Raw genomic sequence first — 210,775 nt, forward strand, 5'->3', positions numbered from 1 at the left:
ATGGAGCAAGACCAGGTAAACATCCATTCTATCATGCAGGGCTGTATTACATTCAGGAGCCAAGTGCTATGGCACCTGTGGAATTGTTGAATGTGCAGCCAGGTGAGTCCGTGTTGGATCTTTGTGCTGCTCCAGGTGGTAAGTCGACTCAAATTGCTGCCAAGCTACAGGGAAAAGGATTGTTGGTTAGTAATGACTTAAATGCGGAGCGGACTAAGGCACTTGCCAAAAATCTAGAGCTATACGGGGTACGAAATGGGATCGTTCTCAATGAGCATCCTGACCGAATTGCTGAGCGATTTCCTATGTTCTTCGATAAAATATTAATTGATGCTCCTTGTTCAGGAGAAGGAATGTTCCGCAAGGATGAGGATATGGTCAAGTCTTGGAATACCGATTCCCCGTTCAAATACGCTGATATGCAGCGGAATATTTTGCGTGCTGCGGCATTCATGCTCAAACCCGGTGGAAGAATTGTCTATTCTACATGTACATTTTCTCCAGAAGAGAATGAGGGTATGATTGCTGAGTTTATTTCGGCACATTCAGAGTTCCAAGTGGTGCCGACTGGCGGCACAGGTTCTTTTGCTAAAGGTGAAATTAGCTGGGTGGACGAGCAGTCGGAACAAAAAACTGGAACAGATACAGTGCCTCAGGATGTATGGAAGCAGGTTGAAGGTACTGCTCGTTTATGGCCTCATTTGGTTGAAGGAGAAGGGCATTTCATGGCTGTACTTCAACATAACGGTGTTGGAGCTGAGAACAGCACGTCTTATGAGTCAGAGCCACTCTACATGCGAAGCTCTCCGGTACGAGAGGCATCAAAGCGAGATAAAAGTGGTAAAGACCGCCGAGATGAACGGATTATGTCTAATAGCGGTGGTAAGGGGAAGTCGAAGGCATCTGTAGGAAAAAGAGGGAAACACGAAGAGGTGGATGGAGATCAGCTTGCTGCATACGAGCAGTTCGTGCGAGAAATGCTGACTTTTAAGCCACAGGGTAATCTGATTCTGTTTGGCAATCATATCTATGTATCCCCAGTACATGAGAGCCGTTTGCAAGGACTGAAGGTCATTCGTCCAGGCTGGTATATGGGTGAGGCCAAGAACGGGCGTTTTATTCCAGGACATCCCTTTGCTTGCGCACTTCATCCTCAAGAGTTCAAACGTGTGATTAACTTGAGCATTGAGCAGGGTGAGGCGGTTAAATATTTGAAAGGTGAGACCCTAAATATTGAACGTGAACGTGTACAATGTTCGCCTGAAACAGAGGCTAAGGGCTATGCACTCATCTGTATCGAAGGGTATTCCGCTGGCTGGGCTAAATGGCAGGACGGCATGCTCAAGAATGAATATCCAGCAGGATGGCGGTGGACATCGGTATGAGTAAGGATGATCAAATGAAGCCGAGTGAGGCAAATACACTGAGTACACCAAGTGCACCGAGTACAAAGTTATCCCCAAAAGGAAGACAGACACAGCGGCTGGATAAAGTGTTAACTCATCTTGGATATGGATCGCGTAGCATATTAAGAAGAAGGTAAAGCAGGGCGCGATTACTGTAAACGGTATTCGTACGAAAGACAGCGGTATGCAGGTCCATCCTCATGATGATGAGATCGTCATTGACGGTGAACAGATCAATTATAGAGAGTTCATCTACCTTATGCTGCACAAGCCGCCGGGTGTCGTATCTGCTACGGAAGATAACCGGGATCAGACGGTTCTGGATCTTTTGAAACGGGAACATCTTGTCTTTGAACCGTTTCCTGTGGGCAGATTGGACAAAGACACGGAAGGACTGTTAATCCTTACTAATGATGGGCAACTCTCACACAGTCTTTTGTCTCCTAAGCGCCATGTACCGAAAACCTATGAGGCAACGGTTAGTGGTGATGTAACAGAACAAGATATAGAGAAGTTCGCCAAGGGTGTAGTGCTTGATGATGGTTACGAGACGCTGCCGGGAGAGCTAACCATTTTACGGAAAGAGCATCAGGATGAAGAAGTGATATCTTACATTTCCCTCATCATCCATGAAGGCAAATTTCATCAAGTGAAGCGGATGTTTCAAGCGGTTGGCAAGAAAGTGATTTATCTAAAGCGTGTCCAAATGGGACAACTCACACTTGACCCGCTGCTTCCGATTGGAGAATATAGAGAACTTACAGAAGATGAACTTCAACGGCTTGGAAAATAGATAATACACAGCAAATAAATGAGATGTACAATGATGTAAAAAGATACAGACATAAATAATATAAAGGGTGGATGGAGATATGACTTATAAACTGATTGCACTGGATGTCGATGGCACGTTACTGAATGATGAACATGAGATTAGTGAACAAACGCTGAAAACGATCAAGGAAGTATCCAGTCAAGGAGCTGAAATTGTACTGTGTACGGGTAGAGGACCCCAAAACTCCATTCCTTTTATGGAGCAGATGGGCCTTTCAGGTTATGTCATTAGTCACAATGGGGCCGTAACGGTTAAAACGGATACACGCGAGGTTGTTCACCAATTTGCGCTTGACGTGAAGGCAATCGCGCCATATCTAAACTATTTCCGTGAAATTAAAGTGCATTTCGATGTGAACACAGCCTTTAATATGTATGTCGATAGTGTTGATGGATTAGCGGTGGAAGTGCGGAGCATGTACGAGAATTTTCTAATGCTTCCTTCCGTTTTACCTTCTATGGATGAATTCTCAGAGCCTATCGTAAAAGTAACGTTATTCGATTATGCAGAGAAATTGGATGAGATCTATCAGGAGCTTAGTAAATGGACTCCGGAATTTAACATTCTTCGTAGCGGAGAGTATTTCGTGGATTTGATGAATCCTGAAGCTTCAAAAGGTCATGCATTAGAAAATCTCGCTAAGAGCAAAGGGATTCGCCAAGAAGAGGTTCTTGCTTTAGGTAACTATTACAATGACATTACGATGCTGACGTATGCCGGCAAGGGGATTGCTATGGATAACTCCCCACTAGATGTTAAAGCGGCAGCAGATGAAGTAACAGCATCCAACAATGAAGATGGCGTTCATGCAGCATTGCTGAAATATTGCCTGTCATAAGAGCATGTTATGGATATAAAAAAAGGAAGCATCTACGCACCTCTGTAAGGAGGTACGTAGATGCTTCCTTTTTATTTAAAATAGGCGAAGACCCTTCGGGAGATGGTTCTTCAGTTGTCCGCTGCTGGCCTTGCCCCAGCCGAGTGGAAGTCCATTTACACTTACAAGCGTCCATCCGTGGAGCGAAACATCGACGTTAAGCAGTTCTCCGTGTAAATAAGCATTCAAACGGGGATCATCTAGCATCAGATTAAGCTGCCTAGAGGCTTGTCCAGACTGCAAAGTCATAGCTAATGCATGGGCTGGTTCGATTCGGTTCTTCTTCATTTGCGCCGCATGCAGACCTGCTCTTGGAATTTTGAGACCTTTCAGAAGATCCTGATGTAACAATTCGCCGCCAGGTAGTAGATATAATGATTCACCGAACAGAAGTGGGTTACCGGAAGGGAGTGTATATCCGGGAAGCTCCTGTTGTATCCAAGATTCCAGCTCTTGAAGGGCCGTTTGTTCTGCTTTGTAGTTCGTACCACGCTTATCTTTACGGCCGCGTATTTTGCGAGAACGTGAGTTATCTTCTTCAGTTTGCTCCTCGTTCTTATGCAAGACAGCTACGAAATGCCCTTCTCCACGCTCTAGATGCGGCCATAGGCGTTTCATCTGAATGATTTCCATATCCGGAAAGTTCTCTGTGAAACGACGCATCATGTCCTCATTTTCCTTAACATTAAATGTACAGGTCGAGTACGCGATTGTGCCTCCTGGCTTTAGCATGACGTAGGCCTGTTCCAGAATATCGAACTGCCGTGTAACACATAAGTCTACCAATCCCGGAGACCATTCGGTGATCGCTCTCGGATCTTTACGGAACATACCTTCACCTGAACACGGGGCATCTAGCATGATACGGTCAAACGTCGCAGGAAATCTGCTCGCAAGTTCATCAGGTGCTGCACAGGTTACAACAGCATTCGTAATCCCCATGCGCTCTACATTTTCAGCGAGTATTTTAGCACGTTCTGGATGAATTTCATTGGAAATCAGCACGCCTTGGCCCTGCAGTTTAGAAGCAATATGTGAGCTCTTACCACCAGGAGCAGCAGCTAAGTCTAGTATGCGTTCACCTGGTTTAGGGTCCAATAGCTCGACAGCAGACATCGCAGAAGGCTCCTGAATATAGTAAAGTCCTGCGGTATGATAAGGATGCTTGCCGGGCCGGGCATCTTCCTTGTAATAGTATCCTTCTGAACACCATGGAATTGGCTCTAGCTCGAAAAGATCGATAATCTCCTGCTTTTGTGAAGGAGAGAGCGCAGCCTTTAATTCGTTAAAGCGCAGTCCGTAGGTACGCGGCTGTTGGTAGCTTTCCAGAAAGGATGAGGTTTGTTGTCCAAGCAAAGATTCTATTTGCTCAAGAAATAATTCTGGAAGTTGTTCTTTACCCATCGATGAAGGCTCCTTTGTGTGTTTAAGTAAGTGTTTATGTATGCTGTCCCGTTGTCTTCAGGATGTCACCGATTCTTCTGGTTTCTTATTGGTTGATGGACTGCGGTAAGATGTAACTTTATTCTTGCCACTTGTCTTAGATTGGTACATCGCCTGATCCGCCTGAGATACGAGTTCTTCGGGTGGGACTTTCATACGCAGTGTGCTGTGTCCAATGCTCATCGTCACAATGGTTTCCCCTTCGACACGAGCACGAATATTCTCGGCTACTTGTCCTACTTTGGCACGTTTATCAACGACCAACGCGACAAGTTCTTCGCTCCATAACGTCCTGTAATGCCCATCCCGTATATTTCCTCTTCCATAATTGCTGCAACTTGCTTGAGTACTAAGTCGGCTTTGGCATGTCCCTGTGTATCATTAAGGTTCTTAAAATTATCGATGTCACAAAAAATGACTGATACTTTGATGCCTTGGTCAATATACTTTTGTAATTGTTTCGTGAAAAATCGGCGGTTATACAAATTGGTTAGACCGTCCGTAATGGACGAGCGATATATAGACTGCATGAGTTCTATAATTCGTTCGAACAGGATGAAGAATACTACCGTATAATATACAAGTGGAAGCAGTAGGCTACCCGCTTGAAGCCAGCTAACATCCATATGGGTGTAACGAGCAATCATTTCAATAACGATATAGAAGAGATAGACACTGATCCCGGCGACATATTTGCCACGCTGTCCGATCCGAGGAGCTAGGACAGAAAGCCCAATATACACGATGGCTATTTGGTATATGTCGAGGTACAAATCTTGCCACCCTGTTCCGCCCAAAGGGAGCACTGTGGACACAATCGGAATAAATAGTAGTAAGATCATAGATGTCAGTAAAAGGTAACCGATCCTATTCATTCGCCTGTACAGCTGATAAATGGAAGCATTCATTAGTAAAAATGACAGGACACGCAGCCATCTGGCCCATTCTGGATAGTCTGTAGCGTGAGGTGAAACATTGAAAGCGAAATGGATGTTCAGCCCTTCGTATGTCATAATAAAAACAAAGGTGATCACCATGTAAAGATAGGCTTTCTTCCGCTGCTTACTGTACATAATAATGCACATCAACATCATAATGAGTATGATATACAGACCACAGGCAGCTACGGTACCCGCAATGGCGGGTGCCGACCAGAATGCTGAAGATTGCATGATTAATCGCTCCTGTAATAGGTTTTTCCTTTACTGAAACATATGTTCTAATATATCATAATCCCAAAGATTCTGAAAAGAAAACCAGCATACAGAAAGGGGGATTCTTCCCCATGAGACTACTGCAAGCCCTTTTCTTTCCACCGGAGCAACCAGGTGGTGTATCTTCCATGATTCCTAATATGCAAGAGCGTTTTCAATCCTCACGCTGGGATATGGAGTTGTTCTGGCTTCCTAGACGGATTCGCAATAAGGGTCATGAAGAGGTTGTATTCGATACATTTGATTGGACGGAATTTCAAGACAGTCCGATTGTTTTAAAATATATACAGACCTATAAAGATTACTTATGGTGGACGCGTCTACGTATTCAGAAACCCTATGATCTCATTCATGCACATCATCCTATCGCAGGTCTAGCCATGAAACAAGTATTTCCTGATATACCTCTAATTCAGACGGTGCATTCCAGTTATGAGCGTGAGCTCATTCTGAACGGATTAATTGAAGAAGGAGGATTGGAGCATCGGTTTCTGGTCTCTTTGTATCGGGAGCTTGAGATGCAAAGTGAGCGCATGCTTACGGTATCACGTTCTTTTGCAGACTATCTTGCACCGTTTCTAGCTCGCCCAGAAGAAATGACGGTTATTCATAATGGCTTTGATGAAAAACGTTTCAAGCCCGTTCCGCATGAAAATGAGGTCACGCAGCTGGTTACGGTGTGCCGACTCGTTCCGGCCAAAGGATTAGATATTCTCCTTAAGGCTTGTGCTGAGCTGAAAAAAGATGGACATGATTATGTGCTTCATATTATTGGTGACGGTCCGTTCCGCAAGGAATTAGAGATGCTTGCCCAAGAACTAGGCATATATAATGAAACGATTTTCTACGGATATACGTTACATCCTGAGGAATTCATGCCCTTTTTTGATATATTCGTCTTACCTTCCCGTGCAGAGGCATTCGGTTCGGTATTTGCAGAAGCAGCGTTAAGCTGTCTAGCTCTTGTGGGGACGGATGTTGGTGGTATCCCTGAACAGATAGAGGATGGAGTTAACGGACTTTTGGTGCCTGCTGAAGACTATGTGGCTCTTAGCGAAGCATTGGAAAAAGTCATTACAGATCCGATGTACCGTTATGATCTCGCTCGTACAGCATGGGATAAGGCTAAAAGCCAATATTCATTGACCCAATCGGTCAATGAACTCAAAAAATATACTTACAATATTAAGCTGAAAGCGTGGGATAGTATGATTCCATTCCGCTTTATACATGCAGCTGATCTGCATTTGGATAGTCGGTTCTCCGGTATGCCTGGTGTATCGGATCGCATTCGTCAACAATTACGTGAGTCTACCTTCGCTGCACTGGATCATCTGGTGCAGCTAGCGGTGGATCAAGAGGTTGATTTCGTCGTAATCAGCGGGGATGTCTATGATGCTTCGGATTCATCCTTGCAAGCTCAGCTACGGTTTCATGAGGCGCTTGAGCGGCTTGGAAGAGTCAATATTCATGTGTATTTGATCCATGGTAATCATGATCCTTTAGATAGTCCGCGAATCCGCACAAAGGATAAGGATCATGTGCATGTGTTTGGTCCGAAGGTAGGAAGTTTCACAGCCAATCGACGTTCAGATGGACAACCCATAGCGGTTATCAGCGGGATTTCCTATCCAACCTCGAAAGTAACTGAGAATACATCTGCGTATTTTAAAAGGGATACCGATAAAGAATCCTTGTTCCACATTGCAATGCTACACGCTAATGTCAATGGCGATCCGGCACATGAGACATACTCGCCCTGTACGACCAAGGATTTAGTAGCAACAGCTATCAATATTGGGCTTTGGGCCATATTCATAAACGCCAAACGGTGAATGAGTCGCCTTGTATCGTATATCCTGGAAATATTCAGGGTCGGAGCATGAAGGAAACGGGCGCTAAGGGTTGTTATATCGTCGATGTAGACGTGAATCATAGCGCGAAGCTTACCTTTTATTCGCTGGATGAGGTGCGTTGGTTCCGTGAGCAGATTTCCATTGATGATATACAAGATGAAGAGGATTTCAACCTTAAGTTGTCGGAAATTATGGATGGAATTCGTCTATCTAGGCCGGAGATAATGAGTATCATACGGTTCGAAATCATCGGCAGAGGAAGTTTGCATCGTGTGTTAGAGAACGGACATTTCACAGATGAAATGCTTCAGGAGCTTCGGCGTAGAGCGATTCGAGATGCGGAATTAGGACATTGTAAAGGTATTGTATGGGTAGAAGGTATATCCGTGCAGTCTGGTTCGGAATTGAACCGTGCAGCTATGCTTCAAGAAGATAGTTTCTTAGGGGAAATGTTACGACTTGCGGAACGAGCGGAATTGGAAGCTGATGTTGGTGAAGACTTGGTGCAGAAGGCTTTGGCACCATTAATGAGCAACAAGGCACTACGTAAATTGCTAGGAGAAATTGGAGTACAGGAACGCAACGAATGGTTGAACCGATCTAGTGAGCTTGCGGCAATGCTCATGCTTGATCCGGACTTGGTTGGGGGAATGAAGGCATGAGAATCGAGAGAATGCAGATTCATGGCTTTGGCCGAATGAAAGATGTGGACATTGTGCTGAGTGAAGCGCTGACCGTAATCGGTGGGCGCAATGAGGCAGGTAAAAGTACGATATTGCAATTCGTGCGTGCAATGCTGTTTGGCATACCCGGACGAGCTTATCCGACTGAACGGTATGAACCTGTGTCCGGTGGCGCTCATGGTGGTGTGCTTACGATGAAAGATGATGAAGGAGCGCAGTGGGTTATTTCCAGATATACGCAACGACAAGAAGGCACAGCTTCACGTGGGGAACGATTATCCATTACCAGAAGAGATAGCCTAGGAATTGTTGAACAGATAAGTCAGGAAGAGATGGAGCGCAGGCTGCTTGGTGGGGTATCGAGAGATATGTTCAGGCAGCTCTTTGCCATTTCCTTGAGTGAACTTCAGGAAATACGAACGCTGCAGTCTGACGAAATGAATAGTTATCTGTTTCATGCTGGGATCGGAGGCGGAGCAGATATCGTACGCGCCGAGCGAAAACTTCTACAAGATATGGATAAGATATATAAACCGCGAGGTCGGGTGCAAGAGAGTGCGAAATTACTACAGCAGATTGAGCAGTTAGAGGGGCAAATTACACAGAGTACATCGTATTTGAAATTATACAATGACAATACGTCTTCCTTGATTGAGAAGGCGGAGCATCTAGTTTCACAGGAAGCAGTCAGAGCAGAGTATACATACAAGCTAACGCTTTTTCGCAAGGCACAGGAGATTCGTCCAATATGGCTTAAATGGCTAGAAGCAGAAATGGATCGTCAAGCTCTACCTCCCATCACTAATTTTCCTGAGCAAGGCTACCGAAGATGGCAGTCGCTTCAAGAGGAGAATGAACGGATTAGAAGTGAGACCCGCAGATTACAGCGGATCGAACAGGATCTACGAGAGAAATTAAATTTGCTTATTACGAATGATCCATTGCTTGACATGGCAGGCGAGATTGAGCGGTTAAGTCGCCGCAGTGAGTATTATGAAACTCGACTGATGGAGAAGCAGGAAATGGGACTAGAAGTTGTGGCTCTGGAGCAACAATTGGAACGACTTCTTCGTCAAATGAATCCAGACTGGGGTATCAATGAACTGAAGCGCTTGTCGGGAGCTGCCTCGGAGCGTGAAGCAGTTCGTAAACATGCTGCTGGGTTTGCAAGCTATGATCGCCGAATGGAAGCACTGGCTGCGCAGCGGCAGCAAGTAGCAAGGCAATGCGAAGGTACAGATTATGAGTATCGAAGAAGCGTGAAACAAGTAGAGGAAGCATCTGAAATTGGTGCAAGCAAGTTTCAGATGCTGATTCCGAGAAATAGGCATGAAGTCTCATCATTATGGAATGAAATCCAGCTGGAGGCTGAACGCTGGCGAGAAGAGCGTATAAACCGATCATCGGATCGGCAGAGAGACGATCAAGAGAAGTATATGCGGACTCGCATGCGAGATCTGTATGTAAAGCTGCTATGGGGAAGCTTAGTCGTCACTTTACTATTGCCTGCGCTACTATGGTTTCTAGGATCTCCATTAGGAGCGGGTGTAGCTGCGTCGGTGTTCATTATTGTTGATGCGATACTTTGGGTGAATTCGAAGGATCAGAAGGCCGAACGTCGTAAGGAAGGCAGTCAAATGGGACAAGAGCGAGATGGAATTTTGGCTCGGAAAATGGCTTCTATGGTAGATGAGGAGCAGATCGCTGCTGCGCTGGAGTCGTCTAACTCAGGAGCCTCGGTGAGTGACATCGAGATTGAATCAGCCCTCAGACAATTACGAAGGTTAATGGAGAACTGGCAAACATGGCAGGAGAAGATGGACAAGCTACGCAGCGACTCGCAAATTATTTATGAGCGTGCTGAAGTGCTTAAGCTGGATATGGCGAATGTAGAAGATAGCCTGGCACGAGAACAATGCAATTTTGAACGTTTAGATGAGCAGTGGCAGCAGTGGCTGCAAGATCATGGACTTTCGCTGCATCTATCACCTGAGCGTGTAATGGATCTATTCGGGCTAGCTGAACAGGCGATGGAACTCTTTGGGCATCTTGAGAAAGGTAGTCGGAAGAAAAGCATGCTTGCAGAAGAATGCAGTACTTTTGAACAAGAAGCTAGGTCTGTATTATCTGATGAAATGCTTAGTTCTGGACTGAGAGTGTCAGCTTTAATTGAAATAAAGAAGAAGGAGCTAGAAGCACAACAGGAAATACGTCGTCAGCGTGATCTAGTGTCTTCAAGCCTTGAGCCTGTAGTAGCTCAATTGAAGCAGTTAGAAGATGAAAGCAATCGTATATTAGCTCTAATGAAGGAACTGTTGTTCCAGGGAGGGGCGCTAGACGGGGAGTCCTTCTTACGACGTGCAGCTTCAGTGGAGCGAAAGGAAGAACTAACACGTAGCATCCGTGAGTGGGAGATCTCAATGTTCAGCGGTTGGGATGTGCAACGTCAGCGGGCTCTTCAGAATATACTTGCGGAATATGATGAGGTAGCCTTAGATGAAGCAACATCTGAAGCGGGAATAGCCTTGAGCAAAGCAGAGGCAGTTTGGAATGATCTTCAACAGCAGCAAGGAAGACTCCTACAAGAGCGTGAACGGTTGGAACAGCTATGCAGGCATGATACGGCATTGCAACAATTAGATGAGCAACGTGCAGCATTGAAGGATATGGTAGCAAGATATGCCGTGCTATCTTTATCTGCGGAACTTATTGCACGTACGCGCCGGATTTACGAGGAAGAGAAGCAGCCGCAAGTCCTTAAATTGGCGACTGAATATTTCAGTCGTCTAACCGAAGGGGCATACATCCGAATCGTAATGAAGCTGGGTGAGAAAAAGCTACTGGCTGAGCACCGTGATTTGGGGCTTACGGATAGTGCGTTGCTCAGCCGTGGAACGGCAGAGCAACTGTATTTAGCGATGCGATTTGCGCTCGCTGATATCATGAATACCGGTAGCTGTATTCCGCTACTGTTTGATGATATTTTTGTCAATTTCGATGAAGAACGGATGCTGTCAGCTCTTTCACTACTTGGAGAATCTTCATCAAAGCGGCAGGTTATCCTGTTAACTTGTCACAGATATGTGTTGGATCATGTTGGGAAGTTGATACCTCAGGCTCAAATTATTTCGATTTAAATATTAACTTAATGGCCCAGAGCATACTGAGGCAGCCGAATAAGGGATAGAGAACAGATAATAGGGAGCTAAACCCGATTTGACTAAGCATATAACAGATCATCATCACAATGATAGATATGAGTTTAGGTGATAGTGAGAGGCGCTGCTGAAGTTGAAGGGTAACACCATAAATATCAGCTACAAACGTCGTGAAGATTTCCATGAAAATAAGAACAATGTAAATAATCTGCACGATAGCGCCAAGCTGAAAGGCAATGCTCCCCATCGGTATTTCAAACTGGAGGATGCCTGGCATTTGTGCAGACAAAGCAATATGTGCTGCCAGCAGCATGAATCCGACGCCAATTCCGCCAAGTATTCCTCCCCATTTGACGACTTGAATACTCTCGGTTTTGCTACCGAGTGGAACGAGAACTGCTTGAGCCATCACGAGATTAAAAGCGGTGTAGAGCAGAGGGGCGAGCCATACAGCAAACATATGGTGATCTGTTGTTAAGGTTAGAAAGCGATTGGCATTCGGTAAATGCACCGTGCTCACGACAATAAGTACGGATAAAGTAAGCATCATGGGTACGACAATGCTGTTCATATTCATGATGGCATTCATACCGCGGTTTAATAGAAAATAAGTTCCGATTATCGTGAGAATGAGTCCAGTTTGATAATGTAAATTCAAATGTTCCATGAATACAGATCCGGCTCCGGCTAGCATGATACTATTCACCCCGATGAGAATAAATAGCATAATAATGCTGATATACCCCCCGGCTTTTGGACCGAATAGATGTTTATTCAAGTCTTCATAGGATCTCGCGGAGATACGCCGTGACATCATCATCATTTTGGTGCCAAGCCATATAAACATGGCAGTAGCTAAAAAAATGGTGAGTGTAGCCCATTTACCGTATTGGGTAAAAAACTGGAGGATTTCTTGGCCGGTGGCAAACCCCGCACCTACAACGGTTCCGATGTAGGTGAAGGCGATTTGTAAAACACGAATAAAATTCTTCATATGATCCTCCCTGCTTTAAAGCAGCACTATTGTCTAGCCTGCATAGTACAGGTTATGATGGTGTTCAGTAGGACATGACTGCAACATGTCCATTCTTATGATGTAAGCTTGATTACGCTGATCATTCGTTACTCAGAGGATGCGGTAGAGTTGCTACAGAAGCGAGGTAAGGAATGACAGAAATCCTATCTTTTTTGACTCAGTATGGCTATCTTGCCATGTATATACTGCTCGCTCTGGGCGTTCTTGGGATACCTGTTCCAGATGAAACCTTAATGGTTACTTTTGGTGGTATGACAGCACAAGGGCAATTTCATTTTGCGGGTGCACTTACGGTGACATTTCTAGGTAGCATGACAGGTATGATGATCAGTTATATGCTTGGGCGAATCGTGGGTAAACCACTGTTACATCGTTATGGTAAGTGGATTTGGATTACACCTAAGCGTATAGATTCGACGGAAGTCTGGTTCAAACGCTACGGTTCCTGGAGTATTGTGTTAGGTTATTTCGTGCCCGGTGTGCGGCACTTATCTTCTTATATGGCAGGAGTCGCCAAGCTTTCAATTAAACAATTCCTTGTCTATGCAGCTACTGGAGCGCTTCTATGGTGCACGACCTTTCTGCTTATTGGACATGCCGCCGGCTATCATTGGGGTGAAATGATGGTTCTCTTCCGACATTCGACCATACGAATAGGAATTATTATCGTCGGATTGATTGCAGTCGTCTCGGCTGGAATGGTTTGGTGGAAAAAGCGATCGATTTCATAAGAAAGTCATCCGTTTAGCATCGTTATGTTGAATTATGTTGATGAATAAACCGTAAATATGTTACTTTTACGTCAATAGATTGGCATGGGGGTTAGGGTATGGAAACATTAAAACAACGAATTTTAAATGAAGGTAAGGTTATATCAGATCAAGTGCTTAACTTGGACGGACTACTTAATCATCAGGTAGATCCACAGCTGACGATGGAAATGGGACGCGAGTTTGCTGCCCGTTTTGCCGAAGCTGGAGTTACAAGGGTTATCACGGTAGAATCATCTGGGATCGCAGTAGCTTTTGCTACGGCATATGAACTCGGAGTACCTCTTGTATTTGCTCGCCGTAAAAAGACTTTGCTTGCTGATCCAGATGCGCTTTGTGAACGTGTGCCTTCTTTTACAAAAGGGATTGTTACAGACATTATGATGTCTCGGAAATATATTAAAGAGAATGATCGCGTATTGTTTATCGACGATATTATTGCTAATGGCGATGCTGCCCGTGGATTAATTAAGATCATCGAACGCTCTGGTGCGGAGTTGGTTGGTCTTGGAGTAGTGGTGGAAAAATGTTTCCAAGCGGGGGCTCGCACGATTCGTGAACAAGGTATTACTCTAGAATCACTTGTACGCATCGAATCGCTAGAAGGTGGAGTCATTACTTTTGGGGAATCTTTATAAATTGGGATGTCCAATTTTAAACAATTCCTTTCCAGTAGCGAATTTTTGCCTTATAATATAAGGTATAGGTAGAACAGAGGGGAGGCAACACAGTGGGAAAAGAACCGGTAACCGAACAGTATTTTATCAATAAATTGGCTAAAGCAAAGGATCATTTCGAACGGGCACTGGATTGTAAACATACGGAGTTTGATGATCTATATCCCTATATGATTGAGCATCCTCAGTTTTTCTGGTACAAACGTTATGTGGCCTGGTCAGAGCTATTGACCATTGTGGGCATGTGCGATGAGCTTACCTTCTCATGGAAGGAAATGTTTACCCCTCATCAGGTAGAGTACGTGCAGCAACGAGTGATGTCGTCGAAAGTGCTGGATTTCTGGTTTGAGAAGAATGATAGCAAAGAACATGCACAACTTTAAACGTTAAATGTTAATCGTATGGATCTCATATGAAAGACTACATGGAGCAATCATTAGCTTAAATAGGATAAGACCTAAATGTTTTCATTTAGGTCTTTTTTTGTAATAAGGAGGAGCATGTTTATGATTAGTGATGAGGAATTGAACGCATTCCGTGTATCGGGTGAGCAGGTTAGAGTGGTACGCGATGGTATAGATACAAATGATGTTATCGGAATTGTGGTGGCATGGGACGGAGAGCAGGTGCTGATTCGGCGTAAAAACCGTAAGGTGGTTAAGCTGGGTCGTCAATATTCATACCAGTCTGCTGAACAACCGCGGATCAGTCCGCTGGAATTGCAATAGAGAGCAGGACATACTTTTCGTAAATTGGGACAAAGTAGAATTAACGCAGTGTGTTCTACTTCCAATAATGAGAGGATTGTCGCCTTATGGAACTCATGAATGATAAGATACAGGCCTATAAAAATGAAATCACGCAGCTTGGAGAAACATTGCCGGATGTGGCTGCATCGTATCATCAATTTACAGGTCAGTGTTTTGAAGAAGGTGCCCTAGATAGTAAGACGAAACAGTTAGTGGCACTGGGCATAAGCTTATTCACCAATAATGAGGTGTGTACCTTCTATCATACACAGGAGGCACGTTCTAAAGGAGCGACGGACAGCGAAATTATGGAGACCGTGGCTGTAGCGGGTGCCGTTGGCGCAGGCCATGCGCTGTCGCAAGGTGTGACGAGAGTGCAGAAATCACTACAATAATGTACAAGCCGCCAGTCTATATCACATTCCTTGTGATATAGACTGGCGGCTTTCTTATCTTCATACATGTTAATGGGTCTGAACAGAATGTTGATGAGAAACCGATCCCAGCAGTTGGGATACGGGAGTTAAACCCAGATAGGCACGCATGCGTACGAGCATTTCATTACGAATAGCAGACCATAATATGTCCATCTCACCGGTATAGCCTCTACATACATATTCAGCCTCGACGCCGTGTTCATCTTGATCAATACGAAATACTTTGATTTGGCTAGTCTTAAACTCGCGCTTTACTTCGGAGAGTAACATCGATGCTTGCATATCACCATTCGTAATTAGTTCCGTGTATAATTCGGGTGATTTAAATACGCCACTCTCCTGCATAATTCGTAGATCCCGTTCAAATACTTTCTGAATAAATAACAGCAATAAGTAACTCTTAATTAGAGACAATTCTTCTTGTGTAATACCTGGCGTTGCCATTTGATGTCTCACCATCCCATATACGAACTTATGTTCTTATTTTAACCTGTAATCCGCTTTTTAATCAATGAAAATTATTGTCAGTTAGTCATTGTAGAAGATAAAGCTTTTATTGACTAGTATGGTGCATTTATGATATGATAATTTCTGTCGCTACAGAAGATTACTTAGGTAAGGACATTAGAAATATGCGGTCATGGCGGAATTGGCAGACGCGCTGGCTTCAGGTGCCAGTGGTAGCAATATCGTGGAGGTTCGAGTCCTCTTGACCGCATCAGCTTTATAATAAAAAGGTTTGTACATTGCTTTGTAGCAATGTACAAACCTTTTTATATTTGGATCAGCATCAAAATATATATGCAAATTGCGCCTAATTTGGACTTCATACATATTTAAGTCTGCTTACTCAAACAATGAGATTATACAAATGGAGTATAGGAGGCAGTCATATGGATCTCAATGAAACGTTACGAAGGGTATATCGTTGTATGCGCGTTGGCGTACCAGCGCTTCTGATTATATGTTCAACCGTATCTCTCCCACATGCATCAGCGAATGCTACCATGGATCAAGCAGAACAAGCTGATGAACATGCAGTGGGGAAAACGATTCCTTCCCTTAAAGAATCCGAAAATAAGGACATGAAACGCAGAGTGGCCATCATTATAGATGATTTCGGAAACGGACAAGGTGGAACAGAAGAAATGCTAGCGATGCCTGTTAAGCTGACAGCAGCCGTGATGCCCTTTTTACCTACAAGCCGTAAAGATGCAGAAGCAGCTCACAAAAAAGGCTTTGATGTCATTGTGCACATGCCCATGGAACCGAAACAGGGTAATCCCAAATGGTTAGGCCCAGGTGCGATTACGGCTAACATGAGTGATGCTGAGGTTCGGAAGCGGGTGGAGGACGCCATTGATCAAATTCCTTATGCAATCGGGATGAACAACCACATGGGTTCCAAAATTACAGGTGACGAAAGGATCATGTCGATTGTGCTGGAAGTATGCCGCGAGCGTGGACTGTTTTTTGTGGATAGTAAAACAAACTACCGCTCCGTTGTTGGCAAACTTGCCGTCAAAATGGGCATGCCACCTGTAGCAAATCATATATTTCTTGATGATCAACATACAAGTAGTCATATTAGCAAACAGATGCAGCTCGTGGAAGCTTGGGCGAATGAACATCAGAACTGCATCACAATTGGTCATGTGGGCGTTCAGGGTAAGAAGACAGCTGAAGCATCAAGAGCCGCGTAACCAGTGGAATGCAGAACAATGTCAATTTTGTTGGCATCGGCGATATGGTTAAAGAAGTATGGGGCTGGGACCCTGCACCTATATTGCCGTCAAAAAGTAATTAATGCCAGCAGCTATGGATTCTGCAATAGCAAGCTGGCCGCGCTGATCACAAAGTAATTGGCGGTCATGCGCATTACTGATAAATCCAGTTTCGACAATGACGGCTGGATCAGCGACTTGATTAAGCAAATAAAATGGGTTGCCAAGCTTAATGGTGCCCCGAGTTGGATAGAGGGGATTCAAATGATCTTGAATTGCGCTTGCGAGTAGAACGCTACGACCTTCATTCTGGTGTAGGACAAGCGCTCCGCCTTTGGAAGGATTACGTCCCCAATTGACATGCAGGCTCACAACGATCAGGGTCGGAATTTGCTGGCTAAGTTCTTTACGCTGAGCAAGATCCCTTAGATGTCTAGATGAACTGCGCAGCCATTGATTCTCGTCACTAAGGGCATAGTCACCTGTGCGGTTCAGGACTGCGTAATATCCTTGTTTCCGTAGAAGTACAAACAACTTCTTAGCGATAGCAAGATTAATATTTTTTTCGAGTATATCTTGAAAAGAAGTACCTCCATCAATACCGCCATGACCAGCGTCAACCAGAATGACCTCACGTGGGAATGCTGGATGGTGGGCAACTTGTTCCTTCGGCAATGACTCGGAAGATTGCGCCATTGTCATAGAAGGTATGCTTAATGAGGCAATAAGTAAACAAGCTAGGACTCTCCATATTTGATTGTATTTTTGCGTAAGCTGTTGAAGATGGTTCATACATGAAGTCCCTTTCTTTATCAAGAATTGGTAGATGAGGTTATAATGTGCAAAATGCAGTAAATCATGCGTGATATTATAACTTGTTTAAAAGTAATGAAATTTGCACATGCTATTCCCAAGAGATGATATTGGATCAAAATTGGAGGGATCACAGATGTCCAGTGGAGATGAACTCGTCAAGTACATTACCGAGCGGGTTGTGACATATATTGAAACCCCGAAAGAAGAACGTCATCCGAAAATAAAAGAGCCTTGGTCCGTTAAATGGTTCGGTATGATTCCATTTAGCTTGTATTTATGGAAGGAAAGAGCAAGGGAAGAGCTTGATCCTTCTGAAGATCTTACACACAAACACCATGTCACTTTGCGTGATGGCCGATGAGGCCATAGTTGCAGATGTATTCATGGATTAGATGAACACATAAAAAGGTTGAGCAGATATTTAAATCTGTTCAACCTTTTTTTATGTATGCATGGTATGGGCTTGGCTACATTTAAGGCTTTACCATTGGACTTCTAAATTCACCGCGATCCACAAGTAATGACAAGGGAACGAAGCGCTTTCCTTTTGCCCCCGTAGCTGCATATACGGTATCCTCGTTTCCCTGAGTCGTGGACCAGCTTTGTAAACCTGAAATCGCAAAAGGAGCACCATATGCTGCATTATGATGAGGAGAAAGGAAGACCAAATTTTCCTGAGCATCCTTCATGGCAGCCTTAAAATCAGAATTTGTGCGAATTTCTAGTTTGGGTGCTGTAAGCCAGAGCATGTTGTTATAAGGATCGTATATATGATTGGCTCCTTTTCCTTTGGAAGCAAAGGAAGAATCATTTAAATAGAAACGATTATTGTTATTGGATTGAACACCTTTAGCATTCAATGAAGTGAGGGGCATGGAAGATAAATTGATCTTCACTTCCGCTGTAGGTAATATTTCGGCTGTTATCGCATGGATATAGATCGATTCTTGCCCCTTAGGAGTAACTCTCCACACCGGAAGAAGGGGAGTGTATAGTACTTCAATGTCAAGACTCTTCGGTATGGTCGTGGAAGCAGTCATAAGATGTTCTTGCTTCAATCGGTTATGCAGTAAGTCGAAGCTGTAGGGAAGGGAAGACTCATCCCCATATTCACTTAAAATGAATCCTCCATCTTCTGAAGCAGAGATGATCATATAACCGATCTGACGTTCATTCTGCATGACTGCTGCGAACCAACCATGCGTTCCAGGGCCAAGTGAATAGTAGTTGATGTTTGCCCTAGCCCAACTAGCAAATGCGGGTTGATGCGAAAGTTCACGGACAATATTTTCCGAAAAACTTTCTAGCTGGGCAGGCACTTTGCTAGTCTGGGAATAATTTTTGGTTGATGAGCCCGTATGCTGGAATGCTTGATTTACGGTTGGTTTTGCCTGAGCAGTAGCCGGGATCATAATAGCGCCAGATACAATGAATATGCAAGCCCATAAGGCATGACGAGTGAATTGAGTCCGTTTCATACCATCCGCCTTTCTCAAATCGTGGTTATTCTTATTGTATGGGACAAGCTGTAAAAAGGCTGTTACAAGCTGTCGCGGAGGTGGAGTGAATAGACAGTTATTTTTGCCTGCTTTTAGCGATGAAGGTCAAACGCTCCCTAGTGTGTTGATCTTAAGTGAAACAGACCGCAGGTTATGGCGGATATGTTCACTTTTGGCTCGAACTGCCAAGTCATTTCCTGACGTCTTTTCTCATATTGTTCACGGATAGCCATTTGGTTCTCTTCGTCTTGTTCTGTCAACAAATCCTCGTAATATACATCTAGCACAGCGAGCTCATTTACTTGTCGTTCTTTAGCTTCCTCTGCCCAACTGTAATCTCTAAGCGCTAGCTCTGTAAGTAATTCGGTCTCTAACTCCTGAGCGGCTGCGGGTAGGGCGTAAGAAGCGGGAATCACATGGATGTTCTCTGGCAACCTTGGACTGAGTTCGATTCCCGCTAATTGATCAGGGAAATGAGTGACAATTTGACCACTGACTAATGACATGCCCAAAAAATGTAGCTCTTCACGCTTGACGTCACAAGCCATTTCGACCTTGAAGCATACACCCAGCCAAGGCTCATATGCAGCCGAAAATATCGTATCCCTCTGGAGTGGCGACGTCTGTTCAAATAAATAAACACATGCTCCTTCTTGGCGAGCGGCCGCCCATATTTGCTGCAAGCGACTACTTCCATACGTAACATCTTCACGCGGTATTCTACCCGGACCGACACGATTCACAGGGGGTACGAATCCAAAATATCGTGACAGGATACTGTCTTGCTGTGGAGGATGAGTGGCCGCATTAGCTGTATTAGCCAAACTAGCCGAATGAAGCGAATGATGATCTATCGATGCATATTTATCTGGCTCGAACACAAATGTAAAAGACAGCGTCTCTGGGTCCACACCCGTACGATCAACAAAACCCCAATAATACGGGCGATTGGTTAATTGACGATCGGCTTGTGGTGAAAGTTTGACGGTGACGTGATATGGCGACTTTTCAATAATATTGCATTCGGTTGCCTCTAAGTAGGTCATGATTTGTTGTTGAACTTGCTCTACAGTTAAGCTCATCAGGCTTCCTCCTTCCTCACAATAGGGTCCGGTTCAACATCAACATAGTCAACTTCAACTTGACGTTTGATATGATCAAGCGATTGACCTAGAGTGCTGACTTTATTCCGGATTTCATCGTCTGATTCGGATTCGAGAAATAGTTTATATAAACTTTTTTCCAGTGATTCCTTTTTCTCAAAACGTTCCAAAATGACATCAAGTCCACCAATAACGGACTCAAACATATTGATCTTCTCATGCAGTAAGTTAAGAATATGTTCTTCAATTGTACCTGTCGTCGATAGATTATATATTTTGACATCATTCTGTTGACCTAATCGATGTACGCGGCCAATTCGTTGTTCGACACGCATTGGATTCCAAGGTAAATCGAAATTGATCATGTGATGACAAAATTGAAGATTAATCCCTTCGCCCCCTGCTTCGGTAGCAATCATCACTTGAGCACGACCGCGGAACAAGTCCATCATCCAATCCTTCTTGCCACGATTCATCCCTCCCCGGTATGGAACACAGGAGAGACCATGCTTTTGAAAATATTGCAGCAGATATTCCTGTGTCGCTCTGTATTCTGTGAATACGATGACCTTGTCGTTCATACTTTGGATCAGTTCCATGGTCTTCTCAGCTTTAGTATTCGCTTTAATCGCTTTGATGGCCGTCACGAGTTCCCAAATTTTCGCTGTTAGCGGTGATTCGTCTGGAATCTTTTTAGACAAATTAACGAGCGTAAGGAACACAGCGTCTCGGCTACTACACACCTCGCGCTGAAGGGTAACAAGAGAGAGCATGCTACTTAAATTCCCACCAGCGGCCTTATATTGGTCTTTAACAAAAGAGGTCACGCCATCATATAAAGCTTGTTCTTCATCCGAGAGTTGTAAACTGACATTGCGGACGGTTCGTTTGGTGAAATTAACAGGCCCTTCGCCGCGTCGGTTACGAATCATAACCTTGGCTAGTTCCGTTTTGAGTAGCTCCGAATTCTTTGCTTGTCGTTTATCTACAACATAATTCGCAGCGAAATCACCCTGTCTTCCGAGCTGCCCTGGCTTCAGCAGCGTAATGAGATTAAACAGCTCACTTAAGTTGTTCTGTACGGGAGTAGCTGTCAGCAGTAAGCAATATTTCTTATGAAGCTTCTGAATGAACTGATAGTTGGTTGTCTTCTTATTCTTGAGTTTATGTGCTTCATCAATAATCAGCATGTCATATTCTTGCTCAAGCAATGTCTCCCGATGAGGATCACGTTTAGCGGTATCGATTGAAGCAACCACGACATCGGAATGCCATGAATAAGCTTTTTTCTGGGCGACAGCGGGGATTCCGAATTTGCTGTTGAGCTCACGGACCCATTGTAGAACAAGGGAGGCGGGTACAAGGATAAGGACCTTGGATACCAGGCCACGTATCATATATTCTTTCAGAATAAGGCCTGCCTCTATTGTTTTCCCAAGCCCTACCTCGTCTGCTAATATAGCTCTGCCAGACATACCAAACAGGACTTTACGTGCAGTGTCGATTTGATGAGGTAGAGGAGATAGATCATTGAGATGCTTCAAGCATTGCAGCTCGTCAAAGCTTGTCACTAAACTTGCCTCTTCGCCTTGTACGGCTAGCTGACAGAGCTTCCAATCACCCCAAGGTCCGCCTTTGCTAAGGCGGTTGTCTAATTGCTCTAACCATGTGCGATCCATATGCACGGGAACCGGAAGCTCCGGGACTCCTGAAATGTTATTTCCGCCGGTTCGTGGAATGTTCAAACGGTGTATCCTCCTTGTATGATTTATGGTATTAGAGTTGAGGTACAGTTGTAGGTTGTAGTATGCACGTAAATCAGAAAGTTCATAAGTTTCATCCATATTTTCAAAGAAACAACGTTTCATTTCGTTAACTTTCGTGAGAAAAGAGAAGACTAAAATTGTTGAAGGGCTTCTATGGCTTACATTTCACAAATAGATCATAGTCTTCCTATAAGGGGTATAGTATAATGAGTTTAGAACACAATATATTGTACTTTAAAAGATTTAAATACATTTTTTTGTTTATATGTAGTGTTTGAGGTAAGCGGCGTAAGAGTGCTGTGCAGCTATTTATCACCTTATATGGGAGGTTGTTATCGTTGAATATGAAACAAACACAAAAGTTGCAAGGTTTAAGTGAGAAGATTTTTCTGGATCGCTATGCGTGGAAGAATCCAGATCCGAGTCATGCAATGGTTGGTGATGTTGTTCTTGTATTGACGAAGGATGATCCCAAATTTCCGGCTAAGGAAGTCGGTGAAATTATAAAGCGTGAGGGAAGAATAGCTACTGTTCGTACCCGCACCGGAGAGCTCGTTGATGCGGATATAGAGAAGCTTACGCTAACCATTGAGAAGACACCGGAGGAAATATGGGATAGATTGGCTGATGCTATGGCATCTGTTGAGGAAACGTCTGAGCTACAAGCTGAATGGAAAAAGAAATTCCGCTATGTACTGGATGACTGGAAGCTAGTTCCGGGTGGACGGATTGCCGCAGGCGCAGGTGCAAGCGAAGAACTGACTTTATTTAACTGCTACGTCATCCCTTCTCCTAAAGATAGCCGTGGTGGAATTATGTCTACATTAACGGAAATGACTGAAATTATGGCGCGCGGCGGTGGGGTGGGAATCAATCTATCCTCGTTAAGACCTCGCCGGGCTGTGGTTAAAGGCGTCAATGGATCGTCGAGTGGTGCTGTTTCTTGGGGTGGTCTGTTCAGTTATACGACGGGTTTGATTGAGCAAGGTGGCAGTCGCCGCGGTGCATTGATGCTGATGATTAACGACTGGCATCCAGATGTACTGGATTTCATAACTGTAAAACAGACGATGGGACAGGTTACAAATGCAAATCTTTCCGTATGTGTTAGTAATGATTTCATGAAAGCTGTGAAGGAAGACTTGGATTGGGAACTTGTTTATCCTGACACGACAGTGCCAGAATACAATGAAATTTGGGATGGCGATTTAGAGAAGTGGAAGCAAGGTGGACATGCTGTAATTCATTATCGCACCGTGAAGGCGCGGGAAATCTGGCAGGTCATTATTGAATCCGCATGGAAATCGGCTGAGCCAGGCGTTGTATTTATGGAATATTACAATCAAATGTCGAATAGTTGGTATTTTAATACGATTATCTGCACAAATCCATGCGGAGAGCAAGGTTTGCCAGCTTGGGGTGTATGTAATCTGTCTGCGATTAATCTATCCAAATTTTATAATGAAGCAAGTCAGGATGTGGATTGGGACGATCTCGCACAAACGACTCGCTATACGGTACGTTTTCTGGATAATGTGATTAACAAGACTCCTTATCACTTTGAAGAAAACGAGAAAAATCAGAAAAAAGAGCGTCGTGTCGGTCTAGGCACAATGGGTCTGGCAGAGCTGATGATTAAGCTGAAGATCAGGTACGGTAGTCCAGAATCATTGGATTTTCTCGATAGAATATATGGGTTTATTGCAAGAGAGGCTTATTTAGCTTCCGCTGACATTGCTGGTGAGAAAGGCTCCTTTGAGGCATTTGATACGGATCAATACTTGCAGAGCGGTTTCATGAAGAACATAACGCAGGCTTATCCCGAAGTGGAAACAGCCATCCGTGAACAAGGCATGCGGAATGTAACGGTGATTACACAAGCTCCGACAGGTAGTACGGGTACAATGGTCGGTACGTCAACGGGTATTGAGCCTTACTTCGCTTTTAAATATTTCCGTCAGAGTAGACTTGGGTATGATGAACAGTATGTACCCATTGTACAAGAATATTTAGATGCTCATCCCGGAGAAGAGCTGCCTGATTATTTCGTTACAGCGATGGATTTATCAGCGGAAGATCATATCCGCGCACAGGCTGCTATTCAGCGCTGGGTGGACAGTTCAATCTCGAAGACAGCAAATTGTCCAGCAGATTTTACTGTCGAAGAAACGGCAAATTTGTATGAGTTAGCCTTTGATCTAGGATGTAAGGGCGTGACCATCTACCGCGATGGTAGCCGCGATGTTCAGGTATTACAGACAGAGAAGAAGGAAGATAAGACGAAAGTAGTGGAAGTGCAGACATCTATTCAAGAAGCGGCAAATGCTGCGGATGCAGATCGTGAGAATGAGAGTGCAGATAAGGAGAATGTTGGAAAACCTGTGACTTTTGGTCAGGGTGATACAGCTTTTGGTGATGTGCAACCGAACGCTTTGGCTAATGACGAACGTTCTGAAACGAAAGTGGTGGATAAACAGTATAAGTCTCGTCCTCAGGTACTTCGGGGTGCCACATACAAGTTGAATACGCCATTTGGCATGGCATATATCACGATTAATGATCTGAATAATATTCCCGGGGAAATATTTCTTAATGTAGGAAAGGCCGGATCTGACGTATTTGCTATGGCTGAGGCACTTGGTCGAGTGTGCTCTCTGTTCCTAAGATATGGGGATCATGGACATAAGGTTGAGCTACTTATTAAACATCTTAAAGGTATCGGTGGTTCAGGTGCGATCGGATTTGGCCCAAACCGTGTGGATTCAATTGCGGATGCTGTAGCCAAGGCACTAGAAACGCATATGCAAGGGCTTGAAGCTGGTGGACACATTCCAGCACCAATTGAGGCAACTTTAGCACAAAAGATTATTAGTGGTTCTGGAAGTGAGGAAAGCAAAGGACCACAAAATCCGCGTGCTTCGCGTGACCTTTGTCCATCCTGTGGATCTGCCTCGCTGATTAATATTGAAGTTGTAAGACCTGTGGAAATTGTGGGTATAGTAAGTGTGGATGATGAAGGAAATTGTTACGTATAACTTGCTGTAATAGATGACTATAAATATATTCATATAAAAACGTCTGGATCATCATTGTGATCCAGACGTTTTTAATATTATTTCTTTTACTAATCGTCATTGTTTATTTAGCTGAACGTTAAATATTTTCATATGTTGCAACTAATATCGATGTCGTGTTGTTATATCTATATTCATTATTAGGGCAGAATTTGATTCTAATTAACTAAGCTATCTTAAATAAAATGCATATAAGAGCTTAATTTGTTATGATTATTACATACTGTTTATAGGGGTGAAATATGAATCCTACTAATATTATACAAATTCTAAGAGAAGAAACACGACCTCATCATATCCAAATAGAGGACAATAAATATGCGAAAGCAATTATGGACAGTTCACTGAGCATAGAAGAGTATAGGGAATACTTGGAACGCTTCTACGGATTCATTAAACCTATGGAACAGCACATGACACATCACGAGGAATGGTCAAGATATGATTTTGATATCAGTGCCCGTTCTAAAATAAAAGATCTAGAGCTGGATTTAGTCGCGCTTGGACTTACACAGAAACAAATACATGATCTGTCAGAATGCCCGAGAATTCCAAACTTAGTGACATTTCCTGCAATTCTTGGGTACTTATATGTAATTGAGGGGTCTACATTAGGTGGACAGTTGATTATGAAGCAATTAAAGCAGACATTAAATATTCAAGCTGATGTGAATGGCCATTATTTTAATAGTTATGGTAGTCAAGAAGTTAAGACGAAGTGGAATGAGTTTCGAGAGTTTATGCTTTCGGTTCCATTATCAGAGGGTGAACAGCATATCGTAATTGAAGCAGCCAAAGAAACCTTTATTATGCTGTATCAATGGATGGAGTAAGACTACACAATGTATACATGAATAAAAAGGAGGCTGAATTGAGATGTCTCATTCACAGGGTAGGAAAGAAAAAGACGTTCTAAATCGAACGCTTCTCACAGAAGGCGATTTCTTATTGAAAGAGAATATTGACCTTACGAACTGTGATAAAGAGCCTATTCATATTCCAGGATTAATTCAGCCACATGGTATGTTATTGGCGGTAACGCAGGACATGGATTTGAGAATCATGCAGTGTAGCGTAAACACAAGTGAATTTTTGGGACAAACTCCTGAGGAATTACTTGGTAAATCTTTAATTGAGATCATCGGAGCCGAGCAGATGGATCAGATGCTTCTTGAAATAAAGAGACAAGAGCAAGATCCTATCGATCTTCATTATATGAATTTTAAAATAGACGTTATGGGAGAAATCTCAGAGTTCTATGGAATCATTCATGAAAGTGAAGATTTAATTATTCTAGAACTAGAGCCTGCTGAAGCTTCAACCACTCCCACTATTAGTGATTTCGAGTGGATTCAGAGCTTTTTTAGAAAAATGAAGCAGACTGAAAATCGAATCGAAGCAAGTCAGTTAGCTGCTGAGCAACTTAAGCTCATGCTTGATTATGATCGAGTAATGGTTTACGAATTTGACGAACAGTGGAATGGCAAGGTTATTGCAGAAGCGAAGGAACAGGAGCTTGAACCATTCCTAGGTCACCATTATCCAGCTTCAGATATTCCAAAGCAAGCTCGTGAGCTATATTTACGCAACTGGTTACGCACGATCGTAGATGTGAACTATACACCAGTGAAAGTCATGTCCTTGCCTAATTCGGAGAATAAACCATTAAATTTGAGTCTATCTATTCTACGAAGTGTATCGCCATTACACATTGAATATTTGCAAAATATGGGCGTGGGCGCAACGCTAACTATTTCTCTCATTCATGAGAACAAGCTTTGGGGTATGATTACCTGTCATCATTATGCACCTAAATATGTGACTCATCGTGTGCGTAATCTATGTAACTTTCTTGGGAATTTCTTTTCAAGTGAGCTGTTCCAGCGACAGCAGCTAGATGACTATCAATCCGAGATACATGTGAAATCATTAGCAAATCATGTGACGAGTATTTTTATTGGAAATACGAGTTCTTCGAAAGTGATGGAGCAGCTTGAATTAGAGCAATCGGCATTGCTAGAAATGATGAATGCTTCCGGTGCGGCTGTTGTTTATCATAATAAAACGGCTTTATTCGGCAAGACCCCAATGATAGATCAGATACATGATTTGGCAGCATGGATGAAGCATCGAAGTAAAGAATATGTATATTATTCCTCTGCATTAAGCTTGGAGTTTGAAGGTGCTATTCCTTATAAAGACATCGCTTCAGGAGCACTGTATCTCGCGCTCTCATCTGATTATAAAGATTATATCATCTGGTTTAGACCGGAAGTAGTTCAGGTTGTTCATTGGGCGGGTGATCCGGAAAAAGCAGTGCTAAAGGAAAACGATGGCGTTCGATTATCTCCTCGAAAGTCCTTTGAGAAATGGAAGCATGTTGTACAATCCACTTCATTGCCATGGAAGTCACGGGAACTTCGCTCCCTTGGTGATTTAAAAACAATTATTCTAAGACAAACCGAGAATCAACGCCGTCAAGCGGAAGAAGAATCTCAATTAAACGCACGAATTCTTATGGAAAACGAAAAGCGATACCTCCAGCTTATGGAACTTTCTCCAGTAGCCTTCTTCACCATTAGTGAAGGCAAGATTGTTTATTTAAATCAGCAGGCCCTTAAGCTGCTTAAGGCAGGACCGACTGAGGAATTACTTGGCAAATCGTTCTTAAACTTCGTGCAGCAGGATGCTAGACATTCATTGGAGCGTCATATGAGTATTTTAGAACATTCCACACAGCTCATCACTTCAGATGAACCTTTTATATCTACACAAGGTGTTGAAATGTTATTGGAATTAACAATGGCTCATGTAACGTATGGAGGTAAACCTTCTATATTTGCCATCGCTCGACGTAAAATTGGTGACGATGAGCAAGGTGATTTTGCTGAGATGACTAGACAGTTAAAAAATTATGTAAATACGGATGCTTTAACTGAGATATCTAACCGTAGGTATTTTACGGAGTCTTTGAATAAAGAAATCCAGCAAGGAACGGATCAATTACGAGAATTATCTGTTCTATTGCTTGATATTGATAATTTCCATTCATATAATGCATTATACGGTTATCAAGCCGCGGATACATGCTTACAGTGGATAGCGGATGTATTAGAGGCATTTGGAAATCCTAAAGGTGTTGTATTGTCACGCTTTGAAGGTGGAACCTTTGCATTGTACTGGGCAGGTGCTTCACTTGAACAGGCAGTTGAACTAGCCGAACAGATCAGACAAGCAGTAATCTCGATGAAAATTCCTCGTAATCCTTCGAATCCTGAAGATTGTCTAACGGTTAGCTTGGGAGTTACGTCCTTTCAAAATGTGCAGCTATCCGCTTCGGATATGTTATATCAAGCCGAACGGGCATTGATGAAAGCAAAACAGGAAGGGAAAAATCGAGTAGCATTAATTGAGCATATGAATTGAAACGTTGTTTCAAGATAATGAGATGTTTCAAAAGGGGTCTACAGTGAATACTGTAGACCCCTTTATTGATGTATGGAAATAGAAGGTAGCTATTGACAACTATATAGTTACAAAAGTATAATTACTTACAAATAGTAATTAAATTGTGAATGATAATAAAAATGAACCATTCGTATATTATGGAGGATGATATGTATGAATTTTCACCGCGAACCGAGCACATTTGTTGGTCAAGTTAATATAAACGTTACGAACTTAGAGCGTTCCCTTCAATTTTATCAAGAGGTCATCGGCTTTAAAATATTGGAGCGATTTGAGAATCAAGCAATATTGACCGCTGATGGAAAGACGCCTTTGTTAACGATAGAACAACCAGATAACGTCACACCGCAACAGCCTCGTACGACGGGGTTATATCATTTCGCACTACTGCTGCCGAAACGTGCTGATTTAGCACAGGTGGTAGAGCATTTTATTACGAATCGTTATGCGGTGCAAGGGGCATCAGATCATCTTGTCAGTGAGGCTTTGTATCTGGGAGATCCGGATGGAAACGGAATTGAGATTTATGCAGACCGTCCAGAAACAACATGGAGATGGGCAGATGGAGAAGTTGCAATGACGACAGAGCCTCTAGATATCGAAGATCTCCTGACTGAAGTGCAAGGTGGAGTGTGGAACGGCCTTGCCTCGGCGACTGTAATGGGCCATATTCATTTACATGTGTCGGAGCTTCAGAAGACAGAGGAATTCTATAATAAAGGACTTGGATTTGATGTCGTTACCCGCTATGGAAATCAAGCATTATTTATGTCAACTAGCCAATACCATCATCATATTGGACTCAATACATGGGCAGGTGTTGGTGCTCCAACACCTCCAGCAAATAGTGTGGGATTAAATTGGTATTCGCTTGTATTTCCAAGTGAGGAAGCAAGAAAAGAAACCATCGTTAAGTTGAAGTCTATTGGGGCTTTAGTTCATGAAGAGAATGGTATCGTACTTACTAAAGATCCATCGGGAAACCATATTAGACTAATGGTTTAATTAGCTCATACAACAAAGAGACAGCCTTGAGGCTGTCTTTTTTACATTTTTTCGTAGCCATCATCATGAGTTGGAACAGTTGCATTTTAGAAAATCACAGCAGCTTGTTTTTTCAAAGCCGCACGAAAGCAATATAATCCACCCCATTGATCGGTATGTAATGCATCGGAGGGTAAATCGAAGTTTGTACCTGCACAAAAATCAAAACCTGTGTCATGAACAAGGGTTTGAAAAAACTCCAAATTCACAGTTGGGTAATCAAGCGTTAGAATTAATTGCCCATCATCTTGCAAGGTTCGATTGAATTCTTGTAATGCTTCCATGGCATGATCGGGTTGAAGGTGCTCTAGGACAGAGATACAAAAGATGGTATTGAACAACTTGTCCTCGTAGGGTAGCGCGGTAATGCTAGCTTGGGTGAAAAGATGATTATCTTCAAATTCAGAAGCAATCTTCGCTGCCGCAGCTTCTCCAATATCGGTGCGAATGTCACGGAGGATGTCTTCAAAAGAACATATAAGAGGATCGGAGTCGCAAGCATAAGCTTTCTTACTTTGCTGAGTCAGATAGAACTTGAACGGATGTGATATGCCGCAAGCAGCATCGAGAACCGTATGTTGAGCATTGACAAATGCTCTGCACCACTGGTATTCATAAGGACGGCTCCACCACGTTGTCGGTAGAGGGTAGACTAACTTGTTTATTTTGGGATCCGAAAATTTGATGAAACGGGATTCCAAATGCTCTTGGGATAAGCTCATGGGTTACTCACTCCTTCGCAATCTTCGTTATTGCCATGGGGAAGAGTGGTCTTCTGGACGACACAGCATAGTTCATGACCACGTTGCTGGGCTTGCAGCTTGGTAAGTAGCGACATGGTTTCCTCAAAAGTATGCATGTCGTAATTCGGGTTCGCTTGTATGAGCTGCTCTAGACCATTTGGAAGCTGGCGGGAGAATAAGGATTTCACGGTATACCCTGCTAATTCGAGAAGTAACCTTAGACTTTGATCTGAATAATGGTATAGATGATCATACTCGGTATAGAGGGGTGAACGGGCACCCAAGGTTTCATTGGTGAATGAATTTTTGTTTGGGATGCTAATAAATAAAAAACCATCAGGCTTCAAAATTTCGCGAAGTTCAATGAGCAAGTCTACCGGATGTGGCATATGCTCAAGGACATGCCATAAGGCGATTGCATCGAAGGGCTCTAATTCCTGCTTCAGGTCTCTATGCCAAATACCTTGGATAAGAGAAAGGCCATACTTTTTGTAAGCATATTGACAGGAAACAACAGAGGGTTCGATTCCCGTTACTTTCCAGCCAGCGCTCTGCGCCGTATATAGGAATTCAGCGGTTCCTGAGCCGATTTCAAGCAATGTTCCTTTTCGAGGAGTGAACATGTCTAACAGCAGCGTATTAAACAAAGCATGGTCCAAAAAGGTGGACTGGGTATACTTCTCCCGCATATGAATCCATTCGTCATTGTAGATTTCGCTAACTAATGATTGGATATGGAGCTGCTCTTGATTCGTCTGATACATGAAGTCACAGCGGCTACATAGCATTAAAGAATGACGCGGATATGCAGCGAATGGTTCGGTATGCTCAGATTGGCACAATGGACAACTCATTATAATATTCTCCCTGTAGAAAAGTTATTGGATATTATATGAGCATATTTTCAATTTATTTCCGAAAAAGGATAGGATGACAAAATTCGCGAATTAGTACATGAGGAAGAGGTAGGGATTATTTATTGCATAGCTGGAGATGAGCGTTCTAGAGGCCTGTCGGAAAAGGGAACGAGAGACGCAGTTAGGGTGAAGGATATTTTAAAGGATGATCCTATTGATTTCTTGATTTCAAGTCCGTATCAGCGAGCAATTCTAACGATTGGGAATCTAGCTTCTGAATTAAACAAGGACATTATATTAGAAGAAGATTTAAAGGAAAGAAAACTTTCGGGCGTAGAATTCGTTGTTGCAAGTGTAAAGAGTGTAATTCGATTGTGGGATTGAGGTGTTTCATATGGTCACTGTAACGACAAACACGGTAATAGATGCTCCCATTTCCCTTTGTTTTGACTTAGCTAGAGATATTGATCTACATACCCAAACGGTCTGGAAACATACGAAGGAAAGAGCCATTGCAGGGACAATAAGCGGTAAGATTAATGGAGGCGAAATGGTTACTTTCGAGGCGACTCATTTTTTTATTAAACAGAGATTAACCTCAAGAGTTATCGAATTCAGAAGCCCTTATTATTTTGTCGATGAAATGATGAAGGGTACATTCAAGAGTATGAAACACGAGCATACTTTTGAAGAAAGAAGCGGGAAGACTCTGATGGTAGATACTTTAACGTTCACAGCTCCTTTCGGTGTGTTGGGATGGGTTGTGGAGCGATTGATACTGAAGAATTACATGAAGCGGTTCTTAGAGCATCGAAATAGACAATTGAAGATGGTTGCAGAAAGCATTGAGTAAGAGGTACTTAGCCTGACAAAGTGGAGTAACTCAGGCCAGTGCATCTAAATCGGAGGTGAACCATGGAAACAATTATTGTCTGGTTGATATGTACTTCGATCTTTTGCTTTATTATGTATAACATGATTAGCGCAGCGATTGATAAGTCGGAAATGGCGAGTAACATACAGGACATCCGAGATCTTCTTATAGAGATGAAAAGGGATAAAGTGAACGCTGAAAGAGAAAGAATTTCAATTGAGAAGCATGAACATGAAATCAACGAAGAGTGTCCTGCATGTGGATATTTAGTGAGACAGAATGAGAAGTTTTGTCCTGAATGTGGATTAAAATTAATAGATTAATCACTGCTGAGATTAGAGCGTACGAAGGAGTAACGATAATGGAGCATTTAAAAGAGCTTTTACAAGAGATTAGTAATCATGACTACCAAGTACCGATAGGAGTATCACCTGTGCAAGTCGTTCATGAAATGCTGTTACATATAGGCTCGATAGATTCAGAGCTTCGAGATAATCTGATATATTCAACATTTTACAAGTGGATATCTAATGAGATTCTTACAATAGAACAAGTGCGGAGTGTACTAGAAATTTGTCTGGATGATGAGCATTTGTTCTTAGGGATCGGTGATACAGATAGCGATACGGTATTTACACGTACTTTTTCTGTGTTAATTGTGCCGATCGTTCTTTCTTTCAATGAATCGGTAGATTTCCTGAGTGAAGATGATATTAGAACTATTTTTCATAAAATATGTCTGTATTACGAGCTTGAAAAAGATCTCAGAGGTTATGTGCCAATCAAAGGTTGGGCGCATTCGGCTGCGCATGGTGCAGATGCTTTGAAATCACTTGTTAACTCCAACGTTCTGCAAGAGGAAGATCTGTTGAATGTGTTGGAGCTAATTAGAAATAAAACGGCTATTTATAGTTACTGTTATACCGATGATGAAGATGATCGTATGGCCGTTATCGTTAAGGCGATTGTCCAAAGAAATATCCTTAAGGATGAGCAGATTATTGATTGGGTCGAGAGTGTTCGGAATTACCAAAGCCTCGGGAAGTACCCTGAAGATATGATGATTTTAACGAATACAAAGAATCTACTTCGTAGTGTTTATTTCCAGCTATTCAATCAAGTCGAGGGCAGTGTGGTAGCCAATACTTTAGGGAATATATTGAAAGAATAATGTAAAGGAGTCTTCGCCTTGAAATTACTCATTTTATTTATTTCATTATTGCTGCCTATATCTTTTCCTGTTTCTTATGGAACCTATGGATTAACGGCAAGTTCAGGATGAGCCTTATCTTCTGCGACACGATAGCGAAGACTTTACAGAAACCAAAGTGCCTGCTAAATCGGTGTTTGTGCTTGGGGATAATCGTCAGAATAGTACAGATAGTCGGATGATAGGTTCCATTGACATGAGTATGATCATAGGTAAAGTTGTTAAAATTCAGTCTTCAAAACGGAAATAAGAGAATATGATGTACAAGTATCTGATAATAATTATAAATGAAGCTTCGTCTTAGCAGAGAAAATGATGCTAAGGCGAAGCTTATTTAGATCTCTGGGGTTTATGGAAATAGGCCTATAAAGATAGGGTTCTAGCTTACAAAGGTGTGTGCATTACAAAATAAGGTAACGATGATATAAGTAAAGTCTGACCCATTATGGGGTAATAACGTAGTAAGGCTTAATGCATGTGAGCAGATAAGCAGATGAATAAAAACAAATGGACGAAGAGATGGTTATAGGATGATTTTTGTAGCTAATAGAAATATTTATCATGGAGAGGAGCATACATTATGGAAAATACATTGCAAACATTTGATCTTATTGTCATCGGCACGGGGACAGCAGCGTCATCAGCGGCAGCGGCATGTGCTAAGGCAGGCTGGAAAGTTGCGATGACAGATGAACTTTCTTATGGAGGAACCTGTTCGCTTAGAGGCTGTGATCCGAAGAAAGTACTCGTGGGTGCAGCCGAAATCATCGATTGGACGGAGCGAATGAAGGGGAATGGGATAGATAGCCATGCTAGCATAAGCTGGCCGGAGCTCATGGCATTTAAACGTACGTTTACGGAGCCGATGCCTGATGCATCCGAGGAAAGCTTTAAAAAGTCAGGAATCCATACGTTTCATGGAACAGCGACGTTTGTGGGAGAGGATCAGATTCAAATCGGGGATGACCTATTGAATGGCAAGTATATTCTGATTGCAAGCGGTGCGAAGTCGGCTCCGATGACATTTGAGGGTTCGGAATATCTGACCCTTAGTGATGATTTTCTAGATTTGAAAGATCTTCCTAAGAGACTCGTCTTTATTGGTGGAGGGTACATTTCCTTTGAATTCGCCCATATAGCAGCAAGAGCTGGGGCAGAGGTTCATATTCTTCATCGCGGGGAGCGGCCGTTAGAGGGGTTTGATCCTGATTTGGTTGATTTGCTGCTTCAGAAGACTGAAGAGTTAGGGATTCAGGTGCATTTAAATATAGACGTGAACTCTATTACTAAGAATGATAAAGGGTATGTAGTTCAAGGTACCTGCAACAATACAGAACATTCTTTCGATTGCGATCTGGCCATTCACGGAGCGGGACGTGTTCCTAATCTGGAAAATCTAAATCTGGACAAGGGAAATGTGGAGCGTGAGAAGAAGGGGGTAAGCGTCAACGCTTATCTTCAAAGTATCAGCAATCCAAGAGTGTATGCGGCGGGTGATGCTGCAGCTACATCGGGCCTACCATTAACGCCAGTCGCCAGCTTGGAATCCCGTAGTGTAGCTTCAAATTTGCTAGAAGGTAATCATAGCAAACCGAATTATAAAGAAATCCCATCGGTCGTATTTACCATTCCTAAGCTAGCCTCCGTGGGCATGAATGAAGCGAAGGCACTAGAGGACGGATATGACATTCAAGTAAATAAGCAGGATATGTCTGGATGGTACACCTATAAACGAACGAATGAGAAATATGCGATGGCGAAGGTGATTATCGATAAACCAACTCAGAGAATTCTTGGTGCTCATATTCTAGGTAGTGGAGCTGACGAGTTAATTAATCACTTTGCTACAGCGATTCAATTTGATCTTACGGTGGATGATCTGAAGTCGATTGTTTTTGCTTATCCGAGCACTGCTTCTAATCTGGCGGATTTATTATAATAGTCTTTGTGACAAAAAAAGGTGTTCCAAAAGCCATTGCAATGGCTGCTTGGGACACCTTTATTTTTGAGTAGGTTATACGTTTTCCTAAGGATGAATCTTGCGCAATGGCAACCGATTTCTCACAAAAACACGTTGGAAAACCACCTAATCTGAGCTGGTGTTTCATTATCTGAACTGTATCTGAACTATATTAGTGCTTATTTAAATGAAGCATATCCTTCATCAGCCATCACGACACTACCATTAATAGCGCTAGCTTCTTCCAGAGAAAGCAGGTAGACGGTATCAGCAAGCTGTTCTGGTTGAGTAAGCTTATTACCCATTACTTTTTGCTTCATTTCATCGACCATACCTTGGTCTTTATATCCTTGAATGATTGGTGTATCCACAACACCTGGAGCAACAGCAATGACACGAATACCGTAAGGAGCCATTTCAAGTGCTGCTGATTTGGTCATCATAATGACAGCACCTTTGGTAGCGTGATAAGCAAATGTTCCTGGGGAAGCCAAGTATCCGAATACGGAAGCGGTGTTGATAATTACTCCTTTGATGCCAAGCTCCCGCATTTTTTTACCAGCAGCAATAATACCGTGAGCTACACCATGTTGATTAACATTAATTACACTATGATAATGGTTAAGATCCATATCTAGTACGGGCGTCAAACGTCCAATACCTGCATTGTTAAACATAACATCAATTCGGCCATAGGTATCAACGGTAGTTTGAACTAAACGTTCAACATCCTCGTAATTAGAAACATCTGTTTTGACAAAAAAGGCTTCGCCACCCTTAGCTACGATTTCTGCAACCGTCTCGTCACCTAATTTTTCATTAAAATCGGCAATGACCACACGGTCACCTTTGCTGGCAAATTTAATAGCGGTATGTTTACCAATTCCACTAGCTCCGCCTGTAATGACGGCTACTCTTTTTTCTGACATTTGAGTTTCCTCCTCTAAAAATATAGATATAATACATATAAGAAGCTAATATCGAATGAATAATATCGAACACAAAACCCATTGTAGCACCGCCTTAAGTTAAACGAAATTTAACTATTTTTAATAAGTATTAAGTAAAAATGAATATGGAGAAATAATTAATGAACCTAGAGCAATGCGAAAACATCGTAGAAGTTGCGAAGATCGGCTCTCTTACCAAGGCAGCGCAGAATCGTCATGTTACGTTATCCGCGATAAGTCAATCCATTTCGCTTCTCGAAGCGGAGCTTGGCGTTATTCTATTCACTCGTTCGCGCGGCCTCGGGGCTGTTCCAACAGCCGAGGGACAAGTCATTATCAGTAAGGCCAATGAAGTATTGATGAAAGTGAATGAGCTTCGAGCTGAAGCGCAAATATACAGTAATACGCTAAGCGGACATTTACGAATTGCTACTATTCCGGGACCAATGCATTTATTAGTGAAAGTGGTTGCGAGCTTTAAGAAGGATTTTCCCAATGTGAAAATCGAAATCTTCGAGAAAGGCCCCAAAGAAATTCTGGATAATATTCTACATAACCACATGGATATTGGTCTCATGGTCTCTCCAGAGGGAATGAGCCAGAATCTCCAAGGGATTGTATATGAGAACTTAATGGAAGGTAAATTTGTCGTTGGCGTACATCCCGATTCAACGCTCGCGCTTCAAAATACGATTACACCGGAGCAGCTAGTCGGACAAACGTTAGTATTATACGATGACGTGTATATTCAGGATTATGTCACCCAATACTTGTCTAGCTACGGTCCGGTCGACATTCTATTCGTGAGCAATAACACGCGGGCAATTGAGAATGCCGTTGCAGATGGTCTAGCCATTACCATTGGGCTTGATTATTCGTTTCGCAGAACATCTGGAATTCATCATTCCATCATGAAGACGATTGAGCTCCAATCATCGGATGCTAGTCCGAAATATTTTGGTTCTGTCATTCCCGCTGGGAAGCAAGCCTCGCATATTGCGCTTCGTTTTATTAACCGACTCAAATTTGAATTCGAGGAATCGAGTTTATCATAACAACTCAGTTAAAAGCATGATTTATCCGAGTAAGGATAAGTCATGTATTTTTTTGCGAAAATAAAATGTGCAGCTCGTGAACTTATCGAATGAGCTGTTCGTACTATGTGTGATTGCTCAAAAGGAGAGGAGGCCTGTGAATCAATCGTGGAAGAATTACAGCGAATAGCGCGCGCGCAGCATGGAGATGATCAGGCACTTGCCGAATTATTACAAGATAACTACTCTTTTCTGATGAAGTATTTGATGAAGGTAACGATGAACCCAACGCTTGCAGAAGATCTCACACAAGAAACAATGATGAAATGTATTGAGAAAATCTCGCTCTATAACGGTGAATCTAAGTTCTCATCATGGATGATTACGATAGCAACTCGCCTCTATATGGATCAAATGCGCCGCAAGAAGGTCGAAGAGAGATGGCGGGAACAGCAGCATGCTTTTAAAAAAATGCAGTGGCAGCTACAGCATCAACAGGAAGCTTGGACCGAGGCTATTGAAGCATTGGCCGTACTTGGGTACGAGTGGAGATTACCCATTCTTTTAAAGCATTATTACGGTTATGCCTACGATGAAATTGCCATTATGATGGATATTCCGCTAGGAACGGTGAAATCACGCGTATTTAATGGACTACAGCAGTTACGAAAGGAGCTGAAGCAGGATGAGCAAGAGAACGAAGAAGGATGACATCATTCAACAACAAGATGCTGAAGGGGAGAGCTTTTTAGAGCAGGATGAGCTAATTACTGAAATCGTAAATAGTTTGGATCAGATGGATCAGCATCTGTCCGTGCCAAGCACTCCAAACTTGCTTGTAATGCAGCAGCTTGTGATGCAGCACAAGCAATTGCTACGTCAGCGGAATCGGAAAGATCTACTCATCTTTATAGCTGTCGCTCTGATTATCGTAAGTATTTATGCTGGAGTCGCTTCGGTGAGCTTTGTGTGGCTAATTCTAAGTCAGCTTCTATTATTTGTGATCGTTGGTGTGTATGCACTGATTGGGTATACGCATGCGCAGAAGAAGGTGAAGTCTCCACATGCCTAACGATATCAACACAGTGCCCGTGTGGGTATTCATTTTGGGTGCACTATTACTGCTTGGGCAAGCGACCTGGCTGTTCTGGGATGCTGGCAAGCGCGGGAAACGTAAATGGTTCTGGGGCATATGGGGATTGACTCAATTTCCTTCTCCCCTACTTGTGTACCTGATCCTAAATGTGTATTTACCTTATCGCAAGAAGAACCACTGAACGTATTCACGCAGCTTAAAGAGGAGGGAATGGCATGTATTTAGCCACTACTAATATAGATTGGAGCGTGCTCGCTCCGATTATTTTACCACTTATTATTATTCAAATCATTCTGATGATTATTGCCTTTGTATCACTCTATAAAGCAGAGGCTACACGTGGTCCAAAGTGGGTATGGGCACTTATTATTTTATTCGTCAATATTCTGGGGAGTGTCGCTTACTTTGTTATAGGGAGGAAGGATGCATGACGAATCTCTTAAAGGTCGAGCATCTATCTAAACAATTTAAAGGTCATCCTGTTGTAAAGGATATCAGTTTTAATATCGAAGAAGGACACTGTGTTGCACTTCTCGGACCTAATGGAGCGGGAAAAACGACTACACTTCATATGCTAACTGGACTGTTAAAAGCTACATCAGGTCATATTCGGTTGCTAGTTAACGGTCAAGAAGTTGCTGATCCAAGACAATATATCGGCTATTTGCCGCAAACGCCAACCTTCTATCCGTGGATGACGGGCCAAGAATTCGTACAATATTCCGCAGAATTATCAGGATTAACATTGCTAGAAGCAAGAGGCCGCACGAAAGAATGGCTTGAACAAGTAGGGCTGACGGATGCTGCGAGACGTAAAATCGGTGGTTACTCTGGTGGGATGAAGCAGCGTCTCGGGTTTGCACAAGCCCTTATCCATGAGCCGAAGCTGCTTATTCTGGACGAGCCGGTATCGGCGCTGGACTGCGGGGCGTAGAGATGTGCTGAATCTGTTGCAAGATATTCGAAAGAATACAACGGTGTTATTCTCCACCCATGTGCTGCATGATGCGGAAGAAATATGTGATGATATTATCCTGATACGTGACGGACACATTGCGATGCAAGGTGGACTCGACGATATTCGTCGGTCGTATAGTGAGCCGATCATTACGATTAGACCTGAGCGAAGCGAAGGATCGCAAGCGTGGATGGATTCGCTCATCCATAAAGAGTATGTTACGGATGTGCAGCAGGGCCGTGATGAGATCAAGCTTACGGTAAGTAATATGGACCAAGCACAAGTGGGCTTGCTTGAGGATGCGTTACTCCATCATGTGAAGCTTCGTACATTCGAAGCAGGTAGCAGCACACTCGAGGATTTATATCTTAAGGTGGTGCAGGAAGCGTGAGACAGTGGAGCTTGTTTTTTCGTAAAGAAATGCTAGAAATGACACGCAGTTATAAATGGTTATGGGTGCCGATCGTATTTCTGCTATATGGTGTGATGCAGCCGATCAGCATGTATTTTCTGCCAGACATCTTAAAACACGCAGGGAACATGCCTGAAGGAACCATCATCAATATCCCCACGCCTACAGGACCAGAAGAGCTTGCGCAAACCTTAGGGCAATATGACACGATTGGTATTCTGATCTTGGTGCTGGCAATGATGGGAATTCTATCTGCTGAGCGTCAGAGCGGCGTGATCTCGATGATTTTTGTCAAACCTATTTCCTATCTCTCCTACGTTGGAGCTAAATGGGCAAGTATTATTGCGCTTTCAGGTGCCTCATTCTTAATCGGCTACGCCGGAGCTTGGTATTATTCACATTTCTTAATGAGTCCCATTCCTGTTGGGGCTGCGATTCAGGGAGCGCTGCTCTATGTATTATGGCTGAGCTTTATTGGATCTCTGTTACTATTCGTTAGCTCATTTCTAAATAGTGCGGCGGCGATTGCTTTTACAACGATTGGAGGTGCCGTGATTCTGTCCGTGTTATCTGGACTACTTCCTCGGTATTTAGCTTGGAGTCCAAGCAACTTATCTAAGATGGCGATGGAATTCATACAGACCGGAACGACATCGATGAATTTGACTGCGATCCTTGTGTTGAGTATTGGGTGTATTGTGGCTTGTCTGTGTGGGACGGTTCTGGTGATTAGCCGGAGGCAGAAGGTGTGAGGGGACGGAAGAGAATGAATAACGTAGTTTAAAGCGGAGATTAAATAGAAGTTTGAATGAGAGATTGAATGAAAAATTGGATGAGAAAAATAATATCTTACGAATGAGGAATTTGAGACACTTAGATTAGAATGAGAAACTAAAAAATATTCGTAGAGATGCATGAGTCGCGTGTCGTAGCTTTCTAGCAGGTCGTGTGGTTTAACATTAATAGCGGATACAAGTGGTTAATTAACCAAATGCATTACATGTGTCGTTCTAGATGTATGATTCGAGTATAATGGATATGTAACTGACTTTAAATGACCGGAAGCACCGGGCCTACAAAGGAGAACCTTTGTAGGCCTTTTTCTATTGTGTACTATTCAGGTAAAGGGAAGGAGAATTTGTTATGTTGCGACTATCATTAATGAAGAGAGATGAATCTTCATTTGGTCTTCGATTGCTAACGTATCATAAGGAAGGGGTTGACAGAATCAAGCAGATACCCGGTAGAGTATGGCTTGAGAAGGAGCGGGTCTGGTCCATTTCTTACGATGAGAAGAGCTTAGTATATGTATTTGCTGTTTTTCAACATGATGAAGTAGAGATAGAATCTGGATTGTATGAGGATTGTCAGCGATTGAAGAGTTTAGTGAATGAGAGGGATGCGGCCGCCAAAGTAGAAGAAGCTGTTACAAATCATGCTGAGAACATACAACAGCACGCTTTAATGAGGAAACGAGAGTTTGATCCTTCAAAATTGCGGGAGCAGCTGCGTATAAGAGGATATAGTGCTAAGACGATTAAAGCTTACATCGGTCATGTGAAGCGGTTTTATCAATACTTGAATCAACAGCATTCGGATTTTTATTCGTCCTCTATACAGTCGTATTCACTCTTACTTCTAGATCAGAACTTCTCACACGCTTACGTGAACCAAGCGTTAACTGAAATCACCGATATAGGTTAAAACCTTGTAAAGAGTATATAAGTACTGGTAAATCTACAAATTAAGAGACAAAGAGATAGATAGTCGCGAGTGAATCCGAAGAAACGGGTAACCCCCTTCGGCGCCGCGGCTATTTTTTACAAAAAATCAATGAAATCAATAAATAACGATATGAGAAAAGTGAAGATAAATGGAAGAGCCAGATCAATAGAGATGGGTTATAATACCATCTAAGGACTTTATTAAAGACTTTATTAAAGACTGTGTTAAGTACAAGATGAAGAGCAAATTTAGTATATCAATGAGGTCGGAGACATCAGTTAACAGAACATTCCTGTTTCGTAGCTGACGCTCCTCAGTCGCCATTTGATGGTTTTCGTAGAAGTAGATTCAGGCGACACATTCAAATCGGCTAAGTCTGACGACCCGGTGCTATGCACCTTAAGCCGTTTGAACGTCAGGAATGCGGGAACGTTATAGGAAATCAGCGAACATCCTAAAAAACATGTACAGGCCATTTTCTCATAGATGTATTTCATTTAACAGAAAATTTAGCGTAACTACAATATTCTATATTCGTTTAATATTATAAGAGTTGAAAATGAGTTTTCAACTCGATTTTTTTATTACATTTATGGGGACATGGAGAAGTTAGATACTAATAAAAAATTAGAAATATCAGAGTGGATAGAATTAGCTAGTCAAGTTCAATAGATCGTTCGATAACTTTGAATTTTCCATTCAATTGAACAAATGAACATATTAGTTGAATAAGAACTAAAAAAATCATAAGAATCAGAAAAGAATGTATACTTCTAAATATATAAGGAGGGAATATTGTGGATTTATTCTTTTATACAAATATAATTAGAAATATCATTGCTAAATTTTTTCAAGACGGAATATGGGTTATAGCTTTCTTTTATTTACTAAATAAAACATTTGAAAGCGAAAAACTCATACAAGTATCAAAAAAAATTACTATAGTCATTTTTGCATTCTTACTATTATATTCAATATTAGTGAGTATTTAGCTTATTAAACTAACAGAAAACGATTGTTAAAGATAACTAAAGCTGAGGGTATTACAAAGAAGACACTGACATCCTATAACAATGCATTCCTGCATCGTCGCTGACGCTCCTTGCTCGCCAAGAGGATATTCGTAGACTTGAATCAAGCGACACATTCAACCGGCTAAGTCTGACGACCCGGTGCTACGCACCTTAAGCCGCTTGAACGTCAGAAATGCGGGAACGTTATACGCAATTGCCCAAAAGCCATTGAAGAACATCCCATCCCAACCCTCAAGCAATGAAAACCAGGGCGATAAGTACAGAAGAGCTCAGATGATTCATATTAGTTCTATCGAGGTCACGCCGGTTGCTTCGATAGGTCGAATTATACGAGCTCGGGCCCTGTTTTCAAATGCCGTTTTGAGGGTTGTGACCATAATGAAGAGAAGAGGTTATTATGGTAATAACTATAATTTTTGGTTGTGGGATAAATAGATTATTTGAAAATGGGGGATTCAAAATATGAAACGTAAAATTCAACTAATGGAAACCTACGTAAATATCGTTGCAAATTCCATACTCTTCAATCAAGGGAATAACAACAGGTAGACCGATACCAAATGCATTTAAAATATATGGTGCTTTATTTGGAGGAATGAGAAGTGGGTTATTTAGATCAAATGGTGGTTACCAACTGCACTTTTTTGAAAATGAGCTTGAAACTCTTCATTTAAGATTTGAATAGTTTTCAAGTTGGTAAGTTCAAAATATCAAAGTTGATCATTGGTGTTCAAAATCCTGAAGAAATAAGTAAAAATATTTCCGAAAGAGTGAAGTGATAATTTGTTGATGAACTGTTCTTTGAACTAACGTCGAACGATAGTTGAATGGGGTGATTGAGAGCCATCATTTATTTGATGGCTCTCTCCATTAACACACTGGCTCTATTACACCGAAATATTTAATATGAAGAGGAATCAAGGCACGATAAGAGCAGAGAGTTAAGGTCAATGAATCTTCCTTGGGATATTCGAAGAAGAGGGCAACAGCGTATAACAACATGTTCACGCTTCGGGCCATTCGGCCCTCGGTCCGGCTGGAGCATTTGATGAGGATTCGAAGAAGTATTTCACGCGAGGAAGTAGAATCAGCCGGACACATCCGCACCGAACAACCGCATCGTCCGGCGGTTTCGTCGCCTTAAGTCGGTGGGACGTCGTGAACACAAGAACGTTATAGGAAATTGAGGAAACAAAATTATTAAACAACTAAAAAACAATTGGAGGATATGATGTCCAATCAAATAGTACAAGAAGCCAGTAATTTAATTCAGAGGATAAAAGATAGGTATCCTGCATTTCAAGGAAGAAAAGCGACGATTGAAGACATTCATCAACTTCAGGAACAATTGAAAGTGAAATTACCTTCTTGGTATTTGGAACTTTATTGTTCAGTTCCTCTAATTGATGCAGAATTTTACTTTCAAGAATATGAGGCCGAAGGCGATTATGATGGTAAGTCATGTGTAATGATCGGTGACATTCAATCAATATTGGATGAGGGTACGAATTTTGCTCCGGGAATGTTTTTAAAGAAAGAAGAGTTTATATACTTTGCAACTTGTTCCCATGGAAGCGGAGATCCTATATTTCTTAACTTAAATTCTTTAGATGAGCCTTCAGTATATCGGGTTTACCATGATGATATCTCTATGGTCAAAGTGTCAGAGAAGTTGTCTGAATTCTTGAATAATGCAATTCCGTGATTTGTAAGTAATTCGAAGAAGGCCTCAACATCCGATAACAACATATTCACGCTTCGGGCCCTGGCCCTCGGTCCGGCAGAAGTTAGAAGAGGATTCGGGGATGGATTTTCAGTATCGAGGAAGCGGAAGCAGCCAACACATCCCACCACCTAACCGCATCGCGGCCAGTCGCTTCGCTCCTTTAAGATGGTGGGACGTCGTGGATACAGAAACGTTATCGGAAACTTCTGCAATATGAAAATTTAAAAAAAGAAATAATGAGGGTGATCTAAATGCTACGACCACAAATGGGATTTTTAGAACCGTGGATACCTGAAACTTCAAAGACTTTTCTTGAAGAACTACATAAAGAATTATCTGAGAACCATATTCTTTATGGGGCTGATCTAGTCGTCATTGCTCGAAGAGAAGATAGAGACGATGTGTTATTTCAATTCAAATCTAATCCAGATAAGTGTGTACAAGTTCATTTAACATGGAGAATGGATAAGGAAATAGACTCAAGTTGGCCAAAAACACGAGAATACAATTCTTTTAATGATTGGTTTAAAGAAGTAATGCTAATAGATAATAAAGAATATGAAGAATAAGGAATTATAATTGAATATAAGTGATAGAAGATTATGTTCACATGTGGTTTCAAGAAGGCAGAAGCATCCGATAATACCGTTTTCCTGCTTCGTCGCATTCGCTCCTTGGTCTTCCCCAGGATTTTCGAAGAAGTCAAATCAGGCAGACACCCCTGTGAGGCTAAGTGGCAGAGCCACCCAGTCGCATTCGCTCCTTTAAGCTTCTCGGGTTCAGGAACACAACAACGTTATGTGCCTCCGAAAGATTCATAGAATCAAAACATTTTAATTCATAGGCAATAACAACCATGAAAAGATATTTGGAGGTTCGAATTCAAATGATAATAGAAGTGGATTTCGGGATGCACAGAGAGGCAATTGAAATAGAAGGAGAATTAGGAAAACAGATTGAACAGTTACAAGAACAGTTTTTGGACTGGATATATAACAAAGAAATAGATCATCAATATTGGATTTATAAAGAAGGCATTAAATGGGGAGTTAGTTATAGAGGGTCGGCCTTTGTAGAGTGGTTAAATAACATGAATTCAAATGAATATAGAAAAACGACATTAACCAAAGATAAATATTCAACAGCAACAAAAACCATCTATTTTTAAGTTCTCTGTTGAATGAGGTTCGAAGAAGTTGGAGACATCACATAACAACATATTCACGCATTGGGCGATCCGGCCTCTGGTCCGGCAGAGGGATTTCAGGGAAGAGGAGCAGACGGACAACCCTGCACCAACTAACCGCCTTGCGGCCGCCCTTTGGGCTTAAGCCAGTGAGGGTTCATGAATACAAAGACGTTATACGCAAGTTCGTTAAATCTTTTATGAAACAACTAAATTCTTAAAATCTATTTTTAAGCCATAGGTATAGAGAAAATCGACACCTAGTATGGCATCAAAACCATAGGGTTCTTTAGTTAGTCCTAGTTGAATTGTGAAGTCTTTAAGAAGGATGTTATCAACAGAGAGATCTGATACAATCTGTTGGTAACATAATTCACTTAAGCCGCCAACCCCATACATCCTTACAGATTTTCCGTTAATAAAGTCTATATCTAGGCCAATAGGTTCTACGAGATCAGTATCAAAGATAGTTGTAGAGCATCCAGTATCCAGTAAGACATTAGTGAGAAGAGTTGATTTGTTCTTGTAAGATAAAGGGAGAGATACGATAGGAAGACCATTTACAAGATGGATTTTCATTGAAGACCTCTAATTCCGGTAAAAGGCTGTTCAATGACTTCAATAAATTCATTTCCGGTGTAGAATACATAGAGTTCTCTAGTGGGTTCTGACAAATGAAGTTTTTTATAGGAGGCCCAAGCATTTTTAGGGTTGTCATATTCAGAAACTATAGACATTTCCTCAATAGTTCTTATGTGATTATTTGAATGAGCAGCTAGAGCTTCAACTAGAACCCAACGATCGGGATAAATATCACGGATATTAACCCAGTTCATTTATGAACACCTCCGATAAGACTATATAATCAATTGTACAACCCTACTGAGAAACAAGCAATGATGGTGATTAGGAGGAGAACGAACCAGCGTAATAACACCGTTTTCCTGCTGCGTCGCATACGCTCCTTGGTCTGCCCGTGGAATTCCGAAGTAACGAATTCAGGCAGACAACCCTGCGAAGCCACCCAGTCGCTGCGCTCCTTTAAGCCTCTCGGATTTAAGAACACAATAACGTTATAGGAAATTGGCGCAAGATTTTAAGAGCAGGAGTGATTTTTATTAAGTTTATATTGTTATTTGGACCCCAGGCCGTCGGTAAGATGACGGTTGGTCATGAATTAACGAAAATAACCGAATTGAAGTTATTTCACAATCACATGTCGATCGAGTTGTTCCATCCCTTTTTTGGTTTCAGTAGCGAAACATGGAGATTATCTAGTATCGTAAGAAGAGAGTTCTTTGAATCGTTCTCAAATAGCAACCAATATGGGCTTATTTTTACTTACATATGGGGATTTGATCTTCAGGCAGATTGGGAATTTGTTAAACAAACGTGTGATATTTTTGAATCGAAAGGTGCCGAAATCTATTTTGTTGAATTAGAGGCAAATATAGAAGAAAGAGTAACACGAAATGCTACGGCCTTTAGACTCGATCAAAAACCAACAAAAAGAAATGTTGAACAATCTGAAATGGACTTAATCAACACGATGGAAAAACATAGACTCAATTCAAAAGAGGGAGAAATTACTAGAGAGAACTATCTGAGAATCAATAATACAAATTTAAGTGCAGATGAAGTCGCAAAATTAATTAAAGATGAATTTAAATTATAGTACGTGTGAGTAATTCAAGAATGTGCCAATATCTTATAACAATATATTCAAGCTGCGGCTACACCTTGGTTACAATGATACTTTTGGCAGAGTATTTGATTCATGTGACAACTTGCTACGCAAGTTCTTGAATACCCAAACGTTAGATGAAACTTCCGTAAAATCAAATTGAATATGTGAGGTACAACATTATGTAACAATATAGATTAGAGCAGGCAGAAAAGAATTTATTTGCAGTTCATCAAGTTATCTATTCTAACTCTGATATCGAGATGTGGTATGACTGGGATACTCGATTGGATGATACGAAATTTACAGATCAATGTTTTTGGATAATGTGTGACGATGATAGAATTGGAGGGGTTGTAAAGCTTAATGATACTCTAATGTTTCCTTTTATAATTCCCCCATTTTCAGATCGACAACTAATGTGGAGGATATTATTAAACTGTTGCGAAGATATAAGAAATATCAACGGAGTTCTGCAAGATGATGTAAATATACTGCTGTCATTAGGCTTTAATGTAAATGTAATTCGACAGGTAATGTGCTGTCCTACGGGGGGAAGTAAAAAATCCGTAACTCCAGATGGATTGTCCTTTCATCTGTTGGACGATTCTTTTGACATTACAAAAATTAAAAATGTAATGTAGGAAGGATACCAAGGAGGAATTGATTACGAGATCTTTGGTGTTCCCAATGATGAAAAGTTAATAGAGGATCTATCGTATCTTTTGCAAGTGTATAAACATAGGAATCTTTCGATATATGTCGTAAATGAACAGAATAAAGAAATTGTTGGACTTTGTATAGCTGGTATAAGTGAAAAAATGCCATTAGGATTCGCAGAAATCGGAGAATTATGCGTTGTTCCTCAATATAGGAACAAAGGCATTGCAGAATTCATGATAAATTATATAAAAGAAGCTGCTAACACCTATACAGAGGTTGTGAAATTATGCGTTACTGTTGGTAATTATGCAGAATTACTTTATAAGAAAGCAGGGTTTCAAGCAGGCCATAGATTTGCGAGAATGACTAAAAGATCAATGTAGCTATGAATCTGATAGGCTTCTAATTATAGATTTTAGTATTGAATTATTATTATTAAAACAAAAATGTGTATGAAATTTCAAGGAAGATGTAAGCATCACCTAACAACGTATCTACGCTGCGTCTCCTTTCTGAGCCTTGGTCTGCAAGAGGAAATTCAAGGAAGTAAATCAGCAGACAACCCTGCGAGGCTAAGTCCGTCGGACCCAGTCGCTGCGCTCCTTTAAGTCTCTCGGGTTCGTGAATACAGAAACGTTATACGACAGAATCAACAAATAGAAAAGAAAGAGGATCATATGATCCTCTAAATGCTAGAGTATTGCATTTCACTAAAGAGTTGTAGAGCGTCTTTGAAACCTTGTATGTAGATATTTCTTTCTAAGATGGATTGAAGAGAAATTTGAGCGTCTTCGTAAAGGAAAACTGTGTGTTGAAGTTGATCGGGCAAAGCATCGCGAAGTGTTTTAAAGTATTGATCTGTCTCAGTAGAAAGCTGATTGTATTCCGTATGACATTTCAGAAGCTCGGTATAGAGTAATTCTAGACGTATTTTTACTAACGGTTCTGTTAGCGTTTCTAATGTATTAATCATATAATATCCCTCCTTAATTAACTCTATAGAGATATTATATAACCTCATAAAGTTAATTACAAGGTGATTATTCAACTTCATAGAGTTAAAACTTCGCTTTTCGTTGATGATTAGCAATGTGGAGGATAAGATAGAACAATGGAGGGGAAAAAATGAACGTAATCAAGTGCAATATACGAGAGCTCATGGCAGAACATCGAATAGATGATATAACAGAATTGATGATGAGATCGGGCTTAAGTCGGAACTCAATCAACAAGTTATATAGGGAAACGAATATAGAAACAACAAAGCTGGAAACCTTATTCAAACTATGCGATACATTTAACTGCAAATTATCTGATTTAATTGAATATGTACCTGAAGAAGAAAAATAGTGAAGGTATATTCGTGAAGTGATTCCGTCGTATAACATAATATTCAAGCATCGGCTCCGTTGGAGCCTTGGTCTGCGGGAAGGATTTCGAAGTGGAGTTTCGTCAGATAACCCCTTCGGGGTTCATGAATACAGGAACGTTATCGGGAACTGATGCAAGTGCGATAAAGATCATTAAAGGAAGTGACTCATTTGGAGTATTCTGATTTGTTCAATTTAAAAGATATTTACCTCGATCAAATATATGAGCCTGAGGAGAACACCCTTAGATTACTCTTCAGTCGAAGTAGAACTAGTGAAACTTCTGAAACGATAAGAATTGGAAAAACAGAAATTAAAGATACATATTCGATTGATGTAGATGAAACATTACCTTTATTACAAATGGATTTTGAATGGTACATTGGATATTCAATTCGAAATGAAAGTTACACTTCATGGGATGATTATGAAGAATTTGAAGGTAGGATCTTTAGGATTTATAGCAAATCTAGATACTTAGACTTTATTAAAGTAGGAACACTTGCTTCTGAGGATTACCCGGGTCCATTTAAGCATTATGGCATCGCATGTCTTAACCATATCGTGGATGTTGTATCAGTTTCAGAACCAATTATTAAGGAAGTCCAACGAAAAAAATAAGATTATTAAATGTATCTCAAGAAGGCATCGGCATCAGATAACATTATGTTCACGCTTCGGGCTTCGGCCCTCGGTCCACCCGAGGGATTCCCAAGAATCGGATTCAGGTGGACACATCCGCACCACCTAACCGCATCACGGCCGCTCACTACGTTCGCTTAAGGTGATGGGACGTCGTGAACACGGGAACGTTAGTTGAAATCTCTGTAAATAGTGTAAAGGAGCAATATGAAAACCTTAAATTACTTAGAGACTAGACCTTCAAGACGATATGATGAGTTTGATCCGGACCAAGATGGGAATAAAAACACCAAATTTGCAGATCTAATTATTGATGGTAGATCGCTATATCAAATGCTCAGAAAGCATGATATGGTTCCATCTCTAGGGTGGGGAGGTCAAGAACATCAGAGAAACATGATTGATTACTTTCTATTAAAGAAACAACACGATTATTTGTATTATCGATATCCCATCCTAGTTTGCCCGTGGTGCGGAGATGAAGAGTGTGGATTCATTTCTGTTTATATTGAGAGGGAAGACGATATTATTATATGGCAAGACTTTAAGGTGGAGCCTAGCAATAAAATTATTAATATAGGACCTTTTTCTTTCAAGTGGGATAACTATGAAAGAGCGATTAATGATACTTTTGGAACAGCAGGAATTCAATAATATACTGTAGAGTATTTCATAGGAGACAGGGACATCACCTAACATCATATCTACGCAGCGTCGCTACACTCCTTGGTCTACCCGATGGTTTCTCAGCGATTCAGGCAGACAACCCTGCAAGGCTAAGTGGCGAAGCCACCCAGTCGCTACGCTCCTTTAAGCCTTTCGGTTTATAGAACAGTGACGTTATAAGAAATCGTCTGATACATATGAAAGACAATAAGAAATCTTGATACGCATGAAGTAACATAGTAATTACAATATGAATTGATAACTTCAAAACAGTGTGGTACTCAAGGATTAATTAATTTAAGATCATATTGAAACCTATGAAACCGTAGGAAACAAAAGAGATTTTAAAGATAAAGTTGAAGGTTGTTCGAAGAAGAGACAACATCCTATAACATGACATTCCAGCATCGTCGCTTTGCTCCTCGGTCGCATGAGGGTTTCCAGTGGAGTGAAATCAGGCGACACATTCAATCGGCTAAGTCTGACGACCCGTTGCTACTCATCTAAGCCGCTCGAACGTCAGGAATGAGGAACGTTATCAGAAATTGGGTCAAGAAAATTAAAATCAGGGAAGGTGAAGTCTTGAAGCCGTTTTTTCACTTTGATACAGATGAAACAAGACAAAGTTTACTCTCACGAGCAAGGAATGTTGCACTATGGGCAATTCAACAGTATGAAATTGAATGGAATTGTATTCATTTCATTCAATTGTCGGATACAATTACATACAAAATAAAAACCAACACAATGGGCAATTATTTGCTTCGGATTCATTCAGAAAGATTAAACAAAGAAGAAATAATTTCAGAACTTATTTTTCTTAATGAATTAAGGAGAATCGATGACTTAAAAGTTCCTGTAGGCATTATGAGTCGCAGTGGCTCTTATGTTTTGGAATGTGCAACGGAGGAAGGGTATCGGAAACCATATGTCTCGATGATGAAATGGGTTGAGGGAGAGCATTTGAGTGGGGAGTTCACAGATAGTCATGTATCCAGCATTGGCGTTATGATGGGGAGACTTCATGAAGCTTCTGCAAGTATTAATACATCACATAATTTTGTTAGACCTCATTGGGGGATTTCTAGCTTTAGGCAGGAGGTAACTAAACTAGAGCGTTATTATCCACGATTTTTATCGGGTGGAGCATGGATGCTATATCAAAAAGCCATAGATAAGATTATTCATCAATTTGATAGTATGCATCAAGATGCTCGAAACTACGGTCTCATTCATGCGGATTTACATTCCGGAAACGTTGTGTTTAACAATGGACTTCCATCCCCAATTGATTTTGGAAGATGTGGATATGGATACTATTTATATGATATGGCAGCTGCATTGTTAGAGCTTTATCCTAAACATCGATGGTTACTTATTCGAGGATATGAGAGCGTAGTCAAATTAGACAAGGATTACATTCGCGACTTAGAATGTTTTTTCATAATGTTTATGATTGAAAACTATTGTCATCACTCATCTGATATCAGAGAAATTCCTAGTTTAATTGAAGAACAAAGATATGCCCTTTCCTATATAACAGAATATATAAATGATAGAGAATTCTTATTAAAAGTGATTGAACCTATAGATCCCGAAAAAATAGGGTTTTTTAGCGAACTCGAGGAAGACCCCAACATCTGATAACAATGTTTTTAAGCATCGTCGCTAGCGATCCTTGGTCGCCAAGAAGGATTTTCTGAGAAGTAGAATCAGGCGACACATCCAACCGGCTAAGTGGCAGAGCCACCCGGACCATCGGTCCTTAAGCCGTTTGGACGTCAGAAATACGCAACGTTATCGGTAATCGGAGAATTACTTAAGATCTGGAAATATCAAAAATAAAATAAACAAGGAGGCTACAAGAAGTATGGGATATATAGAATCGCTAAGAGAGATAGTTGGTAATACACCGTTAATTTTGGTTAGACCCAGTATATTAATTCTGAATAAAGCGGGTGAGATTTTACTTGTTCGGTATCAAGATAATACATGGGGAGTACCGGGAGGCTTAATGGAATTAGGGGAATCAGTGGAGGAGTGCGCCAAGAGAGAAGTGGAAGAAGAAATTGGTATAAAGATAAAGAATCTTAAATTATTCGGTGTATTCTCAGGAAAGGAATTATATACAAAACTAAGGAATGGACATGAATATTACAATATTATTATTGGATATATCAGTACGGATTTTGAGGGAGAACTCAAACCTGATGGAGATGAAGTAGTAGAAGCAAGATTCTATAACCTAACAGCATTGCCTGAAAGAATAGACCCATTTGTAAAGAATAAAATGAATGAATATGTAGGAGAAATCCAAAGCATATTGAAAGGGAATCAATAAGTATCCGACATCCGATAACACCGTATCTATGCTGCGGTCTATCGGCCTTGGTCTGCAAGAGGGATTTCTAGGATGTGGATTCGGCAGACAGCTCTACACCACCTAACCGTGTCGCGGACAGTCGCTTTGCTCCTTTAAGGGTTCGTAGATACCCAAAAGTTATATGCAATTGCTGAAATCGAAAAATTACAACACATTAGGGTGCGTATATTCGGAAGGAGTAAAACAATGGAACTTTCCTTATTTAAAGCAGGGCTTAATGAAGCTTCTATAATTCACGAAATGCAGAATAAAGCATTCATGCCGTTGTTAAATAAGTATCAAGATATTGAAACCAGTCCTGCTAACGAAACTGTGGAACGAATTATAGATAGATTAAAACAATCGTTTACAGATTAGTATATTATTAAAAATTCTAATATTCCCGTTAGGGCAATTAGAATTGTGAGAAAAGATAATAATACTTTCCGCGTTAGTCCAGTATTTATTCTGCCTGAACACCAGGGAAAAGGCTTTGCGCAAAAAGTTTTTTCGATGATTGAGGATATCTATAACGACGCAGTTATTTGGGAATTGGATACAATACTTCAAGAGCAGGGTAATTGTTATCTCTATGAAAAGTTAGGTTATCAGAAGACAGGGGAAATAAAAGAAATTAACGAAAAGATGACAATTGTGTACTATGAAAAACGCTTGATATCATTTTTATCTTGAAGAATACAAAAATAATCTTTTGGTTAACTCAATGAGGCCAGCAACAGCGTATAACATTGCATTTCAGCGTCATCACTGCCGTCCTTGGTCACCAAGGGGATTTTCTAAGAAGTGGAATCAGGCGACACTTTCAACCGGCCAAGTCTAGCGACCCGGCACTTCATGCCTTAAGCCATTGAAAGTCGTAGATACCCAAACGTTATAAGAAAGGGATACAGAACATTAAAGGAGATGCAGGAGCTATGAGTATTGAAATAACTCAAATTACTAAAGAGCAAAAAGAAAAATTCTTAAACCTATACAACCTATATTTGTATGATCTATCAGAATATAATGGTGACGAACTCATAGAGAATGGGACATTCGATTCGACTAATACCTATTTGTACCTTGAAAGGAATGAACTATACCCATTCTTTATAAAGAAAAATGGAAGAATTATTGGATTTATTTTGGTTTGTTCACCGCCATACGTAGATGAAGGAACTGATTTTACAATACAAGAGTTGTTTGTTTTAAAGAAATATAGAGGAAATAATATTGCTGATCAAGCAGTTAACCTTGTACTGAGTAAATATAAAGGGACAATCAATGTAGCACAGTTAAAGACAAATAAGCCAGCAGTAAAATTTTGGACCAAGTATTATGAGGTACATAATATTTTATATATAGAAAAAGAAGAGAGAATAGAAATTGATGGGTTAGAAGGAATGCACACCACTATTCAACAAGAATTTAAGAACCAATGAGAGTATATCAAAGTAGGCATCCCCATTATATAACAACATGTTCACGCATCGGGCATTCGTCCCTCGGTACGGCCGGAGTTAGAAGTGGATTCAAAGAGGTATTTCAGTTCGAGGGAGTAGAATCAGCCGGACACATCCACACCGACTAACCGCATCGCGGCCGGCTCCTGGCGGAGCTTAAGTCGGTTGGACGTCGTGGATACAGTAACGTTATCGGAAATTGGGGCAAAAATTATATATAGGGAAGGTGAATTTTTTGAAGCCTTTTTTCACTTTGATACAGATGAAACAAGACAAAGTTTACTCGCGCGAGCAAGGAACGTTGCGCTATGGGCAATTCAACAATATGAATTGGATTGGAATTGTATTCGTTTCATTCAATTGTCTGATACCATTACATACAAAATAGAAACCAATACAATCGGTAATTATTTACTTCGCATACATTCTGAAAGAGTAAACAAAGAAGAAATTATTTCTGAGATAGTTTATCTTAATGAATTAAGGAAAATAGAAGATATGATCGTGCCCGAAGATTGTAAATCGCTATGGCTCTTATGTTTTGGAATGTGAAACGGAGGGTGGGTATCGGAATCCCTGTGTATCAATAATGAAATGGGTCGAGGGAGATCATTGGAAAGGGGAATTCACAGATAGTCATGTATTCAATATTGGCGTAATGATGGGGAAACTTCATGTAGCTTCGGCAAATCTAGATGTTCCACATAATTTTGTTCGACCTCATTGGGGGATTACTAGTTTCAGGCAAGACATAAGCAAACTAGAGCATTATTATCCAAGATTTTTATCTGAAGGATCATGGAGGCTATATCAAAAAGCCATTGAAATGGTCATCCATCAATTGGATCGCATGCAAAGAGACGCTCGTCACTACGGTCTAATTCATGCGGATTTGCATTCCGGAAACGTGGTATTTAACAACGGGCTCCCGTACCCAATTGATTTTGGGAGATGTGGTTATGGTTACTATTTGTATGATATGGCAGCGGCCTTGTTGGAGCTTTATCCTAAACACCGATGGTTACTTATTCAAGGTTATGAGAGTATAGTTAAGCTAGAAAAGCATTACATTCGCGATCTAGAATGTTTTTTCATTATGTTTATGATAGAAAACTATTGTCACCACTCGTCGGATGTTAGAGAAACTCCTGGCTTAATCGAAGAACAGAAATATGCTCTGGCTTATATTTCAGAATATATAAATGACGAGTCATTCTTATTTAAAGTGATTGAACCTTTAATTCCCGAAGAATTATCATCATTCAGCGAGATTGAGAAAAGCCCCAACATCTTATAACACGATGTTCACGCTTCTGGCAGCAACGCTGCTCCTTGGTCTGCCCTAGGCATTTTGTAGAAGTCTAATCAGGCAGACAACCCTGCACTACCTAACCGCGTCGCGGCCATTTGCTTTGCTTCTTTAAGGTGGTAAGGGTTCGTAGATACCCAAACGTTATACGAAATCGGCGAATATCGAAAAACAAGAGGTATCATTAATACACCAATGGGAGGATATTTTGAAAAATAGAAAACTTTTAAAATTTTTAATACCTATTTTGATAGTTTTCCTTATATTATTTGCTATTGATTACTCCGGGAAAGTCGCTAAAGAAAAAAGATATGAACAGTATAAAACAGAACCAGCAAGTATTGAATCAATAGCGTTGTGGAATGACTGGAACAAAACATTGGTAAGCACTTCGGAATCCGTCAATTTTTCTTTTAAGAAAGAATGGATACCAAAAGACAAAGACCATATTGTTGAAATTAATCAGATTCTAAAAACTGTAGGGGATACCACAATAATTATCGATAAAACATATCGTCATGTATTTCAAGATGATGATGACGTAGTAATGATGTTTAGATTCGAACAAAATACCAAAAAGCTTCAAGGAAAGTTTATTACATCAATGACTTTTGAGAATACAGGCATGATTTATAGTTTGAATTGGGCAGAAATTCCAAAATCCTTTTCCTTTGAGCATGGAGGACAAAAAATAGAGGTTAAATCTTATTCTCATGGTCATGGAGAAGATGATCTTACTTTTGGTATTCCCATTAGTATCTTAGAGCAATTTGATTTTCAAATAGATGTGTTATATACAGGATTGGCTCTATATGAATACAGGTATATCGGAGATTGAAGTGGAATTTATGACAGTATTTCTAAGAACTCGCAAAAATCTTATAACACATTTTGATTTAAATCAATATGAAACCATTTTTGAATAAATAAGAAAAGCTCAGAGTATGTAATGGCTTCGAAGGCGGGGACATCTTATAACAACATATTTACGCTTCGGGGCATTCACCCCTCGGTCCGGCCGGAGTTAGAAGTGGATTCAGGAATGAGCATTTCTGTAGCAGGGAAGCAAAAGCAGTCGGACAAACCCGCACCACCTAGCCGCATTGCGACCGCCACTTCGTGGCTTAAGGTGGTGGGGTGTCGTGAATACAACAACGTTAGACGAAATTCTCTATTAGTGCATCTATAAGTTCTAAAGGCAAGGATATCAGATACTAAGTATCTTTGAACTGTGAAATAAAGGAGGAGGGTTTTCATGGGTAATAATCTAAATCAATCGTTTGAAATTACGCGTGTATTCAATAGCCCTCGCGAACTTGTATTTAAAGCATGGACAGAGCTTGAGCATTTCGCGAAATGGTGGGGACCAAAGGGATCCACTCTCGAAGTCGTTAAAATGGACGCTCAATCAGGTGGTACATTGTTAGGTTTTCAGACGTCTCCTGACGGAAATCTGGTTATGTGGAGAAAATTTGAGTACCAAGAGGTTGTCGACCCTGAGAAAGTTACTTATATCCAATCCTTTTCCGATGAGCAGGGCAATACGATCCGAGCGCCATTTAGCACGAGCTGGCCTCTTGAAATTTTAAATATCATAACGTTTGAAGATAGCAAAGGTAAAACTGTTTTAAAACTGAAAGGTTACCCTATGAACGCTTCCGCTGAGGAACAAGAATCATACAACGGTATGGCTCCGAAGCTCCAACAAGATCTTGAGGAAACTTTCGATAAACTTGCCGACTATCTTGTCTTCCTGAGTTAGAATATGTAAAATTCTCTTACGTAAAAAATTGATCTAATAGATTTATTTTAAATCACTAAGGTCATTGAGCTAACGAGAAACGATAGAATAAGGATGCCGACTTTAGAATGAGGTGAATTTCTATTGATAGTAATCAAGATCCTAATTTAATAAAGTATAAACAAAGTAGTCGCGAGGTAGTCGGAGGTATGAATTCACTTCGGTGCCGCGGCTTTTTCTTTGCGAATATTTAAAGTGTGGGGACAGATCGCTTTGGATTATAATTCTAATATAAGGAGAGGGAAGAAATAAACTTTCTTTGGAAAAACTATTATTGCGAGATTAGAAGAATAAAACAAGAATATGACGAGGTTAAAGATTGAAAATTTGAAAGTAGATCTAGGAGAGAAAACTTCGTCTAACAATGTATTCACGGATCGGTTGACAAGCTACCTCGGTCCGGCATAGGGGTTTCAGGACAGTGGCCAGACACATCCGCACCGACTAACCGCGTCGCGGCCGCTCCCATTAGTTACTTAAGTCGGTGGGATGTCGTGAATACGACAACGGTTATCTGAAATTCAGCAAAACAAAAATAAGAAAGATACAGGAGATACACAAATGGAATCAATAATCGGTAAGATACGATTTCTTCCCGTGAAAGAAGGAGGTCAAGATAAATTACCTAAAGGAATGATCAATACGCCTGCCATTTTCAATGATGATATCAATCAAAAATTTGGTCTTTGGAGTATGAATGTATATTTGATTACTGAATTTGATGTGAATAGAGAAGCGATCGCACGCTTTAGGCTATTATTTTATGGTTCTCCAGAGGCACCTCTTCACTTGCTGTACGTTTGGAAGCAAATTTAATTTAGTGACAAATAAAATTATTGAAATTGTATAGTAACAGAAAAAGCTTAAGAAGAAGAGAGAGAATGGTTTTGTCCAGCAGTAGAAAGAGTTATTGATGAAGGACTGTGCTGGGAATATTGTTTTGCAGACAACGGTGGCCCGATTGATACAGCTCAAGAACTATATATATGGATTAGACACACAAAGAAATTTAGGGGTATAGAAGAATTCCAAAAGGTCTGTGAAATATGTACTCACTGTCAGTGGTCTAAATAACATAAACATTTTTAAAATATTTCGAGAAGTGCTGAACTTCAGATAACAACTTATGTACGCCGAGTCGCGTTCGCTCCTTGGTCTACCGAGGGTTATCGTGGAAGCGTAATCAGCAGACAACCCTGTAAGGCTAAGTGGCGAAGCCACCCAGTCGCTATGCTCCTTTAAGCCTTTAGGGTTCGTGAATACAACGTTATAAAAAATAACAAGGAATAATGACAAAGGAAAGATGTAAATGATGAAAGTTAGTTTAAGCCAAGTTAACAAAGATAGAAAAGTCCTATTTGAAAACCTTTTGCAACTTTATATGTACGACTTTACCGAATATACTGGAGTAGATATTGAACAAATGGATTATATAATTTGATGCATGATTTTGATGACTATTGGTGTAAACCGATAGAAAATCTAGCAATTATAATTCAAGTCGATAAAGAAATAGCAGAGTTTACATTAATAAAATATATTAGTAAATTAAATAGAAATTATAACCATCTTGCTCATTTTTTATTTTGAGGAAATATCGTTTATCTGGTATTGGTAAACAAGCAGCGAATTTATAATTTAATTTTTACGTAGGTGAAAGGGAAATGTATCAACTTGAGAGTAATGTCCCTGCACAACAATTCTGGATTAAAGTAATTAAAGAATTTACAAATAACATTTACAACCAAAGACATGAAGAAGGACGAATATATCAAACATTTTTTGTGGGATAAATCGAGGTAGTCTTATTACCTCATACAACATTCCATTTTTGCGTCGTTGCTGGCGCTCCTTGGTCGCCGAGGGTAATCCAGGCGACACTTTCGACCAGCTAAGTCTAACGACCCGTTCCCTTTGGTCACGTAAGCCGCTCGAATGTCACAAATGTGGGAACGTTATATGAAATTACCTAACCCATATAAACCTAAATTATTACAAGGATGTGAGTAACGTTGAACTCAAAAACCTACATAGAAATAATTAGAACATCTCAATATACAAATTTGTTAAGGAACTTTGAAGTAATTATTGATGATTCTCATATGGGGAAGATCGAAGACGGGGGTAAATTAAGAATAGAAGTAACTCCCGGAGAGCATGAGGTATATTTGAAGATAGATTGATGTAGAAGCAATAAACTTGTGATTAGTTTAAATGAGAATGAACATATAGTGTTTAATTGTGGGTGCCCCATTCGTGGATGGAAATTGTTAAATCTGTTTATTATGCCTTACTATAATTATTAAGATAAGAATATAAAGAAATAATTGAAATGAATAATTTGCATGTTCGTTCATGTTATGAAAAGAGGAATTTTTGTGGCATTTCAAGAGGAGATTAAACAAGAAATTGATACTTATGTTAAAGGCCATCTCGCAAGTGAACAGTGGCATAGGGACTTTTTTAAGTTCATTAACGATCAGCAATTATCTCAAAGACTAGCTGAGGAATTTTTGTCTATTCGATATATTTATAAGCTATTAGAGGGAATGCAAGTTGATGGTTTCATGTTAACTGCTCAAATTAAACTTCAAATTCTTTTTTATGCATCCATATATGAAGCAGTCATACATCACATCCTTTTTAACACAATGAAAGATGTTGGAGAAGTAAAGGGATTACTGATAACTGAGAGATTCAATAAAATATCTGTGTCGAAGGAATTGGACTCATTAACTCATGATGGAAAAGACATATTAACTATGTACAAAACAACAGGAAAACGAGATATAACAAAGGTCCGATTTGATGAGAAGGTGGAGCTTTTTGTTAAGCTGGGTTTTATTACTGCTAAGCTAGGTGAAGAACTAATTGATATTTATGAAATGAGAAATGCAATACATATTCATGCGGAATTGAAGAAACTGAGACAAGGAATCCAATATGAAATGGATAAATCAGTGATAGCATATCGTCGAATGCAGGTTTTTAGAGATCAGATAATAACTAAATTGGAAGTGTTACAACAAACTCAAGGATGACGTCTACCTCAGATAACAATGCATTCACGCTGCGGGCCATGCGGCCCTGAGTCTGCTAGAAGAAAAGTCGATGAAGTTGGGGCAGGCAGACAACCCTGCAAACCTAACCGCGTCTCGGCCGTCCCAAAGAGGCTTAAGGTTCTCGGGTTCGTGAATGCGGAAATTTATCTGAATGACTATAAGGAGTGGAAAAATGGCACATAAACTTTTGAAACTTTACAAAGATGATCTTAGTTTATTTCATATTTTAATTAAGAAGATGAGATGGACTAATTTTAACAAAACAATATTCATTCTACTATTTAGTATAGCCTTAATTATCATTTTAAAAAGTCAAATAAATTCTTTATGGGGAAATGCTTCCTTTCTCTTGCTAATTTTATGTTATGTAGTCTTCTTGAGAGAGGCAAAACTTGAAAGTGATCGTATAATTCAGAGTGATAACAGTGGAAAAAGTTATTATCAAGCCCGTATGGATGGTTTGAAAAGGTTTTTGAAAAATGAAGGTTTTGATACAAACCCTCAAAAAATAGATTTATTGATAAAAATGGTGGAAAAGCAATCTGAAGAAGCGAAAGTTCCATTCTTTATAGGTCGAGGAATTATATTGACTATAATTATTCCTATAATATCCGCTACATATACTAATATATTGAATAAATATATAGATAGATTAGAAATAGTTATTCTTATATTTGTAATATTTATAGCTACTGTATTAATCATATTTTACTATGTCTCAATCTTCAAATTATTTTATGATGAAATTATTAATGGTGATTATCAAAGGTACAAAACTATAGCTAATGATTTGCGTGAATTGTATTTTAGAGAAGTATAGTCCTTCAGATACCATAATATTCAAGCAGGTCTGCTGGATGGATTTAGAGGAAGCATTTTAGCAGACACATCCGACTTTGTCGGACGGCGTGAATATGGGAACGTTATCGAAAATCAGGCGAACACATAATTACCCTCAATATTCCATTAGTCAAAAGCTATCCACCTTACGGGCAGATTAGTTCAATAACAACACAAGGAATTTATGGTGAAATATTTAAGGGAGATGAAAATTAGGATATCTTATTGATAATATAATTACTATTAATCGGAAACAAATATTTCAATCAATACCATTTGGTGGCGGATAAGAAATCTTAGTGTTGGAACGAGTGCTGATTTAGAGCTAATCAATTACTATGACTTAGATATAACTGCAATTGATTATTCATCTGATATGCTTGGAAAGGTAAAAACAAAGTTCAAGAATGCTACGATTAAATTTTTAGAAATGGATGAACAAAATATGGTTTTTGAAGAAGAGTTATTCGACTATGTAGTTGCAAGTCTAATACTTTCAGTTGTACCAGATGCTAATAAATGTTTTTAAGAAATTTCGAGAGTTTTAAAGCATGAAGGAAAAATAATTATATTAGATAAATTTGCTCCTAAAAATAAAAAGATATCATTACTAAAAGTGATTTTAAGACCAATTATTAACGCATTAGGAACTGATATTGGTCAAAGTTTGAAGAAATCATTCCAAAAAATAATAAAAGTTTAAAAGTTGAAGAAGATTCACCAGTTATGATGAATGGAATGTATAGAAAAATAATAATTGCTAAAATTCACTGATTATTGTTATTGAGCAAACGGGATACGATAGTTAAAGCAACTAAAGTTATGGGCTATCAAGAAGAGGCTGACATTCGATAACAAGGAATTCCTAATGCGGGCATCTGCCCTTGATCATTTATAAGGATTGTCAAAGAAGATTAATCAGGCGACAAATTCAACCGGCTAAGTCAAATGACCTGGTGCTATGCACCTTAAGCCGTTCGTACGTCAGGAATGAGGGTTCGTTATGTGACATCATTGCATGAATTATTTTCAAGGAAATTCTAGGTAGTTCGTTTAAGTACCATAATCGTAGCTCGTGGGAGCGATAAATCTTATGATGCAGGAGTTAACAAAAAGTAATGGAAGCAGTGAATATACGAGATTCAAAAAATACATAACGAGAGTTTGATAGTTGAGGGTGCGTTCATTCTTAGGAATAGAAGAAGCTAGAAAGGAAGCGGCTTATGTTTACTATTTATGATTGGTTTGGCTATCAATTGCCGAATAGGGAACGTTTTCAGTTGATAAAAGAAGCTGGATTTGATGGGGTTTTATTATGGTGGAGCGATGGCTTTGGGCGTGACTGCTTGGGCCAGAACGATTACCGCAAAGGGCCGCAAATTGCACGAGAAGCGGGTCTATTTATAGAAAATATCCACGCACCAGTCCAAAGTGAAAACAACCTTTGGCTTGACAATCTGGACGGTGAAATCGTAACTGATTGCTATTTGCAATGTATTGCAGACTGCGCCGAATTTGGGATTCCGACAATGGTGTTACACTTGCCTAACGAGGATAATCCATGTAACACATTGGGACTGGATAGAATTAAGAGAATCACTGAAAAAGCTGAACAGCTTCGTGTAAATGTTGCACTGGAGAATTTATGGAACCTTTCCAATTTGGCATATGTGCTGGATCATGTGGATTCCCCGCGTATCGGGTTCTGTTATGACTCCGCACATCACTACCGCTATTATCCAAAAGATGATTTATTATCTATGTACGGTTCTCGGCTGATGGCACTACATTTACATGATAATAACGGAAGTTATGCTCAACACGGGTTACCCTTTGACGGCACGCTTGATTGGCCTACAATCATGAAAGAAATTGCGGGAACAGATTACTCAGGTGCGACTGCAATAGAGGCCATGAATTGGGACTATAAGGATTTATCGGTTAATGAGTACTTACATAAAGCGTTTGAGCGAGCAAAAAGGTTGGAAATATTAAAACTAAGGTTTGAAGAATAGAATATTAAGCAAATAGATAAGAAATTTCAATAGAAAAGAACAAGAATCATAGTAGAGATAAATAATAAACTAATTGTTATGTATTCATAATGGCAATGACATCACATAACATCGTATTCACGCTTAGAGGCTGTTGCACCTGGGTTGTCATATGTATAATTGTGGAAGGAGTCAGGACAAATATGTAATATCAAAATCTAGGAGTGTGATTCGACTTGGAGAACTCAAATTTAAAAGATCTTATTGAAAAATACCTGAGCGCATATAACACGTTTAACATTGATGGAATGATAGGAGTTTTGAATAAAAATATTCATTTTCGTAACATTTCTAAAGGTGAAGTGACTTCGGAAACTAAGGGGATTCAGGAATTTCGCACATTAGCAGAGCAGTCAATTCAGGTGTTTTCTCAAAGGCGTCAAGTAATAAAGAACATTACTTTCACAGGAGATAAAGCAGTGGTTGACATTGATTATGAGGGAGTATTGTCCAGTGATCTCCCTAATGGATTGAAGGCAGGAGAAACCTTAAAACTTCAAGGGAAATCAATATTTCAAATGAAAGATAAGAAGTTAATACTGATTGAAGATCATAGTTGAAACATTATTGAAAGTTATTCATAGATTACCCAGAAATCAGATAACAATATCAGTTAACAGAACATTCCTGTTTCGTAGCTGACGCTCCTCTGTCGTCATAATCGCTTTCGTAGAAGTAGATTAGATTCAGGCGACACATTTAAATCGGCTAAGTCTGACGGTGCTACTCACCTTAAGCTGCTTGAACGTCAGGGATGCGGGAACGTATATGCAATCCCGGAGATTTAAGTTCCTATTGAAAATGAATAGTGGTAGGGCATCGTGGCAAGAACTGAAAATAGATTGTGAAATTAATCAAATATCTTCTCGGGTTGCAACTACAGGGATGTTAGCCAAAAAGTTCTTAATTTAGGAGGAGTCTATATGCTATTAGAAAAAGTTATAAATAAAATTGTAATACAAAGTGAATATAAGGATTTTGTTGATAAGTATATAGATCAAATTCTTACAGAATTTAAAGGTAAGATCCATAGCATTTATATGTGTGGCTCGATTCCAAAAGGAACTGCTAAACCTTTTAAGTCAGATGCAGACTTTACTATTGTATGTGTAAATCCCAAAGATATTGATTACGAGAGATTATCAAATATTAAAGACAGGCTTTTGAAAGAATATCCAGTAGTAACGAAGATTGATACGATAATTTGCTCGATTGACGATGTATTGAGTAAACCAAATGAGTGGGGTTTTTGGGTTAAGATAATTTGTGTTTGCATATATGGTCATGACGTTGGTGAAAAAGTACCACCGTTAATTATTTCTCCAGAGTTCATTTTAGACTTAAATACAGAGACGAAGGAGGAAGTAGATCGTATACATACTTTACTTTCTAATGCTAGTGATCACACAATGAAAACTAGATATATTAAAGGTTATTCTAAGAGATTAATTCGTGCATTATACTCTTTGGTTTTAGAAGATACAGGTGTATGGCAAGATGACATTATTAAGATGAAGAATGCCATATTAAACTATTGCGAGATTGACTCCGCTTTAGTTGATTATCTGTATGCTTGTTACTTGGTTAGTAATAATGTACTTGTTGAAGAGTTTCTGGGAATTGCAGATGAAGTATATAGCTATTTTGAGAACGCCTTAAATACAATGGCTGCTTCCAGAACTTCCTTTGGCTAACAACATATTGACGCTCTAGGTCACTCTGAGAAGCGAGTGACCACATCCAGCCCCTAAGCTCGTCGAGATGTCACTGCACTAGGTGTTCGGCAAGCCTCAAAACTATAAGCAACGACTCTAAGGGGCCAGGACGTCGTCAATACAAAACGTTATATGAAACCGGACAAATGCAATTAATGAAGGTTATCTTGAAATCAAAGGATATGTAGATCAAGTGAAAGAGGAGAATCAATAACCAAGACTACTAGAGTGCTTTTGTGAAGTGCATGTTAGTGAATCCTTCGAAATGTCTGGCATGAAATAACTAAGAAGTGGAATAACGCGACACTTCTAATTTTATATAAGTGGCAGAGCCACCCGGACCCTTTGCCTTAAGCCGCTTGGACGTCAGAAACACGCAACGTTAGGTGAAATCATCTAGAGATTAATTGGAGAGAGAAAAGTGCCATTTTTAAAACGAATAACTTTTGATTGGAAATTATTAAGTCCTTAGCAATTCAAAGTATCATGCTTCCCAAAGTATCAAATGGCTTTTATTTTAGAGCGGAAACATTTGACTCTTTTACCACCTACATAGATGAATTGGCTAAAGATCCTTATATTGGTTTTTCGGCGTATCGTCCATATGGAGGTAAATCACTGAATGAATTATCACATGGACAAGCCTTCTTGAACTTCTTTAATAATCGATTTAGTAAGAAGGGGATATATTTATTGGATGAGCCTGAATCCGCGCTATCACCTCAAAACCAACTTGTATTCATGCGTATATTAAGAGACTTAGAGAAGAATGGACAAGCTCAATTTATTATAGCTACCCATTCTCCAATATTAATGGCGTATCCAGATTCAACAATATTGCAGTTTAAAAAATTATCAATTGAAACCATTCCATATGAAGAAACGGAACATTTTATACTGACAAAAGATTTTTTGAATCATCGTGAAAGATATTTTCGGACGCTGTTCGAAGAAGATGAATTCACCTAACAACAAACAAACACATCTGGCATTTGCCCTCGGTTTGGCAGGAGTTAGAAGTGGGTTCGAGAGACATGTTTAGTAGCGAGGAAGTGGAATCAGCTAGACACATCCGCAACGACTATGCGCATCGCGTTCGGCGAATTCGTAGCTTTAACTCGGTGAGACGTCATCGTGAATACACAAACGTTATGTCCCATTACCGGAAAATTAAAGATAATATTAAGGAGATAATTTATGAAAGGTAGGATACTCTTATTATTTTTTATAACAATCGTGTTTTCAGCTTGTCAAAATATTAGTCAATCGACTACTTTGAACAGGGAAACTAAATCCATAATGAATTCTAAACTGCCTCCAGATGTAGTGAGTCCAGGTAATGGAACAGAATCGAAAGAAATAACTGAAAGTCGATCAGAATCTTCTAACAATGAAGTGCTATCCACGAGCATTGGAAACTATGATTTGAAAGGAGAATTTTATGATGAAATGCTTCGAAATCCGATAGATCATGATTATGAAGTAGAATTTAATGAATTTCAAAATTCCAAGGAGATTACGACAACATTGGCATGGGGGGCTTTTGAAAGCAAATATTCAGAGATTTGGGATAAAGAGTTGAATCAAATATATAAAAAGCTTCTTCCTAAGTTGGATAGAGAACCAAGAGAAGCACTCATTAAATCGCAGAAAGAATGGTTACAATATCACTTAAGGGAAACAAAATTTGTAGAGAAGACATTTATTTATAATGGTTACCTTGGATCACAAGGAACGGTAATCCTAGTCAGGGGTATACGGGGGAGAATTAGGGAAAGAACAATGCAATTATTTGAATATCGTTATTTGCTAGATGGTGAAGTTGAATTTTTATACCAAAGTAAAAAATAGAGTTGGAATCTTGATCAAAGGTTTTTAGGTGATGCTTCGAAGGCATTAACGGCGCATAACAATGTATTCACGCTTCGACCATTCGGCCCTCGATCCGGACCGCAGTTAGAAGAGAGCTCAGGAATGCAATTGGCAGTAATATCGAAGTATAATCTTCCGGACATCCCCCCACCACCTAACCGTATCGCGGTCGTCCCTTCGGGACTTAAGGTGGTGGGGAGGCGTATCTTTCCTATAACACATAAAGACATATTATATACATAAAACACACAAGACATATATGGATGTAGATTCGAAAAAGATGGCATATACAGAGATAGTTATTTACATTAATTACCTGTTATTATATGGATAATTCACTGTATAGTGGAGAGGAATATGCTGCCAATCTATTATTTTGATAGGAGAGGAATTGTTAGATGAATCAGAGGTATAGCAAACGTAATACCGCTGCTTTTACAGGGGCATCTTATTTTGCATTGGGTGCAGGTCTTTTTCTGTTCTGTCTGGGAGTGTATAACGCTGATTGGGAATTGAATGTGAAGGGCTATTATCTGCTGTGCATGGTGCTAATTACGATAACGTGTATCGTTGTTCAGAAAGTTGTTCGAGACAATACAGAAGACAAAGAATTTCGCTTACACAATCCGAAACACCGTATGAGGAATACAATAGCTTTTACAGGTATGGCAATAGCCGGCTTGATTATCGGGTTTGCGATGTTTTTTATTGGCCTGTACAACGCTCCATTCGAGTTAAATGTAAAAGGGTACTACATAGCTGTTATTCTTTTGATAGCATATAGCTCCATTAGCGTGCAGAAAGTAATCAGGGATAATACAGAAGATAAGGAGATTCTTGACGCGCAGGAATCTGGACGGGACCTTCAAGGATAAAGAGGAATAGGAATAATTACAGGCTAACGTTTATATCTGTTGTAAATGGAAAGCCGTTACCACTGGTAACGGCTCTTTTGGATGGTGCTGGAGTAAGTTTATTAGGGTGTGGAGGAAAGAGCAGTGATTCGATAATTTTTCTCATAATCTAATTAATGCGGACATATTTGTATCAATTTTCCACAATATCTTACACATTCACATAAACAAAGTATGAACGCTGCGGGCTAAGCCCTTGGTTCGTAAGATGAGGTGAGCAGATCAATGGATTCAGATCACAACCCTGCGAGTCTAAGTCTGTCAAACTTGGTCGCGTGCGCTCCCTTAAGCTTCTTTAGTTCGTAGATACAAAAATGCTAAGGGGGATTGCTCATATACTTTTTTCTAGGAGCCAGTCTAACATGTGGACGAATGTACTTGATGGACATCAACAAATACTACTAAAGTCGTTATTTGATACTTTGCCTCAATTAAATAATGTCAGCATTCTTGAATTGAATATGCAATATGTTGATGGTGTTTCAATAAGTTTTGATATACCTGTATATGCAGACCAACCACCACAAAAATGGATGAATTAAGGATACAATACTAAATGTTTTTTCAGAAATGATTGCAAAACAAAAGAAAGGGTCTATAACAATGAGTGATCTAATTAATCTTTTACCAAGAGATAAACATGATTTTGAGAGAGTAAATGAATTAAAAAATTTAGATAAAAAAGATCTAATAAAACTATTACCAGAATTATTAGTATGGCTGCAGGACATTAACTGGCCAATTGCAAGAGAAGTAGCCAAATTACTTTTAACAATTCCACAAGAAACAATTCCATATATAAGTAGCGTTTTAGCTGGCGGAGACGATATCTGGAAAGAATGGTGCTTAAGATATTTTGTAATGGAATTACCTAATAAATTAAGGCAGAGTTTACAAGAAGATTTAGAGAGGATTGCCTATAGACCAACAAAAGGAGAAGAACTTGAAGAAGTACATTTAACTGCCCAAGAAATATTAATGGATTAAATCGGATTTATGAAGTTTATACAGAGATGGCATCACTTCTGATAACATAATATTTACACTGTGGGCTGTATGGCTCTTGGCTTGCCCGATAAGTTTAAGCATGGGTGGAAACAGGCGAAAAACTGCAAACCGTGTGAGCCTAAGTCCTAACGTTTCGAGGCGCAATGCTCCTTTAAGCTTCTTGGGTCGTAGATATGGGGATGTTAGGTGAGAACAACGAGTGAATAATATTTTTGGAGGAGAATAAGTGCAAACAATCGAAAACAACAACAATCTATTATTGAAAAATGTGAAATATAAAATTGAACATCTAGATTCTGAATTCGAATCGCTTACACATGCTATTCCATATGAAGTTGAGATAAATAGGGAAAACAGTTCAGTAAGACATACATATTTCATCCCTGAATCTGAAGAAGAGTATAAGATAATTGAAGGATATATTATATCTTTTATAGAGTTACTAAACAAAACGCTAGCTGAAGAGTATATTCACATTTATACATTTATTGAATCTAGTACGAAATTTACTATTGATGAACTGCAGATGACTAGAAGTTATATGAAATATAAAAAAAATAATCGTAATAACAAGTCAGAATTCTCCTGCATGATTAACTTTATTGATGGAAATATTTATAAATTTAATCAAAATGATTACTTATTATTTGATTTTATTGATAGCGTTATTAGAGAATCTAGAAATGATGTGGCTCATAAATTTCACATGAGTAAAGAAAAAGAAATAATTAGTAAAATACTCGTAAATAATGAAAACGTGGATGGAAGACTTAGAGCGATGTATTATGATTTCGTAGATATTATAAATTGTTTATATGAAGTGGCACATTTCTATAGACTAATCATTTCAAAAGCAATATCAAACTAGTATATATTCAGGACCTACATGAGATGAAAGATACGCAAATCTATATGTTGGGGTGGAAAGACTATCATTTCAAAGATCTTTATAAAATAATCTGCATTGGAGTAATTTTCGGATGATAGAATGTTGTGAATTAAATAATTTAAAAGAAATAGAAGATTTAAGACTGAGATATATAGAATCACTTGTTGCACCGATGGATGGTATGTGGGAGAGCGCTATTATTGAGAATTCAACCTTTTGGATTATAAAATGCGACGGAAGTAAAGCTGGTTACTTTTGTGTAGACGAAAATATGTGCCTTCTTCAGTTTGAACTATTAGAAAAATATCGAAATCTAGCGCGAGACATATTTTGTTATATTATTTCTTCCAAAAATATTAGAAATGCGAATTGTAGTACTATTGAGCCCTTTTATTTATCCTTATGCCTTGATTTAACTAAGAGAGTTTCTGTTAACAGTTATCTCTTTTATGATGGGAAGAGGGTAAAACCCTTACTAATAAAGTTCAACAATAAAATCTTTAAGCAAGCGACGATTCGTGAGATGGATAAACTAATCGATTTTTATAGAATCAATACAGAAGGAAGCAATGAATGGATCCCAGAGTTTATAGAGCAGTTGATCCAACGAGAACAATTATTTGTTTTGTATGATGATGAGAATATTTTAGGAACGGGGGAATGTATTATTAGTCAAAAGCAAAAGCCTTATGCAGATATAGGCATGGTTGTCTCAAAAGAATATCGTAGAATGGGAATAGGCACATACATTCTGACATTGTTAAAGGAACATTGTTATGAAAAAAATTGTAGACCCATATGTTCGTCTTCACAGACAAATATAGGTTCGATAAAAGCAATAGAGAAGGCTGGATTTATGAGTAATCATAGAATATTGAATATCACATTTTAATAAGTGTAAGACCGTTGATGTATTAAGACGTGACCTGAATTATCTATAGTAGGGACGTTATGAGATTAGAAACCCATTTATAAAGGGGCGAACGAATGAAAAAGAACAAGATTCCAAAGCTTGATTTGACGATCTCGGAGAGAACAGAGCTGAGAAGAAATAAAATACGAATAAGCGAAATTCAGAATTTAACATGTAACGAAATGTGTACTATTCTGAAAGTTTCAGTATTTAGAGCCAAGGAAATTAAGGCATTATCCGAATTCCAAAGTTTACCTTCAATTGGACCGAAATTAGCACAGGATTTATTAATGTTAGGTTATTATACTTTGGAAGAATTAAGAGATAAGAATGGTGCTACATTATTTGAGGATTTAGAGGGATTATACGGGGAAAGAATTGACCCTTGTGTTGAGGACCAATTTAGATTGATGATACACTACGCTAATAATAGTAACAGTGAGAAGCAATGGTGGGATTTTACCGAGGAAAGAAAACAATTTAGGGCTAAACATGGATATCCAAAAGATAGACCAGAATAATTTTAGTGCATGATATTTGATAAATAATTATGCACACTGCGGGGCGTATACCGGTCTTGAATATGAGAGGTTTATTTAAAACAACGAAGAAAAGGAGACAAAAATGAGCAATAGAAAGATATATAAAATCTTGAATCCAATAGGAATCAAAATGATTATTTCAATGGTAATGATCATCATTATTCTTGTTGAAAGCTTAGTTCGTAATCGAGAACTGACCTATTATTTTTATTTTGGAATTGTATGGTCGATTTTTTGTACGGTAATTTTATTGATCTCCATATCAAGAACATATACTAAATCAAAAGTAATCGAATTTGATACAAAAAGAATACTAGTAAATGGTGAAGTTATTAGAGCAGAAGAAATAGAACAAATCATGATTTATAAAGAAGTTGTGGGAGTTAAACCGAAAGGGAAAAGAATAGTACCTTTAAATTTATGCTTTAGATTCAATAGGAATCAGTCAGGAGGAATTGTAGAACTAGAAACTTGGGCTGAAGAGAACACGGTAAAGTTTTCAAGGAGATTTTTTATGAAATGGTTATAAATAAGTTATTAAAGGATATACATACCCGTTATTAAAGGGGATCAGATAATAAATTTATACACAAGGAGACAAAACAATGACAAAAAACAAGTTACTAAGAATGGATAATGTCGGCATCGTTGTAGAATCCCTTGATGATGCCATCTCTTTCTTCGAGGAGATTGGCTTGAACCTCGAAGGGCGAGCCACGGTTGAAGGTGAATGGGCAGGTCGCGTAACTGGACTTGGTTCTCAGTGTGTAGAGATTGCTATGATGGTTACCCCTGATGGCCACAGCCGACTAGAACTTTCGAAATTTATCAACCCGTCTACCATATCAGATCATCGGACTGCTCCTGTAAACTCCCTCGGCTACCTACGAGTCATGTTTACAGTTCAAGATATTGACGAAATGGTAACCAGACTCACTAAGCATGGTGCTCAGCTCGTTGGCGAAGTGGTTCAGTACGAGGACTCTTATAAGCTATGCTACATTCGAGGAATCGAAGGACTTCTAATCGGTTTGGCGGAACAGATCGGTAACAAATAAGTAGGTCCTGAAGTTGAGTTCGTGAGTGAGGGGCTTGAAGCGCGAGTTCGTGAGCTTTTTGCACAACGTGGCCGAGATATCTGGCTCTATGGCGAAGGGGATCTCTTGTCCCAGCTTCTCGAGTACAATGTGAAAAAGTCTGCGGATGGAAATAGTTGAGGCCGACCACATTTTAATAAAAAATCACAATTATGAGTACGTGCCTCAGCTTTAGGAAAATGCGCATTGCTGATCTGTGTAGTAAGGTACCTTAATATCTATAATAAAAGGAGATTGATTGCATTGTGACTAGTTTTTACGGAACCGATCTGTCTATTACAGGCATTGATTCATATGAACTACGATGGGTTCTTCACTGGGAGTCTGATTTGTCTGAAGGTGAACATCGACAACTAACTGGCCTGCTTGCCGATATTTATCCTGCACATACTGCCCGATTTAAAGAGAACTGTTCTTGGTCAGGTGCCAAGCCGGAAGGACGTCTTGTTGGGTATCTAGGAGAGAACGCAGTTGCGCATCTAGCTTTGTGCGACGAATTTTACGAACAGAAGCCAATGAAATCGGGATATGCACAGCCGACGTTGGGCTGGTCGGAATTAGACCCGAGTTACAGGGAAAGGGAGTCGGTCAAAAATTACTTCACCAGGTTGCGCTTGTCTTCAAGAGTTTAAACATACCTTACGCTTTTTTGACCTGTCGTGAAGCAGTCGTCCCTTTTTATGAGAGTGGTGGCTGGTTACGGCTGCTTGATTCGAAGGTCAAAATGATAGACAATCATTACCAAACTGAGCTCTATACTGGACCTGCAATGGTCCTACCCATTGCCCTTCCTTTTGAACAATGGCCGCATGGAGAAACTATGATCCGCGATGGGCTAGAAGTTTAGTTATTGCAGTCTCTAGTGCTTGCGCAGAAAATTTTAATCGAGCAGTAAACTAGGTACTAAGCTGGAACCTATATGAAATGATAACACCAGATTAGGGAATAAACATCTGGGTGATGTTTGCTGATGAAAAGAACAGTTGTGGATAATAATGTAAATTATACTGATTATTTATTTTGTTTTTTTCCTTCTCTTTCTCCTGAGATTGCAATACGTAAAGATCTATACTTTTCATTTCAACCTAGCAACTGATTCATGATCAGAAATACGAAGAACAATTGGAGGATAGTATGGCCGTATATAAATCTTTTATTAAGAGAGCTCTTTCAACTGCATTAAAAGAATTCATGGAGAAGGATATATACCTACTTCATGAAAATTTAAATGAACGATCAATAACTCATAAAGTTGCAGAATATTTACAACGTGAATTTGGAGCATTTTATAATGTTGATTGTGAGTATAATCGCAACTTTTTAACGCCTGGAGTTTCTAAAAAAATTAATGTGGTACAGGATTTATATAAAGAGATAGAGGATTTAGTTGAAACAAAAACAAAGTTAGAAATTCTTACTAATTATGAATATAGGGAATTAACAGTATACCCGGATATAATTGTACATAAGAGAGGAAAGGGCAAGAATCTTCTTGCTGTAGAAGTGAAAAAATCAAATAGTAGAATTCATCATAACTTTGATTTTCGAAAATTATCTGCTTATACCGATCATTCTGAAATGAATTATTTGCATTATGAATATGGAGTTTTTATATGCTTTGACGTTGATAACTATTCTTTTCCATCTATAACGTGGTTTAAGGATGGACATAGAGTTAATGATATTTAAAGGTTATACTAATAGATGAAGCTCCTTATTGCTATTTCGGGGGACCTCCTTTTACAGCAGCATGAATTGAACAAAAGAGTGGTGATTGAATTGGGGTAACCGTTAAAGGTTTATTACAGCTGCCTTCGTTAAGAGGGGCTCAGGTGATCACTGGAACAAGCAGGCTTGATCAGACCGTTTCCTCTTTATCTGTGTTAGAGGTGGCGGATGTTAATTTCTTCTCGCAAATTATTCAAACGGTTCAAGAAGAGTGGTATGCCGAGGAGCTGGTCATAAGCTCCTTATATTCCGTTAAGGACAGCATTGAGCAGCAGTGTAAAACGATACAATATTTGCACAGTCTTGGTGAAGTGGGTTTGATTCTGTACTATGTTGGCATTGTGATGCAGGATATAGCCGATGAAGTGATCGAGCTGGCTGAATCTTTAAATTTTATAATCATTTGCATGCCTAGAAATGATTATTCTCTTCGGTATAATGAAGTAATATATGAGGTCATGGAAGCGATTGTTAGTAATCAGAATGTGAATGAGCAGTTCGTAAACGAATCCTTGGAAAAGGTCTCGCTGCTGCCCGAACATTTACGGAGCGTGGAAATTACACTTAAACTGCTGTCAGACCGTATGAAAGCAAACATCGTACTTACAAACAGCAACTTGGATATTGTCAATCGTGTCATGTGGCCGCGGAATTCATCACTCGATGTTGCAGATTTGATTTGGTCTATGGCGCCCTCCATTTTGAACGGCAGAATGGAAGAAGAAGAGCTGAATGCCTCGTGCTTTATTGAATACAAACGTGTACATCAAAAAAATGGGGAGACCCTGTACCTATTTCTCATTAAAGAAAAAACAAAGCTGCCACCGAAAACGATGGATCAAATCAGCGAGGTAGTCCAGGTAGCCATCAATTTATGGGGAGATAAGCATAACGAGGTCAGCGAATACGCTTTAGTTAAAGCCATCGTGAATGATGAAAGCGAAAAAATGCGCAGATTGGCCAGTATGCTATATATTGACGTTTCCGCCATCCAAATGATGTGGCTCGTTTATATTCAGGATTTATCGGAAGAAAAAAGGATAAGAGATGACTTGAAAACGCATCTCTCCCAATATTATAAAACCGCGGTCATTCAAACAATCGAACATTACATTGTCGTTTTGTTAGGAAATGGTTCTTACAAATACAACGAATTTGAAATCGCAGCGGAATATATCGAAAACACGAGTCTCCTCGGGGAAATATCAAGCATTGTATTTTCTCCGAGAATGCGGAACACACAGGACGTACGTCGAATGTATCAGCTTGTCAACGGAGTCTCTAAAGAGGTCCACCGGATCTATCACCATCGTAAACTATACACCGCGGCCGAAGTGCGTTCTATGAAACGGGCCATGGACCTCAGCAAGCAAGGGGAAGAGATCACTGAGGAATGCTTGTCCATCATAGAGCCGATTCGGGATGATGCGGATGCTCTGAAAACGCTGATGACATTTCTTCTAGATGCGAAGGGTAATATGGATGAATGCAGTAAGCTGTTGTTCGTCCACAAAAATACAGTGAAATATCGCATTAAAAAAATTAGCGAGCTCATAGGATATGATGTAACCATCAATTCGGAGTCGTATGATGTGTACAACGCCTGCATGGTCTATCGCCTGATCCATAACTAAAAAATCCGATGTTTTGTCCAAAAGGACAAAAACATCGGATTTTTTTTTGATTTATGAAAAAGACGCTGCCCTAACTTGTCATTTACAATAAATAAAACAAATCGAATGTATCAAGGTTGGGGGAAGCTTATGAAAGCCGTAAAAGAGTATCAATCCTGGTTTAGTCTGGGGATCATCTGGGCTGGTGCGGTCATCAGCATCCCGAGTTTGCTCGTAGGGAATGCACTCATTGCAGGCATGGGATTATCAAAGGCATTGCTGGTCACGTTAGTAGGCTACTCTATTATTGTATTGCTCATGATATTGCAGGGAATTCAAAGCACGGATTTAGGAAGACCAACGGTCCAAGTAGCAGGTCATGTATTTGGCAAAAAAGGGTCGCGGACGATTCTTTCAATCATCCTGGCCATTGCGTGTCTTGGTTGGTTCGGAATTCAGGCGAATATGTGTGGTGCGGCCTTGGCCAATCTATTAGCCCTATGTGGTATAAATGTCTCAGTTCCACTGGCTTCTCTGATCAGCGGTCTTGTGATGGTGGTCTCCGCAATATACGGCATTAAAGTGCTGCGCGTTATTAGCTACATTGCCGTACCTTTATTGATCGGAATCAGCGTGTTTGGTTTAATTGAAGCCTTGACTGGTGATTCCCTGCAAACGATTCGAAATTATAAGCCAGCGGGTGTTATGAGCTTTACGGATGGCCTCGCTGTTGCTCTGGGTTCCTTTGCTCTAGGCTCAGTCATTGCAGGGGATTATTCACAATTTTCAAGAAAACGCTCAGATGTATTAAAAGCAGCTCTTTTCGGGATTGTTCCAGCAGGCTTACTGATGATCGGAGCAGGAGCTGTCCTGACCATTGCTTATCAGACTAGTGATATCACAGCAACCTTTCTAAACATCACGACACCATTCTTTGGCGGTGTAGTTCTGATTCTAGCTACATGGAAGACGAACCTCGTGAATGCTATTTCAGGCGGTATTGCTTTAATTAACGTATCCAACGTTTCAAAGGAAAAAGAAAAGTGGGCCATTGGCATCGCGGGAACCATTGGAACCGTATTGGCTGTAGTCGGCATACTGAATTATTTTGTCCCGATCATGTCTATCCTGTCGGCTATGATTCCACCAGTAGCAGGCGTAATGATTGCATCCTATTGGGTGCTTGGTAAAGGGGATAAAAGCCGCTGGCATGAGGTCGAGGGTGTGAACCTACTTGGCGTCGTTTCCTGGCTTATAGGCGCAGTGATTGCTTGTACTCCAGTTGTGTTATCCTTGTTTCCAAGCTTGCCGCAGGTACCGAATCAGCCGTTGATCGGGATTGTCATATCTTTCGCAGTATATTATATAGGCTATCGTTTATCGGCTCAGAAGACATCATAATTTTGGAGGGAATATATATGAGATATTTAGATAAAGCCGCTATTGAAAACATCGCAGTCGGCGCAGCATTCCTAGGAACTGGTGGAGGCGGAGATCCTTATATGGGGAAATTAATGGCCCTCTCGGCCATTGAGAAGTTTGGACCTGTTCCATTATTATCAATCGATGAGATTAAGGATGAGGACTTTTTCATTCCGGCTGCGATGATGGGTGCGCCTTCCGTACTGGTAGAGAAGTTCCCTAAGGGAGACGAGTTCGTTAAGGTTTTTCAAAAATTAGCAAATTACTTAGGGAAAGAACAGATTGCAGGTACGTTTCCGATGGAAGCGGGGGGCGTCAATTCGATGATTCCTATCGTTGTTGCGGCACAGCTGGGGCTGCCTTTGATTGATTGTGATGGTATGGGGCGGGCGTTCCCAGAGCTTCAAATGGTAACGTTTAACCTTGACGGCATTCCGGCAACACCGATGGCGATTGCGGATGAAAAAGGGAATATCGGTATATTTGAGACCATTGATAATAAATGGACGGAACGGATCGCCAGAGTGACGACGGTAGAAATGGGAGCTAGCGCATTAGTAAGCCTGTATCCAGCAACGGGTGCTCAGATGAAGCAAAGCGGTGTTCATCATATTGTGACCCTCTCCGAACAAATTGGACAGATCATTACATCGAAGAATCGGGACGCTAAGGATAAGCTTCAAGAACTGCTGAAGCTCGTGTCCGGCTATGAGCTTTTCCAAGGTAAAATCATGGATGTCATTCGTGAAACCAAGGGTGGATTTAATCTCGGCCGCATGCATCTCGAAGGAATCGAGGCTTTAAAAGGGGCAGAGATGAAGGTTCATTTTCAAAATGAGAACCTGGTTGCTGAGCTGAACGGTCAAGTCGCAGCCATGACTCCGGATTTGATCTGTCTAGTCGATTATGAAACCTTGCTTCCTGTAACTACAGAGAGCTTGAAATACGGCAAGCGCGTGCGGGTGATTGGACTGGCTGCCCATGAAAAGTGGAGAACGGAAAAAGGGATTGAAACGGCTGGCCCAAGATACTTCGGATATGATTATGATTTTGTACCTATTGAAGAACTAGTGAAAAAGGCGGTGAAAGATAATGTATAGAATCGGGATTGATGTGGGCGGTACCAACACAGATGCCATCATATTGGACGAGAATTATCATTTGATTCATGCGGTGAAATCACCGACAAGTCTGGATATTAAAACGGGGATTGAAACGTCACTGCGGAGTTTACTGCAGGGAGCAAATATGGATAAGAACCAAATTACGCATGCCATGTTAGGCACTACCCAATGCACAAATGCTATTGTTGAACGTAAAAAGCTGGCCCAAGTTGGTGTCATTCGTCTGGGTTACCCGGCAACGGCTTCCGTTATTCCCTATACGTCCTGGCCTGAGGATATGGTTCAGAAGCTGTCGGGTAACTATGCTCTCGTTCATGGTGGATATGAATATGATGGCCAAGTACTTGGAGAAGTCGATGAAGCTGAAATTACAGCTCTTCTAGAGCAGTGGCGCGGCAGTATTGAATCGATTGCAGTCATCGGCGTGTTTTCATCGATTAAGAATGATCAAGAAAACCAAGTGCGCGATCTCATCCATGAAGTGTATGGCGAGGAATTTCCGGTCTCCTGCTCTTCCCTGATCGGTTCGGTCGGTTTAATCGAACGCGAAAATGCAACCATCCTCAATGCCGCATTATGTAAGGTCATTGAAACGACAACTCAAGGATTTGTGCAGGCGTTAGAAAGTGAAGGCATCACAGACGCAGCGGTGTTTTTATGCCAAAATGACGGTACCTTAATGTCGATTGATTACGCTAAACAGTTTCCGATCCTAACGATTGCATGTGGACCAACGAACAGCATACGCGGGGCCTCTTATTTGGCGAAGATTAAAGATACGATGGTTCTCGACGTGGGAGGGACAACATCGGACATCGGGGTATTGCAGGATGGTTTCCCGAGAGAATCCTCAGTTGCAGTCGAGGTTGGCGATATCCGCACGAATTTCCGTATGCCAGATATTATCTCTGTTGGGCTGGGCGGTGGCAGTATTGTGCGATCAGTGAACGGTAAAGTTACGGTCGGTCCTGACAGCGTAGGATACAGGATCAGAGAGGAAGCACTGGTTTTTGGTGGGAAAACGCTGACGACAACCGATATTGCCGTTCGACTCGGCCACGCGGATGTCGGGGATAGGAGCTTGGTAGCTCATGTGGAAGAAGACTTTGCGAAACGTGCTGAGGCAGAAATTTCATCCATTATTGAGCAGGCCATTGATAAAATGAAGACTTCTTCGGGAGATGTTGAGCTTGTATTGGTTGGCGGCGGAAGTATAGTGATTCCGGACACGATTCGCGGGGTATCCCATATGATTAAGCCTGAGAACGGGGGCGTAGCCAACGCCATTGGTGCATGTATTGCACAAATTAGCGGTCAGTATGAACAAATTTATATTTATTCTAAAGAGCCACGCGAGGATTCGTTAAGAGATGCTAAGGAAAAAGCCGTGCAGCAGGCGGTTCTGGCTGGCGCTGACCCAGTAACAGTAGAACTCGTGGAAGTGGAAGAAACTCCGCTGGCGTATCACCCGGGAAATGCGACAAGACTTAGAGTGAAAGTGGTAGGAAATATGAAATAGAAGAGTGGCCTCACATGAGTGTATTACTTGTGTGAGGTTTTTCTATTATCGTGAGGTTTAATTCGATGCGAACACTTGTGCATATTTCTGTTAAAAGTTAATATATGGATATAATTGAGCTAGTTCATTACAATATGAAATGGATCGGAGCTGCGAATAGAATTTATTAGAGGAGAATGTCGGGGGATGAATAAGCAACATGTCTATGAAACAAACAGCTTCTATTGGGATACAAAAGGAAATGAATGTTTAGGTGCCATCGTACTTCCTTTTTACGGATCATTTGTCTCAGAAGAAAAATGCCAACTTTTTGGTGATGTTTCAGGAAAAAAGATGTTAGAGATAGGCGTTGGAAATGGTCAATCCTTGCAATATCAGGGGGATCGCAAAGCATCTGAACTTTGGGGAATGGATATATCAGAACAACAAATTGAAAGGGCGAAGCAACATTTGACGGCGTGTGGTCTTCCTGCACAATTGATCTGTTCTCCCATGGAAGAGGAATATAACATACCCGTGGATTATTTTGACTTTGTTTATTCGATTTACGCTATTGGCTGGACAACCGATCTTGAAGGTACTTTTCGCCGGATCGCTTCTTATTTAAAAAAAGACGGCATCTTTATTTTTAGCTGGTCTCATCCGATACACAAATGTGTGATTGAAGAAGATAATAGATTTACTTTTAACAAGAGTTACTTCGACGATTCCTGGTATTCGGTATCTCCTGATTTTTGTCAAGGCGCGTTAACCTTATCTGATCGTAAACTATCAACCTATATCAATGCGTTAGCGAAAGCAGGATTTGTTATTGAAGAAATGATTGAAGAAACGGACGATGAAATCATACAATTGCATGATGAAAATGATGATTTCGTAAAAAGAGCGAAGATGTTTCCAGTAACGTTCGTTATCAAAGCAAGAAAACTTTGAATGGGATTATAGTAGGAGGTATATCATGCAGCAAAACCTTTATGACAACACAGAGTTTTTTAACATGTATAAGAACTTAAGAGAAACGAGAATTACATACATTGACTTTATTGAACAACCTGCAATAAGAAAGCTATTACCACCTCTACAAAATTTACAAGTTCTAGATCTGGGCTGCGGCTTTGGTGAACAGGCAAATTACATTATTGATAACGGAGCAACTCATGTTACAGGTGTAGATATTTCAGAAAAGATGCTAGGTATGGCAAGAAAACGTTCTGAAATTCATTACCTTCATAGTCCAATAGAAGAAGTTGATTTTAATAATCATCAATTTGATTTAGTAGTTAGTTCATTAGCCTTTCATTATATTGAGGATTATCATTTATTAATTAGTAGAATTACACAATGGATTAAACCAAATGGATATTTGGTATTTTCTACAGAGCATCCTATTGTGTTGTCCAATAAGAATCAAGAGGGATGGATTAAAGATTATAATAACAATATACTTCATTGGCCTATTGATCATTATGGAGAAGAAGGACTCAGAACACAGTTTTGGGGCATTGATGGAGTAATAAAATATCACCGAAAACTCTCAACCTTACTTAATGTTTTGATACAAAATGGGCTAGTTATTGAAGAAATTGTTGAACCTGAATCTATTTCAGAAGGACTTGAGAAGATGCCCAAATTAATAAATGAAAGAAAGAGACCCTCTTTTATATTAATTAAGGCCAAAAGAGTGATGTAGGTAAATCTATGTATCTTCAGCTTACTTAAGCACGATTATATAATTAGAGAGGGTGTCGTAGTGACATATATTAAAGGGATCGAACTTAGCAAGAGGTTTCACTTTGAATTTGTAGAACCATTGGTTTCCAAACACTTTCCTAGCCTACGCTACGCATCGGCTCTTATCGGTGCAGGTAGTGAAGTGTTAGGATATGACACCGAGATGTCAGCGGATCATGATTGGGGGCCACGTGTTCTCCTTTTCCTTCAGGAACAGCAAAACAGTATGTTTGAAGAGATTTTCCAGTGTTTGAAGAGTAACGCACCTGAAGAATTTTACGGTTTTTCTGTGGATTTAAAACAAACCGTTATTACTTCGTTACCTCGATTTCTAAAGGGGAAATTGGGTGCAGATATAAGTAAAGAGCTTCAATCTATGGATTGGCTCACTTTTCCCGCGCAAGTTTTGGCAGAGATTGTAGGGGGAGCGGTATACCGGGATGATACGGGGCAATTGACGAGGGTCCGCAAGCAGCTCGAGTACTATCCTCAAGATATATGGCTATTTCTGATGGCTTCGATATGGAATAGGATCGGGCAAGAAGAGCATCTAGTACTTCGGTCAGGATATGTGGGTGATGAATTAGGATCTTCCATTATTGCATCAAGAATTGTAAGAGATATCATGAACTTATGCTTTTTGATGGAGAAACGGTATGCTCCTTATCCTAAATGGTTTGGCACTGCCTTTGAGAAGTTGGACTGTGCAAAAGAATTGTTGCCAATACTTCGGGATGTTCAAATAGCGGAAACTTGGAAATTACGGGAGGAAGCACTATGCAAAGCCTACGAATACATTGCATACAAACATAATCTTATGGGAATTACCGACAGGATAGATGAAAAGGTTACTCTTTTCTATGATCGGCCATTCCGGATTATACAGGGAAGTAAGATTGCCGAGGCGATTACTAAATCCATAAACGACCCGACGATCCGCAAACTCAAAGAAAAAATAATTATTGGCGGTATTGACCAAATAACAGATAATACTGACTTTCTATTGATCAATCAATGGTTTAATAGCAAGAATTCAACAGAACGAAACTTACTCCGTCTTGTTTACGAGAAGATTCTGGAGTAGTTACATTGTGGCGCTACTTGACGTTAAAGACAGCTTGGGGAAGATATGAAGATATAAATGGAGAAATTAGAATCATATATGAGAATCATACAAAAGGGATGAATAAAGTTAAAGAGATTGAACACGGCATAAACTTCGTATAACTCCGTTTTCATGCATTGCGGCAATGGCTCTCTTATAAGCTGCTCCCTTCAGTCAATTAAGTTCCTTGAGGATCAGGAGTGACAATCGTAGCTGAAATTTTTGGAAATAGAAAGGAGAGATAGTTTGCTTCTTAAAAAACTTGAAGAGAGTATATTAAATAATAAAATGGATGAAGTTACCAATCTTCTTGATGAAATTGTTACTCAACATGATACCATTTGTAATGGGTACTTAATTGAACAATTACGAACAACAGAGAATCATTTGTTGAGAAATCAGATAGCATTAACTTTGTCGGATTTGAAATGCCAAGAAGTGGTCGACGTAATTATTGAATTAATTCAAGACCCAAGAACGGATGGAAATAGAGGAACCCTAATCTATGCATTAGAACCATTAAATTATCTAGACCACATCGATGTATTACTTAATTTATGTTTAACTGGTAATTTTGAAGTGAAATTACAATCCCTTCAACTTATCAAACAAGTAAAAGGAAATATACCTAAAAAGATAAGGAAAAAATATAAAGAAAGACTGAAAGAGGAGAAAGAGCAATTAATAGATAGAAAGAAATTTCTGAAAGAGTTAAAGAAACAAATAAATAACTGATTTCTTCGAATTGTGGTCTACCTAAAGGTTGACCCAGTCGCTAGACGTGAGGGCTCGAGAACACGATAACTTTATAAGAAATTAGCGCAAAGATATGTACGAATCAGAAGGAGATATGATCATGTCTGAACACGAGGAAGTCCTTGCTGGAGGAAATATAAATAAGGTAGTAAAAGTAGGGGGAACAGTGCGCCGTGATGCTAAACCCAATCTATATGTATATGAACTCCTTAAACATCTTGAAGAGATTGGCTACCCCTACTCACCTAGATATATGGGCGTAGATGAGAAGGGAAGAGAAATCCTTTCATACCTCGAAGGCGACGTTCCAGGAAATGGTTACCCTGAAATTGAAGCATACATGTGGTCGGACGAGGCATTAGCGGAACTTGCTAAACTGTTAAGAAGCTATCACGATGCAACTGTAGGATTCAAAACATCTAAGAAGTCTATCAATGAGTATCCAGAAATGCCTCTGAATGAAGTTGTTTGCCATAACGATGCTGCATTGTATAACATTGTGTTTAAAGACAAGCGTCCAGCGGGCATCATTGATTTTGATATGGCAGGACCAGGGCCGCGGATATGGGATATTGTCTATACTTTGTATACATCGGTTCCACTTGCTACGTTCTCTCCAAGTGAAGATGATCGGGCAGTTGTTCAATATAAGAGAGATATCCATGCATCTGCACGAAAAAGACGTATAGGAATATTTTTTAATTCTTATGGTATGGAAGTACCGGTTGATCTTAAGGAGTGGGTTATTTCCCGCATTAACTTTATGTGTACCACACTAACGGATCGCGCTGCATCCGGAGACCCTGCGTTTATTAAGCTAGTTGAAGAAGGTCATTTAGCGCATTACGTGGAAGAGATTCAGTTTCTTGAAAAGTATTTTGATGACTGGAATGAATATGATTAAACAGGTAAGAACATCTCTATATTAGGAGGGAACAACATGGAAGTTTTTTCAGCATATTTAGCGAATATTGATAACGCGCAACATCGGGCTAGAACAGAAGAAGTTTTGTCTTGGGTAGCTGCGAAATTTCCACATTTAATGTCGAAAATTGCGTGGAATCAGCCTATGTTTACCGATCATGGCACATTTATCATAGGATTTAGTGTAGCTAAACATCACTTGGCTATTGCACCTGAAATGGTAGTGATAAATGAATTTTCGGATCAAATTGTAGAAGCTGGATACAGTCACTCTAAGCAGTTGGTACGTATTCCATGGAATGGTCCGGTTGATTTCTCATTACTTGAGAAGATGATCGAGTTTAATATTGTAGAAAAGGCAAACTGTTCAACTTTTTGGCGGAAATAAGGCTTAATCAGAGAGGATAGTGATAGATGACTAATATAGATGTTAAATCAGGGATATTAAAAAAGTACAACATTCATGAAGCTGATTTACTTGGCAGTGGTATGGAGGCAGAAGTATATATTTATGGTAAGGATAAAGTGTTGAAGATATATAATAGGCTGTCAAATTTCAAAAAACAGGAAATCTTAAAACAGTTCTATAGTTCGATTCAATCCACTCATGTCAGCTATCAACTCCCCTATATATACAATATTATGGATGAGGATGGCGTTGTCGTAACCGTTGAGAAAAGAATATATGGGGAAAATATGAATAATCTTTTGCCCAAGTTAAGTGATGAACAATTAAATGCTGTAATGAAAACCTATCTATTTGCACATTTAGAATTACAATCTGTAAAATTAGACCCACCCTTCAAAGGTTTAAAGTTATTTGATGACTATATTCCCGTGACACAACAGAGCGATTGGAATGATGTATTACAAGAATATGTTATAAGTAAACAACAAGAGATTGGAGGTTATTTTTCAAAGGATGTCATAAATTATCAAGATAAATTACAGATATTACTGAAGATTTTATCTTGCGAATATCAAGGGGTTTATTCTCTAATTCATGGAGATTTTTTCCAGGCAATGTACTTATAAATGAGGATGGTGTAATTACAGGAATAATCGATTTCGGCATCATGACGATGTATGGTGATTACTTATTTGATATGGCTATAGGTTGGATGATATTTGATATGTATGATGAATTGAAGTCGAATATTTTAGAAAGATATCTGGAACTAATTATACATACCTTAGGTGAAGAAGTGAGAGGGAAAATCTATCTATATGTATTGGTATATAGTATGGTATCTGCGAATTTATACGCCGAAGACTGTAGTGATGGCCACTATCAATGGTGTGTTCGGAATTTAAATAACAACATGTACTGGGATGCCATCCAATAATACGGATTATCCGTCATAGTACATACATGAGTGATGAATTGAAGACTAAAACAAGCCTAGGGGTAGAAATAAAAAAAGACAAACAAGTTATAACGCTTTGTAAAAACAATGGCTTTATATTTAGGAATGATTATTTCATTGATGTCGATACGTTTGTAACAGAAGAGCGGGGAAAAGGGTATGCAACCGTTGCCGCAGTCCATTTAATAGACCTTTTACTAAAAAATGATATGTACCCTTTGTGGGAGACAACGCATGAAAATATTCCATCGCATAAATTAGCTTTAAGGTTGGGTTTTGAAGTGGAGGAAAACTATCCAGTGTATGCATTTATACTTGAATCATAAAAAGATACTTACATTTATGTGAATGGGTCTTAACAGATTAAGTACTTATTTTATTTTAGGAGATGACTTACGTGAATAGAACGAGGAATGTAGCAGTGTTATTGTATGAGCATGTAGACGGCTTAGATTTTTGCGGATCGTTTGATGTATTTGCTACCGCGAGCAATTGGGGTAAGGATTTTAATACCTATACTGTGAGTGAGAAGCCGGGTTTAATACATACAATTAGTTCGTTTGCAGTTTCTCCAAAGTATAACTTTAACGACTGCCCACAACCTGATGTATTAGTTATTCCCGGAGGTTTAGGATCGCGAACGGAAATGAATAATGAAGTTTTAACATCATGGATTAATAGCACTTCTAAGAATACTGAAATGGTGTTATCCATTTGTACGGGTGCGTTATTGTTAGCAAAAGCAAATCTGTTAAGTGGTCTTAAGGTAACAACTAATCGTAGGGCGATGGATGTATTAGCACAAGTGGCACCTAAAGATTGTGAAATAATAGATGACATCAGATATATAGACAATGGCAAAATAGTAATGTCTGCAGGTGTTACAGCTGGAATAGATGCCTCTCTTCATGTTGTTTCAAGAATATTAGGTGAAGAAAGAGCAATAGAAACTGCCTCAAGATTAGAGTATACATGGAATCGGCAAATTTTAAGGTAATAAGTACGTTTTGAAAGGAAAACATATGAAACGAATATTAGTTATTGGCTCAGGTGGATCTGGTAAATCCACCTTATCTCAAAGGATTAGTAAACGATTAGATATTCCTGTAATACATTTGGATACTTATTTTTGGAATGCGAATTGGGTTCCTAAACCAAATGAAGAATGGGACAAGATTGTTGAACAATTTTCGAACCAAGATCAGTGGATCATGGATGGTAATTATTCAAGAACAATGGATATTAGAATAAAGAAAGCGGATTTAATCATCTTTTTGGACATGCCAAGAATTCTGTGTATATACCGAATTGTTAAACGGCGAATAATGTATCGTAATAAAACTAGACCGGATATGAATGAAGGATGCCCAGAAAAACTAGATTGGTCGTTTATAAAATGGGTTTGGAATTATAGATCAAGAAGTCGTCCAACTATCATACAGAAACTTGCTCAGGCTGAAAGCCATCAACAAGTAATTATCTTACATACACGAAAACAGGTAAGTGAATGCATAGAAAGACTTGCAATATCCTCGGATTGTGATCATTAAATAAAAGCGAGGGGGGAAAGCTGTAATGATGTATGATTTGGCGGGTCATGTAGAAATGTCACCGATTGTTGGAATACTATATTCCGCTGTACATGAGAACAGTGAGCGGCTGGAATTCATTACGGATGGCATGTCGCAAGAGGAAGTAGATTACAAGGGACCAACTGATAATTATAATAGTACCGCTCAGTTATTCAAACACATCATGTATGTTGACCTGAACTGGGTTTATCGCATAAAGGGAATACCTCTGCCACAGTCTTTGAAAGAGGAGTATGGTCCCATGATCGATGAAAACAATAGACTTCCGATGGTCGAAGGAGTATCTGTGAACACACTTATGTCTGCATATAAAGGTGTGATCAGCATGTTGAAAGATTCCTGTACACAATTAACTGATGCTGATCTTGATAAGGTTGTCACTTTTGGACATCAAAATGAAAAGGAAGCAACCATACGCTGGGCCATTTGGCATATCGCTGACCATAGCCGCTATCATCAAGCTCATATTAATCAGCTTAGAAGATGGTATAGCGAACATTCGATATCAAATTAATGAATTGAGAGAATGGGGAAAATCATGAATTTATATGATAAAGGGGATCAATTATACTACGAACAAAAATTCTCCGAGGCTGCTAATGTGTTTATGGAATGTATCGAATTAGAAGTAGATAAAATAGATAGCATGAACTATTTAGGCTGCTGTGAGCTGCAACTTGGTAATTATGAGAAGGCACATCATTGGTTTGATCAAGCTATGGTTTTTAGTCCAGAATGGGGAAGACTGTATTCGAATAAGAGTAGAGTTTTTATGAAACAGGGTGATTTCTCAAAGGCGGCTGAGTATTTATATCAATCTCTCGAATTAAATGATGAGGATGAGGATACGTTATATTACTTAGGAGTTTTTTATGAAAGTCAGGACAAACTCGAGAAGGCACGTGAAGCATATTTAGCTTCGCTCGAGATTAATCCCAATCAACCAGAGACCATTTTAAATTATGGAATAGTTGAAGTGCGGTTAGGTCATATAGAAGAAGGTAAGAAACAATTTAAATCATTGATGAATTGGGAAGGTTATGAAACATATGCATATTGGAATTTGACCTGTGTATATAAAGCAGACAAGCAGTATTCGAAAGCTTTAGAGTGTCTCAATTCATATATTTCGTTAAATAACGATGTCGATGAGGAAGCGAATGATTTGCTAAAAGAGTTACAACAATTATTGTAAAAAATAATAAAAAAACCTAACGGTGAATTGGAGGAAATAAAATGTCAAAGTTTAACCTTAACACACGTGTTGCTTCAATCTTCATTCATGTTCAAGATATGGATAGAGCAGTTCATTGGTACGCGGAATTATTCGGAGTTCCCATTACAACACAATCTTTTGAGAAAATATATTCAATGAAGTTCGATAATCTTATTTTGCTTTTTGATGCTCATGGTTCTGATACTTTTCATCCGTCCGAACGTCCCTTATTTGATATTCCAACAGATAATATAGATCAGGTAGTTACATTATTAAATGAGAAGAACATTGACATTATAGGTGAAGTAGAACGATTCGAGGATATATCTTTCCTAACAATAAAGGATTCAGAAGGAAATCTATTTATGGTTGTTCAAGAATAAATGGAGGTTCAAGGCATGAATGATGGAGAGATTTATCTACGCTGGGCGAATACGGATGATGCAGCCGATCTCGTTGTGTTCAATGATGCTTTTAATGGAGTAGGATTGTCCATAGAAGAAGTACAAGATAATATTGCTGTAACGAGTGAGCTAATTGCACTGGCTGTTATGGATGACCTGATAGTTGGATTCGCGTGTGCCCAATATTTCAAATCATTTTGTTATCGGGGTCTTCAAGGGGAGATCACTGAATTGTATATTACGGAAGCTGCTCGGGGAAAAGGATTGGGAACGTTATTAATTTCTTTTTTAGAGGAAGAGCTAAGTGCACGAGGTGTTACCAGCGTAAAGGTTCTAACAGGCAATACAAATGAAAATGCTATAAAGACTTATGAAAAATCAAGATATTCTAAAATGGAAAAAGAACTACTACTTCAAAAGAAATTAGAACCAATAAGATAATACAACATCATTGAATTAGATAATTTAATAGGCGAGACAAATACGTTGATGGAAGTGAAATACTTGTGATGATAACATCCAGATGGGAATCAGAAAGACTTCTAATTGCAGATTTGAAGGAGGATGAAATAGATGAAGTACAAGAGTTATACAAAACTAGTAGCGATATAGAACTGTGGGGTAGGGAAGAATCTGGGAAGGAATACATAAGACATTGTTTTAATGAAGGTGATTTACCACCTATGATAGAGAAGGATGTCAGTCATTATTTTATTCCGAAGGAAAAGGGTGGAGTAATAATTTTCCTGAAAATATTAATGGAGTATAGGAACGAACAATGAAATGGTGGTGACAAGGAAATATGATAGTATATACGAACTCATTAGAAGGAATAAACGAAGAAAATCTGGATTCTGTTTTTTTTCATGAATGGCCAAATCCCCCATCCATCAAACATTTGTATATGATCCTTAAGAATTCTTCGTATATATATGTAGCAATTCATACGGAGACCAAGAAAGTGGTTGGATTTATTAATGCATTATCGGATCAAGTATTAACTGCTTATATACCATTATTAGAAGTAACACCCGCATTTAAGAATCAAGGAATAGGGACTCAATTAGTTGAAAGAATGTTGGAACAACTTAAGGATTATTACATGATTGATTTACTTTGTGATGCAGATTTACAGGATTACTACTCGCAGAAAGGGATGATTAAGGCTGCAGGAATGATGAAAAGAAATTACAATAACCAATCTGGAAAGAATATTTAATATTTAATGATCTTCTTATGCAAAAGTGTATTGAAATTCATATTTACAACCACGTAGCCACGATTGAAACCGATTATTGGGAATTCCCATCGGTGCCGTGGCTGTTTTTGTATAGAGTGATGAATGTTAATGGTTTATAATAATTATTTCAAAACGAAGCAGGAGGCAATACATTGAAGAAAATAGCTATTATTTCAGATATTCACGGTAATATGCCGGCATTGCAAGCTGTTCTACAAGATATTGAACATAGAAAGATAGAAACAGTGTACTGCTTGGGAGATTTAATAGGAAAAGGTCCAAGTGGAGATATAGTAACGGATTTAATTCAAGAAAGATGTGAAAAGGTGGTAAGAGGAAACTGGGATGAGTTTATTTCAATGACAACGGACGTCGAACCATTGAAATGGCATCAAGAAAAACTTGGTTCAGATCGCTTAAAGTATCTAAGTTCATTACCTATCACAATTGAATTTGTCATGAGTGGTAAATACATAAGGCTCTTTCATGCTTCTCCAAGAAGTATATATGAACGTATTCAATCATGGGATGATCAAGAGGTAAGGTCTTCTTTGTTTACAAATTCAGAGTTATGCATTAATGAAAATGAAGCAGATGTGGTTGGTTATGGAGATATCCATAACGCATATATTCAGCATTTTCAAGGTAAGACACTGTTTAATGTTGGGAGTGTAGGTAATCCCCTAGAAATAACACAAGCATCTTATGTAATTTTAGAAGGAAGCTACGATGTTTCAACCCCATCACCATTAAGTATCCAATTTGTTCGAGTGCCTTATGACATTGAGCTTTCCATTCAGCATGCCATTGAAGCAGAGATGCCATTATTGAAAGAATATATAAGTGAATTAAGGACAGATATACCGGGGAGTAAGTAATGGATGAAACTATATTTAAAGGTATTTCTTATCATAGCATGTGTGATAAATATATTAAGTATAGTGATCATTATTACTCTTATAGCATACGGAGAAGAATGCAAGCATCTCAAGGGTTCAATAAAAATAAGAGCAGCGTATTCGCTGCCCGTTAGACAAATTACGGATTGCGTTCTAATAACAAAATTCCGCTTATATTGGAAGTCTTTTTACGGAATACGATTTTAAAACCAATGTCATTATCCAATAAGCAGTTTAAGGCATTGATAAGCAATGCATTGGGTACCAATGTAAAGCTACATGGTCGAGCATTACCAATAACAGATACAGCAGTAATTCTGCGTGCAGAACCCGGAATCAGAGGGTTTCTTGACCAACGGATCAATACTAAATCATGCTGTTGAACAGCTTTTACACGAGCCATTCGAATCACCTCTTTTCTATAAAGCTCTCTATAATAAATGAAAAGAAGATGTATAATGTGCTAGGTCAAGAGCTATAATCGATTTAACAATAGCTGATTATATGATACGATTCAAAGGGCATGTAATCAGAGTGCCTCAATGATTCGTAGAGAGCAGGTTATATGTAATGTTAGAAAATAGACAACAGCGCTTCCGCTTTAGCGAAGCACCCATTTGGGATTTGCAGCGGACTTACTTCGAAGAACTAGGCATGAAGGCTTGGAATAATGATCAGGTTCCGCAATATATAACGAGCAATCCTATGATTGCTACTGCGTACGCCGAAATGATTTTCGGATTTCTACAAGACCGTGCAGGAAATGGTGATATTTCTGAAACCGTTACAATCTTGGAGCTTGGAGCAGGAGCGGGACGACTGGCATTTCATGTATTACAAAAGCTGTGTGAGCTAAGAGATTACGCAGATATACCACTACCACCTTTTCGATATGTCATGACTGATCTGCCATTTAAAAATGTTGAAGGCTGGCATAATCATCCCGCTCTGCTATCGTTTATCCAGCAGGGATTATTGGACTTTGCAAGATTTGATGCCGTGCATGATACGGAGCTGAATTTGGTTGTATCGGGTACTTCCATACGGAAAGGTGATCTGAAGCAGCCACTGCTGATCGTCGCTAATTATTTTTTTGACAGTATCCCGCAAGAACTACTGTATGTGGGGGAAGGTCAGATTTTTGAATGCGATGTATTGACCGAGCTACCAGGAAATTTCGATCAACTGAAGCCTTCTGATGCCTTGAAAGCTATGGTCTTGAATTACGAGTATCGCCGTGCACCTGAATACGAAGCAGCGACATATCCCTATCGTGATGTGATTGCAATGTATCAGCAGGAACTAGAGGATTCACATATCTTGTTTCCGGTGGTTGGACTTACATGTCTAGAAAGACTGAATCAGTTGTCTGAGGCGGGTTTTGTACTGATTACTGCGGACAAAGGGGATCATAGGTTAGATAATTGGAAGTTTGCAGAGCCACCAGAGTTAATTCTTCATGGGAGCTTCTCTTTAACCGCAAATTATCATGCGATTCAATATGTGCTGGAGCGAAGAGGCGCGCAATCTCTCTTTACCACACATCATTATAAAAATATAAATGTCGGCTGCATATGCATGCTGGATAACCCCAATAGCTATGCCAACACGCGGCTGGCGTATCGGCGGTGTATTGAACGTTTTGGACCGGACGATTTCTTTAGTATGAAAGAATGGGTTGACCAGCATGTTGATACTTTGGGCATACAGCAGATTTTGGCCTTTTGGCGGTTGGGTGGTTATGATGCTGAGTTCTTTATTCAAAGCGCGAAACGCATTTCAAGCTTATTGCTAGATATAAGTGATGAAGAACTGGCTGATATCCAAAATGGCATACATATGATGTGGTCATCGTATTATGTGTTGGAGCAGCGGTATGATTTAGCATTAGATGCAGGACTATTGCTATTCGAAATGGAAATGTATGAGGATGCGAAACGATTCCTAGAGATATCCATACATGCGGATGAAGATGAGCCAGTACCGACGGTATTGTACTGTTTAGCGATCTGCTGCTACGAGCTTGAGTTGGAAGAGGAAGCGATGGAATACACACGCGAGGCGCTGGTTATCGAACCGGATCATGAAGAGGCATTAGCACTACTGAATGCTTTGAGTGAAGCGGAGTAGCAAGAATAAGTGAAAAGCAAAATCCATAAGCAAGTAGTACCTTCTCAGAGGACTGCTTGCTTTTTCTATTATAAGTAAAGAATTAGATGTGTTTCACTGATTAATTAATATATATTACATAAAAAGACTTGCAGATATATGTTTATAATGCAAAAATTAACTTAATTTGGATTCATTGATGATTTTAAAAAGCCATAGATTAGAGCTAGATACAAACTATAATGTGTGAGGAGATGTGTAAAATGGAAATAGAGACATCAAGATTAATTATCCGTGATTTTCGTAAGGAAGATTGGATCGATGTACATACATATGCATCAGATCCTAAAGTGACTGAATTTATGATTTGGGGACCTAATTCTGAGGATGAAACAAAAACATATATAGAAGAGCAAATAACGAAACAGCAATCGGTTAACCGCGTGGATTTTGAATTTGGAGTCATTTTAAAAGAGACAAGCCAGTTCATTGGTGGATGTGGCATCTACATCAAAGAGCGTAATGCAGAAATAGGTTACTGTTTTAGCCCCGAATACTGGGGTCATGGGTATGCAACAGAAGCTTCCGAAGCCATGTTAGAGTTTGGCTTTAAACAGTTTCATGTGCATAGAGTATTTGCCACATGTCGTCCTGGAAATCATGCATCAGCAAATGTGATGAAGAGAATCGGAATGAAGCAAGAAGGCCATTTAAGGGAACATATGTGGCATAAAGGGAGATACCATGACTCTTATTTATTTTCAATACTTGAGCATGAATATTCTCAGGGTAACCTACGATGAATGTTAAATAGGGTGTCATTGAATAAGCTATCAACAGGAGGCACTATGATTATTGGATTAGTAAGACATTTCAAAGTTACATATAAACCTATTTCTACATGGATGAACTCTGAGGAATTTAACCAGTGGATCGAAGAATATAATAAATCTGGAGTTAGTCCCCCAGAGTCTACAGGTCATGGGGTAGAGTGGAACATGTGCCTTAGTAGTGATTTATCAAGAGCTACGGTTACGGCCGAAATGCTTCATAAAGGTCAGATTATTAAGACGGATCAGTTAAGAGAGATCGCTATGCGTTCGGTCACTTCTACACAAATCAAACTTCATTACTATATGTGGTTATTTATTATTCGTATCGCTTGGTTAGTATCACATAAGTCGCAGGACGAAACCAAAGCTGAAACCATTTTAAGGGCAAAACAAGTGGTTGATCAAATAGAAGAGAATGATAAAGGATCTAATATATTGGTTGTAAGCCATGGTGCTTTTATGAGGGTATTATACCAAGAACTAATCCGCAGAGGGTACAAGGGAAGAGGCTTTGCTAAGCCTAAGAATGGAAAGTTATACACATTTGAAAAAAAGTAATGCATAGATCGAATGATTAGGAGAAACGAATTCATGAAAATTTCCTATCAGAAAGACGATTATATTATTGAAGATGATTCTTTGTCATAAACTTTTCAGGATCATAATTCAAAACAACAATAGACTGACCTTTTTCAGATTCATAAAATAACAAAGCTATAGTTTTAGCATCATGCTCTAAGAACAGGTACATTTCTTTTATTTTCTTAGTGTAAAATGTGTGTTTAATTTGAACTGGAGCTTCAAACGGTATATGAAGAACCAACCCATGTTGAGGGTTTAATGTGAATCCTTCATAGGTTATGGGGGAGGATTGAAGAATCTCTATAATGGAGCTCTTTAAATCTGAGGTTAAGGAAATGTGTGCGATGAATTTTTTCTTGCTTAACATCAAAAACCGAAACCTGAGGAAATGTACTACTAGCTGAAATTATTTTGGACGTAGACAGAAGAATTCCAAATATGGTTATGAACAATACTTTTCTATTCTTTTTAAATTTCATATTTTCACCTCTTGGGGATTATTCCCTAGATACATTAATTTTATTAAAATGGGTGGCATGATTCTAAAATAGCAAACCCAAAAATACTTAAGAATGGTTGTTACGAAAGGATGTAATTGATAAGAATGCCCTATAACATCGAAGATAAATTTGTCATTGCAGTTGCTTCAAGTGCACTGTTCGATCTTAGGTTGTCAGGCGCTGTTTTTACCGAGCAAGGCGAGATGAATATAGAAAATATCAGCATAAACATGAGAATGATGTGTTGGGTAAAGGTGTAGCATTTCCGCTTATTAAAAGACTGCTTAGTATCAATGGTGACTCGCCCGAAGATCAGCCGGTAGAAGTCGTCCTTTTGTCTCGTAATGACGCAGATACGGGACTGCGTGTATTTAAATCCATAGAAAAATATCAACTTCCGATAACTCGCGCCGTGTTTACTGCGGGTGGGAACCCTTTTCAATATATGGAGGCATTTAACGCCTCTATTTTCTTATCAGGCAACCCTCACGATGTTAAAGAAGCGGTAAAGCGAGGCTTTCCAGCAGGCTGCATATACCCATCCGATTACATTGATGATGATCAAGACCATGAGCTTAGAATTGCTTTTGATTTCGATGGGATCATAGCAGATGATTCAGCTGAAACGGTATTTCAACAAGAAGGAGCATTAGCCTCGTTTCATGATCATGAGAAATCTAAAGCATCTGAACCGTTGCCAGCAGGACCTTTGCTTCGATTTTTCACAGAGATATCTAAGCTTCAAAAGAGGATTTTAGACAAAGTGGCTACTGAGCCTGATTATAAACCGCGCATTCGAGTTGCCATTGTGACTGCTAGAAATGCACCAGCACATGAAAGGGTGATTACCACGTTAAGGAAGCTGGATATTAGGGTCGATGAAGCCTTTTTCTTAGGAGGAATAGACAAGGGAAGAGTGCTGAAAATCTTTAATCCTCATATCTTTTTTGATGATCAAGTCGGGCATATTGAAGGTGTGGCGCGGATTGTTCCTTCTGTTCATGTACCGTTTGGAATTACAAATTCCATAGAGTAGCGTATTGATTATTAAAGATAATGATTCCATCTTACTGGTACCTGGTGGCTTATATAAAATTCTCGCGGATGAACCAGATGATAAGATAAGTCGGATTAGACACTCTTGCTCGAAATGAAATGAGGTGTTTACATGAGTGAACATAGCATTTATAAAAGTGAAGAAGGAAAAAATGTTATTTTAAATGCTTATGAAACATACTTGAAAACATTTGATTGTGAATTTCAGAGGGTGTATGTACATACGCGCTTTGGTCTTACGCATACATTAGTTACAGGGCCGCCGGATGGAAAACCAGTTTTCATACTTCAGGGAGGGAATTGTATTAATCCAATGACTCTTTCATGGTTCTCTTCTTTAATAAGGGATTATCGAATCTATGCCCCCGATACCATCGGACATCCAGGTTTTAGTGACGAAACAAGGGTTTCTGCGAAAGATAACAGTTTTGCGCTGTGGATTTCCGATCTCATGGAACATTTTAAAGTTGAAAAAAGTGCCTTTATAGGACCTTCATATGGTGGGGGAATTGTACTAAGATTAGCTACTTGGATGCCTGAGAAAATTTCCTGTGCTGTATTGGTTGCACCTGCTGGATTACGGCTAGGATCAAAAATAAAAATGATACATAAGATTCTGCTGCCTATGATTGGATTTAAAATAAATTCATCACCAAAAAAACTACAAAAAATAGCAGATGTGATGTCTTTTAAAAGCATGAAGGAAGAAGATAAAAACATCATTGGAATCATATTTAAAAAGGTTAAATTAGAACAAGACATGCCTAAATTGACAGAGAAGAAAGAATTATTAAATTATAGTGCTCCTACATTGGTGCTGGTCGGTGAACATGATATTTTCTTCCCAGCAAAAGGTGTAATTGAAACAGCAGAAGCAATCATTACGAATGGAGTTACAAAAATGTATGAAATGGGTCATTTTCCATCAAAAGAATATTTGAGAGTAATGAGTGAAGATATTAAAGAGTTTCTTAACAGTAACTACGATCAGGAGAATAATATAGAATTGTTATTTTTTGAAAATTAAGCAGAATACAGTTATCTTTAATGAGGAGGCATTATATGGGTTATTCAATATTTGAGGATACAATGGCTGATATGCAGTGGACGGACATCCAAACGCATATTGATAATGAGGCTATCGTGCTGCTTCCTACTGGAGTTATTGAGCAACAAGGGCCACATATTAGCACAGGGTCCGACATATATTTCAGTCACATCATTTGTAAAAAGATAAAAAAGGAGCTGGAGCAGAACCAGATTCATTCGATTATCGCTCCACCGTTTTATTGGGGCGTTAACCATATTACGGGGGCTTTTCCAGGTTCATTTACCTCCCGCCGAGAAACGGTCAAGCATGTATTATTTGATATATTTGATTGTCTGCATCGCTGGGGATTCAAGCATGTGTTTATCGTGGATATCCATGGCGATCCAATGAATGGAATGGCTTTATACGAGGCTATCCATGAAGGAAGAAATCAATTGGGACTGGATGTTCGGTCAGTAATCTCAGAGTGGGTTGCAGGCGATCTAAGTATATCAAGAGATGATGAACATTTTCTGATTTTTGATGTTGCGTTAGAAGACTCATTTCCAGATGGGCCATCGCCTATTTTTTTAGATATTCATGCTGGAAAACATACGACTGCGAATATGTATAAATATTTCCCTTCATTAGTAGATACAGACAAGGCAAAGACCCTTATACCAACCAATCTTACGTATGAAGATCTTAAGAAATGGCAGGAAGGAGGAGATGTAACGAGAGAGATTACACCACAAGGCTATTTCGGAGAACCAGCAGCGTATGAACAAGTGGATGATGAAATGGATTTTGTGGAGGGGTATGCTAAGTTTGCCACATTAGGATTGATCAAATATCTATCGCAGATCAGATAAAACTAACATATCAGAAAATGTTTGATTGGGAGGAATATACTTGAAAAATGATCAAATACAAGAGTGTAATCTGCCGACTGGCTTAGCCAAGCCAGCGATCAGAGCGCTTAACAATGCTGGTTTATGTAAAATGGAACAAATCGCAATGCTCAGTGAGGCTGAGCTTAGGCAGCTTCATGGCATAGGACCAAATGCTATCAAACAGATCCGTACTGCTCTTGAAGAGAAAGGGTTGAAATTCTCTGAGGGAAAAACAAAAATATGAATATTTAACTTATGAAAGAAACAGAAATTATGTATTTGGAGAGTGGTGTCTGTGAAGAAGTTGATAATATCCGCTATCACTGTTATCGCAATATTGTTTGGAATCTATACTATCGTAATCATGTACCCTAAGGAGATCAACTTAAATACACAGGGGATGAAGTACCAATTAGGAAATAACACAATTGAAAAGGTAGTCAATATTAAAATAAATGGAAAGATATATAGTAGTATTAATGGAAATAAAACCTTTAAAGGAACGATAGATGTAGAGGGAGAGAACCTGCCTGTACCCAGTGATCAAAGACAATTAATCATCAATCTTAGCGATAAGCTTCAGGGAGGAGTGATTAGCTATGCTGGTTATGATCAAGGTAAACCCTTTACTTACGCCTACGGAGGAATCTTTTTTAATAAAAATTTCAGTAAAGCAACTCTTTATGTATACAACAAGAATGATGCAAGTGGAGGTTGGAATGTTGATGATGGTTTAATGATTTCATTACCTGCATCCACCCGAAGTGAAGCGTTGGATATTTCAAATGAATTGATGAGGAATTCTCTAAACGGATATATTTTAAAATGATGAAGCAAGACAGAAGAACAAAAGAGTAGGAGATTCAGCAATGGAAGATTCTCTATGTGAAAGTATTATCATTAAAACATTAACATCTTTAAAGATAAGATTGAATAATAATGAAAAACAACAAATTGAGATGCAGCTAGCAGAGGGTTATTTAACTCAAGGAGTTTTTAAATTTTATCCTGGGGCTAGCGAAACTGAAATTGATGAGTTTTGTAAATATATCGGTTATGAGTTACCTAAGGACTATATTGAATTTCTTCAATTCTGTAATGGTTGCCAATTATTCAATCATCCAGAGTACGGAGGAGAATCATATTTATACAGTTTGGAAGAAATACAGCTATACGCACATGAGGAACCGTTAGATGGCTATATAAAAATAGGAAATGTTTATCAAGATCATATTGTATTCGATCTTAAGCGTTATCATCTTGGCGATATGAACTATGTATTGGTAAAAGGACATATTGATCGGTTCGATGAATGCAGAGAACTTAATATGAGCTTTGAAATATGGTTCGATCGCTTTATCGTATCCCAAGGTTCAAAGTATTGGACATGGCCAACGATTACAGCTACTAATTATAACTATTAGTAAATGAATAAAGTTTCTTAATAATCTGTAGAATTAAAATTCAAGAACTTTCATAGAAAAAATACGTAAAAGGTTTGAAAAGGTGATTTGTACTAGAAATGAGGATTGGGCTCTGTGATATAATATGGTAAAATCTTCAACTTAATAACGCAGAGACTATCCCACTTGTAGCGTCATCTTTCAGAGAGAGTATCTCTCAATAACCGTTGTTTCAGGAGTTCATAGATTATAAGAAATCCCAAGAGGAGGAAACAGAAATGAAGAAGAAGGTTGTTACGACTTTATGCGGTACCATGATACTTTTGGTGGGCATGGGCACAGGTGCTTTCGCGAGCTCGAATCTCCAAGAAATTAAAGCGTTTTTAAACGGAGATTTAAAAATCAGAGTGAACGGGGAAATTACCCCTCTCAAAGATGGCAATGGCAAAGCGGTGCTTCCTATTACTTATAAAGGAACTACGTATCTTCCGGTACGATCTGTTTCTGAGCTGCTGGATGTTCCGGTAAATTATGATGGGACACCCAAAGAGGTGATTATTGGCGAACAAAAGGCAGGAATTTCCGTGAAGCAGGAGGATTTTAACACTAGTCTGCATACCAAGGACCCTGCACTGACCAAATACGGCGGCAAGAATTATAAGGAAGTTCTGTACAGCGCACCAAATTCTAATATTAAATATACCGCGCTCAGCCCTAACGGTAAATATCAGAAGCTTGTTCTGCAATTCGCTGCAGTCGGCAAAGAAGTGGAGTCTCTTGAAATTAGGGATAATGACAAGAATGTGCTTCTTAAAAAAGTAGAGAAGATTTCGCCTAATAATGATCTCCGGACGATTGAGGTAGATATTTCTGGAGTAAAGAACATCGCAATAAATGTGACACAAGCTGTTGACGGCGGATTCATTATTCCCTTAGATACTTCAATTTACAAGTAAGATTAAGCAAATAAGCCCGCAATGCCCTTATGGGCGTGGTGGGCTTATTTTCAAGGAAAGGTGAAATTTGATGAGAGCACATGCCAGTAGCATCCTAGGTTTGTTAAAATCAGATTCGAATTTCATATCGAAATTTGTGCCTTACGGGGAGAAATAGATTTATTATTTACTATTCATTTCAATGGTTTCTTCTTTTCCATTCCAATTTATCTTTAATTTAACCGTATCATCTTCACTTTCATAATTTTTAGCAGGTGTATCAAATGTGATTTGGTATGGAGGGGTTAATTTCTTATCATTTCCTCCTGAAGCTGTTATTATGTTTCCTGAAAATTTATAAGTAAAGTTACTTATTGTCTTTTCTTTACCAATATATCTAATTATATAGTTTAAGTTCTTAGTATCAGAAGCATAAGTCATTTGACAGCTCCAGTTCACACTTTGTCCCTTCCAATTATGATTACTGCAGCCACTGAAAACGAATAGAAATAGTGTACTAAATACAATTATAATCAACTTATTTTTATTCATAATATCCTCCTAATCTAATATACAAAGACCCTGCTAGCACATATGCCAGGAGGGTCTTTGCCATATCATCACTTTGCGGGTTATTATAATTATATACAGGGTGGAATAAGTTGTAAATAATGTACCTTATCGTTATGGCGGTAAATAGAATCATCTATCGAATGAAATCCAATGAATTGAGGATGAGAAGATGAATGTGGATATTAAAAAACAACTTGAAGCAATGAATAAACGATTGATTGTATTGAATCATACAAATCATAAAACAAGAAATCGATTTACTCTTTTAGCTATAATCATGATAATCATTTTTCTAACATATTTTGCAGTCGGAATAATTGGTATGAACTTTAGTAAATTACCAGAGTTTTTCTGAATCAGAAGCAGGGAAATAAATAATTGATGAGCAAACGAAAAGAAAGGAAGGGCGATAATGAAAAGAACTTTAGTTATAAGTGACATACATGGCTGTTATGACGAATTTGTGGATTTACTAGATGATATGAAGTATCAAGCCAATGTAGATCAATTAATAATACTTGGGGACCTTGTAGACAAAGGACCTAAGAGTAAAGACGTTATCGAATTGGTTATTACATTATTTGAAGAAGGAAACGTTATCATTCTTCGTGGAAATCATGATCAAAGATTTATTGATGTTATGAGTCAAGAGGGACATAGCGAAGAGCGGAAGTTTTACGAGCATGGTGGCATACAAGCTTTGAATAGCTATCTTGAATTAACTTCTAGCTCCACGGAGGAAGAAAAATTGCGGCTTGCTAGAGAGATTATTAACAAAGAATATAAACATCACCTTACCTTTTTAGAAAGTCTTACATATTATTATGAAGATCAGAACCATATTTATGTGCACGCTGGACTAAATCCACTTTATGAGAATTGGAAGGAACAACCGCTAAGAGATTTTATGTATATTAAGGATCCTTTTATATATGAAAAAACGAAGGTTGATAAAAAAGTTATATTTGGTCATACAAAAACGAAGGATATTCATGGGACACCTGATATCTGGTTTGCGGATGATAAGATTGGAATTGATGGCGGATGCTCAAATGGAATGCAGCTAAATGGTTTGGAAATTAGCGATGATTTGAATTATAAACAATTTAAGGTTGATTCTAGGCAAAGCAAAGGATGATTTTATGAGCTTATATAGATTTATTGGATCTGAACAACCTTTACCAGAGGTTGGAATTGTTAAAATGAAAGTGAAAGATATCAAAACACTAAAAAACGTTCCACTGGGTCCTTGGGATGAAATGGACGATGACGTAGAGATATGGTATGGAGAGGAAGAAGAAGCCATAAATATTACATTATGTGCTTCTCCTCCTGATGGATTAGAAGAATATATAAACATGAAGTTCGTGTATTGGCTTGAATGTAGAATTCCAAAGGATATACAGCAAGTTTACCAATATATAGAAGAACAAGTGCCTGACGGAATCCTGATTGAGCTATGGTCTATATGCTTTGGAGAGGGAGTTCAGGAGATTACGAATATGCTATTTAAAAAGAATGAACTAACAGTTCGAGATCTGGAATTTCTGGATTATGAGAACTGTTGTATACGAATTGAATAAACGAATAAATTTGCAATACGAAGGGTGATTACCATCAAGCTACTGTTCATATGTAGTAGGAACAAATGGAGAAGCTTAACGGCTGAGAAAATATTTGAACAATACAACATTTATGATGTTAGATCGGCAGGAACTGAGGAAAATGCAAGGATTAAAGTAACCGCAGGACATATCGGTTGGTCAGATATCATTTTTGTAATGGAGAAAAAGCATACGCGTAGAATCAAAGAAAAGTTTGCGCAGGAAGTTAGTGGAAAGCGTCTGATATGTCTAGATATTCGGACTGATTTTCCTTCCTGGGAGGTAAACTTATGATCGTTATGGTTAATGGTGCGTTTGGTTCAGGCAAAACAACAACTGCGAACATGCTTCACTCTAGGATAGAGAATAGTATGATATTCGATCCTGAAGCGATAGGCTATATGCTTAGGCATATCATTACGGATGAAATTAAACTAGAAGATGAGCGCACAGATGATTTTCAGGATTTAGAGCTGTGGAGGATATTAGTCGTGAATACGGCAAGTGAGCTGAAGAAGAAATATAATAAGCATTTCATTGTACCGATGACACTATATAAACCACATAGTTTTGATTACATATATAATGGATTACAAAATATTGATCGAGATCTCCGTCACTTCTCTCTAATTACATCTGAAGCAACGATTGCAGAACGCTTACTCTCGCGAGGAGATCAAGAAAATAAATGGATTTTGGAGCAAAATAAAAAGTGTGCAGAAGCTTTACATAATGAGAAATTCGCAGAGCATATCAACACGGACCAACTTAGTACGGAAGAAATTGTTGATCTAATTTTGTTGAGAATTGGAGAATTTGCTTAAGGTGGTGGGTATATATGACCCGGGAAATATTTAATGACGTTATTCGTTCTGAGGAAGAGTTGAGGGCATTGTTTAGTGCTCCAAGCGAGCTCGTTAACAATAAATTGATCCAATACCTAGATAAGCATTGCCGTGATTTTATATCAAAAGCGCCCCTTATATTTATTGCCACCAGCGACTCATCAGGGCATTGTGATGTCTCCCCGCGTGGAGATGAGGCTGGGTTTGTCCTTGTTCTTGACGATAAGCATTTAGTAATCCCAGAACGCCCGGGAAACCGACGTTTTGATTCACTTCGAAACATTGTAGAGAATCCGCAGATCGGATTGATATTTATTATTCCAGGATTGGAAGAGACATTAAGAATTAATGGTCACGCATGCATCATTAAGGATAAAGAGATCATGACAATGATGGACACGCAAGGTAAAACGCCCGTGATCGGAATAGCCGTGGAAGTCGAAGAATGCTTTATTCATTGTGCGAAGGCATTTAAGAGATCACATCTATGGAATGAACAGTATTGGCCTTTAAAAGAATCATTGCCTCGGGCTGCCTTAATTATTAGTGAGCATGCTAACAAGTTAGGGAAAAGTGAAGAAGAAGTTGCATCTTCACTACAAGAAAGCTATGAGAAACGATTATATTAAGCAATATATTGCGCAGGAAGGTCTAGATCCATATTTCATTGTTCATGAGCTGTTTAAGTCACACCCGGGTAGATATGCGATTGGTCAATTATCGAATAACATGCCTGCGGTACAATTCTGGAGAAATATTTATGATTCTGGGAACATTGATTTTTATGAAAAAGAAGAATTAGATGAAGGACTCACATTGATTTATCAATTTTTTAAAGTTTAAGTGAATAGGAGGCAGCAGTCATAATGCTTAAATTAGGTTCCTTTATATTAGAACTGTTTCGCCTAAGTATTCTGTTTGTGCTGACCGTTTTGATTCTAGGAGGACTAGAAAAGTCTTTATATGAATTCATATTTGGACATCCCATAAATCATTGGAGCATGGCAGTGGGGAATATCATCGTATCCATCGTGTTATATCGAAATTATTATCAGTTCAGTGGCTGGTATAAATCAGATAAGAATAAGAAGCTGAGTCGGGGCATAACAAAAAGTTTAATGACCATAGCATATGTATTAGTACTCGTTCCTATGTGGAGTTGAATAACCGCATAGCGTATACAGAGGGAAAGACAGATTTCGTGAATCGTATTTTAAACAGAGCTTCGTTATCTTGCGGTTCTATTCGATGATCCTTACATGGAGGTTCTGCCACTGATATACTAATGGTAAGCGAATCACACACATAAGGAGATTATAGCTTGCATACCATGCTAACGAAGTTTTTTGAATATGGAGAAGAAGAAATTGAATATTTAAAAAGTGTCGATAGAACGCTGGGAGCAGCGATGGAGCGGATGGGTAGAGTGGAGCGTGTCATCATCCCTGATCTATTCGCTGCTCTTATGCATGCAATTGTGGGACAACTCATTTCTGCGAAAGCGACTCGTACGATTTGGGAACGAATGCAGAACCGATTCGGGGAAATCACTCCTCAGCATATAGCCAAGCAGTCCGCTGATGATATTCAAGCATGCGGGATGACGATGAGGAAAGCGGTGTGCATTCAGCATATTGCTGGGGCTATCACACAAGGTGCTTTTAATCTAGAAGAGTTACTTGAATTATCTGATGCCGATGTGATAAGAAGGCTAATAACATTAAACGGCATTGGTAAATGGACGGCTGAAATGATGCTAATTAATTCCATGGAGCGGCGTGACATTGTGAGTTGGGGCGATATTGCTATCCGGCGTGGAATGATGAAATTATATGGACTTCCTTCACTCACGAAGGAGCAGTTTGACGCGTATCGTCTCAGGTACTCACCTTGTGGTTCCGTTGCATCGATCTACTTGTGGGAAATTTCATTTGAATAAGAGGTAAAAAGCATGGAGAAAACGATTAGAGAACAGTTAATTGAAATAAGCGATCCAGCGTATCAGAAGCATGCGGCATCCCTAATTCCGAATATTAATAATGTCATGGGTGTGCGCTTACCCGAGCTGCGTAAGGTAGCCAAGGTCATTGCAAAAGGCGATTTCCGTACCTATCTTGAACAGGCAGATGGGGAATATTTTGAGGAAGTCATGCTCCAAGGTATGGTCCTTGGTTATGTCAAAACAGATATCGAGGAAATCCTCCGATATGTGGCGGATTTTGTGCCTAAAATTAATAATTGGTCGGTATGCGATAGCTTTTGTACTGGGCTAAAGTTTACCAAGACGAATATGGAGCGGGTATGGGACTTCATACAGCCGTATCTCTTGTCTCCAAACGAATATGATATCCGATTTGGTGTCGTCATGCTCCTTGATTTCTATGTTGAAGAGGAATACATTAGCCGAGTACTCGAGCTGCTGGACAAGATCAGTCATGAAGGATACTATGTCAAAATGGCGGTGGCATGGGCATTATCCATCTGCTTTGTGAAATTACCTGAGCCTACAGGTGCTTATTTTCTGAAAAACTCTTTAGACATATTCACCTACAATAAAGCGTTGCAGAAAATAACCGAGTCATTCCGCGTAGACGCCGAAACGAAGCAATGGATTCGCAGCTTGAAGCGTAAATAAATCAGGTTTATTATCCTTTAGATCTCAAATTTTTAGGGTTCAAATCCCTTTTGACTTATATATATTTGTTCCTCGTTAAAAACCTTCAACAAACGCTCATAGACAAGGCGGTAGGCGGAAGGACGATACCATTCTTCTAGTCCCTTCTCCTTATATAGAGCATCAATACCCAGCCTCTTCGTCCGTTTCCCTCCACTACCATCACCCATAAAGTAATCATCGATACACACACGGCTTACCACATCATGTAACTTTTCCGCGAATTCTTCACTACTCGGTAATACAGGTGCAATGGTTGCCTGTGTGGGGATACCCGCGTCTTTCAACAGCTGAAGCGTTTGTAGTCGGGCAGGGATCGGAGGGGCACTTGGTGTAAAATGTTTGCGGATGTCCTCGCGGTCGGTTTCTACGGTCATACTTACTCGTACTTTATCTCCAAGGCGTAACAGCAAATCAATATCTCTTCGTACAAAAGGGCTACGGGTCTGCACGAATAAGAAATCAGGTGGATATTCTACCATGACTTCAAGCAAAGAGCGCGTGACCATTTCCTTCTGTTCAATAGGTTGATATGGATCGGTGCTCGATGACATAAAGATAGTAACAGGCCCCTTGGCTTTGGCTTTCCGTAACTCTTTTTGAAAGATAACCGCAGCCTCCTGCTTAATATCAACCCAGGTTCCCCATTCCGCATTCCGAAATGTGTTAACTGGCATTTGGCGTACATAACAATAGGAGCAGCCGTATGAACAACCGGTGTAGGGATTTAGGGAGTGGGTGTATCCAGACAGATATCCAGTACCTTTATTCAGGAGTGTCTTTGGATTCGTGTACAAGTATTCCGGTCGCATATTCGTTCACCTCTATTTCGCATCATGAAAAATAATCCCTAAACTATACCTCGTTCCCGACGTAATTATGCTTATGCCATGGCGGAGTGTGTTCTTATAGTAACCACGTGTTCCAAGTACAGGACGATAATGGGTTGGGAAAATGAGTCCTTCCCCTTGTTCAAGGTTGATGACATGACCTTGACTCTGGCTCGCGGACGCTGTTCCACAAGTAGAAATTCTCCCCCGTTGTAATCTTCACCTTGTTGACTAAGAGCAAATACCACCTGAAACGGAAAGAATACCTTTCCATATATATCCTGATGTAGACAGTTATAACCACCCGCTTCATATTTCAATATTAACGGCGTTGAGCGGGTTTGTTTTTCTTCGTGGCAGGCATGAAGAAACTCTGTTAATGTGGCTGGATATTCCGCCTCACGTCTCAATTGTTCAAGCCAGCGATTAGCTGTTTTTGCTAGCTCAGGATATAGCCCTTCGCGTAGTTCTTGCAACAAAGATGGGAGAGGAGCATCATAATACTTATATTCTCCAATCCCGAAACGGTATCTGGCCATGTTGATTGTACTACGGAACTGCTCCTGTGAGTCGTATGTTCCAATGATTTCCCTGCAATCTATTGTTGATAAAAGTGGGGGGAGTTTGGCGTATCCGATTCTATCAAGTGATTGTTGAAGAGTACTCCAATCCAATTTACCCATGCTCTCAGCAAGCTGACTTGGCATATTACGAACCTCCTTTACGAACTCCGTCCTGCTCTAATTGAAGTAATCTTGTCTTCATGTCCATCCCACCACGATAGCCAGTTAACGCGCCACTCTTCCCAATTACTCGGTGACAAGGGACGGTAATGAGCACAGGATTTGCTCCAATGGCCGCACCAACTGCACGAACAGCGGCAGGTCTTTGAATATGCTCGGCAATATCTGAATACGACTTTGTTTCACCGTAAGGAATTTCGCAGAGTGCATTCCATACAACTTGTTGAAAAGCGGTACCAGGGAAGTCGAAGGGCACGGTAAAGTTCCTCCGTGTTCCCTGTAAATAATCAGTCAGCTCGACGGCATAAGGCTTCAGCCTCTCATCATCCTGAATGAGTACATGATTAGGGAAGCGGGCAGTTGACCATGCTACCAATTCTTCAAAGGGTTGATTCTGTGAACCAACATAACTAAGTCCGTTAGATGTCGCTGCGATATACATGTTCCAATCCTCATATGTGAATAATGTCCAATAGATCGCTGGATTCGCTTGATTTGTCATAAATTTAATAACTCTCCTTTGTCATCGTTTGATTGATTTTAGTGCTCGATTTGACGATAGCTTGAAGGTGTTTGACCCGTTCTTTTTTTGAATAAGGTAATAAAGTATGACGTGTTGGTCAGGCCAACATGTTTGCCAATCTCAGCAATAGATTCTTTCGTAGTCAGGAGCAATTCTTTAGCTCGATCCATTCTAATGTGCTGAATATATTCAAGCAGAGTGACTCCTTGAATTCTTTTGAAAGTCCGATGCAGGTGAAAGGGACTTCCATGAGATATATCTGCGAGTAGAGGCAACGTTAACTTTTTCATATAGTTGATATGTATATAATCGGTTACCATGGTAATCCACTCGTCATCCGGTAGGCGCTGGCCGGTTGGCTTACATCGTTTGCATGGACGGTATGAAGCAGACAGTGCTTGCTCAGCATGTTGAAATATAAGAATGTTTTCAATTTTAGGTGGCCTGGATTTACAGGACGGTCTGCAAAAAATACCCGTCGTTTGTACCGCGTAGAAAAATTGACCATCATAGGCGGCATCATTACGGATAACGGCTTGCCACTGTATCTCCGTTATGGTTCTGCTCATTTTCGTACACCTCCACGAGAACAGTATAACCTTAGAAAGGGTCATTTGTACGTATTCTTGAATGTAAAAGCAAGATAACGAAATTGCCAAAAAAATGTTAATTAACCCATTGACAGATAAAAGGGTCCGTGATAAGTTTATATCACATTTAATCAATCGGAATTATAAGTATTAATCAATTTCATACGTCGACCATACAAATGGAGATCCTGAAAGCATTACATCGGGAGTCTCCTTGTTTATTTTAAGAAGAAAAAGGGGGATATGAAGATGGGACATTCAACGATTTATCCGACAGGAGCAACAGTGTATAACGTGGACAAGGCATGGAGTGGGTACACTGTATTTGAAGCGGGTAACGATGGTGTATTATTGATCGATATGAACGGTAAAGAGGTGCATTTGTGGAAAGGTTTGATCGGTTTTCCCGCTAAGATATTACCTGGTGGATACGTGCTTGGAAGCACAGGTAGAAGAGATCCTAAATTCGGTATTCAAGATAATGTGGATTTAGTGCAGGTGGATTTTGAAGGCAACATTGTATGGAAATATAACAGTTATGAGTACATAGAAGACCCTGGCTATGAAGCACTATGGTATGCCCGCCAGCATCATGATTATCAGCGCGAAGGCAATCCAGTCGGCTATTATGCACCAGGTCTTGAACCTAAGGCAGACAGTGGCAACACGTTAATCCTTGCACATAAGAACCTGCGTAACCCTCAAATCTCAGATAAAATACTACTCGATGATACGATTATTGAAGTCGATTGGGAAGGGAACATCCTTTGGGAGTGGGCGCCTAATGATCATTTCAATGAGCTTGGATTCGATGAAGCGGCTAAGAATGTATTATTCCGTGATCCGAATACAAGGTCCTTCGGGAATCTAGGTGGAGGAGTCGGAGACTGGCTGCATATCAATTCGGCTTCCTATGTAGGACCTAATAAATTTTACGATGCTGGTGATGAACGATTCCATCCGGACAATATCATCTGGGATGCTCGGGAAGCGAATATTATCGCGATTACCGATAAAAGAACCGGAGCCATCGTCTGGAGACTCGGTCCTGACTACTCTTTACCAGAAGTAAAGCATATTGGCTGGATCATCGGTCAGCATCATGCGCATATCATACCGAAAGGGTTACCTGGAGAAGGAAATGTATTAGTGTTTGATAACGGTGGTTGGGGAGGCTATGGACTTCCGAATCCATCCTCTCCATTTGGACAAAAGAACGCTCTTCGCGATCACTCCAGAATTCTGGAGATTAATCCGGTAACGCTAGCTATCGAGTGGCAATATACCTCAGCAGAAGCGGGATTCTCCGTACCAACGGATTCTTACAAATTTTATAGTCCCTACATTAGTTCGGCACAGCGGCTACCTAACGGCAACACGTTAATTACGGAAGGCTCTAATGGGAGATTGTTTGAGGTAACAGCTCAGCATGAACTGGTCTGGGAGTATATTTCACCTTATACGGACAAAAGAAATACGAATATGGTTTATCGTTCATACCGAGTGCCATATGAATGGGTACCGCAACTTGAGAAGCCGATAGAAAAGGCCATCGCGGCTATCGATGTATCGGAGTTCAGAGTTCCCGGCGCAGCGCCTAAAGGATCGGATTCTATAGTAAATGTAGTAACAACACTGCCATTCACAGAAGCAGCAGCTTGTGTAATAACTACGGATGAGAACAATAGCCTTAAATCTGAATAATTAATTTCATATCTTGTCGACCATACCATTGGAGACTTCCTGAATGTAATTCATTTCGGAAGTTTCTTTGTTTATTTGAAGAGGAAGGAGGGAGCGTTCATGATCAATCGGACTGCGGCCGTAAGAACGACAAGGAGACCAGGTAAGCTCGCAAAACTGGGACTTGGATTGATTCTGCCAGGTAGTGTAGTCCTTCTGTGGCAGATACTTGGACAAAATGGAGTTATATCTGAATTGCTTTTTCCTACGCCACTTACGATAGCTGAATCTTTTATAACGCTGAGCGTTTCAGGTGACTTGTGGACTAATCTTAGAATTAGTGTTGTAAGGGCACTTTCTGGATTCTTGCTCGGTGGAGGATTGGGGTTATTGTTCGGAATTCTAGTTGGTTTATTTCGTAGATCAGAGAAAATGCTGGATCCCTCTCTACAAATGATCCGGATGATTCCGAGTCTAGCAGTTATACCACTGTTCATTTTATGGTTTGGTATCGGGGAGGAGTCCAAAGTATTACTTATTGCCAAAGGGGCTTTCTTCCCTCTCTATATCAATACGTTTGTGGGCATTCGTAGTGTGGACAATAAGCTCTTCGAAGTCGCTCGTGTACTAGAATTCAGCCGGATGAAGCAGATTGTAAAGTTGGTTCTTCCAGCGGCAGTTCCGAACATTATTCTCGGTGTCCGTTTGTCACTTGGATTATCTTGGCTAGGTCTAGTCGTCGCTGAACTGATCGCATCTACCTCAGGTATCGGGTACATGATGTCAGATGCGCGTCAGTTTGCAGATACCCCTGTCGTATTCGTAGGTATTATTGTGTTCGCAATAGCTGGACTGGTTAGTGATTCAATCGTTCGCCTAATTGAACGACGCCTATTGAGATGGAAAGACAGCTATCAGGGCTAGAAGGAGGAAAACTCATGAGCGATGGAATAGAGGCCATTATTAATACGAATACAGCAGTAAGGGAAGTAAGGAATAACATTGAGACAGCTCCTGTAGTTACCCCAACGGTCAAGAAAGCTTCGGTGCATACAGCGTGGAAATCGCTTCTATCTGATCTGGGTTTGGGCGCCGTTATTCCTGTAGTGACGATTGTTATTTGGCAGTTGGCAGGAAATAGCGGGCTGATTTCAGCAGAGTTTCTGCCAACGCCGCTAACGATATTGAATGCTTTAGTGGATCTCACCGTTAGCGGGGAGATCCTGCATCACTTGAGTGTCAGTATGGGTAGAGCCGGGATTGGCTTTCTCATTGGAGGCATACTGGGCTTGTTATTCGGACTATTAACAGGATTATTTCGTAGTGCGGAATATCTGGTAGACCCGAGCGTGCAGGTACTTCGTATCGTTCCCCATCTGGCGATTGCCCCATTAATCATCCTCTGGTTTGGCTTCGGTGAAGTATCCAAAATCGTTATCATTATTAGCGGATCTTTCTTTCCGCTCTATATTAATACCTTTATGGGTATTCGAAATGTTGAAAATAAATTATTTGAAGTGGCACGTGTGCTTGGATTCAGTCCTTATCAGAGATTACGTAAGCTGATTCTTCCAGCAGCGCTACCTAGTATTTTATTAGGATTAAGATTATCGCTAGCAGTGGCGTGGATTGGGCTTGTTGTCGCAGAGATGATTGGCTCTCAGTCTGGGATTGGATTTCTAATTAATGAAGCAAAGCAGAATACCAATACGCCTGTTATTTTTGTAGGTATTATTATATTCGCTATTGTCGGTAAGCTTATTGATTCTCTCTTCCGTATCATTGAGCGCAAATTCTTGTTCTGGCGAGATAGTTATCAGGGTTAGGCTAATAAATCTTAGGGGGTCAATGCACATGAGTGAAGTAGCACAAGTTGGGTCGCTCAACTTGACGACCGATGTTCTGGTTATTGGTGGTGGCCCAGCAGGCACATGGGCTGCTCTTACCGCAGCAGCGAAGGGTGTGAACGTTGTGCTTGCTGATAAAGGCTACTGCGGTTCTAGTGGAGCAACCGCTCCCTCTGGAACAGGCGTCTGGTATGTAAAGCCTGACGAGAAGCTACGAGAGGAAGCTAAAGCAAGCCGATTCTTGATGGGGGGACAGTTGGCTGAACATCGCTGGATGGACCGTGTCCTTGACCGTACCTATGAGAATATGAATAAGCTCGGAGTATTCGGATATCCGTTCCCTGTAGATGAGCAGGGTAACCCGCATCGCAGAGGTCTTCAAGGACCAGAATATATGAAATTGATGCGTAGGTTGATAAAGAAAGCCGGTGTCAGAATTTTGGATCATAGTCCGGCACTCGAATTACTTGCCGATGAGCATGGTGTAGCAGGTGCGGCGGGTGTACATAAACAGAGCGGTAAGACTTGGACCGTACAAGCGGGTTCCGTAGTCATCGCCACTGGCGGATGTGCTTTTCTGAGTAAGGCGCTTGGCTGTAATGTCTTAACGGGAGATGGTTATCTGTTCGCAGCCGAAGCAGGTGCAAGTCTGTCAGGTATGGAGTTTTCGAATGCTTATGCAATCTGTCCAACATTCTCTTCTGTTACCAAAACAGCGTTTTACAGTTACGCCAGTTTCTATCACGAAGATGGAAGTATTGTAGAAGGAGCAAGTTCGAAGAAGGGCCGTTCCGTCCTTGCACGTCATTTGCTCGAAGGACGACAAATGTTTGCTAAATTGGATGGCGCAGCTGAAGATTTAAGGCCCCTGCTCCGGGTAGCGCAAACGAATTTCTTCCTTCCATTTGATCGCTTAGGTATTGATCCATTCACCCAAGCATTTCCGGTAACTCTTCGTTTCGAAGGAACCGTTCGTGGAACCGGTGGTATTCATATTACAAATGAGAGCTGTGGAACAGCAGTTCCTGGCCTATATGCGGCAGGAGATGCGGCAACACGCGAGCTAATCTGTGGTGGTTTCACGGGTGGAGGCAGTCACAATGCTGCTTGGGCAATGTCATCAGGTTCTTTTGCTGGAGAAGGGGCTGCTGCGTACACACAAAGTCTCGGCCAATATGCGGCACGTCGTTCACCAGTAGGTTGTTCTTCTTCAACGCTAATTCGTCAGGAAATGAGGCCTGGTGCAGCAGCTAAAACTGAAGAATATATATCGGCAGTACAGGATGAAGTGAAGCCTTATCAGCTTAATTTGTTTCGGACTGAGCAAGGACTGACCTCGTCACTTAACCGTCTAGATGGTCTCTGGAAGGAGCAGCGGAACCGGGAAATTCAGCGCAGCCCAGAAGGAGTCAAAGCACGTGAGGCTGAGGCAATGACCGCAACAGCTCGTTGGATGTACCATTCTGCTCTTGCTCGTACAGAAACTAGGGGCATGCATAAACGTGAGGACTATCAAGTAACAGACAACAGTCAGCATCATCGTTTGATCAGTGGGGGTCTGGACAAGATATGGGTGAAGACAGAAGCCGTGAATAAGGAGCGTGTTCTGCTGTGATTGAATTCATCAGCGCTACGAAGTGCATCGAATGCAATCAATGTGTAACCGTGTGTCCAACGAATGTGTTCGAACGGGTGGATGATGGTATTCCTGTTATTGCAAGGCAAAGTGATTGCCAGACTTGCTTCATGTGTGAGCTTTATTGTCCTGTAGACGCAATTTATGTTGCACCGAGTCCAGATGGGTTAACGGGTGTGACTGAGGAAGAACTCACGAATCAAGGGCTGCTTGGCGGGTACCGAGAAAAGGTAGGATGGGGCAAGGGGAGAACATCGGTAGCGAGTCATGATTTTCATTATAAACTATCGGCTAGATCTATTTTTTAATCTATCAAACGTATAAAGAAATAGATATTAAGGGGAGATATAACTATGAAAAAGCTTTTCGGAAATCATAAACGAGGACGTAATAATAGGGCTCGAACGGTACTTTTTGTAAGTGTGATGATGCTTGTTATATTGGTTCTTCAGGCTTGCGGAAATAATGATGGAGCAGCGAAGTCAGGTGCGAAGAATACGGCAGAAGCTGCTGGTAACATTCCAGCGGTATTGAATTTTGGTTTTGTCGGTTCTAATAAACTAAATGTACCAGCAGGGGCAGAGGGTTGGGGATTTTACAAAGGCATCATTCAAGAGGAACTTAAAAAACATGGAATTACAGAAGTGAAGCTTACCAGTTTTCCGAATGGACCAGATCAGACAGAATCCCTCATTAGTGGACGACTGGATGTGGGTACGCTTGGTGATACCCCGGCTATCATTTCGTATGCTTCCGGAGCAAAAACACATCTGATTTCACAAACTTCAGCTAAAACAGTATCTTATTTAATTGGTAAAAAGAATGGTCCCAAAACAGTCAAGGATCTGCAAGGTAAAACCATTGCGATTCAAAAAGGCTCTCTCATGCATCGTTATGTCGTTGGGTTACTCCAAGAAGAGGGTGTAACTGACTATAAGCTTGTTCATATGTTAATTCCCGATGCTACTGCGGCTTTGGCACGTGGAGATATCGATGCAACGACGAATCTAGGAGTACCTGCTCTAAAGCTTATTGATCAAGGTTACACGCATTTAGATGATGCTTCTCAGCATCCTGATCTTCTGGGTTCTGGTGTAACGATTGTATCAGATGCCTACCTAGAGAAATTCCCTGATTTTGCAAAAGTATGGAATGAAGCTCGGGGGAAAGCATTAGCTGACCTGAAGCAGCATGAAGATGAGTACTATACATTTATGTCTAAAATTGGAGATACAACCCCTGAGCTGGCTAGAAAAGTGAGTCCAATCAGTGATATTAAAGAGTCAGCATTTAGTGATGATGGGCTAAAGCTGCTGGAAGGTACAAAGGATTTTTTAGTGAAAGAAAAGCTGGCAAAGAAAGATTTTAAAATTAGTGATTGGCAACTGAAATAGAAACTAGGTACAGGGGGAAGCAAAATGTCGCAGCAGAACAAGAAACTGACAGTAGATGTGCTCGTGCTTGGTGGTGGACCAGCTGGAGCATGGGCGGCATGGAGCGCAGCCTCAAAAGGAGCAAAGGTAGTACTGGCCGATAAGGGTTATGTCGGAACGAGCGGTGCGACAGCTCCGGGGGGGACAACACTCCTTGTTATTCCTCCCATTGCTGAGCTAAGGGAGCAGGCGGTTCAGTCTAGGCTTAAAGCAGGCGGATATTTATCGGAGAATGCTTGGATTCATCGAGTGCTGGATCAAGTGGAAGTAAATTTAGAGCAGGTAGAACATTGGGGATATCCTTTTCCCAAGGATGAGGATGGGCAATCACTGCGAACACATCTCCACGGACCGCAATACATGCAAATCATGAGGAAAGTCGTACTTAAAGCAGGTGTTAAGATATGGGATCAATCCCCAGCACTTGAGCTACTGCATGATGAACATGGTGTTGGAGGTGCGCGCGGCATAAACCGCTTAACAGGAGAGAAGTGGGAGGTCAAAGCCAATGCAGTCGTAATGGCTACTGGTGGCTGTGCTTTTCTCAGTAAAGGTTTGGGTTGTAATGTACTGACGGGTGAAGGACTGCTAATGTCTGCTGAGGTCGGTGCTGATATGTCAGGTATGGAATTTAGCCGTCAGTATGCACCTAGCTTTGCCGAAGGAAGCGTAACGCGCGGACGTATGCTAGCATGGGCTACTTTGTACGATGCCGAAGGTCAGCCGCTACTTAAAGGTGACCGCACCTTTGGTGGTATTCCTGAGCTTATGCTAAAAGGACCCGTCTACGCATCCATGGATCTGGCAGATACAGAGGAGAAGCGGGAATTTCTGCGCAGAGCTCATCCGATTTTCTTTATGCCATTGGAGCGATCAGGGATTGATCCATTTAAGGAGAAATTTCCACTCACGCTTCGGTATGAAGGAACGATGCGAGGCACAGGCGGACTACGCCTAATAGATCATGATTGTTCAACAACTGTTGCTGGCTTATACGCAGCTGGAGATGCAGCTTCGCGGGAAAAAGTGACCGGAGCAATCTCCGGCGGCGGAGCTTACAATGCCTCATGGGCCATGTGCAGCGGAAGCTGGGCAGGTGAAGGTGCTGCGCAGTACGCACAATCTCAGCCGAAGCAGGCGGATGGCCGAAACTTGGTTGCTGCGGGTCATCATGGGATGCCCGCGGGTTCTGCTTCTAGTGCACCGCTAGAGGTGAAGCCGCTGGTGAGTGCAATCCAACGTGAGATACTACCGCTGCACATTAATTATTTCCGCAGCGAACCGATCATTTCTGCAAGTTTAGATCGACTTAATGCACTAAAAGCTTATATAGATAGGCAGGCTCCGGCAACAGTGCAAGGTATTGTGCAGTCACGCGAGGCAGCAGCCATGCTAACTGTGGGTAGATGGATGTATACAGCGGCGCTCGCTCGCAAGGAAAGTCGAGGACTACAGAAGATGGTGGAATATCCAGAGCTGGACCCTCGTCAAACGTATCGGTTAATCGTATCCGGTGTTGATCATATAGGCATTAGTACCGAAAGTGTTCCCCACGCCCATGAACTGGATGTTCGGAAGGAGGGGCGGGCCGTATGATTGAACTGGTTAGTTCGGATCGATGCATTGGTTGTAATGTGTGCGTGAGGGTATGTCCAACCAATGTTTTTGATATGAAGGATAAGATCGCCGTAATCGCGCGTAAGGAAGACTGCCAGACTTGTTTCATGTGCGAGGCCTACTGTCCCGTAGATGCATTGTATGTTGCACCGCAGGCAGACTGGTCGGTCGAGGTTGATGAGGCGGAGCTGATCGCCTCTGGAATACTTGGCAGCTGGAGAGAAGAAATCGGATGGGGACAGCGTTCAGGTGATACGATGGCAGAGCGTGATACGACACCATTCTTTGAAGTATTTACGGAGCAATACCGAGGTAAATAAGAGGAAGACTTTCAAACCAATTTTCAAACCGGTTTGAAAGTTTTTTTGTTATAATACATGAAAATACATAATTTTACATTATATTTCGCTTGAGCTAAAGAGAGGAAGCGTTGAACAATGTTAATTAAGTTAAAGGAGCATGATTTAGATGCAGATCAGTTGGGGTGGTTATGCATCGCGCCAATCATAGATGCGATAAGAGGAAAGAATATGAAGATCAAATTAGATCAGTATTCCCGACTAAATCAAGGCAGAAGGCACTGCTAATGTTTTATGTCTTTCATAATCGAACGAATTCTATAGCTGAATTTTATTGGTTTGCCTCTTATTTTATTTGTGAGATGAAGGTATGGAATGAGATGAAAAGTGGGATGGGATTTTTCGGTGATATTGAAATGCTGCACATTTATGAAGAGTTAGAGAACCTTATCGTATTTAAAAATAAATTGCCCAATGGCCATTGGTTAGCAGCAAGTCCAGCGGATGTGGCGACAGATCAAAGTCTTATGAACTGCATGAATACATACAAACGCAGAGCTCCGTTTACGATTGAACAAATCAACAGGTTTATACAGAATAATCAAGACATGTTCTTTAAAATTGAATAGAAAATGGTGAGCTAAATTAAAGTGAAATTTGCACATTATATCGTACTCGTTATTTTTATATTATCAGTTATCATGATTCAAGTGACTCCTATGTATATTGGACTTTTACTAGCTTTGCTAATAGGAGTATATTCGGGTTTTGCCCCTCGTCAAAGTAGAGTGGTATGGTTAACGATTAGTATATTCATAGTAGGGTATTGGATAGCCACCTTCCTTAAGACAGATATTTTTATATCCTTGTTTGAGGTGAATCATGAAGCTATCGTTGTATTGTCGAGATTCAGTTTGCTAGGTTTCATCATCCTTTCGTTTTATTTCTTCGGGTGTCTTCACCGCAGACAAGTTACTTTGCAGTTGGAAACTTTCGGAATACCATCTACACCCCCTTGATATGGAAAGGAATTAAAGATCCGATATGGAGGTTCCTGCTCATTGTAGCAGTCGTAGTTGCCATATCCTTCAGTTTCGTTATTAATTTCGGACGTGAAGATTTGTATACGCTACTGATCTATGGGCTTATATTTGCCTTAGTAAATTCTATCTTAGAAGAAATTCTTTGGCGGGGTCTGATATTACCTCGATTCGTTGATTATGCTGGTGAGAAATTGGGGTTAATCGCTTCAAGTATAGGATTTGGATGCTATCATTATTCAATCGGGTTTCCATGGATCGTGTGTGCTTTGTTCTCTTTCTTCGGCATGCTCATGGGCGGTGTAGCGATTAGATCGAAAGGATTACTGCCCGTAATCTTGATGCATTTTGTTATGAACATAGCGTTTGCTTTGAGTGGGATGATTTTTAGTTGAGATACAACAAGATCAGGAATTGAACTGAAGTAGAATGAATAGGATGTATTTAAAAAACGGTCTCGAGCACCTCCCTAATTGATAGTGTCAGGGAATAGCTTGGGACCGTTTATATAAAAAAGCGCTATCCGTGTAAAACGGATAGCGCCTTTTATAAGTTTCACGTAAATTTATTGAGTGGGATTTTCTTCCTCGTCCTCGTCATACCATGGATTCAGATGAACCATAACATCTCCAACGAGATGCATTCGTTCTTTAATCGTTGATTTCACTTCGCGGCTGACATCATGACCTTGTTGAACCGTTAGGAGATTTGGCACGCTTACCTTCACATCGACGATAATGGCATTACCGAGCTCCCTTGCTCGTATGGTGTCCACGCGCTTTACATTGGGAACAGATAAAATGATGGAGTTTAATTGTTCCAGTTGTTCTGGCGTAATATTCTTGTCCATAAGAATATCAATGGATTCACGTCCCATCTTGAGACCAAGCCGGATGACGAGATATGAAACAATAATTCCAGCAACGCCGTCGCCATATTCTGTATAAGGAATGTCGAAATGCTCCCCTATAAGAGTAATACCGATACCAATTGAAGCGGCTAACGATGCATATACATCAGCAATATGGTCATAGGCAGTAGCAATTAAGCTACGGCTGTTTTCCGCTTTACCGACACGTATGCAATATATGTACAGCACTTGTTTCCAAATAAGCGATATAATCGCAGCGAAGAGGGCAATCAAGCTAGCCTCGGCAGCAGGTGCAAAAAATGATTCGATTGCTTTGTATACCATTAAGAGTGCAGCAGCAATCAGAATAATAGCGACAATTCCAGAAGCGATCGCTTCTGCTTTACCATGTCCATATGGATGATCCTCATCCGCAGGTTTCTTAGAGACTATGGTGGATGTGAGAGCCGCTATTGTTGCGACGACGTCCCCCGCATTATGAATACCATCGGCAACTAGAACGTTACTACTAAACATAATACCGACACCGATTTTTAAAACGGTTAGCAACACATTACTAATCAAGCTGATCCATACTGCAAAAAGTGATTTGTTAGCCACGTTGTCTCTCCTCAATTGAGTCTTCTTGCTTCCTAAATGCTAAAACGATCAGTTTAAGACCCTCTTTGCAGTTTCTCCTTATTTCCTAAAGTTAAAAGTACAACTTGAGAAAGGATAATGTATTCAGGCATTCTTCGCATGTAGACAGTAATAGACCACCTGCAAGTGATCTGAGGTGGCCATTCGTATATAAGATCATATTATAATTTACTTGATTTGTCCATTCCGAGCCGGGTTTACTTCGAATTGCTAAAAACTATAATCTCGTTTTAAAGGGTATTTTAATGGGCTTCTTCATCAATGGATACAGCCATCTTACACCGGCAGGAGTTAAAGTATCTGCGACAAGATGTGATAAATAGCCTACTGTGGCAACCAGCATGATACCTTCAATATTGAGCTGATCTTCTAAACCTGATCCAATCATAGACCATATTCCGACTGCCCAAATAGTATGAGTCATTCCTCGATGCTTCATCCAAGGAGCGACAGCAATGAATGAACCGAAGCCAATAAGCCATGTCATGGAATACTTCCATCCGGCAAAGGCAAGTCCAGCTCCAATGAGACTTACAAGTGCGTTACGGATGATGCCTTCCTTGGTGACGAGTCCGAGTAGAAATATAGATAGTGCTGCTGTTGAGAACTTGAAATCGATGGTATGGGACGTTACAAAAGAATAGATAAGAACTACAATCATAAGTAAACCTGACCAATACATAAGCTCTCTAAGCCATTTAGATACTTGACCAATTTTTGAATTTAGTAAGCTTTTGCCATCCAAATCGGCTGCTAAAGCCGAGAATGCTGAAATAGCAATGTATAGGCTTGCATTCTTTAAACTGAATGGATAGTGGGCAGCCGCAGCTGCTCCAAGCGCTACACCAATCATAAGATGTGTGGAACCTTTCATGAAATCCCCCTCTGACTGACTGTGATGAGTAAATCTAATTACAAATATGTAGAAAAAGCATTAAATACAAACGTATGTTTGCTTGAATATTATACACGTTTATGGGAGCAGGAAACAACCAAAACATGCCATTAATATTTATACCGCAGGTGTCTTGGATTTTGCGCTTTGTATAATGGTCTCAATCTTCCGTTCAATTGTTATTATTTTTTGCTTACCTGATTCCATTTGGCGCAGCTTACTAGTCACTTGACTAAGTGCATTATACGCAGCTGCTGCATCGTTGATCTTGATGGACTGGGTTACGTTCTTCCATAAAGGACTGAGACCTTTATTCAATGTTGAAACATTACTTTTCTCGGCCTTGATATGAATCTTCAGCGTATGAATGGAAGATAATTCGCTACGGATGCTCTTTTGTAATTGAGTTGTTTTGCTTCGGGTAGTTGAAAGGGCATTTTGCTTGGATCTTATATCCTCTCTTGCAAGCTGTACGGTAATTTTGGCAGCTTCAAGCTGGGTAGAGAGCAGGGAAGTAAGCTGTTTGTTTTTTAATTTTCGTGCAACGCTCAACTGGTTGCCCAGAGAGGTATACATGACAAACAGTGGTTTGTAGCGTTCCTGTGTTTGCTTAACTGCCGATGCAAGCTTGAGGAGCTGAGCAGCGTTGATCTGCTGAACCTGTTTGCGAACGGTGGTTAATGACTCCTCATTGCGATAATGCAATGTATTGAAACTTTGATCAGTCTGTTCAATCTGGGTCTGCAATTGAAGCAACTCATTATATAGTGAGTTAAACCGAGCTGCTCTTGAAGGATCTGAGGCTGTTGCCTTTGTGAGCGCAAATTTTTGAGCTTCTGATAGCTGTAATGTAGCAGCTTCCACGATAGTCGCTCCTTGGGTGGACATCAAAAGTGCAGCAAGTGTTACGACTACGACTGCTGCATTTAATCGAACGCTTTTCTTCATTTAAATTCCTCCTCATATGATATTCAAGGTTCGAATGTCTCCAGTAAACCAACATAAAAAAGCACCCGAAGATCAGGCCTACATAGCCTGTCTTACGGGTGCTTCTTCGTAAGGAATCGAACATTCATTTGTTAAGAATATATATAATATTCCTTAATATGTCAATATCAATAAATAACTTCGATATTATGTTTAGCGAGCTGCTCAAGCCATTCAGGTTCCGGTTTCTGATCGGTAATGAGATAGTCAACTCGATCCAAATCGAGGAGTTTAACGAAGGCTGTTTTATTAAACTTGCTGTGATCAGCTAGTAAAATAACCTTCTCAGCCTGACGCAGCATATATTTCTTTAGCTCACATTCCGGTTCATTCGAATCGGTAATGCCCTTATCCATCGATAGTCCTTTGCAGCCGATGACAACCGTATCTACATTATATTTTTGCACCGTATCTTGGGCAATTGGCCCTACCAATGACATCGAGCATGCACGAAGGGAGCCCCCCGTGGAAATCACTTGTATATTGGAGCTAGCAAAGTCATGAAGAATGTGAATCGAATTGGTAATGACCGTTAAATTACGCTTGGTACCAAGTATTTTCATGAATTCAAGTGCGGTTGAACTGGGATCAACCATAAGCGTATCCCCGTCTTGTATCAGCTCCATAGCTTTCATTGCAATACTTCGCTTTAGTTCGGGATGTATTGCATTCCGTGTTGAAAAGGGAAGATCCTCATTGGTATGTCGGTTCAGCATGGCCCCGCCGTAAGATCGTGTAACCACGCCTTCTTTCTCAAGCTTCTCTAAATCTCTGCGTATGGTTTCTTCCGTAACTTCAAAACATTTACTTAAATCCGAGACAAGTACACGTTTGTTCAGATGAAGCATGTCTATAATTTTCTGGCGCCGCTGGGCTGCTAACATGGTTATCACCTTTCTGTGAAAACAAGTTCAATCGTCTTTATCATATATGAAAATTCATATAAAATACATAAAACAAATAAAAACAACACAAAAAATCTTTGATATGTTGACTGCAAAAGAATACCGCAGTACGATGTGAGTGTAAAACAGATAAATCATATTACAGATATCTAAAGGAGAGGCTTACTGTGACCACTACAATGATGAACTTGAATCGCGTTGAACCGATGCTCGACGTACCTTTTATCCGGGAAATGGCTGAAATTACTTTTCATATGTGGAATCTTGGATGGGATGAGCGCAACGGGGGCAACATTAGTTACATTTTAGATGAGGCAGAGGTCGCTACTTATTTCAATATTAACCACGTGCTGCGAGTGCTTCCTTTAACCTTCCCAGTACGAGAATTAGCAGGGAAATATTTTATCGTAACGGGCTCTGGGAAATATTTTAAGAATGTCATTTCTGATCCCGAGACAAATTTAGGTATTGTGCGTGTGGACAGCGACGGCGAGAGCATCGAAGTTCTTTGGGGTTTTAAAAATAGAACCATACCAACAAGCGAGCTTGCTTCACATTTCATGAGTCATATTGAACGTCTTAAGGTTGATCCCAAACACCGCGTAGTCATGCATACGCATGCGACAAATGTAATTGCAATGACGTTTATTCATGAACTTGATGAGAAGAAGTTCACCAAGACCCTATGGGAAATGTGTACGGAGTGTATCGTTGTATTCCCTGATGGTGTTAGTGTGATTCCTTGGATGGTACCGGGTAGCAGTGAGATCGGAAGGGCGACGGCTAACAAAATGAAGGATCACCGTGTCGTGGTCTGGCCACAGCATGGTATCTTTGGTACGGGAACATCGATGGATGAAGCATTTGGACTCATTGAAACGGTGGAAAAGGCAGCACAGGTCTACATGCTAGTTGCCCATCATGATATGAAACAGAAGATTACCGATCAACAGCTTGCTGATCTTGCTAAAGCTTTTGGTGTAACACCTGTAGAAGGAATTTTATACACTTAAAATATAGTGCAATTGGCGGTATTGTTTATGAGAAGATTCAACATTTGCCACAATGGGTACAAATATATGGCATGCAGATGTTAGTTGGTAGTTTTATGATCGTTTTAGCCCTTAGTTTGGGGCGGCGTATATTACGTTAGTCATAATGAATTGATAGAACATATACAACTCTCTGTCCGCGCGTGGGCAGGGAGTTTTTTTAATGACTTTATTCATGTTATTATCATGCCAAAGGCTGAAGTGAAATCGCATACCTACTGAAGGAGGCAAACGTATGTTAAATCTTAATCAGCAAATGTACATCAACGGACAGTGGAAAGATACCGCAGAGCTTCATGATGTGATAAACCCAGCAACGGGTGAAATTATAGGTACGATTCCTATGGGGGGAGCTGCGGAGGCACGGGGAAGCCGTGGATGCGGCGCATGGTGCCCTCAAGGCATGGTCAGCTAAAACGGCGCTTGAGCGTGGGAAGCTCCTAATGAATTGGCATCGTCTGATCGAAGATCATACGGATGAGCTCGCTTTAATTATGACGACAGAGCAGGGCAAGCCTCTTAAAGAAGCAGCAGGCGAAATTGCGTATGCGAATAGTTTTATCGAATGGTATGCGGAGGAAGGTAAACGGATTTATGGTGAAAGCATTCCAGCCTCTGCTCCTAACAAAAGAATATGGGTACTTAAGCAGCCCGTTGGTGTAATTGCAGCGATTACACCTTGGAATTTCCCGGCATCCATGATTACACGTAAAGTGGCTCCGGCACTTGCCGCGGGCTGTACTGTTGTGTTCAAGCCATCGGAGGAAACGCCTTATACGGCTTTGAAACTAATGGAGCTGGCTGAGCAGGCAGGTATTCCCGCAGGCGTACTTAATGCCGTAACGGGAGATGCTGCGAAAATCGCAGATGCTTGGCAGCTAGATGAACGAGTACGGAAGATTTCCTTCACCGGTTCGACTGCCGTTGGCAAGCAATTGATGAAGGGTGCAGCAGACACGATGAAGAAAATATCTCTTGAGCTGGGTGGGCATGCACCGTTTATTGTAACAGCTCATGCGGATATGGATCAGGCCGTCGAAGGTCTGATTGCTTCGAAGTTTCGGAACGCTGGTCAGACCTGTGTGTGCACCAACCGGGTGTATGTTGATGAATCACTAGCAGAAGAGTTTGCTGCAAAAGTGGCAGCACGCACGGCCGAGCTTAAAGTTGGCGACGGAAGGGACGAAGGTGTTGAAATCGGCCCTCTGATCAATGCGAAGGCTGTATCGAAGGTGCTCGGTCAAATTGAAGATGCCAAAGCGAAAGGTGCAACGGTTCTGACAGGGGGCCGAGCCCTTACAGAAAAAGAAGGATTTTTCATAGAACCAACCATCATTACGCAGGCATCCGATGATATGGATTGCATGAATGACGAGACTTTCGGCCCACTAGCCCCAATTACGACATTCCGCACCATTGATGAAGTAATTAAGCGGGCGAATCATAGCCCGTATGGTCTTGCAGCCTATGTATTTACGCAGGACATTCGAGAAGCGGTCCATATCGCAGAATCATTAGAATATGGTATTGTGGGCTTGAATGATCCCTTACCATCCACAGCTCAGGCTCCTTTTGGCGGGTTCAAGCAGAGTGGACTTGGACGTGAAGGTGGTCACTTCGGAATTGAAGAATATTTGGAGGTGAAGTATATCTCGCTCGGAATCTAATAGAAAAACTGATATCCAAATATAAAAAGGATGAGCCTTAGATAAGGGCTCATCCTTTTTTGTAATCCTACGTATCGGATTATTATTTCTTCGTATCTGTTTCCGTTGTTTTATCGGTTGTTTTATCTTTAGCATCTGCTGCAGCTTTTTCTTCCAACGAGTTGGTGATTTTAGCTTTAGCTTTAATATCAGCAAGCCATGTTGGGGCAGCTGTGTTGATAGCTTGTGTAATCAGTTTTTCTTTAATTTCAGCTTTTTTACCTTCGAAGGTAGCTTCGACTGCCTTTTTGTGATCCGTAACCTTAATGATGTGGAATCCATTTTCTGATTGAACGACATCACTTAATTTTCCTGGCTCAAGAGCAAAGGCAGCCTTTTCAAACGGTGCATTCATTACACCTTTGCCGAAATAACCAAGGTCTCCACCGTTCGCTTTAGAACCCGGATCCGTTGATTTCTCTTTCGCAACGGTAGCGAAGTCAGCTCCACCTTTTAGCTCTTTAAGGATGGCTTCAGCTTCAGCTTTGGTAGCTACAAGGATATGTGAAGCTTTTACTTGTTCTGGTGTGTTCAAAGATTCTTTGTTTTCATCAAAATACTTCTTAACTTCATCATCCGTTACTTTTACGGTTGGCTCAACCAGTTTGCGGATTTTTACTTGCATATCCATTTGTTTCTTCAAATCATCTTCAGTCATGTTGGACTGTGTTAGAGCTTGTTGATACTCTGTTTCGGAATTGAAGCCTTTTTTTATGGTTTCAATTTCTTTTGCTATATCAGCGTCAGTTACAGTGATTTTCTTCTCAGTAGCTGCTTGGTTAACAAGTTCTTCTGTGATCAAAGTATCGAGTGTTTGTGCACCACCCGCATCTACGAGGGCATCATAAAGTTTGTCCTTCGTAATCTTCACATCATTAACAGTAGCTACAGTTTCATTCTTAGAACTACCAGCAAATGGCGGTTTAATCAAAACAATAACTAAAACAACGGCTAAGACCAGGGAGACAATCATCCAAATTTTGCTGCTTCCAGATGGAGATCCTGGTGATGCAGGTGTAGGTACTGGATTCATTGGATTGGCTGCACGATCCTTGTCCAAATTTACTGCGGCAGGCTCGTTTCTCTCTTCAGTGACCAGTGGGGTCGACTCAGGTGTGATATCTTGCTGTACTACGTTGTCACCTGTAGTTTCATTTTCATTCGGTGCTTCACCGTTATTGAATGGTTCTCTTTCTCTGTCAGTCATTAAATCTTAGTCCTCCTTTAATTAGGCATAACACTTATGCGTTTTACTTTAACAGATTCCGCATAAATAATCCTTAAGAAGACATAAATTTGTTTCATCTTTTTTTAATGCTCCTTTAATAAAAGCTATATTTACTTATGTCTATTTGCTTTTTTCTATAGAAACTGCATGGGCAATACAAGGAATGCTTTCTTTTTGTTGAAAGGAGAGGGGAGACAATAAGGCTCCTGTTGCCACAACTAGAATGCGATTTAGCTCTCCACGACGCATACGGTTCAGAAGATGTCCGTATGTAACGACAGCAGAACAGCCGCAGCCACTTGCTCCTGACTGAACATTCTGCTGATCGTAATTGTATATAAGCATGCCACAATCCGAATAGGTTGTCTGCTGCATAGGGATGTTGTGTTTATGAAACAAGTCGCAGGCTATGAGATATCCGACCTTGGAAAGATCACCTGTGACGATTAAATCATAATAACCAGGACTAATTTGTAAATCTCTAAAATGGGCTTCGATTGTATCGACGGCTGCAGGTGCCATGGCAGCTCCCATATTGAAGGGGTCTTTAATCCCCATGTCAATAACACGCCCAATGGTCGCTGATGTGACATATGGACCTTCTCCATCCGGTGCAAGAATAGCTGCGCCTGCCCCTGTGACCGTATATTGGGCAGTAGGTGGCTTTTGTGAACCATATTCGGTTGGGTAACGGAACTGCTTCTCTACACTTGCGTTATGACTGCATGTACCTGACAGCACATAATTCGCTCCACCGCCATTCACGATGAAGGCGGAGAGGGCTAAACTCTCCATGGATGTAGAGCAGGCTCCAAACATGCCTAAAAAAGGAATGGTTAGCGTACGGGCTGTAAAGCTGCTGCTTATAATCTGATTCATCAGATCCCCACCTAAATAGAACTGAATCTGACCTTCTGTTAATCCTGCATGCTGTATTGCCATCTTTGCGGCTTCTTCCATATATGCCTTCTCGGCTTTCTCCCAACTATCCTGACCCAAATATAAATCACCATGGATGATATCGAAGTCTTCTGCGAGAGGGCCTTGGCCTTCAAAGGGTCCCACCACGGTAGCTGTAGAGATAATGGAGGGTTTATTCTCGAATAACCAGCTTTGATGTCCTTTTAGCATATCGGATCAACCTCCAACCAGATTGGGATCAAAAATAATATAGGCAATACCGACAAGAAAAGCGGCTAGGGTGCCGAATACAATAACGGGTCCCGCCACCTTGAATATACTTCCACCAATGCCAAGCACAACGCCGTCGCGGCGATGTTCAATGGCTGCCGATGCCATAGCATTAGCAAATCCCGTTACAGGGACGCTCGTTCCTGCACCGGACCACTGGGCAATTTTATCGTACACGCCGATGCTTGTTAAAATTGTGGAGATAATAATTAGAACGGCTACTGTCGGATTTCCAGCCTTCTTTTCATCAAATCCTCCCCAGTGTATAAATATCTGCTGAATGGCCTCTCCAATCAAGCAAATCAATCCGCCGACGAAAAAAGCTTTCAGCGAATTGATAAAAGCAGGTCTCTTCGGTTCGCGTTTTTTGGCGAGCTCCTGATATTCTTGCTGAACCGGTGTAAGCTTTTTCTTTTTGCTACTGGCCATGTCGAATACCTCCTAACGGATTAATAATGGTTTAACTTCAGCTATAATCTGCTCTAGCTGAATGGAACATTGCTCGTACATACTCTTGACCTCTTTCTGGTTTGTTGAGAGACTGAACATTTCTAAATCAGCTTGACATTTCTTCATTTCAGCCATTAGAGCAGCTTTCTGCTGCGGTTCAGGTACTTTAATCTGATCATCAAACAGATCGACAAATAATTGTCCATAACTATCTACTTGTCCAATAAAAACATTATCAACAGATACGCCGATTTTCTCGAGCTCCGTATTAATCCATAATCGGTTAAATCCACGAGTAGCGAGTGGCTCATCCATAATTTTGCCGTCGAGAATAACCGTTTGGGGTTCGGAATCGGGTGCAACCTTAATCCCAAGATCAGAAGGGGTGAGTGGCAAATATTCTTTTTTAAGCAAAACATTGATCTCGCCATTAGGCTCCATGATGGCAAATTCCACTTCCGCCAATTTAAAAGCACTTTTCGCGCGAAGCTGCTGCAGAAGCTCTTCATTGGTAAGTTTTTCTTTTTTTAAATTATCCTCAAGTACTTTACCGTCCTTGATCAGGATCGTACTGGTGCTGTCGATAAAATCCCGGGCCTTTTTACTTTTGAGCTGTAAGAATTCGATTCCAAGAGATACAATGGCCCAAACGGCTAATGAAACCATTCCTAAATACCAATTACTTTCTAAGTCGAGTGAAACGGTAGCGGCTAGATCACCAATCGTAATACCAGTGATATATGCGAAAAAGGAAAGCTGAGAAATCTGTCTTTTGCCTAAAAGTCGAGTTAAAGCGAACAGAAATACGACTGCGACTAACGTCCGTACGATTACTTGGGTCCACTCCGGCATGCTCCGGTAACCTCCATTTCTGTCATGGATTAAACAATCAATTATCAAATTATTTGCAAGGGACATCATTTTTATGAATGTTTTATCAAGTGAAAGGTTAAATTATGTTTCGTAATGATATAGGTAGAGGAGGTGAAAGCTGAAATGACGGTATCATCCCAAGTGAAAACATGTCTGTCTTCATTGAAAAGTGCTCAAGCAAGTCTTGAGAGTTTCGCGCTAAGCACTCAAAATCAAGACGCTAAAAATTTATTTACGAATGCTGCTGAACAAACTCAGCAAATCGTTCAACAAGTTGAGACACGCGTACAGCAACTTGAGAACGAAGAACCCCAATACAAAGGGTTTTAATTTCCCAAAGACAAGGGCAAGCACCGGCCAGTTGACCGGTGCTTGTTGCTATACTGGCGTGACAAGCTACATCACTTTGTGGATAATAGTATGAAATGATCCAAACTGTATTTTGGGTAGCTTGGGGGATAAAGACACAGATGAATTTAAAGTGGAGATTAACAAAGGCTTTTGGAATCAGTTTAATATTTATTGTATTGTTTGGAATTGTCGCTTTAGGAATAGGTTTAAACAAAATTGCATGGTTCGACCAGTTTTTTATTCATGTAGTTCAAGGAATGGAGAACGAGAAGTTAACTAGCGTCATGAAATGGTTCACTTCGGTTGGATCTTCTGGTGTGGTCATTCCGCTCACAATCATTGTGATGGTGTTGCTGTTTGTATTGCTGAAGCATCGTAGAGAATTGATATTGTTAATTTGGGTCCTTGCTGGTTCTGAGATATTAAATGTAATTCTAAAAATGATATTTCATCGAACACGTCCAGACACACATCGTTTAATTGATATATCCGGTTTCAGCTTCCCTAGTGGACATTCAATGGGCGCATTTTCATTATATGGCGTGCTAGCTTACTTGCTGTGGAGACATATCCCTTCGGCGGTGATGCGTGTAGTGTGGGTGATCTTCTGCGCTTTGATGATTCTAATGATTGGCGTAAGCCGCATTTACCTAGGGGTTCACTATCCTAGTGATGTTCTAGGCGGTTACCTAATTAGTGCGTTCTGGCTAACTTTATCTATTGGTTATTTTGCTAAAGGAAAGCAAAAAGGGCGATCCTAAACTTGCATGACAAGTGTTTACTCGCGTAAAATGTTTTCATAGGAAATTATGCCTCATCTGTAAAGGAGTATGGTCGCGTAACGATGATATCGCTAAGAGATTTTTTCTATCTACCTGCTGTTAGAAAGATTATGGTACTATTACTGGTTCTGTTGCTGGTGTATTTATTCCGCAGCATGATGAATATGATTTTAATCACTTTTATCATTACATACCTTGTAAATCGAGTTCATTCGTTTTTAACTCGGCGCTTTACGAACCGAATGGGTATCAGTAAAAAAATCACTGTGATTTTGCTGTACTTTGTTTTTGTAGTTGCCTTATCAATTGGTACATATCAATATGCCCCTAAATTAATTTGGGAAGCTAACCAATTAGTCAACCAGGTTATTGCATTCTATAGCACTGCATTTAAACCTACCGGGAACAGAGTGCTCGATTACATTATGGAATATGTTCATAAAGTGGATCTTGGTAAATATGTTAATGAAAGTTTTAATATTGCTATGAATACAATCTCGAATATTGGAACATTCAGCTTGAATTTTGCTATTGCGCTCATCATGAGCTTATTCTTTATGCTGGAGAAAGAAAAAGTAACGCATTTCACACACAAATTCAAAGAGAGCAAATTTGCATATTTTTATGATGAGCTTGCTTATTTTGCTAAGAAATTTACGGTTTCTTTCGGTAAAGTCATTGAAGTACAATTTCTAATCGCATTCATCAATTGCGTGATATCAACGATAGCATTGTGGATCATGGGCTTCCCTAACCTAATTGCGCTCGGCCTGATGATCTTCTTGCTCGGTTTGGTACCTGTTATGGGCGTTATCATTACACTGATTCCTCTATGTGCGATAGCCTTCAAAATTGGTGGAATTGTGAAAATCATTTATGTGTTGATTATGGTAGCCGTATTACATGCCTTCGAGGCATACGTCATGAATCCGAAATTTATGTCTGATAAAACGCATCTGCCGATCTTCTACACGTTTGCTGTTCTCATTTTCTCTGAGCATTTCTTTGGGGTTTGGGGCCTCATTCTAGGCGTTCCTGTGTTTATGTTTATACTGGATTTATTGGAAGTACCCCTAACGAATCAGCGTGGTGAGCAGCTCAAATAGTAGTGGAATAACGATCATGGAAACAATAAAAATCCTAACCGTTACTTGTTAGGATTTTTATTGTTTATTGAATCAAATTTGTTATGGATTAAATGTGAGAGTAGGTCCCCGGCTGCCGCTGAGAATGTGGCTTATGCGTATGTTGAACGAAGCGTTTCAACGATTCAGGAAGTCTTTTCTTTAGTTGATCAGCCTGCAACGTTGTCATTTTGCCGTTTTTAACGGCATCATCTATTTTGCGAGTCTGTACATCATTGAGCTTCTGGACAAAGACTTCACTGCTCCAGCCTTTCTTTTCTTTCGCAATCTGTTGCAGTGTTTTACCCTTCTTGAGTTCCTGGATTAAATCAGGCATAGACAAGTCGAGTAGAGAGGCTGTATCATTCAACAGTGCATGCTTTCTTCCGTGATGGCCATGTCGCTCCGGACTCGGAGCGTTATTATTTTCAGGTGTGGTGATTGTTACTGGATCTGTCTCATTCCACTCAGAAGCCTCTGCATGGACTGCTGGTATGGAAAGCCCTGAACACAGTGTACAGGCTAAAGTCGTTTTTACTAGAAATGACCTTATATTCTTATTCATCGGTATGCTCACCTCTTGATAGATTATTGGAATTACTTTATTTTCCAACCTTAGTATGAGCTGTTTTTTAATTTTCATACGGGATTTGTATCAATATCAAGGACAAAGGGTAATACATACCTAATTGCCAATATAAAAAATAATAAAGATCAAAAATTAAGGAGGGGCAACTGTGACTTTTGGAGCGCGCATGTTAAAAACGGGAATTGCCGTTACCCTCGCGTTGTACATCAGCTTATGGCTACATTTAACGGCACCTGTGATAGCAGCTGTAGCGGCTATTTTCGCGATGCAGCCTTCAATATATCGCTCATGGCGGTATTTTCTGGATCAGCTACAGACGAATACATTAGGGGCTATTATAGCTCTGGCAGCGGGGGCAGTGTTCTCGAATGAGCCCATTGCAGTGGGTCTTGCTTGTATTCTCGTTATTATGATATGTCTTAAGCTGAAAATGGGAGATACGATTGGACTAACATTAGTTACGGTTATTGCAGTTATGGAAGCATCAGGACAGTGGCAGTTTGCACTTACACGCTTTTCTCTCAGTCTTATTGGTATCGTATCGGCTTTTTTAATTAATATACTTTTGTTTCCGCCTAAGCCAAAAGTACAGTTTATCGGGCAAATTCAGTATATTTATGATCAGATGTCACTACTTCTTCGTACCTCCATTTCAGATGAAATACGTGAAAATGTATTTCGTGACCAGAAGCGCCAATTGGAGGATTCTGTTAAAGCATTATCCGATAAGTATAAGCTGTTTGAAGAGGAACAGAAGAAGCTTAAACGAGCAACGTTTAGCCAAACGAGGCATTTAGTGGTGTACAAACAAATGTTAAATACATTGCGCAAAGGGATAGAGGTTCTTGATGCAATCGAGGAGCATTATTTTCAGTCTGAAAGAGCAGATGATACGGATGAATACTTCGATCTACAATTAGAGCATCTCACTAAATTTCATGAACATGTGTTACTTAAATTTGATGATAAATTAAAACCTAATTGTACGGAACCCAATGAATTAGAAGAGGCTAATAATATTTTTATGAAAGAAGTTATTAAACGTGTATATGAGCATCCGGAGGGTAAGCTCCGGATCTCAATTGTGGCAGCCACCATGTATGACTACGGCTATCAGCTGGAGCGTCTAAACCGTCTAGTCGATCATTATCATAAGTCTGATGATGAAGAGCCGTCATTGTGGATGAATTGGATGAAAAAATAACATGGAATTGCTCTTAAGCATGTAGAGGTAATTTGACAATAAAGGCTGTTTTATTGTCGTTACTAATGACGGAGATACTTCCGTCGTGGAGATGAACAATGCTTTTTACAATAGCTAAGCCAAGTCCTGCCCCGCCCGTATTCAGCGAGCGGGATTTTTCTACTCTATAGAAGCGGTCGAATATATGTGGTAGCTCAGAAGATGGGATCGTTGATCCATAATTAATAATTTGGATTTCAACTTCTCCTCCAAGCCTATGAATTTCAATCAGAAGCTCTCCACCTTCGCTTCCATAACGTATCCCGTTTGTAATTAAATTTTCGAATGCACGCATCAATTTATCCCCGTCTCCAGAGATCATAATTTTATCCTGCGGTGCGTTTATGTTAATAAACATTTTTTGGTTTTTTAAATGAAGCGTAAATTCCGCAGATAATTGACCAAGGAGTTCCACAATATCAATATTCTTCCGATGAAGCTCACTACCTCCGAATCCTAGGCGGGTATACTCAAATAAATCCGTAACAAGCCCATTCATTCTCCGAGCTTTTTCGTAAGCGATGTTCACATAGTAACGTAGTTCAACTTCATCCTTATATTTGTCTTCTTCAATCAAGCGAAGATAACCAATAATGGACGTTAGTGGTGTACGTAAATCATGTGAAACGTTGGTAATCAACTCATTTTTTGTTTGAGTAGCTAGCTTCTCCTCTTGCATGGATAAAGTAAGCTGTGCAGCAAGCTCATTGATTTGGGCGGCTAGCATGCCAATTTCATCATTTGAACGGACGGGGATTTTCTCATCCATTTGCCCGTCTGACATCCGCTTCACGCCGCGAATAATATTACTTAAGCTACGTGTTGTTCCCCAGCTCAGAAGCATGACATAAAGAATGAATAATAGAATGACAACTAGCCCTTGCCAGGCTGAGAATCCCACAATTTTATTGAATTTAAGTACAAAGATTACTAACGGATCAAGTGCTGTTCGGTTGGACAAATAAATACTTTCCAGTATAGGTCTGAGTATCATGAGGGTAGCAAAGGTAAGCCCAACGCTTAGAAAAAACATCATGACCATTTTCCATTGCAGCTTGTTAAATAAACTACGATTATGCATCAATTTTATAACCTACTCCCCATATCGTTTGGATCAGCTTATAACCAAGCTCTTTCTCGAGCTTGTCACGTAAATTACTAATATGGACCATAACGGTGTTGTTGGAGACATAATACTTTTCTTTCCATACTCTCTGAAATATTTCCTCAGCACTAAACACCCTTGAAGGATGGGAACCTAGCAAATACAAAATATCAAATTCTCTTCCTGTTAGCTGAACTTCATTCGCGCCGGCAAGAACTTGATGTGAGTTACGATTTATCTCAATGTTATGAATGCGAAGAATTGAATCATCACCTGTTCTGGAATCTTGATTGTATTGAAAAGAACGCCGCAGCAACGTTTTTACTCTAACCGTTAGCTCCAGAGGGTTAAAAGGCTTGATCATGTAATCGTCAGCGCCTGTCATGAGACCCATAATCTTATCCATATCTTCTGTCTTTGCACTAAGCATCAGAATGGGGACGGTGGAGGAATCTGCCCTTACTCTGCGGCATACTTCAAGACCATCCATTTTAGGCATCATGACATCGAGAATGATTAAATCAAATGTATGCTTTGATAATTGTTCTAAAGCTTCTTCGCCATTATAGGCGAACAAAACTTCATAGCCTTCATTCTTAAGATATATAGATATTAGGTTTGCAATTTCCTTATCGTCATCTACAACTAGCATGTTTCTCATTCAGTAAGCCTCCAATTGCAGTATTATTCCTAAATTCAGTACGAAGGTTAAATCTGTCATTAACCGTATAGGCTTATGCTTCACCGGGAAGCATGGAATTAGTTATCTGCGTTAGTATCATTGTAACGATTCCAATTTAAATGTAGTGAAAGAAAAGCTTAAGAAGTATAAAGAAAGGGAAGAAACCTATATGAATTAAAAAGAGGAGAGCCAGGGCCCTCCTCAGAAAATTCCGATATAAGAATTGCTTTGTTCAGCAACAATTGTTAGAATAGAAATGTCACTCTAAATACATTTAGATTTAAATAAAGTTAACCTAATTATATTATATCACGATGAATAGAGAATGTCAAACGTTTGAATGGGGAGGAATTTGTATGAGTAGAGAAGATGAGAATTGGCAGCAGGAACAAGCTCGCGTCAATGAGGTGACCTCAAAGGTCGCACGCCGAATGGAGGCACTTGAAGAGGAAGTTGGCTCAGTCCGTGGACAAGTAGTCGACTTGCGTAAGGATTTCTGGGATGAAGTCCGCGTTAACTTCAGTAGTGCAGATGACCTTGGGGAAACATCCACTAGCTTGCGGCAACAGTCCCAAGTCGTTTCGGAACGTGAACGTCGACACTTACAGTCTTCCGAATCCCTTAAAAAATGAAGTTACTTGTTAAGTCCCCTTATTTCGGACGTATTGATTTCCGGGAACAAGGGCGAGAACATACTGAACCTATATATTTAGGCATCGCCTCCTTCTTAGATGATGATCAGGAAACATTTCTGGTTTATGACTGGCGGGCTCCTGTATCGAGTCTTTATTATGACGGGGCTCCAGGTCCAGCGGCGTATCAGACTCCTGAAGGTGAAATGTTTGGGACGATGGAACTTAAGCGCCAGTTCGTGATCAAAGAAGGTAAAATCGATGTGATGTTTGACACGGGGGTTACGATCGGTGATGAGCTTCTGCAGCAAGTACTAAGTCATAGTGCTGATAATCAGATGAAGAGTATCGTAGCTACGATTCAACGCGAACAGAATGCAGTTATTCGTAATGATAAAAGTAGAATGCTTGTTGTACAAGGCGCAGCGGGTAGCGGTAAGACATCGGCTGCACTACAACGTGTCGCTTATTTATTATATAAATACCGTGCGACGTTAAAAGCGGATCAAGTACTACTCTTCTCCCCGAACCCATTGTTTAATAGTTATGTCTCATCCGTACTTCCAGAGCTTGGGGAAGAAAATATGATGCAGACCACATTCCAAGCCTATCTGGCACATCAGTTGGGTAAAGAATTTGAACTTGAAGATGTATTTGCACAGATGGAATCCATTTTAAATGCTGAAGAGGGACCTTGGCTGAATGTGAAAAAAGCATCGATTTTCTTCAAATCATCTCCTGCCTTTCTGCAAATTATTAGTAAGTACACTTCTTTATTGGAGAAGAAGGATATGATGTTCCGAGAAATTCGGTTTCAGGGCCGGCTTATTATCTCGGCTGAGACGATGAAGAAGAAATTTTACGAATATGATCCAGGTATAAAACTCGTGAATCGGATTGATTTAATGAAGCAATGGATGCTTAAAGAGCTTATGACTTTTGCGCATGCTGAGCGAAGCGCGGCTTGGGTCGATGATCAGATTGAATTACTTAGCCAGGAAGAGTATCAACGAGCATATACGAAGATAAGACGCAAACAAATGGGTACGAAGGATTCGTTTGATGATCATGAGCTTGAGCGCAACCTACTGGCGAAGATGATAGTGAACGAGTGGTTAAAGCCTGTGCGCAAATGGATCAAGCGGCTTCGTTACGTGGACGTTAAGGGGCTCTATCGAGAGCTGTTTAGGAATAAAGAGCTTATGCTTACATTAAATTCTGGTGGAGATCTTCCTGAGATGTGGGATCAAATCGCTGAGCAGACTCTCCTCGAGTTAAAAGATAAAAAGTTATCGTATGAAGACTCGACTCCTTATTTATATTTGCAGGAGCTTTTAAAAGGTTTTCAGACCAATACGCTTATACGTCATGTATTTATTGATGAAGTACAGGATTATTCCCCCTTCCAGCTTGAGTATTTGAAGCGCTTATTTCCTCGTGCCCGCATGACTGCTTTGGGAGATCTGAATCAAGGGATATATGCGCATACAGATGTTTTAGGAGGAAGTCTAGAGTCGCTTAAGGAGTTATATGGAGCCGGGGAGACAGAGGTCATCTCACTAACGAAGAGTTATCGTTCCACATATGAAATTGTGGATTTCACTCGGAGCATGATGCCGGGTGGGGAGAACATTGTAGCTTTTGACCGCCAAGGTGATTTGCCACAGGTCATAATGGAATCCAATTTGGAACAACTCCATGGGGATATTATTAAGGATATTCAGCAGTTACATGAACAAGGTTACGAGCATACCGCCATTATTTGCAAAACAGATGAGGAGAGCAAGCGAGTGTATGAGGCACTTAAAGAGACGTTGCCCCTTAAGCTTATTACCAAAACAACACCATCATATATTAGAGGAACCCTTGTTATTCCATCGTATCTTGCCAAGGGTGTAGAGTTTGATGCTGTCCTTATCTACAACGGATCTGAAAGCTCCTATTCACGCGAATCGGAGCGTAAATTGTTCTATACCGTATGTACGAGAGCGATGCATTTACTGCATATATACAGTTTAGGGCAACCAAGTCGCTTTATTACCGATATTCATTCCGATAAATACACAAAAATTAGTAAATAAACCAAAGGTAGATAGCGGTGCATATCTCTAAGGTAAACAAACCACAATATACGTGATATTAATGTGACGTAAAGGTGGTTTTCTCATGGAGAACAAGAAATGGGACCTTGTGGCACTGGCATCCATACCGCTAATTATGACCTTGGGTAACTCCATGCTCATTCCCATTTTGCCGCTTATCTCTCAGCAGCTTCACGTCAGTCCATTCCAAGTGAGCATGCTGATTACGGTGTATGCGATAGTAGCCATTTTACTCATTCCGATTGCGGGATATTTATCGGATCGTTTTGGGCGTAAAGCTGTTATTATACCGAGCTTAATCATTGCAGCTGCGGGTGGTGCCGTTTCTGGGGCTGGTGCATGGTGGACGGACGGGAGCACAGCATATTGGATTATCCTTGGTGGACGTTTTTTACAGGGGATAGGTGCTGCAGGAGCATTTCCAATCGTACTTCCGTTAGTAGGGGATATGTTTGATGATGAGAAAGACATAAGTAAAAGTTTAGGTATTATTGAAACCTCGAATACATTTGGCAAGGTGATCAGTCCGATTCTAGGTGCAGCCCTGGCCAGCGTTCTATGGTATTTACCTTTTTTAAGCATACCTATACTGTGCATCATCTCACTGGTTATGGTTATATTCTTTGTTAAATCGCCGAGTAAATCCAGTTCAAGTAAGACGAGCATTAAACAATTTTTGACGAGTACGCGAGATGTTATGCGTAAAAAAGGTCGTTGGCTCTATGCGATCTTCGCCGTAGGTGCATCTGCATGTTTATTCTATTTGGAGTATTGTTCTATCTGTCAGAGACACTGGAGAGCAAGTACGGTATGCATGGAGTGAGAAAAGGCCTTGTACTTGCCATTCCACTTGCAGTTCTATGTTTGTTCTCCTTTATTGCAGGTAAGGTGATTGGTAAGAGTAAACAACGTATGAAGTGGACAGGGTTTGCTGGGATGGCTTTGGCTACAATATGTATGATTATTACGGGCTTTAGCAATCAGATATTTTTCGTGGTTACATTCTTCTCCTTGTGTGGAGCGGGTATTGGTACGGCATTGCCGTGTATGGATGCACTCATCACAGAGGGGATTGAAAAGGAACAACGAGGTACAATTACTTCTTTATACAGCAGTATGCGGTTTATTGGCGTATCTCTCGGGCCTCCCGTCGTTTCTTTACTCTTAAAAAGCAACCACTGGGTACTGTTTGGTATGATGGCTTTGGTAGGTGCGATTGGAGGATTCGTTACCCTTTGGGCAGTTCGTCCGCAGGAGAATAAAAACAAGACAGATGACAAGAACTCGAGCAAACCTCTTTCAGGATTGATGATGAAACGTGCAAAGGCTCGATAAATGTGGATAAGCATTTGTTTAAAAATGAGATAACCCCCGGGAGATAGTCCTGAGGGTTATTTTTTTGTATGCTCAGAAACAAATCAAATGCTAATCACATCTAATTTTCTGAATTTATGTGTCAAAACAAAATATTTCATGCTACAATCAAACTAATTCAAATATAAACAAACATAATCAAACATCTTTAATGGAGGTTCTTACATGATACAAAATCAATGGAACAATGAACTTGCTTCACAGCAAAAGCAGGGCCTTGATGAGCTTGTATATCGATCTAACTTGGTTGGTAGCGACCGCAGTGTTTGTAACTGGGGTGGTGGCAATACATCACTGAAGACGATCGAGAAGGATTTTCGCGGACGTGATGTTGAAGTGATGTGGGTTAAGGGCAGTGGGTCTGATCTTGCAACAATGAAAGCGAGTAATTTCACTGGGCTTCGTCTCGAAGATATCAAACCGTTGATTGAAAAGGATGAAATGCCTGATGATGAAATGGTTGCTTATTTAACACACTGTATGCTAGACAGCAAGCACCCAAGAGCATCCATTGAAACTCTGCTTCATGCGTTCCTCCCTTATCCACATGTTGATCATACGCATCCCGATGCAATCATCAGCTTATGCTGCGCAGATAATGGTAAAGAAATTGCCCAAGAGATTTACGGGGATACCTTCGTATGGGTACCATATATTCGTCCTGGATTTACACTGTCTAAAATGATAGCTGAAGGCGTACAAAGTAATCCGAATGCACAGCTCGTGTTGATGGAGAAGCATGGTTTGGTTACATGGGGTGAAACCTCTGAAGATTGTTACAATCAGACCATTGCCATGATTAAGAAAGCAGAAGACTATATCCAAGCTCGCGTTCAGGAAGAGAATGTATTCGGAGGCTGTAAAGTGGAGGCGCTCGCATCTGAGCAGCGTAAAGCTATTCTAGCCGAAGTGATGCCAGTTATCCGCGGTGCGGTAAGCGACAGTAAGAAAATGCTCGTATCTTATGACGACGCTGATGATGTGCTTCAGTTCGTGAACAGCCAGAATGCTGAGAAACTCTCACAAGTGGGTGCTGCTTGCCCGGACCATTTAGTACACACGAAACGTACTCCGCTATACATTGACTGGAATCCGACTACCGGAGATACAGCTTCACTAAAAGAAGCAATTCGCAGTGGTATTGAAGCTTACAAAGTAGAATATAAAGCATATTTCGATAGCAATAAGCATGATGGCGACGTAATGTTTGAAGCGGCTCCACGTGTAATCCTGATTCCAGGCGTAGGAATGGTGAATACAGGTAAAAGCTTGGCTATGGCTGGAGTTAGTGGTGCGTTATATCACAGAGCCATCGCTGTTATGAAAGGATCAACGGCTCTGGGCGAATTCGTATCACTGAGTGCAAACGAATCCTATAATGTGGAATACTGGCCGCTTGAGCTTTACAAGCTGTCTCTCGCTCCGGCTGAAGCAGAATTCTCACGCAAGGTTGCTTTTATTACTGGTGGTGCAGGTGGAATTGGTAGTGAAACGGCACGCCGCTTCGTTTCCGAAGGGGCTCATGTGGTGCTTGCTGACCTTAACCTTGAAGGCGCAGAGAAGGTTACTGCCGAAATTAACGCACAGTACGGTGAAGGTCGCGCTTTTGCCGTGAAAATGGATGTGACCAGTGAAGAGATGGTTATGGCTGCGCTTGCTCAAACAGCACTTACTTACGGTGGTGTAGATATTATCGTAAACAATGCTGGCCTTGCTACATCAAGCCCTTTTGCCGAGACGACATTGAAAGAATGGAATCTCAATATGAATGTGCTCGGAACAGGATATTTCCTTGTTGCTAGAGAAGCATTTAAACAAATGAAGGAACAAGGTATTGGCGGTAACATGGTATTCATCGCTTCTAAGAACTCCGTATATGCAGGGAAGAATGTTTCTGCATACAGCTCTGTTAAAGCACTTGAAGCTCACTTGGCTCGTTGTATTGCTACAGAGGGTGGTGAATTCGGCATTCGCGTAAATACCATTATGCCGGATGCAATCCTTCAAGGATCAGCGATTTGGAACTCGAACTGGCGTAATGAAAGAGCGGCCGCGTATGGTATCGAGCCAGATCAGCTGGAAGAGCATTACCGTAAGAGAACAACATTACTCGTGAACATTTATCCAAAAGATGTCGCAGAAGGCATTGCATTCTTCGCTTCGTCTAAATCAGATAAGACAACAGGCTGTATGCTAACGATTGATGGCGGTGTACCTGCGGCGTTTACAAGATAAAATGAACTTATTAATGACGTAAACAGAGCAATCCCTTTCACACGTCCGCAGTCAATAAATTTGATGCTGTGGCTGGGAACGGGATTGCTCTTTTTAAGCCTGGGGGGATGATCTTAACATGAAAGTATCTCTATTCATTACCTGTATTAGTGACGCGCTTTTCCCACCGATTGGTGAAGCAATGACGCGCCTGCTTGCTAGATATGGCGTTAAGCTGCACTTCCCGGAGGTGCAGACCTGCTGTGGCCAGCCTGCGTTTAACAGCGGCTATTGGGACGAGGCTAGAGCATCTGCGAAGACGATTCTAGAAGCATTTGAAGATAGCGATTTCGTGATCGCTCCATCTGGTTCTTGTACGGGCATGATTCATCATTATTATCCTAAATTGTTCGAGAACGATCCGATTTTGCTAGAGAAAAGTCTTCAGCTACAGGAGAAAATATTTGAGTTTTCACAGTTCCTTGTACAGGTGCTTGGAGTAACGGATGTGGGTGCTGTTTTTCCGCATAAAGTAACCTATCATCCTTCTTGTCATGGAACACGCTTACTTGGCATTAAAGAAGAGCCAATGCTGCTCATGAGTCATGTGAAAGGTATGGAGCTTGTCCCGCTTCCTTATGCCGAGGATTGCTGTGGCTTTGGTGGAACGTTTGCCATCAAGATGAGTAATATTTCCGGGGCAATGGTGGAGGAGAAGAGCCAGCATGTGCTTGAGACCGAAGCTGAGGTGCTGGTTGGTCTAGATATGGGATGTCTCTTGAATATTGGTGGAAACCTCAAATTTCAGGGTAAGCCTGTACGAGTGATGCATCTGGCTGAATTGCTGTATGAGGGGGTGAAGCTAAAGTGAGCAAACCACAGGGGTCTAGCGTCAAGCAAAGGTCGGAGACGGCTCTGAAAGATGAATTCCTGATTGATGCCGTGAAGTTTACGACGGAGAAGTTAAAAAATGGGAAGTTGGCGGCCACGGCTGAGCATGGAAATTGGGAGGAATGGCGTGAACGTGGAAAATTGATCCGGGCCCATACGATCGCGCATCTTGATTTTTATTTGAACCAGTTTATAGAAAATGCACGTGCTCAGGGTGTTCATGTTCATTTTGCGCCTGAAGCGAAAGATGCTGCTCGGATTGCGGTGGAGATTGCTAAGCATCATCAAGCTAAATCGGTCGTTAAATCGAAATCCATGGTTTCGGAGGAAGTCCATATTAATGAGGCCTTCGAAGAGCTTGGTATTGAATCGGTGGAAAGCGATTTAGGCGAATACATTATTCAATTAGCTAATGAACCGCCATCTCACATTATTATTCCAGCAATCCATAAGAATCGTTATCAAATCGCTGAGCTACTATCCAAGGAAGCGGGGCAGACATTACCGCCTGAGACCAAGGTTTTGGCAGGCTTTGCTAGACAGAAGCTTCGCGATAAGTTTCTGGAAGCTGATATTGGACTTACTGGCTGTAATTTTGGGATTGCGGAGAGCGGCTCAGTCGTTATTTTTGAAAATGAAGGTAATGCCCGTATGGTAAGTACGGTGCCAAAAACGCAAATCACGCTGATGGGTATGGAGCGCCTGATTCCAACTTGGGATGACCTAGAAGTGATGGCAACGCTGCTTCCTCGTTCCGCAACGGGGCAGAAGCTGACGGTATATATGTCTGGAATAACGGGGCCACGCCGTCAGTCGGATGGGGACGGTCCCGAGGAAATGCATATCATTATTGTTGATAATGGCCGTTCATTGCAGCTTGGAGATCCTGATTTTCAGGAGCTGCTGAACTGTATCCGGTGTGGAGCATGTTTGAACGCCTGTCCAGTTTATCGGCATATTGGTGGGCATTCATACCCAGGGACTTACAGTGGCCCTATCGGAGCAGTATTAACGCCAGCGCTAAACAAGAATTCTGGGGAATGGGAAGATGTGGCTAATGCTTCAAGCTTATGTGGTGCTTGTTATGAGGCTTGTCCTGTTAAAATCCCTCTTCACGATATGCTCGTTTATTTAAGAAATCGCAAGGTGGAGGACGGACATACGGCAACGGGTGAGAAAATGGCAATGAAGGGCTTTAAAGTGTTAATGAGTAGTTATAAACTGTACAGCAAAGCAGTTAAGATGGGCCAAGTAGGTCAAAAGCTATTGGTACGTAATGGTGTGATTAAGTCTCAACTTGGCCCACTTAAAGGCTGGACAGCCTATCGACATATCCCCGCTCTACCTACACGTTCATTCCGTGAACAATGGAAAGCTTTGAGCACGGAGGTAGAGGCGAGTATGCCGTCCATGTCTTCGGAAACGAAAACCCGTTTGGAACAAATGGTGTTAAACCGTAAGAAGGGAGGGCATGAGTAATGGCAGAATCCAATTTAGCATTTTTGAATCGACTTGAAGGTGATTCTCGTAAGCAGCAACAAGCATTTATTCAGAATATTGCCAGTCGTTTAGGACGTTTAAATGAAGGTGGAATTCCAGAGCATCCTTTAAAGGGAGCACCTGATTTTTGGACTTCTTATGAACTGGATTATGAGGAGCGCATACTCCGGTTTATGGATAACTGGCGTGCTGCGGGTGGGTTTACGGAGCGTCTTGCTACGTATGATGAACTACCGGTAGTGATAGCTCGCACGCTGCGTGAACTGGGTGCTCAGTCACTTATAAGACAAAATCAGCCAGAGCTGGCCCAGCTCGAGTTTGAGCGGATTCTTCCTGAGCTTCAGCATACGGTATGGAGTGCAGATAAACCCCAGCAAGCGCTGGTTGCTGCATCCCAAGCAGATGCTGGCATTGCCATAGCCGACTATGCAGTAGCCTATACGGGTTCAGTTGTCATGACCTCGTCCAAAGACAAAGGGCGTTCGGTCACGCTGCTTCCTAATATCTTCATTGCCATTGTACCGGCAGAGCGGCTCAAGACCCGCTAGGTGAAGTTATGCATCCGATATCTGAAATACCGACAGAGCAATTTCCGGCAGGGGTGCACTTCATCTCTGGACCTAGCCGCTCATCAGATATTGAGAACGATCTGACGATTGGAGTTCATGGACCGGGCGTTGCGTTTGCGCTAATTGTCGGTTAGGATTTGTACAACGGGTATATGTCCTAAACGGATGATGATGAAAGAGGGAAGCTATGTTAGTTGCAGAAAGATACGATAAAATTATTAGTCTCGTCAACGAACGGAGCAGCATTCGCGTATCGGAGTTAAGCGAACTGTGCGGCGTAACAGAAGAAACGATCCGTCGGGATTTGGATCGATTGGAACAGCAAAGGAAGCTTCGTCGTAGTCACGGTGGAGCGGTAAGCATCAAGGAGAATCAAGCGGAGACACCTTATTTTGAACGTGAAGTTATGCATCAGGAAGAGAAGAAACAGATTGCTGAGGCGGCTGTCCTGCTTATCGAGCCGCGAGATCGAATTGCGTTAGATGCTAGTTCGACCGCTTGGTATATGGCTTCCATTTTGCCGGATATTCCATTAACTGTCCTAACCAATTCAATTAAGGTAGCCATGGCGCTATCCTCTAAGGAGAAGATTGAAGTTATTTCTACGGGCGGAATACTAGCTACTCGTTCACTCTCCTATGTCGGTCCTATGGCTGAACGCAGCTTAGAGTCTTACTATGTGGATAAAGCTTTTGTGTCATGTAAAGGGGTTCATGCCGAGCGCGGAATCAGTGAATCCAATGAACTACAGGCGATGGTCAAGCATAAAATGATCCGTCAAGCTAAGCAGGTATATCTGCTTGCGGATGCTAGTAAGATTGGTATTCAGGCATTCACGCATGTGGCTGCCTGGGAGGATGTGTATGAGGTCATAACGGATAGTCGCATTCTTCCGGAGGAGGCGGACATGCTTCGGAGTAAGTCGGTCCGAGTGACAATAGCTTGAATGTAGGGTGAGGAGTTCCCCCAATGTGGGAGCTTCTCTTTTTTATTGAATTCGTTTTGATTTTTGCATATATGTACATAAATTTCTCATAAAATCAAATCAAAATAAAGGGATATAAGATTTTAAGTCGAATATAGTCGAAACGACACTGAATTTTCACATTTTTCTTGATCAGTGTTAACAAAAATACGTATAAGTGAGGAATCTATTATGAATCAAAATTTACGAAAGATGAACGAAAAGTATGAAGTTATCTTTTCTCGGGAAAAACGTGTTGCTCTCCAGTGTGAATATCGTTTTCATCTCACTTATTATGATTTTTTCTAGCTATTATATTCAGGAGAAAGTACTAGTAAGTACGTTAAACGAACAATCCGTTGCGTTTTCGAAACTGTCCCTCGGTGAATTGAATTTGGCTGATATTAAAGAATCTACCAATTCTAAATCGAATCAAGTAGGGAGTCCTCTCCAGAAGAAGTTAACAAATCAGTTAGAACATTATAAGAAGGCTAATAGCGATATATCGCAATCATACATATTTACGGTTGATTTACCTGATGGTAAGACTTCGACACTCTTAGCCGTTCCTACAGATTATTTGAATAGTGGATATAATCCGGGAGCTACTTTTGAGCTTTCCCCTATATTGCAATCCACATTAAACAAGGTAAAGGAAACGAAGGAAGCACAAACGACTGGAATCTATGAAAACTCATATGGTGAGTGGTTAACCGTCATTCAACCGGTTGTTGATGAAAATGGAAAAGTAATTGCGGCATTTGCTATGGATCTCAATGCATCGATCGTAGAAGATGGAAAGAATGAGCTTCTGATGTGGAGCATTCCTATTCTGATCGTGGCTTTAATTGCAGTTCTTTTTACTCAGTTCGTGACCCTTCGTAAAGTACTCACTCCAATTAAAGAATTGATCGGCGGGTTTGGTAAGGTAAGCGAAGGTCAATTGGATGTTCAGTTACCAACAAAACGTAAAGATGAATTAGGGTTGTTAAATACTCGATTTAATGAGATGGTCACGAGCTTGCGCGAAATTATCCAAGGCGTGCAGCAGCATGCTCAGCTAGCTACGAAGCAGTCGAATGAACTCGCGATGAATGTTGAGCAGAACACGAAATCGTTAACGGATATGTCGCGTCAAATCGATCAAGTCGCATCTGGAGCGAAAACTCAGGAGCAAGTGGCTGTTGAGAGCTCACGGGCTATGGAAGAGGTTGCAGTCGGTATCCAGCGCGTAGCAGAATCCTCTTCTTCTATGGCGGAGGCTGCGGAAGAAATGTCTCTAGGGGCTTCGCAAGGAAACGAGTTTATTGAAAAAGTAATTCGTCAAATGAATCGTATCGATGAGTCTGTAGATCAGTCATCTGCATCGGTTATCTCCCTAAGTGATCGTTCGCAGGAGATTGTCCAGATTGCTGATGTCATAACTGGCATTGCATCACAGACGAACTTATTAGCACTCAATGCTGCTATCGAAGCAGCTAGAGCTGGGGAACAAGGCAGAGGATTTGCTGTTGTTGCGAATGAAGTTAGGAAGCTAGCTGAGCAATCAGAACATGCTGCTGGCAAAATTGGTGCCTTAATTGAAGAAATTCAGCAGGGCATCACACATGCTGTTGAAAAAATGAATAATGGGACGCAAGATGTAAAACAAGGTATGCATATTGCCGAGGAAACAGGTAATAAATTCCAATCCATTTTTGCATCGACTAGACATGTATCTGACCTCATTCAAGATATTTCTGCTGTCGCTCAGGAGATGTCAGCCGGATCGGAAGAAGTGTCTTCGTCCGTGCAGGAGCTTGCGCAAATTGCTAGTAAATCCTCATCGCATTCAACGGATGTAGCAGCATCATCGGAGCAACAATTGATATCGATGAAAGATATTGATGCCGCTGCGGTTACGCTGAGTGAAATGTCTCAACAACTGCAAGGGTTAATAAGTAAATTCAAACTCTAAGCGTATGATGAAAGTTACAACTTCAGATCGAACAAATAAAAATGCCTTTCTGATGAATGAAAAAGAACCTGTTATCACACATCATGATGTGTGATAACAGGTTCTTTTTATTGGTGAGTCTTATTAGAGCTTAGGTGCCTGAGGAACAGTCTCCCAGTCCTTCAGAAAGCGTTCAATACCACTATCAGTCAATGGGTGTTTCCACAGCGAAGGGAGGAGAGAACCCGGTATCGTTGCAATATGTGCACCTGCAATCGCGGCATCTTCAACATGCTTAATATTACGTACACTAGCAACGATGATTTCAGAAGCAAGGCCGTAGTTATCAAGAATGAGCTTCAGTTCACGTATAAGCTTCATGCCTTCCACACCGATATCATCAAGACGTCCTACGAAGGGACTGATATATGTAGCGCCGGCTTTGGCAGCCATCAGACCTTGGGCTGCTGAGAATATCAGAGTTACATTGGTTTTGATGTTCTTCTTACTGAGTTCATGACAAGCATATAGACCTTCTTCAGTCATTGGAAGCTTAATTACAACATTGGGAGCCCATTCAGCAATTTCATAGGCTTCTCTAAGCATATCTTCTGCTTTGATTCCAATAACCTCTGCACTTACGGGACCGCTAACGATACCGCAAATTTCTTGAATTACTTCTTTAAATACTCTACCTTCTTTTGCAATCAGGGAAGGATTAGTGGTAACTCCATCTACCAGCCCCAATCGGGTTATGCGTTTAATTTCTTCAATGTTGCCTGTATCCAGGAAAAATTTCATTTCACAGATCCTCCTTCAGATTTAAAAAGATTGGTGTACTCAGGTAAAAAAGTTCACATTATTATATACCCTTATCTATCATTATGACACATTCAGCAAATCAAGTCTGAAGGTGGATATTTTCCTATTCCGGTATTTATTATGTTATCGCATTAGGTCCATATGGAGAGTTTGAGCTAATGAAGCGGCAAATATACGCGTTAAGCTTAACGAGATTGATGAGAATAAAAAACCGCCTTCGTTCCCTTTTTATAGGAGCCGAAGGCGGTTTTGTTCATGATGATCGTTTAACGCTTAGGCAGAAGCCTTACGTATTCATCAGAAAGCTTCATTTGATTCAGAATATAATCATAATCTTTGCGGTACGCAGAGAAATCTTGAACAGGCTGTTTTGTTTTGATGGAAATGGCAGTACCATCCTCAAAGGTTTTACCCGGAATATACATAATGTCATTATTGAAGAAAGATCCAGTTGGCAGATAATATCTCATACCGACAATGTTATTATCAATATTGAGCAGATCGTGACCGAAGGCTACAAATTTCTCATCCTTTAAGGAAATGCCGAGCACATTAGCTAAAGTAGGCATAATATCGACTTGACCACCGACTTGATCCACTACCTTACCCTTCACACCAGGAACATGTATGAGGAGCGGAATATTGAACCGAGAAAGACGTGGCTCATAGTCAATGCCAAGCGTTGATTTAATCATAGCTGGATCATTATCCTGTGGCTGTAGCCCGAAATGATCACCATATACAACGAGTACCGTATCATCCCACATCCCGTTTGCTTTAAGACTATCGATCAATGTACCGATGGCATAGTCTGTATAGTTCACGGAAGCTAAATAGTCTCCCAATTGCTTACCTTGTAACGAATCCGGAATTTTCATCTTCATACGATCTTCTGGCACACGGAACGGGAAATGACTGGAGACCGTAACAAACTGAGCATAGAATGACTTGTTTTGCTTATGAAGATCAGTTAATTTTTGAATACCGGTTTTATACAATTCTTCATCGGAAGCACCAAACTCATTGAAATGATCATTTTTGTATGATGGTTTGTCATAATAATGATCAAAATTTAAGGCTGGGTACAGCTTACTACGATCCCAGAAGGCTACATCGTTAACGTGAAATGTATCTGCTTCATAATTACGTTTCTCCAGCAAGCGTGGCATGCTTGGCAGCTCACGATCTCCAAACGCGGTCGACATGGCTGCGGTACCTGTAGGATAAATCGATGTATTGCTCATGAATTCAGCATCCGATGTATTCCCTTGTCCAATTTGCTGAAAGATATTCGGGAAATAGAAGCTCTCATCTGCAAGCTTATTCAGTACAGGTGTAATTTCCTGATTATCAACGGATAGGTGAATCGGAAAGTTCTGGAATGCCTCCATTTGGATAACGATGACGTTCTTACCTTTGGCTGAACCGAAGAGGCTCGGTTGTCCTGCTTTCATATTTTTTTGATATATGAAAGTTTCCTCAGGAGATTCTATCTTAGCGACAGTTTCATCCAAATTACCAGATGCTATAACACTGTTGTCATTGTGAATCTTCATCGCGGCACTCACTTGATAGTTAAGAAATCCAAGGTTCTCTGCTTGAAGTAGTTCGTTGTTAATGGATTGATCGATGCGAATGTAATAAGCACATAGTGCTAGAGCAACGACACCAATTAGAGCAGCCCATCTTTTACGTAAAGAGGTAGTCAAATGAATTCGACGCCCCCAGAATTTATTAGCTAGCCAAATTAAAGCCATGATGATGACATCAACGAAAAACAGAAAATTTGCAGGTTCAATCGTCGATTGTACACTGGATTTAATTTTCATAACTTGCTTAAGTTCCGACAATGCGGAATAGGTAGGTACGGAGTTGAAATGCTGAAAATACAGTGCAGATGCAAAGAAGGTAAAGGACAGAATCAGGTTAATGATCCAATATACCGGTCCTTTCCAGCGTGCAGGTGTGATCAGTTCAAATAGACATAGAATAACCAAAACAGCTGCTATATCGGCAGAAATACGGCCCCAAAGAATGTCATTGAAGAAGAAATAGCGGAGCAGTACGAGCTTTAATACCAATAATATAAACACAGCGATAAGCGGTGTTTTACTTTTTTGTGTACTAGGAAGAGTAAAGGTATCCATGAGTACTCCTTTCAAAATGTACAAAATCTATCAATTGAATCTATCAATGAAATCTACTATACAACAATATTAAGATAATTTCGAACAGGGGAGAAATTCTACTATTTCTGGCTCTCATATCCACCTATTCGGAGCTTAAGATGCTACAATCATCAAACTGTAGTCACATAAATGAAAGTATAACATAAATGTATTTCATATATATCGCTGTCATGTTCCTAAATATAGTAGAGTCGCTTATCGAAGTAGAATTTCTGTTTTGCAAAAAATAAGCTTATTATTGTAACTTGAAGTTATAATTGAGGAAGAGTTTTATATACGGAATGGGGGAGATCGGACTGAAAGCAATCATTCTTGCGGCAGGTTATGCGACACGGTTATATCCACTTACGATGAATACGCCCAAGTCTTTACTGCCTCTTGGTCAAGAAACGATTATAGATCATATTATTCGCAAAATAGAACACACAAACGCGAACATGATTACTGATATCATCATTATAAGCAATGCTAAATTTGCTCCTGCCTTCAGGCAGTGGGCCGCTTCAAGGACATTCAGTAGACCTGTACACATTGTGGACGACGGTTCCACTTCCGAAGTCAATAGACTTGGAGCTGTCGGAGATATTCATTATGCTATTCAGCATTTAGGTTTAGATGAAGATGTACTCATCCTCGCGGGAGATAACATATTTACGTTTGATATTCAAGATTACATAGCGTATTTCCATCAGGTGAAATCAGATTGTATATTGGTGCAGCATATAGACCGGCTCGAAGATCTACAACGAGTTGGGGTTGCTGAGTTAGATAAAGCATCCAAAGTGATTTCTTTTGAAGAAAAGCCTACACAACCACGGACAGATATTGGTGTCTATGCAATCTATTTATTCCAGAAAGAGACGCTTCCGCTCTTTACAACCTATTTAATTGAAGGGAATAATGCCGATGCTCCTGGTTATTTTCCTGAATGGTTGTATAAACGAAAGGATTTATATGCATATTTTGCACGAGGAAAAAGCTTTGATATTGGCACGCATTCAGCTTATCTAGAGGTCAAGGAACAGTGGGAACAAAATAATATTGAATAAATAATTGAATTTATGTATATTTATACTACTTTGATAATAGAGGTGGTATGGGACGTGCATAGACATCTTGAGGAATATACACTAAATACATGGCCAGCAGAACATACGAAACTACTAAATGGATGGCTATTGCGTTATGCAAGTGGATATACAAAGCGCTCTAATTCTGTGAGTTCCTTATATTGGTCCACAGATGGTAATGTGCTCGATGCGATCCGTTCAGTCGAAAAGTGTTATATGGAGTACGGACAAGATGTTATTTTCAAAATCACACCTTTTATAAATCCATCAGGATTAGACGAAGTTTTAAATAGTGAAGGCTACACGTCTATTGATCATTCGAGCGTAAGACAGGTCGATTTAGACGAGGTTGTAGAACCTAATGGATCAACCCATGCTCTAATTAAGGAAGAATGCGATGAACAGTGGCTTGATCAATTGGCTATGATGAACGGACTGTCTCAGAAGCAGAAGGATACAACAAGAAGATTGTTAAAGGGCTCACCACTCAAACAGGCTTTCGTAACCTTGTTCCAGAATGACATCCCCGTGGCTGTAGGCCTAGGTGTTATTGATTGCGATTACATCGGTTTATATGACATTGTTACAAATGCACAATTCAGAAGACGTGGATATGGTGAGCAGCTTGTGCTTCATATCCTGAAATGGGGCAAGGCGAACGCTGCGAAGTATTCTTTTCTCCAGGTAGTACAAGCTAACTTAGCTGCGATCAGGCTTTATGATAAGCTTGGATACAAAGAACTGTATGAATATAGTTATCGTAGGAAGCGGCTAGAATAAATGATGATTACAAGATAGGAAATAAGAGAGGGAAGTACTAAACATGTATACATACGAAAATATAGGAGTGAGATTGCTAGCTAAAGAGGATGCGATTATACTTTCTCGCTGGTTAAGTGATCCACGCGTGTTAGAATACTATGAAGGTCGGGATCGCCCGCATGATCTGGATGCGGTAAGGCAGCATTTTTTCAATACGTCATCCGAAGAAGAGGTTACACGCTGCATCATACAATATGAAGATAAACCCATTGGTTACATACAATATTATCATGTTGCCGCTGATGAACGTGAGGTGTACGGGTATGATTCTTTTAAAGGTAAGATATACGGAATGGATCAGTTTATTGGTGAACCGGAATACTGGAACAGGGGTATAGGCACTAAGTTAATCGTTTCTATGGTCCAGCAACTGACACTGGTTGAGAAAGCGGATAAGATTGTCATGGACCCTCGCGTACATAATGAAAGGGCAATACGGGTCTATGAAAAATGTGGATTTGTGAAGGCGGCGCTACTCCCTAAGCATGAGTATCATGAAGGGGCTTATCATGATTGCTGGGTTATGGAATATCAGGCATAATAATGTAACTGAAGAATATCGATGGTTAATAGGAACGACATAATTGAATGGTGAGGCTCTCCTTTATAGGAGGGCTTTTTTGATATTTTTTATTTTTTTGGATTTTCTTATGTTGTTAAGGTTCGTTTAAGATAGTGGGCTCATACTGACACCAAAACCAATAACGATAGACCGTTTACGGGAAATGGAGGGAACATATGAACAAGCTTCAACCGCGAAAAAGGCTCGATTTCATACTTATTCTGATTGCACTCTTATCTGCTTTTTTGAATATGTACAACATTTGGACGGATAAACTGGTCAATGCCTACTATACGTCAGCGGTCACAAGTATGCTTCAAAACTTTCATAATTTCTTCTATGCATCGTTTGATCCGGGAGGGTATGTAACGGTCGATAAGCCTCCTGTAGCATTCTGGTTACAAACCATTAGTGCTTATTTATTTGGTCTTCATGGCTGGAGCGTTATTCTACCGCAGGCTCTGGCAGGTGTGGGTTCTACATTACTCGTTTATGCACTGGTTAAACCTTCTTTCGGACTAGCCGCTGCGCGAATGGGCAGTTTGGTGATGGCGTGCACGCCCGTAGCTGCGGCTGTTGCAAGAACCAATAATGTCGATAGTTTACTTGTATTTACGCTGCTTCTGGGTACATGGATGTTGTTTAAAGGCGTACGTACAAAGAAGGCAGGTTGGGTTATTGCGGCTTTCGCTATGATTGGTCTAGCTTTCAATATTAAAATGCTGCAGGCATACATGGTTGTACCTGCTTTTTATTTGTTCTATTTACTAGCCTTTAAAGTAAGCTGGAAAAAGAAAGGATGGACCTTAGCAGCGTCAACAGTGACGCTGGTGGTTGTATCCGTCGCGTGGCCTGTGGTCGTAGATTCGATTCCTACGGATCAGCGTCCGTATGTTGGAAGTAGTCAAACGAATTCGGTATTGGAACTAGCTTTTGGTTATAACGGCGTATCTCGGTTAACAGGAAACCGTGGAACCGGTGGAGGCGGCGGCGCTCCTGGAATGAATCCGAGTGAAGGAAGAGGAGAACGGTCTTCCAATCGTACAGATCAGGCTGCTCAGACAGATAACCAATCTTCGAATGGGTCTAAATCTACTCCCTCAAATGGTAATCAGGGTAACGGGCAGGCTGGACCTGGTAGAGCAGGTCAAGGCTTTCCTCCTGGAAATGGTACTGGAAATATGCCAGAGGGATTTGGTGGCAAACAAGGACCGGGCGGAGGAGGTGGCATGTTTAATACAGGCAATCCTGGTGTGTTGAGGTTGTTCCAAACGGAACTCTCTGGTCAGGCTAGCTGGATGTTGCCTTTTGTGGCCTTCGGATGCATTGGATTGTTCGCAGGACTACGCTTTCGTAAGCAGCTTAATAGCGGGCAGAAAGAAGGTTTATTTTGGCTTGGCTGGCTGATACCTGTCATGGGTTTCTTCAGTATAGCAGGATTTTTCCATCAGTATTATTTAGTGATGATGGGTCCTCCAATCGCGGTGTTAGTTGGAGCTGGCTGGAGTCGATTGTGGACGATGTTTCGTGAACGTGAAGGCTGGAAAGGATGGCTTCTTCCAGCAGCGGTATTATGTACAGCCGCTTTCCAAGTATTCATATTAAGTGCCTATACAGTCAGTATTGGTGCAACATGGATGATTGCCATTTCTTTAATTGGTGTCGCTGTTACCCTTCTCATGATATGGATGAGAAAGGTAGAGCGGAAAGTGTTCGTGTCGGCAGTAGCCGGAATACTTGTCCTGCTCATTGCTCCGCTATTCTGGTCAGCAACGCCGATTATATATGGTCAGAGCAGCCAGCTTCCGGCAGCAGGACCTACTGAATCGCGCGGTGGAACTGGTGGTGGAGGCGGACGAATGAATGGAAACGTTAATGAAAAGTTACTCAGCTATGTGACCGAACATAGCACGGGTGAAACGTACTTGTTTGCGACTTCGAGTGCGACTTCGGCTGCACCTTACATTATTCAGACAGGCAAGCCGGTTATGGCCATGGGCGGTTACTCTGGCTCAGATCCAATCCTAACGGTGAGTAAAATCCAACAGTTGGTTGCTGAACATCAAGTGAAATTCTTCCTCTTAGGAGGCGGCATGGATCGTGGTGGAAGCTCCGAAGTAACCGAGTGGATTAAAGCAAATGCGACGGAAGTGCCTGCTACGGACTGGCAGGATACCAATCAAACTAATAAGGGTACATCTGACAATTTCCGCGGTGGGATGGAAAGCAGTGGAGCACTCTACGAAATAACGGAACAGACCGGAGGGGATGCCAAGTGAATACCGTACTTATGACACGTCATGTCCGCTATTCGGTTATCATTCCTGTATACAATGAAGAAGAAGTTATCACGGAAACGTATTGGCGTATCAAAAGTGTCATGGAGATCACAGGAGAATCTTATGAACTTATATTCGTCAATGATGGTAGTCGTGATCAGACCGTTAATCTGATTCGCTCTGTTGGGGCATCCGATCCTTCTATTCATATCATCGACCTCTCACGGAATTTCGGCCATCAAATAGCGATTACAGCCGGGATGGATTATGCATCTGGGGATGCAGTCATTGTTATTGATGCCGATCTACAGGATCCTCCAGAATTGATTCTGGACATGATTGCAAAATGGAAGGAAGGCTATGATGTTGTATATGCACAGCGTTTGGAACGCAAGGGTGAATCCTTTTTCAAACGAAAAACAGCAAGCCTCTTTTATCGAATTCTTAAACATATGACGGATATAGACATTCCAATCGATACAGGTGACTTCCGTCTGCTTGATCGCAAAGTATGCAACGAGCTCAAGCGTCTTCCTGAAAATAATCGTTATGTGCGAGGTTTGGTCAGTTGGGTAGGCTTTAAACAAACGGCTATTCAATATGTTAGAGAAGGGCGATTTGCTGGTGAAACGAAGTATCCACTTAAGAAAATGATAAAGCTGTCCATGGATGGTATTACATCCTTTTCTACTAAACCACTAAAAGTCGCCGGTATTATGGGAATGATTATCTCCATCGTGGGTTTTGTATATTTAGTATTCGTTTTATTTGAAAGGTTGTTTACGGATGCTGCGTTACCTGGTTGGTCCTCACTTATTGCGTTCCAATTGTTCTTCGGTGGATGCATGCTGATGTTTATGGGGATTATCGGTGAGTATTTGGGTCGTATATATGATGAAGTCAAGCATCGGCCTCTCTATATCGTGAACGAGGTATACAGCAAAGAAGAACCGATGAGGAGATGAGTCATACGATGAAAATCAGAAAAGCTGTCATACCCGCAGCAGGGCTAGGTACGCGTTTCTTGCCAGCAACGAAGGCACAGCCGAAAGAAATGTTACCGATTGTTGACAAGCCTGCCATTCAATATATCGTCGAAGAAGCGGTGGAAGCCGGAATCGAAAGCATTATCATCGTGACAGGGCGCAATAAACAATCCATTGAGAATCATTTTGACCGTTCTGTTGAACTAGAGCAGGCGCTTGAGAATAAGGCCAAGTGGGATTTACTTGAGGAAGTCAAAGGCATTAGTGATATGGTGAATATTCACTATATCCGCCAGAAGGAGCCACTCGGCCTTGGGCATGCTATTTTATGTGCACAGCAGTTCATTGACGATGAACCGTTTGCGGTATTGCTCGGGGATGACATTATGATGTCGGATACTCCCGCTCTGAAGCAGATGATGCATGTCTATGAGCGCTACAAGAAGCAGATGATCGGAGTTCAGCCCGTGCCAAAGCAGGAAACAAGCAAATATGGCATAATTTCATATGATAAATATGGTGACCGTATTTACCGTGTAACTGATTTGGTGGAGAAGCCAGCACCGGAAGTGGCCCCTACCAATATTGCTGTGATGGGACGGTATATCCTGAACCCATCTATTTTTCCTGAACTGGAGCGGCTGGAAAAGGGTGCTGGGGATGAGTATCAGCTTACGGATGCGCTGCGTCAGCTTTGTGGCAAAGAAGGTATACTTGCGCTTGCACTTGAGGGCAAACGATTTGATATAGGTGATAAGATGGGTTACATGTACGCAATTCTTGAAATGGCTATACAACGTGAGGAATTACGTAGGCCACTGATAAATCATATGCAGCAACTAATACAGCAAGAGACCGCTCGTTCATAAAATGTATACGAAATGTAGAAGCCCGCGGCGAATGAGTCGGGGCTTCTTTGCGCTTCGTTACGGGAATTGATGTGCAACATATGGCATATATTGTGAAGTGAAGGAGCTGGAGGATATGGAGCAAGGTTCTAAGCATACTTGGTCGTTGAACCGACGCCATTCTGAATTCATCGATCCGTATAAGCTCGAACGTGCAGAATTACAAGAATGGCTTCCATACTGTGAGGTATATTATTTATCTCAAGGTAATTCATCTATTGTGATGCACTCCACTGAACCTTATTGGCTGAAAAGAAATGAGGAGGTTGTGGGAGGAGTGATGATGTCGCCCAATCGCATGCATACACTTTTTCTCATACCACCGCTACAAAACACCGTAAGTATGATCCGGATGCTGATCCCCGTGCTTTTGCAATGGTCGGATTCTTCAAAGTCTATTTATGTCTATAATATTTTCCCACAACAGGTGGATTGCTTTGTTCAAGCAGGGTTTCGTCCTGAGGAATATCGTTGCCGCTGGATGCAAAGACCTACGCAAATGCTAGAGATCGAAGAACAGAATCATGTTGATTTTGAGATGATGTCACCCATTTTCATCATAGAGCAAGGGAATTGCCAGCTTAGACAACATCGTGAAATTGCCCATTTTCTCTATAAATCCTACCTAGGAAGCTATGACGTTATGAGTACAGCGAGGCAAGCTTTTCAGGAGTACGTTGATTGGGTGCTGACCATTGCCTCGCATCGAAATGAAAACCTCCGTAAAGCTTCTTCTCTTATTTATGACCGTCATTCACATGCTTTGATCGGCGTCTGCTTAATTACACTAGTTGAAGGTATCCCACATGTATCTGCGCTCGCGGTTTTACCAACCTACCGACAGAAGGGCATAGGTACTTTAATGTTGAAAAGAGCGTTAGGTTTGCTTGAACCGCACTATCCTAGACTTCATATGTACGTAACTCAAGGTAATTGTACAGAGACATTGGCCTATAATTTAGGATTTATGCCTGGTCCACTCGAAATCTACCGGATGAAATTGATCATCGATGAAAAATAAGAATAGGTGATATTACTCACAGTAGCAATGCATATAGTAGGTGTAATATAAATTACATACAATATATAGTGTTTCGGGTTAAAAAATGAATTGTAGCGCTTCATCGAACATAGAGAGGAAGAAGGATATATGGCCAGCCTCAAAGAACGAATGGTTAACTTATGGAGTTCATTTCATGAGATTGTACATGCTGAGAATATAGATTTATTACAGGAAAATGCGAACGTAGATGGCCGCTCTCCCATGGGTCTCATGGGTAAATTCGGGAGTGAGAGCGCTAAAATGTACGCGGTGGAGTATCTTTTATCGGGAGAGGCTCGCGAGGCGATGCTGGATAATGTGCTTTATCCGCATGATCTAGACTTCTATGCCACAGGTACGACAACCTGCTGTCAGATTCCACTGGGCAAACTGCTACGTGGCGGATTCAATACCGGGCACGGACATATGAGAGAACCACAGGATATTAAGAGTGCGATGGCACTTGCATCAATTATTTTGCAGGCCAATCAAAATCAGCAGCATGGAGGACAAGCTTATCCAATGTTTGATTATGATCTCGCACCTTACGTGAGGAAGACGTATTTGAAACAATTACAAGCGCTGCGTTCTCTTCCACTTGTTGAATCATTTGATTGCGAACAAGAAGCTTGGCGATTAACAGAACGAGAGGTCTATCAGGCATGCGAGGCATTCATACATAACGCTAACTCGATGCATTCACGTGGTGGTGGACAGGTTCCATTTATATCAATAAATTACGGGACAGATTCTTCAAAGGAAGGGCGTATTCTTGTACGCCAGCTTCTATTAGCAACACAGGCAGGACTTGGGCATGGGGAAACGCCTATTTTCCCAATTCAAATCTTTAAAGTGAAAAATGGGGTGAACTTTCAGCCACAAGATCCTAACTATGATTTATACTTGCTGGCGCTTGAAACGACGGCACAGCGAATGTTTCCGAACTTTGCTTTTATGGATACTTCATTTAACATGCAATATGATCAGGATACTCCTGAGAGTGAAATATGTTATATGGGTTGCCGGACACGTGTCATGGGAAATGTGAATGGTGAAGAGACGGCGATTGGTCGCGGAAATTTATCCTTCACGTCCATTAATCTAGTTCGATTGGCTTTACAGTCAGCAGGGGAGCAGGATTTCATGCTTCGTTTGGATCGTTCGTTAGAGCAAGCAGTTCGTCAGTTGTTTGATCGTTATCAATATCAAGCTAGCAAGCTTGCCGGTGATTTCCGGTTTCTCTACTCACAAGGAGTCTGGAGAGGTGGAGAAAATTTGCATCCAGGAGATAAGCTTGAATATATTTTGAAGCAAGGTACGCTTAGTGTAGGATTTATTGGACTTGCAGAAGCATTAGTCGCATTATATGGACGGCATCATGGAGAGGACGAGCAGTCGCAGACGAGAGGACTACAGATTATTGGACGAATGCGGGCTCGGATGGACCGTGCGACAGAGGAGAGCGGAATGAATTATTCTCTTATCGCTACACCTGCTGAAGGACTTTCTGGCAAATTTGTGCGAAAAGATCGTGAACATTTTGGTGAAATTGCAGGTATCACAGACCGCGAATACTATACGAATTCATTTCATGTACCTGTTCATTATAAGCTGATGGCTATGGATAAAATAAAAATTGAGGCTCCTTATCATGCACTCTGTAATGCTGGTCATATCACTTATGTTGAGGTGGATGGTAGCCTTATTCACAACACGGCCGCGTTAGATCAAATTGTACGAGCTATGGCAGAGAATCAGATCGGCTATGGTTCGATTAATCACCCAGTAGATCGCTGCAAGGCATGCGGATTTACCGGTATCATTGATCAGGATTGCCCGGTGTGTGGACAGCCTGATCGAAATATTGAACGTATTCGCCGAATTACGGGTTATTTGGTCGGGGATATGAGTAAGTGGAATTCAGCCAAGCGAGCAGAGGAATCAGATCGGGTCAAGCATGGGAGATGAGTCGGCGTATGAAGTTGTCTTCGGTTAGTGTAATGAGTATTATTCACGACAGTGTAGTAGATGGCGAAGGCTTACGGACGGTCATCTTTTTCAGTGGCTGTACCCATCAATGTCCTGGTTGTCACAATCCGCAGTCTTGGAACGTACATCATGGAACGTGGATGTCCGTAGATGAAGTCTTAGGCGAGGTTCTTCGTAACCCTATGACGGATGTAACACTGTCTGGTGGCGATCCTTTTATGCAGCCTGCATCAATAAGCTGCATCGCCCGTGGTTTAAAGTTATTTGGCAAACATATTTGGGCATATACAGGATATACAATGGAGGAGCTACTTACAAATGGATCAGCGGATCAGAAGCAATTATTGTCTTACTGTGATGTTTTGGTCGATGGACCATTTAAACAACAGCTTCGAGATGTCTCGCTTGCATTTCGTGGAAGTTCCAACCAAATGATTTGGCAAAAGGTAGACGGTGTATGGTTCCCCAATCCTAAATACTTACCCCCGTATTGTAACGATAACCGTACCGTAACTTCACTCTGTTAACGTAGTTCATTGACGCTCCTCATAGAATGATTTAAAATTCGTTCATAGCACCTAACGCGAAGATATGTAATACATTTAATAAACTCCGATTTATCGTGAGTGGCGGAATTTTAACGGCTTCGTTCCGGTTTCGTTCGCCCCCTGTCTGCAAAGACGGGGGGCTTTTGCTTGTTATATCTTCAAACTAACATCAGGAGGAATCGTCACTTGAATAAGCTCAAATACCCTTTACTTATATTAATTGGAGCTGCCAGCTATGGAGTGTTATCTTCAATAATGAAGGTTGGAATTAAAGAAGGCTTTCATGTAAATCAAATGCTAGGGAGTCAATATCTATTTGGCTGGGCGTTATTACTATTACTCATGCTGATATTTTCTCGTAAGAAGCTATCAGCTAAACAGTGGATTGCCTTGCTTGCAGTCGGTGTGACCATGAGCGGAACATCTGTCTTCTACGGCAAAGCTGTTGAGCGCTTACCTGCTTCGATTGCAGTCGTCTTATTGTTCCAGTTCACATGGATTGGTGTACTTATGGAGGCGGTCGCGGACCGTCGTTTTCCAAGTCGAAGTAAATTGATATCTATCGTCATTCTTATTGCCGGAACTTTACTGGCGGGAGGCGTCGTAGGCGAAAGTTCCGGAGCAGCAGCGCTAGATGTGAGAGGGGTTATCTATGGTCTGATCTCCGCCTTTACCTTTGCACTCTATATGTTTGTCAGTGGTCGTGTTGGAACAGAAGTTCCAGCCTTTAACAAAAGCTTCTTAATGACCACCGGTGCAGGAGTCATTGTCCTAGCGGTATTCTCTCCGGCCTTTATATGGGATGGCTCACTAGTCGAAGGATTATGGAAATACGGTTTATTGTTAGGAGTCCTTGGTGTGCTGATCCCCGTTGTATTCTTCGCAATCGGCATGCCTAAGGTCGGCTCGGGAACTGGCGCCATTCTGGGCGCAGCTGAATTGCCGGCTGCTGTACTTGCTTCCGTATTTCTAGTGCATGAGCATGTTTCAGGAATGCAGTGGATGGGAATTGTGCTAATCTTTATTGGTATCGGTGTGCCACAAATCCGTTTTTCCCGCAGGAAAAGAGTGCAGCAATATGACCATAATGAATCTGCACCCGCTAAGGGGTAGTAAACGGATTTCAATTAATTTACTGCAAATAAGATTAAACTCGTCCGAATAGGGTAATTTAATGTATAGACATTTTTTCCATTTAACCTAAGGCTCCTAACTAGCCTTAGGTTATTTTTTTATATTGAAAATAGATGACTACTATTTATATATAGGGTAATCTAGGAGAGTGGGATTTCTTTGTTCTCTTTGAGATGATAGGAATATACATATTTATTTGTTATAGACATCTAAGATAAACATGATATGAAGCGAAAAGTGAGTGTGATGAGTAGTGCTGATTTACTTGGCATTTGGGTTAGGGGTTGTCATATTAGCGGCGGCAGGTGTATTAGCTTGGAAGAATACCAAGTTGCTTGCTGAGAAGAGAGAGTACATCGGTCCAAAAATATCCACATTCTTGTATACCGTGTTAACGACGAATCAAATCAGTGAAGAGGATAAGGTAACACATATTCCGTTGTTCCACATCACATTTAAACATGAACAGCAGCAGTTACATGCGTACCTTTGCCGAGTGATAGGTGATGAGAAGGGTGAACTCAAGCTGGAACATGCCGCGTCAATAATGGATCGGAAGCTATCAGAGACGTTAAGTAAAGATCTGCTAATAGCTGCCGTTCCTCATTATGAGGTTGTGTTATTTGAAGAAGAGAAGCGTACCGTGGCTCGTTTAGATGCACATACCAAACAGCAACTCATGGTTTAAATGTCTTAAGAGAAGCAGTAATGTAAATCAGGAGTGGTAACTTCCACTTGGTGCATTCATAACCCACTCCAGCATGGAGAGCATGTCCTCTAGGCGAATGAGCTGGGCTGAAAGAGAGTTATGAGCAGGAGTACCGGATTCGGCGTTATCTATCCGTGCTTGCAGGGATTTTTTTTGCATAAGTAGTTCGTTGATTTTAGACTGGATCTGATTTTCAGTTCTCATGTCAATAAGCCTCCATTGGGGTATATTCTAGTTATGACTTATTATAGCAGGGCTATGGGCTGAACCCAATGTGTCAAAAGCTATCAAGCATATTAAGGAGTGTGATCAGAATGAATCTGAAGAGAATAGCTGCTGAAAAGGCGGTTGAATTCGTCGAAGACGGTATGAAGGTAGGACTTGGAACAGGATCTACTGCATATTGGGCCATCTGTAAATTAGGCGAACTAGTAAAAGAAGGACTGTCTATTCAAGCTGTTGCTACCTCACTCGCATCGGAAAAGTTGGCGCAGGAACATGGCGTGCCGCTCATTCCTTTTGCTAAATTGGATGGTCTTGATCTCACGATTGATGGTGCTGATGAGCTAGATCATCAGCTTCGCTTGATTAAGGGCGGGGGCGGGGCCTTGCTGCGTGAGAAAATTGTGGCTTTTCATAGTAAACAGCTGATTATTGTGGCTGATGAGAGCAAGCTAGTAGATACACTGGGTACGTTCCCGCTTCCGGTAGAGATTGTATCTTTCGCCATGGAGTGGACGATGGATGCCTTGAGGGCGCTCCATTGTAAACCCATGCTGAGAACTGATGAAGAGAAACTTTTTGTTACGGACAATGGAAATTATATTGCTGATTGCCATTTTGAGGTTATCTCCGATGCAGAAGAGCTTCAGCGCCGTTTAATGGGGATTCCGGGCATTGTAGATCAAGGGTTATTCCTAGGTATGGCTAGTAAAGCAGTGATTGGGCATAGCAGTGGGCACGTAAATATATTGGAGCGTTAAACGATGAAATCAGACATGAAAGTAAGGCAGCCTGAAAGAAGTGAATATTCACTTTGGAGAGGCTTATGCTTATGCGTAATTAGTATTTATGCTCTATGTTTGCTATATTGGATGTTTATTGGTTTTGGTAGAACGAGACATACCAGTGGTCCATTGAACTATAATGTGATCCCTTTCGAGACGATACGTCTGTATGTTAAAAGCATGAATAAGTTGCCCAATCATTTATGGATTATTAACATTTTGGGTAATATTGGTGTATTCGTTCCTTTTGGTGTGATGTTGCCGAATATATGCAAACCGATGCAATCATGGTTTCGGATGACAATCGCATTTGTACCCTGTATTCTATTGCTTGAGACTATGCAAATGCTGCTGAGGGTCGGCAGTTTTGATGTCGATGATGTGATATTAAATACACTAGGGATGTGGATCGGCTTGCTAATATATTCATTGTTTAGGCGGGCTTCTTAGGGATAAGGAATATCAAATTTGACATTATTAAGGCTTTTCATTATCTTTATATTAAGATAGTACGTTTGGAGGTTTCATTGTGAAGGATCGAACAAGCCATGATGAGTTGTCTTTGGAATTATTTATTGTTCTTGCTCGTGCTTATAACTCCGTTGTTGCGCATTCCATCCGTGATATTCAGAGTTATGGACTGAATTCAACGGAATTTGGAGTGCTGGATTTACTGTTTCACAAAGGCCCGCAACCGCTGCAAAAAATTGGCGAGAAAGTGCTGATTTCAAGTGGAAATATTACCTATGTAGCGGATAAATTGCAGAACAAGAATCTGCTTGTACGCAAGGCTTCACCAGAAGATCGTAGAGTTATTTTTGCCGATTTGACGGAGGAAGGGCGTACGCTTTTCGAAAGTATTTTTCCAAAGCATGAGCGTGTACTAGTGGACGCGGTTAGCGAATTAGACATGGATGAGAAGAAACAAGCGGTCGAATTGTTACGAAAGCTCGGTCTTTCGGCTGAGAACAAATTTAAGTCTAAAGCTTAAACAGCATCATGAGGGAGGTGAACAACGATGAATGGACAACTTCGTTCCAATATCCGTGCCGGTCTGGAAGTCGCTATCGTCCTGAAACAGGATCAACCAACGGGTAAACGGACGAAAGGTATCGTGAAGGACATTCTTACCAATTCACCTAAGCATCCGCACGGGATTAAAGTCCGGTTGACGGACGGTCAGGTCGGCCGTGTGCAGGAGATTTTTGTATAATGCTTGTGTTCGTCATACGAAGACAGCCCAATGATCCGCTATGTTAGCGGAACATGGGCTGTCTTTTTTTATGAAAATATATAGTCTCATCTAATTATTATGCTTGGGTTAACAGTTGAAATCGCTCTAACTGGTCCCACACCTGTTCTTGCCGCAATATTTCAATTTGTTTAGGCCCGATGAGATCGAAATGAGGAAAAGGTGAACGGTTATGAATATACTGAGGCGGCAAGTCATGAGCAATACACCACGCAGTTAGACGAGCTAAGTCCGAACATCCTACCTTGGTTACTGTTTTCATTCCTGGAAACCTCTTATCCAGCCAGTAATGCGTCAAATAGGCAATTTCACCCCGATTAACGGCTTCTTTCCACATATTCAGTTCATTGCGATGTATTCCAAAGGCCATATCTGTTCATCCCCAATTATGATGGTTATAGGGCCGAAGGGCCTGAGCGGTCCATCAACCGAGTTAGTTTACTTTCAGTGGAGGATTCAGGAGCAGGTGTGTATATGCTGCATCTTAAATCCGAGCTTCCTTGCACTTGCAGGGATGTAAGGTCAAACAGCATTTTGCCAACCTTGGCATGTCTGAATTCAATTAAAACTTCCGGTGCTGAGCTGACCTGGCTTTGCTGCCACAGAGCTGAGAAGCGCGGATCTGCAGCTTCCATTTGTTTCACAAAGGTATCATACCATTCATCTTCTACATATTGACCATAGTAAGCCCTGAAGATAGACAGAAATCCCATGACAAAATGCTCCCAATTGACAGCAAGCCGATTGAATTCTTTACGTGTAAACAACAGCTGGATCATATTTCGATCTTCGACTGGAATCTCCTTAAAATTCAAAAACACATGTGAAGCAGCTTCATTCCATCCAACAATCTGGCAGTGACGATCTGAAATGATGGTAGGACAAAAGCGCAGCTCATCCAATATTTTTTGCAATGAAGGACTGATTTGGGCTTGGGGTTGTTCCATTAAGCTTACACCTGCACTGCTTGTCTCCATCGCTAGTGAAAATAAATATTTACGCTCATCCCCTGTTAATTGGAGCGCAGACGCAATGCAGTCAAGAACAGAAGAGGACACTTTGATGTCCCGTCCCTGTTCCAGCCAAGTGTACCACGTGCTACTAACGCCAGCTAGCTGTGCTACCTCTTCTCTACGCAGTCCGGGTGTTCTTCGGCGTGATCCCTGTGGCAAACCAGCAGCTTGAGGCTGAATTTTAGCTCTTTGCAACTTTAAAAAGGTAGATAATGCTTTTAATCTGGCCTCATGATTCATGCCTTATATTAAACTCCTTCCGGTAGGATACATAGGATAGTATTAATTATACTAGGATAAACAACAACTTGTAATAGGATAAAGAATGTGGAAAGATCATACCATACTTATTTTAGAAGGAGGAACTGTAATGATGGAAAGAGTGGTTATAACAGGATTAGGTCTAGTTTCTCCTTTGGGTAACGAGGTTGATACCTTCTGGAAAGCACTTATTAAAGGGGAATCTGGCATAACTAATATTGATACTTTTGATACGAATGGATATAAAGCCAAAATTGGTGGTATTGTACGTGATTTTGATGCGGAGGCACGTTTTGGTCGAAAAGAAACTCGGCGTATGGATAGATTCTGCCAATTTGCTGTTGCCGCTGCAGAGGATGCGATGCGTGATTCAGCACTTGATCTAGCGCAACTTAATTTAGAACGAACAGGCGTGTATGTGGGATCGGGTATTGGCGGCATACAAACCTTGATGCAGCAAAAGGATATGCTAAATACCAGAGGTCCAGAGCGGGTAAGTCCACTGCTTGTACCTATGATGATTTCGAATATGGCCGCTGCCATGATCAGTATTCGCTTTGGTGCAACAGGTCCAGCGATGTCACCCGTTACGGCATGTTCCATAGGAAATACGGCAATTGGGGAAGCATTCAGGCTAATCCGTGCAGGTGGTGCAGACGTTGTCATTGCCGGCGGTGCAGAGGCGGCGGTAACTGAAATCGCGATGGCTAGTTTCGGCAATGCTACTGCGCTCTCTACTCGTAATGATGACCCAACAGGAGCGAGCCGTCCATTCGATGCAGGGCGGGATGGATTCGTTATGGCTGAGGGAGCAGGAATTCTTATCCTTGAATCTTTGACCCACGCCAAAGCAAGAAATGCACGTATATACGCTGAGGTCACTGGATATGGTGCTTCATCGGATGCTTATCATATGGTCGCTACACATCCTCAAGGAACGGGAGCTTATCAGGCTATGAAGCTAGCATTAAATGAAGCAGGGGTAAAGCCAGAGGATGTGGATGTAATTAGCGCCCATGCAACAAGTACTGAAGTAGGAGACAGATCCGAAACGGAAGCTATTAAAAGGTTATTCGGAGACATGGCCTACCAGATCCCAGTAACAGCTAATAAATCGATGTTAGGACATATGCTTGGCGCTGCCGGAGGCGTGGAAGCCATTGCGCTGATTAAATCACTGCAGACGGGAATTATTCCACCGACCATTAATCAGGAGCAGAAGGATGCTGTCTGTGATCTTGATTATGTACCTAATCATGCACGCCATGTGAACATGCAGATTGGGATGTCTAATTCATTTGGTTTTGGTGGACATAATGCGGTTATTGTGATTCAAAAGTATGAAGTAGACTCATTTTCGTATTGATTTTAACGGCAATTTACCTTTTTTTGGTTGGTATTTATGGGATCATTTACCTTAATATGTTATGATTACTGTAGTACTGCAAAGATGAGAGGTGTGTTAAATGGCCGTTAAAATATGCCGGAAATGTGGTGACTCGAATCTAGAGTTTGCCTCACGATGTGTCGTTTGTGGTAACTCATTAAAAGATGTAAAGGTAGTAGGTATTCATAACTCATATAAAAGTGCTAGAAAAGTCAGTGCTCATTGTAAACATTGTGGAGAGACGCTCCAAACAGGCACTAATAAATGCAAACACTGCGGTACATCTGTGCTACAACTTGTCATAACAAAACCGTATACTTCCCCTTCTAACCCATCCATATTTCATTTAGATGCTGTAGGGATTACTTTACTTATTGTATCGACGCTAATTTTCCCACCGGCTGGACTTGTAATAGGCGGATTAGCTCTTTTTAGTGACCAGCAAGACAAGCAGTATTCGGGCAAAATGCTGATGCTTCTAGGGATATTCTTGAGCATACTTGAATTCGGTCTGTTCTATATTCGTTTATTCCTCTGACTTTGTACTTCATTATTTTACAATGATGGATTTGGATTTCACTTCATGTGGGTATATCTAAAATAGACAATCTACTTTGAGGAGGTCCAACAATGGATCAGAATGAACAATTTGAAGCAGCTAGACAATCGGAAGCTGACTATCATCAACAATTTTATGAAGACAATGAGATTTTTGAAGAGGGAACTTGGATGGCAGAACCCGGACCTGTGGTCATGGAAATGTTAGAACGTCTGCTTCTTCATAAAGACGAGCTTCAGGTACTGGATTTGGGATGTGGTGTTGGGCGGAATACAATTCCGGTGGCTGAACGTCTAAAGGGAACCTTAAGCCGCGTTAAGGGTGTTGACCTGCTTGATGATGCCGTAGAAATGTTACGTAATAATGCTAAGGAATTCGGAGTAGAGCATTTAGTTGAAGCTGAAGCTGCTGATGTGGAGAACTATCCGATTCCTGAGGATGCTTATGATTTCATTATTGCTTGTTCATGTCTCGAGCATACGTCTTCTAAGGAAGCCGTTGAGCAAGAGCTGGATACGATGAAGGCTGGAACAAAAATGGGTGGGATTCACTGTATCACCATGAGTACAGATGTGGAAGAATTTGATCGAGATACCGGAGATAGTACTCCCGGGTTGATTGAATTAAACCAGAAATCTGAGGAAGCACTCGCGATGCTGGATCGAAAGTATGAAGACTGGAAAGTGTTAATTAAAAATACAGATGCGCAAAGTATTGAGGAAGTTAAAGACGAGCGTAATATCGATTTCCGGTGCAACTTAATTACGTATGTAGCGCAGAAAATTCAGTAAGGAAATGATATGAGCCGCTTGAAATTATCTGCTTAAACAGGTACAGTTACGAAACGGTATATACCGTGGAAGAACATATTTGGAGGTAACTTATGCTACTCAACATTAAAGCCTACATACGTAAACCTGAAGTAGCGGAACTGATTTCATATACGGTATTTCCGGATGATCAGTCTGTTGAAAAGGCGATTTCGCAATATGAGAACCAAGACAATATGCAGTTATATGGCTTTGAAGATCAAGAACTGCTTATCGGCTTGATCGGTTTCGAACGCTCAGAAGATAGCTTAATCATTCACCATATTGCTGTCATTCCCGAGAATCGTGGAATTGGCTATGGTAGAGGGATGATTCTAGAGCTGATGACGGATCAGAAACCTCTGCGGGTCATCGCCGAAACGGATGAAGAATCCGTACAGTTTTACCGCAACATTGGTTTTGAAGTACAAAGCTTGGGCGAGCTTTTCCCAGGTGTCGAACGATTCCGTTGTGTATATGAGATTGAAGACGAGAACAACATCGATAACGCTTAGTCAGAGCAGTGGTAGGCACCTATGGGGTCTCCCTGAAATGAAGCATTGCATAGAGGCTTAATTAGAAGAGCCGATGGTTAGTCGAATAAACGTATGACCTGAGTCCCGTATATGCATATACGGGGCTCTATTTGTTATGTACATATGGGTGTAGGTCTACCGTTTTTTATAATATAAGTAAGAAATCTCGTTCTTTGTCCGGTTTCACACTGGATAGAAGATTCATATACTGTTGTATCTAGGTTAGTAGTATGAAGGAGGTTGAACACTGTGGTCTACCCATATACGGCGATCGGTGATTCGTTGACAGTCGGTTTTGGGGCCATGCCGGGTAATGGTTTCGCACCAGTATACCGCGGGATGGTGGAGCGGCATGTGAAGTCGTTTGTCGCCTATGAGAATCTAGGTATAAACGGGCTGACCTCATCGAGACTCTATGAGCATGTCAGCTCCAATCCGATGGTTCGCCAATCATTGCAACAAGCTCAAATCATAACTATATCCATTGGAGGTAATGATTTGATTCGCGCTGCTAGAACCGCTCCCGGTACAAATCTATATCCGCATTTTAATAAGGCGCTTTCAGAGTGCAAGAATAATTTTGCGGGTATTATGAAAAATATTTATCAATTGAAGGCTAGAACCAATCAGCCGTATATTATTCGCGCTATTGGTCTATATAATCCATATCCTCAGGTGGAGGAAGCAACCTACTGGGTACAGCAGTATAACCAGTATCTAGATGGGTTCTATAGCAATAATTTTGCGACAGCCCAAATATTTTCGGCCTTTGCTGGAAGGGAAAGAGCATTATTATCGATTGACCATATTCATCCGAATGGAAAAGGTTATCGTGTCATTGCGGATCAACTTAACCGCTTAGGTTATCGTCCACTTTCTTAATTTTGAAAATGGCGTATAAAGATAAAGATTAAAAAGCCAGACCATTATAGGTCCGGCTTATTTTTTTAGTGAAAGTTTCGTTTCAATCTTCAATTTATCAAGAAGCTACTTCATCTTATTGATCATGCTACGTACGGCCCATTTCCGTTCTTGGCGCTTCTTATACTTAGGTAACGAACGATAATTATCAATTGAATCCTGAAAAGCAGCCTTAGATTCACTTGCTCGACCAAGTGATTTATACATCAATCCAAGCAAGTAATACCCTTCACTGGAAGAGGAATGAATTTCTTGAAATTGATGTACATAATTCATTGCTTTATCTTGGTCCAGTGACTTATATACTTCTGCTAATCTCAGATAAGGCTGTCCATATTTTACGCGTTGGTTAATGCTGAGACCTTGAAGTATGTATTGTTCTCCCTTGTCGGTATTCCCTAATCTTAAATGAACCGTTCCGAGGTCATCCCAAAATTCTGCGGATTGTTCAAACCGTGATTGAATGGATTCAAGTAATCCCAAAGCTTCTTGATATTGCTTACGTTCCATAAGTAGACGAGCTAATTCATACTTCGAAGACACATCGTTTGGACTCATAGCAATATGTGAGCGCAATTTTGATATTTTACCCATCCGTTTAAAAGGTTTCGTTATGCTTGGAAAGATACCCACATAGCGGCGATCCAAGAAATAAACAATGACAAGTAGAATAAATATAGCCAGAAAGGGATTGCCTACAAGTCTCCAAAGTAATAAAAAACCAAAAATTTTAATCATAAACGTCCTCCTTGATCATGTACCTACCAACAGTAAAAATAATCAATTTATTATATCATATGGAGATTTTGTCTTGTATGGGTAAATTATAAATATTAACTTTTATGTTAATTTCGGTAATTAGAGGATCTATATGGGTAGGTATCAAGCTAGCTTTTATTCATCGATTAGGGATATGATATGTTCAGTTTTATACATAAGGAGGGACTTGTGATGAGCGAACGTTTGCAGCAACAGATCGAGTTTATCCGCGAGGTGGACAAGCTGAAATCCGTGCTTCGCCAATCTTATATTATGGATCAAACACGCCGTGAGAATGACGCCGAGCATACATGGCATATTACGCTAATGGCTTGGGTGTTGCAGGAGTATATTGAACCGAGTGAAGTAAATTTAATTCGTGTTATGAAAATGTTACTTGTGCATGACCTCGTGGAAATTGACGCAGGCGATACATTCGCTTACGACGAGAAGGGTCATGAAGATAAATTTGAAAGAGAGCAGGCGGCAGCTAAACGAATTTTTGGTTTACTACCTAAAGAACAACGGGATGAAATGATGTTACTCTGGCTGGAGTTTGAAGAAAGAGAAACGATAGAAGCACTTTATGCAGCTTCAATGGACCGAATTCAGCCGATTCTCCATAATTACTACACGCAAGGACGCTCATGGAAAGCACATGATGTCCGTTCTACTCAGGTACTGGCAAGGATTCAATTTCTACGTAAGGATATGCCTAAGCTCTATGAACACATAGAAAAACTTATGGCTGATGCCGTACGGCAAGGGTATATACGCTCATAATCATCCTTTGTGCTAGAATAATATTACTTTTATGGTGAACTTACGAAAAGGAGTGCATGGGATGAAGTTGAACACAAATGACACATTATTATTTATTGGGGATTCAATTACGGATTGCGGGCGCAACCGTCCAGTAGGCGAAGGTGGATTCGGTCAGTTGGGTAACGGTTATGTTGCACAGGTCGATGCGCTACTCCATGCGGTGTATCCTGAGCGAAATATACGAATTTTGAATACTGGTATTAGCGGCAATACGGTCCGGGACTTGAAGCAGCGCTGGCAGGAAGATGTACTCGATCTGAAACCGGATTGGCTGTCGATTATGATTGGCACGAATGATGTATGGCGTCAGTTTGATCAGCCGCTTAATCCAGCGTACCATGTATATCTAACGGAATATGAACAAACTTTGAAGGAACTCCTCGCCTTGACTCGTCCTTTGTTAAAAGGTCTCATTTTAATGACACCTTATTATTTAGAGCCGAACGAAGATGATCCCATGCGGGCAACGATGGATGTTTATCGCTCCGCGATGCGCAATATAGCAGATGAGTTTGATGCTATATTAGTGGATACACAAGCAGCTTTCGATGCAATTTCTGAGCATGTATACTTGTCCTCTCTAGCGATCGGTTGGGATCGCGTACACCCGGGTCAGCGGGGACATATGACGCTTGCTCGCGAATTTTTGAAGGCCATACAATTTGAATTGTAAAAAATGATGTGTATACAAGTATGTATTTTCTGTGTTTGATATTGTGAAAATGATCTCTTTCACCGATAAATAGGTTGAGGTGATCATTTTGGCCAAGAAGGGACAGACTTTTTGCTCTTATAGTTGGGATATCAAGAAGAAAGCCGTTGAAATGCGTTTACAGGGTATGACCAAAAAAGAGGTAGCCGTTGCTTTGGAAATTGCAGACATAGGAAGGCTGAAGGTATGGATGCGTAAATACCGAGAGCAAGGGGATATCGGATTAATGGATCAACGGGGACGTTCTAAAGAGAACTTGTCTTCTTAACACAGACTAGGACAGTTCCTAATAAACCTCGTAAGAAGCTCCGATGAGCTTCTTTTTTTGCGTTAAACATTCTTTTACATATCGTGATGTTCGCATATTTTACAGGTTTGGCCATATTGTCTATACATTTTATGGAGTGGATAACATATGAATATATGGAACCAACGATAGGATATAGATTTAGATCTGAATGGCTAACTAGGGAGGTGGTCTCATTGCAGAGCCGCAGCGCTACCCATGCTAAGGGAGTCGATGTATCTCATTGGCAGGGTATTATTGATTGGAAGAAGGTTAAGGCAGCGGGATATTCTTTTGCTTTCATCAAAGCCTCTGAAGGACCTAAAATTGTGGATGACCGTTTCAAGGCCAATGTACAAGGAGCCAAAGCAGCAGGGGTCTTAGTAGGAGCTTACCATTTCACAAGAGCAGCGAAACCAGAGGATGTGCGAGCTGAGTTGGATCATTTTCTCCAAATGGTTGATACCGGAGGGGGATTTGATTCCCTCAAACTTCCTTGTGTATTGGATATGGAAACGAAGGAAGGCGGTTCCCGTAGCAATATTTCAGCAATTATTCGGGAATGGTCAACGCAGTTTAAACAGCGGACAGGCCGGAATCTTATGTTGTATACGTTTCCTAATTTTATAGACACTTCACTGGATAAGTCCCTTGGAGACATTCCCTTATGGTATGCCTATTACAGCAGCAGTGTACCTCCTAATAAAGGTGGATGGACTTCTTGGGAATTTATGCAGTACACGGATAAAGGCAAAGTAGCTGGAATTAGTGGAAATGTTGACTTAAATGAGTATAAAGGAAGCGAGGCGGAATTAATGGCGGCTGCTAATGGTTCGAATTCTAATCCTGAAGGCCAGGCACCTGCATGGAAAGAAGGCGGAAGACAGTGGCTTATAGACCACGCAGGAATTAGTAAAGACTGGAAAGCACAAGATCCGATTGATATTGGTACACTTGGAACGATTCTAGCGAAGTACGTTGATAAATCTTCAGATAAAAATTAAAACTTGCGAGAAACCTATACAGCGATTGGTTTGAAATGGGCTAAGGATGGGGAGATGAGTCTAGTCCGATTTTTTAAGATTCACATATTATAAAGTAAGTTAATGGGAAAGGGGGTAATGGAATGAGCGAAGTTGGAGGTTATGGTTTTGGAGGCAACCCGTTCACATCAACAGGTGCAATTCTGGTGCTCTTTATTTTGTTGGTTATCATCACCCGTTCTTTCTGGCTTTAATTTAATATAAAAGTCCTACTTTTACAGATGAGTATCAAAAAACAAGGGTTGTCCCAAAAGCCATACTTATGGCTAGGGGCAACCCTTTTCGGTGTAGAAGCAAGTTGGGTTGTATGTGCATGATCACCCAATCCATGATATCCAGACATACCAAGAAGCAGGTCAAGGATAATCTCACCTTGACCTGCTTCTTCTTGTTCATCAATCTTTCAGCTAAGGAGTTGCGACTCCGAAGGTATCTTTACTTTCGGGAAAACTCATTTGCCAGGGATAAGTCAGCGTAATACTCGTTGCCCTCGGCTTCGGGGTCCGCCATGTGGCCCACCCGGACCCCCGGGACCACCATGTGACCCGCCAGGACCCCCGGGTCCGCCATGTGGCCCGCCAGGACCTCCGGGACCACCCGGTGCCCAACCAGGGTAAACTCCTGGGAAGCCACCGTATCCGTATGGATAGGACCAAGACGGGTAATAAGAATAAGGAAGAGGTGGATAGGAGCCGGGGTACTGATAGTAAGGATAAGGATATGAATAAGGCGAATAAGCCATTTGAATTCCTCCTAGGGAAATATGAATAATACAGGGTATGCGCCCTGAACACTTCATGATCCCCTATCTATAAAAATAGGCTTATCCAAAAATTTAATACTGGGGTAACACTGAGTTAATGTTTCATTCATATTAGATCTGTATATTATATAAATATAACCCCCTTTTAATATATTGTACGGAATTAACCCTGCCGGCTCACAACCCCGGCAGGGTACTTTTTTATAGATATTTAGTTTTTATAGGCTCTCATTTTTAAATTCCCTTTGTAACGAAGTGATTTATAAATTATTGGATGAACCTTATACCAACTTGCAGAGGTATAGATATCATGATACTGATCCTCTTGTATGGGTTCTTCTTGTCTTTGTGCATTTAGGATCACTAAGGCATCACTACGTTTCATGGCAATACGGACTAATTCTTTTTTGCTTCGCTTACTGCTTTGGGGGTTGGGATTACCAACGAGACAGACCTCAACCGTTTCGATCCCCTTGTTTGCAAACAATAAACGCCCGTATTCAATTAAAGTTTGAGCTGCATTCAGCATGCACTCATCTGGGTCGTCCATACTTTCGGTGCGTAGATTAACAGTAATTGTTTTATTATTTGCTCCCTCAATGCCTATTTCTTGAGCCTCTGCTACAGGAATGACGCTTGGTCCTACAGCTTTGATAAGGACATTGCGAACAGAATGGAGAGTAATATCCGAATTAGGCCATGCATCAGCGTTCTTTTGTGCTTTAATCGGCACGGGATTGGCATCAGCACAAGATGTCAGCACAATGGAAGCGGCAATGATTAAATATACAACCTTGAAAGGTGTTTTTGGTTGCACGTTCATCCCCCTTTCAACCCATGGGATACAACAGAAGTCTATCAGAACGTGGGAGAGATTGGAATAGGTAGGACCTCAATATGAAGGTTATAACAACGAAACAACGCTCCTTATTCTTCAAACGGGCACTTTGTGGGGGGCTTTATATCTACATTATTTGTTACTTTATTATTCTATGCCTATACTTGCAAACGAAGCTCGCTTGAATAAAAAAAGCGAATAGCTTTGTTTTTGTTAAGCTTGTTGAGTATGTAATTATTGAAGCAAAAGGTTTCTAAACCAGTTATAAGCGAGTAGACCAAGTATAAATAATAATATCAATAATACGATGATGAATATAATAAGAGAATTATTATGAATAAATGATTTAAGCATGCATTCAACCCCTTAGATGTGATTAAGATTATTTTATTCCCACAACACTCAAATATAATGAATATAGGAAAAATTTATCGTTTATCACTTCTATGAACGCAAAAAATCGGGACTCTCTTTCGAGAGCCCCATCATGGGAGAGGAGAAACCGGACGAAGAGCTTATGGGGAAACGTAAGTCTTCTCCACGGTTGTCTACCGACATTCGTTTGATGTCGATATATACATCTTTCCCTGCTATGGGCTATTTATACATCCACTTGTTAAAAACAAGTTATATTCTTCAAATAATCCATTTTTCAATACAGAATAAATTATGGTACGATAGCTCTGTGTTACGTTTATTGTACTTTTGGATCTTACATATAGAATGGGTGAAGAGTGAAGTGAGAGTCGTATCAGGCAGCGCGAAGGGCAGGTCACTTAAAGCAGTTCCCGGCATGGGAACACGCCCGACAACCGATAAAGTAAAAGAAGCATTATTTAGCATGATTGGCCAATTTTTCGAAGGTGGCACCGTGCTTGATTTATTTGCAGGAACTGGGGGACTTGCTATTGAAGCGCTCAGCAGAGGTATGGATAAGGCGATTATGGTTGATATGGACCCCAAGAGCATTGAAACGATCCGTTCGAATTTAAAAGCTACTGGGTTTGAATCGCAAGCTGAAGTATACCGAAATGATGCGATGCGCGCATTGAAGGCCTTGTCCAAACGTGGCCTCCTTCTGGATGCCGTTTTTCTGGACCCGCCTTACCGGATGAAGAACGCCGACGAGTTTATGCAACTCATGCAGGACAAGCAGATGCTTGCCCCAGATGCAACGCTAGTCATCGAGCATGATTCAGGATATACCTATCCTGAGACCTTCGGATCTTTTGAGTGCGTACGCCATGCGGAATATGGTGAAGTGGCTATTTCCATTTATAAATTTAGACAAGATGCTGAACAATCTGCCGAAGAGATCGGCAAGGAGGATCAACATGGACATATCGAATTATAGACAGCGCACAGCCGTATATCCTGGGAGCTTCGATCCATTGACGATGGGTCACTTGGATATTATTGAACGTGCAGCCAGACAGTTTGACGTATTGATCGTCGCTGTGCTGAACAATTCAAGTAAGAACCCGCTTTTTAGTGTGGAAGAGCGTAAAGAGCTGATTCGTCAGGCGACAATTCACATTCCTAATATTGAAGTGGATAGCTTTCAGGATCTAACTGCTAATTATGTTCGGCAAAAAAATGCCCAGGCCATCGTTCGTGGCATTCGTTCGGTTACGGATTTTGAATATGAGCTTCAGATGGCTTCGACCAATCATAAACTCAACCCTGATGCCGAGACAGTGTTTATGATGACGAATCCTAAATATTCGTATTTAAGTTCTAGTATTGTTAAGGAAATTGCGGCTTATCATGGAGATGTCACTGATCTCGTTTCTCCCGAGGTGGAGCATGCATTGAGGTCGAAATACTAGGTTTGGTTAGCTTAGTGAATTCGTTTGGTTGCTATTAGCTTAACTGCTAACGATAGGATGATGAGTCCGCATAGAATAATTCCTTGCCAGCCAAGGATGTTCGGAAACGTTGACCATAGGTTCGGGGAAATAAACAATTCTTTGGATCGCAATGCAGGCTCTGGCAGAAATGCGGGATTCGAAGCCTCAAAAAACCTTTTTAATAGTGGCCATGTGAGCCAGGTCATAAGGAATGCATAGCCTGCGTGTAGTAGCTTTAGGAATATAAATGTGAACCAGGATGCTCCTGTGTTTGCGAGCATGGACTTCGTCTGCAACAATGCACTAATTCCACTGAAGCCGAGCAGAGCGGATAGAATAGACCACTGTAATACTGCTGAAGGTATTCCAGCAATGCTGACAGCTTTTGCCCCAAGATGGATTTCAAACAGACCATGCTGCCAATATGTTGCTAATGGAAGCTGAGAGGGAAGGACACGGCTAAAGATCTGAGTGATGACAGAGAATATTATAATATATCCTCCAATCATCATCAGTGTTTGCACCGCGTTCGTTACTGATTCTCCTAGCATTCTTCCGAAACTACGCCCATCACTTGCTCGTGCATTCTCGGCTGCGTGGAACATATGCCGCATGTGGTATTCATTGGCCTGAGGCAGGACTGTGGACGATATCGAATCTGTAGGTAAAGGACCGCTATTCATAGCGGTGCTTTTTCGTCTCTGCTGCTTCAGTGGGGGATATACAGTAAGGAAAGCCAACAATCCACTTAACCAGTGGATCACGATAAGGGCATATCCCGCTGAAGGTTGATGCATGAGTCCGGTGGCAATGACTAACAGTATCATGAGCGGGTTACAGAAATGAGATAGCATAGCAAGCTTGGCTGCATCATTGCCGCTGATATCCCCCTGTCGGTATAACTGCTGGGTAGCCCGTGCGCCGCTGGGATATCCTGTGGTCATGCCCATGATGAGTACCCAGCCCCCTGTCCCAGGTAATCCAAATACTTTACGCATTAGTGGATTTAGTAGGGCGCCGATGGCATGCACAAATCCATAAGCCATTAATATTTCGGATAGCACTAGGAATGGAAGTAGCGCGGGGAATACAATTTGCCACCATAAGGTGAGTCCTTGCAAGGAAGCCTGAAAGGCAGGAGCAGGTGCGCTGACGATGGCAACGACTAGGAGAAGAGCGCAAGCTCCCATGAACAAAGTGCTTTTTAGAGAAGTCGTTGTGTTGAGATCGTTTTTTTTCATTATTTTCACCTCTTATGAGTAAACATAGCTAGTACCAATCTATGCGGGGAAAATAACCATAATACCTTGTCAGCTGGATGAAAGAAGTTCAATGCAACTGGATGCAAGAAGAAAGAAGGGGAAGACATGAAGCAATCGAACAAACGCGAAGGATTACGTCTTACGCTCTACATTTTTATGATTGTCATTCTGGTATATGTTGCGGTATACATGCCGACGCCCTACATTATCTATCAGCCCGGAACAGCTGAGGAAGTTAAGCCTATGATTTCGATTGAAAAAGGGGATACAGCAGAAAAAGGTACGTTTATGATGACAACTGTATCCGCAAGCTACGCTAACTTGGCCATGTTAACGATGGCTGCATTTAATTCAAATGCTCAAGTGGATAAGAAGCAGGCGCGCCTTGGCGATAAAAGTGAGGACGAATATGCTGCTGAGCAAGTATTTTACATGAGCGATTCTCAATCGTCTGCGATGGAGGCTGCTTATCATGAGGCAAAAGTGCCTTATGAGATTCTACCTGAATATTTATTTGTTATTTCTACTGCGGATGGAGACACAACTCGTTTTCAACCAGGGGATAAATTGATAGCGATCAATGATAAGCCTGTGACTGACAATGCAGCTCTTGGAACTCTTCTGACCGGAAAGCAAGTGGGAGAGGAAATAACGGTTAAGTTGGAGCGCGGCGGAGAGCCACTAACCGAGAAGGTGAAGCTTGTATCAATAAAAGATACGAAGACATCACAGACTCGGCCGGGCCTAGGCGTCATGATAGCAACCATGCAGAAGGTGACAACGAAAGACCCTGGCAAGCAGGTGCATTTCGAGAATACGCGTGTCGGCGGCCCTTCTGCGGGTCTGATGTTCACAATGGAAATTTATAATCAGTTGACTATTGGTGATTTAACAAAAGGGTACAGAGTAGCGGGAACGGGAACGATTGTTGAAGACGGAACGGTTGGACCGATCGGCGGGGTGCAGCACAAAATTGTTGCCGCCACACGTGAGAATGCTGAAATCTTCTTCGTTCCTAAAGATAACTATAAAGAAGCTAAAGCCAAAGCGGACAAGATCAAGTCCCCTATGAAGCTCGTTTCGGTTAACAAACTTGAAGATGCCATACAATATATGAATGGGCTTCAAGCTAAGTCATAATCGGGGGCATGAAATAGTCCCTGAATATTTCCTTCGTCAATGGATGTTTATAGGCGTTGGCATAGGCTGCAGATGCTCGTAAATCAAGCTCAAGCTGATCATCTCGCATCGATGGCGGCTTCACTACAATGGGTAGTGAAGCCGTTTTTTTCATTGTTTTGAGCAGCTCTTGTCCACGTCCGCTGAATCCAAGAACTCGGATATAGCCGGGTCCTCTAGTAAGTGAAGCTTGGGTCATTTCCGTCTGGGTATGCTGGAGAAGAATGTGAACGAGCATACGTTGCAGCTTAGTATGCGTGTAACGTTTGGTTTTGAGAGCTTGCAATAATGCTCCAACACTTGGATCTGACAACGTCGGTAGCAGGCGCTGTAGACGGTACTCAAGGCCTTCAGTGACCTCATGGAGTTCTGATAAGGCCTGTGGACGCTCAGTCAGCAGCAGCTGCATCAGAGGCTGTCTGAAGGATTCCCATGTCATAGGCCCGCGACCTGCCTCAAATTCACGACGTAGAATATCAAGTGTGAAAGAAGGTAGATAAGGTGCAGCCGCTTGTAAATCTTGCTCTAGCAGCATCCGCCGCACAGCCGTTGCACTTGTAATCGTTGCATGTGCCGGAGCATCGTCGTGATATCCCGCATGCAAGCGGGGGATGGTAAAAGGATGAATAGGACTGCCAATGCGCTGTAAGGCTATCAAGTAATGGAGTCCCAGTGTATGATTGGGCTGCTGTAGCAGCTTACGCAGATCATCCTCCTCACCGAGATTCACTGCCATAGCTGCTGCTGCAGCGCTATAGGCCGCAGGGTAACTCATTCCTTCGCTTAAGAAGCTTGCGATGGCATCCTTCATCTCCCCACTTTCTTGTGCTAGCATTTTGGAGAGGGGTAATAGTAGATCGAGCGAACCGCTTTCGGTTCCGAAGCACAAGCTATCAACGATACCGGTAGCCGATAGCAGCGATACGGCTCCATAGGCGAACCATTCTGCTGGTTGTGGCGCGTAAGCTACAGGTAGTTCTATAATTAAATCGGCACCCATAGCGAGTGCCATCTCGGTCCGTGCGAATTTGCTGACGATTCCGGGCTCACCCCTTTGTAGAAAAGGGCCACTAAGCACAGCAACGGAACTCTCTGCACCCGTAATCTCTTTAGATCTGGTATAATGGTGTACATGACCGTTATGAAGAGGATTATATTCAACGATCAAACCGACGGTTGCCATGGATGCTCAACTCCAAATGTCAATGTGTATAGCGTAATCTCTATTTAATAAACGTTTCTTAAAAATATATCATAAATCTAAACTATTTCTGAAACAATATAGAGTGAAAATATGCGACTACTGTTGACAAAGCTCTCTAAAAATCGGTATAATAATTTTTGTTTGTTTGGAGTGATAATTATGCAACTTCAATTTAGAAAAATGGCATCTAGTACCGAGCCGTTACAGTTCCATCAAGAGGTGGATGTAAGCCGTGCCGTAGAGGGCAGAGATGATGTAAGTAACCTTCAGCCGCTTCAAGCGGACCTGAAAGCGACTTATCTCGGACCGCTTATTCCGGATACGGTGGATGTTCAAGGTAAGCTGTCTGTACAGCTGGATATGGTGTGTGCGCGTTGCCTCACTGTAGTCCACGAACATCTTCACATACCATTTCATGAACAGCTTAAGCAAGGGAAGCAGCCTGAAGAGTTTCGGGAAGAAGACGACACCATTTATGTGGATAATGAGATTGTGGATCTTGTACCTCTTGTGGAAGAATCTTTTCTACTGCACCTACCGCAAACTGTTTTATGCAAGTCTACCTGCAAAGGACTTTGTCCCAATTGTGGTGTTGACTTGAATGAGGGAACATGCAACTGCGACAAGCAACGTGTCGATCCACGGCTTGAAGCACTACAAAACTTTTTCAAATGAGCAGTGAACCATTCAGCTTGTGTTAAAGTGACGGGTTGATTGAAATAAGGAGGTGGGAACATGGCAGTACCTCAACGGAGAACGTCCAAGACACGTCGTGACAAACGTCGTACTCACTTTAAACTGGCTGTGCCAGGTATGGTGAAATGTGAACAATGCGGAGAATTGAAGCTTGCTCACCACGTATGTAAAGTGTGTGGAACGTATAAATCAAGAGAAATTATTTCGCAATAAATGCGAGAATTAAGTAGCACTTCATCTATGGTGAGGTGCTATTTTTTTGTCTGCTCTTTCTTTTTAGTTGATCATGCTTTATACTACCTTAGTACCAGGTTCTAAGAGAAACGTATGATTATTCTAAACTTTATATATAATTTAACGGGAATAAATGAATACTCGGGAAGGGGTGCCTCTCATCGATCGGATATCCAAAAAAGAGCGTCATCAGCTGCTTCTGAAAATTATCGGACAGAATCCTTTTGTCACCGATCGTGAGCTCACGCGTGAGCTGAAGGTTAGTATTCAGACGATCCGACTGGATCGGATGGAACTCGGCATACCGGAACTGCGTGAGCGGATGAAACAGATGGCCGAGCACTCCTACGATCAGGTTCGTTCGTTATCGCTGGACGAGGTGGTCGGTGAAATTGTAGATTTACAGCTTGATAAAAGCGGTATCTCTATATTTGAAATCCGTGAGGAGCATGTCTTTACCCGGAATAGTATTGCTCGTGGGCATTATGTGTTTGCACAAGCCAATTCGCTCGCCGTAGCCGTTATTAATGACGAGATTGCGCTTACTGCCTCAGCGGATATTCGTTTCTTGCGACAAGTTCATTTGAATGAGAAATGTATCGCCAAGGCCTACGTGAGATCTATGGCCGGTCAAAAGGGCAAAGCTAAAGTTGAAGTGTTCACCTACGTTGGTGATGAAATGGTGTTCCAAGGTAACTTTGTGATATACAGGTCCACATTGGAAGATAACAGCGAAGGGGGAGTGCAGGATGCGGATCGTCATTGATGCTATGGGCGGAGATCATGCACCTGAGTGCAACGTGGATGGAGCTTGGTCTGCTGCCATGGAGTGGAAGGACACGCAGATTGTACTTGTTGGAGATCAAGCTAAGATTGAACCACTACTTAAGGCAAAAGGTACTGCGGTACCCGATAATCTAACGGTGCATCATGCTAGTGAAGTCATTGATGGGGACGACGAGCCTGTAAAGGCAGTACGGCGTAAAAAGGATGCTTCCATGGTCGTAGCGGGACGTATGCTAAAAGAGAAACAGGCGGATGCCATGATCTCCTCCGGAAATACGGGTGCACTCATGACAACAGGATTGCTTGTTGTTGGACGTATGGAGGGTATTGAGCGTCCTGCACTTGCCCCGATGATTCCAACGCTGGATGGTGTCGGTGTTCTCGCTCTTGATCTGGGAGCTAATATGGACGCGAAGCCAGAACATTTGGCACAATATGCACTAATGGGTAGCTTGTATCGTGAGAAGGTTATGGGCATTTCTAAACCGCGTGTGGGACTCCTAAATGTTGGCACCGAGCCAGGTAAAGGAAATGAACTAACGAAGCTCACGTTTCCGTTGATCGAACAATTACCCATTCATTTCGTTGGTAATGTCGAAGCGCGTGATATTATGGATGGTACCTGTGATGTACTGGTTTGCGACGGTTTTGCAGGCAATATTTTGCTGAAATCGATTGAAGGTACAGCGGGTGCTATGTTTAAAATATTAAAGGAACAGTTTAGTCAATCACTCAAAAGTAAAATTGGTGCTGCGCTTCTGTTACCTCAGCTTAAAGGCATTAAAGAAAAAATGGATTATTCAGAGCATGGCGGTGCACCATTGCTTGGTCTAAGTAGCCTTGTAATCAAGGGGCATGGCTCATCTGACGCGAATGCGGTCAAAAATGCTGTACGTCAAACCAGAATTGCACTACAAAGCCATTTAGTTGAGAATATATCAAAGGAAATTAGCGGGAAGTGAGTGACAAAATGGATAAATTACGTCCGGTAGGTATCATTGGAACAGGTAAATATGTTCCTGAGAAGATTTTGACCAATAGTGATTTGGAAAAAATGGTGGAGACGAACGATGAATGGATCGTTTCACGCACAGGTATCCGTGAGCGGCATATAGCTGCACCAGATCAAGCTACTTCGGATCTGTGTTATGAAGCCGCAGTCAATGCTTTGGCATCTGCAGGTATGACAGCAGATCAACTTGACCTAATTATTATTGCTACTGTAACTCCTGACACGTTATTTCCTTCGACAGCATGTATTCTACAAGACAAATTGGGCGCGAAGAAAGCTGCTGCATTCGACTTGTCTGCTGCTTGCTCGGGATTTGTATATGGTCTTGCAACGGCAACTAACTTTATCAAAACAGGGATGTATGACAATGCTCTAGTTATTGGTGCAGATACGTTGTCGAGAATTACAGATTATACAGATCGCAACACTTGCGTATTGTTCGGAGATGGCGCTGGCGCTGTGATCTTGGGTGAAGTTCCTGAAGGACGCGGATTCCAATCCTTTGATTTGGGTGCTGAAGGCGCGGGTGGTAACTTGCTCAAGCTGGAAGCTGGTGGTTCACGTCTTCCTGCTTCTCAAGATACTGTGGATAATAACAAGCATTATATCTATATGAACGGACGTGAAGTATTCAAATTTGCAGTCCGCGTTATGGGTTCGGCAACTGAAACTGTGCTGAATAAGGCGGGCAAGACAAAAGAAGATATCGATCTGTTCGTGCCTCATCAAGCAAACATTCGTATCATTCAATCTGCTATGCAGCGTCTGGATTTGTCGGAAGACAAATGTGTTGTAAATGTAGATAAATACGCAAACACATCGGCAGCTTCTATACCATTAGCATTGGTAGAAGCAGCGGAGGAAGGCCGCATGAAAGAAGGAGACTGTGTACTTATGGTTGGCTTCGGTGGCGGCTTAACTTGGGGAGCATCGGTTATTATTTGGTAATATATCTTATAATATAATAGATTTAAACTGGAAGGTTTGGAGAGGGGATTTACCGGAAGATGGGGAAAGTAGCCTTTATATTTCCAGGACAGGGAGCTCAGTCCGTAGGAATGGGTAAAGATCTGTATGATGAAGTACCCGTAGCACGACATATTTTTGATACGGCGGATCAAGTTTTAGATTTGCCGTTGACTTCTATTATTTTTGAGGGACCAGAGAGTGAGCTTAAGAAAACGAATAATACGCAGCCTGCGCTTCTTACAACAAGTATTGCTGTACTGAGAGCGCTAGCCGATCAAGGGATTAAGCCCGATTATGTCACGGGTCACAGTTTAGGTGAATACAGTGCGTTGGTTGCTGCTGGAGTTCTCAGCTTTGAAGACGCGGTGGCTATTGTACGGGCACGTGGTGACTTTATGGAGCAGGCGGTGCCAGGCGGACTAGGTGCGATGGCAGCTGTCCTTGGTGCAGAGCGTGAGTCACTAGCAGCGCTTTGTCGCACGATTACAGAAGAAGGTTCTCTCGTTGAACTGGCGAATATTAACTGTCCAGGACAAATTGTTGTTTCTGGGACACGTGAAGGTGTGGCAGCAGTATCGGAACGCGTGAAGGAAGCGGGCGGGAAACGTGCAATCGCACTGGAAGTCAGTGGTCCATTTCACTCTTCACTAATGAAAGAAGCTGCTGAGCGTTTAGCTGAGAAAATGCAATCCGTTACTTTTAATGAACCTGAGTGTCAGGTGGTGGCAAATGTAACGGCACGTCCAGTATCTGAGACATCTGCATTTCGTGATTTGCTTGTAGAGCAGGTATATTCTCCAGTTCTCTGGGAAGATACGGTAGCTTTCCTGCTTGCTGAAGGCGTGGATACGTTTGTTGAAATCGGACCAGGTAGTGTACTTACTGGACTTGTTAAAAAGATGGACAAGACTGTTAAACTCATTAATGTGGGCAATCTGGAACAGCTGAACCTTAACTTGTAATACCGCTTTCGCATGAATATAGGTATATTCGGAGAAAGGAGGAATGAGTATGTTGAGGCCATTAGAAGGACAAATTGCACTAGTTACAGGAGCTTCACGCGGCATTGGACGCAGTATTGCGCTAGCGTTAGCAGAAGCGGGTGCGAATGTGGCAGTGAACTATTCGGGGAGCGAAGCAGCTGCAATCGCTGTTGCTGATGAAATCCGTGCTACGGGTGTTGAGGCCATTACGGTTCAAGGGAATGTAGGGAAAAGCGAACAGGCTGAACAGCTTATTAAAGAAGTAGTTCAAGTCTGGGGCAAGATCGATATTCTCGTAAACAATGCTGGTATTACTAGAGATAATCTTCTCATGCGTATGAAAGAGGATGAATTTGATCAGGTGATTGAAACCAACCTCAAAGGTGTATTTAATTGTTTGAAGTCCGTTTCTCGTCCGATGATGAAGCAGCGGTATGGCCGCATTATTAATATCTCATCGGTTGTAGGTGTGCTTGGTAATGCAGGACAGGCCAATTATGTCGCCGCTAAAGCGGGGGTCATTGGCCTGACTAAATCATCTGCCCGCGAGCTTTCCTCACGCGGCATCACCGTCAACTGTGTAGCTCCAGGTTTTATCGATACAGATATGACAAGAGACCTACCAGAGGATATACGGGAGAAGATGGTTGGTGATATTCCGCTTGCACGGCTAGGACAGCCGGAGGAAATTGCCAGCGTAGTGGTTTTCCTGGCTTCAAAAGGGGCATCCTACATGACAGGACAGACGCTTCATGTGGATGGCGGCATGTATATGTAACTGAAGAAATCAGGGCAATGATCCAAGGAGAGGATCGTTTTCTTGCCTTCTATGGCAATTTGAAAACTTTTCTCGTATAATACTCAAAGAGGAGGTGAACCGGATGTCCGATGTATTGGAGCGTGTAAAACGCATCGTCATTGATCGCTTAGGCGCTGACGAAGCCGAGGTTACACTGGAAGCATCTTTTAAAGATGATCTAGGAGCTGATTCTCTCGATGTTGTAGAATTGGTTATGGAATTGGAAGATGAATTTGATCTGGAAATCTCTGATGAAGATGCAGAGAAAATTACGACCGTAGGTGAAGTTGTAAACTACATACAATCTCATACCTAAGTCATTTGTTAAGTCCCGTACTGCTCTGTAGGCGGGACTTCTCCTCATTTAAAATGGTAAATACATGTGCTTGTATCTATTTCTGATATGTCACATGCAGTCTATATAGAGGTGAGTGTATCTGATGCATAGAGTAGTTGTAACCGGGATGGGCGTTGTGACATCGCTAGGTAAAGATCTAGATACGTTCTGGAATAACCTCATCGAAGGTAAATCTGGCGTTTCGCATATCGAATCCTTTGATGTTAGTGACTATACTACCCAAATTGCTTCTTCGGTGAAAGATTTCGTTCCCGAAGATTATTTAGACCGTAAGGAAGCTCGTAAGATGGACCGTTTCGTACAGTTAGCAGTCGTTGCTGGACAAGCTGCACTGAAGAACAGTGGTCTTGATATACAAAAAGATGCAGATCCTGAACGAGTAGGGATATCTATAGGTTCGGGAATTGGCGGACTTGGCACATGGGAAGACCAGCATAATATTTTGCTTGAAAAAGGTCCGAAACGTGTAAGCCCGTTCTTTATTCCAATGATGATTGCCAACATGGCCTCGGGTCAACTGTCAATTATGTTAGGCGCTAAAGGTCCGAATACAACGCCGGTAACGGCTTGTGCGACAGGTTCGCATGCCATTGGTGATTCATATAAGCTCATTCAACGTGGTGATGCGGATGTAATGATCTGCGGTGGAGCAGAAGCTACGATTCGTCCTACGGGAATGGCAGGGTTCTGCGCAATGCGTGCCATGTCTACTCGCAACGATGAACCGGAGAAGGCTAGTCGTCCTTTTGATAAGGATCGTGATGGGTTTGTTATGGGTGAAGGTGCGGGTGTTATCGTACTGGAATCACTAGAACATGCCAAGAAGCGTGGAGCACATATTATAGCTGAAGTGATTGGCTATGGTTTGAGCGGAGACGCACATCATATGACAGAACCAGATCCGGATGGCCCTGCACGCTGTATGAAGATGGCTCTTCGTGATGCTGGAATTCAGCCTGAGGATGTCGATTATATTAATGCGCACGGTACATCAACGCCAGTAGGCGATCGTTCTGAAACAATCGCAATCAAGAAGGCTTTGGGTGACCATGCCTATAAAGTTGCGATTAGTTCTACTAAATCGATGACGGGACATTTGCTCGGCGCAGCGGGGGAGTGGAAGCCGTGATTTGTGGTTTATCGCTAGAGCATCAGAAACTTGCACCGACGATTAATCTGGATAATCCTGATCCAGAATGTGATTTGGACTATGTACCAAATGTGGCACGAGAAGCGAAAGTAGATATTACGATGTCGAATTCATTTGGATTTGGCGGCCATAATGCTACAATTATTCTCAAAAAATTTCAAGATTAAGGGGACGATTTGTTGAGTGGCGATCTGAAGCAGTTACAGCAGAAACTTCAAATCCAATTTCACAATCGGCTGATTTTGAAGCAAGCCTTTACCCATGCTTCTTACGTCAATGAACACCGTTTTAGTCAGCAGCAGGACAACGAACGTCTAGAATTTTTAGGCGATGCGGTGCTTGAACTGACGGTTTCCGAATATTTGTATAATCTTTTTCCGGGACGCCCTGAAGGGGAGTTGACCAAACTTCGCGCAGCGATTGTTTGTGAACCGTCGTTGGTCAAGTTTGCAGAGCATCTCGAATTCGGACAGTATGTGTTGCTGGGCAAAGGGGAAGAGTTAACTGGCGGGCGTACCCGCCCTGCTCTTCTAGCTGATGTGTTTGAATCATTTGTAGGAGCACTTTATTTGGACCAAGGCTTAGAAGCCGCTCGATTGTTTCTGGAGAGATATGTATTTCCGATGGTGGAAGCCAAAGGAAGGCTGCAAATGAGCGATTATAAGACAGAACTTCAGGAACTTACACAGCATTACAATATGGGTGTTTTAGAGTACCGTATTGTTGAAGAACGTGGCCCAGCGCATGAACGTGAGTTTGTCTCGGAAGTGTATATGGGAAATGAGTGTGTGGGAAAAGGATCTGGCCGTTCCAAAAAAGAGGCTGAACAGCAAGCTGCTGCCGAAGCACTTACACAGTTAAAGCTCGCTGAAATGTGACGGCTCCTGTATAAAGCAATGACAAACAAAGAGCAAAGAGCAGTCGGGATATATGAAGGTTCATGAGGCCTTCAGACTGCTTTTTGCTCTTTATTCATGTAAGTAGGCGATATTCTTTTCTGCTCTATAAGCGCTGTAAGTTGTGGTATTATTAGGTTTAGAGGTGATTTAGGAAATATGTTTTTGAAACGGATCGACTTAGCGGGATTCAAATCGTTTGCAGATAAGACAGAGATGGAATTTGTCCGCGGCATAACAGCTGTCGTTGGCCCGAATGGCAGCGGCAAGAGTAATATTTCCGATGGTATCCGCTGGGTCCTCGGGGAGCAAAGCGCAAAGTCTCTACGTGGCGGCAAAATGGAAGATATTATTTTTGCTGGCAGCGATACGCGTAAAGCGGTCAATTTTGGCGAAGTATCGCTCACGCTGGATAATGATGACCATGCACTTCCACTTGATTTTAATGAAGTGACGGTCACACGTCGTGTGCATCGCAGTGGAGATAGTGAATATTTTATTAACAAGCAGGCATGCCGTCTGAAAGATATTACGGAACTGTTTATGGATACAGGCATTGGTAAAGAAGCGTACTCCATTATCGGACAAGGACGTATTGAAGAAATACTAAGCACGCGGTCAGAAGATCGGCGCGGTATTTTTGAAGAGGCGTCAGGGATTGTTAAATATAAATCCCGCAAAAAGGATGCTGTACGCAAACTTGATGATACAGAGCAGAATTTACTGCGCATTAATGACCTTGTCACTGAACTCGAGGACCAAGTGGGTCCACTTAAGGAACAGTCGGAGAAGGCTATTTATTATAAGGAGCTGCGTGAGCAGCTCAAACATAAAGAAATTTCGATGTATGTACATCAAATTGAGCAGATTCATGCGGCGTGGAGCGAGGCAAGTGCCAAGCTTGCTGTATTGCAAGCAGAACAACTTCAGGTATCCACTGTCGTATCAGCGCATGATGCCAAGCTTGAGAATGATCGCACCGCACTCCGTAAGCTGGAGGAGCAGATTGAGTTCTTTCAAGCGGAGCTATTACGTTATAGTGAATCTTATGAGAAGAGTGAAGGTTACGGGGAGTTACTCCGGGAACGCAAACGTAATCTAGAAGCGAATCGCGATCAGCTAAGTGGTACGCTAACTTCTGGTGATGAACGGTCAACGGATCGAAAAGCTGAGATTGATTTCTTAAATCAGAAGCTCAAGGCATATCAAGAAGAGCTCGAGGCACTGCGTAATCATGTCTCGGCTGAAGAAGCGAAGCTTGTTTCCGTGACGGTCGGTATCAGCCAGCAGCAGGAAGAGAGCCTGAAGGGCACATTGCTCGAGCTCATGAACCAAATGGCTCAGACTCGTAATGAAATCCGTTATGCAGATCAACAAGAAGAAGCTCTGGCACGCCGTATGAACCGGGCGAATGAGGAAACCGGTAAGTGGGAAGGTCAAAAGGACGAGCTTCTGGAACGTAAGAAGCAACTGGATGTAGCGGTTGATTTGCTCGGTCAGCAAATTAGAGAGCTACGTGGGGGCTACATAACGGAAAGTGAACGCTACCAATCGTTACAGCGATTACTTGATGAAAGCCAAGGCATGCTGCATAAGTGGGAACAAAAGCGTGAAGCTTTAGTCTCACGCCGTGATACGATGAAAGAAATGGCAGACGATTTCGACGGGTTTATGCTTGGTGTTAAAGAGGTGCTTAAGGCCTCACGTAAATCGGTGTTAAGTGGTGTGCACGGTGCTGTTGCTGATTTGATCCGTGTGCCGGAGAAGCTTGAGCTAGCAGTTGAAACAGCTCTAGGCGCTTCTTTGCAGCATGTTGTCATGGAAAATGAGGCTGTTTCACGTCAGGCGATCTCTTTTTTGAAGCAACGGCAGCTTGGAAGGGCGACTTTCCTGCCATTGGATGTCATTCGGCCACGCCACGTATCTCAAGGTGACCAATCGATGTTTGAAGGTTCCGAAGGATTTGTAGGTATCGGATTTGATCTCGTTCAATATGAAGCGAAGTACTCTTCTGTTGTAGCCAGTTTGCTGGGTAATATCATTATTGCGGAGAATCTGGAAGTAGCCAATAAAATTGCAGCTAGGTGTCAGTATCGTTATCGGGTGGTTACACTTGAAGGTGATGTGGTTAATGCAGGTGGCTCTATGACGGGTGGTAGCCAGCATAAGAAAAACAACAGTCTGCTAGGCCGTAAACGTCAGTTGGAACAGTTAGATACGGAAATTACAGATACAGCTGCTCAGCTTAAGAAGCTACAGCAAAGTATTATAGATACGAAGGCTCAGCTAGAAGAGGTACAGATTAAACTGGAAGAGCTTCGTCGTTCAGGTGATGAGAAACGCTTGGAAGAGCAGCAATTATCGGGTGATCTAAAGCAGCTTGAACATGAGCTGAGACATGTACTCGAACAAGTTGAAATGGCGGATCAGGAGAAAAGTGGCTTCTCCGAAGAGGGCAAAGAACTGAATCTTAGCCGTGAGGCAGCTGCCAAGAAGCTCACTGAGCTGGAAGCTGAGGAAAAAGCGACACACTTAGCTATCCAAGCAGCAGAGTTTGCACGTAAAGCGAGCGAGACAGCCAAAGAAGAGCTTCAAACTGAGCTAACGCAGCTGAAGATTAAAGAGGGCAAACTTGATCAGGGCTGCACTTCCTTAGAAGAGCAGCTGCGGCGTATGCAAAGTGATTATAATTCTCAGGATAAAGAGCTGCGTCAGACAAAGACATTGCTTGCATCGATCGAAGCGGATCTCAAGACAAACCTGAAAGAATCTATTCAGCAAATTGAAGACTTAAATCAGTACAAGCTGAATAAAGATACGACTTCGGAGCAGCTTGTGTTCAAGAGAGCCTCTCGGGCCCAGCTTTCAAAGAAGCTCGAATTGGATGAGAATGAGATTAAGGAGCAACGTTTACGTCTGCGGAATGCCGAAGAGCAGCTTCGTCAGACTGAAATTGGTGTGAATCGTCTCGATGTTGAGCTGGATAACATTCTGAAGAAGCTTAGTGAGGATTACGAACTGAGTTATGAACTGGCCAAGCAACGCTATCCTATACCTGATGATGTACCTGCTGTACAGAATGAAGTGCGTGAGCTTAAACGCAATATGGGCGCATTAGGTGAAGTGAATCTGGGAGCCATAGAGGAATTTCAGCGAGTTAATGAGCGTTATCAGTTCTTAAGCGAGCAGAAACAGGATCTGGTTGAAGCGAAGACGACGTTGTATGAAGTTATCCGGGAAATGGATGAGGAGATGTCGAAGCGGTTCAAGCAGACGTTTGATGCGATTCGGACTGAGTTTGAGACGGTATTCGTTAAGCTATTTGGTGGTGGTCGTGCTGATTTAGTTCTGCTAGATCCCACACATATGCTTGAAACGGGAATTGATATTGTAGCACAGCCTCCAGGGAAGAAGCTGCAAAACTTACAACTGCTCTCTGGTGGTGAACGTGCATTAACAGCGATGGCACTTTTGTTTGCTATTTTACAAGTGAAACCTGTCCCGTTCTGTGTGCTTGATGAAGTAGAGGCAGCTTTAGATGAATCAAATGTCGTACGATTTGCGCAATATTTACGTGAATTCTCTGAACAAACACAGTTTATCGTCGTGACACACCGTAAGGGAACGATGGAGGAAGCGGATGTGTTGTACGGAGTTACAATGGAAGAAGGCGGGGTTTCTAAGCTGGTTTCAGTACGGCTGGAAGACGATGAAGCTGAAATTGCCTAATGATTGCAATGTCGTTTTATAAATCAGGATTTGTAATGGAGGAGACATATGAGCTTTTTTAAGAAGCTGAAAGAGAGTATTTCAAGCAAAACGGAATCCGTAACTAAACAATTCCGAGATGGCCTTGAGAAGACACGCAAAGGTTTTGTTGAGAAGGTTTCGGATTTAATGATCCGCCGTAAGAAAATTGATGAGGAATTCTACGAGGAGTTGGAAGAAATTTTGATTGGCGCTGATGTAGGCGTCAATACGGTTATGAACCTGATCGAAGAGTTACGTGATGAAGTTAAAAAACAGCGTATCGAGAATGCGCTTGAGCTCCAACCCATTTTGTCACAAAAGTTGATGGATTTACTCCGCGGTGATGATGATAATGTAATCCATATGAATGAAGATGGTATTACAGTTATCCTTTTTGTAGGGGTGAACGGTGTCGGCAAGACGACGACGATTGGTAAACTAGCACATCGCTTTAAACAAGAAGGTAAAAAAGTTATTCTCGCTGCAGGAGATACTTTCCGTGCTGGGGCGATTGAGCAGCTCGAGGTGTGGGGTGAACGTGCAGGTGTTGAAGTTATTAAACAGCATGCTGGCTCTGATCCAGCGGCAGTTATGTTTGATGCCGTACAGGCTGCGAAGCAACGCCAAGCAGATGTACTCATTTGCGATACTGCGGGACGTTTACAGAATAAATCGAACCTGATGGAAGAACTGAACAAGATTTTCCGTGTTATTCAGCGTGAAATTCCAGGTGCACCACATGAAGTGTTAATGGTGCTCGATGCAACGACAGGACAAAATGCGCTGACTCAGGCCAAAATGTTTGGTGAGAAGAGTGGTGTAACAGGACTGGTACTGACGAAGCTGGATGGCACCGCTAAGGCGGAATCGTTGTAGCGATTCGTCAGGAGCTTAATCTTCCGGTTAAGATGGTAGGACTTGGTGAGAAAATGGGAGATTTACAGCCATTTGATTCGCAGCAATTTGTACATGCTCTATTCGCTGGATTGATTCAGGAAGAAGATGTACAAGATGAAGAAGAGGGAATCCAAGAATAATCGAATAATTAGGATGTACTCAAAAAAAGAGTCTGCCGCTCATGCGGCAGACTCTTTTTATTATAAACAGATATTAAGTGGAAAGCACACGTACGAAATCTACTGCCTTCAATGGGATAATGGCTACATCTCCTGGTGGTCCATATAAAATGGGTGGGATTCTTAACATCAAAGACGCTTGGTTGACTGAAATCAGAGTTCCCACAATGAGATCTCCAGGTGTCATGACCTCAACTTCCATTCCGATGAGTCCTCTAACTAATTCTTTGAAAGTCATTTGAGATCGTCCTCCTTTTTCTTGTTCTTTGGTATTTCAAACCGATTTACTGTGCTGAACTGATTTTAGCAAATGGAATAATTACGATGTCTCCACCTGATTCACGTAGCTCCACAGCATCGACTGCCACTGTAAGCACAATACCAGTCAGTATGACACTAGTTGTGTCCACTCTGACTTCTTGACCAATTTTATGAACAAAATAGTCGTATAACTCTGGATTGGTTGTTAAGCCAGTGGATACTTGTTCTTGCAGCTGATCAATCTGCTCTTGCTGGTGTTGTACCTGTGCCTGAAGGGTAACAATCTGTCCTTCTATTTGATGAATTTCAAGATCTAAACGCTGTATTTCGTGCACGAGGTGCCGAATTTCCGCATTGATGTGCTTGCGGATCCAATGAAAACACATGACATCAGCTCCTTTGTCTATCAAATTATTTTACGAATTTACGAGATTCGATTTCCTTTTTTAATGCCAATATCTGTTTCAGACTTTCTTTCTCAGCTGATCGGATCGCTGGTTCATACTTTTGAATAACTTGAGTACTTTCTTTGAGGAAGGTATCGACTTTTGCTTGGATTTCCTCATAAGGAAGTTGATAATTACACATATATTTGTCCATTCCGAACGATGCTAGTAAGCTACTTACTTTACTCATTTGAGATAGAGCGAATACAGGCTTACCGGCTCTGAGTGCGACGAGAGCAGGATGAAGCTTGTAACTAATTAGAAAATCCATTGACTGAATATAGTTGTAAGTCAGATCGAGATCCATGAGGAGAGGCAAAGTTTGGACAGAAGCAGCAGGTGAGATTTCTTTAATGCTCTTGGTCATATTTTCGCAAGTCTTAAAGTCGGAGTAGATGTTAGAAGGGTGATTGATAACCGGAATGAACACGATATGATAGCCTTTTTGAATGAGATGCATGGAAAGTTTGACCATGTTTTCAAAAGGGTAGGATGGATAAGAGAAGACACAGATGCCAATTGTAGGGCGGTTAGAGAAACGCTTAATCGGAAAGTGTTTCTCAGAGTAAGCAAAAACGATATCCTGTACCTTTCGTACCTTAGCATGAAATCCAGCTTTGCTAGCGATATCCGCTGATCTTTGATCACGGAATGATGCACTCTTGGCTTTGCTTATATAAGATCTGTACTTCTCAACTTGATCAGGTGGCCAAGTCTCTTCAGGATAGTTGTCCACAATGCCTACACCATATACCCAAGTGATGATTCTCTAAAGCTTGCGGGAAATAATAAGGATGAAATGAATACGGGGTAATTAAGTCTCCTCCACCAATGATTACACGTTCCGTCTTTGATTGATCCATATGGGAGTTCCAAGGATATACAATATGATTACTAAATATTTGTTGGAATGTCTTTAGAAATAAATCGTCTCCAAAGTTGCCCATTCCATAATATCCACAAACACCAATGTTCACTTTCATACCTCCTCTGTATTGAAATTACTATTTTACTGGAAGGTTATTTTAATAAACCTTTAGCTAATAGCATATCTCTGATGACTTGATCGGCTGCATCTCCGCGTTCTTGCCAGCGGTTTTGCCTTGCATACGCAATTCTTGCTTCTCGAGCTGAATCATTCTTGGGTTCAGTGAGCATTCGGTTTAACTTGGAGATGAAATCTTCATGTGTAGTTGCTGTTGTGACATGAGGTTCCATGCGTATGCATTCGGGAAGAGCTGTAGATAAGACAGGAACCCCTGCGGCCATATATTCATAAGCTTTAACAGGGTTAGTGGCTAGCGTAATGGGATGGTATTGAAAGGGGATCATCGCGACGTCAATGTACTGTAGATATTGCTTCAGTTCATGATGGGGTTTCTCACCCAGGACATGAACATTTGACAATCGAGTGTAGTCGGGAATATCCCCATAAGAAGCTCCAATGGAAATAAACTGTACGTGGGGAAAACGAACGGCAAGCTTAGCAAACAATTCATGATCAAGCCAGTAAGCCCATGCTCCGATATATGCTACGATCGGACCTGGAGGTAAATCTGCAGGACGCGGTGCAACAGGAATATCGAAGAATCCATTATCTGCTCCGTTCGGAATTAGTGTGACTGGCTTATCAGGATAGGCTAATTCGAGGCGTGAACGTATGCTGTCTGCAGTACACACCAGATGATCAGCGGTATCCACCATTTTCACCTCGTATTTTGCCCACTGAGGAAATTCGTCACAACAGTCGTAGATGATTGCGTCAGGACGATAAAACGAAGTCAGGCGTGTACGCTGTCTTGACCAAGTCGTCCATCCGACAACAGGTTGTGATTTGCGAAGCGCAGGTAATTTGTGCTTCACAAAGGCATGATGATCTGTAAACAGAAACACGTTTTTTTCTACTTCTAGAAAATCACGATCTAGAGGAGCAAGATTTTCAAAAAATACTTGGTGCCCTTTGGCCCCCAGCTGAGTCATTAGCTGCTGTGGACGCTGCTTCATATATTTCCAGTTCATGGTTTTCGGATAAATAATGATGGCCATTATCTCATACCTCCTTTCTTTCATTCGCTAACCAATATATGCTTTCATAGCTTAATAGAATTGATGCGAATGTCTATTTTACATGGAAATGGTGTAGCGCCCGGTTGAACACATGCATAAGTTCTCCGGCAGGTATGTCTCTAATCGACCGGGTGGTAATCGAGGCGGTTGAGAGGTTATAATGAAGATAAAAAAGTTCATGAAGGGATTACTTATGGCAAATACCCACACATATAGTCGTAGGGAAGAAGTCGCGAATGCTATTACTCACGGCATTGGCGCATTGCTGAGCGTGGCTGCATTAGTTCTTCTCATCGTCTTCTCTAGTACCAAAGGAACGGCGTGGCATGTCATCAGCTTCTCCATTTATGGAGTGACCATGCTCCTCTTATACCTTAGCTCGACATTGGTCCACAGTTTTAAAGAAGGAAAGGTTAAAGATTTGTTTGAGATTTTTGATCATTCTTCGATCTATTTATTCATCGCAGGTTCCTATACTCCATTTATGCTGGTAGCCATTCGTGGGCCACTTGGCTGGTCTTTATTTGGTACCGTATGGGGAATTGCTCTGCTAGGGTGTGCATTTAAGGCATTTTTCACGAAAAGGTTTCTATTCATGTCTACCGTCTTCTATCTCATTATGGGTTGGCTAATTGTAATTGCATGGGGACCGTTGACAGCAGCTGTGGCTCCAGGAGGTATTGTGTTACTTGCTGTAGGTGGGGGACTCTATACTTTAGGTACGATTTTCTATGTATGGAGAGGATTCCCATTCCATCATGCCGTATGGCATTTATTCGTATTAGCGGGTAGTATTGCACATTTCTTGTCCGTCATTATGTATCTGTTACCTAACTCGTGATTGAATGTAATGGGCTGAATGTGGTCAGAAAAAGAATACAAATAGAGTTTGAATCGATAGGTGAGAGATGACAAGGATAAATGCTTGACATCTTTCTTTGTTTTATGTATGATAAGGGACGTTGATGAAGTGTAAAGTGTTTTTCCTTGACGAAGGGAGTTACCCTATGTGAGTCAGGAGAATAGGCTCGAGAAGACGAACCGCATTAATTTATTATTTGCTTTCTATGATGGTCTGCTTACTGAGAAGCAACAGACATTCCTTAAATATTACTTTCATGATGATTTTTCCCTTGGGGAGATAGCAGCAGAATTCGAGATTAGCCGTCAGGCCGTGTATGAGCACATTAAGCGAGCTGAGCAGGTCCTCGAAATGTATGAAGAGAAGCTTGGATTATTAGACAAGTATGAACGCCGTAATCATGATTTTATTCAGTTGCGTGCGCTTGTTGAGCTAAGTGATATTTCTTCGGAACAGAAGATGAAGATTAATGAAATCGTAAATCATTTACAGATACTGGAGTAAATCACATAAGAGGGAGGTGGCGCTACATGGCATTTGAGGGATTAACCAGTCGGTTGCAGAACGTATTTAGTAAGCTGCGGGGCAAAGGTAAAGTTACTGAAGATGACGTAAACGAAGCGATGCGCGAGGTACGTCTTGCGCTCCTAGAAGCTGATGTTAACTTTAAAGTAGTCAAAGATTTCGTCGCCAAGGTGAAGGAGAAGGCCATCGGCATAGAAGTGATGGAGAGCTTCACACCAGGCATGGTTATCATTGATATTGTTAACAAAGAATTGACAGAGCTGATGGGCGGAAGCCAAGCTAAGCTAGCGAAAGCAAGTAAGCCACCTACCGTGATCATGATGGTCGGTCTGCAAGGTGCAGGTAAAACGACGACCTCGGGTAAACTAGCGAAGAGCTACTGAAACAGAATCATCGTCCACTTCTTGTTGCAGGCGATATTTATCGGCCAGCAGCGATCAAGCAGCTTCAAGTGCTTGGTGAGCAGATTAATGTTCCAGTATTCTCTCTAGGTGACAAGACAAGCCCAGTTGATATTGCTAAACAGGCTTTGCAGCATGCCAAAGATAATAATAATGATTATTTGATCGTGGATACTGCAGGTCGCCTGCATATCGATGAAGAGCTGATGGAAGAGTTAAGACTTATTCACAGTGAAATCAAGCCAGATGAAGTTCTACTTGTTGTAGATGCTATGACAGGTCAAGATGCAGTCAATGTAGCTGACAACTTCAACAAACAGCTTGAACTCACTGGGGTTGTCCTAACCAAGCTTGACGGAGATTCACGAGGTGGTGCAGCACTTTCAGTTAAAGCTGTTACAGGCTGTCCCATTAAGTTCGCTGCCCTTGGTGAGAAGATTGATGCACTTGAACCTTTCCATCCGGAACGTATGGCCTCGCGGATTTTGGGTATGGGTGATATGCTATCGCTGATTGAGAAAGCGCAGATGAACATTGATACCGAGAAAGCCAAGGAAATGGAACGTAAGATGCGTAATGCGGAATTTACATTCGATGATTTCCTTGAGCAAATGGATCAAGTGAAGAAGCTTGGACCGATTGACCAGATCATGGATATGATCCCGGGAATGGGTAAGCTGAAACAATCTAAAGATCTCAAAGTGGATGAGAAGCAGATGGGTCGTATAGAAGCCATTGTTCAGTCCATGACAAAGAATGAGAAGCAGAACCCGGATACGATTAACCATAATCGCCGTAAACGTATTGCGGTTGGTAGTGGAACATCGATCGCAGAAGTGAATCGTTTGATTAAACAGTTCGATGAAATGCGCCGGATGATGAAGCAATTCTCTGATATGATGGGCCCTAAAGGACCTAAAGGAAAAGCTATGAAGCAGCTCAAAGGAATGGCCGCTAAGGGCGGCATGAAGTTTCCTTTCCGTTAATGCTTGAAATAGATGTTATACGATTTTATTTTATTGAAGGAGGTGATTTTCGTGGCAGTACGTATTCGTTTGAAACGCATGGGTGCTCATAAAGCTCCTTTCTACCGCATCGTGGTATCGGATTCTCGTTCCCCGCGTGACGGTCGATTTATCGAAGAGATCGGTTACTACAATCCGGTTGTACAACCGGCTGATGTTAAAATCGATGAAGATAAAGCACTAGCTTGGCTTCAAAAAGGTGCACAAGCATCTGATACCGTTCGCAACTTGCTTAGCAAAGCTGGCGTCATGAAGAAATTTCATGAATTTAAGCAACAGAAATAATGACTGATGGCGAGGGTTATCTATGGAAGAATTAGTTGGTGTTATTGCTAAGGCTTTAGTGGATTATCCTGAAGATGTGACCGTCAAGACCGTCGAGAAGGATCATCTGATTGTTTATGAATTGTCTGTTCATCCAGAAGATGTGGGCAAGGTTATCGGCAAACAGGGCCGGATCGCCAAAGCGCTTCGTACGGTTGTTACATCTGCAGCAGTCAAAATGGATAAACGCGTAACCGTGGATATCATATCTTAAAGATATACGAAAGGGGGTTAGGATGCATGTCCTAGCTCTTTTTCGTACATGCTGAAGATTAACATAAATGATGAATTCGCTCTGTAGATCTGGGGCGCGTCATGTTAGGAGGAACATATGGCGGATAAGTTATACAAAGTTGGGAAAATCGTAAATACGCATGGTATTAAAGGTGAAATCAAAGTGTTATCGATTACAGATTTTCCAGAGGTGCGTTTTGCTGCAGGCGGACGATTACTAATTATCCCAGCTGATGGTGGATCTTCAATACCCATTACAATTGAATCTTCAAGATTGCATAAAAATATGTATATCCTTAAGTTAAAGGGATATCAGAATATAAATGAAGTAGAGAAATATAAAGGTAGCATGCTGAAGGTCGAAGAATCCGAACTGCTAGAATTGCCTGAGAATGAATACTATATTTTTGAAATTGTGGGTTGTAAAGTTGTGACTGATGAAGCACGAGAGCTGGGTGTCATTAAGGAAGTACTTAGTCCAGGATCGAATGATGTTTGGGTTGTCCAGCCTGAATCAGGTAAAGACATTCTAATTCCAGTTATTGATGAAGTGGTATTGGATGTAGATGTGAAGAACAAGCTGGTTACGATCCACTTGATGGAAGGACTTCTGGATTGATGCGTGTAGATGTCCTAACCCTTTTCCAGAGATGCTTGAAGGTGTATTTAAATCCAGTATTCTAGGCAAGGCTCAGGAAAAAGGTATTGTATCGCTCAATGCCGTTAATTTTCGTGATTATTCCACGAGTAAGCACAATACCGTAGATGATACTCCTTATGGTGGCGGGGGCGGTATGGTGTTGAAACCTGAACCGATTTTTGCTGCAGTAGAAGATGTATTAAATGGGCAAAGTGGTTCTGCACGTGTTATTCTGATGTGTCCACAAGGGGAAACCTTCACACAGGCGAAGGCGGAGGAGCTATCCACTGAAGAGCATTTGATCTTTATATGTGGTCATTACGAAGGTTATGATGAACGCATAAGGGAGCATCTGGTCACAGATGAGTTATCGATTGGTGATTATGTACTCACAGGCGGTGAACTACCGGCTATGGTAGTTATCGATTCAGTCGCAAGGCTGTTACCTGGCGTACTTGGTAACGAGACATCGGCAGTTACAGATTCGTTTAGCACGGGGCTTCTCGAATATCCTCATTATACGCGGCCTGCTGAGTTTCGCGGCTGGAAAGTGCCCGATATGCTGCTGAGTGGTCATCATGCCAATATCGAAGCTTGGCGTCACGAACAAGCCCTTCAGCGCACATTGGATCGTCGTCCAGATTTATTGAATCAAGCGCAGCTAACTGACAAAGATAAGAAATTATTACAGAAGCTTAAGGCGCAGAAGATTACGAATCCAGCGGATTGATGAAATACGTGAAAGTGAAACCACAACCTGTATCGTAGGATGTGGTTTTTTGATTCGTATATTCGTATAAGTGGGTTCAAATGTAGTAAACTAATAAGTATATTGTCTTCAAGGAGGAACTTTAACTTATGAATTATCAAACTTATTTTCAAGAAAATCGTGAACAACATATTGGTGAGTTGAAAGAATGGTTATCCATACCGAGTATCTCGGCATTATCTGAGCATAAAGCAGATGTTAAGAAAGCAGCAGTGTGGATTGCAGAGAAGCTAAACCAAGCTGGTTTGGAGAATGTGAAGATTCATGAAACTGAAGGTCATCCGATTGTCTATGCTGATCATCTACACGCTCCGGGTAAGCCTACTGTGCTTGTTTATGGGCATTATGATGTACAACCGGTAGATCCACTTCATTTGTGGGAAACTCCGCCATTTGAGCCGACGATTCGTGACGGTAAACTGTTTGGTAGAGGATCAACAGATGACAAGGGACAACTATTCTTACATATTAAAGCGGTAGAAGCTATTCTTCAGCAGGAGAAAGCATTGCCAGTAAATATTAAATTCTGTATTGAAGGTGAAGAAGAGGTATCCAGTCCTAACCTTCCTGGTTTCCTTGAACAGAATGAAGAGCTACTCAAAGCGGATGTTGTTTTGATTTCTGATACTTCCCTACTTGAGAAAGGAAGACCGGCAATTTGTACTGGACTTCGGGGTCTTTGTTCTCTAGAGGTTCAAATGAATACAGCGAATACGGATCTTCACTCTGGTAGTTATGGTGGAGGCGTTCCTAACGCATTGCATGCGATCGTGACACTGCTTAATTCTCTACACGATGAGAAGGGGCGAGTGAGTGTAGCAGGATTCTATGATGATGTACCAGCACTGACACCGGAAGCTAGAGCAGAGTTTGTGAAGCAGTCTGTTGACGAGGGGAAGCTTCAAAAGGATCTTGGATTAGAGGCCCTCTTCGGTGAGGAAGGATACACATTTGCGGAAAGAACGGGAGCTCGCCCTACGCTGGAACTCAATGGAGTTTACGGTGGTTTTCAAGGCGAAGGTTCGAAAACCGTTATTCCTAAAGAAGCTCATGCCAAAATTACTTGCCGTCTTGTAGGTAATCAGAATCCACAGGACATTTTAAACAAAATTGAAACTCATATTCACAGCCATGTCCCTGTAGGTGCTACAGTCACTGTAACCCAGCTTGAAAAAGGGAACCCATTTACAATTGATCCATCTACGCCAATGCTGCAAAAAGCAGCTGAAGCTTATGAGCATGTCTATGGCGTTCGTCCTGTATTTACAAGAGATGGTGGGTCTATTCCGATTGTAGAGACGTTCTCTCGTGTCCTAGCTGCTCCTGTGGTATGTATGGGATTTGGATTGCCAGATGAGAATCTCCATGCACCAAATGAGCACTTTAATCTTGAAAACTTCGATAAGGGTCTGCTTACAATTGTAGATTTCTTGGGTAGAGTTTAATACTCGTCTATTTATTCTGAACAATAAATTGCCGCCAGCGGAATGAAGTAATTCATCTGCTGGCGGTTTTTATTCGAAGCTATTGAAATTTTATTTCAAATAAAATATAATTTTACTGTAATATAATTTCAAAATTTGAAATAAATCTTCAAATATACTGGAGGAGTTTAGTCATGAATATTATACCGCTCCATGCTGATTGGATTAATCCTATATGTGATTTATGGAATCAAGAAATCGGAAGCGCTTTCCCAATGCGAGAAGCATTGCTCCGTCAAAATACGTTTGAAGATGCGAACAGCTACGTTGCAGGTTCATGGCTTGCTCTGGATGACAATAATACATTGCTTGGATTTGTCTTGACGAAGAAATGGCAGGAAACGGAGCGCGAGATGACTCTAGGCCTAGGAGGCGGCTGGATATCCGCAATTGTTGTTCGCACAGAAGCAAGAGGAAAGGGGATTGGAAGCCGCTTGCTAGCGCTTGCTGAGGATGCTTTGCGTGAGGCGGGTGCTGAACATGTCTATATTGGGCGCGATCCATGGCACTATATCCCAGGTATCCCGAAAGATTTCGCCTTAGCTAAACCTTGGTTTGAACGGCGCGGATATGAATGCCTTCATGAAGTGTTCGACTTAGTAAATGAGAATATTTCAGAAGATTTAATACGTCCACAATATGAGGGCGCCATTTCAAGGCTATTGGATGCAGAAGATCGTGAAGAAATGCTTCGCTTCTTCAAGCGTTGTTTTCCAGACCGATGGTATTATGAAGCTCTTAGCTATTGGGAACGCAGCGGTACGGGTAGAGAATTTATTGGTTTGTTTGTAGAAGAGGAAATGATTGGATTCTGCCGAGTGAATGACGACAAAGCACCATTGATCGCTCAGAATGTGTATTGGGCTCCGCTATTCTCCGAACCACTCGGAGGTATCGGACCGCTAGGTGTAGATGATCGTTTTCGAGGAAAAGGCTATGGACTATCCTTGGTCAAAGAAGGCGTGTTTGAATTGAAGTCACGCGGTATGAAGAATTTAGTGATAGATTGGACGGACCTGGTTGACTTCTATGCCAAGCTTGGTTTTACGAAATGGAAAGGTTATGATCTGATCAAAAAACAGCTTCTTTAACGTAAATCGACGAGAAAGGATGACATCATGGCCATTATTGCGATTGATGGAGGGGGAACGAAGACCCTTGGAATAGCGGTAAGACGTGATGGAACCGTTATTTCTACGGCTCAGGCGGGTGGCTCCAATATGAATGGTAACCGTGCGGAAGCTTTACATCATATGGATGAAGTCGTTTCAAAGCTGACTGAAAATATAGTTTCTACTGGTGAAAAAGTCGAATCTTTGTTTGCCGGCTTATCCGGTATTGAGCACGGGAATAATCGCAAGGATGCACATATGCATCTGCAGAATGCGCTACCCATGACTACTTCAATAACCGTTGAAAATGATGCGATTACTGCACTTTATTCGGGAACGATGGGTGGGCCAGGTATTGTGCAAATTGCCGGAACTGGATCCATTACGTATGGAGTTAATGAAAAAGGATTACGCAAGCGCGTAGGTGGTTGGGGATACCTTGTTGGCGATCCTGGCAGTGGTTATGCCATTGGAAGAGAAGGCTTGATTGCAGCGCTACGGGCATGGGATGGAATAGGGGCACCTACACGACTGATGACACTCATGCTTGAGACATACTCCTTACAACAAATTACCGAAATTATTCCGATGATCTATGGCGAGTCTTCTCGTCAGCGTATAGCTGCTCTTGCACTTCTGGTTATGAAAGCTGCAGATGAAAAAGATGAGGTCGCGCAAGGTATCCTGACTGCAGCTGCTTCAGCCATGGGAGAAGCGATCGTGGGACTTCATCGTAATTTGTACGAGTCTAACGAAGGAATTGCCACCAAGCCTACCGTTGTGTTGACGGGAGGCATCTTTAAGAGAGCTGATTTGCTATTATCTACTTTAAAAACAACTTGTCTAAGCGAAGGTTTTGATGGCGATTATATTGTTCCAAAGGTACCGCCTGTGGTTGGTGCTGCTTATGCGGCTATGCGACAAGTTGGAATTAAACTTGATCCTGAATTGGCTAAGCGCATGGATGAAAATGTGATCATGGCTATTGGTTCGTAGAAGCTATAATTTATAATGAATAAGAGTTGCAACACCTGATAGTAAACTATCGGGAGTGGCAACTCTTTTATTATTTTCTATGCAAAATGTATGAGTGAAATGGTTGTCGTTAATTATGTTCAGGCGTTTTTTTTTGCAATGGTATTAAAAATATCATAACGTTCCTGTGATTCACTTGTCTTATCACGATGTTTATCTAAAAAAGCAGAGATGTGTTCAAAGAACTCCTTAGCCTGTTCGTCTGTAAGGTAGACCTCTCCATTAATTAAATTAGCTTTAGGGTTATCTACACTGCGAGCATCAAGGAAATTCTGTTTGCTCTTGTCATACAAATCAGATAATAATTTTTGGGTTTCTGATAAAAAGACGGTTTGCATGTTAGTGTCCATTTCAGAACGACTGATTTGAACCGCACCTTTGAATGCATCGAAGTATTTGGCTGTAATTCCATTAATCTGCTTCGTGCTCACTAGCTTCAGTAGTCCGATGCTTTCAAGTTTTCTTGCGTGGTAATACACCTTAGCAGGTACCTCGCCCATTTTATCAGCAATTTCCTTTACCGTTGAAGGACGTTCAGCTTTTTGAAATCGTTCTAGAATGTTCATACGATAAGGATCAGAATAAATTCGTATTTCTTCTATTGTTTTTAAAACCATCTCTTCCAATGCACTGCACCTCAATCATTTTTCCCCGCTTCAGGTATGGGAGCTCATTTTCATTAAGCTTATTATAAGTCTCCAGAGCTTAAATCACAAAGCATGTTTCATCTATGAACTATATACGCATGAAACTTTTCTGAGACAAAAGTAGAAATGCGGGGATGAGAAGAAGCATTCCGAAAATTAAGAACAGGACATGTACGCCAATCCATGCGCCAGCGAAACCTTCAATTAAACTGCCAAGGGGGATCGCACAAGTGCTCACCATGCTCGATAGAGCTCCAATACGTCCCAACATATCTCTAGGGGTTACTTCCATCATGTAAGTTGAAACGGGTGTATTCACGAATGATATGGAAAAACCCATGCCAAAGCAAAAGATAGCAGCTACATATAAAGGATAAAATGAAATCAACGAGGGAACATATAGAAGGGCAAAATTTAAGCCAAGCAATAGGTAACCAAATACAATGAGAGAGCTTTTCTTGTAATTCAGAGCCCTTCTGAGTCATCCATAAACTACTGATAATCATACCGACGACAAAGCATATTCCCATAATACTCAGTCCAATAGGTCCCGAATGTAGAATTTTTTTAACGTAGACAGGCTCCAGGACATTGTACGGGGTTAGACAGAGATTAACAAAGGCCGCAGTAAGCATGGTCATCAAAATGATTTTGTGTTCCCTTACAAAGGCCATACCTGATTTAAATTGTGTCCAGTAAGAAGTTTGATTAGGCACCTCACCAAGTGTTTCTTGAATGGATGGAGCTTTCACTTCTTCTTCAGGTTGAATTCGAACCCATAAAAATAGGGCAGCGGCAGCTATAAAAGTTAAAGCATCAATTAGAATAGCTCCGGAGACTCCGATGAAGGCGATCAATGCCCCTGCTGCTGCGAGACCGCCAAGCTCAGCTATCCGCGCGGAAGAAGTAGCTAAGGAGTTACCACTAAGAAGTAGTTCCTTGGGAAGAATACGGGGGACAAGCGCCATCTCAGCGGGAGTTGAGAAACATTCGAAGGAAGAATTGATGAACGTGAAAATAAATAGATGCCATGGCTGTAAGTAACCATTCCAATAAAGAAATGCGGTGAGCATAACAACAAGACCACGGGCCGTATTGGTACAGATGATGACTTTTTTCTTAGACCATCGATCTACAAGCACACCAGTAAATATGCTGAAAACGATACCTGGGATGTAATTAATGGCAAACAAGGTGCCCATAAGAAGTTCCGAGCCTGTTATTAAATACACCATCCAGCTATAAGCGACGGAATCGAGGGAGTCACCGAAGCGGGAAATGATCTTAGCTGTCATCATGTAAAGATAGGGTTTGTGAATCATTAAACTACGGATACCTTGTGCTTTTTGGTTAACAAGAACGGTTTCACTCATTATACAAAACTCCATTCGATTTTTATTAACGTTAAAATTATTTTAATGATAAATTTATTTTAATTACATTTCCTATTTTGGCAAGTGTTTTTTCAAATAGCTTGTCTGATGTTGTATTCCTAGAATATAGTTGCAAATGATGGCTTGGTTATGCTACAATTAATGCTGTTGTGTGGAATACGGTGGTCCACTGCGGATAATGAACGGAACAAATGAGCTTCCGGGAAGATGCAAGAACACCTGTACGGAAGGAGGAGTCCTAAATGAACATCCTACAAGCGATTAGTCAAGAACAACTTCGCACTGATATTCCTAACTTTCGTCCTGGCGACACTTTAAAAGTGCACGTTAAGGTAATCGAGGGAACTCGTGAGCGCGTTCAGTTGTTTGAAGGCGTTGTGATTAAACGTCGTGGTGGCGGAATCGGTGAAACTTTTACAGTTCGTAAAATTTCTTACGGTGTTGGTGTGGAAAGAACTTTCCCAGTCAACTCGCCTAAAATCGAGAAAATTGAAGTGGCTCGCCATGGTAAAGTGCGTCGTGCTAAACTTTATTATCTTCGTGAACTACGCGGTAAAGCAGCTAGAATTAAAGAAATTCGCCGTTAATAAGCGAACAACGTGGGAGGCTTGATTTCAAGCCCTTTTCGTTTTACGATTAGAAGGGTAGGAGCTCCGTAAGGAGCTTTTCTTTTCTGCAAAATAACCCGTATTTGTGGGCAATTCATGTATAAGAGGACGGTGAAGTATGGAGCAGAATATTGAGCAGCATGATGTGGAAATAAATAAACAAAATCAGAATGATAAACCATCCAAAAAGAGTAAGAATGAGATTGTGGAATGGCTGAAAGCTATTGTGATTGCATTAGTTCTCGTAGCTCTCATACGTTGGCTTCTTTTTAAGCCGTTTATTGTGGATGGTCCTTCCATGCAACCAAACTTTCATACGGATGAACGTGTTATTGTAAATGAAATTTTATACGATATTCGGGCTCCGCATCGCGGCGAAGTCATTGTATTCCATGTTCCTTCGGAAGGTAGAGATTTCATTAAGCGGGTTATTGGTGTAGCTGGAGATACGGTCAAGGTTGAAGGCGATACAGTAACGGTAAATGGAAAGCCTGTTAGTGAAACTTACATACAGGGTGCTATTGATAGCAAACATACTGCCGGACAATTGTACAACGATAAAAATTTTCCCAACAGCACGTTTCCAAACGGCAAAGTACCTGAAGGACATGTATTTGTTATGGGCGATAACCGCTCGAACAGTACAGACAGCCGGATGATCGGTTATGTACCTCTTGGTGATATCGTAGGACGGGCGGATCTTATTTTCTGGCCGATTAAAGATATCCACTGGATTAAACATTAGTCTTCAAGTGAATGATGAATGATAACAGCTGTTTGCGGATTTATAGAATGAGGTGATGACGGTGACAATTCAATGGTTTCCTGGTCATATGACTAGAGCTCGCCGCCAAATTCAAGACAAATTAAAGCTGATCGATGTGGTCATCGAGTTAATTGATGCACGTCTTCCGCTGTCCAGCCGTAATCCCATGATTGATGAGATATTACTGGGGAAACCGCGTCTAATTATTATGAATAAGGCGGATCTAGCTGACCCAGAGGTAACGAAGCAATGGCAGGATTATTTTAAGGCAGAGGGACAAGTTGCTTTTCCAGTTGATGCTTACACGGGAACGGGCGTAAAAGATATCCCCAATCAATTGAAGATTTTGCTAAAAGAGAAAATTGATCGCCAGATTTCAAAAGGGATAAATCCACGTGCAATTCGAGCGCTAATTGTTGGGATTCCGAATGTGGGTAAATCAACGCTTATTAACCGCCTTGCTGGGCGTAACATTGCTATAACAGGTGATCGACCTGGTGTAACGAAAGGTCAACAATGGATTAGGGTTGGTGGAGTTATTGAGTTATTGGATACTCCGGGTATACTTTGGCCTAAATTTGAAGACCAAAATGTAGGTTATCGATTAGCTGTAACGGGTGCTATTAAAGAAGAAATCCTCAATGTTGAGGATATCGCCTTTTTCGCCGTCAAATATTTGACTAGTTATTATTGGGAGTCATTTCAAGAGCGCTTTGAGCTGCCCGTGGACATGCCGCATAATCCGGATGAAACCGATGATGTTGTTGCCATTATGGAGGCAGTAGGTCGTAAACGGGGTTGTCTCATGAGTGGTGGGCGAGTGGATTTAGAGAAATCATCTAAGCTGCTTTTGCGAGAATTACGTGCAGGTAAAATGGGTAGATTCTCAATGGAAGCACCTTATTAGTTATTAGGAATGAAGCCACCTGTGGGTGGCTTTTTTTATTGCGATATGATGGACAAAGGCTATAAGGAGTTGGATGTAAGGTGCGGGCGATTGTGGTAATCTAAAGTGGAAATACTCGTCCTAATAATAAACAAAGAATTCAGACATCTCAGGATAAAGAAATTATAAAGTCTGGATTGGTTCATAAGGCTCCTCATGATTCTAAAAAAAGTTGAAAATAATATTAAGTTAAACATGATCATATATCATGACAATGGCAAGGAGGATAATGTGACAGAACTACTTAAATATGAACAACAATATTGGGAGCAATCATATGAATATATTGCAGGCATAGATGAAGTTGGCCGAGGTTGCCTATTTGGGGATGTGGTAGCTGCGGCAGTTATTTTGCCCGTTGGTCTAGAACTTGAAGGAGTCAACGACTCTAAGAAACTGAGTGAGAAGAAGCGTGAGCTTTTATATGACATCATTATGGATCAGGCTGTAGCTATCTCCGTTGGTTACGTTGATGCGGAAACAATAGATCGAATCAATATTAAGCAAGCTGCGCGTGAAGCGATGAAGAAGGCTGTGCTGGGGTTGTCTATTCAACCTGACTATTTACTTGTCGACGCTGAAAAGGTGGATGTGAATATTCCACAGTTATCGATTATTAAAGGGGATGCGAATAGCCAATCGATTGCGGCTGCATCTATTATTGCCAAGGTAACACGCGACCGATTATGCCAAGGGTCATGGGAAGCTATGTTTCCCGAGTATGGAATTGCCATACATAAAGGTATGCAACTAAACTGCATCGTGAACAAATTGCTGCACTAGGGCCTACACCCATGCATCGTCGTAGTTTTCTGTCTAATGTTCAGGTTGTTCAACAAACGCTATTTTAATCGTTTCATAGATATAATTATGCTATTCTTCACGCATCGCTCGCGTAGCCGATAAATAGAGAAAAGGATGAACGATAAAGGAGAGGGAGACGTGAATATCGGTTCGTTAATCCGTGGATTGTTAGGCGAGACGAAGGCTGGAGAAGCCAAGCAGTTGGATATGAAGGCAGGGCAGGTCGTTAGAGGTGTCGTTTTAAGCGTCTCCGATGATGGACAGGAAGCTGTTGTACAGATTCAGGGTGTGAAGGTGAGAGCAACGCTGGAGACCCCGCTACAAGCAGGCCAGGCTACGCTTTTACAAGTACAGGAGCCAGGTGAAGGCGGTATGGTGATGCTGAAGCCGCTTGCTGAATCACCTTACATATCGATACCAACTCAATCACTTGCCAATGTGCTGGAATCGTTTGGATTACAGGATACCCAGGGAAATCGGGACTTGCTTCAGGCGATTCAATCGAGTGGTGTTCCATTAACTAAAGAAAACATTGCTTTGTTCAAAGAAGTGATGGCTCTTAAACCTGCTTTGGTTTCAGCGGAGAAGTGGATTCAATCCGCGGCCATTGCTTTTCAGCGTGGCTTACCTATGACTTCTGAAAGTATAAAAGGTCTGCATCAGGCAGTATTTGGACCGCCAATGCATGAACTTTTGGGTGTGCTAGAGGAACAGCTGACTGCAGTAATGACTTCCGCTTCTTCTCAGACGGGCAAGATGAATCCTTCTACTGGAGGATTAAATAGCACACTCGTTAAAACAGAGCTGACGACGCAGTCAATGACGGGAAAGTCCGAGCCTAATACGGCTACAAGTAACGCTCTAACTCCGCAAAGTGCCGCAACAGGGCAACATGCTGCATCAACACAAAGTGCTGAACTGCAACCACTTGCCGCGAAGCTGCAAAATGTGTTGCAGCAGCTTCGCACGCTGCCTTTGCAGGCCGCGCCGGCTAACCCAGCCGCGGCAGGAGCGCCTGCCCTGGCTGCGCAGCAGGGCACACAGGCTGCGGCCATAGCACCGCAGCCATCCTCTGTGGCCGGCATGGCTATGCCGCCGGCCGAGACCGCTGCTCCCCAAGGGTCAGCAGCGGCACTTGCGCAGCCTACGCA

230 protein-coding genes, 1 tRNA gene and 14 pseudogenes (1 of these 245 only partly in view) are annotated in these 210,775 nt (G+C 41.3%); 195 read left to right on the forward strand and 50 right to left on the reverse strand.

Annotated features, from left to right (window positions below; genetic code table 11):
* The 3 genes and pseudogenes from JCM16418_RS02055 to JCM16418_RS02065 form a co-directional block, all read left to right on the forward strand.
* Nucleotides 1–1,385, forward strand: the 3' portion of a protein-coding gene (locus JCM16418_RS02055; protein WP_036645604.1) for an RsmB/NOP family class I SAM-dependent RNA methyltransferase. The gene continues 208 nt to the left of window position 1, outside the view; only the last 1,385 of its 1,593 coding nucleotides appear in the window; its start codon lies beyond the left edge, outside the window; its stop codon occupies nt 1,383–1,385.
* 14 nt (nt 1,386–1,399) lie between these two features.
* A pseudogene (locus JCM16418_RS02060) lies at nt 1,400–2,199 on the forward strand (pseudouridine synthase).
* A 79-nt stretch (nt 2,200–2,278) separates the two neighbouring features.
* Nucleotides 2,279–3,079: a Cof-type HAD-IIB family hydrolase gene (locus JCM16418_RS02065; protein ID WP_036645606.1), complete on the forward strand. Its 801-nt coding sequence runs from the start codon at nt 2,279–2,281 to the stop codon at nt 3,077–3,079.
* A gap of 75 nt (nt 3,080–3,154) precedes the next feature.
* Here JCM16418_RS02065 and JCM16418_RS02070 read toward each other — a convergent pair whose 3' ends face one another.
* Together JCM16418_RS02070 and JCM16418_RS26220 are read right to left on the reverse strand one after the other, a co-directional pair.
* Nucleotides 3,155–4,522 carry an RsmB/NOP family class I SAM-dependent RNA methyltransferase gene (locus JCM16418_RS02070; RefSeq protein WP_036645608.1) on the reverse strand — a complete coding sequence of 456 codons (1,368 nt, stop codon included), beginning with the start codon at nt 4,520–4,522 and terminating at the stop codon, nt 3,155–3,157.
* 57 nt (nt 4,523–4,579) lie between these two features.
* A pseudogene (locus JCM16418_RS26220) lies at nt 4,580–5,733 on the reverse strand (sensor domain-containing diguanylate cyclase).
* A gap of 113 nt (nt 5,734–5,846) precedes the next feature.
* Between JCM16418_RS26220 and JCM16418_RS02080 the strand changes: the two are divergent.
* The 4 genes and pseudogenes from JCM16418_RS02080 to JCM16418_RS02090 all read left to right on the forward strand — a co-directional run.
* Nucleotides 5,847–6,947: pseudogene (locus JCM16418_RS02080) on the forward strand (glycosyltransferase family 4 protein); the annotation flags it as partial.
* Between the two features lie 96 nt (nt 6,948–7,043).
* Nucleotides 7,044–7,610: a metallophosphoesterase family protein gene (locus tag JCM16418_RS25550; RefSeq protein WP_242403698.1), complete on the forward strand. Its 567-nt coding sequence runs from the start codon at nt 7,044–7,046 to the stop codon at nt 7,608–7,610.
* A gap of 47 nt (nt 7,611–7,657) precedes the next feature.
* The gene (locus tag JCM16418_RS25555) at nt 7,658–8,293 is read left to right on the forward strand and encodes a hypothetical protein (protein WP_052019989.1); all 636 of its coding nucleotides are present in this window, start codon (nt 7,658–7,660) and stop codon (nt 8,291–8,293) included.
* Complete coding sequence (locus JCM16418_RS02090; RefSeq protein WP_036645610.1) at nt 8,290–11,451, forward strand: AAA family ATPase; 3,162 nt, start codon at nt 8,290–8,292, stop codon at nt 11,449–11,451. The genes JCM16418_RS25555 and JCM16418_RS02090 overlap by 4 nt, the downstream gene beginning before the upstream one ends.
* Here the strand turns inward: JCM16418_RS02090 and JCM16418_RS02095 are convergent.
* On the reverse strand, nt 11,438–12,466 hold the full coding sequence (locus JCM16418_RS02095; RefSeq protein ID WP_036645612.1) for a YkvI family membrane protein: 1,029 nt from the start codon (nt 12,464–12,466) through the stop codon (nt 11,438–11,440). The genes JCM16418_RS02090 and JCM16418_RS02095 overlap by 14 nt on opposite strands.
* 173 nt (nt 12,467–12,639) lie before the next feature.
* Between JCM16418_RS02095 and JCM16418_RS02100 the strand changes: the two genes are divergently transcribed.
* The 5 genes from JCM16418_RS02100 (at nt 12,640) to JCM16418_RS02120 (ending at nt 15,099) form a co-directional block, all read left to right on the forward strand.
* A complete protein-coding gene (locus JCM16418_RS02100; RefSeq protein ID WP_036645613.1) occupies nt 12,640–13,239 on the forward strand; it encodes a DedA family protein in 600 nt (199 codons plus the stop codon).
* 98 nt (nt 13,240–13,337) lie between these two features.
* Nucleotides 13,338–13,916, forward strand: a complete 579-nt coding sequence (locus tag JCM16418_RS02105; protein WP_036645615.1) for a xanthine phosphoribosyltransferase — start codon at nt 13,338–13,340, stop codon at nt 13,914–13,916.
* Nucleotides 13,917–14,008: 92 nt separating this feature from the next.
* Nucleotides 14,009–14,338 (forward strand): hypothetical protein, encoded by a 330-nt coding sequence (locus JCM16418_RS02110; RefSeq protein WP_036645616.1) that lies wholly within the window; start codon nt 14,009–14,011, stop codon nt 14,336–14,338.
* Between the two features lie 123 nt (nt 14,339–14,461).
* A complete protein-coding gene (locus JCM16418_RS02115) occupies nt 14,462–14,683 on the forward strand; it encodes a hypothetical protein (protein WP_036645618.1) in 222 nt (73 codons plus the stop codon).
* Nucleotides 14,684–14,769: 86 nt separating this feature from the next.
* The gene (locus tag JCM16418_RS02120; protein WP_036645620.1) at nt 14,770–15,099 is read left to right on the forward strand and encodes a carboxymuconolactone decarboxylase family protein; all 330 of its coding nucleotides are present in this window, start codon (nt 14,770–14,772) and stop codon (nt 15,097–15,099) included.
* A 69-nt stretch (nt 15,100–15,168) separates the two neighbouring features.
* Here JCM16418_RS02120 and JCM16418_RS02125 read toward each other — a convergent pair whose 3' ends face one another.
* Nucleotides 15,169–15,585, reverse strand: coding sequence for a YhjD family protein (locus tag JCM16418_RS02125; RefSeq protein WP_036645621.1), 417 nt, complete (start codon nt 15,583–15,585; stop codon nt 15,169–15,171).
* A 190-nt stretch (nt 15,586–15,775) separates the two neighbouring features.
* Between JCM16418_RS02125 and JCM16418_RS02130 the strand changes: the two genes are divergently transcribed.
* Together JCM16418_RS02130 and JCM16418_RS02135 are read left to right on the forward strand one after the other, a co-directional pair.
* Nucleotides 15,776–15,859: transfer RNA gene (locus JCM16418_RS02130), tRNA-Leu, on the forward strand.
* 175 nt (nt 15,860–16,034) lie between these two features.
* Nucleotides 16,035–16,844 carry a divergent polysaccharide deacetylase family protein gene (locus JCM16418_RS02135; RefSeq protein WP_052019990.1) on the forward strand — a complete coding sequence of 270 codons (810 nt, stop codon included), beginning with the start codon at nt 16,035–16,037 and terminating at the stop codon, nt 16,842–16,844.
* A gap of 78 nt (nt 16,845–16,922) precedes the next feature.
* Here the strand turns inward: JCM16418_RS02135 and JCM16418_RS02140 are convergent, their stop codons facing one another.
* The gene (locus JCM16418_RS02140) at nt 16,923–17,657 is read right to left on the reverse strand and encodes an N-acetylmuramoyl-L-alanine amidase (protein ID WP_036645623.1); all 735 of its coding nucleotides are present in this window, start codon (nt 17,655–17,657) and stop codon (nt 16,923–16,925) included.
* A 157-nt stretch (nt 17,658–17,814) separates the two neighbouring features.
* Between JCM16418_RS02140 and JCM16418_RS02145 the strand changes: the two genes are divergently transcribed.
* A complete protein-coding gene (locus tag JCM16418_RS02145) occupies nt 17,815–18,042 on the forward strand; it encodes a YqzE family protein (RefSeq protein ID WP_036645626.1) in 228 nt (75 codons plus the stop codon).
* A gap of 112 nt (nt 18,043–18,154) precedes the next feature.
* Here JCM16418_RS02145 and JCM16418_RS02150 read toward each other — a convergent pair whose 3' ends face one another.
* From JCM16418_RS02150 to JCM16418_RS02160, 3 genes are all read right to left on the reverse strand, one after another.
* Nucleotides 18,155–19,159, reverse strand: coding sequence for a hypothetical protein (locus JCM16418_RS02150; RefSeq protein WP_036645629.1), 1,005 nt, complete (start codon nt 19,157–19,159; stop codon nt 18,155–18,157).
* Between the two features lie 137 nt (nt 19,160–19,296).
* On the reverse strand, nt 19,297–20,262 hold the full coding sequence (locus JCM16418_RS02155) for a YqhG family protein (protein ID WP_036645631.1): 966 nt from the start codon (nt 20,260–20,262) through the stop codon (nt 19,297–19,299).
* Nucleotides 20,262–21,962, reverse strand: coding sequence for a DEAD/DEAH box helicase (locus JCM16418_RS02160; protein ID WP_081765307.1), 1,701 nt, complete (start codon nt 21,960–21,962; stop codon nt 20,262–20,264). Before JCM16418_RS02160 ends, JCM16418_RS02155 begins: the two co-directional genes overlap by 1 nt.
* Before the next feature lie 431 nt (nt 21,963–22,393).
* Here JCM16418_RS02160 and JCM16418_RS02165 point away from each other — a divergent pair, with 431 nt between their 5' ends.
* From JCM16418_RS02165 to JCM16418_RS02180, 4 genes are all read left to right on the forward strand, one after another.
* Entirely contained in the window at nt 22,394–25,084 is a 2,691-nt protein-coding gene (locus JCM16418_RS02165) for an adenosylcobalamin-dependent ribonucleoside-diphosphate reductase (RefSeq protein ID WP_373280687.1), read from the forward strand.
* A gap of 281 nt (nt 25,085–25,365) precedes the next feature.
* Nucleotides 25,366–25,956 carry a biliverdin-producing heme oxygenase gene (locus JCM16418_RS02170; RefSeq protein WP_036645633.1) on the forward strand — a complete coding sequence of 197 codons (591 nt, stop codon included), beginning with the start codon at nt 25,366–25,368 and terminating at the stop codon, nt 25,954–25,956.
* A gap of 43 nt (nt 25,957–25,999) precedes the next feature.
* A complete protein-coding gene (locus JCM16418_RS02175; protein WP_036645635.1) occupies nt 26,000–28,549 on the forward strand; it encodes a diguanylate cyclase domain-containing protein in 2,550 nt (849 codons plus the stop codon).
* Nucleotides 28,550–28,744: 195 nt separating this feature from the next.
* Entirely contained in the window at nt 28,745–29,596 is an 852-nt protein-coding gene (locus tag JCM16418_RS02180; protein ID WP_036645637.1) for a VOC family protein, read from the forward strand.
* 86 nt (nt 29,597–29,682) lie between these two features.
* Here the strand turns inward: JCM16418_RS02180 and JCM16418_RS02185 are convergent, their stop codons facing one another.
* Both JCM16418_RS02185 and JCM16418_RS02190 read right to left on the reverse strand, forming a co-directional pair.
* On the reverse strand, nt 29,683–30,357 hold the full coding sequence (locus JCM16418_RS02185; protein ID WP_036645639.1) for a class I SAM-dependent methyltransferase: 675 nt from the start codon (nt 30,355–30,357) through the stop codon (nt 29,683–29,685).
* A complete protein-coding gene (locus JCM16418_RS02190; RefSeq protein ID WP_036645642.1) occupies nt 30,354–31,232 on the reverse strand; it encodes a class I SAM-dependent methyltransferase in 879 nt (292 codons plus the stop codon). The genes JCM16418_RS02185 and JCM16418_RS02190 overlap by 4 nt, the downstream gene beginning before the upstream one ends.
* A gap of 156 nt (nt 31,233–31,388) precedes the next feature.
* Between JCM16418_RS02190 and JCM16418_RS02195 the strand changes: the two genes are divergently transcribed.
* The 6 genes from JCM16418_RS02195 (at nt 31,389) to JCM16418_RS02215 (ending at nt 35,258) form a co-directional block, all read left to right on the forward strand.
* Complete coding sequence (locus JCM16418_RS02195; protein WP_256203027.1) at nt 31,389–31,619, forward strand: histidine phosphatase family protein; 231 nt, start codon at nt 31,389–31,391, stop codon at nt 31,617–31,619.
* A 10-nt stretch (nt 31,620–31,629) separates the two neighbouring features.
* Nucleotides 31,630–32,088 carry an SRPBCC family protein gene (locus JCM16418_RS02200; RefSeq protein WP_036645645.1) on the forward strand — a complete coding sequence of 153 codons (459 nt, stop codon included), beginning with the start codon at nt 31,630–31,632 and terminating at the stop codon, nt 32,086–32,088.
* A 62-nt stretch (nt 32,089–32,150) separates the two neighbouring features.
* Nucleotides 32,151–32,432 carry a zinc-ribbon domain-containing protein gene (locus JCM16418_RS02205; RefSeq protein ID WP_036645649.1) on the forward strand — a complete coding sequence of 94 codons (282 nt, stop codon included), beginning with the start codon at nt 32,151–32,153 and terminating at the stop codon, nt 32,430–32,432.
* A gap of 38 nt (nt 32,433–32,470) precedes the next feature.
* Complete coding sequence (locus JCM16418_RS02210; RefSeq protein ID WP_052019993.1) at nt 32,471–33,280, forward strand: DUF2785 domain-containing protein; 810 nt, start codon at nt 32,471–32,473, stop codon at nt 33,278–33,280.
* A 178-nt stretch (nt 33,281–33,458) separates the two neighbouring features.
* On the forward strand, nt 33,459–33,569 hold the full coding sequence (locus JCM16418_RS24125) for a S26 family signal peptidase (protein ID WP_242403699.1): 111 nt from the start codon (nt 33,459–33,461) through the stop codon (nt 33,567–33,569).
* 330 nt (nt 33,570–33,899) lie between these two features.
* Nucleotides 33,900–35,258: a dihydrolipoyl dehydrogenase family protein gene (locus JCM16418_RS02215; protein WP_036645651.1), complete on the forward strand. Its 1,359-nt coding sequence runs from the start codon at nt 33,900–33,902 to the stop codon at nt 35,256–35,258.
* A gap of 200 nt (nt 35,259–35,458) precedes the next feature.
* Here the strand turns inward: JCM16418_RS02215 and JCM16418_RS02220 are convergent, their stop codons facing one another.
* On the reverse strand, nt 35,459–36,208 hold the full coding sequence (locus JCM16418_RS02220) for an SDR family NAD(P)-dependent oxidoreductase (protein ID WP_036645653.1): 750 nt from the start codon (nt 36,206–36,208) through the stop codon (nt 35,459–35,461).
* Between the two features lie 161 nt (nt 36,209–36,369).
* On the opposite strand from JCM16418_RS02220, the gene JCM16418_RS02225 reads away from it, so the two are divergent.
* The 13 genes from JCM16418_RS02225 (at nt 36,370) to JCM16418_RS02280 (ending at nt 45,382) form a co-directional block, all read left to right on the forward strand.
* Nucleotides 36,370–37,284: a LysR family transcriptional regulator gene (locus tag JCM16418_RS02225; RefSeq protein ID WP_036645655.1), complete on the forward strand. Its 915-nt coding sequence runs from the start codon at nt 36,370–36,372 to the stop codon at nt 37,282–37,284.
* A 147-nt stretch (nt 37,285–37,431) separates the two neighbouring features.
* On the forward strand, nt 37,432–37,974 hold the full coding sequence (gene sigY, locus JCM16418_RS02230) for an RNA polymerase sigma factor SigY (RefSeq protein ID WP_036645657.1): 543 nt from the start codon (nt 37,432–37,434) through the stop codon (nt 37,972–37,974).
* Nucleotides 37,949–38,335, forward strand: a complete 387-nt coding sequence (locus JCM16418_RS02235; RefSeq protein WP_036645659.1) for a YxlC family protein — start codon at nt 37,949–37,951, stop codon at nt 38,333–38,335. The genes sigY and JCM16418_RS02235 overlap by 26 nt, the downstream gene beginning before the upstream one ends.
* Nucleotides 38,328–38,540 carry a hypothetical protein gene (locus JCM16418_RS02240; protein ID WP_036645661.1) on the forward strand — a complete coding sequence of 71 codons (213 nt, stop codon included), beginning with the start codon at nt 38,328–38,330 and terminating at the stop codon, nt 38,538–38,540. Before JCM16418_RS02235 ends, JCM16418_RS02240 begins: the two co-directional genes overlap by 8 nt.
* 34 nt (nt 38,541–38,574) lie before the next feature.
* Nucleotides 38,575–38,790: a PLD nuclease N-terminal domain-containing protein gene (locus JCM16418_RS02245; RefSeq protein ID WP_036645664.1), complete on the forward strand. Its 216-nt coding sequence runs from the start codon at nt 38,575–38,577 to the stop codon at nt 38,788–38,790.
* Complete coding sequence (locus JCM16418_RS25560) at nt 38,787–39,293, forward strand: ABC transporter ATP-binding protein (RefSeq protein WP_242403682.1); 507 nt, start codon at nt 38,787–38,789, stop codon at nt 39,291–39,293. Before JCM16418_RS02245 ends, JCM16418_RS25560 begins: the two co-directional genes overlap by 4 nt.
* The gene (locus tag JCM16418_RS25565; protein WP_242403683.1) at nt 39,235–39,708 is read left to right on the forward strand and encodes an ATP-binding protein DrrA1-3 family domain-containing protein; all 474 of its coding nucleotides are present in this window, start codon (nt 39,235–39,237) and stop codon (nt 39,706–39,708) included. The genes JCM16418_RS25560 and JCM16418_RS25565 overlap by 59 nt, the downstream gene beginning before the upstream one ends.
* A complete protein-coding gene (locus tag JCM16418_RS02255) occupies nt 39,705–40,481 on the forward strand; it encodes an ABC transporter permease (protein WP_036645667.1) in 777 nt (258 codons plus the stop codon). The genes JCM16418_RS25565 and JCM16418_RS02255 overlap by 4 nt, the downstream gene beginning before the upstream one ends.
* A gap of 391 nt (nt 40,482–40,872) precedes the next feature.
* On the forward strand, nt 40,873–41,433 hold the full coding sequence (locus JCM16418_RS02260; protein ID WP_036645670.1) for a phage integrase N-terminal SAM-like domain-containing protein: 561 nt from the start codon (nt 40,873–40,875) through the stop codon (nt 41,431–41,433).
* Between the two features lie 2,283 nt (nt 41,434–43,716).
* A complete protein-coding gene (locus JCM16418_RS02270) occupies nt 43,717–44,193 on the forward strand; it encodes an SMI1/KNR4 family protein (protein WP_081765290.1) in 477 nt (158 codons plus the stop codon).
* A 100-nt stretch (nt 44,194–44,293) separates the two neighbouring features.
* A complete protein-coding gene (locus tag JCM16418_RS24845; protein ID WP_156327202.1) occupies nt 44,294–44,431 on the forward strand; it encodes a hypothetical protein in 138 nt (45 codons plus the stop codon).
* Nucleotides 44,432–44,465: 34 nt separating this feature from the next.
* Nucleotides 44,466–44,783 (forward strand): hypothetical protein, encoded by a 318-nt coding sequence (locus JCM16418_RS02275; RefSeq protein ID WP_052019994.1) that lies wholly within the window; start codon nt 44,466–44,468, stop codon nt 44,781–44,783.
* 317 nt (nt 44,784–45,100) lie between these two features.
* A complete protein-coding gene (locus JCM16418_RS02280; RefSeq protein WP_052019995.1) occupies nt 45,101–45,382 on the forward strand; it encodes a hypothetical protein in 282 nt (93 codons plus the stop codon).
* Nucleotides 45,383–45,598: 216 nt separating this feature from the next.
* Here the strand turns inward: JCM16418_RS02280 and JCM16418_RS02285 are convergent, their stop codons facing one another.
* Both JCM16418_RS02285 and JCM16418_RS02290 read right to left on the reverse strand, forming a co-directional pair.
* Nucleotides 45,599–45,979 carry an aspartyl protease family protein gene (locus tag JCM16418_RS02285; RefSeq protein WP_036645678.1) on the reverse strand — a complete coding sequence of 127 codons (381 nt, stop codon included), beginning with the start codon at nt 45,977–45,979 and terminating at the stop codon, nt 45,599–45,601.
* Nucleotides 45,976–46,236 carry a hypothetical protein gene (locus JCM16418_RS02290; protein WP_036645680.1) on the reverse strand — a complete coding sequence of 87 codons (261 nt, stop codon included), beginning with the start codon at nt 46,234–46,236 and terminating at the stop codon, nt 45,976–45,978. The genes JCM16418_RS02285 and JCM16418_RS02290 overlap by 4 nt, the downstream gene beginning before the upstream one ends.
* Before the next feature lie 281 nt (nt 46,237–46,517).
* On the opposite strand from JCM16418_RS02290, the gene JCM16418_RS02295 reads away from it, so the two are divergent.
* Complete coding sequence (locus JCM16418_RS02295; protein WP_036646123.1) at nt 46,518–47,075, forward strand: DEAD/DEAH box helicase family protein; 558 nt, start codon at nt 46,518–46,520, stop codon at nt 47,073–47,075.
* 740 nt (nt 47,076–47,815) lie between these two features.
* Nucleotides 47,816–48,130: a GNAT family N-acetyltransferase gene (locus JCM16418_RS02305; protein ID WP_242403700.1), complete on the forward strand. Its 315-nt coding sequence runs from the start codon at nt 47,816–47,818 to the stop codon at nt 48,128–48,130.
* A gap of 302 nt (nt 48,131–48,432) precedes the next feature.
* On the opposite strand, the gene JCM16418_RS02310 is transcribed toward JCM16418_RS02305, so the two are convergent.
* Nucleotides 48,433–48,720, reverse strand: coding sequence for a DUF6809 family protein (locus JCM16418_RS02310; RefSeq protein ID WP_036645686.1), 288 nt, complete (start codon nt 48,718–48,720; stop codon nt 48,433–48,435).
* 152 nt (nt 48,721–48,872) lie between these two features.
* On the opposite strand from JCM16418_RS02310, the gene JCM16418_RS02315 reads away from it, so the two are divergent.
* The 22 genes from JCM16418_RS02315 to JCM16418_RS02410 all read left to right on the forward strand — a co-directional run bounded on the left by JCM16418_RS02315 (nt 48,873) and on the right by JCM16418_RS02410 (nt 66,882).
* Nucleotides 48,873–49,097, forward strand: a complete 225-nt coding sequence (locus JCM16418_RS02315; RefSeq protein WP_036645687.1) for a helix-turn-helix domain-containing protein — start codon at nt 48,873–48,875, stop codon at nt 49,095–49,097.
* Nucleotides 49,098–49,288: 191 nt separating this feature from the next.
* The gene (locus tag JCM16418_RS02320; RefSeq protein ID WP_036645688.1) at nt 49,289–49,738 is read left to right on the forward strand and encodes a hypothetical protein; all 450 of its coding nucleotides are present in this window, start codon (nt 49,289–49,291) and stop codon (nt 49,736–49,738) included.
* 228 nt (nt 49,739–49,966) lie between these two features.
* Nucleotides 49,967–50,413 carry a hypothetical protein gene (locus tag JCM16418_RS02325; RefSeq protein WP_036645689.1) on the forward strand — a complete coding sequence of 149 codons (447 nt, stop codon included), beginning with the start codon at nt 49,967–49,969 and terminating at the stop codon, nt 50,411–50,413.
* Nucleotides 50,414–51,007: 594 nt separating this feature from the next.
* Nucleotides 51,008–52,069 carry a phosphotransferase gene (locus tag JCM16418_RS02330; RefSeq protein WP_052019996.1) on the forward strand — a complete coding sequence of 354 codons (1,062 nt, stop codon included), beginning with the start codon at nt 51,008–51,010 and terminating at the stop codon, nt 52,067–52,069.
* A gap of 226 nt (nt 52,070–52,295) precedes the next feature.
* Nucleotides 52,296–52,766 carry an NUDIX hydrolase gene (locus tag JCM16418_RS02335; protein WP_036645690.1) on the forward strand — a complete coding sequence of 157 codons (471 nt, stop codon included), beginning with the start codon at nt 52,296–52,298 and terminating at the stop codon, nt 52,764–52,766.
* 228 nt (nt 52,767–52,994) lie between these two features.
* Entirely contained in the window at nt 52,995–53,165 is a 171-nt protein-coding gene (locus tag JCM16418_RS26545) for a hypothetical protein (protein ID WP_306304740.1), read from the forward strand.
* Between the two features lie 6 nt (nt 53,166–53,171).
* On the forward strand, nt 53,172–53,480 hold the full coding sequence (locus JCM16418_RS26550; protein WP_373280688.1) for a GNAT family N-acetyltransferase: 309 nt from the start codon (nt 53,172–53,174) through the stop codon (nt 53,478–53,480).
* 242 nt (nt 53,481–53,722) lie between these two features.
* A complete protein-coding gene (locus tag JCM16418_RS02345; RefSeq protein WP_036645691.1) occupies nt 53,723–54,229 on the forward strand; it encodes a GNAT family N-acetyltransferase in 507 nt (168 codons plus the stop codon).
* A 195-nt stretch (nt 54,230–54,424) separates the two neighbouring features.
* A complete protein-coding gene (locus JCM16418_RS25570; RefSeq protein ID WP_242403684.1) occupies nt 54,425–54,802 on the forward strand; it encodes a hypothetical protein in 378 nt (125 codons plus the stop codon).
* A 37-nt stretch (nt 54,803–54,839) separates the two neighbouring features.
* Nucleotides 54,840–55,547 (forward strand): phosphotransferase enzyme family protein, encoded by a 708-nt coding sequence (locus tag JCM16418_RS02350; protein WP_242403685.1) that lies wholly within the window; start codon nt 54,840–54,842, stop codon nt 55,545–55,547.
* Between the two features lie 220 nt (nt 55,548–55,767).
* Nucleotides 55,768–56,397, forward strand: coding sequence for a hypothetical protein (locus JCM16418_RS02355; protein ID WP_036645692.1), 630 nt, complete (start codon nt 55,768–55,770; stop codon nt 56,395–56,397).
* A gap of 417 nt (nt 56,398–56,814) precedes the next feature.
* Nucleotides 56,815–57,321, forward strand: a complete 507-nt coding sequence (locus tag JCM16418_RS02360) for an SRPBCC family protein (protein WP_036645694.1) — start codon at nt 56,815–56,817, stop codon at nt 57,319–57,321.
* 600 nt (nt 57,322–57,921) lie between these two features.
* Nucleotides 57,922–58,176: a hypothetical protein gene (locus tag JCM16418_RS02365; RefSeq protein ID WP_036645696.1), complete on the forward strand. Its 255-nt coding sequence runs from the start codon at nt 57,922–57,924 to the stop codon at nt 58,174–58,176.
* 1,544 nt (nt 58,177–59,720) lie between these two features.
* Nucleotides 59,721–60,401, forward strand: coding sequence for a hypothetical protein (locus JCM16418_RS02380; protein ID WP_201769746.1), 681 nt, complete (start codon nt 59,721–59,723; stop codon nt 60,399–60,401).
* Between the two features lie 18 nt (nt 60,402–60,419).
* A complete protein-coding gene (locus JCM16418_RS24500; RefSeq protein ID WP_148298718.1) occupies nt 60,420–60,605 on the forward strand; it encodes a hypothetical protein in 186 nt (61 codons plus the stop codon).
* Complete coding sequence (locus JCM16418_RS02385) at nt 60,595–61,242, forward strand: hypothetical protein (protein ID WP_036645698.1); 648 nt, start codon at nt 60,595–60,597, stop codon at nt 61,240–61,242. The genes JCM16418_RS24500 and JCM16418_RS02385 overlap by 11 nt, the downstream gene beginning before the upstream one ends.
* Nucleotides 61,243–61,620: 378 nt before the next feature.
* A complete protein-coding gene (locus JCM16418_RS25575) occupies nt 61,621–61,791 on the forward strand; it encodes a class I SAM-dependent methyltransferase (RefSeq protein WP_242403701.1) in 171 nt (56 codons plus the stop codon).
* 694 nt (nt 61,792–62,485) lie between these two features.
* A complete protein-coding gene (locus JCM16418_RS02390; RefSeq protein ID WP_036645700.1) occupies nt 62,486–63,277 on the forward strand; it encodes a sugar phosphate isomerase/epimerase family protein in 792 nt (263 codons plus the stop codon).
* Nucleotides 63,278–63,492: 215 nt separating this feature from the next.
* Nucleotides 63,493–63,876, forward strand: a complete 384-nt coding sequence (locus tag JCM16418_RS02395; RefSeq protein WP_036645702.1) for a nuclear transport factor 2 family protein — start codon at nt 63,493–63,495, stop codon at nt 63,874–63,876.
* 363 nt (nt 63,877–64,239) lie between these two features.
* The gene (locus JCM16418_RS02400; protein WP_036645703.1) at nt 64,240–65,010 is read left to right on the forward strand and encodes a nucleotidyltransferase domain-containing protein; all 771 of its coding nucleotides are present in this window, start codon (nt 64,240–64,242) and stop codon (nt 65,008–65,010) included.
* A 471-nt stretch (nt 65,011–65,481) separates the two neighbouring features.
* A complete protein-coding gene (locus JCM16418_RS02405; RefSeq protein WP_052019998.1) occupies nt 65,482–66,000 on the forward strand; it encodes an AAA family ATPase in 519 nt (172 codons plus the stop codon).
* Nucleotides 66,001–66,228: 228 nt separating this feature from the next.
* Nucleotides 66,229–66,882: a lysozyme inhibitor LprI family protein gene (locus JCM16418_RS02410; RefSeq protein ID WP_036645706.1), complete on the forward strand. Its 654-nt coding sequence runs from the start codon at nt 66,229–66,231 to the stop codon at nt 66,880–66,882.
* Between the two features lie 14 nt (nt 66,883–66,896).
* Here JCM16418_RS02410 and JCM16418_RS24850 read toward each other — a convergent pair whose 3' ends face one another.
* The gene (locus tag JCM16418_RS24850; protein WP_156327203.1) at nt 66,897–67,046 is read right to left on the reverse strand and encodes a hypothetical protein; all 150 of its coding nucleotides are present in this window, start codon (nt 67,044–67,046) and stop codon (nt 66,897–66,899) included.
* A 255-nt stretch (nt 67,047–67,301) separates the two neighbouring features.
* Between JCM16418_RS24850 and JCM16418_RS23490 the strand changes: the two genes are divergently transcribed.
* The 33 genes and pseudogenes from JCM16418_RS23490 (at nt 67,302) to JCM16418_RS02575 (ending at nt 90,885) form a co-directional block, all read left to right on the forward strand.
* Complete coding sequence (locus JCM16418_RS23490; RefSeq protein ID WP_052019999.1) at nt 67,302–67,778, forward strand: YiaA/YiaB family inner membrane protein; 477 nt, start codon at nt 67,302–67,304, stop codon at nt 67,776–67,778.
* Between the two features lie 401 nt (nt 67,779–68,179).
* Nucleotides 68,180–68,359, forward strand: coding sequence for a hypothetical protein (locus tag JCM16418_RS02425; RefSeq protein WP_036645710.1), 180 nt, complete (start codon nt 68,180–68,182; stop codon nt 68,357–68,359).
* A 28-nt stretch (nt 68,360–68,387) separates the two neighbouring features.
* Nucleotides 68,388–68,804 (forward strand): DUF5071 domain-containing protein, encoded by a 417-nt coding sequence (locus JCM16418_RS02430; protein WP_242403686.1) that lies wholly within the window; start codon nt 68,388–68,390, stop codon nt 68,802–68,804.
* Nucleotides 68,805–69,051: 247 nt separating this feature from the next.
* Complete coding sequence (locus JCM16418_RS02435) at nt 69,052–69,693, forward strand: hypothetical protein (protein ID WP_036645713.1); 642 nt, start codon at nt 69,052–69,054, stop codon at nt 69,691–69,693.
* Between the two features lie 112 nt (nt 69,694–69,805).
* Nucleotides 69,806–70,606: a GNAT family N-acetyltransferase gene (locus JCM16418_RS02440; RefSeq protein ID WP_036645717.1), complete on the forward strand. Its 801-nt coding sequence runs from the start codon at nt 69,806–69,808 to the stop codon at nt 70,604–70,606.
* 95 nt (nt 70,607–70,701) lie between these two features.
* Nucleotides 70,702–71,148 carry a helix-hairpin-helix domain-containing protein gene (locus JCM16418_RS02445; RefSeq protein WP_036645720.1) on the forward strand — a complete coding sequence of 149 codons (447 nt, stop codon included), beginning with the start codon at nt 70,702–70,704 and terminating at the stop codon, nt 71,146–71,148.
* A gap of 103 nt (nt 71,149–71,251) precedes the next feature.
* Complete coding sequence (locus JCM16418_RS02450) at nt 71,252–71,698, forward strand: hypothetical protein (RefSeq protein ID WP_036645723.1); 447 nt, start codon at nt 71,252–71,254, stop codon at nt 71,696–71,698.
* 76 nt (nt 71,699–71,774) lie between these two features.
* On the forward strand, nt 71,775–72,227 hold the full coding sequence (locus tag JCM16418_RS02455; RefSeq protein WP_036645726.1) for a VOC family protein: 453 nt from the start codon (nt 71,775–71,777) through the stop codon (nt 72,225–72,227).
* Nucleotides 72,228–72,248: 21 nt separating this feature from the next.
* Entirely contained in the window at nt 72,249–72,386 is a 138-nt protein-coding gene (locus tag JCM16418_RS24135) for a hypothetical protein (protein ID WP_201769747.1), read from the forward strand.
* Between the two features lie 125 nt (nt 72,387–72,511).
* Nucleotides 72,512–73,113: pseudogene (locus JCM16418_RS25580) on the forward strand (GNAT family N-acetyltransferase).
* 287 nt (nt 73,114–73,400) lie between these two features.
* Entirely contained in the window at nt 73,401–73,955 is a 555-nt protein-coding gene (locus tag JCM16418_RS02465) for a hypothetical protein (protein WP_036645732.1), read from the forward strand.
* A 143-nt stretch (nt 73,956–74,098) separates the two neighbouring features.
* Nucleotides 74,099–75,628 carry a PucR family transcriptional regulator gene (locus JCM16418_RS02470; protein WP_242403687.1) on the forward strand — a complete coding sequence of 510 codons (1,530 nt, stop codon included), beginning with the start codon at nt 74,099–74,101 and terminating at the stop codon, nt 75,626–75,628.
* 129 nt (nt 75,629–75,757) lie between these two features.
* Nucleotides 75,758–77,008 (forward strand): cytosine permease, encoded by a 1,251-nt coding sequence (locus JCM16418_RS02475; protein ID WP_036645736.1) that lies wholly within the window; start codon nt 75,758–75,760, stop codon nt 77,006–77,008.
* A gap of 17 nt (nt 77,009–77,025) precedes the next feature.
* On the forward strand, nt 77,026–78,129 hold the full coding sequence (locus JCM16418_RS02480) for an S-methyl thiohydantoin desulfurase family protein (RefSeq protein ID WP_036645739.1): 1,104 nt from the start codon (nt 77,026–77,028) through the stop codon (nt 78,127–78,129).
* The gene (locus JCM16418_RS02485; RefSeq protein ID WP_036645741.1) at nt 78,122–79,672 is read left to right on the forward strand and encodes a hydantoinase/oxoprolinase N-terminal domain-containing protein; all 1,551 of its coding nucleotides are present in this window, start codon (nt 78,122–78,124) and stop codon (nt 79,670–79,672) included. Before JCM16418_RS02480 ends, JCM16418_RS02485 begins: the two co-directional genes overlap by 8 nt.
* Before the next feature lie 186 nt (nt 79,673–79,858).
* Nucleotides 79,859–80,605: a class I SAM-dependent methyltransferase gene (locus tag JCM16418_RS02490; RefSeq protein ID WP_036645743.1), complete on the forward strand. Its 747-nt coding sequence runs from the start codon at nt 79,859–79,861 to the stop codon at nt 80,603–80,605.
* Between the two features lie 25 nt (nt 80,606–80,630).
* A complete protein-coding gene (locus tag JCM16418_RS02495) occupies nt 80,631–81,362 on the forward strand; it encodes a class I SAM-dependent methyltransferase (RefSeq protein ID WP_036645745.1) in 732 nt (243 codons plus the stop codon).
* Between the two features lie 60 nt (nt 81,363–81,422).
* On the forward strand, nt 81,423–82,487 hold the full coding sequence (locus JCM16418_RS02500; RefSeq protein WP_036645747.1) for a DUF4037 domain-containing protein: 1,065 nt from the start codon (nt 81,423–81,425) through the stop codon (nt 82,485–82,487).
* Between the two features lie 243 nt (nt 82,488–82,730).
* Nucleotides 82,731–83,243: a HEAT repeat domain-containing protein gene (locus tag JCM16418_RS02505; protein ID WP_148298721.1), complete on the forward strand. Its 513-nt coding sequence runs from the start codon at nt 82,731–82,733 to the stop codon at nt 83,241–83,243.
* Nucleotides 83,244–83,364: 121 nt separating this feature from the next.
* The gene (locus tag JCM16418_RS02510; RefSeq protein ID WP_036645752.1) at nt 83,365–84,168 is read left to right on the forward strand and encodes an aminoglycoside phosphotransferase family protein; all 804 of its coding nucleotides are present in this window, start codon (nt 83,365–83,367) and stop codon (nt 84,166–84,168) included.
* 36 nt (nt 84,169–84,204) lie between these two features.
* Nucleotides 84,205–84,576 carry an iron chaperone gene (locus tag JCM16418_RS02515; protein WP_036645754.1) on the forward strand — a complete coding sequence of 124 codons (372 nt, stop codon included), beginning with the start codon at nt 84,205–84,207 and terminating at the stop codon, nt 84,574–84,576.
* Nucleotides 84,577–84,602: 26 nt separating this feature from the next.
* Complete coding sequence (locus tag JCM16418_RS02520; protein ID WP_036645757.1) at nt 84,603–85,223, forward strand: hypothetical protein; 621 nt, start codon at nt 84,603–84,605, stop codon at nt 85,221–85,223.
* On the forward strand, nt 85,160–85,534 hold the full coding sequence (locus tag JCM16418_RS02525; protein ID WP_158442403.1) for an aminoglycoside phosphotransferase family protein: 375 nt from the start codon (nt 85,160–85,162) through the stop codon (nt 85,532–85,534). Before JCM16418_RS02520 ends, JCM16418_RS02525 begins: the two co-directional genes overlap by 64 nt.
* Nucleotides 85,535–85,560: 26 nt before the next feature.
* Nucleotides 85,561–85,881: a GNAT family N-acetyltransferase gene (locus JCM16418_RS02530; protein WP_081765295.1), complete on the forward strand. Its 321-nt coding sequence runs from the start codon at nt 85,561–85,563 to the stop codon at nt 85,879–85,881.
* 62 nt (nt 85,882–85,943) lie between these two features.
* Nucleotides 85,944–86,552 (forward strand): DJ-1/PfpI family protein, encoded by a 609-nt coding sequence (locus JCM16418_RS02535; RefSeq protein WP_036645763.1) that lies wholly within the window; start codon nt 85,944–85,946, stop codon nt 86,550–86,552.
* A 10-nt stretch (nt 86,553–86,562) separates the two neighbouring features.
* Nucleotides 86,563–87,105 carry a DNA topology modulation protein gene (locus JCM16418_RS02540; protein WP_242403688.1) on the forward strand — a complete coding sequence of 181 codons (543 nt, stop codon included), beginning with the start codon at nt 86,563–86,565 and terminating at the stop codon, nt 87,103–87,105.
* A 25-nt stretch (nt 87,106–87,130) separates the two neighbouring features.
* Entirely contained in the window at nt 87,131–87,661 is a 531-nt protein-coding gene (locus JCM16418_RS02545) for a DinB family protein (protein WP_036645765.1), read from the forward strand.
* Between the two features lie 24 nt (nt 87,662–87,685).
* Nucleotides 87,686–88,342, forward strand: a complete 657-nt coding sequence (locus tag JCM16418_RS02550) for a tetratricopeptide repeat protein (RefSeq protein ID WP_036645766.1) — start codon at nt 87,686–87,688, stop codon at nt 88,340–88,342.
* 41 nt (nt 88,343–88,383) lie between these two features.
* A complete protein-coding gene (locus JCM16418_RS02555; protein WP_036645767.1) occupies nt 88,384–88,746 on the forward strand; it encodes a VOC family protein in 363 nt (120 codons plus the stop codon).
* A gap of 15 nt (nt 88,747–88,761) precedes the next feature.
* Nucleotides 88,762–89,208, forward strand: a complete 447-nt coding sequence (locus JCM16418_RS02560) for a GNAT family N-acetyltransferase (RefSeq protein ID WP_036645768.1) — start codon at nt 88,762–88,764, stop codon at nt 89,206–89,208.
* A 68-nt stretch (nt 89,209–89,276) separates the two neighbouring features.
* On the forward strand, nt 89,277–89,549 hold the full coding sequence (locus JCM16418_RS02565) for a hypothetical protein (RefSeq protein ID WP_148298722.1): 273 nt from the start codon (nt 89,277–89,279) through the stop codon (nt 89,547–89,549).
* Between the two features lie 20 nt (nt 89,550–89,569).
* A complete protein-coding gene (locus tag JCM16418_RS02570) occupies nt 89,570–89,986 on the forward strand; it encodes a GNAT family N-acetyltransferase (RefSeq protein ID WP_306304741.1) in 417 nt (138 codons plus the stop codon).
* Nucleotides 89,987–90,159: 173 nt separating this feature from the next.
* Nucleotides 90,160–90,885, forward strand: coding sequence for a metallophosphoesterase family protein (locus JCM16418_RS02575; protein WP_036645772.1), 726 nt, complete (start codon nt 90,160–90,162; stop codon nt 90,883–90,885).
* 160 nt (nt 90,886–91,045) lie between these two features.
* Here the strand turns inward: JCM16418_RS02575 and JCM16418_RS02580 are convergent, their stop codons facing one another.
* Nucleotides 91,046–91,309: a hypothetical protein gene (locus JCM16418_RS02580; protein ID WP_036645774.1), complete on the reverse strand. Its 264-nt coding sequence runs from the start codon at nt 91,307–91,309 to the stop codon at nt 91,046–91,048.
* A 167-nt stretch (nt 91,310–91,476) separates the two neighbouring features.
* Here JCM16418_RS02580 and JCM16418_RS02585 point away from each other — a divergent pair, with 167 nt between their 5' ends.
* From JCM16418_RS02585 to JCM16418_RS02595, 3 genes are all read left to right on the forward strand, one after another.
* Nucleotides 91,477–93,036 carry a hypothetical protein gene (locus tag JCM16418_RS02585; RefSeq protein ID WP_036645777.1) on the forward strand — a complete coding sequence of 520 codons (1,560 nt, stop codon included), beginning with the start codon at nt 91,477–91,479 and terminating at the stop codon, nt 93,034–93,036.
* Nucleotides 93,037–93,278: 242 nt separating this feature from the next.
* On the forward strand, nt 93,279–93,818 hold the full coding sequence (locus JCM16418_RS02590) for a GNAT family N-acetyltransferase (protein WP_036645778.1): 540 nt from the start codon (nt 93,279–93,281) through the stop codon (nt 93,816–93,818).
* Nucleotides 93,819–93,863: 45 nt separating this feature from the next.
* Nucleotides 93,864–94,406 (forward strand): histidine phosphatase family protein, encoded by a 543-nt coding sequence (locus tag JCM16418_RS02595; RefSeq protein WP_036645780.1) that lies wholly within the window; start codon nt 93,864–93,866, stop codon nt 94,404–94,406.
* A 64-nt stretch (nt 94,407–94,470) separates the two neighbouring features.
* Here JCM16418_RS02595 and JCM16418_RS02600 read toward each other — a convergent pair whose 3' ends face one another.
* Nucleotides 94,471–94,797 (reverse strand): hypothetical protein, encoded by a 327-nt coding sequence (locus tag JCM16418_RS02600; protein ID WP_036645782.1) that lies wholly within the window; start codon nt 94,795–94,797, stop codon nt 94,471–94,473.
* A gap of 237 nt (nt 94,798–95,034) precedes the next feature.
* Between JCM16418_RS02600 and JCM16418_RS02605 the strand changes: the two are divergent.
* The 7 genes and pseudogenes from JCM16418_RS02605 (at nt 95,035) to JCM16418_RS02635 (ending at nt 100,268) form a co-directional block, all read left to right on the forward strand.
* Nucleotides 95,035–95,966, forward strand: a pseudogene (locus tag JCM16418_RS02605) (5'-nucleotidase).
* Nucleotides 95,967–96,098: 132 nt separating this feature from the next.
* The gene (locus JCM16418_RS02610) at nt 96,099–97,013 is read left to right on the forward strand and encodes an alpha/beta fold hydrolase (RefSeq protein WP_036645786.1); all 915 of its coding nucleotides are present in this window, start codon (nt 96,099–96,101) and stop codon (nt 97,011–97,013) included.
* A 35-nt stretch (nt 97,014–97,048) separates the two neighbouring features.
* Nucleotides 97,049–97,888 carry a creatininase family protein gene (locus tag JCM16418_RS02615; protein WP_036645789.1) on the forward strand — a complete coding sequence of 280 codons (840 nt, stop codon included), beginning with the start codon at nt 97,049–97,051 and terminating at the stop codon, nt 97,886–97,888.
* Nucleotides 97,889–97,928: 40 nt separating this feature from the next.
* Nucleotides 97,929–98,153 (forward strand): helix-hairpin-helix domain-containing protein, encoded by a 225-nt coding sequence (locus JCM16418_RS02620; RefSeq protein WP_052020002.1) that lies wholly within the window; start codon nt 97,929–97,931, stop codon nt 98,151–98,153.
* 51 nt (nt 98,154–98,204) lie between these two features.
* Nucleotides 98,205–98,738: a hypothetical protein gene (locus JCM16418_RS02625; protein ID WP_036645791.1), complete on the forward strand. Its 534-nt coding sequence runs from the start codon at nt 98,205–98,207 to the stop codon at nt 98,736–98,738.
* Between the two features lie 40 nt (nt 98,739–98,778).
* Nucleotides 98,779–99,333, forward strand: a complete 555-nt coding sequence (locus tag JCM16418_RS02630; RefSeq protein ID WP_036645794.1) for an SMI1/KNR4 family protein — start codon at nt 98,779–98,781, stop codon at nt 99,331–99,333.
* Between the two features lie 257 nt (nt 99,334–99,590).
* Complete coding sequence (locus JCM16418_RS02635) at nt 99,591–100,268, forward strand: stalk domain-containing protein (RefSeq protein ID WP_036645797.1); 678 nt, start codon at nt 99,591–99,593, stop codon at nt 100,266–100,268.
* A 162-nt stretch (nt 100,269–100,430) separates the two neighbouring features.
* On the opposite strand, the gene JCM16418_RS02640 is transcribed toward JCM16418_RS02635, so the two are convergent.
* Nucleotides 100,431–100,799 carry a hypothetical protein gene (locus JCM16418_RS02640; protein ID WP_036645799.1) on the reverse strand — a complete coding sequence of 123 codons (369 nt, stop codon included), beginning with the start codon at nt 100,797–100,799 and terminating at the stop codon, nt 100,431–100,433.
* A gap of 433 nt (nt 100,800–101,232) precedes the next feature.
* Between JCM16418_RS02640 and JCM16418_RS02650 the strand changes: the two genes are divergently transcribed.
* From JCM16418_RS02650 to JCM16418_RS02690, 9 genes are all read left to right on the forward strand, one after another.
* Nucleotides 101,233–101,958, forward strand: coding sequence for a metallophosphoesterase family protein (locus JCM16418_RS02650; protein WP_036645803.1), 726 nt, complete (start codon nt 101,233–101,235; stop codon nt 101,956–101,958).
* Nucleotides 101,933–102,403, forward strand: coding sequence for a hypothetical protein (locus JCM16418_RS02655; protein ID WP_148298723.1), 471 nt, complete (start codon nt 101,933–101,935; stop codon nt 102,401–102,403). Before JCM16418_RS02650 ends, JCM16418_RS02655 begins: the two co-directional genes overlap by 26 nt.
* 33 nt (nt 102,404–102,436) lie before the next feature.
* Complete coding sequence (locus JCM16418_RS02660) at nt 102,437–102,718, forward strand: low molecular weight protein tyrosine phosphatase family protein (RefSeq protein WP_201769748.1); 282 nt, start codon at nt 102,437–102,439, stop codon at nt 102,716–102,718.
* Nucleotides 102,715–103,248, forward strand: a complete 534-nt coding sequence (locus tag JCM16418_RS02665) for an AAA family ATPase (RefSeq protein WP_036645807.1) — start codon at nt 102,715–102,717, stop codon at nt 103,246–103,248. Before JCM16418_RS02660 ends, JCM16418_RS02665 begins: the two co-directional genes overlap by 4 nt.
* 14 nt (nt 103,249–103,262) lie before the next feature.
* Nucleotides 103,263–103,898, forward strand: a complete 636-nt coding sequence (locus JCM16418_RS02670; RefSeq protein ID WP_036645809.1) for a pyridoxamine 5'-phosphate oxidase family protein — start codon at nt 103,263–103,265, stop codon at nt 103,896–103,898.
* Nucleotides 103,879–104,112 (forward strand): hypothetical protein, encoded by a 234-nt coding sequence (locus tag JCM16418_RS02675; protein ID WP_036645811.1) that lies wholly within the window; start codon nt 103,879–103,881, stop codon nt 104,110–104,112. Before JCM16418_RS02670 ends, JCM16418_RS02675 begins: the two co-directional genes overlap by 20 nt.
* Nucleotides 104,113–104,135: 23 nt before the next feature.
* A complete protein-coding gene (locus JCM16418_RS02680; protein WP_036645813.1) occupies nt 104,136–104,432 on the forward strand; it encodes a hypothetical protein in 297 nt (98 codons plus the stop codon).
* Nucleotides 104,433–104,590: 158 nt separating this feature from the next.
* Nucleotides 104,591–105,208 carry a DNA-3-methyladenine glycosylase family protein gene (locus tag JCM16418_RS02685; RefSeq protein WP_036645814.1) on the forward strand — a complete coding sequence of 206 codons (618 nt, stop codon included), beginning with the start codon at nt 104,591–104,593 and terminating at the stop codon, nt 105,206–105,208.
* A 12-nt stretch (nt 105,209–105,220) separates the two neighbouring features.
* The gene (locus JCM16418_RS02690; RefSeq protein ID WP_036645816.1) at nt 105,221–105,904 is read left to right on the forward strand and encodes a DNA alkylation repair protein; all 684 of its coding nucleotides are present in this window, start codon (nt 105,221–105,223) and stop codon (nt 105,902–105,904) included.
* A gap of 32 nt (nt 105,905–105,936) precedes the next feature.
* Here JCM16418_RS02690 and JCM16418_RS02695 read toward each other — a convergent pair whose 3' ends face one another.
* The 4 genes and pseudogenes from JCM16418_RS02695 to JCM16418_RS02710 form a co-directional block, all read right to left on the reverse strand.
* Entirely contained in the window at nt 105,937–106,755 is an 819-nt protein-coding gene (locus JCM16418_RS02695; RefSeq protein WP_036645818.1) for an SPL family radical SAM protein, read from the reverse strand.
* A gap of 12 nt (nt 106,756–106,767) precedes the next feature.
* A pseudogene (locus tag JCM16418_RS02700) lies at nt 106,768–107,312 on the reverse strand (2OG-Fe(II) oxygenase).
* Between the two features lie 169 nt (nt 107,313–107,481).
* Complete coding sequence (locus tag JCM16418_RS02705; protein ID WP_036645821.1) at nt 107,482–108,018, reverse strand: methylated-DNA--[protein]-cysteine S-methyltransferase; 537 nt, start codon at nt 108,016–108,018, stop codon at nt 107,482–107,484.
* 38 nt (nt 108,019–108,056) lie between these two features.
* A complete protein-coding gene (locus JCM16418_RS02710; RefSeq protein ID WP_052020003.1) occupies nt 108,057–108,608 on the reverse strand; it encodes a bifunctional transcriptional activator/DNA repair enzyme AdaA in 552 nt (183 codons plus the stop codon).
* A 270-nt stretch (nt 108,609–108,878) separates the two neighbouring features.
* Between JCM16418_RS02710 and JCM16418_RS02715 the strand changes: the two genes are divergently transcribed.
* The 11 genes from JCM16418_RS02715 to JCM16418_RS02760 all read left to right on the forward strand — a co-directional run bounded on the left by JCM16418_RS02715 (nt 108,879) and on the right by JCM16418_RS02760 (nt 118,579).
* Entirely contained in the window at nt 108,879–110,333 is a 1,455-nt protein-coding gene (locus JCM16418_RS02715; protein ID WP_036645823.1) for an aryl-sulfate sulfotransferase, read from the forward strand.
* 99 nt (nt 110,334–110,432) lie between these two features.
* The gene (locus JCM16418_RS02720) at nt 110,433–111,236 is read left to right on the forward strand and encodes an ABC transporter permease (RefSeq protein WP_081765298.1); all 804 of its coding nucleotides are present in this window, start codon (nt 110,433–110,435) and stop codon (nt 111,234–111,236) included.
* Nucleotides 111,237–111,250: 14 nt separating this feature from the next.
* Nucleotides 111,251–112,138, forward strand: coding sequence for an ABC transporter permease (locus JCM16418_RS02725; protein ID WP_036645828.1), 888 nt, complete (start codon nt 111,251–111,253; stop codon nt 112,136–112,138).
* Between the two features lie 28 nt (nt 112,139–112,166).
* Nucleotides 112,167–113,774: an FAD-dependent oxidoreductase gene (locus JCM16418_RS02730; protein WP_036645830.1), complete on the forward strand. Its 1,608-nt coding sequence runs from the start codon at nt 112,167–112,169 to the stop codon at nt 113,772–113,774.
* Nucleotides 113,771–114,103, forward strand: a complete 333-nt coding sequence (locus JCM16418_RS02735) for a 4Fe-4S dicluster domain-containing protein (RefSeq protein WP_036645832.1) — start codon at nt 113,771–113,773, stop codon at nt 114,101–114,103. The genes JCM16418_RS02730 and JCM16418_RS02735 overlap by 4 nt, the downstream gene beginning before the upstream one ends.
* 45 nt (nt 114,104–114,148) lie before the next feature.
* Nucleotides 114,149–115,189, forward strand: a complete 1,041-nt coding sequence (locus tag JCM16418_RS02740) for an ABC transporter substrate-binding protein (RefSeq protein WP_036645834.1) — start codon at nt 114,149–114,151, stop codon at nt 115,187–115,189.
* Nucleotides 115,190–115,213: 24 nt separating this feature from the next.
* Complete coding sequence (locus JCM16418_RS02745) at nt 115,214–116,824, forward strand: FAD-dependent oxidoreductase (protein WP_036645836.1); 1,611 nt, start codon at nt 115,214–115,216, stop codon at nt 116,822–116,824.
* The gene (locus tag JCM16418_RS02750) at nt 116,821–117,165 is read left to right on the forward strand and encodes a 4Fe-4S dicluster domain-containing protein (RefSeq protein ID WP_036645839.1); all 345 of its coding nucleotides are present in this window, start codon (nt 116,821–116,823) and stop codon (nt 117,163–117,165) included. The genes JCM16418_RS02745 and JCM16418_RS02750 overlap by 4 nt, the downstream gene beginning before the upstream one ends.
* Nucleotides 117,166–117,282: 117 nt before the next feature.
* The gene (locus JCM16418_RS24855; RefSeq protein ID WP_156327204.1) at nt 117,283–117,432 is read left to right on the forward strand and encodes a hypothetical protein; all 150 of its coding nucleotides are present in this window, start codon (nt 117,283–117,285) and stop codon (nt 117,430–117,432) included.
* A 74-nt stretch (nt 117,433–117,506) separates the two neighbouring features.
* Complete coding sequence (locus JCM16418_RS02755; protein ID WP_148298724.1) at nt 117,507–117,773, forward strand: hypothetical protein; 267 nt, start codon at nt 117,507–117,509, stop codon at nt 117,771–117,773.
* Between the two features lie 386 nt (nt 117,774–118,159).
* Entirely contained in the window at nt 118,160–118,579 is a 420-nt protein-coding gene (locus tag JCM16418_RS02760; protein WP_052020006.1) for a CPBP family intramembrane glutamic endopeptidase, read from the forward strand.
* Between the two features lie 170 nt (nt 118,580–118,749).
* On the opposite strand, the gene JCM16418_RS02765 is transcribed toward JCM16418_RS02760, so the two are convergent.
* The 4 genes from JCM16418_RS02765 to JCM16418_RS02780 form a co-directional block, all read right to left on the reverse strand.
* Nucleotides 118,750–119,655: a cation diffusion facilitator family transporter gene (locus JCM16418_RS02765; protein ID WP_242403689.1), complete on the reverse strand. Its 906-nt coding sequence runs from the start codon at nt 119,653–119,655 to the stop codon at nt 118,750–118,752.
* 256 nt (nt 119,656–119,911) lie between these two features.
* The gene (locus JCM16418_RS02770; RefSeq protein ID WP_036645845.1) at nt 119,912–120,568 is read right to left on the reverse strand and encodes a metal-dependent hydrolase; all 657 of its coding nucleotides are present in this window, start codon (nt 120,566–120,568) and stop codon (nt 119,912–119,914) included.
* A 138-nt stretch (nt 120,569–120,706) separates the two neighbouring features.
* Nucleotides 120,707–121,537 (reverse strand): hypothetical protein, encoded by an 831-nt coding sequence (locus JCM16418_RS02775; RefSeq protein WP_036645847.1) that lies wholly within the window; start codon nt 121,535–121,537, stop codon nt 120,707–120,709.
* Between the two features lie 167 nt (nt 121,538–121,704).
* Nucleotides 121,705–122,460: a DeoR/GlpR family DNA-binding transcription regulator gene (locus tag JCM16418_RS02780; RefSeq protein ID WP_036645848.1), complete on the reverse strand. Its 756-nt coding sequence runs from the start codon at nt 122,458–122,460 to the stop codon at nt 121,705–121,707.
* Between the two features lie 200 nt (nt 122,461–122,660).
* Between JCM16418_RS02780 and rhaD the strand changes: the two genes are divergently transcribed.
* On the forward strand, nt 122,661–123,494 hold the full coding sequence (rhaD, locus tag JCM16418_RS02785; protein WP_148298733.1) for a rhamnulose-1-phosphate aldolase: 834 nt from the start codon (nt 122,661–122,663) through the stop codon (nt 123,492–123,494).
* A 274-nt stretch (nt 123,495–123,768) separates the two neighbouring features.
* Nucleotides 123,769–125,200: pseudogene (locus tag JCM16418_RS02790) on the forward strand (NAD-dependent succinate-semialdehyde dehydrogenase).
* An 82-nt stretch (nt 125,201–125,282) separates the two neighbouring features.
* On the opposite strand, the gene JCM16418_RS02795 reads toward JCM16418_RS02790, so the two are convergent.
* From JCM16418_RS02795 to JCM16418_RS02810, 4 genes are all read right to left on the reverse strand, one after another.
* A complete protein-coding gene (locus JCM16418_RS02795) occupies nt 125,283–126,446 on the reverse strand; it encodes a foldase protein PrsA (protein ID WP_052020007.1) in 1,164 nt (387 codons plus the stop codon).
* 141 nt (nt 126,447–126,587) lie between these two features.
* Nucleotides 126,588–127,598, reverse strand: coding sequence for a stage V sporulation protein AD (spoVAD, locus tag JCM16418_RS02800; RefSeq protein ID WP_036645850.1), 1,011 nt, complete (start codon nt 127,596–127,598; stop codon nt 126,588–126,590).
* A 6-nt stretch (nt 127,599–127,604) separates the two neighbouring features.
* Complete coding sequence (gene spoVAC, locus JCM16418_RS02805; RefSeq protein WP_036645851.1) at nt 127,605–128,087, reverse strand: stage V sporulation protein AC; 483 nt, start codon at nt 128,085–128,087, stop codon at nt 127,605–127,607.
* A gap of 12 nt (nt 128,088–128,099) precedes the next feature.
* Complete coding sequence (locus tag JCM16418_RS02810; protein ID WP_036645852.1) at nt 128,100–128,960, reverse strand: DUF421 domain-containing protein; 861 nt, start codon at nt 128,958–128,960, stop codon at nt 128,100–128,102.
* 144 nt (nt 128,961–129,104) lie between these two features.
* Between JCM16418_RS02810 and JCM16418_RS02815 the strand changes: the two genes are divergently transcribed.
* The 3 genes from JCM16418_RS02815 (at nt 129,105) to JCM16418_RS02825 (ending at nt 131,220) form a co-directional block, all read left to right on the forward strand.
* Nucleotides 129,105–129,311, forward strand: a complete 207-nt coding sequence (locus JCM16418_RS02815) for a DUF1657 domain-containing protein (protein ID WP_036645853.1) — start codon at nt 129,105–129,107, stop codon at nt 129,309–129,311.
* A gap of 140 nt (nt 129,312–129,451) precedes the next feature.
* Entirely contained in the window at nt 129,452–130,093 is a 642-nt protein-coding gene (locus JCM16418_RS02820; RefSeq protein ID WP_036645854.1) for a phosphatase PAP2 family protein, read from the forward strand.
* Nucleotides 130,094–130,176: 83 nt separating this feature from the next.
* Nucleotides 130,177–131,220, forward strand: coding sequence for an AI-2E family transporter (locus tag JCM16418_RS02825; protein WP_036645855.1), 1,044 nt, complete (start codon nt 130,177–130,179; stop codon nt 131,218–131,220).
* 88 nt (nt 131,221–131,308) lie between these two features.
* Here the strand turns inward: JCM16418_RS02825 and JCM16418_RS02830 are convergent, their stop codons facing one another.
* On the reverse strand, nt 131,309–131,803 hold the full coding sequence (locus tag JCM16418_RS02830; RefSeq protein WP_036645857.1) for a hypothetical protein: 495 nt from the start codon (nt 131,801–131,803) through the stop codon (nt 131,309–131,311).
* A 172-nt stretch (nt 131,804–131,975) separates the two neighbouring features.
* Here JCM16418_RS02830 and JCM16418_RS02835 point away from each other — a divergent pair, with 172 nt between their 5' ends.
* Entirely contained in the window at nt 131,976–133,031 is a 1,056-nt protein-coding gene (locus JCM16418_RS02835) for an FUSC family protein (RefSeq protein WP_036645859.1), read from the forward strand.
* A 13-nt stretch (nt 133,032–133,044) separates the two neighbouring features.
* Here the strand turns inward: JCM16418_RS02835 and JCM16418_RS02840 are convergent, their stop codons facing one another.
* Together JCM16418_RS02840 and JCM16418_RS02845 are read right to left on the reverse strand one after the other, a co-directional pair.
* Nucleotides 133,045–134,151, reverse strand: coding sequence for a sensor histidine kinase (locus JCM16418_RS02840; protein WP_036646147.1), 1,107 nt, complete (start codon nt 134,149–134,151; stop codon nt 133,045–133,047).
* Entirely contained in the window at nt 134,144–134,836 is a 693-nt protein-coding gene (locus tag JCM16418_RS02845) for a response regulator transcription factor (RefSeq protein WP_036645862.1), read from the reverse strand. Before JCM16418_RS02845 ends, JCM16418_RS02840 begins: the two co-directional genes overlap by 8 nt.
* 377 nt (nt 134,837–135,213) lie before the next feature.
* Between JCM16418_RS02845 and helD the strand changes: the two are divergent.
* From helD to JCM16418_RS02885, 9 genes and pseudogenes are all read left to right on the forward strand, one after another.
* Nucleotides 135,214–137,570 (forward strand): annotated as a pseudogene (gene helD, locus JCM16418_RS02850) (RNA polymerase recycling motor HelD).
* Nucleotides 137,571–137,655: 85 nt separating this feature from the next.
* Nucleotides 137,656–138,926, forward strand: a pseudogene (bcbE, locus tag JCM16418_RS02855) (bacillibactin exporter BcbE).
* Nucleotides 138,927–139,130: 204 nt separating this feature from the next.
* Nucleotides 139,131–141,200: a bifunctional rhamnulose-1-phosphate aldolase/short-chain dehydrogenase gene (locus JCM16418_RS02860; protein ID WP_036645864.1), complete on the forward strand. Its 2,070-nt coding sequence runs from the start codon at nt 139,131–139,133 to the stop codon at nt 141,198–141,200.
* A 118-nt stretch (nt 141,201–141,318) separates the two neighbouring features.
* Complete coding sequence (locus tag JCM16418_RS02865) at nt 141,319–142,050, forward strand: (Fe-S)-binding protein (RefSeq protein ID WP_036645867.1); 732 nt, start codon at nt 141,319–141,321, stop codon at nt 142,048–142,050.
* Nucleotides 142,047–143,549, forward strand: coding sequence for a LutB/LldF family L-lactate oxidation iron-sulfur protein (locus JCM16418_RS02870; protein ID WP_036645870.1), 1,503 nt, complete (start codon nt 142,047–142,049; stop codon nt 143,547–143,549). Before JCM16418_RS02865 ends, JCM16418_RS02870 begins: the two co-directional genes overlap by 4 nt.
* Nucleotides 143,549–144,118: a LutC/YkgG family protein gene (locus JCM16418_RS26225; RefSeq protein ID WP_256203025.1), complete on the forward strand. Its 570-nt coding sequence runs from the start codon at nt 143,549–143,551 to the stop codon at nt 144,116–144,118. Before JCM16418_RS02870 ends, JCM16418_RS26225 begins: the two co-directional genes overlap by 1 nt.
* Nucleotides 144,119–144,126: 8 nt before the next feature.
* On the forward strand, nt 144,127–144,273 hold the full coding sequence (locus tag JCM16418_RS26230) for an LUD domain-containing protein (protein WP_256203026.1): 147 nt from the start codon (nt 144,127–144,129) through the stop codon (nt 144,271–144,273).
* A gap of 53 nt (nt 144,274–144,326) precedes the next feature.
* Entirely contained in the window at nt 144,327–145,085 is a 759-nt protein-coding gene (locus tag JCM16418_RS02880; protein ID WP_036645873.1) for a DeoR/GlpR family DNA-binding transcription regulator, read from the forward strand.
* A gap of 244 nt (nt 145,086–145,329) precedes the next feature.
* Nucleotides 145,330–147,060, forward strand: coding sequence for a methyl-accepting chemotaxis protein (locus JCM16418_RS02885; protein WP_036645876.1), 1,731 nt, complete (start codon nt 145,330–145,332; stop codon nt 147,058–147,060).
* Nucleotides 147,061–147,183: 123 nt separating this feature from the next.
* On the opposite strand, the gene fsa is transcribed toward JCM16418_RS02885, so the two are convergent.
* Both fsa and JCM16418_RS02895 read right to left on the reverse strand, forming a co-directional pair.
* Nucleotides 147,184–147,840 carry a fructose-6-phosphate aldolase gene (fsa, locus tag JCM16418_RS02890; protein ID WP_036645879.1) on the reverse strand — a complete coding sequence of 219 codons (657 nt, stop codon included), beginning with the start codon at nt 147,838–147,840 and terminating at the stop codon, nt 147,184–147,186.
* Between the two features lie 287 nt (nt 147,841–148,127).
* A complete protein-coding gene (locus JCM16418_RS02895; RefSeq protein WP_036645882.1) occupies nt 148,128–150,008 on the reverse strand; it encodes an LTA synthase family protein in 1,881 nt (626 codons plus the stop codon).
* A gap of 323 nt (nt 150,009–150,331) precedes the next feature.
* On the opposite strand from JCM16418_RS02895, the gene JCM16418_RS02900 reads away from it, so the two are divergent.
* The 11 genes from JCM16418_RS02900 (at nt 150,332) to JCM16418_RS02950 (ending at nt 162,078) form a co-directional block, all read left to right on the forward strand.
* Nucleotides 150,332–151,099 carry a nucleotidyltransferase family protein gene (locus JCM16418_RS02900; protein ID WP_052020008.1) on the forward strand — a complete coding sequence of 256 codons (768 nt, stop codon included), beginning with the start codon at nt 150,332–150,334 and terminating at the stop codon, nt 151,097–151,099.
* 54 nt (nt 151,100–151,153) lie between these two features.
* Nucleotides 151,154–151,900, forward strand: a complete 747-nt coding sequence (locus tag JCM16418_RS02905; protein ID WP_036645885.1) for a GNAT family N-acetyltransferase — start codon at nt 151,154–151,156, stop codon at nt 151,898–151,900.
* 43 nt (nt 151,901–151,943) lie between these two features.
* On the forward strand, nt 151,944–152,483 hold the full coding sequence (locus JCM16418_RS02910; protein ID WP_036645888.1) for a GNAT family N-acetyltransferase: 540 nt from the start codon (nt 151,944–151,946) through the stop codon (nt 152,481–152,483).
* Between the two features lie 197 nt (nt 152,484–152,680).
* A complete protein-coding gene (locus JCM16418_RS02915; RefSeq protein ID WP_036645891.1) occupies nt 152,681–154,783 on the forward strand; it encodes an ArnT family glycosyltransferase in 2,103 nt (700 codons plus the stop codon).
* A gap of 11 nt (nt 154,784–154,794) precedes the next feature.
* A complete protein-coding gene (locus tag JCM16418_RS02920) occupies nt 154,795–155,748 on the forward strand; it encodes a glycosyltransferase family 2 protein (RefSeq protein ID WP_036646150.1) in 954 nt (317 codons plus the stop codon).
* Nucleotides 155,749–155,756: 8 nt separating this feature from the next.
* Nucleotides 155,757–156,638, forward strand: a complete 882-nt coding sequence (gene galU / locus JCM16418_RS02925) for a UTP--glucose-1-phosphate uridylyltransferase GalU (protein WP_036645894.1) — start codon at nt 155,757–155,759, stop codon at nt 156,636–156,638.
* 115 nt (nt 156,639–156,753) lie between these two features.
* Nucleotides 156,754–157,698 carry a GNAT family N-acetyltransferase gene (locus JCM16418_RS02930; protein ID WP_036645896.1) on the forward strand — a complete coding sequence of 315 codons (945 nt, stop codon included), beginning with the start codon at nt 156,754–156,756 and terminating at the stop codon, nt 157,696–157,698.
* 129 nt (nt 157,699–157,827) lie between these two features.
* Nucleotides 157,828–159,687 (forward strand): anaerobic ribonucleoside triphosphate reductase, encoded by a 1,860-nt coding sequence (locus JCM16418_RS02935; RefSeq protein ID WP_052020010.1) that lies wholly within the window; start codon nt 157,828–157,830, stop codon nt 159,685–159,687.
* Nucleotides 159,684–160,235: an anaerobic ribonucleoside-triphosphate reductase activating protein gene (gene nrdG / locus JCM16418_RS02940; RefSeq protein ID WP_242403690.1), complete on the forward strand. Its 552-nt coding sequence runs from the start codon at nt 159,684–159,686 to the stop codon at nt 160,233–160,235. The genes JCM16418_RS02935 and nrdG overlap by 4 nt, the downstream gene beginning before the upstream one ends.
* A gap of 207 nt (nt 160,236–160,442) precedes the next feature.
* A complete protein-coding gene (locus JCM16418_RS02945) occupies nt 160,443–161,369 on the forward strand; it encodes an EamA family transporter (RefSeq protein WP_036645899.1) in 927 nt (308 codons plus the stop codon).
* Between the two features lie 286 nt (nt 161,370–161,655).
* Nucleotides 161,656–162,078: a hypothetical protein gene (locus JCM16418_RS02950; RefSeq protein WP_148298725.1), complete on the forward strand. Its 423-nt coding sequence runs from the start codon at nt 161,656–161,658 to the stop codon at nt 162,076–162,078.
* Nucleotides 162,079–162,105: 27 nt separating this feature from the next.
* On the opposite strand, the gene JCM16418_RS02955 is transcribed toward JCM16418_RS02950, so the two are convergent.
* The gene (locus JCM16418_RS02955) at nt 162,106–162,303 is read right to left on the reverse strand and encodes a hypothetical protein (protein WP_036645901.1); all 198 of its coding nucleotides are present in this window, start codon (nt 162,301–162,303) and stop codon (nt 162,106–162,108) included.
* Nucleotides 162,304–162,413: 110 nt separating this feature from the next.
* Here JCM16418_RS02955 and rpiA point away from each other — a divergent pair, with 110 nt between their 5' ends.
* The 4 genes from rpiA (at nt 162,414) to JCM16418_RS02975 (ending at nt 164,319) form a co-directional block, all read left to right on the forward strand.
* Complete coding sequence (gene rpiA, locus JCM16418_RS02960) at nt 162,414–163,082, forward strand: ribose-5-phosphate isomerase RpiA (protein WP_036645903.1); 669 nt, start codon at nt 162,414–162,416, stop codon at nt 163,080–163,082.
* 3 nt (nt 163,083–163,085) lie between these two features.
* On the forward strand, nt 163,086–163,556 hold the full coding sequence (locus tag JCM16418_RS02965; protein ID WP_242403691.1) for a VanZ family protein: 471 nt from the start codon (nt 163,086–163,088) through the stop codon (nt 163,554–163,556).
* A 79-nt stretch (nt 163,557–163,635) separates the two neighbouring features.
* Nucleotides 163,636–164,097, forward strand: coding sequence for a MarR family winged helix-turn-helix transcriptional regulator (locus tag JCM16418_RS02970; protein ID WP_036645905.1), 462 nt, complete (start codon nt 163,636–163,638; stop codon nt 164,095–164,097).
* 27 nt (nt 164,098–164,124) lie between these two features.
* Nucleotides 164,125–164,319 carry a YwbE family protein gene (locus tag JCM16418_RS02975; RefSeq protein ID WP_036645907.1) on the forward strand — a complete coding sequence of 65 codons (195 nt, stop codon included), beginning with the start codon at nt 164,125–164,127 and terminating at the stop codon, nt 164,317–164,319.
* A gap of 97 nt (nt 164,320–164,416) precedes the next feature.
* Here the strand turns inward: JCM16418_RS02975 and JCM16418_RS02980 are convergent, their stop codons facing one another.
* Both JCM16418_RS02980 and JCM16418_RS02985 read right to left on the reverse strand, forming a co-directional pair.
* A complete protein-coding gene (locus tag JCM16418_RS02980) occupies nt 164,417–164,728 on the reverse strand; it encodes a hypothetical protein (RefSeq protein WP_036645909.1) in 312 nt (103 codons plus the stop codon).
* A gap of 25 nt (nt 164,729–164,753) precedes the next feature.
* Nucleotides 164,754–165,611 carry a helix-turn-helix transcriptional regulator gene (locus JCM16418_RS02985; RefSeq protein WP_036645911.1) on the reverse strand — a complete coding sequence of 286 codons (858 nt, stop codon included), beginning with the start codon at nt 165,609–165,611 and terminating at the stop codon, nt 164,754–164,756.
* 133 nt (nt 165,612–165,744) lie between these two features.
* Here JCM16418_RS02985 and fabF (JCM16418_RS02990) point away from each other — a divergent pair, with 133 nt between their 5' ends.
* The 5 genes from fabF (JCM16418_RS02990) (at nt 165,745) to JCM16418_RS03010 (ending at nt 169,805) form a co-directional block, all read left to right on the forward strand.
* Nucleotides 165,745–166,998, forward strand: a complete 1,254-nt coding sequence (gene fabF / locus JCM16418_RS02990) for a beta-ketoacyl-ACP synthase II (protein WP_036646158.1) — start codon at nt 165,745–165,747, stop codon at nt 166,996–166,998.
* Nucleotides 166,999–167,098: 100 nt separating this feature from the next.
* Entirely contained in the window at nt 167,099–167,557 is a 459-nt protein-coding gene (locus tag JCM16418_RS02995) for a zinc ribbon domain-containing protein (RefSeq protein WP_036645913.1), read from the forward strand.
* A gap of 92 nt (nt 167,558–167,649) precedes the next feature.
* Complete coding sequence (locus JCM16418_RS03000; RefSeq protein ID WP_036645915.1) at nt 167,650–168,369, forward strand: class I SAM-dependent methyltransferase; 720 nt, start codon at nt 167,650–167,652, stop codon at nt 168,367–168,369.
* A gap of 92 nt (nt 168,370–168,461) precedes the next feature.
* The gene (locus tag JCM16418_RS03005; protein ID WP_036645917.1) at nt 168,462–168,902 is read left to right on the forward strand and encodes a GNAT family N-acetyltransferase; all 441 of its coding nucleotides are present in this window, start codon (nt 168,462–168,464) and stop codon (nt 168,900–168,902) included.
* A 270-nt stretch (nt 168,903–169,172) separates the two neighbouring features.
* Complete coding sequence (locus tag JCM16418_RS03010; RefSeq protein ID WP_036645919.1) at nt 169,173–169,805, forward strand: GDSL-type esterase/lipase family protein; 633 nt, start codon at nt 169,173–169,175, stop codon at nt 169,803–169,805.
* 105 nt (nt 169,806–169,910) lie between these two features.
* On the opposite strand, the gene JCM16418_RS03015 is transcribed toward JCM16418_RS03010, so the two are convergent.
* A complete protein-coding gene (locus JCM16418_RS03015; protein WP_036645921.1) occupies nt 169,911–170,582 on the reverse strand; it encodes a tetratricopeptide repeat protein in 672 nt (223 codons plus the stop codon).
* Between the two features lie 213 nt (nt 170,583–170,795).
* Here JCM16418_RS03015 and JCM16418_RS03020 point away from each other — a divergent pair, with 213 nt between their 5' ends.
* From JCM16418_RS03020 to JCM16418_RS25485, 5 genes are all read left to right on the forward strand, one after another.
* Nucleotides 170,796–171,386 carry an HD domain-containing protein gene (locus JCM16418_RS03020; protein ID WP_036645923.1) on the forward strand — a complete coding sequence of 197 codons (591 nt, stop codon included), beginning with the start codon at nt 170,796–170,798 and terminating at the stop codon, nt 171,384–171,386.
* Nucleotides 171,387–171,447: 61 nt separating this feature from the next.
* Nucleotides 171,448–172,101, forward strand: a complete 654-nt coding sequence (locus JCM16418_RS03025; RefSeq protein WP_036645925.1) for an SGNH/GDSL hydrolase family protein — start codon at nt 171,448–171,450, stop codon at nt 172,099–172,101.
* An 88-nt stretch (nt 172,102–172,189) separates the two neighbouring features.
* Nucleotides 172,190–172,408 carry a helix-turn-helix domain-containing protein gene (locus JCM16418_RS03030; RefSeq protein WP_036645927.1) on the forward strand — a complete coding sequence of 73 codons (219 nt, stop codon included), beginning with the start codon at nt 172,190–172,192 and terminating at the stop codon, nt 172,406–172,408.
* A 215-nt stretch (nt 172,409–172,623) separates the two neighbouring features.
* Nucleotides 172,624–173,430, forward strand: a complete 807-nt coding sequence (locus JCM16418_RS03035; RefSeq protein WP_052020014.1) for a glycoside hydrolase family 25 protein — start codon at nt 172,624–172,626, stop codon at nt 173,428–173,430.
* A 122-nt stretch (nt 173,431–173,552) separates the two neighbouring features.
* Complete coding sequence (locus JCM16418_RS25485; RefSeq protein ID WP_206777784.1) at nt 173,553–173,663, forward strand: YjcZ family sporulation protein; 111 nt, start codon at nt 173,553–173,555, stop codon at nt 173,661–173,663.
* Between the two features lie 275 nt (nt 173,664–173,938).
* Here the strand turns inward: JCM16418_RS25485 and JCM16418_RS25405 are convergent, their stop codons facing one another.
* Both JCM16418_RS25405 and JCM16418_RS03040 read right to left on the reverse strand, forming a co-directional pair.
* Nucleotides 173,939–174,211, reverse strand: a complete 273-nt coding sequence (locus JCM16418_RS25405; protein WP_081765301.1) for a hypothetical protein — start codon at nt 174,209–174,211, stop codon at nt 173,939–173,941.
* 232 nt (nt 174,212–174,443) lie between these two features.
* Entirely contained in the window at nt 174,444–175,049 is a 606-nt protein-coding gene (locus JCM16418_RS03040; RefSeq protein ID WP_036645929.1) for a hypothetical protein, read from the reverse strand.
* 760 nt (nt 175,050–175,809) lie between these two features.
* Here JCM16418_RS03040 and rsmD point away from each other — a divergent pair.
* On the forward strand, nt 175,810–176,424 hold the full coding sequence (gene rsmD / locus JCM16418_RS03045) for a 16S rRNA (guanine(966)-N(2))-methyltransferase RsmD (RefSeq protein WP_036646163.1): 615 nt from the start codon (nt 175,810–175,812) through the stop codon (nt 176,422–176,424).
* Nucleotides 176,405–176,899, forward strand: a complete 495-nt coding sequence (coaD, locus tag JCM16418_RS03050; protein ID WP_036645931.1) for a pantetheine-phosphate adenylyltransferase — start codon at nt 176,405–176,407, stop codon at nt 176,897–176,899. Before rsmD ends, coaD begins: the two co-directional genes overlap by 20 nt.
* A gap of 11 nt (nt 176,900–176,910) precedes the next feature.
* On the opposite strand, the gene JCM16418_RS03055 is transcribed toward coaD, so the two are convergent.
* Nucleotides 176,911–178,161, reverse strand: coding sequence for a nucleoside recognition domain-containing protein (locus JCM16418_RS03055; RefSeq protein ID WP_052020015.1), 1,251 nt, complete (start codon nt 178,159–178,161; stop codon nt 176,911–176,913).
* Nucleotides 178,162–178,287: 126 nt separating this feature from the next.
* Between JCM16418_RS03055 and JCM16418_RS03060 the strand changes: the two genes are divergently transcribed.
* Nucleotides 178,288–179,322, forward strand: coding sequence for a SepM family pheromone-processing serine protease (locus tag JCM16418_RS03060; protein ID WP_036645933.1), 1,035 nt, complete (start codon nt 178,288–178,290; stop codon nt 179,320–179,322).
* On the opposite strand, the gene JCM16418_RS03065 is transcribed toward JCM16418_RS03060, so the two are convergent.
* On the reverse strand, nt 179,312–180,544 hold the full coding sequence (locus JCM16418_RS03065) for a nucleotidyltransferase (protein WP_036645937.1): 1,233 nt from the start codon (nt 180,542–180,544) through the stop codon (nt 179,312–179,314). The two genes, JCM16418_RS03060 and JCM16418_RS03065, sit on opposite strands and share 11 nt — an antisense overlap.
* A 180-nt stretch (nt 180,545–180,724) precedes the next feature.
* Between JCM16418_RS03065 and JCM16418_RS03070 the strand changes: the two genes are divergently transcribed.
* From JCM16418_RS03070 to ftsY, 12 genes and pseudogenes are all read left to right on the forward strand, one after another.
* Nucleotides 180,725–181,240: a YceD family protein gene (locus tag JCM16418_RS03070; RefSeq protein ID WP_036645939.1), complete on the forward strand. Its 516-nt coding sequence runs from the start codon at nt 180,725–180,727 to the stop codon at nt 181,238–181,240.
* A gap of 60 nt (nt 181,241–181,300) precedes the next feature.
* On the forward strand, nt 181,301–181,474 hold the full coding sequence (rpmF, locus tag JCM16418_RS03075) for a 50S ribosomal protein L32 (RefSeq protein WP_036645943.1): 174 nt from the start codon (nt 181,301–181,303) through the stop codon (nt 181,472–181,474).
* Between the two features lie 154 nt (nt 181,475–181,628).
* Nucleotides 181,629–182,261 carry a transcription factor FapR gene (fapR, locus tag JCM16418_RS03080; RefSeq protein ID WP_373280684.1) on the forward strand — a complete coding sequence of 211 codons (633 nt, stop codon included), beginning with the start codon at nt 181,629–181,631 and terminating at the stop codon, nt 182,259–182,261.
* The gene (gene plsX, locus JCM16418_RS03085) at nt 182,245–183,243 is read left to right on the forward strand and encodes a phosphate acyltransferase PlsX (RefSeq protein ID WP_036645946.1); all 999 of its coding nucleotides are present in this window, start codon (nt 182,245–182,247) and stop codon (nt 183,241–183,243) included. The genes fapR and plsX overlap by 17 nt, the downstream gene beginning before the upstream one ends.
* 8 nt (nt 183,244–183,251) lie before the next feature.
* Nucleotides 183,252–184,241, forward strand: coding sequence for a beta-ketoacyl-ACP synthase III (locus JCM16418_RS03090; protein WP_148298727.1), 990 nt, complete (start codon nt 183,252–183,254; stop codon nt 184,239–184,241).
* A 59-nt stretch (nt 184,242–184,300) separates the two neighbouring features.
* Entirely contained in the window at nt 184,301–185,224 is a 924-nt protein-coding gene (fabD, locus tag JCM16418_RS03095) for an ACP S-malonyltransferase (protein ID WP_036645950.1), read from the forward strand.
* 49 nt (nt 185,225–185,273) lie between these two features.
* Nucleotides 185,274–186,023 carry a 3-oxoacyl-[acyl-carrier-protein] reductase gene (fabG, locus tag JCM16418_RS03100; RefSeq protein ID WP_036645951.1) on the forward strand — a complete coding sequence of 250 codons (750 nt, stop codon included), beginning with the start codon at nt 185,274–185,276 and terminating at the stop codon, nt 186,021–186,023.
* A gap of 103 nt (nt 186,024–186,126) precedes the next feature.
* A complete protein-coding gene (gene acpP / locus JCM16418_RS03105) occupies nt 186,127–186,360 on the forward strand; it encodes an acyl carrier protein (RefSeq protein ID WP_036645952.1) in 234 nt (77 codons plus the stop codon).
* Between the two features lie 121 nt (nt 186,361–186,481).
* Nucleotides 186,482–187,719: pseudogene (fabF, locus tag JCM16418_RS03110) on the forward strand (beta-ketoacyl-ACP synthase II).
* A 12-nt stretch (nt 187,720–187,731) separates the two neighbouring features.
* Nucleotides 187,732–188,430 (forward strand): ribonuclease III, encoded by a 699-nt coding sequence (gene rnc / locus JCM16418_RS03115; RefSeq protein WP_036645953.1) that lies wholly within the window; start codon nt 187,732–187,734, stop codon nt 188,428–188,430.
* A gap of 177 nt (nt 188,431–188,607) precedes the next feature.
* Entirely contained in the window at nt 188,608–192,177 is a 3,570-nt protein-coding gene (smc, locus tag JCM16418_RS03120; protein ID WP_036645954.1) for a chromosome segregation protein SMC, read from the forward strand.
* Between the two features lie 48 nt (nt 192,178–192,225).
* Nucleotides 192,226–193,235: pseudogene (gene ftsY / locus JCM16418_RS03125) on the forward strand (signal recognition particle-docking protein FtsY).
* 73 nt (nt 193,236–193,308) lie between these two features.
* On the opposite strand, the gene JCM16418_RS03130 reads toward ftsY, so the two are convergent.
* From JCM16418_RS03130 to JCM16418_RS03145, 5 genes are read right to left on the reverse strand one after another with little or no spacing between them, the layout of a single operon-like run.
* Complete coding sequence (locus tag JCM16418_RS03130) at nt 193,309–193,512, reverse strand: hypothetical protein (RefSeq protein ID WP_036645955.1); 204 nt, start codon at nt 193,510–193,512, stop codon at nt 193,309–193,311.
* A 46-nt stretch (nt 193,513–193,558) separates the two neighbouring features.
* Nucleotides 193,559–193,921 (reverse strand): LSm family protein, encoded by a 363-nt coding sequence (locus tag JCM16418_RS03135; protein WP_052020016.1) that lies wholly within the window; start codon nt 193,919–193,921, stop codon nt 193,559–193,561.
* Nucleotides 193,922–193,946: 25 nt separating this feature from the next.
* Nucleotides 193,947–194,717, reverse strand: a complete 771-nt coding sequence (locus tag JCM16418_RS03140; protein WP_242403692.1) for a polysaccharide pyruvyl transferase family protein — start codon at nt 194,715–194,717, stop codon at nt 193,947–193,949.
* Nucleotides 194,701–194,958 (reverse strand): hypothetical protein, encoded by a 258-nt coding sequence (locus JCM16418_RS25585; protein ID WP_242403693.1) that lies wholly within the window; start codon nt 194,956–194,958, stop codon nt 194,701–194,703. The genes JCM16418_RS03140 and JCM16418_RS25585 overlap by 17 nt, the downstream gene beginning before the upstream one ends.
* A 43-nt stretch (nt 194,959–195,001) precedes the next feature.
* Nucleotides 195,002–196,027: a glycosyltransferase gene (locus tag JCM16418_RS03145; RefSeq protein WP_036645956.1), complete on the reverse strand. Its 1,026-nt coding sequence runs from the start codon at nt 196,025–196,027 to the stop codon at nt 195,002–195,004.
* A 214-nt stretch (nt 196,028–196,241) separates the two neighbouring features.
* On the opposite strand from JCM16418_RS03145, the gene trhA reads away from it, so the two are divergent.
* The 10 genes and pseudogenes from trhA to JCM16418_RS03195 all read left to right on the forward strand — a co-directional run bounded on the left by trhA (nt 196,242) and on the right by JCM16418_RS03195 (nt 204,420).
* Nucleotides 196,242–196,889, forward strand: coding sequence for a PAQR family membrane homeostasis protein TrhA (trhA, locus tag JCM16418_RS03150; protein WP_036646176.1), 648 nt, complete (start codon nt 196,242–196,244; stop codon nt 196,887–196,889).
* A 168-nt stretch (nt 196,890–197,057) separates the two neighbouring features.
* Nucleotides 197,058–197,414: a putative DNA-binding protein gene (locus JCM16418_RS03155; RefSeq protein ID WP_036645958.1), complete on the forward strand. Its 357-nt coding sequence runs from the start codon at nt 197,058–197,060 to the stop codon at nt 197,412–197,414.
* A gap of 26 nt (nt 197,415–197,440) precedes the next feature.
* Nucleotides 197,441–198,822: pseudogene (ffh, locus tag JCM16418_RS03160) on the forward strand (signal recognition particle protein).
* 51 nt (nt 198,823–198,873) lie between these two features.
* Entirely contained in the window at nt 198,874–199,146 is a 273-nt protein-coding gene (gene rpsP, locus JCM16418_RS03165; protein WP_036645960.1) for a 30S ribosomal protein S16, read from the forward strand.
* Nucleotides 199,147–199,168: 22 nt separating this feature from the next.
* Nucleotides 199,169–199,399 (forward strand): KH domain-containing protein, encoded by a 231-nt coding sequence (locus JCM16418_RS03170; protein WP_036645961.1) that lies wholly within the window; start codon nt 199,169–199,171, stop codon nt 199,397–199,399.
* 117 nt (nt 199,400–199,516) lie between these two features.
* A complete protein-coding gene (gene rimM / locus JCM16418_RS03175; RefSeq protein WP_036645963.1) occupies nt 199,517–200,038 on the forward strand; it encodes a ribosome maturation factor RimM in 522 nt (173 codons plus the stop codon).
* Nucleotides 200,038–200,789: pseudogene (gene trmD / locus JCM16418_RS03180) on the forward strand (tRNA (guanosine(37)-N1)-methyltransferase TrmD). The gene rimM and the pseudogene trmD overlap by 1 nt, the downstream one beginning before the upstream one ends.
* A 128-nt stretch (nt 200,790–200,917) precedes the next feature.
* Nucleotides 200,918–202,273 (forward strand): dipeptidase, encoded by a 1,356-nt coding sequence (locus JCM16418_RS03185; protein WP_036645969.1) that lies wholly within the window; start codon nt 200,918–200,920, stop codon nt 202,271–202,273.
* 173 nt (nt 202,274–202,446) lie between these two features.
* Entirely contained in the window at nt 202,447–203,403 is a 957-nt protein-coding gene (locus JCM16418_RS03190; RefSeq protein WP_036645971.1) for a GNAT family N-acetyltransferase, read from the forward strand.
* 27 nt (nt 203,404–203,430) lie between these two features.
* The gene (locus tag JCM16418_RS03195; protein ID WP_052020017.1) at nt 203,431–204,420 is read left to right on the forward strand and encodes an N-acetylglucosamine kinase; all 990 of its coding nucleotides are present in this window, start codon (nt 203,431–203,433) and stop codon (nt 204,418–204,420) included.
* 119 nt (nt 204,421–204,539) lie between these two features.
* On the opposite strand, the gene JCM16418_RS03200 is transcribed toward JCM16418_RS03195, so the two are convergent.
* Nucleotides 204,540–205,076 carry a winged helix-turn-helix domain-containing protein gene (locus JCM16418_RS03200; RefSeq protein ID WP_052020024.1) on the reverse strand — a complete coding sequence of 179 codons (537 nt, stop codon included), beginning with the start codon at nt 205,074–205,076 and terminating at the stop codon, nt 204,540–204,542.
* A 305-nt stretch (nt 205,077–205,381) separates the two neighbouring features.
* On the reverse strand, nt 205,382–206,479 hold the full coding sequence (locus tag JCM16418_RS03205; protein WP_242403694.1) for an MFS transporter: 1,098 nt from the start codon (nt 206,477–206,479) through the stop codon (nt 205,382–205,384).
* A 263-nt stretch (nt 206,480–206,742) separates the two neighbouring features.
* On the opposite strand from JCM16418_RS03205, the gene rplS reads away from it, so the two are divergent.
* The 5 genes and pseudogenes from rplS to JCM16418_RS03230 form a co-directional block, all read left to right on the forward strand.
* A complete protein-coding gene (gene rplS, locus JCM16418_RS03210) occupies nt 206,743–207,087 on the forward strand; it encodes a 50S ribosomal protein L19 (RefSeq protein WP_036645975.1) in 345 nt (114 codons plus the stop codon).
* Nucleotides 207,088–207,226: 139 nt separating this feature from the next.
* The gene (gene lepB / locus JCM16418_RS03215) at nt 207,227–207,853 is read left to right on the forward strand and encodes a signal peptidase I (protein WP_036645977.1); all 627 of its coding nucleotides are present in this window, start codon (nt 207,227–207,229) and stop codon (nt 207,851–207,853) included.
* 61 nt (nt 207,854–207,914) lie between these two features.
* Nucleotides 207,915–208,781, forward strand: a complete 867-nt coding sequence (ylqF, locus tag JCM16418_RS03220) for a ribosome biogenesis GTPase YlqF (RefSeq protein ID WP_036645979.1) — start codon at nt 207,915–207,917, stop codon at nt 208,779–208,781.
* 234 nt (nt 208,782–209,015) lie between these two features.
* Nucleotides 209,016–209,671 (forward strand): annotated as a pseudogene (gene rnhB, locus JCM16418_RS03225) (ribonuclease HII).
* 91 nt (nt 209,672–209,762) lie between these two features.
* The coding region (locus JCM16418_RS03230; RefSeq protein WP_506329600.1) for a TP0910 N-terminal domain-containing protein at nt 209,763–210,775 on the forward strand (1,013 nt) is incomplete at its 3' end.

The organism is Paenibacillus pini JCM 16418, assembly GCF_000576305.1.
GTDB classification, from domain to species: Bacteria; Bacillota; Bacilli; order Paenibacillales; family Paenibacillaceae; genus Paenibacillus_AQ; species Paenibacillus_AQ pini.

What these genes read in the sequence shown, in the direction of transcription:
- JCM16418_RS02065 (WP_036645606.1), top strand. Translation starts at nt 2,279, where the DNA reads ATGACTTATAAACTGATTGCACTGGATGTCGATGGCACGTTACTGAAT.
- JCM16418_RS02070 (WP_036645608.1), bottom strand. Translation starts at nt 4,522, where the DNA reads ATGGGTAAAGAACAACTTCCAGAATTATTTCTTGAGCAAATAGAATCT.
- JCM16418_RS25550 (WP_242403698.1), top strand. Translation starts at nt 7,044, where the DNA reads ATGCCTGGTGTATCGGATCGCATTCGTCAACAATTACGTGAGTCTACC.
- JCM16418_RS25555 (WP_052019989.1), top strand. Translation starts at nt 7,658, where the DNA reads ATGAAGGAAACGGGCGCTAAGGGTTGTTATATCGTCGATGTAGACGTG.
- JCM16418_RS02090 (WP_036645610.1), top strand. Translation starts at nt 8,290, where the DNA reads ATGAGAATCGAGAGAATGCAGATTCATGGCTTTGGCCGAATGAAAGAT.
- JCM16418_RS02095 (WP_036645612.1), bottom strand. Translation starts at nt 12,466, where the DNA reads ATGAAGAATTTTATTCGTGTTTTACAAATCGCCTTCACCTACATCGGA.
- JCM16418_RS02100 (WP_036645613.1), top strand. Translation starts at nt 12,640, where the DNA reads ATGACAGAAATCCTATCTTTTTTGACTCAGTATGGCTATCTTGCCATG.
- JCM16418_RS02105 (WP_036645615.1), top strand. Translation starts at nt 13,338, where the DNA reads ATGGAAACATTAAAACAACGAATTTTAAATGAAGGTAAGGTTATATCA.
- JCM16418_RS02115 (WP_036645618.1), top strand. Translation starts at nt 14,462, where the DNA reads ATGATTAGTGATGAGGAATTGAACGCATTCCGTGTATCGGGTGAGCAG.
- JCM16418_RS02120 (WP_036645620.1), top strand. Translation starts at nt 14,770, where the DNA reads ATGGAACTCATGAATGATAAGATACAGGCCTATAAAAATGAAATCACG.
- JCM16418_RS02125 (WP_036645621.1), bottom strand. Translation starts at nt 15,585, where the DNA reads ATGGCAACGCCAGGTATTACACAAGAAGAATTGTCTCTAATTAAGAGT.
- JCM16418_RS02135 (WP_052019990.1), top strand. Translation starts at nt 16,035, where the DNA reads ATGGATCTCAATGAAACGTTACGAAGGGTATATCGTTGTATGCGCGTT.
- JCM16418_RS02140 (WP_036645623.1), bottom strand. Translation starts at nt 17,657, where the DNA reads ATGAACCATCTTCAACAGCTTACGCAAAAATACAATCAAATATGGAGA.
- JCM16418_RS02145 (WP_036645626.1), top strand. Translation starts at nt 17,815, where the DNA reads ATGTCCAGTGGAGATGAACTCGTCAAGTACATTACCGAGCGGGTTGTG.
- JCM16418_RS02150 (WP_036645629.1), bottom strand. Translation starts at nt 19,159, where the DNA reads ATGAAACGGACTCAATTCACTCGTCATGCCTTATGGGCTTGCATATTC.
- JCM16418_RS02155 (WP_036645631.1), bottom strand. Translation starts at nt 20,262, where the DNA reads ATGAGCTTAACTGTAGAGCAAGTTCAACAACAAATCATGACCTACTTA.
- JCM16418_RS02160 (WP_081765307.1), bottom strand. Translation starts at nt 21,962, where the DNA reads ATGGATCGCACATGGTTAGAGCAATTAGACAACCGCCTTAGCAAAGGC.
- JCM16418_RS02165 (WP_373280687.1), top strand. Translation starts at nt 22,394, where the DNA reads ATGAAACAAACACAAAAGTTGCAAGGTTTAAGTGAGAAGATTTTTCTG.
- JCM16418_RS02170 (WP_036645633.1), top strand. Translation starts at nt 25,366, where the DNA reads ATGAATCCTACTAATATTATACAAATTCTAAGAGAAGAAACACGACCT.
- JCM16418_RS02175 (WP_036645635.1), top strand. Translation starts at nt 26,000, where the DNA reads ATGTCTCATTCACAGGGTAGGAAAGAAAAAGACGTTCTAAATCGAACG.
- JCM16418_RS02180 (WP_036645637.1), top strand. Translation starts at nt 28,745, where the DNA reads ATGAATTTTCACCGCGAACCGAGCACATTTGTTGGTCAAGTTAATATA.
- JCM16418_RS02185 (WP_036645639.1), bottom strand. Translation starts at nt 30,357, where the DNA reads ATGAGCTTATCCCAAGAGCATTTGGAATCCCGTTTCATCAAATTTTCG.
- JCM16418_RS02190 (WP_036645642.1), bottom strand. Translation starts at nt 31,232, where the DNA reads ATGAGTTGTCCATTGTGCCAATCTGAGCATACCGAACCATTCGCTGCA.
- JCM16418_RS02200 (WP_036645645.1), top strand. Translation starts at nt 31,630, where the DNA reads ATGGTCACTGTAACGACAAACACGGTAATAGATGCTCCCATTTCCCTT.
- JCM16418_RS02205 (WP_036645649.1), top strand. Translation starts at nt 32,151, where the DNA reads ATGGAAACAATTATTGTCTGGTTGATATGTACTTCGATCTTTTGCTTT.
- JCM16418_RS02210 (WP_052019993.1), top strand. Translation starts at nt 32,471, where the DNA reads ATGGAGCATTTAAAAGAGCTTTTACAAGAGATTAGTAATCATGACTAC.
- JCM16418_RS02215 (WP_036645651.1), top strand. Translation starts at nt 33,900, where the DNA reads ATGGAAAATACATTGCAAACATTTGATCTTATTGTCATCGGCACGGGG.
- JCM16418_RS02220 (WP_036645653.1), bottom strand. Translation starts at nt 36,208, where the DNA reads ATGTCAGAAAAAAGAGTAGCCGTCATTACAGGCGGAGCTAGTGGAATT.
- JCM16418_RS02225 (WP_036645655.1), top strand. Translation starts at nt 36,370, where the DNA reads ATGAACCTAGAGCAATGCGAAAACATCGTAGAAGTTGCGAAGATCGGC.
- JCM16418_RS02235 (WP_036645659.1), top strand. Translation starts at nt 37,949, where the DNA reads ATGAGCAAGAGAACGAAGAAGGATGACATCATTCAACAACAAGATGCT.
- JCM16418_RS02240 (WP_036645661.1), top strand. Translation starts at nt 38,328, where the DNA reads ATGCCTAACGATATCAACACAGTGCCCGTGTGGGTATTCATTTTGGGT.
- JCM16418_RS02245 (WP_036645664.1), top strand. Translation starts at nt 38,575, where the DNA reads ATGTATTTAGCCACTACTAATATAGATTGGAGCGTGCTCGCTCCGATT.
- JCM16418_RS25560 (WP_242403682.1), top strand. Translation starts at nt 38,787, where the DNA reads ATGACGAATCTCTTAAAGGTCGAGCATCTATCTAAACAATTTAAAGGT.
- JCM16418_RS25565 (WP_242403683.1), top strand. Translation starts at nt 39,235, where the DNA reads ATGAGCCGAAGCTGCTTATTCTGGACGAGCCGGTATCGGCGCTGGACT.
- JCM16418_RS02260 (WP_036645670.1), top strand. Translation starts at nt 40,873, where the DNA reads ATGTTGCGACTATCATTAATGAAGAGAGATGAATCTTCATTTGGTCTT.
- JCM16418_RS02270 (WP_081765290.1), top strand. Translation starts at nt 43,717, where the DNA reads ATGATGTCCAATCAAATAGTACAAGAAGCCAGTAATTTAATTCAGAGG.
- JCM16418_RS24845 (WP_156327202.1), top strand. Translation starts at nt 44,294, where the DNA reads ATGGATTTTCAGTATCGAGGAAGCGGAAGCAGCCAACACATCCCACCA.
- JCM16418_RS02275 (WP_052019994.1), top strand. Translation starts at nt 44,466, where the DNA reads ATGCTACGACCACAAATGGGATTTTTAGAACCGTGGATACCTGAAACT.
- JCM16418_RS02280 (WP_052019995.1), top strand. Translation starts at nt 45,101, where the DNA reads ATGATAATAGAAGTGGATTTCGGGATGCACAGAGAGGCAATTGAAATA.
- JCM16418_RS02285 (WP_036645678.1), bottom strand. Translation starts at nt 45,979, where the DNA reads ATGAAAATCCATCTTGTAAATGGTCTTCCTATCGTATCTCTCCCTTTA.
- JCM16418_RS02290 (WP_036645680.1), bottom strand. Translation starts at nt 46,236, where the DNA reads ATGAACTGGGTTAATATCCGTGATATTTATCCCGATCGTTGGGTTCTA.
- JCM16418_RS02310 (WP_036645686.1), bottom strand. Translation starts at nt 48,720, where the DNA reads ATGATTAATACATTAGAAACGCTAACAGAACCGTTAGTAAAAATACGT.
- JCM16418_RS02315 (WP_036645687.1), top strand. Translation starts at nt 48,873, where the DNA reads ATGAACGTAATCAAGTGCAATATACGAGAGCTCATGGCAGAACATCGA.
- JCM16418_RS02325 (WP_036645689.1), top strand. Translation starts at nt 49,967, where the DNA reads ATGAAAACCTTAAATTACTTAGAGACTAGACCTTCAAGACGATATGAT.
- JCM16418_RS02335 (WP_036645690.1), top strand. Translation starts at nt 52,296, where the DNA reads ATGGGATATATAGAATCGCTAAGAGAGATAGTTGGTAATACACCGTTA.
- JCM16418_RS26545 (WP_306304740.1), top strand. Translation starts at nt 52,995, where the DNA reads ATGGAACTTTCCTTATTTAAAGCAGGGCTTAATGAAGCTTCTATAATT.
- JCM16418_RS02345 (WP_036645691.1), top strand. Translation starts at nt 53,723, where the DNA reads ATGAGTATTGAAATAACTCAAATTACTAAAGAGCAAAAAGAAAAATTC.
- JCM16418_RS02350 (WP_242403685.1), top strand. Translation starts at nt 54,840, where the DNA reads ATGAAATGGGTCGAGGGAGATCATTGGAAAGGGGAATTCACAGATAGT.
- JCM16418_RS02360 (WP_036645694.1), top strand. Translation starts at nt 56,815, where the DNA reads ATGGGTAATAATCTAAATCAATCGTTTGAAATTACGCGTGTATTCAAT.
- JCM16418_RS02365 (WP_036645696.1), top strand. Translation starts at nt 57,922, where the DNA reads ATGGAATCAATAATCGGTAAGATACGATTTCTTCCCGTGAAAGAAGGA.
- JCM16418_RS02380 (WP_201769746.1), top strand. Translation starts at nt 59,721, where the DNA reads ATGAAAAGAGGAATTTTTGTGGCATTTCAAGAGGAGATTAAACAAGAA.
- JCM16418_RS24500 (WP_148298718.1), top strand. Translation starts at nt 60,420, where the DNA reads ATGCATTCACGCTGCGGGCCATGCGGCCCTGAGTCTGCTAGAAGAAAA.
- JCM16418_RS02385 (WP_036645698.1), top strand. Translation starts at nt 60,595, where the DNA reads ATGGCACATAAACTTTTGAAACTTTACAAAGATGATCTTAGTTTATTT.
- JCM16418_RS02390 (WP_036645700.1), top strand. Translation starts at nt 62,486, where the DNA reads ATGTTTACTATTTATGATTGGTTTGGCTATCAATTGCCGAATAGGGAA.
- JCM16418_RS02400 (WP_036645703.1), top strand. Translation starts at nt 64,240, where the DNA reads ATGCTATTAGAAAAAGTTATAAATAAAATTGTAATACAAAGTGAATAT.
- JCM16418_RS02410 (WP_036645706.1), top strand. Translation starts at nt 66,229, where the DNA reads ATGAAAGGTAGGATACTCTTATTATTTTTTATAACAATCGTGTTTTCA.
- JCM16418_RS24850 (WP_156327203.1), bottom strand. Translation starts at nt 67,046, where the DNA reads ATGTCCGGAAGATTATACTTCGATATTACTGCCAATTGCATTCCTGAG.
- JCM16418_RS23490 (WP_052019999.1), top strand. Translation starts at nt 67,302, where the DNA reads ATGAATCAGAGGTATAGCAAACGTAATACCGCTGCTTTTACAGGGGCA.
- JCM16418_RS02425 (WP_036645710.1), top strand. Translation starts at nt 68,180, where the DNA reads ATGTGGACGAATGTACTTGATGGACATCAACAAATACTACTAAAGTCG.
- JCM16418_RS02430 (WP_242403686.1), top strand. Translation starts at nt 68,388, where the DNA reads ATGATTGCAAAACAAAAGAAAGGGTCTATAACAATGAGTGATCTAATT.
- JCM16418_RS02440 (WP_036645717.1), top strand. Translation starts at nt 69,806, where the DNA reads ATGATAGAATGTTGTGAATTAAATAATTTAAAAGAAATAGAAGATTTA.
- JCM16418_RS02445 (WP_036645720.1), top strand. Translation starts at nt 70,702, where the DNA reads ATGAAAAAGAACAAGATTCCAAAGCTTGATTTGACGATCTCGGAGAGA.
- JCM16418_RS02450 (WP_036645723.1), top strand. Translation starts at nt 71,252, where the DNA reads ATGAGCAATAGAAAGATATATAAAATCTTGAATCCAATAGGAATCAAA.
- JCM16418_RS02455 (WP_036645726.1), top strand. Translation starts at nt 71,775, where the DNA reads ATGACAAAAAACAAGTTACTAAGAATGGATAATGTCGGCATCGTTGTA.
- JCM16418_RS02465 (WP_036645732.1), top strand. Translation starts at nt 73,401, where the DNA reads ATGGCCGTATATAAATCTTTTATTAAGAGAGCTCTTTCAACTGCATTA.
- JCM16418_RS02475 (WP_036645736.1), top strand. Translation starts at nt 75,758, where the DNA reads ATGAAAGCCGTAAAAGAGTATCAATCCTGGTTTAGTCTGGGGATCATC.
- JCM16418_RS02480 (WP_036645739.1), top strand. Translation starts at nt 77,026, where the DNA reads ATGAGATATTTAGATAAAGCCGCTATTGAAAACATCGCAGTCGGCGCA.
- JCM16418_RS02485 (WP_036645741.1), top strand. Translation starts at nt 78,122, where the DNA reads ATGTATAGAATCGGGATTGATGTGGGCGGTACCAACACAGATGCCATC.
- JCM16418_RS02490 (WP_036645743.1), top strand. Translation starts at nt 79,859, where the DNA reads ATGAATAAGCAACATGTCTATGAAACAAACAGCTTCTATTGGGATACA.
- JCM16418_RS02495 (WP_036645745.1), top strand. Translation starts at nt 80,631, where the DNA reads ATGCAGCAAAACCTTTATGACAACACAGAGTTTTTTAACATGTATAAG.
- JCM16418_RS02510 (WP_036645752.1), top strand. Translation starts at nt 83,365, where the DNA reads ATGTCTGAACACGAGGAAGTCCTTGCTGGAGGAAATATAAATAAGGTA.
- JCM16418_RS02515 (WP_036645754.1), top strand. Translation starts at nt 84,205, where the DNA reads ATGGAAGTTTTTTCAGCATATTTAGCGAATATTGATAACGCGCAACAT.
- JCM16418_RS02520 (WP_036645757.1), top strand. Translation starts at nt 84,603, where the DNA reads ATGACTAATATAGATGTTAAATCAGGGATATTAAAAAAGTACAACATT.
- JCM16418_RS02530 (WP_081765295.1), top strand. Translation starts at nt 85,561, where the DNA reads ATGAGTGATGAATTGAAGACTAAAACAAGCCTAGGGGTAGAAATAAAA.
- JCM16418_RS02535 (WP_036645763.1), top strand. Translation starts at nt 85,944, where the DNA reads ATGACTTACGTGAATAGAACGAGGAATGTAGCAGTGTTATTGTATGAG.
- JCM16418_RS02545 (WP_036645765.1), top strand. Translation starts at nt 87,131, where the DNA reads ATGATGTATGATTTGGCGGGTCATGTAGAAATGTCACCGATTGTTGGA.
- JCM16418_RS02550 (WP_036645766.1), top strand. Translation starts at nt 87,686, where the DNA reads ATGAATTTATATGATAAAGGGGATCAATTATACTACGAACAAAAATTC.
- JCM16418_RS02555 (WP_036645767.1), top strand. Translation starts at nt 88,384, where the DNA reads ATGTCAAAGTTTAACCTTAACACACGTGTTGCTTCAATCTTCATTCAT.
- JCM16418_RS02560 (WP_036645768.1), top strand. Translation starts at nt 88,762, where the DNA reads ATGAATGATGGAGAGATTTATCTACGCTGGGCGAATACGGATGATGCA.
- JCM16418_RS02565 (WP_148298722.1), top strand. Translation starts at nt 89,277, where the DNA reads ATGATAACATCCAGATGGGAATCAGAAAGACTTCTAATTGCAGATTTG.
- JCM16418_RS02570 (WP_306304741.1), top strand. Translation starts at nt 89,570, where the DNA reads ATGATAGTATATACGAACTCATTAGAAGGAATAAACGAAGAAAATCTG.
- JCM16418_RS02580 (WP_036645774.1), bottom strand. Translation starts at nt 91,309, where the DNA reads ATGGCTCGTGTAAAAGCTGTTCAACAGCATGATTTAGTATTGATCCGT.
- JCM16418_RS02585 (WP_036645777.1), top strand. Translation starts at nt 91,477, where the DNA reads ATGTTAGAAAATAGACAACAGCGCTTCCGCTTTAGCGAAGCACCCATT.
- JCM16418_RS02590 (WP_036645778.1), top strand. Translation starts at nt 93,279, where the DNA reads ATGGAAATAGAGACATCAAGATTAATTATCCGTGATTTTCGTAAGGAA.
- JCM16418_RS02595 (WP_036645780.1), top strand. Translation starts at nt 93,864, where the DNA reads ATGATTATTGGATTAGTAAGACATTTCAAAGTTACATATAAACCTATT.
- JCM16418_RS02600 (WP_036645782.1), bottom strand. Translation starts at nt 94,797, where the DNA reads ATGTTAAGCAAGAAAAAATTCATCGCACACATTTCCTTAACCTCAGAT.
- JCM16418_RS02610 (WP_036645786.1), top strand. Translation starts at nt 96,099, where the DNA reads ATGAGTGAACATAGCATTTATAAAAGTGAAGAAGGAAAAAATGTTATT.
- JCM16418_RS02615 (WP_036645789.1), top strand. Translation starts at nt 97,049, where the DNA reads ATGGGTTATTCAATATTTGAGGATACAATGGCTGATATGCAGTGGACG.
- JCM16418_RS02630 (WP_036645794.1), top strand. Translation starts at nt 98,779, where the DNA reads ATGGAAGATTCTCTATGTGAAAGTATTATCATTAAAACATTAACATCT.
- JCM16418_RS02635 (WP_036645797.1), top strand. Translation starts at nt 99,591, where the DNA reads ATGAAGAAGAAGGTTGTTACGACTTTATGCGGTACCATGATACTTTTG.
- JCM16418_RS02640 (WP_036645799.1), bottom strand. Translation starts at nt 100,799, where the DNA reads ATGAATAAAAATAAGTTGATTATAATTGTATTTAGTACACTATTTCTA.
- JCM16418_RS02650 (WP_036645803.1), top strand. Translation starts at nt 101,233, where the DNA reads ATGAAAAGAACTTTAGTTATAAGTGACATACATGGCTGTTATGACGAA.
- JCM16418_RS02665 (WP_036645807.1), top strand. Translation starts at nt 102,715, where the DNA reads ATGATCGTTATGGTTAATGGTGCGTTTGGTTCAGGCAAAACAACAACT.
- JCM16418_RS02670 (WP_036645809.1), top strand. Translation starts at nt 103,263, where the DNA reads ATGACCCGGGAAATATTTAATGACGTTATTCGTTCTGAGGAAGAGTTG.
- JCM16418_RS02675 (WP_036645811.1), top strand. Translation starts at nt 103,879, where the DNA reads ATGAGAAACGATTATATTAAGCAATATATTGCGCAGGAAGGTCTAGAT.
- JCM16418_RS02680 (WP_036645813.1), top strand. Translation starts at nt 104,136, where the DNA reads ATGCTTAAATTAGGTTCCTTTATATTAGAACTGTTTCGCCTAAGTATT.
- JCM16418_RS02690 (WP_036645816.1), top strand. Translation starts at nt 105,221, where the DNA reads ATGGAGAAAACGATTAGAGAACAGTTAATTGAAATAAGCGATCCAGCG.
- JCM16418_RS02695 (WP_036645818.1), bottom strand. Translation starts at nt 106,755, where the DNA reads ATGCGACCGGAATACTTGTACACGAATCCAAAGACACTCCTGAATAAA.
- JCM16418_RS02705 (WP_036645821.1), bottom strand. Translation starts at nt 108,018, where the DNA reads ATGACAAATCAAGCGAATCCAGCGATCTATTGGACATTATTCACATAT.
- JCM16418_RS02710 (WP_052020003.1), bottom strand. Translation starts at nt 108,608, where the DNA reads ATGAGCAGAACCATAACGGAGATACAGTGGCAAGCCGTTATCCGTAAT.
- JCM16418_RS02715 (WP_036645823.1), top strand. Translation starts at nt 108,879, where the DNA reads ATGGGACATTCAACGATTTATCCGACAGGAGCAACAGTGTATAACGTG.
- JCM16418_RS02720 (WP_081765298.1), top strand. Translation starts at nt 110,433, where the DNA reads ATGATCAATCGGACTGCGGCCGTAAGAACGACAAGGAGACCAGGTAAG.
- JCM16418_RS02725 (WP_036645828.1), top strand. Translation starts at nt 111,251, where the DNA reads ATGAGCGATGGAATAGAGGCCATTATTAATACGAATACAGCAGTAAGG.
- JCM16418_RS02730 (WP_036645830.1), top strand. Translation starts at nt 112,167, where the DNA reads ATGAGTGAAGTAGCACAAGTTGGGTCGCTCAACTTGACGACCGATGTT.
- JCM16418_RS02740 (WP_036645834.1), top strand. Translation starts at nt 114,149, where the DNA reads ATGAAAAAGCTTTTCGGAAATCATAAACGAGGACGTAATAATAGGGCT.
- JCM16418_RS02745 (WP_036645836.1), top strand. Translation starts at nt 115,214, where the DNA reads ATGTCGCAGCAGAACAAGAAACTGACAGTAGATGTGCTCGTGCTTGGT.
- JCM16418_RS02750 (WP_036645839.1), top strand. Translation starts at nt 116,821, where the DNA reads ATGATTGAACTGGTTAGTTCGGATCGATGCATTGGTTGTAATGTGTGC.
- JCM16418_RS24855 (WP_156327204.1), top strand. Translation starts at nt 117,283, where the DNA reads ATGTTAATTAAGTTAAAGGAGCATGATTTAGATGCAGATCAGTTGGGG.
- JCM16418_RS02755 (WP_148298724.1), top strand. Translation starts at nt 117,507, where the DNA reads ATGAAGGTATGGAATGAGATGAAAAGTGGGATGGGATTTTTCGGTGAT.
- JCM16418_RS02770 (WP_036645845.1), bottom strand. Translation starts at nt 120,568, where the DNA reads ATGAAAGGTTCCACACATCTTATGATTGGTGTAGCGCTTGGAGCAGCT.
- JCM16418_RS02775 (WP_036645847.1), bottom strand. Translation starts at nt 121,537, where the DNA reads ATGAAGAAAAGCGTTCGATTAAATGCAGCAGTCGTAGTCGTAACACTT.
- JCM16418_RS02780 (WP_036645848.1), bottom strand. Translation starts at nt 122,460, where the DNA reads ATGTTAGCAGCCCAGCGGCGCCAGAAAATTATAGACATGCTTCATCTG.
- rhaD (WP_148298733.1), top strand. Translation starts at nt 122,661, where the DNA reads ATGATGAACTTGAATCGCGTTGAACCGATGCTCGACGTACCTTTTATC.
- JCM16418_RS02795 (WP_052020007.1), bottom strand. Translation starts at nt 126,446, where the DNA reads ATGACTGACAGAGAAAGAGAACCATTCAATAACGGTGAAGCACCGAAT.
- spoVAD (WP_036645850.1), bottom strand. Translation starts at nt 127,598, where the DNA reads ATGCTAAAAGGACATCAAAGCTGGTTATTCGAGAATAAACCCTCCATT.
- spoVAC (WP_036645851.1), bottom strand. Translation starts at nt 128,087, where the DNA reads ATGGCCAGTAGCAAAAAGAAAAAGCTTACACCGGTTCAGCAAGAATAT.
- JCM16418_RS02810 (WP_036645852.1), bottom strand. Translation starts at nt 128,960, where the DNA reads ATGCCGGAGTGGACCCAAGTAATCGTACGGACGTTAGTCGCAGTCGTA.
- JCM16418_RS02815 (WP_036645853.1), top strand. Translation starts at nt 129,105, where the DNA reads ATGACGGTATCATCCCAAGTGAAAACATGTCTGTCTTCATTGAAAAGT.
- JCM16418_RS02820 (WP_036645854.1), top strand. Translation starts at nt 129,452, where the DNA reads ATGAATTTAAAGTGGAGATTAACAAAGGCTTTTGGAATCAGTTTAATA.
- JCM16418_RS02825 (WP_036645855.1), top strand. Translation starts at nt 130,177, where the DNA reads ATGATATCGCTAAGAGATTTTTTCTATCTACCTGCTGTTAGAAAGATT.
- JCM16418_RS02830 (WP_036645857.1), bottom strand. Translation starts at nt 131,803, where the DNA reads ATGAATAAGAATATAAGGTCATTTCTAGTAAAAACGACTTTAGCCTGT.
- JCM16418_RS02840 (WP_036646147.1), bottom strand. Translation starts at nt 134,151, where the DNA reads ATGCATAATCGTAGTTTATTTAACAAGCTGCAATGGAAAATGGTCATG.
- JCM16418_RS02845 (WP_036645862.1), bottom strand. Translation starts at nt 134,836, where the DNA reads ATGAGAAACATGCTAGTTGTAGATGACGATAAGGAAATTGCAAACCTA.
- JCM16418_RS02860 (WP_036645864.1), top strand. Translation starts at nt 139,131, where the DNA reads ATGATACAAAATCAATGGAACAATGAACTTGCTTCACAGCAAAAGCAG.
- JCM16418_RS02865 (WP_036645867.1), top strand. Translation starts at nt 141,319, where the DNA reads ATGAAAGTATCTCTATTCATTACCTGTATTAGTGACGCGCTTTTCCCA.
- JCM16418_RS26225 (WP_256203025.1), top strand. Translation starts at nt 143,549, where the DNA reads ATGGCAGAATCCAATTTAGCATTTTTGAATCGACTTGAAGGTGATTCT.
- JCM16418_RS26230 (WP_256203026.1), top strand. Translation starts at nt 144,127, where the DNA reads ATGCATCCGATATCTGAAATACCGACAGAGCAATTTCCGGCAGGGGTG.
- JCM16418_RS02880 (WP_036645873.1), top strand. Translation starts at nt 144,327, where the DNA reads ATGTTAGTTGCAGAAAGATACGATAAAATTATTAGTCTCGTCAACGAA.
- JCM16418_RS02885 (WP_036645876.1), top strand. Translation starts at nt 145,330, where the DNA reads ATGAAGTTATCTTTTCTCGGGAAAAACGTGTTGCTCTCCAGTGTGAAT.
- fsa (WP_036645879.1), bottom strand. Translation starts at nt 147,840, where the DNA reads ATGAAATTTTTCCTGGATACAGGCAACATTGAAGAAATTAAACGCATA.
- JCM16418_RS02895 (WP_036645882.1), bottom strand. Translation starts at nt 150,008, where the DNA reads ATGGATACCTTTACTCTTCCTAGTACACAAAAAAGTAAAACACCGCTT.
- JCM16418_RS02900 (WP_052020008.1), top strand. Translation starts at nt 150,332, where the DNA reads ATGGGGGAGATCGGACTGAAAGCAATCATTCTTGCGGCAGGTTATGCG.
- JCM16418_RS02910 (WP_036645888.1), top strand. Translation starts at nt 151,944, where the DNA reads ATGTATACATACGAAAATATAGGAGTGAGATTGCTAGCTAAAGAGGAT.
- JCM16418_RS02915 (WP_036645891.1), top strand. Translation starts at nt 152,681, where the DNA reads ATGAACAAGCTTCAACCGCGAAAAAGGCTCGATTTCATACTTATTCTG.
- JCM16418_RS02920 (WP_036646150.1), top strand. Translation starts at nt 154,795, where the DNA reads ATGACACGTCATGTCCGCTATTCGGTTATCATTCCTGTATACAATGAA.
- galU (WP_036645894.1), top strand. Translation starts at nt 155,757, where the DNA reads ATGAAAATCAGAAAAGCTGTCATACCCGCAGCAGGGCTAGGTACGCGT.
- JCM16418_RS02930 (WP_036645896.1), top strand. Translation starts at nt 156,754, where the DNA reads ATGGAGCAAGGTTCTAAGCATACTTGGTCGTTGAACCGACGCCATTCT.
- JCM16418_RS02935 (WP_052020010.1), top strand. Translation starts at nt 157,828, where the DNA reads ATGGCCAGCCTCAAAGAACGAATGGTTAACTTATGGAGTTCATTTCAT.
- nrdG (WP_242403690.1), top strand. Translation starts at nt 159,684, where the DNA reads ATGAGTCGGCGTATGAAGTTGTCTTCGGTTAGTGTAATGAGTATTATT.
- JCM16418_RS02955 (WP_036645901.1), bottom strand. Translation starts at nt 162,303, where the DNA reads ATGAGAACTGAAAATCAGATCCAGTCTAAAATCAACGAACTACTTATG.
- rpiA (WP_036645903.1), top strand. Translation starts at nt 162,414, where the DNA reads ATGAATCTGAAGAGAATAGCTGCTGAAAAGGCGGTTGAATTCGTCGAA.
- JCM16418_RS02965 (WP_242403691.1), top strand. Translation starts at nt 163,086, where the DNA reads ATGAAATCAGACATGAAAGTAAGGCAGCCTGAAAGAAGTGAATATTCA.
- JCM16418_RS02975 (WP_036645907.1), top strand. Translation starts at nt 164,125, where the DNA reads ATGAATGGACAACTTCGTTCCAATATCCGTGCCGGTCTGGAAGTCGCT.
- JCM16418_RS02980 (WP_036645909.1), bottom strand. Translation starts at nt 164,728, where the DNA reads ATGGCCTTTGGAATACATCGCAATGAACTGAATATGTGGAAAGAAGCC.
- JCM16418_RS02985 (WP_036645911.1), bottom strand. Translation starts at nt 165,611, where the DNA reads ATGAATCATGAGGCCAGATTAAAAGCATTATCTACCTTTTTAAAGTTG.
- fabF (WP_036646158.1), top strand. Translation starts at nt 165,745, where the DNA reads ATGGAAAGAGTGGTTATAACAGGATTAGGTCTAGTTTCTCCTTTGGGT.
- JCM16418_RS02995 (WP_036645913.1), top strand. Translation starts at nt 167,099, where the DNA reads ATGGCCGTTAAAATATGCCGGAAATGTGGTGACTCGAATCTAGAGTTT.
- JCM16418_RS03000 (WP_036645915.1), top strand. Translation starts at nt 167,650, where the DNA reads ATGGATCAGAATGAACAATTTGAAGCAGCTAGACAATCGGAAGCTGAC.
- JCM16418_RS03005 (WP_036645917.1), top strand. Translation starts at nt 168,462, where the DNA reads ATGCTACTCAACATTAAAGCCTACATACGTAAACCTGAAGTAGCGGAA.
- JCM16418_RS03015 (WP_036645921.1), bottom strand. Translation starts at nt 170,582, where the DNA reads ATGATTAAAATTTTTGGTTTTTTATTACTTTGGAGACTTGTAGGCAAT.
- JCM16418_RS03020 (WP_036645923.1), top strand. Translation starts at nt 170,796, where the DNA reads ATGAGCGAACGTTTGCAGCAACAGATCGAGTTTATCCGCGAGGTGGAC.
- JCM16418_RS03025 (WP_036645925.1), top strand. Translation starts at nt 171,448, where the DNA reads ATGAAGTTGAACACAAATGACACATTATTATTTATTGGGGATTCAATT.
- JCM16418_RS25485 (WP_206777784.1), top strand. Translation starts at nt 173,553, where the DNA reads ATGAGCGAAGTTGGAGGTTATGGTTTTGGAGGCAACCCGTTCACATCA.
- JCM16418_RS25405 (WP_081765301.1), bottom strand. Translation starts at nt 174,211, where the DNA reads ATGGCTTATTCGCCTTATTCATATCCTTATCCTTACTATCAGTACCCC.
- coaD (WP_036645931.1), top strand. Translation starts at nt 176,405, where the DNA reads ATGGACATATCGAATTATAGACAGCGCACAGCCGTATATCCTGGGAGC.
- JCM16418_RS03055 (WP_052020015.1), bottom strand. Translation starts at nt 178,161, where the DNA reads ATGAAAAAAAACGATCTCAACACAACGACTTCTCTAAAAAGCACTTTG.
- JCM16418_RS03060 (WP_036645933.1), top strand. Translation starts at nt 178,288, where the DNA reads ATGAAGCAATCGAACAAACGCGAAGGATTACGTCTTACGCTCTACATT.
- JCM16418_RS03065 (WP_036645937.1), bottom strand. Translation starts at nt 180,544, where the DNA reads ATGGCAACCGTCGGTTTGATCGTTGAATATAATCCTCTTCATAACGGT.
- JCM16418_RS03070 (WP_036645939.1), top strand. Translation starts at nt 180,725, where the DNA reads ATGCAACTTCAATTTAGAAAAATGGCATCTAGTACCGAGCCGTTACAG.
- rpmF (WP_036645943.1), top strand. Translation starts at nt 181,301, where the DNA reads ATGGCAGTACCTCAACGGAGAACGTCCAAGACACGTCGTGACAAACGT.
- fapR (WP_373280684.1), top strand. Translation starts at nt 181,629, where the DNA reads ATGAATACTCGGGAAGGGGTGCCTCTCATCGATCGGATATCCAAAAAA.
- plsX (WP_036645946.1), top strand. Translation starts at nt 182,245, where the DNA reads ATGCGGATCGTCATTGATGCTATGGGCGGAGATCATGCACCTGAGTGC.
- JCM16418_RS03090 (WP_148298727.1), top strand. Translation starts at nt 183,252, where the DNA reads ATGGATAAATTACGTCCGGTAGGTATCATTGGAACAGGTAAATATGTT.
- fabD (WP_036645950.1), top strand. Translation starts at nt 184,301, where the DNA reads ATGGGGAAAGTAGCCTTTATATTTCCAGGACAGGGAGCTCAGTCCGTA.
- fabG (WP_036645951.1), top strand. Translation starts at nt 185,274, where the DNA reads ATGTTGAGGCCATTAGAAGGACAAATTGCACTAGTTACAGGAGCTTCA.
- acpP (WP_036645952.1), top strand. Translation starts at nt 186,127, where the DNA reads ATGTCCGATGTATTGGAGCGTGTAAAACGCATCGTCATTGATCGCTTA.
- smc (WP_036645954.1), top strand. Translation starts at nt 188,608, where the DNA reads ATGTTTTTGAAACGGATCGACTTAGCGGGATTCAAATCGTTTGCAGAT.
- JCM16418_RS03130 (WP_036645955.1), bottom strand. Translation starts at nt 193,512, where the DNA reads ATGACTTTCAAAGAATTAGTTAGAGGACTCATCGGAATGGAAGTTGAG.
- JCM16418_RS03135 (WP_052020016.1), bottom strand. Translation starts at nt 193,921, where the DNA reads ATGTGTTTTCATTGGATCCGCAAGCACATCAATGCGGAAATTCGGCAC.
- JCM16418_RS03145 (WP_036645956.1), bottom strand. Translation starts at nt 196,027, where the DNA reads ATGGCCATCATTATTTATCCGAAAACCATGAACTGGAAATATATGAAG.
- trhA (WP_036646176.1), top strand. Translation starts at nt 196,242, where the DNA reads ATGGCAAATACCCACACATATAGTCGTAGGGAAGAAGTCGCGAATGCT.
- JCM16418_RS03170 (WP_036645961.1), top strand. Translation starts at nt 199,169, where the DNA reads ATGGAAGAATTAGTTGGTGTTATTGCTAAGGCTTTAGTGGATTATCCT.
- rimM (WP_036645963.1), top strand. Translation starts at nt 199,517, where the DNA reads ATGGCGGATAAGTTATACAAAGTTGGGAAAATCGTAAATACGCATGGT.
- JCM16418_RS03185 (WP_036645969.1), top strand. Translation starts at nt 200,918, where the DNA reads ATGAATTATCAAACTTATTTTCAAGAAAATCGTGAACAACATATTGGT.
- JCM16418_RS03190 (WP_036645971.1), top strand. Translation starts at nt 202,447, where the DNA reads ATGAATATTATACCGCTCCATGCTGATTGGATTAATCCTATATGTGAT.
- JCM16418_RS03195 (WP_052020017.1), top strand. Translation starts at nt 203,431, where the DNA reads ATGGCCATTATTGCGATTGATGGAGGGGGAACGAAGACCCTTGGAATA.
- JCM16418_RS03200 (WP_052020024.1), bottom strand. Translation starts at nt 205,076, where the DNA reads ATGGTTTTAAAAACAATAGAAGAAATACGAATTTATTCTGATCCTTAT.
- JCM16418_RS03205 (WP_242403694.1), bottom strand. Translation starts at nt 206,479, where the DNA reads ATGAGTGAAACCGTTCTTGTTAACCAAAAAGCACAAGGTATCCGTAGT.
- rplS (WP_036645975.1), top strand. Translation starts at nt 206,743, where the DNA reads ATGAACATCCTACAAGCGATTAGTCAAGAACAACTTCGCACTGATATT.
- lepB (WP_036645977.1), top strand. Translation starts at nt 207,227, where the DNA reads ATGGAGCAGAATATTGAGCAGCATGATGTGGAAATAAATAAACAAAAT.